The sequence below is a fragment of the Caballeronia sp. LZ001 genome (assembly GCF_031450875.1).
Lineage (GTDB): Bacteria > Pseudomonadota > Gammaproteobacteria > Burkholderiales > Burkholderiaceae > Caballeronia.
In genome coordinates this window covers 3,583,920-3,814,605 of record NZ_JARTVX010000004.1, presented here as the reverse complement: position 1 = coordinate 3,814,605, position 230,686 = coordinate 3,583,920, and the positions used below count along the sequence as shown (strand labels likewise).

Genomic DNA, 230,686 nt, shown 5'->3' with positions numbered 1-230,686 from the left:
GGTCATCATCAAGGCGGCGGGCGGCGGCGGCGGACGCGGCATGCGCGTCGTGCATACGGAAGCGGCGCTCGTAAACGCGGTAAACATGACGCGCGAGGAAGCGGGCCGTGCGTTCGGCAATCCGCAGGTCTACATGGAGAAATTCCTGGAGAACCCGCGGCATATCGAGATTCAAGTGTTGGCGGATTCGTTCCGCAACGCGATCTGGCTCGGCGAGCGCGACTGTTCCATGCAGCGCCGACACCAGAAAGTGGTCGAGGAAGCGCCGGCGCCGGGTATCGCGCGGCGGCTGATCGAGCGTATCGGCGACCGCTGCGCCGACGCATGCAAGAAGATGGGCTATCTCGGCGCGGGCACGTTCGAGTTCCTGTACGAGAACAACGAGTTCTACTTCATCGAAATGAATACGCGCGTGCAGGTCGAGCATCCGGTGACGGAACTCATCACGGGCGTGGATATCGTGCAGGAACAGATTCGCATCGCGGCTGGCGAGAAGCTCTCGATCCGCCAGAAAGACATTCAGTTTCGCGGCCACGCGATCGAATGCCGGATCAACGCGGAAGATCCGTTCAAGTTCACGCCGTCGCCGGGACGTCTCACGTCGTGGCACGCGCCGGGCGGTCCGGGCATCCGCGTCGATTCGCACGCCTACAACGGCTATTTCGTCCCGCCCAACTACGACTCGATGATCGGCAAGCTGATCTCCTATGGCGCGACGCGCGAGCAGGCGATCAACCGCATGCGGATCGCGCTCTCGGAAATGGTCGTGGAAGGCATTCAGACCAACATCCCGCTGCATCGCGAACTGATGATCGACGCCAAGTTCGTCGAAGGCGGCACGAGCATCCATTACCTCGAAAACAAGCTCGCCGCGCGCAAGGCGGCGGTGGCCGAAGAGTCGAAGGCATAAGCGAGTCGATTAGCATGAGTTACCGGGAATTGATCGCCGAGCTGGATCGCGAGCACGCGGAAGCGCTGTCGGATGCGTTGCTCGATGTGGGCGCGCTGTCGGTCTCCGTCGAGGACGCCGACGCCGACACGCCTGACGAGCAACCGCTTTTCGGTGAACCCGGCCTCACGCCGGAGAAGAGCGCGTGGAAGCGTTCGCGCGTGGTCGCGCTGCTCGCCGACGACGCCGATCCCGCCGTGCTTCTCGCGGCCGCCGCGAATGAGATCGGTCTTGCCGACACGCCCGCCTATTCCCTGCGCGAAGTCGCAGAGCAGGATTGGGTGCGGCTCACGCAAGCGCAGTTCGATCCGATTCATATCGGCGAGCGTATCTGGGTCGTGCCTTCGTGGCATGACGCGCCCGACCCGGACGCGCTCGTGCTCGAACTCGATCCGGGCCTCGCGTTCGGTACGGGCAGCCATCCGACCACGCGGCTCTGCATGGAGTGGCTGGAGCAGTCGGTGAAACCCGGACAGTCGTTGCTCGATTACGGTTGCGGGTCGGGCATCCTCGCGATCCTCGCGAAGAAGTGTGGCGCACAGCCGGTATATGGCATCGACATCGACCCGCAGGCGGTGGAATCCGCGCGTCAGAATAGCGAACGCAATCACGCCGACGTCATCTACGGTCTGCCCGACGAATGTCCTGCCGGCGAGTTCGATATCGTCGTTGCCAACATTCTGTCCAATCCGCTCAAGCTGATGGCGTCGATGCTTGCCTCGAAGGTGAAAGCGGGCGGCCGTATCGCGTTGTCGGGCATTCTCGCGCGACAGGCCGACGAGGTCGCGGCGGTCTACGCGCAGTGGATCGACATCGCTGTCTGGCGCGAGCACGAAGGCTGGGTGTGCCTCGCCGGAACTCGGCGCGAAAGCCTTTAGAATAACGCCATCGTCCACGACTAGGCCGCGAGGCCAATGGCACTCTCCTATGGCGCTGGCAACCCGCTGCCCACACTGCGAAACCGTCTTCAGGCTGGACCCGCATCTGCTCGCGCCGCATGACGGCCGCGTGCGTTGCGGCCATTGTCAGGAAGTCTTCGACGCCGCGCATCATCGCTTCGAGCTTCCGGAAGAGCACGCCGCGCCGCACGAGGCGCAACATGCGGCGATCATCGACGATGAAGTCGCCGTCGGTCCTGCAAGCTTTGCATCCGATGCGAATGGCGATGCATCGGCGAATTCGGTGGCAGCGGAATCTCCGGGTGTTACGGCGCCGGCAACGCCGAAGATAGCGAAGGAAGTAGAGAAGCCGGCGACGCCGAGTCCGGCAGCGCCTGCCGCTGTAAAGCCTTCGACGCCTCCCGCCGCCAAGCCGATCACGCGAAAGACACCTGCGCCGGTTCCAAGCGGACCGTCTGCATCTGCGCCTCGACCGCTCGATCTCGGCGCGAATAATCCGCCCGCGCCGCCCGCGCCGCTTGTGCCTTTGGCGCCTGAAGAGGACAGCGACCGCACCCTCTACGCGAATACGCCTGCATCCGCGCAACCAGCGCAGAACCATCCCGCGAAGCAGTTCGTTCGTGTCGATGCACCGCCAGCCGATCACGTCACTCCGGCCGCACAATCTCCAACGCGCCCTGTCCCTCCGCCCGAGACACCCGCCGCACGCTTCGTTCCGCCGGACGATCGCGCGGAGCCATTCATCGGCCCGACGCCGACCGCGGCCGAACCGCCGCGTCCCGCACCGGAGCCCGCGCCCGCCGCCGACTGGGGCAAGGACCCCGAGCCGGCCTTCGGCGCAAAGTCACCGCGCCCGCCGGGCGCCGCGCACGCGGCCAGCGCCAACGAAGCGTTCCCGGTCATCCGCGAATCGCGCGATGCACTCGGTCCGCTCGATCCGCCCGATCCCGAATGGACGCGTCCGCGCACGGGCTGGCGCGCGGCGGGCATCGTGCTCTCGGTGCTGCTCGTGCTGACGCTGATCGGCCAGATATTGTGGTGGCAACGCGAATCCGTCATGGTCTACGTTCCCGGCACGCATTCGCTCTACGCGGATATCTGCTATCAGCTCGGCTGCACCATCGCGCCGCCGCGCTATATCGACGGGCTGCAGATCGAGAGCTCCGGGCTGCGTCAGGTCGACGGTCCGCACAAGCTCGAACTGAAGCTGTCGCTGCGCAATCGGTCGGATGTGTCGCTGGCTTATCCTGCGCTCGAACTCACCCTGCTCGACGACAAGAGCAACGTCGCCGTGCGCCGCGTGCTGTGGCCGCAGGATTACGCCCGACCGGGTACGATATTCCCCATCGGCCTTCCGCCGCAAAGCGCGCAGCCGGTCGTCGTGAGGCTGGATACGGGCGATGCGGTCGCCGCGAACTACAGGGTTCAGGTTTTCTATCCATGATGCGTGCCCGCGCGGCCGCACGAACCCTGTCCATTCTGACGCGCGCGTTAACATCGAAGATGAACGAACGCGCGCGCTTTCCCGTCAGCATCTGACACATTCTCTGGAGCGCAACATGAGTCAAGTTACCCTCGGCGGCAATCCTATCGACGTACGTGGCACGTTTCCGAGCGCCGGCCAGCAGGCGGCCGATTTCACGCTCGTCGGCGCCGATCTCGGCGACGTCAAGCTGGCGAAATTCGCGGGCAAGCGCAAAGTGCTGAACATTGTGCCGAGTCTCGACACGCCGACCTGCGCGACCTCGACGCGCAAGTTCAACGAAGCCGCCGCCGGCCTCGACAACACGGTCGTGGTGGTCGTCTCGGGCGATCTGCCGTTCGCCGCCAAGCGCTTCTGCACGACCGAAGGCATCGAAAACGTGGTGACGGCATCGACGTTTCGCGGTCACGAATTCGCGGAAGCTTATGGCGTGGACGTCACGAGCGGACCACTCAAGGGCCTGACGGCACGCGCCGTCGTCGTGCTGGACGCAGACAACAAGGTGCTGCATTCGGAACTCGTGCCGGAAATCAAGCAGGAGCCGAATTACGACGCCGCGCTTGCTTCGCTCAAGTAAGGTCGACGGCATGCCGGACCGCCGCGGCGGTTCGGCGGTCCGCATACGGGACGCGGTGGACGCTCGTAAGGGTTTCACCGCCGCGCGCCGTATGCGCACCCTCTTCCTCGGCACCTAAACTTAAAGGACGTTCGCCTTGGCTACGCTTATCTGCGGCTCGCTCGCCTACGACAACATCATGACTTTCCAGGGCCGCTTCGGCGACCACATCCTGCCGGACCAGGTGCACATGCTGAACATCAGCTTCCTGGTGCCGACGATGCGGCGCAACTTCGGCGGCTGCGCGGGCAACATCGCCTACGCGCTCAAGCTACTCGGCGGCGATCCCAAGATCATGGCGACACTGGGCGCGGCGGATGCTCAGTTGTATATCGACCGGCTCGACGCGCTCGGTATCTCGAAAGAGTACGTGCGCGTCTTGCCGGACCAGCACTCGGCGCAATGCTTCATCACGACCGACCTGGCGAACAATCAGATCACCGCGTTCCACCCCGGCGCGATGATGGAGTCGCACCTGAACCGCGCCGACGAAGCGAAGAACATCTCGCTTGGCATCGTGGCTCCGGATGGCGCCGACGGCATGCGCGAGCACGCGGCGCAATTCGCGTCGGCGGGCGTGCCGTTCGTGTTCGATCCGGGTCAGGGTCTGCCGATCTTGGAAGGTGTCGAGCTTTGTCGCATGATTGAACTTGCCACTTACGTGGCGGTCAACGATTACGAAGCCAAGTTGTTGAGCAACAAGACCGGATGGTCGATCGAAGACATCATGAGCCGCGTCGATGCGCTCATCATCACGCGCGGCGAGCATGGCGCGCAGATCTATCACGAGGACGGCGTGCTCGAAGTGCCCGCCGTGAAAGCGCGGCAAGTCGTCGATCCCACTGGCTGCGGCGACGCGTTCCGCGGCGGCCTGCTGTACGGTATCGAAAACAAGCTTGGTTGGGAAAAGACGGGCCGTCTTGCAAGTCTGATGGGCGCATTGAAGATCGAACATCAGGGTCCGCAAACTTATGAAGCCGGCACGTGCCGAAATTGAAGAGCGTTACAAGCAGGCTTTCGGAAGCAGCCTGTCGTGATTGAGTGGAGTAATGGAATGAAAACGATAAGTCGTATCGCGCTTGCAGTAGCGCTCGTCGGCTCGGTGGCGCTCACGGGCTGCGCCTACAACAGCAGTTCGCCGGACGTGTACACGGCTTCGCAGGCGCAACGTGAAGAGACGGTGCGCATGGCGACCGTCGAAAGCGTGCGGGGCGTGAAGATCAGCTCGAACAACGGTCAACCGACCGGTCTCGGCACCATAGGTGGCGGCGCGCTCGGCGGCGTGGCCGCAGCCAGCGTCATTGGCGGCGGCAACGGGTCGATCATCGCGGGCATCATCGGCGGTCTGGCGGGCGCGGTCGCGGGTAACGCGGTCGAGAACAACGTCGCCATGAAGAACGGCCTGGAGATCACCGTGCGTCTCGATAACGGCGACATGCGCGCCATCACGCAAACCTCGAACGGAGAAGTGTTCCAGGCAGGCGAGCGAGTTCGCCTGCTGTCGAGTGGCGGCGTCACACGCGTCACGCACTAAGGTATTCAGCGGAGGATTAGCCCTCGCGTGGGCTCGTCAGATCGAGCGCACGCAGGTCTTTCGCGTTCCGAACGAAGCGCATGTATCGAAAGATGCATGCGCTTTTTCTTTGGCTCACGAAAACGCGGCGAAGCCCAAAGTCATGCGAACGGAAAAACCCGCCGCCAGGTTTCCCTGAGCAGCGGGTTTGAGGCCGGGTAGGCCTACCCGGTCGAAAGGCACATCGGTGTGTGCCGTGGTCCTGCCAACTACGAACGTAAAGACTTACGGACGGCTGCCCGTCGGGAACGGCCATGCTGCCGCCGGATTCAACGCCGTCTTGACTGCGGCGGCCGGAGCCGGAGCAGGCGTCGATACGGTCGTTGCCGTCGTTGCAGGAGCGGCAGCCGTAGTCTTCTTCGCAGCAGCGGCCTTTTTGGCCGGAGCTTTCTTGGCTGCGGGAGCCTTCTTCGCTGCGGGAGCAGCGGAAGCAGGAGCGGCAGCGGGGGCAGGCGCGGCGGCGGGAGCAGGGGCAGCAGCGGTTTTGGCGGGAGCCTTTTTTGCGGCAGCCTTCTTTGCAGGAGCCTTTTTCGCGGCAGCCTTTTTCGCGGCAGCCTTCTTCGCGGGGGCCTTCTTCGCCGCAGCCTTCTTAGCAGGCGCCTTCTTGGCAGCAGCCTTCTTCGCTGCGGCCTTCTTCGCAGGCGCCTTCTTCGCGGCTACTTTCTTGGTGGCTACCTTCTTCGCTGCAGCCTTCTTGGCGGGCGCCTTCTTGGCAGCAACCTTCTTCGTTGCGACCTTCTTCGACGCTACCTTCTTTGCTGCCGCCTTCTTGGCCGGAGCCTTCTTCGCTGCAACCTTCTTCGCCGCGACCTTCTTTACCGCGACTTTCTTGGCTGCTACCTTCTTCGTGGCGACCTTCTTGGCTGCTACTTTCTTCGCCGGGGCGGCCTTCTTTGCGGTGACTTTCTTTGCTGCAACCTTCTTGGCTGCGGGTTTTTTCTTGGCAACTGCCATGGTTTTTCTCCTTCAGGTTTTCAGATGAGAGTCAGTTCAAACTACACCCTTCGTCAAAACCCGCTTCCCACGCGTCGCTTCTCAAGGCGCACGCTACGAAGCGGATTATTCATCGGCGTACGCTGATCCCACCTGCTTACGCTAATGAATACGGCAAGGCGCGCCGTGCCCTTTGGCACCGCGCGCCAGATAGTGTCAGCACCGCTGATACGCGGCGCCGGCCATCGCTTGATCGAGCCAGCGAGCTTGCCGCTGGCGTTTTCCGGGGGGAAGTTTGCCCATCCCATTGAAGGGATCGCAAAAGGCCTGTCTTCTATCGCAGCCGTGTACGAGCACGGGCTAGCTAAGTCACAAGGCGCACTCTGCATCAGGCGACCGTTCTCCTAAACCTTGTGGGCCGAGCGCGCGTGAGTGTCACGCCGCTGCCCGGCCGTCCCATCGATTTCGTCTGCAACACGTCCTGGGCTTGTTGTTATTCCCAGGTCAGCGCGCCGCCGGTTTGATACTCAATCACGCGTGTCTCGAAGAAGTTGCGTTCCTTCTTCAAGTCGATCATTTCGCTCATCCACGGGAACGGGTTTTCCTCGTTCGGGTAGAGCGGGTCAAGCCCGATCTGCTGGCAACGCCGGTTGCAGATAAAGCGCAGGTAGCTCTTGAACATCGACGCGTTCAGGCCGAGCACCCCGCGCGGCATGGTGTCTTCAGCGTAGCGATATTCAAGTTCGACCGCCTCCTTGAAGAGCTCGCGGATCTCGGCCTTGAAGTCGGCGGTCCACAATTGCGGCTCTTCGAGCTTGATCTGGTTGATGAGGTCGATGCCGAAATTGCAGTGCATCGATTCATCGCGGAGGATGTACTGATACTGCTCGGCAGCCCCCGTCATCTTGTTCTGGCGACCCAGCGCCAGGATTTGCGTGAAGCCTACATAGAAGAACAGCCCTTCCATGATGCAGGCAAACACGATCAACGACTTCAGCAATTTCTGGTCCGCTTCCAGCGTGCCCGTGGTGAAGGCCGGGTCCGTCAACGTCTGGATGAACGGAATCAGGAACTCGTCCTTCGCGCGGATGGAAGCGACTTCGTGATAGGCGTTGAAGATTTCGCTTTCATCGAGCCCGAGCGATTCGACGATGTACTGATACGCGTGCGTATGGATGGCTTCTTCGAACGCCTGGCGCAGCAAGAACTGGCGGCACTCGGGAGCGGTGATGTGACGGTACGTACCGAGCACGATGTTGTTCGCGGCGAGCGAGTCTGCCGTGACGAAGAAGCCCAGGTTGCGCTTGACGATGCGGCGCTCGTCGTCCGAAAGACCATTCGGGTCTTTCCACAGGGCGATGTCGCGCGACATGTTCACTTCCTGCGGCATCCAATGGTTCGCGCAACCCGCGAGGTACTTTTCCCACGCCCACTTGTACTTGAACGGCACCAACTGATTGACGTCGGTCTTGCCGTTGATGATGCGTTTGTCCGCGACGTTGACGCGCGCTTCGCTTTGCGCGGCGATGACGCCAGCGGAAGGAGTCGCGGCTGCGGGCGGAACGAAGCCATCGGAGAAGATGTTGTTCGCTTGCGCGATCTGATGAGCAGCTTGATGAGCTTGGGCAGCACGATGATCGACATGCGCTGTACCTTGCGTACCGAAAGTCGTGCCTTGAGCGTTCTGCAACGGGTTCTGTTGCGAAGCGCTCGAGGGAGCTACGGCAGTGGTCTCGTCATCCCAGTTGAGCATAAATTCTCACCATCAATTTAGTTCGGTTTGTACCATCTTTCCATGAGCATTAAAAGAGTTTGCTCATGGAAATTCTCGTTTTCACGCGTTTTAGTTTCGGCGTTGCTTCCTGCATACAACATTTGGTTCATCACATCGTGTGTGAAGCGTCATGCAAGATCGGTGGAAGCGTGTGTGAAGCGGTCCTGATCGAGTGTGTTCGATGACACCGGCGAGTGCTTCGACCGTGTTCTCTCGAAGCTCTGAGAGCGTTGCCGCATAAGGCTTTGCGGCTGACGATCAAATCATGTCGCGTGACTTCGCGCTTGCTCGATGACTCTCTTCGCGATAGATGCCGCGTAGCGCTGACGTTCTTGCTTGCGATGTTCGAGCGATGCAATGTCGAGCGATGTCACAAGACTCAAGCGCTTGGATGATTCGTGGTGTCGATACGTCATCTCTGCATGCTCTTCGCCGTGCTTTGCCGTGGTCTCGCGAGACGCGGATGCATGAGCTCGACGAGTGACTCGATGCAAGGGTTCGAAGCCTGTTCATTCATGCACCGAAGGCTGTTTTCGACCTCTCGGCAAAGCGCTCCGATGCGTCGAAACCGTTGCCGAAGTCTAGCATTTGGCGCATCCAATTTCCACTAGATATTGTGTCTTGCGTTCCCGGCAAATACAACCTATAGCGCTTGACGCACAGCCTCAGCGGCCTCGCAGCGGATCGAGCAGAGAGCGCAAATTGTTATGGTCGATCTCATGCATGAGCGCAAGCAGGCGACCCAGCTTGCCCTCTGGAAAACCCTCACGCGCGAACCACGCGAGATAGTGAGCGGGCAAGTCGGCGATGAGCCGGTCCTTGTACTTGCCGTAGGGCATCGTCTGCGTGACGAGTCGTTGCAGGTCTTGCGGGTCCATCGCTTCTTCACTCCTCTTCCATGTTCATCGCGGCGCGTTGCGAGTTTCGTACTCGTCGGCTGCTCCATATCGGTGCCATAATCGCCGCTCTCGCTGCCTCGTGTCGAACGCGATTCTCCATGCCGATCGCCAAAGCTCTCATCGCCCCTCTCATCGTCGCGTGCGCGATGTTCATGGAAAGCGTCGATGCCAATGTCATCGTCACTGCGATTCCCGAAATGGCGCGTGCCTTCGGGCGCGATCCCGTCACGCTGAAGATTGCCGTCACGAGTTATGTGCTCGGCCTCGGCGTCTTCATACCGATCTGCGGCTGGGTCGCCGACCGCTTCGGCGCACGCACCGTGTTTCGTGCGGCCATCGGCGTGTTCGTGGTCGGCTCTATCCTATGCGCGGCGTCCACCTCGCTCGGACCATTCACGGTGGCGCGCTTCATCCAAGGCGTCGGCGGCGCGATGATGGTGCCGGTCGGGCGCATCATCATCTTCCGCTCGGTGCGGCGCGCGGACTTCATTCGCGCGATGAACTATCTCTCGCTGCCCGCAATGCTCGGACCCGCCGTGGGGCCGCTGCTCGGCGGTTTCATCACGACCTATCTGCACTGGCGGCTGATCTTCTTCATCAACATTCCGATCGGCATTCTCGGTATCTATCTGACCAACCGCTACATCGCGGATTCGCGCGAGGAGCATCCGGGCAGGCTCGACTGGTTCGGCTTCTTTCTCTCGGCGGGCGCGGGCGTGCTGCTGCTGCTCGGCTTGTCGCTCGTAGGCGGCGAGCTCGTGTCGCCAACCGTGGCCGTTGCGATGTGCGTCGTCGGCGCGCTCATGGTCTCGTTCTACATCATGCATGCGGCGCGCGTCGAACGGCCGCTGCTCGATCTGCGCTTCTTCAAAGTGCCGACGTTTCAGGCGAGCGTGATCGGCGGATCGCTCTTTCGCATCGGGCTTGGCGCGGTGCCGTTTCTGCTGCCGCTCGCGTTGCAGGAAGGGCTCGGCATGACGGCCTTCAAGTCCGGCGCGATCACCTGCGCTTCGGCTTTCGGCGGCATGTTCATGCGCTCGCTGGCGTCGCGCGTGTTGCGGCGCTTCGGCTTTCGACGCACGCTCTTCTTCAACGCGGCGCTTTCCGGCATTGCCATCGCCGCCTGCGGGACCTTCTTTCCGGGCACGCCGACCTGGCTGATCTGGGCAGTCGTGCTGCTTGGCGGCTTCTTTCCCGCATTGCAGTTCACGAGCCTCAACTCGCTCGCTTATGCGGAGATCGAAACGCGCGATGTCGGACGCGCGACGAGTCTCGCGAGCTTCGTGCAGCAGGTATCGCTCGGGCTGGGTGTGACGATCGCCGGCGTGACGCTCGAGTTCTCGCAGTATCTGAACGGACATTCGGCTGTGCAGTGGTCGGATTTTTGGCCCGCGTTTTTCGTCGTCGGAATGTTTTCGTTCTTGTCGATGCCGATAACCGCGCGATTGCCGCTCGATGCCGGATCGGAGATTTCGCGAGGAACGCGAGGTTGATGAAAGCCTGAAGCGCCACGTTGCAAAGCCGCGAAGCAAACAGAACGATCGAACCAAAACGAAACCGGGCCGGCACCGCGCGCTTCCTTCAACGAAGCACGCAATGCCGGCCCGGCGTGAAACATAAAGCCCTACCTGATCGAACCGCCAGCAACTAGCTTACTGACAAGCTTCGCACTCGTCGAAGCCGGGGTCGCCGGGACGCATCATGCAGACGGGACCATCGGCTTCCTGAGCCGCTTCAACCGGCACGGCAGCAGCCACCACCGCCGCAGCGTTGAATCCGCCCGCCGCCGCACCGCCAACCGCGCCGCCGTTGAATCCGTCCGCACCACCGGCGCCAGCGGCACCGCTACCGCCATCGCCTGAAGGAACCGCGTTGAGCGCGCCGTGCGCCACCGTCGACTTCTCGACGTGCGTCGCCGCCATCGTGCGGAGATAGTAGGTGGTCTTGAGGCCGCGCAGCCATGCGAGCTTGTAGACCTCGTCCAGCTTCTTGCCCGATGCGCCGCCCATGTAGATATTGAGCGACTGCGCCTGATCGATCCACTTCTGGCGACGCGCCGCCGCTTCCACCACCCACTTCGCGTCCAGCTCGAACGCGGTGGCGTAGATGGCGCGCAGATCGGCCGGAATGCGGTCGATGCGCGACAGCGTGCCGTCGAAGTACTTCAGGTCCGACACCATGACTTCGTCCCACAGGCCGCGCGCTTTCAGGTCGCGCACCAGGTAGTCGTTGACCACCGTGAACTCGCCCGACAAGTTCGACTTGACATACAGGTTCTGGAACGTCGGCTCGATACACGCCGACACGCCGATGATGTTCGAGATCGTCGCCGTCGGCGCAATCGCCACGCAATTCGAATTGCGCATGCCGTGCGTCGAGATGCGCGAACGCAGCACGGACCAGTCCATGGATTCGGACGTGTCGACTTCGACATAACCGCCACGCGCCTCGGCCAGCAACTGCAGCGTGTCCTGCGGGAGGATGCCGCGATCCCACAACGAGCCGCGATAGCTCGAGTAACGGCCGCGCTCTTCCGCCAGTTCCGTCGACGCGTAGTAAGCGTAGTAGCAGACGGCTTCCATCGAACGATCCGCGAACTCGACCGCTTCTTGCGACGCATACGGCGTGCGCAGCAGATGCAGGCAGTCCTGGAAGCCCATGATGCCCATGCCCACCGGACGATGCTTCAGGTTCGAGTTACGCGCCTTCGCCACCGCGTAGTAATTGATGTCGATGACGTTGTCGAGCATGCGCATCGCCACACTGATGGTGCGCTTGAGCTTCGCGTGATCCAGCGCGAGCGTGCCGTCCGCCTGTTTCGCCAGGTGCGCGACCAGGTTCACGGAACCCAGATTGCACACGGCGATTTCGTTGTCGCTCGTGTTCAGCGTGATTTCCGTGCACAGGTTCGACGAGTGCACGACGCCCACGTGCTGCTGCGGCGAGCGCACGTTGCACGGGTCCTTGAACGTGATCCACGGATGGCCGGTCTCGAACAGCATGCCGAGCATCTTGCGCCACAGTTGCGCCGCGGGCAGCTTCTTGAACAGCTTGATCTCGCCGCGCGCCGCTTTCTCTTCGTAAGCCGTGTAGGCCTTTTCGAAAGCCGCGCCGAACAGGTCGTGCAGGTCCGGGCAGGTAGCCGGCGAGAACAGCGTCCAGTCGCCGCCTTCGTGCACGCGCTTCATGAACAGGTCGGGAATCCAGTTCGCCGTGTTCATGTCGTGGGTGCGGCGACGGTCATCGCCCGTGTTCTTGCGCAGTTCCAGGAATTCCTCGATGTCCAGGTGCCACGTCTCCAGATACGCGCACACCGCGCCCTTGCGCTTGCCGCCCTGATTCACCGCGACGGCCGTATCGTTCACGACCTTCAGGAACGGCACGACGCCTTGCGACTTGCCGTTGGTGCCCTTGATGTGCGAGCCGAGCGCACGCACGCGCGTCCAGTCGTTGCCGAGCCCGCCCGCGAACTTCGAGAGCAGCGCGTTTTCCTTGAGCGCTTCGTAGATGCCGTCGAGGTCGTCGGCGACGGTCGTCAGATAGCACGACGAAAGCTGGGAACGGCGCGTGCCGGAGTTGAAGAGCGTGGGCGTGGACGACATGAAGTCGAACGACGACAGCACGTTGTAGAACTCGATGGCGCGCGCTTCGCGGTCGATCTCGTTGAGCGACAGACCCATTGCGACGCGCATGAAGAACGCTTGCGGCAGTTCGATACGCTTGCCTTCCGTGTGCAGGAAGTAGCGGTCGTACAGCGTCTGCAGGCCGAGATAGCCGAATTGCAGATCGCGGCTCGCGTCGAGCGCGGCGCCGAGACGCTTCAGGTCGAATTGCTGGAGCTTGTCGTCGAGCAGTTCGGCTTGCACGCCCTGCTTGATGAATTGCGGGAAGTATTCGGCGTAGCGCTCGCCCATTTCGGCTTGCGTCACTTCGCCTTCGAGAATTTCGCGGCGAATGGTGTGCAGCAGAATGCGCGCGGTGACCTGGCTGTACGCCGGGTCTTTTTCGATCATCGTGCGCGCGGCGAGGATGGCCGAGTCGTAGACCTGGCTCATCGGCACGCCGTCGTACAGGTTCTTCACCGTTTCGGCGACGATCGGGTCGGCGGAGACGGCATCGCCCAGATTGGCGCAGGCCGAGACGATCAGAGCCTTGAGCGCGTCCAGATCGAGCGGATGCGTGACGCCGTTGTCCACCACGTTGATGCCGCTCGCGTTCGCCCGGACTTCCGGCGCGTGCGCGCGCTCTTGCGTGCGCTTCTCGCGATACAGCACATAGGCACGCGCGACGTTGTGCTCGCCGCCGCGCATCAGCGCGAGTTCGACCTGATCCTGAATGTCTTCGATATGGAACGTGCCGCCATGCGGACGGCTGCGCACGAGCGCGCGCACGACGGCTTGCGTCAGTTGGTCGACGAGTTCGCGCACGCGAGCGGACGCCGCGCCCTGACCGCCGTTCACGGCGATGAACGCCTTCGTGACCGCGATGGCGATCTTCGACGGCTCGAACGACACCACGCTTCCGTTGCGGCGGATGACTTTGTAGTCCGCGTACGTCGTGTTCGGCGCGAGCGCTGGCGCGCCCGATGCATTGGCGCCGCCCTGCGGCCGCGCGGATGCGCCTTCGAAGGAAGTCGTGGCGTTCTCGGTGGTTTGCATGTGCAAAACTCCTGATGTTCGAATGGTGCGGATGGTCCGCGGATTTATCACTTATGCCGCGCGCGTTTGCCGTCGTCGTTGAACCGATGCGACACGCGCGATGTTTGGCGGTAAAGCCAGGCTGAATACAGCAGGCTCGGAACACGAATCGCGCAAAAAATAACGCCGATAACGGCCCGCATTGTTTCTGGCGTCTCATGCGATGCCCGCGTTGGCGCGCGGTGTCGGTCGACGCGATTTCACGTTTCAACTCGCGTTCCGACTCACGTTCCGACTCACGTTCACTTGCATGCCTTCTTCACGGTGCTTCTTGCTGGCGCTCGATACCCCCGATGCCCCATTCCTCGCAGATGGAAGCGTCGCGCGCACCGCCCCGGGCCAGCCAACTTCTCTTACGCCGGAAAGCCGACGGCGCCGGCTCATTAGAGCGGGCGCCGCCTCAACAACACAAGATATAGTGCAAAGTACGTCTTTCGGCACCAAGTATAGTGGACTTTCGCACAGTCTCAAAAAGTTTTATTTGCTCTGACCATGCGCTCACGGGGTTGACTTTTGCTGCGTCAAAGCACGGCAAGGGATCGGGCGTGAGCTTGCTGCGGCGCAGCGAGACGGAGCTTCCGCGAGGCGTTTATAACGAAGTCAAGATGTGTGGACAGGCGTGAATCGGGCGCGTGATTGCGCTATACGCGACCGCCGCACGAGCGGCGTGGCGACCTTTATCGAATGTGGAGCGTGCATGTCCGCTGAAACCCGTCCCAATCAACTGGTGCTGACCGTTGCGTGTCCGAGCGCGGCGGGGCAAGTCGCCGCCATCGTCGGCTTTCAGGCCGATTTGAGTCTTTGCGCGTGCGGGACGTTCACGCCGATGCCATCCTGGCGATGCAGGCGTTAGCAGTCGGCGAGAGTTTAGATGTATGAGACTGCGCTCGCCGCACTATAGACGCCGCAAACCGCATCTCACGTTCACGGTTGGCTAAGTAGCCGCCGCATGCGCTTAGTGCGTGTCAATGGAGGATGACCGTGCTTACCGCAGCACGGCCTTTGCGGGAACAGCGCGCCTTTGCGGTCTGCAAGACATCCTCGACGTGAGGCGGCGCATGTTCGTTTCGGCACCGAAGGCTCAACGCGCGTCGCGCCCTCGCGGGCTCGCGGCATGACGTCGCGCGTGTTCATCGCAACAAAAGCGCTGTCCCGCCACCACGATCGACTCGCTGCGTGGCGTATGCACGCCGCATTGCACGCAGCGGATGAGCGGATCGGTGAGCTGCGGAGTATCGCTCGCAGCGGCGCCGCCACGCGTGCGGCGCGCACCAGTGGCACCCGCAGCACCCGCAGCGCCCGATGAACCCGGCGCGCCGCTTCCCGCCGACGAACGCGCATCGGCTTGAGCGCGCTCGTTGGCGCGGCGCAGTTTCTTCAGGAGCCATTGGGTCACGAAGAAGAGCGCGATCAGAAGAATGAAGTTTCGCATCGACTTGAACAGGTTGGAAATGCCGCGCTCACACCACTGCGCGATGCAGCAGCACTTCGAAGACGAACCGGCTGCCCACGTAAGCCAGCAGCAACGCGACGAACGAAGCGAGCACCCAGCGCAAGGCAGCGCGTCCGCGCCAGCCGGAAACGCGTCGCGCGGTCAGCAGTGCGCCGAACATCACCCAGGAAAGGAACGCGAACACGGTCTTGTGATCGAGACGCAGCGCGCGATCGACCAGTTGCTCGTTGAACGCGATGCCCGACACCAGCGTCAGCGTAAGCAGCACGAAGCCAGCCGCGATCAATCTGAACAGCAGCTTTTCGAGTGTAAGCAGCGGCGGCAAGGTATCGAGCCAGCTCGCGAGCCAGCCGCCATTGGCCGCATGACGCGTGTTGAGGCCGCGCATGCGCTGCAACCGGCGCTCGAGCAGCAACATGAGCACCGCATGCAGCGCCGCGATGGCGAACAGCCCATAAGCGATATTGGCGATCAGAAAATGCAGCTTGAACATTGGCGCGGCGGAATACGAAAGCACGCGCACGCCGCCGAACAGAAGCGGCAGCAAGGACGCCACGCAAGCGAGCGGCAACACGAGCAGACGCAGGCCGTCGAGCGGAAAGAAGAAGCTTTCGATCCAGTAGATGCCCGCGCCCAGCCAGAACATGGCCGAGAGCGCGAACGCGAAGCCGAAGATCATCGCGTTCTGCGGAAAGATGGTGGTGTGCAGCAGAACGCCATGCACCAGCAATGCCACTAATAATAAAGCGCGCCCGACACCGCTCATGCCCGATGCGCGCGACGTCGATGTCATCGAGCCTACGCCCGCAGGCACGCCCGCCAGCGCCGGTTCGACGGCGGTATGACGATGCGCGCGCCACCCCGCCACGGCTAGTCCGCCGTAGAGAAGCGCAGTGAGGGCATACAGTACAATATCCATGTTCGAAGTTTACACTAGGCCCCGGTTCCGCGACGCCTTCACCCTTGCGCCAGCATAGTGCGCAGCGCGGTGAGCGCGCCATGTCACTGTGAATTCTGGGCCGCATTCTATAGCGCTCCCCATGCTCGACAACCTCACTCAACGGATGGCGCGCGTCGTCAAGACGCTGCGCGGCGAGGCCCGCCTCACCGAGGCCAACACGCAGGAGATGCTGCGCGAAGTGCGTCTCGCGCTTCTCGAAGCAGACGTGGCGCTGCCGGTCGTGCGCGAATTCATCGCCAAGGTGAAGGAAAAGGCGCTCGGCGAGGAAGTCCTGTCGAGCCTTTCGCCGGGCCAGGCGCTCGTCGGCGTCGTGCAGCGCGAACTGACTGCCGTGATCGGCGGCGACTACGAAGGCAAGGCCGCCGAACTGAATCTCGCGGTCACGCCGCCCGCCGTCATTCTCATGGCCGGCTTGCAGGGCGCGGGCAAGACCACGACCACCGGCAAGCTCGCCAAGCTGCTGCGCGAAAAGAGCAAGAAGAAGGTGCTGACGGTTTCTGTCGACGTGTATCGTCCGGCGGCTATTCGTCAGTTGCAGACGGTGACCGAGCAGGTCGGCGCGGACTTCTTCCCGTCCGAGCCGGATCAGAAGCCCGCGGATATCGCGCGCGCGGCAATCGACTGGGCCAAGCGCCACTACCATGACGTCGTGATCGTCGACACGGCCGGCCGTCTCGGTATCGACGAAGCCATGATGAAGGAGATCAGCGAGCTACACGCGCTGCTCAAGCCCGCCGAAACGCTCTTCGTCGTCGACGCCATGCTCGGTCAGGATGCGGTCAACACCGCCAAGGCGTTCAACGACGCCCTGCCGCTCACCGGCGTCGTGCTCACCAAACTCGACGGCGACTCGCGCGGCGGCGCGGCGCTCTCCGTGCGTCATGTCACCGGCAAGCCGATCAAGTTCGTCGGCGTCGCGGAAAAGCTCGACGGTCTCGAAGTGTTCCATCCGGATCGCATGGCGAACCGGATCCTCGGCATGGGCGACATTCTCGCGCTCGTCGAGGAAGCGCAGCGCGGCGTCGACACGCAAGCCGCGCAGCAACTCGCCGACAAGGTCAAGAAAGGCGGCGACTTCGACCTGAACGACTTCAAGGCGCAGCTCTCGCAGATGAAGAAAATGGGCGGCCTCTCTTCGCTCATGGACAAGTTGCCCGCGCAGTTTCAGCAAGCGGCGCAAGGCGCGGACATGAACAACGCCGAGAAGCAGATGCGTCGCATGGAAGGCATCATCAATTCCATGACGCTTCAGGAACGCGCGAAGCCCGAGCTCATCAAGGCCGCGCGCAAACGTCGTATCGCGGCGGGCGCGGGCGTGCATGTGCAGGAAGTCAACCGCATGCTGAACCAGTACGAGCAAATGCGCGGCATGATGAAGAAGCTTAAAGGCGGCAACCTGCAAAAGATGATGCGCGGCATGAAGGGCATGATGCCCGGCATGCGCTAGGCGCGACAGAACAGGCCCGCGCTCGCGCCGAACGCCGCGAGGAGCGCGGGTTTATCATAGGGCGCACGCCGCCGTTTCTTTCCACACTAAGTAGTCCGCCTCCCCGCTTCCCTCTATGAATCGCGAAGAAGCTCTCCATATTTTCAGCCACTCCGAAGAGATCGTTTCGGTCGAGGCCGTCAACGCATCGATCGAACGCATGGCTGCAGCCATCAAGGCGGCAACGAGCGACGATTTCCCGCTCGTGCTTTCGGTCATGGGAGGCGCGGCCGTTTTCACCGGCATGCTGCTGCCGCATCTCGACTTCCCGCTCGAGTTCGACTACATCCATCTGACGCGCTATCGCAACGCCATCAAGGGCGGCAGCGAAATGCAGTGGCGCGTGGCGCCGGCCGAATCGGTGAAAGATCGCGTGGTGCTCGTACTCGACGATATCCTCGACGAAGGCGAAACCATGGCTGCTATCCGCGACCGCATCATGGCGATGGGCGCGAAGCAGTTTCTGTCGGCGGTGCTGTGCGAGAAGATCATCCCGAAGGCGAAACCGCTGCGTCCTGATTTCTGCGGCTTCGAAGTGCCGGACCGTTATGTGTTCGGCTGCGGCATGGACGCGAAGGGTTATTGGCGGAATCTACCAACCATTCGCGCGCTAACCGAAGGCGCATGAGCGTTCGTTCGGTAGTCAGTGAAAAAAAGCGGCCGAGGCCGCTTTTTTCATAGCTGATGCACGAAGGTCCGTATGCCCGTGAGCATCATCTCGACCGAAATGGCCACGAGCACGAGCCCCATCAAGCGCTCGAATGCCGTCACCGCGCGCTCGCCGAGCCAGTGTTGAATCTTCTCGGCCAGCACGAGCACGATGGCGCACACGACCATGGTGACCGTGAGCGCGCCGATCCATTCCAGCATCTTCCCCGGCGCTTGCGATGTCAGCAGCATTACCGTGGCAAGCGCGGACGGTCCCGCAAGCGCGGGAATGGCGAGCGGCACGATAAGCGGTTCGCCGCCGCGCGAGTCGCCGCCCATCGGGCCGTCGGGATGCGGAAAGATCATTCGCAGCGCGATCAAAAACAGCACGATCCCGCCGCCGATACGCAACGACAGATCCGTCAAGTTCATCGCGCGCAGGAAGCGGTCGCCGGCCAGCATGAACACCAGCAGGATCACGAACGCAATCGCCACTTCCCGCAAAATCACGACGCGGCGCCGCTCGATAGCGACGCCGCGCAGTGCGTTGATGAAGATTGGAATATTGCCGAGCGGATCGGTAATCAACAGAAGCAGAATCGTCGCCGACAGGAAGTTGTATTGCACGTTACTTCGCGAGCGCCTCACGAATCTTGGCCGTCACCATGCCCGCTGCCTCGTCCACCGGCACGAGCGTGGCTTCGGTATCGCAGCGCGCCTGATATTCCAGCTTGCCGTCCTTGAGCCCGCGATCGCCAATCACGATGCGATGCGGCACGCCGATCAGTTCCCAGTCCGCGAACATTACGCCCGGGCGCTCACCGCGATCGTCGAGAATTATGTCGAGGCCGGCTTCCTGCAAGGTCGCGTAGAGCTTGTCGGCCTGCTCGCGCACGGCTTCGCTGCGGTCGTAGCCCATCGGGCAGATCACGACTTCGAAAGGCGCAATGGCTTCCGGCCAGATGATGCCCTTGTCGTCGAAGTTCTGTTCGATGGCTGCGCCCAGAATACGCGTGATTCCGATGCCGTAGCAGCCCATCTGCATGGGCGCGGGCTTGCCGTTTTCGTCGAGGAAGGTCGCGCCCATCGAATCCGAGTACTTGGTGCCAAGCTGGAACACGTGGCCCACTTCGATACCGCGACAGATTTCGAGCGTGCCCTTACCGTCCGGCGAGGGATCGCCCGCGACGACGTTGCGGATATCCGCGACTTCCGGCTCGGGCAGATCGCGGCCCCAGTTCACGCCGGTCGTGTGGAAATCCACTTCGTTCGAGCCGACCACGAAGTCGCTCATGTTCGCGACCGTGCTGTCGGCGATCACGCGCACCGGCTTTTTCGTGCCGATCGGGCCGAGATAGCCCGGCGGCGTGCCGAACCATTCGACGATCTCCGCTTCCGTCGCGAAGCGATAACCCTTGAGGCCTGGCAACTTGCCCGTCTTGATGTCGTTCAACGAATGGTCGCCGCGCAGCATCAGAAGCCAGATGGTCGGCTCGGCGCCTTCGTTGTCGGTGGCGAGAATGATCGACTTGATCGTGCGCTCGAGCGGAATGCCGAGATACTCGGCGACGGCTTCGCACTTCGCCTTGCCGGGCGTCGGCGTCTTTTTGAGCTCTTCGGCGGGCGCGGCGCGCGTGGCGACGAGCGGCACGCCTTCGGCAGCCTCGACGTTCGCCGCGAAATCCGAAGCCGGGCAATACGCGATGTCGTCCTCGCCCGTCTCGGCGATCACGTGGAATTCATGCGAGCCGCTGCCGCCAATCGAACCGTTGTCCGCCGCGACGGCGCGAAACTCCAGGCCGATGCGCGTGAAGATGCGCACGTAGGCATCGAACATTTTCCGATACGACTCGGCGAGGCCGGCCGTGTCTTTATCGAACGAATACGCGTCTTTCATGATGAACTCGCGACCACGCATGACACCGAAGCGCGGGCGGATTTCATCGCGGAACTTCGTCTGCACCTGATAGAAGTTCACCGGCAACTGCCGATAGCTCTTGATTGCGCTGCGCGCGATCTCGGTCACCACTTCCTCGTGCGTCGGGCCCATGACGAAGTCGCGGTCGTGACGGTCCTTGAAGCGCAGCAGTTCGGGGCCGTATTGTTCCCAGCGTCCCGATTCCTGCCACAGTTCGGCGGGCTGCACGGCGGGCATCAGCAGTTCGAGCGCGCCCGCGCGGTTCATCTCTTCACGCACGATGGCCTCGACCTTGCGTACCGAACGCAAGCCGATTGGCAGGTAATCGTAAATGCCGCCCGCGACGCGACGGATCATGCCGGCGCGCATCATGAGCTTGTGGCTGACGATTTCGGCCTCGGAGGGCGCCTCTTTCAGGGTGCCGATGAAGAAACGGGATGCTTTCATTCAAGTTTTCCAAATGCGCCACGCGCTCCGAAAGCTCTGGCTCTCGAAACTGGCGATACGTGTGAACGACGGGACGGACGACGGCTTTGTACGGAGCAGAGGCGGCGCGTCGATGCGCTACTTCGGCCAACGGAAGAAGATTTTGCCGCACGCGGAGTGCTCTGGCAAAAAGTCGCTTATGCGTGCTTCGAACCCGGGCTAATGACGAAGGCCGGTTCCGCGGGTTGATTCCAATACGCCGTGCCCGTTATCTGTTTATAATCAAAGCAATTTTAAAGGATTCGAAGGTGGTTGTATGCTGGATCGTGAAGGCTTTCGCCCGAACGTCGGCATCATCCTCTTGAACGCGCGCAACGAAGTGTTTTGGGGTAAGCGGCTGCGTGAACATTCCTGGCAGTTTCCGCAAGGGGGCATCAAGTACGGTGAGACCCCTGTGCAAGCGATGTATCGGGAGTTACACGAAGAAACCGGCTTGCTTCCGGAGCACGTCAAGGTCGTCGGTCGCACGCGCGACTGGCTGCGTTATGAGGTGCCGGATAAGTTCATCAAGCGCGAAGTGCGCGGACATTATCGCGGACAGAAACAGATCTGGTTTCTGCTGCGCATGGTGGGACGCGACTGTGACATTTGCCTGCGCGCGACGGACCATCCGGAATTCGATGCCTGGCGCTGGAACGAATACTGGGTCCCGCTGGATGCGGTAATCGAGTTCAAGCGTGACGTTTATCAACTGGCTCTGACCGAGCTATCCCGCTTCTTGCGGCGTACCAACTCCCGCGTCGAACGCGGCGAGCGCGTCGCGCATCACGGACCACGCTATCCACGCGTCGTCCAGACGATGACGATCGAAGCACCTGCCGTAACCGTCGCTGGCAACGAGGTTCAGGCAGAATGCACGATCAGCGAGGAAGTGCATATCATCGTGCAGCGGTCTTCGTGCGACTGATCACTGCGGTTCTTCTTTTACTTTGACACTGAGCACGGCACGGCGAGCAATTCGCCGTGCTGTTGCCGTATGCGCACCTGTTTTCGGGAAGATCGAATTGAAAGCCATTGGTTCATTTGCGTTGTCCGCTGCGGTATCCGTGGCCATGCTGGCCACGCTCGCTGCCTGCTCCAGCAACAAAGGCCCGTCCACTCAGGACGATGGCGTCTTCACCTATCTGCTCGACCAGAAGCCGGAGTGGACCGAGGAAAAGGTCGATACGCTTCCGCCGCTGCCCGAAGCCTCGAATATGCTTGCGTTCAACGTGTCGCAGAATACGCCGCTGATTTTCGCCGTCGACAAGACTTCGCTTTCGGTCGGCAAGGATGGCGTCATTCGCTACGTGATCGTCGCGACGAGCCCGAGCGGCGCGCGCAATGTAAATTACGAAGGCATTCGCTGCGATACCTACGAATGGCGCCGCTACGCGAGCATCAACGATAACGGTACGGCCTGGGATCGCGAGGTCGCATTCGACTTTCGCCGCATAGAAAATGGCGAATTGAATGCGTATCAGGCGGCGCTGTATCAGGATTATTTCTGCACGAGCAAACTGCCGGTCGGCACGGCCAAGCAGATCGCCAGCAACATTCAGTACAAGCGCACACAGAGTTCCATCAACGTGCGCTGAAGTTGGGTTGCGTTGAGTTTACGTTGAGTTGAGTTGCGTCGAACATGCGCTCATGCGAAAAGGCCCGCTTTCACGCGGGCCTTTTACGCATCAAATCTCAGACGAGCACCAGATTATCGCGGTGAATCAGCTCCGGCTCCAGCATATAGCCGAGCACCGTTTCAATCTCGCCGCTCGGCCGCCGATGAATCAGCCGCGCTTCTGAACTGCTGTAATTCGTGATACCGCGCGCCACTTCGCGTCCTTCGTCGTCCAAACAGGCGATGACTTCGCCGCGATCGAACGCGCCCTTCACGTCGATCACGCCGATCGGCAGCAAGCTCTTGCCTTCGGCCGTGACCTTCTGAACCGCGCCGTTGTCGATCACCACGTGACCGCGCATTTGAAGGTGATCCGCCATCCACTGCTTGCGCGCCGCAATGCGCGCCGTACGCGCGATGAGTTGCGTGCCGATCATCTCGCCGGAAGCGAGCCGCGTGAGCACATCGGCTTCGCGGCCGCTTGCGATCACCGTGTTCGCGCCGCTATGCGCCGCGCGCTTCGCCGCGAGAATCTTCGTCAGCATGCCACCGCGTCCGAGGCTCGAACCCGCGCCGCCCGCCATGGCTTCGAGTTCTGGCGTGCCGGCGTCCGCCTGTCCGACGAGCGTCGCGCTCGGGTCCTTGCGCGGATCGGCGGTAAAGAGGCCGCGTTGGTCGGTGAGAATGACGAGCGCGTCGCCTTCGATCAGATTCGCCACGAGCGCGCCGAGCGTGTCGTTGTCGCCGAACTTGATTTCGTCGGTGATGACCGTGTCGTTCTCGTTGATGATCGGCACCGCGCCCAGACGCAGCAGCGTGAGCAAAGTGGAACGCGCGTTCAGATAGCGCTCGCGGTCGGCCAGGTCGGCGTGCGTCAGCAGAATCTGCGCGGTGCGAATGCCGTGCGCGCCGAAGCTGCTCTCGTAGACCTGCGCAAGCCCCATCTGCCCGACGGCGGCGGCGGCCTGCAATTCGTCGATTTCGCGCGGACGCTTGGTCCATCCAAGCCGATGAATACCCTCCGCGATCGCGCCGGAACTCACCAGCACGACTTCCTTGCCCTGCTCGCGCAAGGCCGCGATTTGCGCCGCCCAGCGATTGATTGCCGCATGATCGAGCCCGCGCCCGTCGTTTGTAACGAGGCTAGACCCTACTTTCACTACGATTCGCTTCGCAGCGGCGATGACCGAACGCATCGTGCGCTTTCTCCTCGGGTGTCGCGGCCCACGCGGGCGGGCCGCGTCGTTACTCTTCGTCTACGTCTTTGTCTGCTTGCTCTTTCACAGGCGTGTCGCGAAAGCGCACGTCCGCCGCGAGATCCTCGGCCTCGGCCGCGCGCGACGCGTCCGAGTTCTGCGAAATGTAGTCGTAGATTGCGTAGATGAGCGCCTCGCAACCCTGACCGGTCAGCGCCGAAATCTCGTACACCGGCCCGGTCCATTCGAAACGCTCGACGAAGTCGTCGATACGCGCGCGACGTTCGTCTTCCGGCACCATGTCGAGCTTGTTCAGCACGAGCCAGCGCGGCTTTTCGTAGAGCGACTCGTCGTATTTGCGCAGTTCGTTGACGATGGCCTTCGCCTCGGCAACGGGATCGACGTTTTCATCGAACGGGGCGAGATCGACCAGATGCAACAGCACGCCCGTGCGCTGCAAGTGACGCAGAAAGCGATGCCCAAGCCCCGCGCCTTCCGCCGCGCCTTCGATCAGGCCGGGAATGTCCGCGATCACGAAGCTCTTGCTCGGACCCACGCGCACCACGCCGAGATTCGGCGCAAGCGTGGTGAAGGGATAATCGGCGATCTTCGGCCGCGCGTTCGACACCGACGCGATAAACGTGGATTTCCCCGCGTTCGGCATGCCGAGCAGACCGACATCCGCGAGCACCTTCAGCTCGAGCTTGAGCATGCGGCGCTCGCCCGGCTTGCCGTCGGTCTTCTGACGCGGCGCACGGTTCGTGCTCGACTTGAAATGTAGATTGCCGAGGCCGCCCGAGCCGCCTTGGGCAATCAGAATCTGCTGATTGTGTTCGGTCAGATCGGCGATGAGTTCGCCCGTGTCCTGATCCGTGATGATGGTGCCGACCGGCATGCGCAACGTGATGTCGTCGCCACCTTTGCCGTAGCAGTCCGCGCCGCGACCGTTTTCGCCGTTGCGTGCCTGATGCTTCTTCGAGAACCGGTAGTCGATCAGCGTATTGATATTGCGATCCGCAACTGCGTAGACGCTGCCGCCGCGACCGCCGTCGCCGCCGTCCGGTCCGCCGAACGGGACGAATTTTTCGCGGCGCATCGACGCGCTGCCATCTCCCCCGTCGCCGGCGATGACTTCAATTCTCGCTTCGTCAATGAACTTCATGCGTTGCTCCGTCCCGTGTTTCTGCTCGATGAGACCGGAACTTGCATTGAAGCTCAAGTTCCGGTCGAGATACTATTTTGCCGTGACTGACGTGCGCCAGCCATGGTGATGAAGAATTCCTGGCGATGCGGCGTTTCGCGCATCCAAAAAACAAAAGGCCCCGCGAACTTCGCGGGGCCTTTGTCGGTCCTGAAGCCCGTGCAGTAAAACTTAAGCTGCCGGGACGACGACGACCGTGTGCTTTCTTGCTGCGCCCTTCGTCACGAACTTGACGTGACCGTCGGCCAGCGCGAACAGCGTGTGATCCTTGCCGATGCCGACGTTTTCACCCGGGTGCATGCGCGTGCCGCGCTGGCGAACGATGATGCCGCCTGCGTTGATTGCCTGGCCGCCATAAACCTTCACGCCGAGGCGTTTCGATTCTGAGTCGCGGCCGTTGCGGGAAGACCCGCCTGCTTTTTTGTGTGCCATTTGATTAGCTCCTTAACCGATTTCCGCGTAACGATAACGATGCGACCACGCCTTAGGCGTTGATCGCGTCGATGCGCAGTTCGGTGTAATTCTGGCGATGGCCAGCGTGCTTTTGGTAGTGCTTCCGGCGACGCATCTTGAAGATGGTCACTTTGGCATGACGACCTTGGGAGACCACGGTAGCCTTGACGGAAGCCCCACTGACCAGCGGCGCACCGAACTTAATCGATTCGCCTTCGCCTACTGCGAGAACCTGGTCGAGCGTGATTTCAGCGTCAATGTCTGCCGGTATCTGTTCTACTTTCAATTTTTCGCCAACGGCAACTTTGTACTGCTTGCCGCCGGTTTTTATGACCGCGTACATTGAGAACCTCACTCTGAATTCATTTTTCCACGCACCGCGCGAGGAAAACACGAGATTATACATAGGGTTAGAGGCTTCGTCAAAACGCATTGACAATCCCCTGCGTTGTGCATGACGGCGCGATCCTCGGCGAAAACAGTCCGATTTGACGCCGATTTCGCGGGCAAACGCCTCCGATGCTCGCGCCCGACACGCGTGGTCAGTCGGATTCGCCTTATAATCCGCCGCATCACCTTATTAGCCGATCATGTCGTCCACCGCCACTTCCCCTCCCAACGCCGCCGCACTGCTTGCCCCGATCGCCGAGGACATGCAGCAGGTCAATCGCGTCATCCGGCAGCGCCTGGCATCAGAAGTGATGCTCATCAACCAGATTTCCGAGTACATCATCGGCGCGGGCGGCAAGCGCTTGCGGCCGGCGCTCTTGCTGCTCGTCGCGGGCGCGCTTGGGGACACGACGGGGCACCGGCATGAACTGGCCGCCGTGGTCGAGTTCATTCATACGGCGACGCTTCTGCACGACGACGTGGTCGACGAATCCGACCTGCGTCGCGGCCGCAAGACGGCCAATGCGCTCTTCGGCAACGCCGCGAGCGTGCTGGTCGGCGACTTCCTGTATTCGCGCTCGTTCGAAATGATGGTGACCGTTGGCAAGATGCGCGTGATGGAGATTCTATCCGTCGCGACCAACGTCATCTCCGAAGGCGAAGTGCTGCAGCTTCTGAACATGCACGATCCGGACGTGGACGAAGCGCGTTACATGCAGGTGATCCGCTACAAGACGGCGAAGCTTTTCGAAGCGGCGGCCCAGCTCGGCGCGGTACTTTCAGGCTCTGACGCGCGCACGGAAGCAGCGGCGGCGGAATTCGGCCGGCGCATCGGCACCGCGTTTCAGATCATGGACGACTGGCTCGATTACACCGGTACGCCTGAATCCATGGGCAAGAATGCCGGCGACGACCTGCGCGAAGGCAAGCCCACGCTGCCGCTCATCTATTTGATGGGGCACGGCACGTTGGAGCAAGCGACACTCGCGCGCGAGGCGATCGAGCAAGGCGGCACCGATCGATTCGATACGATCTTCCACGCCATTACGACTTCCGGCGCGCTCGATCACACCCTGGAGTGCGCGCGCAAGGAAGCGCACGCTGCGGCAAGCGCGATTTCTTCGTTTCCAGATTCCATTTACAAAGAAAGCCTGATAGAATTATGTTCTTACTCGACGTCGAGGCAGTCTTGAAAGAGACTAAACCGCCTCTAAAGTCCAGGTAAAAACAAATTCGGGGTGTAGCTTAGCCTGGTAGAGCGCTACGTTCGGGACGTAGAGGCCGGAGGTTCGAATCCTCTCACCCCGACCAGAATTTTCCTTACAAACAGCGGACTAGATGTCCGCTGTTTTTGTTTGTGTGCTCGGGTAGTGGCAATTCGGTGGCAATCGGGCCGAATTCGCCATCGCGAAAAAAGTCGAAAAAAAGTTGGCCTACTGTTCTCAGGCACTTTCCGACAATCCACGCGCCGAGCGACAAAACATGCGCACTAGTGCGACGTATACCGTGCTCCTCAACAAATTGGAGCATGGACATGGCGTCCATCGAGAACCGCTCGCAGTATCTCGTAACGGTCAAGCATCGTGACGACCTCAAGCAAACCTTCGCCCACAGCGCCAAGAAAAAAAGCCGACGCATACGTCGAGTCGCTGAAAGGCCAACGCCTTAAGCCCAAGCTCAGCCGGTTGGACGACTATTTCGTCGTCCGCGTGCGAAGTGGGTCCGACAAGAATCAGACCCTAGTTGCCCGCCCCGAAAAGGAAGCGAACGACATCAAGAATCGGCGTGAAGGCGAACGGCGGCATGGCCTGTTCGTCAATTACGCCCAGGCCCATAAGGTCGCTTATTTATTTGGAGGAGGACGCCTTCGAGCCGGGATACATCCTGCTCGAGAAACCGCTCAAGTTCGCCGCGAGATTCCCTGACCTGAAACATCTCATCCCCCTCCTTTTGCATTCGAAGATACGAGTTCTGTCGAATTCAACCCCTGTCGCACGCCCAAGCCTTGCCATCGTTCCATAACGTCCGAACGCTGCGCGAGTGTCCTATTAGGACACCGGTGAGCGATTTTACAAAGACTTGGGGGATTCACAAACCCGATAAGCATCATCTGATGCCCATCATGCAGCAATATCACCAGTCGGCCCAATGCCCGGCTATTCGGCCAGCACGGGCTGCTGTGGCTCAGCGGCAAGACTAATGTGCTCCAGCCTCCAGCGCTTCAACTGCTTGAACATCTCGTACGTCAGCACCGACTCCGACATCGGCTCACAAAAGCGGAGTTCGATTTGCTGCCATTGCTTTGAAGGGGCGAGCAGCTTTTCCTTGAACGCCTTCCCGATGGCATCAGCGGCCGCCCTTGCAGCGCTTTCCGCAGCGACGAAATCAGGGGCCGCCTGGTGAAGGATAGTAATGTCGAGCACATAGGTGTCATCTGGACCGTTCCGAGTAACTTCCACACCTTCGTCCACGTCGAAGAAGACACCGATAATCAATTCCCCATGCGGCTTGACGGCCTTCGCGATTTTCTCCGCCAGCTTGGTTTCCTTGGTCAACCGGCGCTCGAATTCATCCGCAAAAGCGGAGCGGCGGTATCGACTCGCCAGCCACATCTGCAGGACGGCGTGGTCCTCGGAACGGAGGCGGACTTCGGACCGAGGCAAGTATTCATTTAGCCTGAGCTTGTCGATACCAACTTTGGCCGTCGCCTCGAACTCCGCCCAGAAGGGAGCCTCGCCTGCAAATTCAACGTGAAGCTTGCGCGCATTTTTGGCGTGGGTGCAGTTGCCGTCCTTCACGGTCAAACATCCCACGACGACCTCGACGACCGGCTCGAATTGCGGGTCCTGTGCGAGGTCACAGTCGTGAGTTGCAACGACGACTATCGTCTTATCGGGACTTGCCGCATGGCGAAGCCCCAACGCATCAATTGCGGCGTCGCTGAGCAGAAATCCTTGGCGCCACGGTGTCTCACGATTCCACTCCACCACTTCGCACCTTTACGCCTGGTCGTTGGATGAAGGAAGGTCAAAGTCGGCAGTAGCTGACGTCTTCGCGCGGTTCGCAATTCGAGCGTTCATACGCTCACGCTGAGCGCTCTCGCGCTGGTGAATCTGCGCCAGCACCAACGCTGCGTCGCGCGCAGACTCTCCTGACTGGGCGACTTGCATGAGCGTTCGGCCATTGGCAAATTTCCGCTTTAGCAATGCCGCATTTACGGCGACTCCTTCGTGGGCCAGCACATCAGCAGCTCGAGCAAGGTCCTGCAACCTAGCTGCATTCTCCTCTGCAACTTGCTCCCCATTGAGCCAGTTGTAGACGGACTGACGGGACACTCCGAGTGTCGCAGCCAGGTCCGACACTGCCGGATGCAGCACGTCGCGTATCCGTGCAAGGTCTTCAGCTGGCGTTCGGACATCGTCAACTACCGCTACGTCAGCGGTGCTATAGAGCGCTTGCTGAACTCCCGATTGAAGGCGCTCCAGTGACAAGTGGCCGCCCGTACCTATCACGGTCAATGCCGCCCCAGCAGCGGCGACCCACCCGACCAGCCGCACCAGGCTTGAAGTACCGCCAGTCACGGCCGGGCGTTCGGTAACCCATCCACCGTAGGACATCTCGCTGCTCATAGCGCCTCCTTCAGGCCCAAGTGGCCAAAGCGTGGTCTGTTACGATAGCCTTGAAGCACTTGTCAATTTCGTTGTGAAGGGCTGTCAACCGGGCCTCGATTTTTTCCAAATCGAACACCTCTCGCTGAGTGACGGAGGCATCCGTATCGATTACGGCGTGCAAGCCTACGTGCTGCGTAAATCGAGGGTCTATATTTGGTGCCAGCGAGGTCAGTTCAACTGGCAGACCAACTTGCCCATGACGAATAATCACGCGCGAGACAAGCTGCCCTGCAGGACTGGTCACGAGCGTTTCACTGACCGAATGTTGGTGTTGTGCGTGGTCGCGCAATGAGAGTCCGAGGACCTCTGGTACGAGAAAGTCTCGCAGCGACTCCTTTTCTCCTGACGGCAACACGGCATCCAGATACCGTAGGCCGATTCGCTCGATAAAATCCAGTTGCAGGGCGTCATGCACAGTGCCAAGACCCGCCAACAACGCATGAGAAAAGGCATCGAACGTTTCGTACTCAGTGGTCTGAAACGACAGTGCGTTCGTCTCCAGCACGAACCTTGTGCTGCCCGAAATATCGCCAAACTGATACCTCGACTGAGGTGTGAAAGTCGGCGCCGCGACCTGGCCAGGCTCAATAGCTCCAAAAGGAAGCACAAGCCGCTGGACCACCTCCTGCTTGAAGTCCGGAAAATGCTTTTCCCGCATTTTGGCTTGGATAGCCGAAATGTATGCGTCCAGATTCAGGACGGGATTGAACTGGATTTGGGCGACGGTGTAGTAGACCGGTGCGTTGCTCAGACTCTTACCCATGACTTCCTCGATGTTGACTTGACAGGCGGGTTGACACTTTACACTGTACTTGACAGATTAACCATCGTAAAGTGCCTTCCGTGGATGCACCGCCAGACCAAAATTTTCAAGAATTTGTCGGTCCGGTCCCGGGTGTCACTCCAGCCTGCTCGCATCCGCATCTCCAGTAAACAGCGCATCTACAGCGTGCCCGCTTTCCCGGAGGCAAATCGGTGGCACCTTTGATTCAATGCCGTGCGAAGAAAAACAGGTGGCGAATAGGTGCCAATTTTGCGCGGATTGCCACCGAACCGAAAACATCAACCGACCATCGCGTTATACTAACCCATTGATATATAATGACTCTTCCCTAGGCTGGGGTACGGATACAGGCAGCGAAAGCGCATTCGGGACGTAGAGGCCGGAGGTTCGAATCCTCTCACCCCGACCAGAATTGCTGAAAAACCCGCATGGTCCGCCATGCGGGTTTTTTGTTTTGCGCGGCTGATTTACGCGTCTGCCATGGGTCCGCCAAGCGCGTGCACGCAGCAGGCAAGTCAATAAAACCGTCTGTTATAGTCGTCCCCATCACCGCCCCTACTCGATCAACGCGTGGACAACCTTCCCTTATGGGCGCAAATTTGCGCCATCTTTCTGCTGCTCATTCTTTCCGGTTTTTTCTCGATTTCCGAAACGTCGATGATGGCGCTCAATCGCCATCGGTTGAAATTCCTTGCTAGTCAAGGATCGCTGCGCGCGCGCACTACGCAAGGACTACTCGCCAAGACCGATCAACTGCTTTCGGTCATTCTCATCGGCAACAACCTGATCAATACGATCATCCCGGTTCTCACCACGTCGATTGCGCTCAAGACTTTCGGCCACAACAACATGGTCCTGTCGATCACGACGGGCATGGTCGCGTTTCTCATCATCGTGTTCGCGGAAATCGCGCCGAAAATCGTCGGCGCGACATATCCCGAAAAAGTCGCGCTGCCCGCGAGCCTGATCCTTTCGCCGCTCATGCGCATCGCGCGGCCGCTCGTGTGGTTCGTGAATCTTTTCGCCAACGCCATTCTGAGCGCGTTGCACATCAACACGAAAGGCGGCCGCGATCAACGCATTTCGCCGGAAGAATTGCGCACCATCGTGCTGGAATCGGGCAGTTTCATGCCGACCAAGCACCGCAGCATCCTGCTGAATCTGTTCGATCTAGAAAACATTTCCGTCGATGACGTGATGATCCCGCGCCGACGCATTGAAGCGCTCGACTTCGATGCGCCCTTCGATCAAATTCTGCATCAGCTCGAAACCTGCTATCACAATAAGCTGGTGGTGTTTCAGGGCGATATCGACCGCGTTCTAGGCGTGCTCCACGTGCGCAAGACCTTGTCCGCGCTGCATAACCAGGAACTCGAACGCGAGACGCTGCGCGCGCTGCTCGCCGAGCCTTACTTCGTGCCGACCGGAACGCCCGTGTTCCAGCAGCTTCAGTACTTTCAGGAAAGCGGCCAGCGAATCGCGATCGTCGTCAACGAATACGGCGAATTGCAGGGGCTCGTGACGCCGGAAGACATCATCGAAGAACTGATCGGTGAATTCACGACGACGATTCCGCGCGGCGCGGGGTCGCGCGGCGGCTGGGACGACAAAGGCGAGTGCATCGTGGCGGGCAGCATGCCGCTGCGCGAACTCAACCGCTGGCTCAAGCTGACCCTGCCGACCGATGGCCCCAAGACGCTCAACGGTCTGATCCTCGAAACGCTGGAGGACATTCCGGACGGCGACGTGTCGGTGCGCATCGCGGGCGTGTATTTCGAAGTCATGCGCAGCGACGATCAAGCCATCCGCACGGTCAAGATTTTCCGCCCCGTCGCGCCGGTCAAACGCCCGCAGCGTTAGCCATTCGGACGACTACGCACGCGCCATGCGCCGCGAGATGATCGGAGCCTTCCGACATCGACCGGCTCACGCGCATGAATTCTCCCTTTCGCCTTGCTTCTACCGCCGATCCGGCACCCGATTCCCCTTCCGATCAAGACGCGCCCGCGGTCACGCTCGTCGCCGATACGCTGCGCGAAGCGGCGTCGCGCGGCGCGTCCGATGTCCACATCGAGCCGGGCGAGCATGGCTGGCGCGTTCGTTTGCGTGTCGATGGCGTGCTCCATGTGTTGCGGCATCCGCCGACGCATCTGCGCGATGCCGTTATCACGCGAATCAAGGTGCTGGCGCGGATGGATATCGCCGAGCGGCGCGTACCGCAGGACGGGCGGCTGCGTCTCGCGCTGGCGGGCGGGCAAGTCGGCGACTATCGCGTGAGTTCGCTGCCGACCGTGTTCGGCGAAAAGTTGGTATTGCGCAGGCTCGACGCGCTGCCGCCCGCTCTTTCGCTCGATGCCCTCGGGCTCGATGCGCAGCAAAGTCGCACGGTCGAGTCCGCCATTCGCGCGCCGCATGGTCTCGTGCTCGTGACGGGTCCGACCGGCAGCGGCAAGACGCTCTCGCTTTATTGTTTCCTGCAGATGCTCAACGCCGAGGCGCGCAACATCTGCTCGGTCGAGGACCCGGTGGAGATTCAGCTCGCGGGCATCAATCAGGTGAACGTGCGCGACAAGGCGGGGCTCAACTTCGCCGTCGCCTTGCGCGCGTTCATGCGGCAAGACCCGGACATCGTGATGGTCGGGGAAATCCGCGATGCCGAAACCGCCGACGTCGCCGTGAAAGCCGCGCAGACCGGCCATCTCGTGCTCTCGACGCTGCACACCAACGACGCGCCCGCGGCTATCGCACGGCTGATCGATATCGGCGTCGCGCCGTATAACCTCGCATCCGCGCTGCGGCTCATCACCGCGCAAAGGCTCGTGCGCAAGCTGTGCGAGGCGTGTCGCGCGCCCGCGCCACTTACGCTAGACGACGGCATCCGGCCGTTCGAGCCGCGTGGGTGTCCGGCGTGTCATGGCATCGGATATCGCGGGCGCGTCGGCGTGCATCAAGTTATGCCGGTTTCCGATGACATCCGCGAACTCATCGTCGGACGCGCGGCGACGCACGCCATTGCCCGCACAGCGCAACTGCACGGCATGCCCGCCTTGCGCGATGCCGCTTTCGCACGCGTTCGCGAGGGCGTGACGAGCGTCGCGGAAGCCACCGAGGCCACGGAAATCGCATGATGCGCGACGAATCCACGGACACGCGCTTCGCGTGGCGCGGCGTCGATGCCGACGGCCGGCGCCGCAGCGGCAAGACCATCGCCGCCGATGCCGCGTCGGCGCGCGCGTCGCTTCGGTCCAACGGCGTGATCGTCATCGGGCTGGAGGCACTCGGCCGGGCCCCGGCGCCGCGCACGAAAGGGATCGAGATCACGGTCTTTACGCGTCAGCTCGCCGGTTTGCTGCGCGCGGGACTGCCGCTCGCAAATGCGCTCGACATGCTATCCAACGCCGGTTCGCGCGGCGGATCGGCGCGTCTCATGCGCACGCTCGCCCGCGACATTACACGCGGCGTGCCGTTTTCGGCGGCGCTTGCGCGTCATCCCGCTTCGTTCGATGCGCTGTATTGTCAGCTCGTCGCGGTCGGCGAAGTGGCGGGCGCGCTGCCTGCCGTGCTCGGACGTATCGCCGATGACCGCGAGCGCAGCGCGTCGCAACGCGCGAAGCTGCGGGCCGCGCTGACCTATCCGGTGATGGTGCTACTGCTGTCGCTCGCGATCACGGCGGGGCTGCTGATCGGCGTCGTGCCGACCTTCAAGACGATCTTCGACGGCTTCGGCGCCGCCCTGCCCGCGCCGACCCGCTTCGTGCTCGCGTTATCGGACGGCGTCGCGCGTCATGGCGTGCCGTTCGTGGTGGTTTGCGCGTGCGTGGCGCTGATCGGCGTACATCGGCTGAAGCGGTCACCGCAGGCGCGACGGCGCGCGGATCTCGCCGCGCTGCGTTTGCCGCTCGCGGGTACGTTGCTGCGCTCGCTTGCGGTGGCGCGCTGGAGCCGTGCGCTCGGCACGCTGCTCGCGGCCGGCACGCCACTCTCCGACGCATTCGATTCGCTCACGCAGGCCACCGGAAATCGCGTGTTCGACGACGCCACCGTGGAGATCGCCGTGCGTCTGCGGCGCGGCGAGCGTCTCGCGGCCGCCATGCGCGCGCTGCGGTGCTTCCCCGATGACGTCGTGCAGCCGATCGCCGTCGCCGAGGAATCCGGCTCGCTCGACGCCATGCTGCTCGATCTCGCGAGCCTTGCCGACCGGCAGGTGGACGATCGCATCGGCACCTTTGCGAGTCTGTGCGAACCCGTGGTGATCGCCGTGCTGGGCGCGCTCGTGGGCGGTCTCGTCATCGCGATGTATCTTCCCATCATTCAGCTCGGCAACGTGGTGTAGCATCGCGGGCCAAAGCCATCGTTTCACTAACATGCAGCCTTTGTTCGATCCATCCGCCGTTCATTACGCCAGCCGCTATTTCGCGGCTTTTGCCGCGCTTCCGTACGCCGTTCAGTACGGCTTCGCCATCGTGTTCGGCCTCGTGATCGGCAGCTTTCTCACCGTCGTCGTGCACCGCTTGCCGGTCATGCTCGAACGCGCCTGGCGCGCCGAAGTCGATGCAGCGCTTCCAAATGCTCCGCAGCCCGAAGGCGATTCCTACCCAGAACGCTTCAACCTTGCCGTGCCGCGCAGTGCGTGCCCTCATTGCGGTCACGTCCTGCGCGCGTGGGAAAACATTCCCGTCGTCAGCTATCTCGCTCTGCGTGGAAGATGCGCGTCATGCGGCGCGCGCGTGAGCCCGCGTTACCCGCTGATCGAACTGACGACGGGCACGTTCGCCGCGCTTTCGCTCTACGCGTTCGGACCGGACTGGCCCGCGTTCGCCGCGTTCGGGCTGTGCGCGACGCTCTTGGCGGCCAGTCTCATCGATTACGACACGCGCTATTTGCCCGATGTGCTGACGCTGCCTCTGCTTTGGGCCGGGCTCATCGTCAATTTCGGCGCGGGCGGGTTTGCGACGCTGCACGATGCCGTGACCGGCGCCATCGCGGGCTACCTTTTCCTGTGGTGCGTCTATTGGCTCTTCAAACTCGCGCGCGGCGTCGAAGGCATGGGCTACGGTGACTTCAAGCTACTCGCGGCTATCGGCGCGTGGCTCGGCTGGGAAGCGCTTGCGCAGGTCGTGCTGATCTCGGCGGTCGCGGGCGCGGCCTTCGGCATCGTGGCGACGTGGCGCGGGCGCATGCGCTTCGAAGAACCGCTGCCATTCGGGCCGTTCCTCGCGGCGGGCGGCGCGATCACGCTTTTTATCGGAACACCGCTTTATGCTTTGTTCGGATGACGACAAGGAGCCACGGATGTTCAGCATCGGTCTGACGGGCGGCATCGGCAGCGGCAAAAGCACGGTCGCTGACCTTTTCGCGGCGCGCGGCGTGCCGCTAGTCGATACCGATCTCATCGCGCATCGGGTGACAGCGCCGGGCGGCGTCGCAATGCCGCTTATCGCGAATGAGTTTGGCCGAGAGTTCGTTGCAACCGACGGCTCGCTCGACCGCACGAAAATGCGCACGCTCGTCTTCTCCGACGATACCGCGAAGGCCCGGCTCGAAGGCATCGTGCATCCGCTGATTCGCGCGGAGACCGAGCGTCAGCGGCAGGCTGCAACGGGCGCGTATCACATCGTCGTCGTACCGCTTCTGGTGGAATCGGGCAACTGGAAGACGCGAGTGTCACGCGTGCTGGTGGTCGATTGCCCGGTGGAAACGCAGATCGCGCGCGTCATGCGGCGTAATGGCTTTGCGCGCGAACAAGTGCTCGCGATCATTGCGAAGCAGGCAACGCGCGAAGCACGCCTCGAAGCAGCGGACGATATCGTCATAAACGATGAAACATCCACGCTGGACACGCTCGCCCGTCATGTCGACACCTTGCACGCCCGCTATCTCGCGCTGGCGTCCGAATGAGCGTTCGTTGCGGCCGGCATGGGCGAAATTATCGAAATGCTTCGAAATCGACCTAAATGTGGCGCGATTTGCTAGGGTAGGGATGCAGCATTAGAATGTCCTGACTTCCCTGCCGGGGAAGCAACCGACCTACGCCGAGGCGAGCGCTTGATCCTTTACGAGTATCCCTTCAACGAGCGAATCCGGACGCTGTTGCGTCTCGAAGACCTGTTCGAGCGCTTCACGTTCTTTCTGACTCAGGAAGATCCGCGGGAGCATCATGTCGCGTTGATCACGCTCTTCGAGATCGCCGAAGTCGCGGGCCGTACGGACCTCAAAGCCGATCTCATGAAGGAACTGGAGCGCCAGCGCCAGACGCTTGCGCCCTTTCGCGGCAATCCCGGGATCGAACAAGAAGCGCTGGAAGCGGTGCTGGGCGAGATCGAACAGACGCTCGCGGGCCTTGCGGACATGCACGGCAAGACCGGCCAGCATCTTGCGGACAACGAGTGGCTTGCAAGTATTCGTAGTCGTACGATCATTCCCGGCGGTACGTGCAAATTCGATTTGCCCTCGTATTACGCGTGGCAGCAGTTGCCGGTGGAAGAGCGCCGGCAGGACATCGCCAAATGGGTCATGCCCATGCTCGCTTTGCGCGACGCCGCCGCCATCGTATTGCGGCTTGCGCGCGAATCCGGCCAGGCGTCTAAAGTCATGGCCATGCAGGGCAGCTATCAGCAGATGTTGTCCGGCAGAACGTATCAACTAATGCAGGTGCGGGTGTCGCAAGAAGTTCGCGTGATTCCCGAAGCAAGCGCAAACAAGTACATGCTGTGGGTGCGTTTCACCGTGCAGGACGGCGATCTCAAGCCGCGCGCCGTCGATGTCGACGTGCCCTTTCATCTGACGCTTTGCAGCCTTTGAACCCGAGCATTTCGGTTTCGTATCGAGGATAGATCGAAGCCCGCTCCATTCGTTACGTCTCATCGTCATGACCACTGTCGTCAAATGCCCGACCTGCGCCAAGGAAGTTCGCTGGGTACCGGAAAACCGTTTTCGTCCGTTCTGCTCTGAGCGTTGCAAGCAGATCGATCTGGGCGCCTGGGCCACCGAAAAGTACAAGATCGGAGGCAACGCCCAGGAAACGCCGCCTGACGACGACACGCGCGGCAGCCTGAACTAGGCTTCTTCGGCGAGCCATTCCAGAATGGGAATCGCTGCGGGTAGCAGCGGCGCCACGTCCACCGGCAGAGTCTGCCAAGAAATAGCCTGCCCTTCGCGCCCGAGCGGCTCGCCCTTCCACTCCGTCACTTTGCAGAAAAAGAGCCGCACGTAGGCATGCGGATAATCGTGTTCGAGCGTGCGCCAAAGTTCACAGGCGACCACGTCGATACCCAGCTCCTCATGCAACTCCCGGCCAAGCGCAGCCTCGACGCTCTCTCCTCGTTCCAGCTTGCCGCCCGGAAATTCCCAGTAACCTTCGTATGGCTTGCCCGGCGGACGCTGCGCAAGCAGATAGCGCCCGTCCGGCTGAACCATGACGCCGACGGCCACTTTCGTCACCTTGCGGCCATCGGGTGCAAGATCGATGGTCGCCTCGTTCTCGTTCCTGGCGTCGGTCATGTCCGTCATTGCTTGCGTCCCGACCAATCGCGCGCGAACTGCCATGCAACACGGCCCGAACGCGAACCGCGCTCGAGCGCCCAGACGAGCGCATCGCCACGAGCGCCGGCAATCTCGGCTTCATCGACGCCGAAATGCTTCAGCCAATGGCCGACGATCGCCAGATAATCGTCCTGCTTGAATGGATAGAAGCTCACCCACAGCCCGAAACGCTCCGACAGCGAAATCTTCTCTTCGACGACTTCGCCCGGATGAATCTCGCCATCGGACGTGTGCTTGTACGTCTCGTTTTCGCTCATGTACTCGGGCATCAAGTGACGGCGATTCGACGTCGCGTAAATGAGCACGTTGTCAGACTGCGCGGCAACAGAGCCGTCGAGCGCGACTTTGAGCGCCTTGTAGCCAGACTCGCCTTCCTCGAAGGAAAGATCGTCGCAGAACACGATGAAGCGTTCCGGCCGCGTTGAAATGAGATCGACGATATCGCCAAGGTCGTGCAAATCGTCTTTGTCGACTTCGATCAGACGCAGGCCGTCTTTCGAATACGCGTTCAGGCAAGCCTTGATGAGCGACGATTTACCCGTGCCGCGCGCGCCCGTCAGCAACACATTGTTGGCGGGCAGCTTTTGCACGAACTGGCGCGTATTCTGTTCGATCAGGCCTTTCTGACGGTCGATGTTCTGGAGATCACCCAGCGCAATCTGCGAAACAGCCGTCACCGGCTGCAAATAGCCGCGCCCCTGGCGCTTGCGCCAGCGAAACGCCACTGCGGATTCCCAGTCGATTTCCGGCGCCGCGGGCGGCAACATGCCTTCGATGCGCGCCAGCACCGCTTCGGCGCGCGTAAGGAATTGTTCGAGCTTGTCCATGGTGTCTTTTTCTTGGGCGCGCCGGATCAGGAGCGATAGTCGGCGTTGATGCTCACGTAATCGTGCGAAAGGTCACAGGTCCAAACGGTGGCTTGTGCGTCGCCACGGCCGAGCAGCACGCGAATCGCGATCTCGCTCTTTTTCATCACGCGCTGGCCGTCTTCCTCGCGATACTCGGGGTTACGCCCGCCCGCTTTCGCGACGAGCACGTCGTCGAGGTAAAGATCGACCTTGCCGACGTCGAGGTCCGCCACGCCCGCATAGCCGATTGCCGCGAGAATACGCCCGAGATTAGGGTCCGACGCATAGAACGCGGTCTTCACGAGCGGCGAATGGCCGATTGCATAAGCAATCTGGCGGCACTCCGCGACGTCCTTGCCGCCTTCGACGGTGATCGTCATGAACTTGGTCGCGCCTTCGCCATCGCGCACGATGAGCTGCGCCAGTTCTTGCGCGACGGCAGTGACTGCATCGCGCAAAGCAGCGTAAGCGGGTGAATCCGTCGAAGTGACTGCCGGCAGGCTCGATTTGCCCGACGCGATCAGAATGAATGAATCGTTGGTCGAGGTATCGCCGTCGATGGTGATGCAGTTGAACGAGCGATCCGCAACGTGCTTCACCAGTTCGTCGAGCACGGGTTGCGCGACGTTGGCATCGAAGGCGAGGAACCCGAGCATGGTGGCCATGTTCGGCTTGATCATGCCCGCGCCCTTGCTGATGCCCGAAAAGGTCACCGTGTGGCCGTCGATCCGAACCTGACGCGACGTGGCTTTCGGCAGCGTGTCCGTGGTCATGATGGACTGCGCGGCTTCGAACCAGTGCGCGGCCTGCTGATTGGCCAGCGCGGCAGGCAAGCCCGCTTTCAGACGATCGAGCGGTAGCAGCTCGAGAATCACGCCCGTGGAGAACGGCAGGATCTGCTGCGCGTCGAGGTTCGCGAGGCGCGCAAGCTCCGCGCAAGTCTCGCGAGCGATCACGAGGCCCGGCTCGCCGGTGCCCGCATTCGCGTTGCCCGTGTTGATGACGAGCGCGCGAATGCCCTTGCCGCCCGCGCGAACGGCTTCGAGATGCTCGCGGCAGACGATTACCGGCGCGGCGCAAAAACGATTTTGCGTGAACACACCCGCCACGGTCGCGCCTTCATCGACGCGAATGACCAGCACGTCCTTGCGATTGGGCTTGCGAATATTCGCCTCGGCCCAGCCTAGCGTGACGCCGGCGACGGGATGAAGCGCTGCGGGATCGATCGAGGGGAAATTGACGGCCATGTTCGCGACTCAGCTGTAGGTGACGCGTGCCGGTGAGAAGACCAGGCCGGCACAGGATGAAGGACTGACGCGCGCCGGGAGCGGAGCGACGCCGTGAAACGCGCGCGAAAGCGCCAGATGGACAAACGACGCATTGCTGCGTCGCTTGGTCCGTTTCGTCTGAGCAGCCTATTAAGCCAGCTTGCCGTGACAGTTTTTGTACTTCTTCCCGCTGCCGCACGGGCACGGGTCGTTGCGGCCGACCTTCGGCAGATCGTCGGCTGAACGTGTGACGACGCTGACGTCGTCGCCTGCGGACATAGCCTGATTGACCATCTGCGCGGCGGCAGTTGCCGCCACCGCGGCAGGCGCGGGCGCTGCCGCCGGCGCGTTGAAGTCCGCGTGCGTGAACGACACGTTCTCCAGATGGCTGCCGCGCTCTTCGTACTGTTCGGCGGCTTCTTCGAGCTGCTCCGGCGACTGGATCTGCACGTTCATCACGACGCGCGTGACTTCCTGCTTGACCTCGTCGAGCATGGCCGCGAAGAGTTCGAACGCCTCGCGCTTGTATTCCTGCTTCGGGTTCTTCTGCGCATAGCCGCGCAGATGGATGCCCTGACGCAGATGATCGAGCGCGGCCAGATGCTCGCGCCAGCGGCTGTCGAGCGTCTGCAGCATGATCGAGCGTTCGAACGCGCTGAATGAATCGCGGCCGACCATGGCGACCTTCGCCTCGTACGCTTCGTCGGCGGCGGCGAGCACGGCTTCGTTGATTTCCTCGGCGTCGATGGAGTTCGACTCGTTAATCATCTCCTGCACGGCGAGATCGAGCGACCAGTCATTGCGCAGCACTTCTTCGAGCTCGGGCGCGTCCCACTGTTCCTCGATACTGCCCGCCGGCACGAAGTTGCGCACCAGGTCGCCAATCACGCTCTGACGCATGGCCGCGATGGTTTCCTGCACGTCCGTCGCTTCCAGCAACTCGTTGCGCTGCTGATAGATCACCTTGCGCTGATCGTTTGAGACGTCGTCGTATTCGAGCAGTTGCTTCCGGATGTCGAAGTTGCGCGCTTCCACCTTGCGCTGCGCCCCTTCGATCGACCGCGTGACCATGCCCGCTTCGATCGGCTCGCCTTCCGGCATCTTCAGGCGGTCCATGATCGCGCGCACGCGGTCGCCCGCGAAAATGCGCAGAAGCGGATCATCCAGCGAAAGATAGAAGCGCGACGAACCCGGATCGCCCTGACGGCCCGCGCGGCCGCGCAACTGGTTGTCGATACGGCGCGATTCATGCCGCTCGGTCCCGATGATATGCAGGCCGCCCGCTTCCTTCACGGTGTCGTGCAGCATCTGCCATTCGTCGTGCAGCTTCTGAATCAGCCGGGCCTTTTCGCCTTCGGCAATCGAAAGATCCGCCTCGATGAACGAAGCCTGCTTCTCTACATTGCCGCCAAGCACGATGTCCGTGCCGCGACCGGCCATGTTGGTCGCAATGGTCACGGCGCTCGGACGCCCCGCTTCCGCGACGATGGCCGCTTCGCGCGCGTGCTGCTTCGCGTTCAGCACTTCGTGGCGAATGCCTGCCTGAGTGAGCAGGCCGGAGAGCAATTCCGACGCTTCGATGGACGTCGTGCCGACGAGCGTTGGCTGACCGCGTTCGACGCACTCGCGAATGTCGCGGATGACGGCGTCGTAACGTTCCTTCGATGTCTTGTAGATTTGATCCTGCTTGTCGACACGCTTCGGCGCCCGGTTGGTCGGGATCACGACCGTTTCCAGACCGTAGATTTCCTGGAACTCGTAGGCTTCCGTGTCAGCCGTGCCTGTCATGCCGGACAGCTTGGAATACATGCGGAAATAGTTTTGCAGCGTGATGGAAGCGAGCGTCTGGTTTTCGCTCTGAATCTGCACGTGCTCCTTGGCTTCCACTGCCTGATGCAGACCGTCCGACCAGCGGCGGCCCGTCATCATGCGGCCCGTGAATTCGTCGACGATAACGACCTCACTGCCCTGCACGACGTAGTGCTGATCGCGGAAGAACAGCGTGTGCGCGCGCAAAGCGGCGTACACGTGGTGCATCAAGGTGATGTTCTGCGGCGCGTAGAGACTTTCGCCCTCGCCGATCAAACCCCATTCGGCAAGCAGACGCTCCGCCTTTTCATGGCCCGATTCGGTGAGGAACACCTGACGCGCTTTCTCGTCGAGCGTGTAGTCGCCCGGCTTTTCGACGCCCGTGCCGTCCGCCTTCTCCTCGCCGATCTGCTGTTCGAGCAGCGGCGGGAGCGCGTTCATGCGCACGTAGAGGTCGGTGTGATCTTCGGCCTGACCGGAAATGATGAGCGGCGTACGCGCTTCGTCGATGAGGATCGAGTCCACTTCATCGACGATGGCGAAGTTGAGCGGCCGCTGCACGCGCGCGTTGGTCTCGTAGACCATGTTGTCGCGCAGATAGTCGAAGCCGAATTCGTTGTTCGTGCCGTAAGTGATGTCCGCCGCGTAGGCTTCCTGCTTCTGGCCGTGTTCCATTTGCGACAGATTCACGCCGCACGAAAGACCCAGGAAGTTGTAGAGACGCGCCATCCATTCGGCGTCGCGTTGCGCGAGGTAGTCGTTCACCGTCACGACATGCACGCCGCGGCCCGACAGCGCGTTCAGATACGCGGCGAGTGTGGCGACGAGCGTCTTGCCTTCGCCCGTGCGCATTTCCGCGATCTTGCCGTAATGCAGCACCATGCCGCCGATCAACTGGACGTCGAAGTGGCGCATTTTCAGGACGCGCCGACTCGCTTCGCGACAGACCGCGAACGCCTCGGGCAGAAGCACGTCGAGCGATTCGCCGCTCGCGACGCGCTGGCGGAACTCGTCCGTCTTCGCGCGTAGCTGATCGTCCGTGTATTTCTCGACGGTCGGCTCGAGGGCGTTGATCGCCACAACGGTCTTTTGGTACTGCTTGACCAGCCGCTGATTGCGGCTGCCAAAAATCTTCTGAAGGAAACCGGTGGTCATCGGATCAGTGTCTGCGTCGCGGCTTCGGATGGGCGCATGTTGCTTGCTGCGTCCGAGTTCGGAGAACCCCGGCGACTTAAGTCCATTGGGTGAAATCGAATCGGGAATTTTAGCACGCGAGTTTGGCAGACCTTACGTCCGCGTGGGCTCGCGCGCGTCGGGGGAACGCGACAGTCAACCGTTTGAAAGTTTGTTCCGGCGCGGTTGCCGAATAAGGCTTGCGCGTCGGGGAAGCGCGCGGGCGCGCGTTACAATCGAACCATTGCGTCGGGCGTTCTCAAGCCAAAAATGAGCCGTTTTTCTACAAATTCAAGGTCTGGACCGCAGCGGTTCGATCCGCGCAAGCCACAGGCGCTGGCCGATGTCCTCGATCGCACCGATGCCTTTCGCGCATTGCGGGCAGGCGTCGAGCAAGTGGCGGCGCTGCAGCGCGATCTGAGCACGCTTCTGCCGGATTATCTCGCGGCCAATGTCGAGCCCGGTTTCATCAAGGATGGCGTGCTAGCGCTTTTCGCCGCGCATAACGCGCTCGCGGCGCGGCTGCGCCATATCGAGCCCACTTTGCTCGCCGATCTGCAGCAACGCGGCTGGGCGGTCAACTCGCTGAGAGTGCGCGTGCGTCCGCAATCGATGCAGGACGCGGTGCCGCCCAAGCAAGCGCGGATGTCGGCGGCGGGCGCATCGGCGCTGCACGAGCTTGCCGAGACGCTCGCGCCTTCGCCGCTACAGGAAGCGCTCGCGAAAATGGCCGCGCGTCATCGAGGCAACGGCGAAAAAAAATGAGCGATGCTTTCGCACCGCTCATTCGCTTGAAACTCGCTGCCTGAAGTGACTCAGGCAAATGCCGTCTGCGTGTCGAAACTGAAACCGCGCGGCGCCTTCTGAATGTCCTCGAACGTGACCATTTCGTAAGCGTCTTCGTTTGCGAGCAATTCGCGCAAAAGCATGTTGTTCATGGCGTGGCCGCCCTTGTACGCTTTGTATGACGCGAGCAGGGGATGCCCCACGACATACAGGTCGCCAATGGCGTCCAGCATCTTGTGCTTCACGAATTCGTCGTCGTAGCGCAAGCCGTCGTTATTCAGGATGCGGTACTCGTCGAGCACGATCGCGTTGTCCATGCTACCGCCGCGTGCGAGACCGAGTTCGCGCATCATTTCAACTTCGTGCGCAAAGCCGAACGTACGAGCACGCGCGATTTCACGCACATATGACGTAGTCGCGAAATCCACTTCCAACGCCTGACCGGTCTTGTCGACGGCTGGGTGACGGAAGTCGATGGTAAAGCTCAGTTTGAAGCCGAAATACGGGTCGAGACGCGCGAATTTATCGCCGTCGCGCACTTCGACGGGCTTCGTCACCTTGATGAATTTCTTTGGCGCGTTCTGCTCTTCGATACCCGCCGATTGAATCAGAAACACGAACGAAGCCGCGCTGCCGTCCATGATCGGGATTTCCTCGGCGGTTACATCGACATACAGATTGTCGATACCGAGTCCCGCGCATGCCGACATCAAGTGCTCGACGGTGGAAACGCGCGCGCCGTCCTTCTGCAACACGGACGCCAGGCGCGTGTCGCCGACGGACATCGCGGACGCGGGAATGTCGACCGGCTGCGGCAAGTCGATACGCGAGAACACGATGCCCGTGCCAGCCGGTGCGGGCTTGAGCGTCAGTTCGACCTTCCGGCCGGAATGGAGCCCGATCCCCACGGTCTTGACTACAGTCTTGATTGTTCGCTGCTTCAACATGATTTTCTTCTTCCGATATGAATTCCCAATAAAGAGAATTAATCGCACTATATAAGCTAATAGGCCAAAGTATACTCCATCCAGTGCACGTCGTCGCGCTCCGGGAGGTTTCAAGTGTTTCCCGGTGTTACCTGCCGATGACAGATTTAATGAAGTAGAACGGGCCGATGGCCGGAATGGAGGCATTTCCGGTCATCGGCCCCAAGTTGCGGCTGTTTGAGAGTGCGTCTGCGGCGTTGTACAGAGACAACGCGACGCCGCTTCACTCAGCGCAACGTCGCCAGGATGCTTTGAGCGTCGCTGACTTCGAACTTGCCGGGCGCTTCGACATTGAGCGTCTTGACCACGCCATTGTCGATCACCATCGCGTAGCGCTGGGAACGAATTCCCATGCCGCGCTCGGTCAAATCCTGATCCAGTCCGAGTGCCTGGGCAAAACGCGCACTGCCGTCCGCGATCATCTTCACCTTGCCCGCGGTTTGAAGATCGCGTCCCCACGCGTTCATGACGAACGCGTCGTTGACGGAAACGCACCAGACTTCGTCGATACCCTCAGCGGAAAACTCCTCCGCCGCCTCGACGTAGCCGGGCACGTGTCTGGCGGAACATGTCGGCGTGAACGCGCCCGGCAATCCGAAGATCACCACGCGCTTGCCAGCGGTCCGCTCGCGCGCCGAGAACCCGTTCGGTCCCACGGCGCAGCCTTCGCTCGGCTCCTCGATGAACTCGAAGAGACGCACATCCGGCAACGTTTCACCCACTTTGATCATGCTCGGTCCTTCCCTCGTCAGTGCCCGCGCATTCCGGCGAAGTGCATCGCCTCGCGCTTGACGCTTTATCGCGAAGTTCGACGACACCGGCTTCATCTGCACAGTGGCAAATTCGTGGAGAGCGCCTGGCCACGGCCTGGCGTCCGATTCGATACGTCCTCGAACGCGGCCTTGGACAGTCGCCCCACGTGAAGCCTGCATTGTCGCGCTTCTCGACTCAGCGCGCGTGATAACGGGTGCTACGGCTTCGCTCGTCGCCATGATTCGGCGATGAGGCCCGTCTTAGTCCGCTTGCTTGCGCAGGAACGCCGGGATGTCGTAAGTGTCGACGCCCTTTTCCTGCAATGCCTGCACATGCGATGCCGCCGTTTCCCGCGTCGAACGCCACACTGCCGGCGTGTCCAGCTGACCGAAATCCGTCGGCTGACCATGCTGCGGCGAATACGTGTTGTGCGTTGCGTGCGCATGCGCGACCGGCTGATTGTCGGTGCCCGTGCGCAGGAGGGTCATTGGCGCTTGCTGCTGCTTCTTCGCCGCGCGGCCCAGGCCCGTTGCCACCACCGTCACGCGCAGGGCGTCGCCCATTGCGTCGTCGTACACCGCGCCGAAGATCACGGTTGCGTCGTCGGCCGCGTAGCTCTTGATGGTGTTCATCACTTCACGGGTTTCCGACAAACGCAGCGAACGGCTCGACGTGATATTCACGAGCACGCCGCGCGCACCCGACAAGTCCACGCCTTCGAGCAACGGGCTCGCCACGGCCTGTTCCGCCGCGAGACGCGCGCGATCGACGCCGGCGACTGTCGCCGTGCCCATCATCGCTTTGCCTTGCTCGCCCATCACGGTCTTCACGTCTTCGAAGTCGACGTTCACGAGACCATCGACGTTGATGATTTCCGCGATGCCCGCGACAGCGTTGTTCAGCACGTCATCCGCGCACTGGAAGCACTTGTCCATTTCGGCGTCGTCGCCCATCACGTCGAACAGCTTGTCGTTCAACACGACGATGAGCGAGTCGACGTGATCTTCCAACTGCTGCGAGCCGGCTTCCGCCACGCGCATGCGGCGGCCGCCTTCGAACTCGAACGGCTTGCTCACGACGCCGACGGTCAGAATGCCCATTTCCTTCGCGATCTGCGCGACCACCGGCGCCGCGCCCGTCCCCGTGCCGCCACCCATGCCCGCGGTGATGAACACCATGTGCGCGCCACGCAATGCATCGGCGATACGCTCGCGCGCGTCTTCCGCCGCTTCCTTACCCTTGTCCGGCTTGGCGCCCGCACCGAGACCGGTCATGCCCAATTGCAGAACCGCCGGCGCGCGTGAGCGAGCCAGTGCCTGCGCGTCGGTATTCATCACGATGAAGTCGACGCCTTGTACACCTCTGTTGATCATGTGCTGCACGGCGTTGCCACCCGCACCTCCGACACCGACCACCTTGATGATCGTTCCGTTGGTTTCCGTTTCCAGCATTTCGAAATCCATGTTGCCTCCGTCAAGAATGAAGATCGGCGTTATTCGGCGAGAGATCGGGCAACCCCTCACCGCGCGCCAGCCGCCGGTACTGGCACGAATTATATTCAGCGTCTGCTGCTTTTTCTTTCGTGCTACTTATGTTTCTTATTCGATTCAGAAGTTTCCGAGAAACCAGTCTTTCATGCGCGTGAAGACCTGGCCCATCGATCCGTTCTGTACCGCGACCTTGCGGCCGCGCATGCGTTGCGAGCGTCCTTCGGCGAGCAGGCCCATGGCCGTCGAATAGCGCGGATTGCGCACGACATCTGCAAGGCCGCCCGCGTATTCCGGCACGCCGATACGCACTGGCTTCAGGAAAATGTCTTCGCCGAGTTCGACCATGCCGGGCATCATCGCCGCGCCGCCGGTCAGGACGACGCCGCTCGACAGCAATTCTTCGTAGCCGGATTCGCGCACGACCTGCTGCACCAGCGAGAACAGTTCCTCGACACGCGGCTCGACCACTGCTGCGAGCGCCTGACGCGACAGCGTGCGCGGACCGCGTTCGCCGAGACCCGGCACTTCGATCATCTCGTCGGGATCGGCGAGCGCCTGCTTCGCGATGCCGTAGCTCACCTTGATGTCTTCCGCGTCCGGCGTCGGCGTGCGCAGCGCCATCGCGACGTCGCTCGTGATTTGATCGCCGGCGATGGGAATCACGGCCGTGTGACGGATCGCGCCTTCGCTGAAGATGGCGATGTCCGTCGTGCCGCCGCCGATATCGACGAGCACCACGCCCAGTTCCTTCTCGTCTTCCGTCAACACCGCCAGCGACGAGGCGAGCGGCTGAAGAATGAGGTCGTTCACTTCGAGCCCGCAGCGGCGCACGCACTTCACGATGTTCTGCGCCGCGCTCACCGCGCCCGTCACGATATGCACCTTTACTTCGAGCCGGATACCGCTCATGCCGATAGGCTCGCGCACGTCTTCCTGTCCGTCGATGATGAATTCCTGCGTCAGGATATGCAGCACCTGCTGATCGGTCGGGATGTTGATGGCCTTGGCCGTTTCGATCACGCGGGCGACGTCCGTCTGCGTGACTTCCTTGTCCTTGATCGCCACCATGCCGCTCGAATTGAAGCTGCGGATATGGCTTCCCGCAATGCCGGTGAAGACATTCGTGATCTTGCAATCCGCCATCAGCTCGGCTTCCTCGAGCGCGCGCTGAATGGATTGCACCGTGGCCTCGATGTTGACCACGACGCCCTTCTTTAACCCCTTCGAGTCGCTCTGACCGAGTCCGATCACCTCGTAGTGGCCCTCGCCTTTCAGTTCGGCGACGATCGCGACCACCTTCGACGTTCCAATGTCGAGGGAAACCAGCAGGTCTTTGTAGTCTTTGCTCATAGCGTGCTCATGCCCGTTTTGTCTGCTTACTTCTTGGCCTTGTCGGTGTCATTGATGAAACGCATTCCAGCTGCTCGTATCGCGAAGCCATTCGGGTAACGCAAATCCGCGTATTCGATGTCGTTGCCCCAACGCCCCGTCACCGACGGCCACGACGCGACGAAGCGCCGACTGCGTTCGAGCAATGTGTCTTCATTGCGCTCGCGGCCCAGTTCGAGCTGCGTGCCGTTCGAGAGCTTGACCGTCCACGCGAATCGCGGCGACAGCGTCACTTCCTCCGGCTGCGCGTCGAGCGGCGCGAACCACTTCTGAAAATCGTGATACCGGGCGACCACTTCCTTCGCCGTGCCCTCGGGACCGTCGAACGCGGGCAGGTCGTCGTCGAGTTCGCCCTGGTTCGCCGTGAAGAGTTCACCGTCCACGCTCACCAACTGGTCGTTGCCCCAGGTGCCGAGCGGCTTGTATTCCTCGAGTGTCACTGCGAGCGCATTCGGCCAGACGCGCCGCACGCTTGCATGACGCACCCACGGCATCTGCTCGAACGCGGCGCGGGCCGTATCGAGATCGACCGTGAAGAAATTGCCCTTCAGATGCCCCACCACGCTCGCGCGCACCGTCGGCGTGTTGATGTGCGCCGTGTCGCCGTCGATCTGGATACCGCGCAGACGAAACTCGGGACGCTGTATCGCCCAGATGCCCGCGGCGGCCAGCAGCATGAGCACGAGCATCAAGTGCAGCGCGCTGGCGGCGAGGTTCATTTGGCGAACGTTGTTCCACATGGTTCGTTTGCTTGTGTCCTGTGCGAATGCTTAGTCTTCGAGCGTCAACGACAACACCTTCACCACCAGATCCTTGTAGCTGATGCCCACCGCGCGCGCCGCTTTCGGCGGCAACGAGTGATCCGTCATGCCCGGCGCCGTGTTGACTTCGAGAAAGTACGGATTGCCGTCGAGGTCCAGCATGAAGTCGGCGCGGCCCCAGTCCGTGCAGCCGAGCATGTCGAAGGCGCGCTGCGTCAGTTGCTTCATGCGCGCTTCCTCCGCTTCGGTCAGGCCGCAGGGAATCAGGTACTGGGTGTCGTCGGCGACGTACTTCGCGTGATAGTCGTAAAACTCGCCCGCAGGCACGATCTTGATGACCGGCAAATCCAGATTGCCGGCGATACAGCACGTGAACTCGCCGCCGCCTTCGATGCTCTTCTCCACGATCACGATCTTGTCGTACTTCGCGGCTTCTTCGAGCGCGGGCGCGAGCGTTTCCGCGCTCTTCACCTTGATGACAGCGACGCTCGAGCCTTCCGTCGCCGGCTTCACGAAAAGCGGCAAGCCGAGCTTCGCAATGATCTCGTGCGTGCGCGCGTCGTAGTCTTCACCGCGATACACGGTCTCGAACGGCGGCGTGGGAATGCCGGTCTGCTGCCACACGAGTTTGGTGCGCAGCTTGTCCATGCCGAGCGCCGAACCGAGCACGCCGCTGCCCGTATAACGGATGCCGTAAAAGTCCAGCGCGCCCTGCAACTGGCCGTTCTCTCCATAGCCGCCATGCAGCGCGATAAACACGCGCTCGAACCCTTCCGCCTTCAAGTCCGAGAGCGGACGCTCCGCCGGATCGAACGGATGCGCGTCGATGCCCGCGTCGCGCAAACCTTCGAGCACGAGCCGTCCCGAGTTGAGCGAGACTTCGCGCTCGGCCGAGTTACCGCCAAGCAGCACGGCGACCTTGCCGAAGACCTTGGGATCGAGTTGATTCACGTTGCTTTTGGTTGCGTCTTTCATGTTCAGTTCTGGCTCAGCGCGAGCCGCCCGCATACGCCGCCGATGGAACCCGCGCCCATGGTGATCACCACGTCGCCGTTGCGCGCAAGCGTCGTCACGGCATCGGGTACTTCGTCCACGGTTTCGACGAACACCGGTTCGACCTTGCCCGCCACGCGGATGGCGCGCGCGAGCGCACGGCCGTCGGCGGCGACGATGGGCGCTTCGCCCGCGGCGTAGACATCGGTGAGCACGAGGGCATCGACGGTGGACAACACCTTCACGAAATCCTCGAAGCAGTCGCGCGTGCGCGTGTAGCGATGCGGCTGGAACGCGAGCACGAGCCGGCGATCCGGAAACGCGCCGCGCGCCGCCGCGATGGTCGCGGCCATCTCGACCGGGTGATGACCGTAGTCGTCGATCAGCGTGTACGCGCCTTCGTTGTCGTTCGCCTTCACTTCGCCATAACGCTGGAAGCGCCGGCCCACGCCGTTGAACTCGGCGAGCGCACGCTGGATATCGGCATCCGCGACTTCGAGTTCGGTCGCAATGGCGATGGCGGCGAGCGCGTTCTGCACGTTGTGCGTGCCCGGCAGATTCAGTTCGATATCGAGCGGCGGCGCGTCTTCGCGCAGCGTCGTGAACTTCATGCGGCCGCTGCGCGCTTCGACGTTCACCGCGCGCACTTGCGCTTCGGCGCCGAGACCGTAGCGGATGATCGGCTTCGACACGAACGGCAGGATTTCGCGCACGTTCGGGTCGTCCACGCACAACACGGCAATGCCATAGAACGGCAGGCGATGCGTGAATTCGATGAACGCCTGCTTCAGCCGCGCGAAGTCGTGGCCATAGGTGTCCATGTGATCGGCGTCGATGTTCGTGATGACTTCGATCACGGGAAAGAGGTTGAGGAACGACGCGTCCGACTCGTCCGCTTCCGCGACGATGAAGTCGCCCGTGCCGAGCCGCGCATTCGCGCCCGCGCTGATCAGCCGGCCGCCAATGACGAAAGTCGGATCGAGTCCGCCTGCCGCCAGCACACTTGCGACGAGCGACGTGGTCGTGGTCTTGCCGTGCGTGCCGGCAATGGCGATGCCCTGCTTCAGGCGCATGAGTTCCGCGAGCATGACCGCGCGCGGCACGATAGGCACGCGACGATGACGCGCGGCCAGCACTTCCGGATTGTCTTGCCGCACGGCCGTGGATACGACGACCGCGTTCGCGCCTTCGATGTTCTGTTCGTGATGCCCGATAGCCACGCGCGCGCCGAGCATCTTGAGGCGCTCGGTGATTGCGTTGTTCGACAGGTCCGAACCGCTGACCTGATAACCGAGATTGAGCAGCACCTCGGCGATGCCGCTCATCCCGACTCCGCCAATGCCGACGAAGTGAATGTGTTTGACGATATGTTTCATGACTTAATGTGCCTCTCGAGCTTGCGCGTGGGTACGCGCACCGGCCACGTCGGCGCAAACCTTCGCGACCCGTTCGGTCGCGTCCGGTTTCGCCTGCGCGCGCGAACGCTCGGCCATTGCCGTAAGCGTTTCGCGCGACTGCATACGCAACCAGCCGGCGAGCCTTTCCGCCGACAAATCGCGTTGTTGTATCAATTCCGCCGCGCCGTTCCTGGCGAGGAACGCGCCGTTGGTCGTCTGGTGATCGTCGACGGCGAACGGGAACGGCACGAACAGCGCCGCTACGCCGACCGCCGCGATCTCGGAGACGGTCATCGCGCCTGAACGGCAGATCACGAGATCGGCTGCCGCATAAGCGCTTGCCATGTCTTCGATGAACGGCACGAGTTGCAAGTCGCCGCCACGCGAAAAACCTGCCGCGGCGTAATTCGCTTCGAGCGCTTCGATATGCTTCGCGCCTGCCTGATGCACGATGCGCGGACGTTCTTCGTCGCTCAACAGGGCAAGCGCCTTCGGCACCGTTTCGTTGAGCGCAGCCGCGCCGAGACTGCCGCCGACCACGAGCACGTTCAACCGGCCCGAACGCGCGGCATAGCGTTCTTTAGGTGGCAATGTGCGCGTTAGTTCCGCACGAATGGGATTACCCGTCCATTCGGCATTGGGCAGCGCGTTCGGAAAAGCGACGAGCACGCGCTTCGCAAGATGCGCGAGCACCTTGTTCGCGAGTCCCGCGATGGAATTCTGTTCGTGCAGCACGAGCGGGCAGCCGGCGAGTCTCGTCATCACGCCCGCCGGGAACGTGATGTAGCCGCCCATGCCGAGCACGACATCCGGCTTCACCTGACGCAGCACGCGCAGACTCTGCGAACACGCGCGCAAGAGATTCACGGGCAACATGAACTTGGTCTTGATGCCCTTGCCGCGCACGCCGCCGAAGCGCACGGACTCCATCGGAATACCGTGCTTCGGGACGAGCGTCGCTTCCATGCCGCTCGCATTGCCGAGCCACACCACGCGCCAGCCCTGTGCCTGCATCCAGTGCGCGACCGCTAGACCGGGGAACACGTGGCCCCCGGTGCCGCCCGCCATGACCATCAGCGTGCGTGCGTTCGCAGTGGATGAGCCTTGCACGGTCATACCTTGCCTCCGCGCATCAGCACCCGGTTTTCATAATCGACGCGCAGCAGTACCGCGAGCGCGACGCAGTTCAAAAGAATGCCCGAGCCGCCGTAGCTCACGAGCGGCAACGTGAGACCCTTGGTCGGCAGAAGACCGAGATTCACGCCCATGTTGATGAAGGTCTGCGCGCCGAACCAGATGCCCACGCCCTTGGCCATCAGACCGGCGAAGGTGCGATCGAGTGCGAGTGCCTGACGGCCGATCTCGAACGCGCGGCGCACGATCCAGTAAAACAGCAGGATCACGCAGATCACGCCGACGAAGCCGAGCTCTTCACCGATCACCGCGAGGATGAAGTCGGTATGCGCTTCCGGCAGATAGTTGAGCTTCTCGACGCTGCCGCCGAGGCCCACGCCGAACCATTCGCCGCGTCCGAATGCGATGAGCGAGTGCGTGAGCTGATAAGCCTTGCCTTGCGCGTAACGGTCGTCCCACGGATCGAGGTAAGCGAAGATTCGCTCACGACGCCAAGGCGATGCCCACACGAGCAAGGTGAAGGTGCCGACCGCCGTCGCCACCAGGCCGCCGAACAGCTTGCCGTTGACGCCGCCGAGGAACAGCACGCCCATGGCGATAGCCGCGATCACCATGAACGCGCCCATGTCCGGTTCGAGCAGCAAGAGCGCGCCGACCGCGCCGACCGCGACCGCCATCGGCAAAAAGCCCTTGCCGAAGCTATGCATGAACTCTTGCTTGCGCACGGTGTAGTTCGCGGCGTAGATGGTCACCGCGAGCTTCATGATTTCCGACGGCTGCATGTTCGTGATGCCAAGCGGAATCCAGCGGCGCGCGCCGTTCACGCCCTTGCCCACATGCGGCACCAGCACGATGACGAGCAGCACGAGCGCCACGAGAAAGAGCTTCGGCGCGTACTTGTCCCAGGTCTTGATGGGAATCTTGAACGCGATGACCGCGCCGACGAGCGCCGTTGCTATCGAGATCAGATGGCGCACGAGGAAGTGATAGTCGCGATACTGCGCGTACTTCGGCGAATCGGGCATGGCGATCGAAGCCGAATACACCATCACGATGCCAAGGCCGAGCAGCGAGATCATCACCCACAAAAGCGAGTAGTCGTAGTCGAGCATGCGCGAGCGCGCCGGACGCACGCCGTTGACCGCGCTCGAAATGCCGCCCGCGGTTTCGGGACGTCCGACGCGCACCGAAGCGCCCGCGCGACCCGCAAGCGAATCCTGCGGAACCGCATTGCGCTGGCCAGTCAATTTCGATCCAAAGCGTTCCGACCAGCTCATAGCATGACTCCCCGCGCGGCGGCAATTTCTTCGACCGCGCCGCGAAATACGTCGGCGCGATGTGCATAGTTTTTGAACATGTCGAGGCTCGCGCAGGCGGGCGAGAGCAGGACGGCATCGCCCGGTTGCGCGAGGCGCGCGGCGGACTGCGTCGCGGCTTCGAGCGTGGCGTGATCTTCGAGCGCGACGCCGGTGGCTTCGAGCGTTTGGCGAATGCGCGGCGCGTCGCGGCCGATCAGCATGACGGCGCGCGCCCAGCGTGCGACCGGTGCTTCGAGCGGCGAGAAATCCTGGCCCTTGCCGTCACCGCCCGCGATCAGCACGATGCGTTGCGCGAGACCGTCGAGCGCGGCGACCGTGGCGCCGACGTTGGTGCCCTTGCTGTCATCGACGTAATCGACGCCTTCTATCTGCGCGATCACTTCGACGCGATGCGGCTCGCCGTGATATTCGCGCAAGCCGTGCAGCAAGGCGGCAAGCGGCAGATCGACCGCACGTGCGAGCGCCAGCGCCGCCAGCGCGTTGGCGGCGTTATGCAGACCGCGAATGCGCAGCGCGTCGGCAGGCATGAGGCGCTTGCTCACCACGTTCGGCGCGGCGGCTTCCTGCTTGCGACGACGCGAGCTGACCGGTTCGTCGGCGGCGTCCTGATCCACGCCTTGCGCGAGCCAGACCATGCCGTTCTCGCGCAAAAGCCCGTAGTCGCCCACGTTGATCGGCTCGTCCAGACCGAAGCTCACCACGCGATTCGCCGCGACGTTCTTCGCGAGCGCCATGGTGCGGGCGTCGTCGCGGTTCAGCACGCGCGTCGTGCGCGCGCCGAAAATGCGGCCTTTCGCGGCGGCGTAGGCGTCGAGACCGCCGTGCCAGTCGAGATGATCCTGCGTGATGTTCAGCACGGCGGCGGCGTCCGGCGCGAAAGTGTGCGCGGTTTCGAGCTGGAAGCTCGACAGTTCGAGCACCCAGACGTCGGGCAGCGCGGTTTGATCGATGGCTTCGGTGAGCTTGTCGAGCATGGCCGGGCTGATGTTGCCCGCGACCGCCACGCGCTTGCCCGCGCGTTCGCACAGGAGGCCCGTGAGCGCGGTCGTCGTGGTTTTGCCGTTCGTGCCCGTGATGGCGATCACCTTCGGCTGATAGCCGTCCATACCGAGCTTGGCCAGCGCCTGCGCAAACAATTCGAGTTCGCCCCACACAGGAATGCCGCGTGCTTTAGCAGCATCGATCAGCGGCGCGAGGTCCGGCGCGAGCGGCGAAAGTCCCGGGCTGATGGCGACGATCTCGATACCGCCATCGAGCAATTCAGTCGAGAACGGGCGGCCGACGAAGTCCGCATCGATCTGATGGATGGCGAGCTCGGAAAGATTCGGCGGCAGTTCGCGCGTGTCGGCGATGCGCAGGCGGCAGCCGTGCCTGGCGCACCAGCGCGCCATCGCGAGACCCGATTCACCGAGTCCCAGCACAAGCACCATCGGACTTTGCCGATCCACAAACTTCTCGCCAAACATCGCTTTACCTTTGACCTGAAACGAAAATTCAAGAAACCTTCGAGCGTCGCACCATCGACACGAAAATCACCGCGAAATCAACGCAGCTTCAACGTCGACAAACCAAGCAGACACAGCATCAACGTGATGATCCAGAAGCGCACCACCACTTGCGTCTCGGTCCAGCCGGACAGTTCGTAATGGTGATGCAGCGGCGCCATCTTGAAGAAGCGGCGGCCCTCGCCATAACGGCGCTTCGTGAACTTGAACCAGAAGACTTGCAACATGACCGAAAGCGTTTCGGCCACGAAAATGCCGCCCATGATGAACAGCACGATCTCCTGACGCACGATCACGGCAATGGTGCCGAGCGCGCCGCCGAGCGCGAGCGCGCCGACATCGCCCATGAACACTTGCGCCGGGTGCGTGTTGTACCAGAGGAAAGCGAGACCGGCGCCTCCCATGGCCGAACAGAAGATCAGCAATTCGCCCGCGCCGGGAATATGCGGGAACAGCAGGTACTTCGAATACACGGAGCTACCCATGACATAAGCGAACGCGCCGAGCGACGCGCCCACCAGCACCACGGGCATGATGACCAGGCCGTCGAGGCCGTCGGTGAGATTCACCGCGTTGCTGGCGCCGACGATCACCAAGTACGTCAGCGCGATGAAGCCCCATACGCCGAGCGGATAGCTGATCGCCTTGATGAACGGCAGCATCAAGTCGGCACGCGCTGGCAGACCCATGGAAAGACCGCTGCGCACCCACGCCATGAAGAGATCGAACACGCGCGCGTTGTTCGCCTCGGATACGCTGAAGGCGAGATACACCGCAGCGAAGAGACCGATGACCGACTGCCAGAAATACTTCTCGCGCGACGACATACCGCGCGGGTCCTTGTACACGACCTTGCGATAGTCATCCACCCAGCCGATCACGCCGAAGCCGAAGGTCACGAGCATCACGATCCACACGAAGCGGTTGGTGAGGTCGGCCCACAACAGCGTCGAAATGGCGATACCGATGAGGATGAGCACGCCGCCCATGGTCGGCGTGCCGGACTTGACGAGGTGCGATTGCGGGCCGTCACGGCGCACGGCCTGACCGACTTTCAACGCGGTCAGTTTGCGGATCACCCACGGACCGCAGACGAGCCCGATCAGGAGCGCCGTCGCCGTGGCGCCCACTGCGCGAAACGTGATGTAGGTAAACACGCGCATGAAGCTGGCGTCATTCTGGAGCCATTGCGCGAGTGCGAGTAGCATGCTGGTCCTTCTCTTTCAGTTCAGTGTGCCGCGGGCGTGGTGCCCGCGACGGGTGGTTGTGGACTTGTCACGGCGTCCACCACGCGCTCCATCTTCATGAAGCGCGAGCCTTTCGCGAGATACGTGGCGCCGGGTCCGAAGCCGGCTTGTTGCACAGCTTGAATCAGGGCGGCGACATCGTTGAAATGCGCGCCGGCCTGCTTCGATGCCGCAGCGTTGAATGCGTTCACGGAATCGACGCTCGCGTCGCCCAACGCGAAGAGCGCGTCGATTCCGCGTTGTGCCGCATAAGCGCCGACTTCGCGATGGAACGCTGGACCTTCTTCGCCTACTTCGCCCATGTCGCCCATGACGAGCACGCGCGGCGATGCCTGCGATGCGAGCACGTCGATGGCCGCGCGCATGGAGTCGGGGTTGGAGTTGTACGTGTCGTCGATCACGGTGGCGCCGGAAAGCGCGCCAAGCACCGCGCGCTTCACTTGCAGACGTCCCTTGACCGGCTGAAATGCTTCGAGACCGCGCTTGACGGCATCGAGCGATACGCCTGCAGCTAGTGCCGCCGCCGTTGCGGCCAATGCGTTGCGCGCGTTGTGATCGCCAAGCACGGCAAGCGCGATGTCGATCTCGCCTTGCGGCGAGCGAACGTGCACCGTCGTGCCGTCGAGCGTGCCGGTAACGGCCGCCTTCGCTGCGTCCTCGCTCAATGCGAAGTCCATGATCGGATTGCCGGTCGCGGCCACGCGCCAGATGCTCGCGTAGTGATCGTCGGCGGGAAACACGGCCGTGCCGGTTTCGCCGAGCGCGTGAATGACCGATGCATGTTCGAGCGCGACGGCTTCCACCGTTGCCATGAATTCCTGATGCTCGCGTTGCGCGTTGTTCACCACGGCGACGGTCGGCGCGGCGATCTTGCCGAGCACACTCGTTTCGCCGGGATGATTCATGCCGAGTTCGACGACCGCGAGCTTGTGCGCCGCGTTCAGGCGAAACAACGTGAGCGGCAAACCGATGTCGTTGTTGAAGTTGCCGGCCGTGGCGAGCCGCGCATCTTCGCCGACCGCGGCCGCGAAGATCGACGAGATCATTTCCTTGACCGTGGTCTTGCCGTTGCTGCCGGTAACGGCGACGAGCGGCATGGCAAAGCGCTCACGCCAGCCGTGTGCCAGCGCACCGAGCCCGATGCGCGTGTCCTTTACCTTGATGACTGGCAGCGGCCAGGCATTCCCGGATGATGGCTCGCGCGAAACGAGCGCCGCCGACGCACCGCCCTTTGCAACCTGATCGAGGAAGTCGTGCGCATCGAAACGATCGCCCTTCACCGCTACGAAGAGATCGCCGGCCTGAACCGCGCGGCTGTCGGTGACGATGCGTTCGATCGCGAGGTTTTCATCGCCCTGCAAAACGGCGCCGGGAATGAGCGCTGCGGCTTCGCGCAAGGTGAACATGGTCATTCGCCGCCTCCGCGCTGCTGCGTGGCACGTGCGGCAAGCGCGAGGCGTGCGTGGTCCTGATCCGAGAAAGCGCGTTTCTTGCCCATGATTTCCTGCGTGGCTTCGTGGCCCTTTCCGGCCAGCACGACGACGTCTTCGCGCGCCGCCGCGCGAATCGCCTGCAAGATCGCGCTCGCGCGATCTTCGATACGGCGCGCTTTCCTGGCGTCCTTCATGCCGCCCGCGATCTGGTCGATGATCGCTTGCGGGTCTTCGCTGCGCGGGTTGTCGCTCGTGATGACGATCTGATCGGCAAGGCGCTCGGCAATCGCGCCCATGAGCGGGCGCTTAGTCGCGTCGCGGTCGCCGCCGCAACCGAACATGCAGACGAGTTCGCCGCCACGCGCAGTCGCGATTGGACGCAAGGCGGCGAGTGTCTTGTCGAGCGCGTCGGGCGTATGCGCGTAGTCGATCACGACGAGCGGCTCATCGCTTTGCGGCCGTCCGCCGAGCCGCTCCATGCGGCCGTTCACCGATTCGAGTTTCGCGATGCGTGCAAGCGCGGTGTCGAACGGCACGCCGACTTCGAGCAGCACGCCGAGCACGGAAAGCAGATTACTGACGTTGAAGGCGCCGAGCGTGCCGACTTCCACGTCGGCTTCGCCCCAGTCCGACGAAAGATGAAACGCGGTGCCCGTTGCGGTGGCGCGCACGTTGGTCGCGAGCAAAAGCGCATCGGCGCTTGGCACGGCGTTCACGGGAATGTCGACGCCGTATGCAATCGTGCGCACCTTGCCGCGCAGCGATTCGATCAAACGTTGTCCCGCCGCGTCGTCGCGATTGACGATTGCGGTTTTGAGCGTGGGCCACGCGAAAAGACGCGCCTTGGCGGCTTCGTATGCGTCGAAAGTGCCGTGATAGTCGAGATGATCCTGCGTGAGGTTCGTGAAGATGGCGAGGTCGAAATCCGTGCCGTTCACGCGCCCTTGATGCAGCGCATGCGACGAGACTTCCATCGCCACGCCCTCCGCGCCCTGCGTCTTGAGTTGCGCGAGATTGCGCTGAAGCTGTGCCGCGTCGGGCGTGGTGAAGCCGGTATGCACGAGCTTGCCCGGCATGCCGATACCCAACGTGCCGACGATTGCGCACGGCCGGCCGAGCGCGGTGAGCGCGGTGGCAATCCACTGACTGCACGAAGTCTTGCCATTGGTGCCCGTCACGCCAACGGTGAGCATCGACGCGGTCGGCTCGCCGTACCATGCAGCGGCAATCGGGCCGGCGAGTTCGTTGAGCTTTGCAACGGCGAGCGTCTTCGACGCATCCGCCTTGCCCGTGAAGTTTTCCGGCTGATACAGCGCCGCCACCGCGCCCGCTGCGAGCGCGGCATTCAGATAAGAACGGTTGTCCGCGCCATCGACGGCATAGGCCAGAAACACGTCGCCGCTCTTGAGTGAGCGCGTGTCGGCATGCAGGTTCGCCGAGGGTTGCGCATGTGCGCGCAGCCATTCGACCGCGTTCGATATCTGGCGGGCCTGCGCGCTCATCGCACGACTCCCGGATGCGTCTTCGTATTGCTCGACACTGCGTATTTCTTTGCGGCTATTGCGTTGTTGGCGTTGTTCGCGGGCTGCTTCGCCGGCGGTTGCGTTGCGGAGTTCGAATCGTCGGTCACGACCATTTGCTTGACCGGCATGTCGGGCGGCACATTGAGCGCACGCAGCGTGTCGCCGGCGATGGCCGAGAAAACGGGACCCGAAACCTGGCCGCCGAAGTGACTGCCCGCCGTCGGTTCATCGACCGATACGGCCACGACGATGCGCGGATTCGGCATTGGCGCCATGCCGACGAACGACGCGCGATACTTCGAATGGTCGTAACCGCGACCCGCATGCTTGTACGCGGTGCCGCTCTTGCCGCCGACGCGATAGCCCGGCACCGCTGCATCCGGCGACGTGCCGCCCTTCGACACCACGGTTTCGAGCATGGCGCGCACTTCACGTGCGGTGGTTGGCGAAAACACTTGCTGACCCTGCGCCGGTTGATCGCCCGGCGTGCGGAAAATGGACACCGGCATGACCTGACCGTCGTGCGCAATCGCGGTATAAGCGCGTGCTAGCTGAAACAGCGAAGCAGACAAGCCGTAGCCATAAGACATGGTTGCCTGCTCGATGCGCCGCCAGCTCTTCCACGGCCTCAACCGTCCCGTCACCGCGCCAGGGAAACCAACCTTCGGCGCCTGACCGAGACCGAGGCTCGTGTACATGTTCCACATTTCTTCGGCGCGCAATTGCATCGCAATTTTGGTCGCGCCGATATTGCTCGATTTCTGAATCACTCCACCGACAGTGAGCGTGCCGAAACCTGAATCGTCCGTGATGCGCGCGCCGTCCAGCACGAACGTGCCGCCGCCCGTTTCGACGAGCGTATTCGGCGTCACGCGATGCAAATCCAACGCGAGCGAAACGGTGAACGGCTTCATGATCGAGCCTGGCTCGAAAGTGTCCGTGAGAATGCGGTTGCGCAGCTGCTCGCCAGTCATGCGCGTGCGGTCGTTCGGGTTGTACGTGGGATAGTTGACGAGCGCGAGTACTTCGCCCGTTTTGGTGTCGATCACAATTGCAGCGCCAGCCTTCGCCTTCGACTTCTCGACCGCAGCCTTCAGATTCGTGTACGCGATGTACTGAATCTTGCTGTCGATCGAGAGTTCGACGTCCGTACCATTATGCGGCACGACCTGCTCGTCGACATCCTCGACGATATGACCCATGCGGTCCTTGATGACGCGACGCATGCCAGGCGTACCCGCGAGGACACCTTGGTCGCCGAGTTCGACGCCTTCTTGTCCCTTGTCTTCAATATTAGTAAAGCCGATCAGATGCGCAGTGATTTCGCCTTCCGGATAGAAGCGCTTGTATTCGCCGCGCGAATAGATGCCGGGAACGTCGAGCTCCGCGACCTTCTGCGCGACTTCGAGCGGCACCTGACGCTTCACGTAGACGAAGGTCTTGTCCATCGAGAGTTTCGCGCGCAGATCTTTCTGCGTCATGTCGAGCAACTTTGCGAGTTGCGCGAGCTTGTCCGCGCCGAGGTCGTTCGGCACGGCTTCGGGAATTGCCCAGATGGCCTTCACCGGCAGACTCGTGGCGAGCACAAGACCGTTACGGTCGCGAATCTGGCCGCGCGTGGCGGGCATTTCCAGCGTGCGTTGATAGCGGCTTTCGCCTTGCTTCTTGAAGAACGCGTTGCCCGGACCCTGGATCCAGAATGCCCGCCCGGCGAGCGCGACGAACGCCATGAACAACATGAACACGACCAGCTTCGAGCGCCACATGGGCAGACGCACGGCGAGGATCGGATTCGGCGTGTAGGCGACGTCCTTTTGTTTCGCGGATTTTTTCATCGTTTGGCTCCGCGTGCGGGCGGCGCCGACGCGGGCAGCGGCGGCGGCATGGGCGCGTCGGCGGCCTTGAAGGTCGCCGGGTCGTAGGTCAGGTATTGCGTGCGGCCGGTAGCGACGGGCTGCATCTTCAACGAGTTAGTAGCCAATTGCTCGATGCGCGAGGTCTTCGACAACGCGCTCTGCTGATACTGAAACTGCGCATAATCCTGCTGCAACTGACGCTCTTGCGACTGCGCCCTTTGCAATTCGATGAACACTTGCCGCTGCTTGTTGGTGGCGCTGACGACCGACAACGCGCACCCGAGCACGACGATCAACAGGAAGATGTTGAGGCGATTCATGGCGCGATCCGCTCCGCGATACGCATGACCGCGGACCGGGCGCGCGGGTTGGCGGCGACTTCAGCGTCGCTCGGAAACACGCGGCCCACGACCCGCAACGGCGGGCTGGGAAGATCGACCGCGCGGATCGGCAAGCGACGGTCCACGGCGGGCGCGCTGGCATGCGCCTGCATGAAACGCTTGACGATCCGGTCTTCGAGCGAATGAAAGCTGATCACGACCAGCCGCCCCCCTTGCTCCAACAACGAAAGTGCCGACTCAAGTACTACTTGCAACTCCGCAAGCTCTTGATTGACGTGAATCCGTATAGCTTGAAAGGTGCGAGTTGCCGGGTCCTTGCCCTTCTCACGGGTTTTGACGACGTGACCCACGATTTCGGCAAGCTCGCTCGTGCTGTCGAGAGGCCCAAGACGCTCGGACTCTGCCCTGCGAGCAACAAGCGCCTTTGCAATCTGAAAAGCAAACCGTTCTTCCCCATAATCTCTGATCACCTCCGTGAGTTCCTGCACCGTTGCCCGCGCGAGCCACCCTGCCGCCGACTCCCCTCGAGTCGGGTCCATGCGCATGTCGAGCGGACCTTGCGCGCGAAAACTGAAGCCGCGCTCCGGGTCGTCCACTTGTGGCGACGACACGCCCAGGTCCAGCAACACGCCCGACACTCGCCCCATCCCACGCTCGCTCGCCGTATCGCGCAGGGCAGCGAAACTGTCATGCACGATCGAAAAGCGTGAGTCTTGTATCTGTTGCGCCGTGGCGATTGCGAGCGGGTCTTTGTCGAAGGCGACGAGCCGCCCCGCTTCGCCCAGCCGATCCAGAATGCCCCGGCTATGTCCGCCGCGCCCGAAAGTGCCATCTATATAGATGCCGTCCGCGCGCGTGATCAGCCCGTCAATTGCTTCGTTTAGCAGCACCGTGCGATGCTGCAGTTCATTTCTCATCGCAGGTGCCATGTTTTTAGCGCCGCGTCAGAAAGTGAAATTCTTCAGCGCGTCGGGCATGCCCTGCGCCATTGCCGCGGCTTCCTTCGCCGCATAGGTCTGCGAATCCCATAATTCGAAGTGCACGCCCATGCCGAGCAGGGTCACTTCTTTTTCAAGCGATGCGGCAGAGCGCAGTTCGGGCGAGACCAATACGCGGCCGGCGCCGTCCATTTCCACATCCATTGCGTTGCCGAGAAAGATGCGCCGCCACCACATGGCTTCCATGGGAAGCGCGGCGACTTTGGCGCGAAAGACTTCCCACTCCGGGCGAGGAAACAGCAACAGGCATCCATCCGGGCTCTTTGTGAGCGTCACCCGGCCTTCTGCCTGCCCTTGCAGCGCTTCCCGATAGCGAGACGGAACCGACATCCGTCCTTTCGCATCGAGCGTCAGCGCCGACGCTCCCTGGAACACTCGCCCTTCTCCCTGTGCTGACGCCCCCGTTGGCGCCCGTCTTTTTGCGAAGTAGCCTTAAAGTGACTCCGAAATCACACAAAAGACCACTTTCTGACACTGTCTCCCACTTTAGTGGAAGGCATTTCCTCGGTCAAGACGCGAAACTTTTTTTCGAGTAGTTTTTGCCCGTTAGAACAAGGACTTAGCGCAGGAGCTTAAAGTAGCACAAAGTAGAAAAGCGTTATAAATTATAGAGCTAGTGGACGATGTGAAAGTGTTACGTGAATTTGACCGACAAAATGAATGAAATGTAACCGTTCTTATAGGTGGATATGCCGCCTCCGCGCACGCGCAAACGGTAATTTGGTCGATGGAGCAGGCCATCGACCATGAGACTGCCGTCTAAATATAGTAAGCGGTGCGGGTCATGATCTTCGATGCTGCGCGCATCAACGCTCGCACGGGGAACGGAACCTCACCACCGCCCGCTCCGATAGCCGCGGCGGCATGTGCGGCTTCGTCCTGCCGCATCTGCTCGACGATCGCGCGCGACGCATGATCGTTTTGCGGCAGCGTCTTCATGTGGCCATCGAGATGTTGCTCCACCTGACGCTCGGTTTCGGCCATGAAACCCAGGCTCGCGCGATCGCCGAGGCGTCCGGCTGCAAAGCCGATGGCCAGTGCGCCTGCGTACCACAACGGATTGAGCAGGCTCGGGCGCGAATCGAGATCGCGAAGGCGCTTGGACGTCCACGCGAGATGGTCTTCTTCCTCGCGCGCGGCGTGTTCGAAGCTCGCCTTCAGCTGCGGGCTATTGGTCGCCAGCTTCTGAGCCTGATAAAGCGCCTGCGCGCAGACTTCGCCGACATGGTTCACGCGCATCAGACCAGCGGCGTGCGACCGCTCCTTCTCGTCGAGCGCGGGTTCGTCGATGCCCGGAAGGCTCATCTCCGACTGACCGAGCGCGTTCGGCTCCGGAACCGGCCGCGACATGCGGCTGATACCCGCCATGGAACGCAGGCCGCGGTCGAATTCGCTGATGACTTCGTCTAGCGTCATGGTTTTTCTCCCTCATCTCGTTGCGCGGAATTCGATGCTCTTCGCCTTCTTTCAGCAAGCCATATTCTCTGGCAAGAAATATCCAAAGCAGGCTTTTTGAACTAATCAAATTTTGAATTAGGGCAAACGCGAGTCATAAAATTCCTGCAAAACCAAGATTTTAGCGCATGTTGCAAAAACGTCACACGAGGTGCGCAGACCGGCCCCTTTTCCTTTGTCGCCCAAGTCCTCTTTGTTACATTACGTCTCAACTTCATTCAGAAGTGCCCGGCAGGGACGTCAACACACTGGCGCTAGAACAGTGACCTTGCCCAAAAGTCGCAAACACTCCTTGGAGATCTATTCAATGAAAAAGTCGCTTCTCGCTTTGGCCGCTTTGGGCACCTTCGCTGGCGCCGCCCACGCGCAAAGCAGCGTGACGCTGTACGGCATCATCGACGCTGGCTTCCTGTACTCGAACAATAGCGCTGGTCAGAAGTTGTATGCCTTGAACAGCGGCAACGTGCAGGGCAGCCGTTGGGGCCTGCGTGGTACGGAAGATCTCGGCGGCGGTCTGAAGGCCCTCTTCGTGTTGGAAAACGGCTTCAACGTGTTCAACGGCGCGCTGGGTCAAGGCGGCGACGAGTTCGGCCGTCAGGCTTACGTCGGTCTGTCGACGGCGCAGTACGGCACGGTCACGTTGGGTCGTCAGTACGACTCCGTGGTTGACTTCACCGGCGCGTTCGAAGTCGGCAGCCAGTGGGCGACGTACTTCGGTGCGCACCCGGGCGACCTCGACAACATGAACAACTCGTTACGCGTCAACAATTCGGTCAAGTTCACGAGCGCCAACTACGCCGGCTTCACGTTCGGCGGCTTGTACAGCCTGGGCGGCAACGCAGGTCAGTTCAATCGCAACCAGATCTGGTCGGCTGGTCTCGGCTACTCGCAAGGCCCGTTGCAATTGGGCGCTGCGTACTTGAACGTCAAGGACCCGAACTATTCGTTCTTCGGCAACAACACGACCTCGCGCACGGCTGCAACGGCCGGTACGGCTTCGAACTTCCCGAACAGCCGCGTGATCTCGGGCTTCGCATCGGCTCACACGCAACAAGTGATCTCGGCGGGCGGTGCTTATACGTTCGGCGCGGCAACGGTCGGCGCGACGTACAGCAACACGCAGTTCAAGGATGTCGGCCGCGAAGCCGGTGCCGGCCTCAACCCGGCTGCTTACACGGGCGGTTCGGGCAAGTTCCACAACGCCGAACTCAACTTCAAGTATCAGTTGACCCCGGCTCTGCTGCTCGGCGTCGCTTACGACTACACGAAGGGCTACGGCCTGGCCGACGCCAAGTACCACCAAGGCATGCTCGGCGCGGACTACTTCCTGTCCAAGCGCACGGACGTGTATATCGACGGTGTGTACCAGCACGCAACGGGTACGGATTCGACGCAACGCGCAGCAGTCGCAAGCATCAACGGTCTGTCGCCTTCGTCGACGTCGAACCAAGTCGCGGCACTAGTCGGTATTCGCCACAAGTTCTAACAAGTCTTAACATAGCGGTATCTCTTGAAAGGCGCCTTTGGGCGCCTTTTTTATATGGCAAGGCGCGTCGGGCATAACCGCTTCCATGCGATGCAAAGAAAAAAGCCTTCGGTCTTTCGACACGAAGGCTTTTCCATTTGCCAAATCGATTCTTCAGGCCGTGCCGTCGCGCAATTCGCGCCGCAAGATCTTGCCGACATTGCTCTTCGGCAGGTCGTTGCGAAATTCGATGATGCGCGGCCGCTTGTACCCCGTCAGCCGCTCCTTACAGAACGCCACGACATCCGCTTCGGTCAGGCTCTGATCACGGCGCACGATAAAGAGCTTCACCGCCTCGCCCGAGTTCTGATCCTTCACGCCGACCGCGGCCACTTCGAACACGCCGGGCAGCATGGCGACCACGTCCTCGATCTCGTTCGGATAAACATTGAAGCCGGACACGAGAATCATGTCCTTCTTGCGATCGACGATTTTCACGTAACCGCGATCATCGAAGACGCCCACGTCGCCCGAGCGAAAGAAGCCGTCGGGCGTCATCACCTTCGCGGTTTCGTCGGGGCGGTTCCAGTAGCCCGCCATGACTTGCGGACCGCGAATGCAGATTTCGCCGGGCTGACCGAACGGAACGTCGTTGTTGTCGTCGTCGCGAATGACTATTTCCGTCGACGGCAACGGCAAGCCGATCGTCCCCGTATATTCCATCGCCGTGACCGGATTGCAGGTCACACAGGGTGACGTTTCGGACAACCCGTAGCCTTCGACAATCGGCACGCCCGTCTTCGCGAACCAGCGTTTGGCGACGGCTTCCTGCACCGCCATGCCGCCGCCATTCGCCGCGATGAGCTTGGAGAAATCTAGCTGGTCGAATTCGGGATGATTCAACAGCGCGTTATAGAGCGTGTTGACGGCCGGAAACGTATTGATCTGTATGCCCTTCAGTTCCTTGATCGTCCCCGCGATATCGCGTGGATTCGGAATCAGCACGCCGAGTCCGCCGGTGCGGATCGTCAGCATGCCGCACACCGTCAGCGCGAAGATGTGATAAAGCGGCAACGCGACCACGCAGATGAACTGGTCGATATCGGGCCGGCGCTTGCGTGCCGGATCCAGCCAGACTTCGGATTGCAACACGTTCGCGATCAGGTTGCGATGCAAAAGCGTCGCGCCCTTGGCAACGCCCGTCGTGCCGCCCGTGTATTGCAGGAACGCGACGTCATCGGGCCTTTGTTCGACGCTATGAAACGTGGCGCGTCCACCTTCGCTGAGCGCGTCATTGAAGCGAACCCGTCCGGGCAGACTCCACTCGGGCACGAGCTTCTTCACGCGCCGCACGACCAGATTGACGACGAGCCCTTTCAAACCCATGAGGTCGCCGAGCGCGGCCACAACCACGTGTTTGATGGCCGTGTTCTTCACCACGGCTTGCAGCGTATGCGCGAAATTCTCGAGCAAAACGATGGCTTCCGCGCCGCTGTCCTTCAACTGATGTTCGAGCTCACGCGGTGTGTAAAGCGGATTGACGTTGACGACGATATAACCCGCGCGCAGAACCGCCGCAATCGCGATCGGATATTGCAACACGTTGGGCATCATCAACGCGACGCGCGCGCCGGGCTTGAGACCCTTCGTCTGAAACCATGCCGCGAGCTTTTTCGACATGTCGTCGAGTTCGCCGTAGGTAATCGACTTGCCCATGCAGACGAACGCGCGGCGGTCGCGGTTCTTGCGGAAACTGTCTTCGAGCAACTGGGAAACCGACCGGTACGCGGAAACGTCGATTTCAGCCGGTACGCCGTCCGGGTAGGACTTCAACCATGGTTTTTCCATGCGGCGTCTCCTTCTTATTGGAATTTAGAATGATCGTGCGAAAACGAGATGCTAGCTGCTTGCCTCGCTTCCGACAATTGGGTTAGACGCCGCCTTCCAGACTCGTTCCGGCCTGCTCTTTCATTACGACTCAATGCGTTGACTCCACTTCAACCAGGCAGTCGTAAAACGTCGCCGATCCCCCCAGATCGGTCAGTGCCTGGCTCGTTACCTGATTGGCGTTACGGCCATCGGGGGACAACTTCTTCCACCAGATCGACAACCCCACCACGACGCCCTCCTTCGCGCGTTCGGTTACACGGGCGCGCGCTTGCATCGAGCCGCGATCGTTGAAGATGCGAACCAGCACACCGTCTTCGATACCGCGGAGTTCGGCATCGGCAGGATGGATATCGAGATGCGGCTGGCCTTCGGTCGCGCGCAGACTCTCGACGTTCACGAAACTGCTGTTCAGGAAATTGCGCGCGGGCGGCGAGATCATCGCAAGCGGATAGCGCGCCGCGAGTTCGGGCGAGCCGTCCGTCGATTCGTACGGCGGCAGATAATCGGGCAGCGGATCGAGTCCTTCGTTTTTCAGACGTTCGCTATAAAACTCGCACTTGCCCGAAGGCGTGCGAAAGGCGCCTTGAGCCAAGGGCGCATCGGCAAGATTGAGTTTCAGCCAACCCGTCTCTTTGAGCGCGTTCCAGTCCTGACCTTCGAGCGTCGCATCGGCCCAGCGAAAGGCTTTCGATGCAATCTGTTCGTCGGTCTCGAAAAGTGCCGGTTCGGTGAGGCCCATGGCGCGCGCGAGACCGCGAAAGATGTCTGTATTCGTGCGCGCTTCGCCGACCGGTTGAATGGCCGGCAAGTTGGCCATCACATGCGTATGCCCGTAAGACTTATGGACGTCCAAGTGTTCGAGCTGTGTCGTCGCCGGGAAAATCAGATCGGCATAGTCAGCCGTATCAGTCTGAAAGTGTTCGAGGACAATGGTGAACAGATCGTCACGCGCAAAGCCCGCAGCGACCTTCGCGGAGTCGGGCGCCACGGCCACCGGGTTCGAGTTATAGACGATCAGCGCTTCGATCTTCGGGCCGAATGCGTCGTCTCCGGGGTTCAGCAGCGCGTCGCCGATAGCGTTCATATTGACGATGCGCGGCAGTTTCGACGGCCAGCCGGGCGACAGGTTCGGACGTTCGAGCGCGTTTCCATCGACCGGTGTCCAACCCGACGACGACAGCAGCATTCCGCCCGCGCGCTCACGCCATGCGCCCGTGAGCGACGGCAGACAGGCAATGGCGCGGACCGCATTGCCGCCGCCGCGCACGCGCTGCATACCGTAATTCAGGCGAATCGACGCCTTCCTGGTAGAACCGAATGCACGCGCGAGATCGATCACCGTCTTCTCGTCAAGACCGCATATCGACGCCACGCGCGAAGGCGGAAACTGCGCCGCGCGCGCCTTGAGTTCTTCGAAGCCGAGCGTGTGAGCATCGACATATTCACGGTCGATGAGATCCTCGCGAATCAAAACGTCGATCATGCCGAGCGCGAGCGCGGCATCCGTTCCGGGCCGCAACGCGATATGTTGATGACACTTTTCCGCCGTCAGCGACCGATACGGATCGATCGCGATCAACTTGGCGCCGCGCCGCTTTGCTTCCTGCGCACGCGTCCAGAAATGCAGGCTCGACGCGATCGGATTCGCTCCCCAGATCAGGATGATCTCGCTTTCTTCGAAAAACTCGGTGTGCATGCCGAGACTCGCGCCGTATGTGTAGCGCAAGCCGGCAGTCCCGGCGGCGGCGCAGATCGTCCGATCCAGCCGCGACGCGCCGAGCACATTGAAAAAACGCGCCGCAATGCTCTCGCCTTGTACCAGTCCCATCGTGCCGGCATAGCTGTACGGGAGAATCGCTTCGGGCGCGCGCTGTGCAATCGACATCAGCTTGTTGGCAGCCAAGGTGAGCGCGTCGTTCCAGCTGATCGCTTCGAAGCGCCCTTCGCCTTTCCGGCCGACGCGGCGCAACGGCGTGAGCAGCCGGTCTTTATGATGCGTGCGCTCGGCATAACGCGTCACCTTCGTGCAAAGCACGCCCTGCGTCGGCGGATGATCCGGATCGCCGCTGACCTTTACCGCTTTGCCGTCCTTGACCGTGACGCGCATTGCGCAGGTATCGGGACAGTCATGTGGGCAGACGGCTCGGGCGAACTCGGTTGGAGCGTTCATGGCATGGGTCCGGGATTACCAGATGAAAAGCGTCAGATGGAGTCGATTTTATTATGGTCGTCGTGGAAACGACCGTTCAAATCATCAAATAATGACGGCGTAGAATGCAAGGACCGACGCAGTGTCAATGCGCAACGTCCGAATTCAAACGTGAGAACGGTTCCAAAATGAATCTGATCCCCGAAATCGAAGCATCACACGAAGAAATCAAAGCTCTCCGACGAACAATTCACGCTCACCCGGAGCTGCGTTACGAAGAGACGGGGACGAGCAAGCTTGTCGTGGAAAGCCTCGAGCAATGGGGCATTACTGTGCATCGTGGGCTGGGAAAGACGGGCGTCGTCGGCGTGCTCAAGCGTGGCTCCGGCAACGGGTCGATCGGACTACGCGCCGATATGGACGCACTGCCCATTCAGGAAATCAACACCTTCGAACATCGATCGACCCACCCCGGCCGCATGCACGCATGCGGTCACGACGGGCACACTGCCATGCTGCTCGGCGCGGCAAAACACTTGGCGGAGCATGGCAACTTTAACGGCACGATTGTTTTCATCTTCCAGCCGGCCGAGGAAGGTGGCGCAGGCGCGCGTGCAATGATCGAAGACGGCTTGTTCAAGCGTTTCCCTGTCGATGCTGTCTTTGGGATTCACAACTGGCCGGGAATGCCTGCGGGGCACTTCGGCGTGGTTTCCGGACCAATCATGGCGTCGAGCAATGAGTTTCGGATCACGATTCGCGGCATCGGCTCGCATGCGGCAATGCCTCATAACGGGCGTGACCCGGTATTCACTGCTGTGCAGATCGCCAATGGGTTACAGGGCATCATTACTCGAAACAAGAAGCCTATCGATACTGCCGTGCTTTCGATCACCCAGATTCATGCGGGCGACGCGGTCAATGTCGTGCCGGATGAGGCATGGTTAGGTGGTACGGTGCGCACGTTCACGGTCGAGACTTTAGACGTTATCGAAGAACGTATGCGCAAGATCGTCGAAGCGACGGCATCGGCTTACGATTGCGAGGCGGAACTGCATTTTCATCGAAATTATCCACCGACGATCAACGACGCTGAGCAGACGAAGTTTGCGGCGGAAGTGATGACTGCCGTTGTAGGCAAGGATAAGGTGAACGCCTCAGTCGAACCGACAATGGGCGCGGAGGACTTTTCGTTCATGTTGCTTGAAAAGCCCGGGTGTTACGCGTTTCTCGGAAATGGCAACGGCGGTCATCGGGATCATGGACATGGTGCCGGTCCCTGCATGTTGCATAACGCCAGTTACGATTTCAATGACGATTTGTTGTCTGTCGGCTCGTCTTACTGGGTTCGATTGGCAGAGCGGTTCTTGACTCGATAATTTTGATTTTTTTTGGCGCTGCTCGAACTGAGCAGCGCTTTGTTTGCACGCCCAATGCTGCAGAAACGCAAAAACCCCACCTGGTTTGGGGGTGGGGTTTTTGTTGCTGCATGAGGAGCCTGACGATTACCTACTTTCACACGGGAGATCCGCACTATCATCGGCGTGGAGTCGTTTCACGGTCCTGTTCGGGATGGGAAGGGGTGGTACCAACTCGCTGTGGTCATCAGGCATGACTTGTTGTCGTGCGCCGGGTGGGCACACAACCAATCCGGGAAGAAGCAGTAAATGTTGGGTGGCGATTGTCGCACACGCATAACTCGCCAGTGGTTCAAACACACTGGTTATAGGATCAAGCCTTACGGGCAATTAGTATCAGTTAGCTCAATGCATTACTGCACTTACACACCTGACCTATCAACGTCCTGGTCTAGAACGACCCTTCAAGGGGCTCGAAGCCCCGGGGATATCTCATCTTAAGGCGAGTTTCCCGCTTAGATGCTTTCAGCGGTTATCTCTTCCGAACATAGCTACCCGGCGATGCCACTGGCGTGACAACCGGTACACCAGAGGTTCGTCCACTCCGGTCCTCTCGTACTAGGAGCAGCCCCCTTCAAATATCCAACGCCCACGGCAGATAGGGACCAAACTGTCTCACGACGTTTTAAACCCAGCTCACGTACCTCTTTAAATGGCGAACAGCCATACCCTTGGGACCGGCTACAGCCCCAGGATGAGATGAGCCGACATCGAGGTGCCAAACACCGCCGTCGATATGAACTCTTGGGCGGTATCAGCCTGTTATCCCCAGAGTACCTTTTATCCGTTGAGCGATGGCCCTTCCATACAGAACCACCGGATCACTATGACCTGCTTTCGCACCTGCTCGACTTGTCGGTCTCGCAGTTAAGCACGCTTATGCCATTGCACTATCAGCACGATTTCCGACCGTACCTAGCGTACCTTCGTACTCCTCCGTTACACTTTGGGAGGAGACCGCCCCAGTCAAACTGCCTACCATGCACTGTCCCCGATCCAGATCATGGACCAAGGTTAGAACCTCAAACAAACCAGGGTGGTATTTCAAGGACGGCTCCACCGAAACTAGCGTTCCGGTTTCATAGCCTCCCACCTATCCTACACAGATCGGTTCAAAGTCCAATGCAAAGCTACAGTAAAGGTTCATGGGGTCTTTCCGTCTAGCCGCGGGGAGATTGCATCATCACAAACACTTCAACTTCGCTGAGTCTCGGGAGGAGACAGTGTGGCCATCGTTACGCCATTCGTGCAGGTCGGAACTTACCCGACAAGGAATTTCGCTACCTTAGGACCGTTATAGTTACGGCCGCCGTTTACCGGGACTTCAATCAAGAGCTTGCACCCCATCATTTAATCTTCCGGCACCGGGCAGGCGTCACACCCTATACGTCCACTTTCGTGTTTGCAGAGTGCTGTGTTTTTATTAAACAGTCGCAGCCACCAGTTTATTGCAACCTCTTCACCCTTCCAGCGCAGGCTGGTTAAGCTACAGAGGCGTACCTTATCCCGAAGTTACGGTACCAATTTGCCGAGTTCCTTCTCCCGAGTTCTCTCAAGCGCCTTAGAATACTCATCTCGCCCACCTGTGTCGGTTTGCGGTACGGTCACTATTAGACTGAAGCTTAGAGGCTTTTCTTGGAACCACTTCCAATTGCTTCGCTTCCGAGGAAGCTCGCGCCACACCCTTGAATCCTGTGCCCGGATTTGCCTGAGCACCTTCTCCAATGCAGCGACCGGGACGTCCAACACCCGGACAACCTTCCGCGATCCGTCCCCCCATCGCATCTAACAATGGTGCAGGAATATTGACCTGCTTCCCATCAGCTACGCATTTCTGCCTCGCCTTAGGGGCCGACTCACCCTACGCCGATGAACGTTGCGTAGGAAACCTTGGGCTTACGGCGAGGGGGCTTTTCACCCCCTTTATCGCTACTCATGTCAGCATTCGCACTTCCGATACCTCCAGCACGCTTTTCAACGCACCTTCGCAGGCTTACGGAACGCTCTCCTACCATGCATATAAATATGCATCCGCAGCTTCGGTGACTGGCTTGAGCCCCGTTACATCTTCCGCGCAGGACGACTCGATCAGTGAGCTATTACGCTTTCTTTAAAGGGTGGCTGCTTCTAAGCCAACCTCCTGACTGTTTTTGCCTTCCCACTTCGTTTCCCACTTAGCCAATCTTTGGGACCTTAGCTGGCGGTCTGGGTTGTTTCCCTCTTGACACCGGACGTTAGCACCCGATGTCTGTCTCCCGTGATTGCACTCTTCGGTATTCGGAGTTTGCTATGGCGTAGTAATCCGCAATGGACCCCACAACCATGACAGTGCTCTACCCCCGAAGGTGATACACGAGGCACTACCTAAATAGTTTTCGGAGAGAACCAGCTATTTCCAAGTTTGTTTAGCCTTTCACCCCTATCCACAGCTCATCCCCTAACTTTTCAACGTTAGTGGGTTCGGTCCTCCAGTACGTGTTACCGCACCTTCAACCTGGCCATGGATAGATCACTTGGTTTCGGGTCTACGCCCAGCAACTGATCGCCCTATTCGGACTCGCTTTCGCTACGCCTGCCTTAATCAGTTAAGCTCGCTACTGAACGTAAGTCGCTGACCCATTATACAAAAGGTACGCCGTCACCCCTTGCGAGGCTCCGACTGTTTGTATGCATGCGGTTTCAGGATCTATTTCACTCCCCTCCCGGGGTTCTTTTCGCCTTTCCCTCACGGTACTGGTTCACTATCGGTCGATCACGAGTATTTAGCCTTGGAGGATGGTCCCCCCATCTTCAGACAGGATTTCACGTGTCCCGCCCTACTTGTCGTACCCCTAGTTCTTCCACGCTGTTTTCGCTTACAGGGCTATCACCTGCTATGGCCGCACTTTCCAGAGCGTTCAGCTAACAACACAGATAAAGAGTACAGGCTGATCCCATTTCGCTCGCCACTACTCTGGGAATCTCGGTTGATTTCTTTTCCTGCGGTTACTTAGATGTTTCAGTTCACCGCGTTCGCTTCACTAAGCCTATGGATTCAGCTTAGGATGACCCATTCGGGCCGGGTTTCCCCATTCGGATATCGGTGGATCAAAGCTCGTTTGCCAGCTCCCCACCGCTTTTCGCAGGCTACCGCGTCCTTCATCGCCTGTGATCGCCAAGGCATCCACCACATGCACTTGTTCGCTTGACCCTATAACGAGTGTGTCTGCCAGCATTGCTGCCTTTAAGCCCACCGTCATAGGTTGAGTATTCGCGTTGTGCCGTATTCCAAAGCAATCTTTCGATCACCTTTTCATACTTGATACAATCACAACCCTGATTACCCTACTCACACCCATCTCTAAGTGCTTTCGAATAATCTCTTTACTACTTCTTCCAGATTGTTAAAGAACGACAGCCGATAGCGTGATCAAATTCAATCACCTACCCGTGCTGACTGGCTCAATCGCCAATGCGCAACGTTGAACCCCGCGTTCAGCGCTGTGCATTGAGGATTGGTGGAGGATGACGGGATCGAACCGACGACCCCCTGCTTGCAAAGCAGGTGCTCTCCCAGCTGAGCTAATCCCCCCGTGTGTGCCTGACTCAGTCTGCTCGCTTGGTCGTTTTAAGCACCGCTTGCCCGGGTGGTGGGTCTGGTTGGATTCGAACCAACGACCCCCGCCTTATCAAGACGGTGCTCTAACCGACTGAGCTACAGACCCTTAGCCTGTCTTTCTGACAGCCGATAAGCGTGAACACTTGAGTGGGCGAGCGTTTAAGCTCGAGAAAGGAGGTGATCCAGCCGCACCTTCCGATACGGCTACCTTGTTACGACTTCACCCCAGTCATGAATCCTACCGTGGTGACCGTCCTCCTTGCGGTTAGACTAGCCACTTCTGGTAAAACCCACTCCCATGGTGTGACGGGCGGTGTGTACAAGACCCGGGAACGTATTCACCGCGGCATGCTGATCCGCGATTACTAGCGATTCCAGCTTCACGCAGTCGAGTTGCAGACTGCGATCCGGACTACGATCGGTTTTCTGGGATTGGCTCCACCTCGCGGCTTGGCAACCCTCTGTTCCGACCATTGTATGACGTGTGAAGCCCTACCCATAAGGGCCATGAGGACTTGACGTCATCCCCACCTTCCTCCGGTTTGTCACCGGCAGTCTCCCTAGAGTGCTCTTGCGTAGCAACTAAGGACAAGGGTTGCGCTCGTTGCGGGACTTAACCCAACATCTCACGACACGAGCTGACGACAGCCATGCAGCACCTGTGCGACGATTCTCTTTCGAGCACCCCAAGCTCTCACCCGGGTTTCGTCCATGTCAAGGGTAGGTAAGGTTTTTCGCGTTGCATCGAATTAATCCACATCATCCACCGCTTGTGCGGGTCCCCGTCAATTCCTTTGAGTTTTAATCTTGCGACCGTACTCCCCAGGCGGTCAACTTCACGCGTTAGCTACGTTACTAAGGAAATGAATCCCCAACAACTAGTTGACATCGTTTAGGGCGTGGACTACCAGGGTATCTAATCCTGTTTGCTCCCCACGCTTTCGTGCATGAGCGTCAGTATTGGCCCAGGGGGCTGCCTTCGCCATCGGTATTCCTCCACATCTCTACGCATTTCACTGCTACACGTGGAATTCTACCCCCCTCTGCCATACTCTAGCCTGCCAGTCACCAATGCAGTTCCCAGGTTAAGCCCGGGGATTTCACATCGGTCTTAACAGACCGCCTGCGCACGCTTTACGCCCAGTAATTCCGATTAACGCTCGCACCCTACGTATTACCGCGGCTGCTGGCACGTAGTTAGCCGGTGCTTATTCTTCCGGTACCGTCATCCCCACCCGGTATTAACAGGCAGGTTTTCTTTCCGGACAAAAGTGCTTTACAACCCGAAGGCCTTCTTCACACACGCGGCATTGCTGGATCAGGGTTGCCCCCATTGTCCAAAATTCCCCACTGCTGCCTCCCGTAGGAGTCTGGGCCGTGTCTCAGTCCCAGTGTGGCTGGTCGTCCTCTCAGACCAGCTACAGATCGTCGCCTTGGTAGGCCTTTACCCCACCAACTAGCTAATCTGCCATCGGCCGCCCCTATAGCGCGAGGTCCCGAAGGATCCCCCGCTTTCTTCCGTAGATCGTATGCGGTATTAATCCGGCTTTCGCCGGGCTATCCCCCACTACAGGACACGTTCCGATGTATTACTCACCCGTTCGCCACTCGCCACCAGGGTTGCCCCCGTGCTGCCGTTCGACTTGCATGTGTAAGGCATGCCGCCAGCGTTCAATCTGAGCCAGGATCAAACTCTTCAGTTCAATGCCTGTTACTGTTTTCGGTTGTTTTACCAACCGGTCGCTCACTCAACGTACTGACGATGATCAATCCGTCTTTCGACAGATAAACCTTCCTCTAATACTGTGTGAGACTTGATAACTTTCGCTAAACGTCCCAACCCCGAAAGGTCAGAACCGCTCGCGCCATCAAGTGCCCACACTTATCGGCTGTTAGTTTTTAAAGAGCACATTCGCCAAGACTTCCTGCCAAGCGCACCAAGCATTTTGCTCAGCACCGCTTCGTCTTGCGTCGCTGCATCTGCAGCAGAGAAACGAGATTATGTACGTCGTTTCAGTTACTGTCAACAAGAATTTGAAGCTTTCTTTTCTTGCCCACCGCGCTTCGGAGCGAATACCACCTTTGTCCGCCTCGCCTACTGAAACCACCTCCCGCTTCCTTCGCGTTCATCGAATCGCGAAGGAACGGAATTTTAGTGGGCGCCGGCGAGAATCGCAAGCCCTTTGCGTCGAAGAAACTTAACGGTGTTTGAAGAAGGGCTTGCGCTTCTCGACGAACGCGGCCATGCCTTCCTTTTGATCTTCCGTCGCGAAGAGCGAATGGAACAGGCGACGTTCGAAATGAACGCCTTCCGCCAATGTTGTTTCGTAGGCGCGATTGACCGCCTCTTTCGCCATCATGACCGCTGGCAGCGAGAAAGAAGCGATGATCGTCGCGGCCTCGACGGCCTCATCGATCAGACGCTCCGCACCGACGACGCGCGACACCAAACCCGCCCGCTCCGCCTCGCTCGCGTCCATCATGCGCGCGGTCAGGCACATGTCCATCGCTTTTGACTTCGATACCGCGCGCGTCAGCCGCTGCGTGCCGCCCGCACCCGGGATGACGCCGAGCTTGATTTCGGGCTGGCCGAACTTCGCGGTATCCGCGGCGATGATGATGTCGCACATCATGGCGAGTTCGCAGCCGCCGCCCAGCGCGAAGCCGCCGACCGCCGCGATGATCGGCTTGCGAATCGAACGAATGGTTTCCCAGTTGCGCGTAATGTAGTCGCCCTTGTAGGCGTCCATATAGGAATAGCCGGCCATCATTCCGATGTCCGCGCCCGCTGCGAACGCCTTCTCGCTACCGGTCACGACGATCGCGCCGATATCCTCGTCGGCGTCGAATGCCTTCAACGCCGCGCCCAACTCATCCATCAGCGCGTCGTTCAGCGCGTTGAGCGCCTTCGGCCGATTGAGCGTGATCAGTCCAACCCGCCCGCGCGTCTCCACCAACAGATTCTCGTAAGCCATGCACTCCTCCTTTCGATCCTCAGGTAAGCCCTAATGAAATCACTTGCTTCGCGCTATCTCGATAATGCTAACATTACCAACCAACCGGTCGGTTAATTATTCGACCCGCCGCCATCCGCCGTTCTTACTGCTCGCGACCATGACACACCCGCTCTTTACGAAACATGAGGCGACGCTCGACCAAGCGCTTGCCGCCATCGAGACACGCGGCTATTGGAGCCCGTTCGCCGAAATGCCGAGCCCCAAAGTGTACGGGGAAACAGCAGCCGCGGACGGCGAAGCCGCGTTTAAGGCGCATCTCGGCAAGACGTTCGAGCTCGACCAGCCCTCGACGGGAGAGACGGTCGGTGACGAACGATCGCCGTTCGGCATCGGGCTTGGCATCAAGTATCCCAAGTCTGATCCCGACGCGCTCATTCGGGCCGCTTCCGAAGCGCAATCTGCGTGGCGCGCCGCTGGACCGAAAGCGTGGGTCGGCGTGAGTCTCGAGATTCTTTCGCGACTGAACCGCGCGAGCTTCGAAATTGCGCAAAGCGTGATGCATACGACCGGTCAGGCATCCATGATGGCCTTTCAGGCAGGTGGCCCGCACGCGCAGGATCGCGGGCTCGAAGCCGTGGTCTATGCGTGGGACCAAATGCGCCGAATCCCTTCCGAAGCGCATTGGGAAAAGCCACAAGGCAAAAATCCGCCGCTCGCGATGCAAAAGCGCTTCACCATCGTTCCGCGCGGCACGGGCCTCGTGCTTGGCTGCTGCACGTTCCCAACGTGGAACGGTTACCCCGGCCTGTTCGCCGATCTCGCGACCGGCAACGCGGTCATCGTCAAACCGCATCCGGGTGCGATCTTGCCGCTTGCGATCACTGTTCGCACCGCGCGCGAAGTACTGCGGGATGCGGGCTTCGATCCGAATGTCGTCACGCTGCTCGCCACCGCTCCGAATGACGGCCCGCTCGTACAAGAACTCGCCGTGCGGCCCAAAATCAAGCTGATCGACTTCACGGGCAGCACGCAGAACGGCACCTGGCTCGAACGCAACGCGCATCAGGCGCAGGTCTATACGGAAAAAGCGGGCGTCAATCAGATCGTCATCGATTCCGTGGACGATCTGAAGGCAGCGGCACGGAACATTGCGTTTTCGCTCGCGCTCTATTCCGGCCAGATGTGCACGGCGCCTCAAAACATCTACGTGCCGCGTGAGGGTATCCGCACGGCCGACGGACACGTGAGCTTCGACGATGTCGCCAAGGCGCTCGCCGTTTCCGTCGAAAAACTGACCTCCGACCCGGCGCGCGCGGTCGAGCTGACCGGCGCGATTCAAAACGATGGCGTCGTCAATCGCGTAGCCCAAGCACGCGAACTCGGCGCGGTTCTCCTCGATAGCCAGACGCTCGCGCACCCGGCATTTCCCGAAGCGCGAGTGCATACGCCCCTCATGCTCAAACTCGACGCGCGCGCCGATGAAGCCAGCTTCACCAAGGAATGGTTCGGCCCGATCTCCTTCGTCGTCGCGACGGACTCGACCGCGCAGTCGTTGGAACTTGCCGGCTCGATCGCGCAAGAACACGGCGCGCTGACCTTCGCCGTGTACAGCACGGACGACGCAGTGATCGAAGCGGCCTATGACGCAGCCATTCGCGGCGGCGTCGCCCTGTCCATCAATCTGACGGGCGGCGTTTTCGTCAATCAGACCGCGGCGTACTCGGACTTCCATGGCACCGGCGCGAATCCCGCGGCCAACGCTGCGCTGTCCGACGCGGCTTACGTCGCCAATCGCTTTCGTGTCGTGCAAAGCAGAGTCCATGTTGCGCCGAAGGCCGCGACTGCGGAAGCTAGCCAAACGGCATAGGCAAACGCGACGGTGCAAAAGGCCTATGCCATTCGGCCGACTGGCAAGGGCTCGGACGCACGGCTAGTATCGATTCGAACGATTGGTGATTGAGGAGACGCCATGTCCGGGAAGTCCGTCCTGTTTCATATCGATGCAACGACGCGCGTGGCAACGGTGACGCTCAATCGTCCCGACAAGCTGAACAGCTTTACCCGCGAGATGCATGTCGAGCTGAACGACGCGTTGAACGAAGTCGAAGCGAGCAACGCGCGCGCGGTCATCATCACCGGCGCGGGACGCGGCTTTTGCGCGGGTCAGGATCTGGCCGATCTCGACTTCACGCAAGGCGCCACGCCCGATCTCGGCGAGCTGATCGAAGCACACTTCAACCCGCTCGTGCGACGTCTTCAGGCAATGCCATTGCCGATCATCGCCGCTGTCAACGGCACGGCCGCCGGCGCCGGCGCGAATCTGGCGATGGCGTGCGATCTAGTCATTGCCGTGCGCTCGGCCAGCTTTATCCAGGCGTTCGTGAAGATCGGTCTCGTGCCCGACTCAGGTGGAACGTGGCTTCTGCCACGACGTGTCGGCGAAGCGCGCGCGCTCGGGCTCGCGCTGACGGGTGAGAAGCTCGGCGCGGAAAAAGCGCAAGCGTGGGGCATCGTTTGGCGCGTGGTGGAAGACGCCGACTTGACCGACGCCGCGACGCAACTGGCCGCACAACTCGCGCAGCAGCCCACGAAGGCGATAGCGGCGATCAAGCAGGCGCTTCGCGCGAGCGCCAACAACACGTTCGATCAGCAACTCGACCTCGAACGCGATGTTCAACGCGAGTTGGGCGCGTCCCACGACTTCATGGAAGGCGTCGCCGCGTTCAAGGAAAAGCGCGCACCGCGCTTCGAAGGTCTGTAAGAGCCGCAAGGAGAAACCCGTGACGCCTCAACAACTGGCGGAAGCGACCGCCAAGGCAATGTATGAAGCAGACGCCTGCACGCGCTCGCTCGGCATTGAACTCGTCGAAATCAGGCCTGGCTATGCGCGGCTGCAGATGAACGTGCGCCCCGACTTCCTGAACGGCCACGCGATCTGTCATGGCGGCTTGATGTTCACGCTTGCCGATTCCGCATTCGCCTTTGCATGCAATTCGTACAACCTCAGCACGGTCGCGGCGGGCTGTTCGATCGAATTTCTGCGTCCGGTTCAAGGCGGCGATCGACTGACCGCCGAAGCGATCGAGCAGACTTTGAGCGGCCGCGCCGGCATCTACGATATTCGCCTGACCAACCGCGAAGGCGAAACGGTCGCGATGTTTCGCGGCAAGTCCGCGCAGATCCGCGGCAACGTCATACCAGTCTGACTGGACCGACCCGAGCAGGCGGACGCGCCAGACATGGCCCCGCTGCATGGCGAGCATGAAGGAGACAACGATGACCACAACGCTGCCGCTCGAGCCTATAGAAAAGGCGAGCCGCGACGAACTTCTGGCGCTGCAACTCGACCGTCTGAAATGGACGCTCAAGCACGCCTATGAGAACTCGCCGGTGTATCGGCGCAAGTTCGATGCAGCCGGCGTGCATCCGGAGGACGTGCAGTCGCTCGCCGATCTCGCCCGCTTCCCGTTCACGACGAAAAAAGATCTACGTGACAGTTATCCGTTCGGCATGTTCGCCGTGCCGCAAGAGCGAATCTCGCGAATCCACGCTTCGTCCGGCACGACCGGGAAGCCGACTGTTGTGGGTTACACGGCGTCCGATATCGACATCTGGGCGAATCTCGTGGCGCGCTCGATCCGCGCAGCCGGCGCGCGACGCGGCGATAAGGTCCATGTGAGCTACGGCTACGGTCTCTTCACGGGCGGCCTCGGCGCGCACTACGGCGCCGAACGCGCGGGACTCACGGTAATTCCCTTCGGCGGCGGTCAGACCGAAAAGCAAGTGCAACTGATCCAGGACTTTCGTCCGGACATCATCATGGTGACGCCGAGCTACATGCTCTCGATCGCGGATGAACTCGAGCGGCAAGGCGTCGATCCGGCGAGTTGCTCGCTGCGTCTCGGCATCTTCGGGGCGGAACCGTGGACGAACGACATGCGTCGCGCGATCGAGGCGCGCATGGGTATCGACGCGGTCGACATCTACGGGCTTTCGGAAGTGATGGGGCCAGGCGTGGCTTCGGAGTGCGCGGAAACCAAGGACGGCCCGACGATCTGGGAAGACCATTTTTATCCCGAGATCATCGACCCGGAAACGGGCGAAGTGTTACCGGATGGCGAATTCGGCGAACTCGTCTTCACCTCGTTGACGAAGGAAGCGCTGCCGATCATCCGCTATCGCACGCGCGATCTCACACGGCTTTTGCCGGGCACCGCGCGCACGATGCGCCGCATGGAAAAGATCACCGGCCGCTCGGACGACATGATGATCGTGCGCGGCGTCAACGTGTTTCCCACGCAGATAGAAGAGTTGCTGCTCAAGCGCCCCGTGCTCGCGCCGCACTACCAGATCGTATTGACGAAGGAAGGTCCGCTCGACGTCCTGACGCTGAACGTCGAGCCTTGCCCCGAATCCGCGCCCGATATCGTCGCGCTCGACGGCGCCAGGGACGCGCTCACTTACGACATCAAGGCGCTGATAGGCGTCAGCGCTATCGTGAATGTGCTCGCGGTGAACGGCATCGAGCGTTCGGTGGGCAAGGCGCGACGCGTCGTCGACAAACGCGCCCGCTAGGAATTCGGCAGCAAGAGCCACATCCGGCCGCCCTGCTTCATGCGGCCGGCAAGATCGCCGGCGTCGTCGCCCAGGCCCCAGAAGTAGTCGGCGCGCACGCCGCCCTTGATTGCGCTGCCGGTGTCTTGAGCGAAGACGAGGCGGTTCATCGGCTGATTGCTGAGCGGGCGCGTGGTCTGGAGGAACACGGGCGTGCCGAGCGGGATCGCGGACGGATCGACGGCGATCGAACGTTCGGGCGTCAGCGGCACCCCCAAGGCGCCAACCGGGCCGTCGCCGAGACTCGCAGACACCACGTCGGCCGACGGCATCTCACGGAAAAACACGAAGCGCGGATTCACGTCGAGGAGCGCATCGACGCGCGCGGGGTTCGCCTTCGCCCACGCCTTGATGCCCTGCATGGTCGCCTGCACCGGCGTGATTTCGCCGCGATCGAGCAACTCCTTGCCGATCGACCGATACGGCTGGTTGTTCGTGCCGCCGAAGCCAACGCGCATCACGCTTCCGTCTTCCATGACGACGCGTCCCGAACCCTGAACCTGCAGGAAGAACGCTTCGATCGGGTCGTCGACCCAGACGAGTTCGTTGCCGGTCAACGCGCCCGAACGTTCGAGCTGCGCGCGCGCAGGCAACGCGGAGCCTTGCTTATAGCGATACGGCCATCGATAAAGCGCGTTCTGATAGATGCCATGCCGCGTACGCGCGCCGCGCAACAACGGCTCGTAGTAGCCGGTTACGAGGCCGTCGAGCGTGCCGTCGGTATTCGCAAGCTGATAAGGCGTGAAGTAGCTCTCGAAGAAGCTGCGCGCCGCCGACATGTCCAGATCGTCGAGCTGCTGTGCCGCCGCGCATGCTCGCTGCCACGGCGCCTGACGCGCGAGACGGCTGCAGTTCTGACGCAGCGCGGCCGTCGCGCCGATGAGTGAATCGTCCTGCCAGCCCGGCACTTGCTGCCAGCTCACCGGCGAAAGACGCGAAGCCGCGCGCTGTCCCGTGATGATCGGCGCGCCAGTCGGTGCATTCGCGCCTGGCTTCGTATAAGAGCCGCCTCCGCACGAGGCGACGAGGACCGCGGTTGCAATCGATGCGGCCAGCGCCGCCACGCGCGCGGCTGACCGCGTGAAACGCATACAATGCTCGTTCTTGATGGGAACCGCCATGTCTGATCTGTTCGACGAATATCCAATGCTGGTTTTCGGGCTCGAGGCGCTGGTTGCGCTCGGCTTGCTGATTTTTATCGTCGTGTGGACGAATTCGGGCAAGAAGAAACACCGGAACCGCCAAAACGCCGCTACGAAGCGCCGCTGATTGCCACTAAAACTCCGCGTTCAATGCAGGGTGCGCGGCATGTGCAGCGCGAACTCCGCGACCGGCGCTTCGAAGCGCTCGCCATCTTCCGCCACGCAGAAATACGAGCCGCGCATCGTGCCCACGGGCGTCGCGATGACGGCCCAGCTCGTATATTCGAAGCGCTCGCCCGGCGGCAGAAGCGGCTGATGCCCGACCACGCCGAGCCCTTTTACTTCCTGCACGTGATCGTCGCTATCGGTGATGATCCAGTGACGGGAGATCAGTTGAGCGGTGACCTGACCCGTGTTACGGATCGTCAACGTGTAGGCGAACGCGTATTGACGGTTGTCGGGATCTGACTGGTCCGGCAGGTAGCGCGTCTCGACCGCGACGCTGAATTCGTACTGGCTCATCGTTGTTCCAATTCTATTCGTCGCTGCGCCGCCATTTAGCGCGCAGGTGCCTCATTGTTTCATCGCTTTGCTTCCACTGGTCAAGCATTCTGCTTTATGCAATTCACAGTCGCAATACGAATTGCGTGCTCGAGTCAAATCCAAAACTCGCGCCATTTCATTCCGAGTAGCACGTATTAGGCCGTTCAGCCGGGTAACGTGCTGAAAAAACGCGGGTTAGAATCGGTGTTCCAGACATCGAGCCTTAATCCGGCAATGCTTTCGCCGGACGCGGGCCAACTCACTCCACACGTCCATGAAGCAATTCCATATCGCTCCTAGCATCCTGTCCGCCGACTTCTCGCGCCTTGGCGAAGAAGTCCGTAACGTCGTCGCGGCCGGCGCCGACTGGGTTCACTTCGACGTGATGGACAACCATTATGTGCCGAACCTGACGATCGGCCCGGTGGTGTGCGAGGCGCTTCGCCCGCATGTGGACGTGCCCATCGACGTGCATTTGATGGTGCGCCCGGTCGACCGTATCGTGCCGGACTTTGCAAAAGCCGGAGCTAATCAGATCAGTTTCCATCCGGAAGGTTCGGATCATATCGACCGGACCTTGTCGCTCATTCGCGATCACGGCTGCAAGGCGGGCCTCGTGTTCAATCCGGCCACGCCGCTCATTTATCTGGATCACGTGATGGACAAGGTCGATCTCGTGCTCATCATGTCGGTGAACCCCGGCTTTGGCGGACAGTCGTTCATTCCTGAAGCGTTGAACAAGATTCGCGAAGCGCGCACGCGTATCGACGCTTACCGCGAGCGAACGGGCCGCGATATTCATCTCGAAGTGGATGGCGGCGTGAAGGTGGAGAACATCGGCGAGATCGCGGCGGCGGGCGCGGACAGCTTCGTCGCGGGCTCGGCCATCTTCGGCAAGCACGACTACAAGCAAGTAATCGACGCCATGCGCGCCGAACTTGCCAAAGTGGGGAACGCGCAGTGAGCGAACTCACCACCTTTTCGATACGACCCGCGCGACCGATCCGCGCGGCCATCATCGATCTCGACGGCACCATGGTTGATACCGCCGACGACTTCGTCGTCGCGATCAACGGCATGCTCGTGCGCATCGGTCTGGAACAGCAGGCGGTCGCGCGCGATGAAGTCGTGGGTTACGTCGGCAAGGGCTCGGAGAATCTGATCCGCAGCGTGCTCGCCGTGCGCCTGCCGCGCACCGAAGCCGCCGCGCAATTCGACGACGCCCTCGCTATCTATCAAAGCGAATACGCGAAGATCAACGGCCAGTACTCGGCGCTCTTTCCCGAAGTGAAAGAAGGCCTGGAAGCCATGCGCGAACTCGGCATTGCGCTCGCGTGTGTGACCAACAAGCCGCATCGGTTCGCGGTGGAGTTGCTGGCGCACTTCGGCATTGCCGAGTATTTCAAGGTCATTCTCGGCGGCGATTCGGTCGCGCAGAAGAAGCCCGATCCGCTTCCCATGCTCACCGCGTGCGAGCGGCTCGACGTGCTGCCGCGCGAAACCGTGGCGGTCGGCGACTCCGAAAACGACGCTCTCGCGGGCCGCGCCGCGGGCATGGCGACGCTCACCGTCCCCTACGGCTACAACCACGGGAAAGATGTGCAATCGGTGAAATCCGATGGTATAGTTTCCACGCTGCGCGCCGCCGCAATGGCCATTTCCACTACGCTGGCGCCGCCCAATACCACACTGACTGAATAGTCCATCTCATGTTTCTCAACAGAAAACGGAGTCTGAGCAGCATCGACCGGGGAGCCTGGCCCTGGCGTCGCTGGTCGCGCTAACCTCGCCCGAGGTACGCTGAAGCCATCATGTTCGAGCACGCTTCAGCATCCGTTTTTTGTTTCGCTGCGCATTTCCGCGCCGTTTCCTCTGACTTGTCGCACCGCTTGCTTCGGAACCATTCCGGCGCAACGCACGGTAACCGCGTCGTTCTTCAAGACGTCTCTCCTTGCGAGAAACGCCCGCGAAAACGCGTGTCGTCGCGCACCGTTCGACAGCATGAAAAACCGGCCGATCGCAGTGCCCCGCTTGTCCCGATGCCGCGCTCAATCAAAAGAATGCGCGGCACGCAAAGGATCGCAACATGACCGAACTCGAATTCCAATCGCTGGCGAACGAAGGCTATAACCGCATTCCGCTCATCGCAGAAGCGCTCGCCGATCTCGAAACGCCCCTGTCGCTTTATCTCAAGCTCGCGCAGTCCGAGCGCAATGGCGCCAACTCGTTCCTGCTGGAATCCGTCGTGGGCGGCGAGCGCTTCGGGCGCTATTCGTTCATCGGCCTGCCCGGCGCGCACGGTGGTGCGCGTACAGAACGGCGTGTCGCAAGTCGTGACCGACGGCAACGTCACCGAGACCGATGAAGGCGATCCGCTCGCGTTCATCGAACGCTTCCAGAAGCGTTTCAAGGTTGCCATGCGTCCAGGTTTGCCGCGCTTTTGCGGCGGCCTGGCAGGCTACTTCGGTTACGACGCGGTGCGCTATATCGAGAAAAAGCTTGCGCATACGGCGCCGCACGACGATCTCGGTCTGCCGGACATTCAGCTTCTGCTGACCGAGGAAGTCGCGGTCATCGACAACCTCGCGGGCAAGCTCTACCTGATCGTCTATGCCGATCCCACCAAGGCCGAGGCGTATGCCAAGGCGAAGCATCGGCTGCGCGAACTGCGGGCGCGTCTGCGTGCTACCGTCCAGCCGCCCGTGACGTCGGCGAGTGTGCGCACCGAAACGTTCCGCGAGTTCGCTAAAGAGGATTATCTGAACGCCGTGCGACGCGCGAAGGAATACATCGCGGCGGGCGAACTAATGCAGGTGCAAGTCGGCCAGCGGCTCGTCAAGCCGTTCCGCGACAACCCGCTCTCGCTGTATCGCGCGCTGCGTTCGCTCAATCCGTCGCCGTACATGTACTACTACAACTTTGGCGGCGACGTTCACGTGGTCGGCGCATCGCCGGAAATTCTCGTGCGTCAGGAACAGCGCGCGGGCGAGCGCATAGTGACCATACGTCCGCTTGCCGGCACGCGACCGCGCGGCAACACGCCCGAGCGCGACGCCGAACTCGCCACCGAACTGCTGAACGATCCGAAGGAAGTCGCCGAGCACGTGATGCTGATCGACCTCGCGCGCAACGACGTGGGCCGTATTGCGCAGACCGGCTCGGTTTCGGTGACGGACAAGATGATCATCGAAAAGTATTCGCACGTTCAGCACATCGTGAGTTCGGTCGAAGGCACGTTGAAGCCCGGCATGAGCAACTTCGACGTATTGCGCGCGACCTTCCCCGCCGGCACGCTTTCCGGCGCGCCGAAAGTGCGCGCGATGGAATTGATCGACGAACTCGAACCCGTGAAGCGCGGCTTGTATGGCGGCGCGGTCGGTTATTTGTCGTTCAGCGGCGAAATGGATCTGGCGATTGCCATTCGCACCGGCCTCATTCACAAGGGCAATCTCTATGTGCAGGCAGCGGCGGGTGTCGTTGCCGACTCGGTGCCCGAGTCCGAATGGCAAGAGACGGAGAACAAGGCGCGCGCCGTGTTGCGTGCCGCCGAGCAAGTGCAAGATGGCCTCGACAGCGACTTCTGAGGAGAAAAGACCATGCTGCTGATGATCGACAACTACGACTCGTTCACCTATAACCTGGTCCAGTACTTCGGCGAACTCGGCGAGGACGTGCAGACGTTTCGCAACGACGAAATCTCGCTCGATGAAATCGCCAAGCTCAATCCTGCACGCATCTGCCTGTCGCCGGGACCGAGCAATCCGCAGCACGCGGGCATCACGCTCGACGTACTGCGCGAGTTCTCCGGCAAGCTGCCCATTCTTGGCGTGTGCCTCGGCCATCAGGCCATTGGCGAAGCGTTCGGCGGACGCGTGGTGCGCGCGCAGACCATCATGCACGGCAAGGTGAGCGCGATCGAAACCGACTGTAAAGGCGTGTTCTCCGACCTGCCAAAACACTTCAACGTCACGCGCTATCACTCGCTGGCGATTGAACGCGAGTCTTTGCCCGACTGTCTCGAAGTGTCCGCATGGACGCCTGATGGTGAAATCATGGGCGTGCGCCACCGGAAACTCGAAGTGGAAGGTGTGCAGTTCCATCCGGAATCCATTCTTTCCGAGCATGGTCACGCGCTGCTCGAAAACTTCGTGAAAAACACGGCATCGGGAAAGCGAGCGTGACTGCCATGACGATCACCGCACAAGAAGCGCTGCAACGCACGATCGAGCATCGCGAAATCTTTCACGACGAAATGCTGCATCTCATGCGCACCATCATGCGCGGCGAGATGTCGCCTGTGATGGCCGCTGCGATCATCACCGGCTTGCGCGTGAAGAAGGAAACCATCGGCGAGATCGCGGCCGCCGCGACTGTCATGCGCGAGTTCGCCAATCACGTCGAGGTGGCGGACAACTCCCATTTTGTCGACATCGTCGGCACGGGCGGCGACGGCTCGCACACTTTCAACATTTCCACGGCATCGATGTTCGTTTCCGCCGCCGCCGGCGCGAAGGTCGCGAAGCACGGCAATCGCGGCGTGTCGAGCAAGTCGGGCAGCGCGGACGTGCTCGAAGCGCTCGGCGTGAATATCGATCTGACGCCGGAACAAGTCGCCGCCTCGATTGCCGAAACCGGCATGGGCTTCATGTTCGCGCCGAACCATCATCCGGCAATGAAGAACATCGCGCCCGTGCGCCGCGAACTCGGCGTGCGGACCATCTTCAATATTCTCGGGCCGCTGACCAATCCGGCGGGCGCGCCGAATCAGCTGCAGGGCGTGTTCCATGAAGACCTCGTCGGCATCCAGGTTCGTGTGATGCAGCGGCTCGGCGCAAACCACGTGCTTGTCGTGTACGGCAAGGACGGGATGGACGAAGTGTCGCTTGGCGCCGCGACCAAGGTCGGCGAATTGAAGAACGGCGAAGTGAACGAGTACGAGATTCATCCGGAAGACTTCGGTCTTCAAATGGTCTCGAACCGCTCGCTGAAAGTGCAGGACGCGCAGGAATCGAAAACCATGCTGCTCGGCGCGCTGAACAACAAGGCGGGTGTAGCGCGCGAGATCGTCACGCTGAACGCGGGCGCGGCGCTCTACGCGGCCGACATCGTCGATTCGATCGCCGAGGGCATGGCCGCCGCGCGCGAAGCCATCGCCAGCGGCGAGGCGCGCGAAAAGGTCGAAGCTCTCGTGCGCTTCACGCAGCAATTCACCAAATAACGGACATCACCATGAGCGACATTCTGGATCGCATCATCGCGGTGAAGCGCGAGGAAATCCGCGCCGCCGAACAAAGCGCGCCGCTCGAAGAACTCAGGCTCGAAGCGAGCGCGCGCGACTTGCGCGATTTCGTCGGCGCGCTGCGTGCGAAGCATGCTGAAGGCCGGGCCGCGGTCATTGCGGAAGTGAAGAAGGCGAGCCCTTCCAAAGGCGTGCTGCGCGAGCACTTCGTGCCGGGCGAAATTGCACGCTCCTACGAGCAAGGCGGCGCCGCGTGCCTTTCCGTGCTCACCGACGTGCAGTTCTTTAAAGGCAGCGTCGCGTATCTCGAAGAAGCGCGCGCCGCGTGCAGCCTGCCGGTGCTGCGCAAAGACTTTATCGTCGACCCTTATCAGATCATGGAAGCGCGCGCGATGGGCGCCGACTGCATTCTGCTGATAGCCGCCGCGCTCGAACTTTCGCAGATGCAAGATCTCGAAGCCTATGCACATTCGCTCGGACTCGCGGTGCTGGTCGAAGTGCACGACGCCGACGAACTGCGAGACGCGCTCACGCTGAAAACGCCGCTCATCGGCATCAACAATCGCAATCTGCGCACGTTCCAGACGACTATCGATACGACCATCGGCATGCTCGAAGCGGTGCCGGACGACCGTATTGTGGTGACCGAATCGGGCATTCTCTCGCGCCACGACGTGGACCGGCTGCGAGCGATGCACGTACACACGTTCCTCGTCGGCGAAGCGTTCATGCGCGCCGACGATCCGGGCACGGAACTCGCGCGAATGTTCTTCTGACTCTAAAGACGGGACCGAATTTTGGGCATCGAACAGGAAATCAAGCTCGCGCTGCCGCCTTCGCAGCACGACGACGTGGCGCGCTTTTTCGACGAGCGAACCGGTGCGGGCAAGCCGATGGAACTGGCGAACGTCTATTTCGACACGCCGGATTGTGCGCTCGCCAAGGCGAAGTCCGCATTGCGCCTGCGCCGCACGCCCGACCAGTGGTTGCAGACGTACAAGGTGCTGGGCGAATCGAAGGCCGGCTTGAGCCGTCGTCACGAATGGGAAATGCCGGTGGCGGGCGAATCGCTTGAAATCGATGCGCTCCTCGTTTCCTGCGAAGACGAAGCGGCCCGCAAGGCATTGCAGGACGCCGCGCCGAATCTGATCGCCCTGTTTCGCACGGACTTCCGGCGCATCGTGTGGGACATCGAGCGTGAAGGCTCGCAGATCGAAGTCGCGCTCGACGCCGGCAAGATCACGGCGGACGTGGATGGCGAAAACCATCACGCCGAAATCAGCGAGCTGGAACTCGAAATCAAGTCCGGCGACGCCAAAGCGCTCTCCACGCTCGCCGCCGAATTGCGCGGCGCGTTTCCCGAACTCGACCCGGAAGATTTGAGCAAGGCGGAGCGAGGTTATCGGCTGCGCGAGCGTCCGGAAAGCGCGGTAGACGACGCCGAAGCATGAGCCAGCAGCCTTCTCTTTTTGACGAGCCTCGCACGCACGCTAGCGGCTTCATCACGCTCGAAAGCCAGTTCGAAGCGCTGCCCGCTGAATGGCGGCGGCATCTGACAGCATTTATCGACAGTCCGCGCTATGCGTCGTTGTGCGCTTTCGTGGATGCCGAGCGCGCCGCCGGCAAGACCGTTTATCCCGCCGATGTTTTCCGCGCATTGCGCCTCACCAGTCCTGGCGAGGTCAAAGTGGTGATTCTCGGTCAGGACCCGTATCACGGTGAAGACAAAGGCGCGCCACAAGCGCATGGGCTTGCGTTCTCCGTGCCCGCGCCCGTGCGCCCGCCGCCTTCGTTGCGCAACATCTTCAAGGAAATCGCCGCGAGTCTGGATATCGTCGCGCCTGCTCACGGCTGCCTCGATTCGTGGGCGAAACAAGGCGTGCTCTTGCTCAACACGTCGCTGACCGTCGAGCGCGATAAAGCGGGAAGCCATGCCAAGCGGGGCTGGGAACAGTGCACGGACACGCTGATCCACGAAATTGCCGAGCGCCACGATGGCGTCGTGTTCATGTTGTGGGGCGCGCACGCTCAGGCAAAACGCGCGCTGATCGACGGCACGGGAAAGGCGCATTGCGTGCTGGAAGCGCCGCATCCGTCGCCGTTGTCGGCGCATCGCGGGTTTCTGGGGTGCGGGCATTTCGTCGCCGCGAACGAATATCTGAAGCGGCATGGGCGCGAGCCGATCGACTGGCGCTTGCCCGCCGAGGCACAGTTGCTCGCCTGAGCATCCTCATCAATGCAACGCAATGCAATGCAATGCAAAGAGCCCGCCGCGGTCCGAAGACCGGGCGGGCTCTTTTACTTCGGCGTCGAGCTTAAGCCTTACAGCGCCGCGATCGAATCGCGTGCCGAAGCGAGCGCTGCGCTCGCGGCCTCCGGCCCCATCGCCAGGCCTTCGGCGTAGATGAAGTTCACGTCAGTCATGCCGAGGAAGCCGAGGAACGTCTTGAGATACGGCGTTTGCGAGTCGTTCGGCGTGCCTGCGTACTTGCCGCCACGCGCCGACACCACGAACACCTTCTTGCCCTTCACCAGGCCTTCGGGGCCGGTCGCGGTGTAGCGGAACGTGATTCCGGCCCGCGCGATCCAGTCGAAATAAGCCTTCAGTTGCGACGACACGCCGAAGTTATACAGCGGCGCCGCGATCACCACGATGTCGGCCGCTTGCAGTTCGTCGATCAGCGCTTCGCTCTTCGCGTTGATGGCGACTTGTTCCGGCGTGCGTTGTTCGGCGGGCGTGAAGAACGCGCCGAGCGTGGCGTCGTCGAGGTGCGTGAGCTGGTCGGCGAGCAGATTGCGGACGACCACGTTCGCGCCCGGATTGCTTTGTTGCAGCTTCGCGGTGAGTTCGTCGGCGAGCAGCGTCGATTGAGCGCCTTGCGAGCGGGCTGCGGAGTTGATCTGGAGAATCGTCGTCATGATGGCTTCCTTGATGGAGGAGCGGGAGCCGTCGGCGCCCGCGTTGGAAGCATTCTTCGTTGTTCGGCGTTCCGGAAAAAGCCGTCCGGCCGTGAAGGATCGTTGCACCAGTAGGACAATCCCCGGTGGGCGCAGCCTTTTCAGCCCTTCAGCCAGCGCTCGCGCCATTGTTTCGACGGTCCGCGCCCGTCGATAGCCGTCAGCACATAACGCGACACTTCGGGGCCGTCGAGCTTCACTTCGGTACGACGCAGTTCGTCGCGGCGAAACGCGTGTACTTCGACCTTCGCACCCGGCAGATAACGCGACAACAGCGCCTCCAGATTCGATCCCGTCACACGCAGACCATCGAGGGCCACGAGAACATCGCCCGCCGAAAGCCCCGCCTTCTGCGCGGCGCTGCCGTCGTGCACGACCGCCAGCGTGCACTCCGCGCTGCCACGCACGCGCATGCCGAGCGACGGCTTGCCGGCCGTGCCGCTCGTCGGCAGATCGGGCGCGAGTGCTATGCCGAACGGCTCGAGGAGCGCGTCGAGCGGCAAGTCGCGCGTGCCGCGCACGCCGTCGCGGAACAGCGAGCGCAGATCCGCGCCGGTGGCCTCGGCGAAGAGCGCTTCCACTTCGTCCTCGCGGATGCCCCGTGCCTTGCCGAGATAGAAGTCGCGTCCGTAGCGCTGCCACAAGAGACGCATGACATCGTCGAGCGACTTACGGTTGTCCGTCTGCGCGCGGATCGACAAATCGAACGCCAGCGCGACGAGCGAACCCTTCTGGTAGTAACTGACGATGGCGTTCGATGCGTTCTCGTCGGCGCGGTAGTACTTCACCCATGCGTCGAACGAACTCTGCGCCACCGATTGCTTGAGCCGCCCGCTTCCGCGCAACACGCCGCCGATGGTCTTGCCGAGCATCGAGAAGTAATCGCTCGCGGAAATAAGGCCGGTGCGCACGAGGATCAGGTCGTCGTAATACGACGTGAAACCTTCGAAGAGCCACAAAAGCGACGTGTAATTTTCCTGCGACAGATCGTACGGCGCGAACGCCGCCGGCTTGATGCGCTTTACGTTCCACGTATGGAAGTATTCGTGGCTGCAGAGGCCAAGATACGTGCGATAACCTTCGCTGACTTCGGGTCGGCCAAGCACCGGCAAGTCGCCGCGATTGCAGATCAGCGCCGTGGATGCGCGATGTTCCAGCCCGCCGTAACCATCGCTGACGGCGACCGTCATGAACACGTAGCGATCCACCGGCGCTTTCTTCGTGCGCGGTTCGAAGAGCGCGATCTGCGCTTCGCACACGCGTTTGAGGTCGGCCGCGAGCCGGTTCATGTCGAGCCCGATCACGCGTCCGGAGATCACGATGTCGTGCTTCACGCCATGCGCGGTGAAGCCGCCGAGCGCGAATTCGCCGATCGTCACCGGATGATCGACGAGTTCGTCGTAATTCGCGGCCTCGTACGCGCCGAAACCATGGCGCTTCGTGCCACGCGCTTCGGCAAGCGCCGTGGCGACGCGCCAGTTGCGCAGCGCTCCGCCCTGCGGCGCTTGAATATCGACGATACACGGCGCAGCCGACTGCCCCTCCACCGCGAGAAACACGCTCGTGCCGTTGAAGAAGCCGACGCTGTCATCCAGATGCGCGGCGCGTACCGACATGTCCCACGCGTACACCTCGTAACGCAGCGTGATGGGGCCATCCACCGGCGCGGCTTGCCACGCGTGCTTGTCGATTTTTTCGATACCGATCTTGCGCCCTGCCGCGTTGAACGCCTGCAAGGTGACGATATTGCGCGCGAATTCGCGAATCATGTAGCTGCCCGGAATCCACACCGGCAGCATGAAGCGTTGTCCCGCCGGGTCCGGCGCGGCGACCGTGAGCGTGACTTCGAAGATATGCGCGGCCGGGTTCTTCGGAACGATGCTGTAGCGCACCGGTCGATCGAGCGTAGTCGTTGCCATGTCGTGTCCTTTGTTCTTGTTGTGGGCGCGCGGTCGGTGCGCCTTTGAAACCAAAAGAGGCGCCTCTCATGCGCCTCTCGTCGGGGGTTCGGGCCGCCTCAATGCGCGGTCGAAAGTTCCTTCTCCAGCCGGTCGGCGGGAACGGCGCCTGGCAGACGGCGGCCGTCCGCGAGGAACACGGTCGGCGTGCCGCTCACGTTCATCGTGTGACCGAGCTTCAGGTTCTTGTCGATGGCGGTGGTGTCGCACGAGGCGGCCGTGGTCGGCGCCTTGCGGTCCAGCATCCAGCCTTCCCAGCTCATCGCGCGATCTTTCGAGCACCAGATCGACTTCGATTTCGCGGTCGAATCCGGCGAGAGCACGGGATACAGGAACGTGTACACGGTGACGTTATCGATGGACTTCAAGGTCGATTCGAGTTGCTTGCAATACGGGCAATTCGGGTCCGAGAACACCGCGATCTTGCGGCTGCCGTTGCCCTTCACCACTTTCACCGCGTTCTCGAAAGGCAGCTTCGCGAAGTCGATCTTGTTGGTCTCGGAGAGCCGCGCTTCCGTGAGATTCTTGCTGCTGCGCGTATCGACGAGATCGCCGATCAGCACGTAGTTGCCGGTGGCGTCGGTATAGACGATCTGCGAGCCGAGGTTCACTTCATAGAGTCCTGGAATGGGCGTCTTGTCGACACTCTTGATGTTCGCGTCGCCCATGCGCGATTCGAGCGTGGACTTGATCTTGTCGGTGGTCTGGTCGGCCTGCGCCGTACAGCCGAGACCAAGTGTCACGGCGAGTGCCGCGGCCGCTGCGAGTGCCGTTCGAAGTGTGCGTTTCATATTCTTTTCCTGTATGTGCCTGGCGTGTCTTTAACCGAGCGCGGCCGAAACCAGCCAGCGCTTGACGAGTGGCTGCGCGCCCACGAGCGCCATGCCGGTATTGCGAACCGCGCGCGCAAGCGTGCCCGGCACCGAGAAAAGCCGTTGCAAGCCGTCTGTCGCCAACATGAGTTTTTGTATGTCTTCGCGGCGCGCGCGTTCGTAGCGGCGCAGCAAAATGGGATCGCCAAGATTGCGAAAACCTTCTTTATTGGCGATGACATCCGCGAGCGCGGCGACATCGCGCAAACCGAGGTTCATGCCTTGCCCGGCTAGCGGATGAATTAAATGTGCGGCGTCGCCGATAAGCGCGACACGTGGCGCGATCAGCTTGTCGACCGTTTGCAACGCGAGCGGGAAGCCTTGCGCGGGCGTCACGCATTCGAGCGTGCCGAGCATGTTTTGCGTGGCCTGTTCGACTTGTGCCGCGAGTTGCGCGGGATCGAGCGCGAGGAGTTCGTCGGCGTGTTCGGTGCGCGCGGACCAGACGAGTGAGACGTGATCGCCCGGCAGCGGCAGCAGCGCGATGATTTCCGAGTCGCGGAACCATTGGTAGGCGGTTTCGCCGTGTGGCCGCTCCGCCTTGAAATTCGCGACCACGCCCGTTTGCCGATAATCGCGCCGGTCGACCTTTGCGCCCATTTGCGCGCGCACCCAAGAATGCGCGCCATCCGCGCCGACGATCAGATCCGCTTCGAGCGTCTCGCCGCTTGCAAGCGTGACGTGCGCGGCATCTTCCTCGACCGTCATGCCCTGCGCGCGCGATTCGAACCACGACAGACTCGGCTGGAAGCGCAGCGCGGCGTCGAGCGACTGTTCGATCAGATTCGACTCGACGATCCACGCGAGCTGCGGCACCGAGGCCTGGAACGCGGAGAAATGCAGTTCCGCGTGTGTGTCGCCGAACACGCGCATGTCGAAGACGGGCCCGAGCCGCGTGCGATCGAGCGCTTGCCAGACGCGCAGCCGTTCGAGCAGCGTCTGCGAACTCGACGAGAGCGCGTAGATGCGCGAATCGAACGCGGCGCCCGCGGGCAAGGCGGCAGCTTGCGGCGCGAGCAACGCGGTGCGCAAGCCGGATTGCGCGAGCGCGAGCGCAGCGGTCTTGCCGACGAGCCCGCCGCCGACGACAAATGCATGAAAGGTCAGGGGATGCGAAGTCATCCGGCCATTATAGCCGTGAGGATTGCAGCGTATTTGGCGCCTGCGCGGCGCTGCGGCGGGCCGTCGCGGAAGGCGGCGCGAAACGCCGCTGCCCGGCGCGGCGGTACAATGGCGGTTTGCCTGGCCGCTCGACGCGGCCGTTGCGCTGGCGGGCGTTTTTGCCAATTCAGCCTTTGCCCGGCGCGCGACTTTTGACGAAACCCGCGCGGCCTGCGCCGTCTCACCAGTTCGAAGGATTCCATGAGCCTCCAATGCGGCATCGTCGGCTTGCCTAACGTCGGCAAGTCCACTCTATTCAATGCTTTGACCAAGGCGGGTATTGCCGCCGAGAACTATCCGTTCTGCACCATCGAGCCGAATGTCGGCGTGGTCGAAGTGCCGGACGCGCGCCTCACCGCGCTCGCCGAAATCGTGAAGCCCGAGCGTATCCTGCCGGCCGTCGTCGAGTTCGTGGATATCGCGGGTCTCGTCGCGGGCGCGTCGAAGGGCGAAGGTCTCGGCAATCAGTTCCTCGCGAACATCCGCGAGACGGATGCGATCACGCACGTCGTGCGCTGCTTCGACGACGAGAACGTGATCCACGTCGCGGGCAAGATCGATCCGCTGGACGATATCGGCGTCATCAACACGGAACTCGCGCTTGCGGATCTGTCGACGGTCGAAAAAGCGCTCACGCGTTATTCGAAGGCGGCGAAGTCGGGCAACGACAAGGAAGCGGGCAAGCTCGTCGCCGTACTCGAAAAGGTGCGCGCGCAGCTCGACGAGGCCAAGCCGGTGCGTGCGCTTTCGTTGAACGAAGACGAGCAGGCGCTCATCAAGCCGTTTTGCCTCATCACGGCGAAGCCGACCATGTATGTGGCGAACGTGAAGGACGACGGTTTCGAGAACAACCCGTATCTCGACGCCGTTCGCAAGCATGCGGACGCGGAGAACGCGCCGGTCGTCGCGGTGTGCGCGGCAATCGAAGCGGAAATCGCCGATCTGGACGACGCGGACAAGCAGGACTTCCTCGCCGACATGGGCATGGACGAGCCGGGTTTGAACCGCGTGATCCGGGCGGGTTTCAAGTTGCTTGGCTTGCAGACGTACTTCACGGCTGGCGTGAAGGAAGTGCGCGCGTGGACCATTCATATCGGCGATACGGCACCTCAGGCCGCTGGCGCCATCCATACCGATTTCGAGCGCGGCTTCATTCGCGCGCAGACCATCGCGTTCGATGACTACGTCGCGTTCAAGGGCGAGCAAGGCGCAAAGGAAGCCGGGAAGATGCGGGCCGAAGGCAAGGAATACGTCGTGCACGACGGGGACGTGATGAACTTCTTGTTCAACGTTTGAGCGCCGTCAAGCGTCAAGAATCGTCAAATCGTCTTGCATGAAAAAGCGGAGTGCCCGATAAACGGGGCTCCGCTTTTTTCATGAGCGATACCCGATAAAAATAAAGAGAGACAAAAAGAAGATGAAAGGACCCGCGTTTCTGCGTTCGCTCGCTGTCACGTGTTGCATTGCGTTGTCCGCGAGCGTCATCCCTTGCACACCGGCGCACGCGTACGCGAACAGCGCGAACGCCACAGCTTCAACCCGCAGCCTGACGAAAACGACCTCGACAGACATAGCCATTACGTCAACCGCGACGGCAACGTAATCCATGCGCCCTCTCGCTCGCGTTCGGGTGCGGTACCCGAAGGCGCGACCGCGCAGTGCCGCGACGGCTCGTACAGCTTCAGCCGCCACCACGGCGGAACGTGTTCACGGCATGGCGGCGTGGCGCGCTGGCAATAGCCTGAGCACGCCCGAAGTACAATGACATTCGATCCCGCGCGGCACACGCGCCGGGAAGCGCGTCATATCGCGCCGACGATTCGCGTCGAATGCCGATAACGCGGCGTGCGCGTCCCGCACGCAGCCGCCCGCGCCCGGCGTTCGCACTCTTCACCACACCATTACAGACAACATCGACATGGCCCAATACGTCTTCACCATGAACCGCGTCGGCAAGATCGTCCCGCCGAAGCGTCAGATCCTGAAAGACATCTCACTCTCGTTCTTCCCCGGCGCGAAGATCGGTCTGCTCGGTCTCAACGGTTCAGGCAAGTCCACGCTCATCCGGATCATGGCGGGCGTCGATAAGGACATCGAAGGCGACGCCACGCCGATGCCCAATCTGAACATCGGCTATTTGCCGCAGGAACCGCAACTCGATCCGCAACAAACCGTGCGTCAGGCAGTCGAAGAAGGTCTCGGCGATGTCTTCCAGGCAACCAAGAAGCTCGACGAAATCTACGCCGCTTACGCCGAGCCCGACGCCGACTTCGACAAGCTCGCCGCCGAGCAGGCGAAGTACGAAGCCATCCTCGCGACGAGCGACGGCGGCAGCCCCGAGCAGCAACTCGAAGTCGCCGCCGATGCGCTGCGCCTGCCCGCGTGGGACGCGACCATCGAACATCTTTCGGGCGGCGAAAAGCGCCGCGTCGCGCTGTGCAAGCTCCTGCTGCAAAAGCCCGACATGCTCCTGCTCGACGAACCGACCAACCACCTCGACGCCGAATCCGTCGAATGGCTCGAACAGTTCTTGACGCGCTATCCGGGCACCGTCGTCGCGGTCACGCACGATCGCTACTTCCTCGACAACGCCGCCGAATGGATTCTCGAACTCGACCGCGGTCACGGCATTCCATGGAAGGGCAACTACAGCAGCTGGCTCGACCAGAAGGAAGAGCGCCTGAAGCAGGAAGAATCGAGCGAATCCGCCCGCCAGAAAGCCATCAAGAAGGAACTGGAATGGGTGCGCCAAAATCCGAAGGGACGTCAGGCGAAGTCGAAGGCGCGCATCGCACGCTTCGAGGAACTCAACAGCCAGGAATATCAGAAGCGGAACGAAACGCAGGAAATCTTCATTCCCGTGGGCGATCGTCTCGGTAATGAAGTCATCGAGTTCAAAAACGTCAGCAAGGCGTATGGCGACCGGCTGCTGATCGACAACCTCAGCATGAAGATTCCGGCGGGCGCGATCGTCGGTATCATCGGGCCGAACGGCGCGGGCAAGTCCACGCTGTTCCGCATGCTGACCGGCAAGGAGCAGCCGGATTCCGGCGAGATCGTGCAAGGGCCGACGGTCAGGCTCGCCTATGTCGATCAAAGCCGCGACGCGCTTGGCGCCGACAAGACCGTGTTCGAGGAAATCTCCGGCGGCGCGGATGTGCTCACGGTTGGCAAGTACGAAACGCCGTCGCGCGCGTATATCGGCCGCTTCAACTTCAAGGGCAGCGATCAGCAGAAGCTCGTCGGCAATCTGTCGGGCGGCGAACGCGGACGTCTGCATCTGGCGAAAACGCTGATTGCGGGCGGCAACGTCTTGCTGCTCGACGAACCGTCCAACGACCTCGACGTCGAAACGCTCCGCGCGCTCGAAGACGCGTTGCTCGAATTCGCCGGCTCGGTCATGGTGATCTCGCACGATCGCTGGTTCCTGGACCGTATCGCCACGCACATCATCGCGTTCGAAGGCGACTCGCACGTCGAGTTCTTCGACGGCAACTATCAGGAATACGAGGCCGACAAGCGCAAGCGGCTCGGCGAAGAAGCCGCGAGGCCGAAGCGTCTGCGCTACAAGCCGATCACGCGCTGATCCTTTGCGTGAACGGATGAGACGAGGAACGCGCGCGCCTATGCGCGCGCGCGCACCGACATCGGACACGAATGCGGCGACTGTCTGAGGCACGTCGCCGCCAGTCTTCACCGCATCTTTGCGACACGCTAGCGGCGCGACAGAGGCTGAAAAGTACGCGCTCACTTAAAAAAACGATGCACGCGAAACGGCTTACCACCGAGTGAGCCTCAGGCAGAACCAGTATTCGGGAGACATTGCAGATGGCGCGATCGAAAGCGCAACGGGGAGCGCTTTGGGCAGTCGGAATCGTCGTGGCGATCATCGTCGTGGCGGTTGGCGGGTGGCTCTTCGTCGCGCATCAGATGAAGGAGCGCATTCTCGAAACGCTCGGGCCGAACGGCTCGGCCGAAGAGATCGATGTCGGCTTCGGCCACGTCACACTGTCGCGCGTGCGTCTGCGCGGCCCGCAGGACTGGCCCGCGAGCGACGCCATGCGCGCCGAGCGCATCGTGCTCGACATCGACATGCACGAAGCGCTGCGAAACCGCGTGCATCTGCATGGCGTGAGCGTGGACAACTACTATTTGTCGATCGTGCGTTCCGCCGATGGCCGCGTGCAGATTCTGCCCGGTCTCAAGGAAACCGCGCGCGTCGCCGACGCCAAGCCCGACGCGAAGGAAGACGCGCGCTCGCAGGAAGAGAAGCTCATCGATCGCGTGTCGTTCGAACGCGGCTCGATGGAGTTCTTCGATTCATCGGTGCAAAAGCCGCCGTATCGCGTGTTGATCAGCGATTCGCGCGCGACCATCGACCATCTGCATCTCCCCGCGCTCACCGACCGCACCAATCTGTCGATGTCCGGTTCGATCAAGGGTCCGTCGCATACGGGAACGGTTTCGTGGGGCGGCTGGATGGTCATCGCCAACAAGGATTCGCAGACGCGCGCCGTGCTGAGCGGCGTGGATATCGCGTCGCTCGACCCGTATCTGCTGAAAAAGGCCGGCGCGCGTGCGGCGGTGACAGGCGGGACCATCGACCTCACCGTGGACGCGAACATCCACGATTACCGCATTCACGCGCCCGGCACGCTCACGCTGAATCACTTGCAGATCAGCGACACCGGCAACGGACTCGACACCTTCCTCTCCATTCCGACGAAAGCCGCTGTCGCCGCGCTGAAAGACCGCAAGGATCAGATCAAGCTCGACTTCGTGCTCGACGGCGATCTGCGCGATCCGAAGTTTTCGCTGCAGGAAAGTCTGTCGAAGAAACTCGCCGCCGGTTTTGCGAAGGCGCTCGGTGTGAGCGTCGAAGGCGTGGCCAAAGGCACGGGCGATACCGTGCGCGGTATTGGCAACGCGCTCAAGAGTTTGCTCGGTCAGTAAGCGTCAGATAGGCACGGCGAGCGCGCGCAGCTTCGTTTCGGTTTCCATCGCGCCCGTGTAGTGGATGCCGTGCCAGCCGAGATCCGTGGCGGCCTGCGCGTTCTTCGCGTTGTCGTCGATGAAGACGAGTTCGTGCGGCTGAATGCCCGGCAGATGCTTTTCGATCTCCGCGCGCATCAGCGCGAAAATCTGCGGGTCGGGCTTGACGATTCCCACGCGCCCCGAAACGATGATCTCGCGAAACCGCCGCAACACGTCGAAGCGTTCCCATGCATACGGGAACGTCTCCGCCGACCAGTTCGTCAGGCCAAATAGCGGCACGCCTTCCGCGTCCAGCCGGTCGACGAGCGCCACGCCCTCTTCCAGCACGCCCGACACCATCTCGTGCCAGCGCGCATAGAACGCGCGAATCAGCGCTTCGTGATCGGGATAGCGCGCGATCAGTTCGGCGGTGCCTTCTTCTATGGTCTGCCCGCCGTCCTGCTGCACGACCCAATCCATCTTGCAGACGTTGTCGAGAAACCAGCGGCGCTCGGTTTCGTCCGGAATCAGTTGCCGGTACAAATACTCGCGGTCCCAGTCGATCAACACGCCGCCGAAGTCGAATACGACTGCCTTGATGGTCATGGTTTTGCTGCTCCTTCTTGTTTTCGGATCAGATAGCCTGCGTGCGTTTTTCGAGCCACGCCAACGCCGTGCCCGACACGTGCGGCGACACGCGCCGGCGCACTTCCTCGTGATACGCGTTGAGCCACGCGCGCTCGTCCTCGCGCAGCAAGGCCAGGTCGATGCAGCGGGTGTCGATAGGGCAGAGCGTGAGTGTTTCGAAGTCGAGGAAATCGCCGAATTCGGTCTTGCCCGCGCTTCGGTTCAGCACCAGATTCTCGATGCGAATGCCCCACTTGCCCGGCCGATAGATGCCCGGCTCGATGGACGTGATCATGCCCTCCTCCATCGCCGTCCAGCTTTCGACGGGCGCGTAGTGCGAGATGACCTGCGGGCCTTCATGCACGTTCAGAAAGTAGCCGACGCCGTGCCCGGTCCCGTGGCCGTAGTCCGCGCCGGCTTCCCCAGATCGGCGCGCGCGCGATGGAATCGAGCATTGGCGAACGGATGCCACGCGGAAAGCGTGCGCGCGACAGCGCCATCGTTCCTTTCAGCACGATGGTGAAATCGCGCTTGTGTTCAGCCGTGATCTCGCCGACGGGAACCACGCGTGTGATGTCCGTCGTGCCGCTCACATACTGTCCGCCCGAATCGATCAAGAGCAAGCCATTGCCTTCTATCACCGAATGCGACGCTTCGGTTGCGCGGTAGTGCGGCATCGCGCCGTTGGCATTGAAGCCCGCGATAGTGCCGAAGCTCAGCGTCACGAAGCCCGGACGCCGCGCGCGCGCCGCCGTGAGCTTTTCGTCGATGGTAAGTTCCGTAATGCGCTCGCGGCCCAGCGCATTCTCGAACCAGGCGAAGAATTCCGCGAGCGCCGCGCCGTCCTGTTCCATCGTCGCGCGGATATGCTCGGCTTCCGCCGCCGTCTTTTGCGACTTCGCGAAGGTGGACGGATTCACGCCTTCCACGATCGTCACCGCCGAGGGCACTTGCTCCAGCAAACCATGCGTGATGCGGCGCGGGTCGATCAGGAGCGTGGCTCCGGCGGGCAGCGCGGCGAGTGCGCGGGGCGCATCGGCGTAAGGCGCGACGCGCACGTTGTCGCGCGCGAGCGATTCCTCGAGCTCGGCCGACACCTTGCCATCGGCGATGAAGATCGTCGCGTCGTCACTGCCGATCAACGCGTGCGCGACGAACACGGGGTTGTAGCTGACATCGCCGCCGCGCAGATTGAAGATCCACGCGAGATCGTCGAGCGTGGACACGAAGTGCCACTGCGCGTTTTTTGCGCGCAAGGCTTCGCGCACCTGGGCGAGTTTGTCCGCGCGGCTCACGCTGGCGTGCGGCGCGGCATGTTCGTAGATGGGCGCGTCAGGCAAACCGGGACGCGTCGGCCAGATGGAATCGAGCAGATCGACATCCGTGCGCAGTACGATGCCGCGTGCCTTCAGCGCATCCGCAAGCGAGCGCGCCGCCGCCACGCCGAGCACGGCGCCATCGACACCGACGACATCGCCCGAATCGACATGCGCCGCCAGCCATTCGACGTGCGGCGCGGTTTGCTGGCCGCCCATCATCTTCATGAGCGCGATGCCGGTGCCCGCAAGTTGCGCCTCGGCTTGCGTCCAATAGCGGCTGTCCACCCAGACGCCCGCGAAATCCGCCGTCACCACGAGCGTGCCGACCGAACCGGTGAAGCCGGACAGCCATTGCCGCCCTTGCCAGCGCTCCGGCAGATATTCGGAAAGATGCGGGTCTGCCGACGGAATCAGCACGGCGGCCAGATTGTCGAGCGCCATCTGGCCGCGCAGCGATTCAATGCGCCGGGCGAACTCGGCTGCGTCGGGAATGGCGGAATGTGCGATGCGGTCGTTCATGAAGTCACCTGCATGGAATGCGTGAGGAAGCGCCGGCGAGCGCGGGTTTAGCGACGCGCGGCAAGGCCGACTGTCACCGTCACGACGACGAGCGCGAACACCGTGCACGCGAACCATTCGAGCGTATCGCCGTCGTGATACAGGTTGATGATATTGCCGAACATGCGCGCGACGATTATCGCCAATATGCCCGCGACGATGGCCGTCCAGATTCGCCCCGCCGCGCCTGTGCCCACGCGCCCCGCGCGCCGCAGCGGATGCAGCCACCAGCCCGTCGCGCCGATTACCGCGCCCAAAAAGATCAAGCCCGTCCAGCCCATCAGCTACCGCGCCCCTTTGATTGCGTTTGAACCGGCGCCGCGCGCCGTTAGCGGTCGAGTTTAGGGGGCCAGGTTGGCGATGGCAAGTGCGTTTCCTTGAACGATTTATGCGACTAAGCTTAAAAATGAAAATATGCCGGGCCGGTAAAATGACCGCTTTAGCCACGCTGATTTAAGGGCGATACTCTAACGAGTCACTGCCCAAGTTCGCGGCATCGATCGAATAGGTTTACAGCGGAAAATAAAGCACCATGATTGAGAAAAGCCTCATATCGCTAAACGGTCTGGAATTCGTGATGACCTACCGCGGTTCCACGCTGGAGCGGCGTGAAAATCTGCGCGGCATATTGCGCCATCTCGATTCGACTTATTCTGACTACACGGTTTATCTCATCGAAGCCGATGCCACGCCCACCTTCCACTGGTCGGGCCTTGGCGACGAAAAGATCAGGCATGTCTTCGTATGCGACAACGGCCCCTTTCCAAAGGCGCGCCTATGCAATCTGGGCGCGCGAATGTGCACCGGCGACATCATTTGTTTCCATGACGCGGACATGATTTCCAACCCGGATTATCTGCCGCTTTGCATCAACGCAATTCGTCATGGAACGGCAAGCGACGCACTTTGCCCATTCACGAACGTGATTAACGTTACGGGTGTTTATCGCGATGCATTCATTGCTTCCGGAGATTACGCAATACTAAAACCGTTTCTCGAAAGCGACCGGCCCGAAGAAATGGAAATTCTCTATGCGAATACGCCGGGCGCCATCGTGCTCATAAAACGCTCGGATTACATGCGCGTCGGCGGCTACGATCCGCGCTTCATTGGCTGGGGCGGCGAAGATGACGACCTGCTCACGCGCGCGGTGCGGCTCGGCGTTCGCTGGCATTCCGTGCCCGATGCAAACGCGTCGCTGTTCCATTTGCATCACGACAATACTTCGCGGCACGCGGCCATTGCCGCCGCCGAACGAAATCGCGAAGCGGCTGCCGAGACGCATGCATTGTCGCAAGAGGAACTCGAAGCGCGCGCCGCCGAGCTGGCAAAGTACTTCGATTGAGCGCGGCGCTGCGTCCTGGCGTCGCACGAGCGTGCGGCTTCGCGCCAGCTGCAAGCGGCGCGAGCGAACACCAGCCATCCCCTATGCCGCCTATAAATGAAGAGATTGGTAAAACGCTATAATATTGCGCTATCTGAAAGGCCATCGGCTTAGGCCCATTACATGCAGCTCCTCACGATCGGAATCAATCACCACACTGCGCCTGTCGCCTTGCGCGAACGCGTGGCGTTTCCGCTCGAACAGCTGAAGCCCGCTCTGGGCGCGCTGAAGGACATCTGGCTTGGGCCGCTCGCCAAGGTTTCGCCCGAAGCGGCGATCCTCTCGACCTGCAATCGCACCGAACTTTACTGCGCCACCGACGACGCCGCCGCGCGCGACGCTGCCATTCAGTGGATGTCGAAGTACCACAATCTCCCGGTTTCGGAACTCGCGCCGCACGTCTACGCGCTGCCGCAGTCCGAGGCCGTGCGCCACGCCTTCCGCGTCGCCTCGGGGCTTGATTCCATGGTGCTCGGCGAAACGCAGATCGTCGGACAAATGAAGGATGCCGTGCGCACCGCGTCGGAAGCGGGCGCGCTCGGTACTTATCTCAACCAGTTGTTTCAGCGCACCTTCGCGGTCGCCAAAGAAGTGCGCTCCACGACCGAGATCGGCGCGCAGTCCGTTTCCATGGCCGCCGCCGCCGTGCGACTCGCCCAGCGCATCTTCGAAAACATTTCGAGTCAGCGCGTGCTTTTCATCGGCGCGGGCGAAATGATCGAACTCTGCGCCACGCACTTCGCCGCGCAAAATCCGCGCGAACTGGTGGTCGCAAACCGCACGGCCGAACGCGGCGAAAAGCTCGCCGAACGTTTCAACGGCCGCGCTATTCCGCTTTCCGAGCTGCCCACGCGCATGCACGAGTTCGACATCATCGTGTCGTGCACGGCGTCGACGCTGCCTATCATCGGGCTGGGCGCGGTCGAACGCGCGGTGCGCGCGCGCCGGCATCGGCCAATCTTCATGGTCGATCTCGCCGTGCCGCGCGATATCGAGCCGGAAGTCGGCAATCTGCAGGACGTGTTCCTCTATACCGTCGACGACCTCGGCGCGATCGTGCGCGAAGGCAATGCGTCGCGGCAAGCTGCCGTCGCGCAAGCCGAAGCGATCATCGAAACGCGTGTGCAGAATTTCATGCAGTGGCTGGATGCGCGCAGTATCGTGCCGGTCATCCGCCACATGCATACACAAGCCGACGCGTTGCGCCGCGCCGAAGTCGAACGCGCGCGCAAGCTGCTCGCGCGCGGCGACGATCCCGCCGCCGTGCTCGAAGCATTGTCGCAATCGCTCACCAACAAGCTCATTCATGGTCCGACGCACGCGCTCAATCGCGCGACCACGGAAGAGCGCGCCCAGCTCATCGACCTGATGAGCGGCTTCTACCGCCACGGTTCGTCCGACAAGCCGCAAGACGACACGCCTTCGGCGCCTGAATCGTCGCAGTCTCCGGACCGTTAGCGGCTTTCCTTGCTGTTCTCCAATGCCGCGCGGCGCTGACGCGCAGGCATTTCTGATTCCACAATTCTCCGGAGCATCGCTCCAACTCCGCCCGATGAAAACGAGCATGCAAAGCAAGCTCGACCAGCTTGCAAAACGGCAGGTCGAACTCAACGAATTGTTGAGCCGCGAAGACGTGACCGCCGATATGGATCAGTATCGGAAACTCACGCGCGAACATGCGGAAATCAGTCCGGTCGTCGAGCAGTACGCGCTCTGGCGTCAGGCGCTCAACGACGAAGCGACCGCGCAGGAATTGCTGTCCGATCCGTCGATGCGGGATTTCGCCGAAGAGGAAATCGGCGAAGCGCGCGAACGCATGGCGACGATCGAAAGCGATCTGCAGACCATGCTGCTGCCGACCGATCCCAACGACGAGCGCAATATCTTCATCGAAATTCGCGCGGGCACGGGCGGCGACGAATCCGCGCTGTTCGCGGGCGACCTGCTGCGCATGTATCTGCGCTATGCGGAGCGCAACCGCTGGACCGCCGAAACCATGTCCGAGAGCGTGTCCGACTTGGGCGGCTACAAGGAAGTGATCGTGCGGATTGCGGGCCACGGCGCCTTCTCGCGGCTCAAGTTCGAGTCGGGCGGGCATCGCGTTCAACGTGTGCCGGCGACGGAAACGCAGGGGCGCATCCATACGTCCGCGTGCACGGTCGCGGTCATGCCGGAAGCCGATGAAATCAGCGAAGTGGTGATTAATCCAGCGGATCTGCGTATCGATACCTTCCGCGCGTCGGGCGCGGGCGGGCAGCACATCAACAAGACCGATTCGGCCGTGCGCGTCACGCACTTGCCGACCGGAATCGTCGTCGAATGTCAGGACGACCGCTCGCAGCACAAGAACAAGGATCGCGCGCTGAAGGTGCTCGCCGCGCGCATCAAGGACAAGCAGTATCACGAGCAACACGCGAAGGAAGCGGCGACGCGCAAGAGTCTGATCGGTTCGGGCGACCGCTCCGAGCGCATACGCACCTACAATTTTCCGCAAGGGCGCATGACGGATCACCGCATCAATCTGACGCTCTACAAGCTCGAATACATCATGGACGGCGATATCGACGAACTGATCGGCGCGCTCGTGAGCGAGCATCAAGCGGAATTGCTCGCGGCGCTCGGGGAAACCGAGTGACGACCGCAGTCGATCTGCTGCGTGCGTGTGCGCTGCCCGCGCTCGAAGCGCGCGTCTTGCTGATGCACGTGCTCGGCTGGCGACGCACGCAGTTGATCACGCGCGACCGCGAAGCGCTTGGCGCCATCGCGGTTAGCCGCTTCGAGGCGCTCGTCGCGCGCCGTGTCGCGGGAGAACCGATCGCGCAGCTGACTGGAACGCGTGAATTTTTCGGGCTCGAATTCGACGTGACGCCCGATGTGCTGATTCCGCGCCCGGAAACCGAATTGCTGGTGGAAACGGCGCTCGACGCCATCGCGAATACGCCGAACGCGCGCGTGCTCGATCTCGGCACGGGAACCGGTGCCATTGCGGTTTCGCTTGCGCATGCACGGCCCGACGCGCGCGTGTGGGCCGTGGACCGCTCAGGCGCCGCGCTGGATGTCGCGCGTCGCAATGCAGAACGGCTGCTCGATCCGGCGCGCGCGGGCGGGCCGCTCGCGTTCGTCGAAAGCGACTGGACCGCGAAGGTCGATCCTTCGCTGCTCTTCGAAGCCATCGTGAGCAATCCGCCGTATATCGCAAGCGACGATCCGCATTTGCAGCAAGGCGATCTGCGCTTCGAGCCGCGCGACGCGCTCACCGATGACGCCGACGGTCTGTCCTGCATCCGGACCATTATCGAGCGAGCGCCGTTTCTGCTTGCGCGCCGTGGCGTGCTGTGGCTCGAACACGGCTACGATCAGTCCGACGCCGTGCGCCGACTGCTCACGGCGCGCGGTTTCACCGATGTGCATTCGCTGCGCGATCTGGCGGGAATCGAGCGCATCAGCGGCGGCGTTTTCAATGCCTGAGCGCCGCTGGCGAGCCAGGCAGCGGTCAGCCCGGAATAGCGAAATCCGCTATCATTTCAACACTTAGTCCCCACCGACATCAAAGCGCAGGAACATCATGGAAACGCAAGAACGCATCAAGCAACTCGTCGATCAAAACGCGGTCGTCCTCTTCATGAAGGGCACGGCGCAGTTCCCGATGTGCGGTTTCTCCGGCCGCGCCATCCAGGTGCTGAAGGCGTGTGGCGTCGATCAGATCACGACCGTGAATGTGCTCGAAGACAACGAAATTCGTCAGGGCATCAAGCAATTCTCGAACTGGCCGACCATTCCGCAGCTTTACGTGAAGGGCGAGTTCATCGGCGGCTCGGACATCATGATGGAGATGTACGAATCCGGCGAACTGCAACAGCTCTTCGCCGCTGCCTGAAGTCATCTTCGAAGTGAACGCGCCTGCCGCCCGACGACGGCTCATCGTCGCCATCACGGGCGCCACGGGCGCAATTTACGGCGTGCGTCTGCTTGAAACGTTGCGCCGTGTTCCCGGCGTGGAAACGCATTTGCTCGTTTCCAGCGCCGGCTGGCTCAATATCCAGCACGAGCTGGAACTCGATAAATCCACGGTTCACGCGCTCGCGGACGTTGTTCATAACGTGCGCGATGTCGGCGCGAGCATCGCGTCCGGCTCGTTTTCCACGGAAGGCATGATTGTCGCGCCGTGCTCCATGCGATCGCTGGCAAGCATCGCGCACGGACTCTCCGACAATCTCATCACGCGCGCGGCGGATGTCGTGCTCAAGGAGCGTCGCCGTCTGGTGCTGCTGGTGCGCGAAACGCCGCTCAACCTCGCGCATCTGCGCAATATGACCGCCGTGACGGAAATGGGCGGCGTGATTTTCCCGCCGCTGCCGGCGTTTTATCAGAAGCCGGCGAGCATCGACGAGATGGTGGATCACACCGTCGCGCGCGTGATCGATCTGTTTCAGATCGCATCGCCGGCCGCCGTTGCATGGGAAGGAATGCGCGGGGAAGCGGACTGAGCGTCGATTCGATTGCAAACTCCGACGACACAATTCATTGCTTCACCGGCCGTTTATTTCCGCTAATACCGGCCGTACATTGGTGGCATCCAACTCAATACGCGCCGCCATGACTTCCCTTCCCTCCGTTTTCATTTCCCACGGCGCGCCGACGCTGCCTATCGACCCGTCGATGCCTTCCGGCGAATTCGCCTCGCTCGCTGAAACGCTGCCGCGCCCGCGCGCCATCCTCATGCTTTCGGCTCACTGGGGCACGACGCAACCCGTTGCGAGCATCGCCGAGCGGCCGGAAACCATCCACGATTTCTACGGTTTTCCGCGCGCGCTCTATGAACTGCGCTATCCCGCGCCCGGCGCGCCCGATCTTGCCCGCAACGCCGCCGCGCTGCTCGGCGAGCACGGCATTGCTGCGAGCACGACGGAGCACGGCCTCGATCACGGCGCGTGGGTGCCGCTTCTGCTCATGTTTCCCAACGCCGACATCCAAGTCGCGCAACTTTCCATTCAACCGCGCCTCGATGCCGCGCATCACTTCGGTATCGGCCGAGCGCTGCGCGATTTGCGGCGTGACGGCGTGATGATCGTCGGTTCCGGGCAGATCACGCATAACCTGCGCATGGCGGATTTCGGCGCGCGTCCTGAAGATGCCGATCCGCGCGTCGATGAGTTCACGCATTGGTTCGAGGCGCGTCTTGCCGATCGCGACATCGACGCGCTGCTCGACTATCGCGCCCGCGCGCCGCACGCCGCGCTAATGCATCCGACCGACGAGCATCTGCTGCCAGTATTCGGCGCACTAGGCGCTGCGGCGGATGACTATCAGTTGCGCATACAGTCGCTCGGCACTTTCCAGCGCGCGCTCGCGATGACGAACTACGTGTTCGCGGACGCCTGAGGCCTGAACGCACGAGCCGCGCAGGAAAGAACGAAGCCCGCCTGATTGCTCAGGCGGGCTTCGTTTTACCGCTTCTCGTCGACGATCTGTTTACGCGCCGACTTCGTGCTGAATGTCTTCGTGCGCCTCGCGTTCATCCAGATAGTCCGTCCTATAACCGGTGTGCACGCCCCAGAAGTAAAACACGAGCGCGAGCACGGCGACGAGCGCCATGTCCCAGCCATACGGCAACACGCCACTTCCGCCGAATTCCTTGCTGCCGATGAGCGACATGACGGCCATCGTCGGCAGATACGCCACCAGCCACCACGCGGCTTTCAGATCGCGGCCCCATCCCGCGAAGCCGGTCTTGCCCTGGAAGTAGAAGTACACGGGCAGCGCGACGACCATCAACAGGATGATTTCGCCGGTCAGCGGCCACTTTGCCCAGTACAGGACGAGCGACGCGCAAACGAACGCGAACGGCGCGACCAAGCCCATTAAGGGCAAGCGGACCGGCCGTTCCAGATCCGGCGCGGCGCGGCGCAGCGCCATCAGGCTCACAGGCCCGGTGAGATACGAAATGACCGTCGCCACCGAAATCACCGCCGCCAGCGTGCCCCAACCCCGGAAGAAGAACAGGAACACGAACGCGACGAACAGGTTAAACCACATCGCGGGACGCGGCACGCCGTAGAACGGATGCACGTTGCCGAATATCTTCGGCATCGTGTTGTTGCGCTCCATCGCGTAGATCATGCGCGTGGTCGTCGCCATGTAGGTGGTGCCGGTGCCGCTCGGGCTCACGAAAGCATCGACATAAAGAAGCACAGCGAGCCAGTTCAAATTCAGCGCCAGCGCCAGTTCCGCGAACGGCGACGCGAAGTTGAAATGCGACCAGCCCTTCGCGACATCGGCGGGATTGACCGCGCCGATGTAGGCCACTTGCAGCAATACATAGATCACGAGCGCGATCAGAATCGAGCCGATCACAGCGAACGGGATGCTCCGCGACGGATTGCGCGCCTCGCCCGCGAGATTGACCGGGCTCTGAAAGCCGTTGAAGCTGAATACGATGCCGCTCGTCGCCACTGCCGTCAGCACGGCCGGCCAGCCATAGGGCGCGAAGCTCGACGCCGTGCCGAAGTTCTCGGAATGGAACCCTGTATAGATGAGGCCCGCGATGGTCAGGCCGGGAATCAGGAACTTGAAGACAGTGATTGTCGAGTTGGCGCGCGCGAACACCTTCACGCCCCAGTAGTTGAGCATGAAGTACACGACCACGAGCAGCGCCGAGAGGATCAGCCCTGAAGTCGTGAGCGTTTCGTTCACGAAGAGCGCATGCGCCCATTCATAGGGCCACGTGCTCATATATTGAATGGATGCCTCGGCCTCGATCGGAATGACCGAGACGATGGCAATCCAGTTCGCCCACGCGCTGATGAAACCGACGAGCGCGCCATGCGAATAGCGCGCGTAACGCACCATGCCGCCGGATTCGGGAAACGTCGCGCCCAACTCCGCGTAAGTAAGAGCGATCGCCATGATGACGACCGCGCCGATCACCCACGCGACCATGGCTGCGGGACCGGCGATCTTGGCCGCTTTCCATGCGCCGAACAACCAGCCTGAACCGATGATGGAACCGAGGCCGGTAAGCATGAGTGCTATCGGCCCGATATTTCGTTGTATCGAACTCTTCACATTATTCTCCAGTGTCTCTCGCCTTGCGCTTGGAGGTCAGGCGCACGAATGCACATCCGCCGCGCGCGATGCCGACCTACGGTCCGGTGATGGGGCGATTTTGGTGCAACCTTGGCAGGTTGGCGCGTAGTGTAACGGTTGCACCTTTCGAATGCAGCGAAGGTTTGTCAGCTTTCATCAGTTTTTGCGCGATGAAAGCTACCACACGGCGGTGATAGACAGTTGGCAGTGAAATTATGAAAGATTCGTAAGATACGTTGCGATATCTCAAAAAGTCCCTGCGCGGCAGTCGGATATTATTTGACCGCGAAAACGATTAGCCGTATAAACCTTCTTGCAGGATTTCAAGTGGCGAGTGACTTGTGGTTCTTTCGTAGTTCGCCATCGCGGTACTCCGGTTGGTCCCATTGCCCCTTCCTTGATCTTCATGCACCCTTGGCTTCGGCCTCATTCATCAATTTTTTGGAATAAGTAACATGGAAACCGGTACCGTCAAGTGGTTTAATGACGCAAAGGGCTTTGGCTTCATCACCCCGGATGGCGGCGGCGAAGATCTGTTCGCACACTTCTCGGAAATCCGCATTGAGGGTTTCAAGACACTTCAAGAAAACCAAAAGGTTACCTACGAAGTGAAGACTGGCCCCAAGGGCAAGCAAGCAGCGAACATCAAGCCGGCGTAAGTTTTTATCCGGCTTAAAGAAAACCCCGCCTCGGCGGGGTTTTTTGCATCTGGAACGAGCGCGATCAGGTAAAGACGCTTTGCGCGTAAATACCGAGACCCGTCGCCACGCTGGCAAGTCGATCGCCGAATACGGCTCGTGCGCCGGGAAAAGCCGCCGCGAGCGCATCGGACAGAAAGCGCAAACCGGTGGTGCCGCCCGTGAAGTACACGGCGCCGACATCCGCGTTCGCCACGCCCGCGCGTTTCACCGTTTCCAGCGCCGCTTCGACGATACGCCGCGTCTCATCCGCTCCCGCTTCGATCAGCTGCGCTTCGTCGAATGCGACGCGCAGCGCTTCCTCCACCTCTTCCATGTCGATCTCGGTTACGCCGCCCGCCGCCACGTCGATCTTCGCTTCCTCAGCGTGCGCGGTCAGCGCATGCCCGAGCCTGCGATCGACGACGCGCATTAGCCGGTCATGCAGACGCGGTTCGGTGTAAAGGTGGCGCATCAGTTGCAATTCGCTCACGCGCTTGGGCGTGTAGACGGTATTGATCAGATGCCACGTCGCCAGATCGAAATACACGCGGTTCGGCACTTCGCGCCCTTGCGGATCGAGCGTCTGATAACCGAGTTCGCGCAAAACGGTCGTCAGCTCGACGCGCCGGTCGAAATCCGTGCCGGCCACGTGCACGCCGTGATGCGCGAGGACATCGCTTTTTCGGTCTAGCTGGCGAGCGCGCTCGGGCCCCACGCGAACGAGTGAGAAGTCGGACGTACCGCCGCCGATATCCGCGACCAGCACGAGCCCTTCCTGTGTCAGGCGCGCTTCGTAATCGAATGCGGCGGCGATCGGTTCGTATTGAAAGTGAATCTCGCGCAAGCCGATGGCGTGCGCGCACGCTTCGAGTTGCGACTGCGCGAGGCGGTCGGCGCGCGGATCGTCATCGACGAAAAAGACCGGACGGCCGAGAACCGCGCGATCGAGCGGACTTGGCGAGACCGCCTGTGCTTTCTGCTTCAGATGCTGCAGAAAAAGCGTGATGACGTCCGTGTACTTGATGGCGGAGCCGTCGCCGAGATCGGTGCTAGTGTCGGCGAGCGGCGAGCCGAGAATGCTTTTCATCGAACGCATGAGGCGGCCGTCGAAGCCGTCTATATACGATTCGAGCGCGGCGCGGCCATAGGACTGGCTGTTTTCGTCCGTGTTGAAGAAGACGGCCGTCGGAAGCGTGGTTGCCTCGCCCTCGACGGGAGCCAGCCGGATCGAATGGCCACCCTGCGTCTGCGCCTGAATCGCGGCAGGCACGGCGACGGCGGAATTCGACGTGCCAAAATCGATCGCACAGTAGGTCATGGACATCGAGGCAGCGTTACGAGGCAACGCCGCATTCAAAAGTGGACAGGGTTTGTAGCATGTTCGGCGGCATGCATCAACCGCATTCGAACCCGTCTGGAACCGCCACGACGCTTCAACCGGCGCGGAATGCAACTTGCTCGCCAAAGCGGCAATTGATTCACTGTTGCGCGCGCGGATGCGGCGGGCACGAGCCAATGAACGACACTACCTTACCGCAGGAAAATCGTTCGACTGCGAGCGCCAGCGATCGATCCGACATCATAGAAACCGATTTACCGGGACGGCTCGACCGTCTGCCCTGGGGACGGTTTCATACGTTAATCGTATTCGCGCTCGGCATCACGTGGCTGCTCGACGGGCTCGAAGTCACGCTCGCGGGCGCGGTGGCGAGCGCATTGAAGTCGAGCCCGGCGCTGCACTTCAACAACACGGATGTCGGCATTGCCGGCAGCGCGTACATTGCGGGCGCGGTGGTCGGCGCGCTTGGCTTCGGCTGGCTCACCGACCGGCTCGGACGACGCAAACTCTTCTTCATCACGCTCTTTCTCTACGTGGCCGCGACCGCCGCAACCGCGTTCTCATGGGATCTCGCAAGTTTCGTGCTGTTCCGCTTTCTGACGGGCGCGGGCATCGGCGGCGAATACACGGCCATCAATTCCACGATCCAGGAATTCACGCCTGCACGCTTGCGCGGCTGGACCGATCTCGCCATTAACGGCACGTTCTGGATCGGCGCGGGCATTGGCGCGGCCGGTTCGCTCGTTTTGCTCGATCCGGGCCTGATGCCGCCCGATTGGGGCTGGCGCGGGTGCTTTCTGATCGGCGCGGCGCTCGGTCTCACCATTCTCTTCATGCGGATGTGGGTGCCGGAAAGTCCGCGCTGGCTCATCACGCATAACCGCGTCGATGAAGCGAAGCAGATTGTCGAGGACATCGAAGCGCAGTTTCGCAAGCACGGCGTCGAAATACCGAACACGCCGATCAAGCCGCTGCGCCTAAAGATGCGCGAGCACACGCCACTTTCGGAAGTCGCGCACACGCTGTTTCATGTGCATCGGAGCCGCTCGCTGGTCGGCCTCATGTTGATGACCGCGCAGGCGTTCTTCTACAACGCAATCTTTTTCACTTACGCGCTCGTGCTGACGGACTTCTATCACGTGCCGGGCGATCACATCGGCTGGTACGTGCTGCCGTTCGCGGCGGGCAACTTCCTCGGCCCCGTTCTGCTCGGCAAGCTATTCGACGTGCTCGGCCGACGCCGGATGATCGCCTTCACTTACGCGATCTCGGGCGTGCTGCTCACGATCAGCGGATGGATGTTCATGCACGGAATGCTTTCCGTGACCACGCAGACCATAGCGTGGATGGTAATTTTCTTCTTCGCGTCGGCGGCGGCGAGTTCGGCCTATCTGACGGTCAGCGAGACGTTTCCGCTTGAGATTCGCGCGCTTGCGATCGCCGTGTTTTATGCGTTCGGTACGGCGCTCGGCGGGATCATCGGGCCGGCGCTGTTCGGGCAACTCATCGATACGCATCAGCGTGGCGCGGTGTTCGTCGGCTATCTGATCGGCTCGGCGCTGATGATCGCGGCCGCCGTCGTGGCCGGCATCTGGGGCGTGGCGGCGGAGCGCAAGTCTCTGGAAGATGTTGCGCGGCCGCTGTCATCGGCGGATGAGGGGTGATGTCGGACACATCCGCAGTCAAGCGAACCCGCGCCGCGTAAACCTGGCTTCACTCGAAACTCTTTCCCCGCGCGCCTTCGAACGAGGTCTCGCCCAGCGCCTTGCGTGCTCGCGGCGCGGCCTCGCGTTCGCGCAGCGCGTCGTCGAGAAGATTCGCGTCGCCGTGATGACCGATTGCGATCATCGCGATGATCTCCACCTCCGGCGGAATCTCGAACGCCGCGCGGAACGCGTCGCGATCGAAGCCGCCCATCTGATGCGTCGCGAGCCCGAGAGCGTGTGCCTGGAGCACGAGCGCCATCGCGGCCGCGCCGGTGTCGTAGAGCGCGGTGCGGCTGACATCGCCCTTCGGCGTGAGCGTCGACGCAGTCACGCAGACCAGCACGGGCACGCGAACATTCCATGTCCGATTGGACGGCGCGAGCGTTTCGAACGCGCGCTGGAACGCGGCTTCGTCGCGATGCCGATCGAACGCGATGAAACGCCAAGGCTGCAAATTGCTCGATGAAGGCGCCCAGCGCGCCGCTTCGAGCAGGCTATGCAGATGCTCGCGGCTCAGCGGCGCGTCGGCGAACGCGCGCGGGCTCCAGCGGCCTGCGAGTAGTTCGTGGATATCGACTTCGGTTGCGGCGGGTTTGGCGGTCATCATTGAAATCCTTCAGCGATTGGAAGAAGCGAGGCCTGCCATCACGATAACGGTTTGCAGCAGTCAACCGCACAACGCTACCACTTCAATACAGCACCGTTGCCTCGCGCCGCCCTCAAAAGCGCAAACGGCGCGCATCGGCCCAATGCGCGCCGTTCAAGTATCGAACGACAAGGATAAGTCACGGACTCACACGTCCGCAAAAGTGCTCAAGTGGCGGCGACGCCCATCGACCGCCCCGCGCGATTGATCCGCAGCACTGTAACGGCTGCGACGAGGCAAAGACCGCCGGAGATCATCGTCGCCACGGTGTAGCTGCCGAGGCTCGACCGCAGCATGCCGCCGCCCAGCGCCGCGAACGCCGCGCCGAGCTGGTGCCCCGCCACGATCCAGCCGAAGACGATCGGCGCCGACTCCTTGCCATAGACATCGGTGGCGAGGCGCACCGTCGGCGGCACGGTCGCGATCCAGTCGAGCCCGTAAAACACCGCGAAAAGCGGCAAGCCGAAGAAGTCGATGCCAAACGCATACGGCAGATAGATCAACGACAACCCGCGCAGGCCGTAGTACCAAAACAGCAGCAGGCGCGCGTTGAAGCGATCCGAAAGCCATCCGGAAAGCGTCGTGCCGAACAAATCGAAAATGCCCATCGCCGCGAGCAAGGTCGCGCCTTGCACCTGCGTCATGCCGTAGTCGGAGCACATCGCGATCAGATGCGTGCCGACATAACCGTTCGTGCTCGCGCCGCACACGAAAAAGCTGAAGAACAACAGCCAAAAATCGCGCGTCTTGCTCGCCATGCCGAGCGTGCCGAATGCGACCTTGATCGGATTTTTCGGTGGCGGAATGACGGCGGGCGGCGCGTCCGGGCTCTCGCCGACGGGTCGCAGCGCGACATCCGACGGACGCTCCGGCAGCAGCCACGCGACGAGCGGCACGACGACTGCGGTTGCTATAGCCACGACGAAAACCACCGGCCGCCAGCCGTGATGCTCCGACAACGCCGCGAGAAACGGCAGAAACACGAGCTGCCCGGTCGCCGAACTAGCGGTGAGAATGCCCATTGCAAGCCCGCGATGCGTCGTGAACCAGCGATTCACCACCGTCGCCGAAAGCGTGAGCGCCGCAACGCCCGTAGAGCCGCCGACCATCACGCCCCAGATCACGATCATCTGCCAGGGCGCGGTCATCATCGAGGAGAGGCCGACGCCCGCGGCTAAGGTCGCAAGCGCGGCGAGCAAGTCGGACGCACGCCGAAGCGCTGCATGGCGGCAGCGGCGAACGGTCCGGTCAGGCCGTAAAGCGCAAGGTTGATCGAGATGGCAAGCGAGATGGTTCCGCGCGACCAGCCGAACTGTTTTTCGAGCGGCAACATCATCACGCTCGGCGTCGCGCGCGTGCCGGCCGCCGCCAGCAACACCAGGAAAACGACGCCCACTGCGATCCAGCCATAATGCACGCGGCCGCCAAGCCGTCTCGCTACCCAATTCATCGCTGCTCCGTTCCGTGAATTTCGTGTTTTACGCGCCGTGACGTTACCGACCTGTCACATCAGAGTTGCGAGCTTAGTTACCGATCGGTAACATGTCAAGACCCAAGCAATATTCAAGGATGCGACTGTGACACGAACTCCCGCCGACCGGCCGAAAACCCCTGCTCGACGCGGTGTGCGAACCGACGGCGTGCAGGCTCGGGAACAATTGCTCGATGCCGCGCAGGAACTGTTTTATCGCGATGGCATCCGCGCGATTGGCGTCGATGCCGTCGTCGAACGCGCGGGCGTCAACAAGATGAGCCTGTACCGGCGCTTCGCTTCGAAAGACGAACTCGTCACCGCGTATCTGCAGCGCATGGACGAAAGATTCCGCAAGCGCTTCGAGGCAAGCGTCGAGAAGCATCCGGGCGCGCCGGCCGAGCAACTCGTTCAATCGCTCGAGGATCTCGTCGGGCGCGCGTCGGCGCCGGATTATCGCGGCTGTCCGTTTCTCAACATCGCGTGCGAATTCGGCGATCCAGCGCATCCCGCGCGGCAATCCGTCGAGCGCAACAAGCACTATCTGATCACGCGGCTCACCGAGATTTCGGCTGCTGCGGGCGCCGCCGATCCCGTCGAACTGGCAGAATCGCTGGCGTTGCTCGTCGATGGCGTCTACGCGACGAGCCAGACTTACGGTCCCGGTTCGGGGCCGATGCGCGCGGCGCCTCGCATTGCGCGCACTTTGATCGACGCGGCCTGCAAGCCGCTTATTCAGGATGCACCATGAACGACCGTAGCACCCGCGAAGAAGAAGTGATCGCGGCCACGCGCCACTGGCTCACCCGCGCTGTCATCGGCTTGAACCTGTGTCCTTTTGCCAAGAGCGTGCATGTGAAGGGACAAGTCCGCTATGTCGTGAGCGACGCGCGCGGCGTGGAAGATGTCGTCGCGGAACTCGCGGACGAACTGCGCCTTTTGCGCGAAAACGATGCAAAAGACATCGACACGACGCTTTTCATCACGCCGCACGCCTTTGCGCACTTCACCGATTACAACGATGCGCTGTTCTTCGCCGACCGCTTGTTGAACGACATGGGCCTTGCCGGAGAACTGCAGATTGCGAGCTTTCATCCGCAATATCGATTCGAAGGCAGCGAGCCCGACGACATCGAGAACTATACGAATCGGGCGCCGTATCCCATCTTTCATTTGCTGCGCGAAGCGAGCATCGACCGCGCAGTGGATGCCTTTCCCGACGCCGCCGATATCTACGAACGCAACATGGAAACGCTGCGTCGCCTCGGTCACGAAGGTTTCGCGGCGTGGATGAAAAGTGACTGATCAGTGCGCGAAGAAGCGCTCGCGCAACTCGTCCAGCCCGAGCGTTTCGAGCACATCCGACAGCCGTTGCGCGGGCCGGGCGCGCGGCAAGTCCTTGAACTGAGCGATGATGAGCTCGTTTTTCATCGAATGTTCCCAGCCTACAAGTTCCGTCACGCTGACCTGATATCCGTGCGATTCGAGCTGCAGGCAGCGCAGTACATTCGTAATCTGGCTGCCGAATTCGCGCGTATGCAACGGATGCCGCCACATCTCCGTCAGCACGTTCTTCGACAGCGCATGCCCCTTGTTCTTGCGCAGCACTGACGCGACTTCCGCCTGACAACACGGCACCACGACGATGTACTTCGCGTTCTTCTGCAGAGCGAACTGGATGGCGTCGTCCGTCGCGGTATTGCAGGCGTGCAGCGCGGTCACGACATCGATGGAATCCGGCAGCAGATTCGATTCAATCGATTCGGCCACCGACAGATTCAGAAACGACATTCCCTCGAAATCCAGCCGCTTCGCCAATTCCTCCGATTTTTGAACAAGATCCTCACGCGTCTCAATACCGTAGATGTGTGACCGATCGCGCAGAGTCTTGAAGAACAGATCGTAGAGAATAAACCCAAGGTAAGACTTCCCCGCGCCATGGTCGACAAGCGACACCGAACCCTGGCGTTCGTGAACGTCGGCAAGCAGCGGTTCGATGAACTGATAGAGGTGATAGACCTGTTTCAGTTTGCGGCGGCTGTCCTGATTCATCTTGCCGTCGCGCGTGAGGATATGAAGTTCCTTCAGCAGTTCGATCGACTGACCTGGACGGATTTCGTGCTTTGTAGTGGGGTCGGGGGTGCCCGGAGCCGACGCGGAGGACTTCTTGGCCATCGTGAAAGTGACGTTGTAATTAAAAAACGAGGCTAGTTTGCGCCGAATGTGCGCTAACCGCTGGTTCTGCCGACTCGAAAGGAGAAGTTTACTAAAAAGCGCGAAGACGCTCTTGTCCCGCCCAAGTCGACCGGCGATGCAAGACGGCTAGAAAACGCTTGGAACACTTCGTGCATTGTCCGGTATGCGGATCTGGCCGGGACGATGCATAGCGTGGGGAAGAAGCCCGGCGCGCCAATGCAGCAAGGAAGAGCAACAAGCAGGTAGCAAAGCCACGCCTCGACAACGCAGTACGCGTCGTCACCCGCGAGCGGCTTTCGTTACGTAACACCTAACACTCAGCGCGGCGATTGCGACTCGCCGGCGCCATGAACATGGAGAGGACGGCGATGGACGCGATCCCCGACAAGAAAGCAGAAAAGCAGTTTCAGGAGATGCTCGCGGCGCTGACCACGATGCCCGCCTGGAGCGAGAAGCAACAACTCGAACTTGAAATGGCTCGAGAGATTTCGGTGGAGATGCTGCGTCTCGCCGAATCGATGCGCGACGGCTCCACGGATATCGAATCGTGTCTGACCATGCTGAAGTACGCCAAGGTGATGGACTTCGTCCTGACCACGCTCGCCTCGCGCCGCGAGATCGCGCCGCAGACACTGCGCGTGATCTTCAAGCTGGCTGGCCTGAAGGTCGATGAAGCGTATCCCGGCTAACGCGGGCTAACTTTCGAGAGAACCGGTTCGTCTTTGAAGGCGCGCCGGTTTCAGCCTTTGCGCCGTGTCATCAGACGCTCGGCCGACTTGCGCATGTGCCGCTGCATCGCGGCTTGAGCCTGCACCGCGTCCCGCGCTTCGAGCGCCTCGAGAATCTCGAGATGTTCGCCGAGCGCGGCCGCCCAGGTTTCCTCCCCCTCGAAATGTCCGCGTAACGTGGATGACAGCGGACTATGCCGTTCGTCATAGAGACTGCCCACTGTCCTGACCAGCACGTCGTTGCCCGACATCTGCGCGATCGCAACGTGAAACGCGCGGTCGGCGCTCATCGGCACTTGTCCCGCTTCGACTTCGCGCGCCATGGTCTCGTAGACGGCGCGCAGCGTCTTCAATGCCTTTGGCTTGGCAAACGGCGCGACATTCGCGGCAATCGCGCCTTCGATCACGCTGCGCGCATTCATGATCTCGATCGGGCTCTCGCCCAGTTCCGCCTCGGTGGCGGGCGGCTTCGCCACGGGCGTCGCGCAGATATAGACGCCCGAGCCCATGCGAATCTCGACTCGCCCTTCCAGTTCCAGCGCAACCAGCGCCTCGCGCACCGAAGGCCGCGACACGCCCAACGTCTGCGCGAGTTCGCGCTCGGAGGGCAACCGGCCGTTCGGCGCAAAGTCCTGCTGTTCGATCAGAGCGCGCAGTTTGTCGGCGATCTGAAGGTAGAGGCGACGCGTTTCGACTGGTTTGACACTCACGTGCACACTCCTGCATGTCTCGGGGAAAACGTGGATTGTAATCAGCGGAAGGGTTGACGCACCGTACGAAGCGCGTTCGACGGTTTTCATACGCTTACAAGTGGCTTGACCAATTCCAATTCAAGCCACTAGTATGCATTTCGGTAAGGCCAGATGGGCCATATTTTTTACGGCTGTCTGGAACCGTTCCCAACGACAAAACCCCATGTACTTCGCCGTCGCATCGAGCGATGGCGCGATAGCCGCCCGACATGACCAATCCGATTCTCCAGTTCGGCACGAGCCGTTTTCTGCAAGCGCACGTCGACTTCTTCGTGGCCGAAGCCGCGCGGCGCGATCCTGCGAAAGCGCTCGGCAAGATCACCGTCGTGCAGACCACGTCGAGTCCCGACAGCCGCGCGCGCGTCGATGCGCTGCGCGCCACGGGCCGCTATCCGGTACGCATTCGCGGACGCGAGCGCGAAGCGACCGTCGACACCACCATCGAATGCGATTCGATCACCGAAGCGCTGCACGCCAACGACGACTGGCTACTGTTGCTAGAACGCATGGAACGCGACGTGAAGGTGATCGTCTCGAACACGGCCGACACGGGTTACGCCCTTTTCGACGAAGACACGGCCGACCTGCTCGATGGCGCGCGTACGCCGCGCGGATTCGCGGCCAAGCTCGCCGTGCTGCTGCACGCACGCTTCAAAGCGAGCGCGGCGCCGATCACGCTGTTGCCGTGCGAACTCGTCTCGCGTAACGGCGACACCTTGCGCGACCTCGTGCTCGACTTGGCGCGCAAATGGAATGCGGACGACGCGTTCATCGCTTACTTGTCGAACGATTGCGTCTGGGTGAATTCGCTCGTGGACCGCATCGTGTCGGAGCCTATCCTGCCGGTCGGCGCGATCGCCGAGCCTTACGCGTTGTGGGCAATCGAGCGGCAAGCGGGCATGACCTTGCCGTGCGAACACGAAGACATCGTCGTCACCGACGACCTCGCGCACTACGAGCGCCTGAAACTGCTGCTGCTCAACCTCGGCCACACGATGCTCGCGGAAATCTGGCGCACGCGCGGCGGCGCGCCCGACATGACCGTGCTCGACGCGATGCGCGATTCCGCGTACCGCGAGCCGCTCGAAGCCACCTGGCGCGACGAAGTGCTGCCGGTGTTTGTCGCGCTCGGCAAGGGCGACGTGGCAAGCGACTATCTCGCGAGCGTGCGCGACCGCTTCGAGAACCCGTTTCTCGTGCACAAGCTCGCGGATATCGCGCGCAATCACGACGAGAAGAAAGCGCGGCGTTTTCAACCTGTGATCGATTTCGCCGCCGAACTCGAACTCGATATCGAACAAAAGCGCCTGCGCGATGCATTGAACGCGCATTGAGATCCGCCAAAGAACGCGGACTCCCGTCACACCGTTTTTGAATCACGGCTCACCGCGTCGGCATGGCGGTTCGGGCCGGCAGATATGAAATGCCATCATCCCGAGGAGACAAACGATGCGCAAAATGCGTTGGGTAGTGATATTTCTGGCCTTTCTGGCCATCGCGATCAATTACATCGATCGCGCGAATCTGGCCGTGGCTGCACCGCAGATTGAGAAGGCGCTCGGCATCGGGCCGGCGGAAATGGGCTTCATCCTGAGCGGCTTCTTCTGGACCTACGCGCTCATGCAGATGCCTTTCGGTTGGTTCGTTGACCGCGTGGGCGCGCGAATCGCACTGCCGCTTGCGGTGGGCTGGTGGTCGGTGTTCACGGCGCTCACCGCCACCGCGACGAGCGTCGCGGGCATGTTCGGCTGCCGGCTGATGCTGGGCGTCGGCGAAGCGGGTGCGTATCCGTCGTGCGCGAAGCTCGTCGCGCAGTGGTTCAAGCCGCAGCAGCGCGCGTTTGCCACCAGCATCTTCGATAGCGGCTCGCGTGTCGGTTCCGCGCTGTCGATTCCCGTCGTTGCGCTCATCATCAGCTCGGTGGGCTGGGAAGCGTCGTTCGTCATCACTGGCGCACTCGGCGCGGTGTGGATCTTGGGCTGGTTCCTCATTTACCGTAATAAGTCGCTCGGCGACCTCACCGGTCCCGTGGATGTCCCGCCGCAACCGGTCGCGCCGAAGAACAAGGTCTCGTGGGGCTCGCTCTTCAAGTACCGCACGCTGTGGGGCATGATGCTCGGCTTTTTCTGCCTGAACTTCGTGATCTATTTCTTCATCACCTGGTTTCCGAGCTATCTCGTGCAGACGCATGGCTTCTCGCTCAAGTCGCTCGGCACGCTCGGCATGATTCCGGCGCTGATGTCGATCCCCGGCGGCTGGCTCGGCGGCGTCGTGTCCGACTCGCTCTTCAAGCGCGGCTGGAGCCTCACGGCGGCGCGCAAGACCTGCATGGTCGGCGGCATGCTGCTGTCGTCGGTCATCACGCTTTCGGCGTTCACCACGAACATCTATCTGATGCTCGGCTTTTTCGGCGTTGCGTACGGCAGCCTCGCGTTCGCCGCGGCCAGCATCTGGTCGCTGCCGGGCGATGTTGCACCGACGCCGGGACACGTCGCGTCCATCGGTGGCATTCAGAACTTCGCGTCGAATCTGGCGGGTATCGTCATCACGACGTTCACGGGCGTCATGGTCGAAATGACGAAAGGCTCGTTCACCATTCCGCTGTGTGTTGCAGGCGGCTTCTGCTTTCTCGGCGCGTTCAGCTATCTTGTGATTGTCGGCAAGATCGAACCGCTCAACCGCGCCGAAACGGAAGCCCTCGCCGACAAGCGCGCTCCCTCCACGATCTAAGAAAACATCATGTCCACCACATCCACCGACCATGCGGTCATCCGGCTGCATCCCAAAGACGATGTCGTCATCGCGACACGTCAGCTGCTCTCCGGCGCGCGCATCGCGTCGGAGGATCTCGTCGTCATGGGCCTGATTCCGCCGGGCCACAAGATCGCGACGCGCGCCATCGCCGCGGGCGAGCCCGTCAAGCGCTACAACCAGATCATCGGCGTGGCGAAGGACGCCATCGCACGCGGCCAGCATGTCCATACGCAAAATCTGTCGATGGCCGAGTTCGCGCGCGAGCACGAGTTCGGCATCGACAAGCATCCGACGCCTTTCGTCGATGAACCTGCGACGTTCATGGGCATTCGCCGCGACGACGGCCGCGTGGCGACGCGCAATTTCGTCGGCGTGCTGACGAGCGTCAATTGCTCGGCGACCGTCGCGCGCGCGATTGCTGATCACTTTCGGCGCGACGTTCATCCGGAAGCGCTGGCGGACTACCCGAACGTCGATGGCGTGATTGCGCTCACACATGGCTTGGGATGCGGCATCGACATGCAGGGCGATGGCCTCGCCATCTTGCGTCGCACGCTGGCCGGATACGCGGTGCATCCGAATTTCTATTCGGTGCTTTTCGTCGGCCTGGGATGCGAGACCAATCAGATTTCCGGCGTGCTCGAAGCAAGCGGACTGAAAGACGGCGAGCGTCTGCGCAGCTTTACGATTCAGGACAGCGGCGGGACGAGAAAGACGATCGAGCACGGCATCGCATTGGTCAAGGAGATGCTCACGGAAGCGAATCGCGTCAAGCGCGAGCCGGTGCCGGCGTCGCATCTGATCGTCGGTTTGCAATGCGGCGGGTCGGATGGCTACTCGGGCATTTCGGCGAATCCGGCGCTCGGCGCGGCCGTCGACAAACTCGTCGCGCATGGCGGCACGGCGATTCTCTCCGAGACGCCGGAAGTGTATGGCGCGGAACATTTGCTGACGCGGCGCGCGGTCAGCCGTGAAGTCGGCGAGAAACTGCTGACGCGTATCAAGTGGTGGGAGGACTATTGCGCGCGCAACGGTGCGGCGATGGACAACAATCCATCGGCGGGCAACAAGGTCGGCGGGCTGACCACGATTCTCGAAAAGTCGCTTGGCGCGGTGGCCAAGGGCGGCACGACCAATCTCGTCGAGGTTTATGAGTACGCGCAGCGCGTCGACGCCAAGGGCTTCGTGTTCATGGATTCACCCGGCTACGATCCGATGTCTGCAACGGGTCAGGTTGCTTCGGGCGCGAATCTTATCTGCTTCACGACCGGACGTGGTTCGGCTTACGGCTGCGCGCCTTCGCCATCGCTCAAGCTCGCGACGAACACCGCGCTCTGGGAGCGGCAGGAAGAGGATATGGATATCAACTGCGGCGGCGTGATCGATGGAACGGCGAGCATCGGGCAACTCGGCGACCAGATTTTTCAGATGATGCTGGATTGCGCGTCGGGCGTGGCATCGAAGAGCGAACTGCACGGGTATGGGCAGAGTGAGTTCGTGCCCTGGCAGGTGGGCGTGGTTACTTGAGGTCTTTTGGATGCGGATGAAAGGGCGCAACGGTGACGATGCGCCCTTTTTCGTTTTAGAGGCAATGGGTGGTGGTTATGTCTCTTCGACGTTTGCATGGGTTGCAAATGAGTCGCGACGTTACCGGACGGCCGCCTCATGTTCGGCCATCATCCTCAACGCGACGGCCTCCGCGACTTCGATTCCGTCGATCGCCGCTGAATAGATCCCGCCCGCATAACCCGCGCCCTCGCCCGCCGGATACAAGCCTTCGACATTGACGCTTTGGTAATCGTCATTATTGCGGCGCACCCGCAGCGGCGACGACGTGCGCGTCTCGACGCCAGTGAGAACGGCGTCGTGCATCGCGAAGCCGGGGATCTTCTTATCGAGCTCAGGCAGTGCTTCTCGGATGGCTTCGATCACATAATCGGGCAACGCGGTGCTGAGATCGGTCGGCTTGACGCCTGGCTTGTACGAAGGCACGACCGATCCAAGCGATGTCGAAGCGCGCCTCGCGATGAAGTCGCCCACAAGCTGTGCAGGCGCGCTGTAATCGCCGCCGCCCAGTTCGAACGCACGCTCTTCCCACATGCGCTGGAAGGCGATGCCCGCGAGTGGACCGCCCGGATAATCTTCCGGCGTGATGCCGACGACGATGCCCGCGTTCGCATTACGTTCGGCGCGCGAGTACTGGCTCATGCCATTGGTCACGACTCGGCCGGGCTCCGACGTCGCCGCGACAACCGTTCCGCCAGGACACATGCAAAAGCTGTAGACAGCGCGGCCGTTGCTGCAATGGTGGACGACTTTATAGTCCGCGGCGCCAAGCCGTTCGTGACCGGCGAATTTGCCGAAACGGCTCCGATCGATAATGCCCTGCGGATGCTCGATACGAAACCCGAGCGAAAACGGCTTCGCCTCCATGAAAACGCCGCGATCGTGCAACATCTGGAAGGTATCGCGCGCGCTATGTCCGACGGCAAGCACAACGTGATCGCAACGCAGCGTTTCTCCGCTCGACAGACGTAGACCGCGCACTTTGCCATCGTCGATGTCGATATCCTCGACGCGCTGCTCGAATCGTACTTCGCCGCCGAGTTGATGAATATTCGCGCGCATCTTTTCGACCATGCTGACCAGTCGAAACGTGCCGATATGCGGCCGGCTCAAATACAGGATGTCTTCAGGCGCGCCCGCTTTGACGAACTCGTCGAGGACTTTGCGGCCGTAGTGCTTCGGATCCTTGATTTGACTGTAGAGCTTGCCATCGGAGAAGGTGCCGGCGCCGCCTTCACCAAACTGCACATTGGATTCCGGGTTAAGCTCGTTTCGGCGCCACAGACCCCAAGTGTCTTTCGTCCGCTCGCGCACGGCTTTTCCACGCTCGAGGATGATTGGGCGAAAACCCATTTGCGCGAGAATCAGCCCGGCAAACAGTCCACACGGCCCCATGCCGATAACGACGGGGCGAAGCTGGCTCGATGCTTCAGGCGCCTTGGCCACGAAGTGGTAAGCCATATCCGGCGTAATGCCGACATGCGGATGCGGCCGGGCCTTTAGTCGCGCGAGCACCGACGCTTCATCTGCCAACTCCACATCGATGATGTACGTAAGCTTGATGTCGGCGCGCTTGCGTGCATCGTGCGCGCGGCGAAAGACATGGAAGCGCACGAGTTCGCTTGACGTCACCCCGATTTCTCCAAGGCGTGCGATGACCGCAGGCTCGATGGCCGAATCGGGATGATCGAGCGGAAGCTTGATTTCGCTTAAACGTAGCATGGGAACTCGAATGGCAATCGGCTGCGCAATGTTTTGCTGATTTTATCGCGCGATCAAGGCATGCACGGCCGATCGAATCTGGCGGATCAGTTAAATGCTGCAGAAACGCAAAAACCCCACCTGTTTTGGGGTGGGGTTTTTGTTGCTGCATGAGGAGCCTGACGATTACCTACTTTCACACGGGAGATCCGCACTATCATCGGCGTGGAGTCGTTTCACGGTCCTGTTCGGGATGGGAAGGGGTGGTACCAACTCGCTGTGGTCATCAGGCATGACTTGTTGTCGTGCGCCGGGTGGGCACACAACCAATCCGGGAAGAAGCAGTAAATGTTGGGTGGCGATTGTCGCACACGCATAACTCGCCAGTGGTTCAAACACACTGGTTATAGGATCAAGCCTTACGGGCAATTAGTATCAGTTAGCTCAATGCATTACTGCACTTACACACCTGACCTATCAACGTCCTGGTCTAGAACGACCCTTCAAGGGGCTCGAAGCCCCGGGGATATCTCATCTTAAGGCGAGTTTCCCGCTTAGATGCTTTCAGCGGTTATCTCTTCCGAACATAGCTACCCGGCGATGCCACTGGCGTGACAACCGGTACACCAGAGGTTCGTCCACTCCGGTCCTCTCGTACTAGGAGCAGCCCCCTTCAAATATCCAACGCCCACGGCAGATAGGGACCAAACTGTCTCACGACGTTTTAAACCCAGCTCACGTACCTCTTTAAATGGCGAACAGCCATACCCTTGGGACCGGCTACAGCCCCAGGATGAGATGAGCCGACATCGAGGTGCCAAACACCGCCGTCGATATGAACTCTTGGGCGGTATCAGCCTGTTATCCCCAGAGTACCTTTTATCCGTTGAGCGATGGCCCTTCCATACAGAACCACCGGATCACTATGACCTGCTTTCGCACCTGCTCGACTTGTCGGTCTCGCAGTTAAGCACGCTTATGCCATTGCACTATCAGCACGATTTCCGACCGTACCTAGCGTACCTTCGTACTCCTCCGTTACACTTTGGGAGGAGACCGCCCCAGTCAAACTGCCTACCATGCACTGTCCCCGATCCAGATCATGGACCAAGGTTAGAACCTCAAACAAACCAGGGTGGTATTTCAAGGACGGCTCCACCGAAACTAGCGTTCCGGTTTCATAGCCTCCCACCTATCCTACACAGATCGGTTCAAAGTCCAATGCAAAGCTACAGTAAAGGTTCATGGGGTCTTTCCGTCTAGCCGCGGGGAGATTGCATCATCACAAACACTTCAACTTCGCTGAGTCTCGGGAGGAGACAGTGTGGCCATCGTTACGCCATTCGTGCAGGTCGGAACTTACCCGACAAGGAATTTCGCTACCTTAGGACCGTTATAGTTACGGCCGCCGTTTACCGGGACTTCAATCAAGAGCTTGCACCCCATCATTTAATCTTCCGGCACCGGGCAGGCGTCACACCCTATACGTCCACTTTCGTGTTTGCAGAGTGCTGTGTTTTTATTAAACAGTCGCAGCCACCAGTTTATTGCAACCTCTTCACCCTTCCAGCGCAGGCTGGTTAAGCTACAGAGGCGTACCTTATCCCGAAGTTACGGTACCAATTTGCCGAGTTCCTTCTCCCGAGTTCTCTCAAGCGCCTTAGAATACTCATCTCGCCCACCTGTGTCGGTTTGCGGTACGGTCACTATTAGACTGAAGCTTAGAGGCTTTTCTTGGAACCACTTCCAATTGCTTCGCTTCCGAGGAAGCTCGCGCCACACCCTTGAATCCTGTGCCCGGATTTGCCTGAGCACCTTCTCCAATGCAGCGACCGGGACGTCCAACACCCGGACAACCTTCCGCGATCCGTCCCCCCATCGCATCTAACAATGGTGCAGGAATATTGACCTGCTTCCCATCAGCTACGCATTTCTGCCTCGCCTTAGGGGCCGACTCACCCTACGCCGATGAACGTTGCGTAGGAAACCTTGGGCTTACGGCGAGGGGGCTTTTCACCCCCTTTATCGCTACTCATGTCAGCATTCGCACTTCCGATACCTCCAGCACGCTTTTCAACGCACCTTCGCAGGCTTACGGAACGCTCTCCTACCATGCATATAAATATGCATCCGCAGCTTCGGTGACTGGCTTGAGCCCCGTTACATCTTCCGCGCAGGACGACTCGATCAGTGAGCTATTACGCTTTCTTTAAAGGGTGGCTGCTTCTAAGCCAACCTCCTGACTGTTTTTGCCTTCCCACTTCGTTTCCCACTTAGCCAATCTTTGGGACCTTAGCTGGCGGTCTGGGTTGTTTCCCTCTTGACACCGGACGTTAGCACCCGATGTCTGTCTCCCGTGATTGCACTCTTCGGTATTCGGAGTTTGCTATGGCGTAGTAATCCGCAATGGACCCCACAACCATGACAGTGCTCTACCCCCGAAGGTGATACACGAGGCACTACCTAAATAGTTTTCGGAGAGAACCAGCTATTTCCAAGTTTGTTTAGCCTTTCACCCCTATCCACAGCTCATCCCCTAACTTTTCAACGTTAGTGGGTTCGGTCCTCCAGTACGTGTTACCGCACCTTCAACCTGGCCATGGATAGATCACTTGGTTTCGGGTCTACGCCCAGCAACTGATCGCCCTATTCGGACTCGCTTTCGCTACGCCTGCCTTAATCAGTTAAGCTCGCTACTGAACGTAAGTCGCTGACCCATTATACAAAAGGTACGCCGTCACCCCTTGCGAGGCTCCGACTGTTTGTATGCATGCGGTTTCAGGATCTATTTCACTCCCCTCCCGGGGTTCTTTTCGCCTTTCCCTCACGGTACTGGTTCACTATCGGTCGATCACGAGTATTTAGCCTTGGAGGATGGTCCCCCCATCTTCAGACAGGATTTCACGTGTCCCGCCCTACTTGTCGTACCCCTAGTTCTTCCACGCTGTTTTCGCTTACAGGGCTATCACCTGCTATGGCCGCACTTTCCAGAGCGTTCAGCTAACAACACAGATAAAGAGTACAGGCTGATCCCATTTCGCTCGCCACTACTCTGGGAATCTCGGTTGATTTCTTTTCCTGCGGTTACTTAGATGTTTCAGTTCACCGCGTTCGCTTCACTAAGCCTATGGATTCAGCTTAGGATGACCCATTCGGGCCGGGTTTCCCCATTCGGATATCGGTGGATCAAAGCTCGTTTGCCAGCTCCCCACCGCTTTTCGCAGGCTACCGCGTCCTTCATCGCCTGTGATCGCCAAGGCATCCACCACATGCACTTGTTCGCTTGACCCTATAACGAGTGTGTCTGCCAGCATTGCTGCCTTTAAGCCCACCGTCATAGGTTGAGTATTCGCGTTGTGCCGTATTCCAAAGCAATCTTTCGATCACCTTTTCATACTTGATACAATCACAACCCTGATTACCCTACTCACACCCATCTCTAAGTGCTTTCGAATAATCTCTTTACTACTTCTTCCAGATTGTTAAAGAACGACAGCCGATAGCGTAATCAAATTCAATCACCTACCCGTGCTGACTGGCTCAATCGCCAATGCGCAACGTTGAACCCCGCGTTCAGCGCTGTGCATTGAGGATTGGTGGAGGATGACGGGATCGAACCGACGACCCCCTGCTTGCAAAGCAGGTGCTCTCCCAGCTGAGCTAATCCCCCCGTGTGTGCCTGACTCAGTCTGCTCGCTTGGTCGTTTTAAGCACCGCTTGCCCGGGTGGTGGGTCTGGTTGGATTCGAACCAACGACCCCCGCCTTATCAAGACGGTGCTCTAACCGACTGAGCTACAGACCCTTAGCCTGTCTTTCTGACAGCCGATAAGCGTGAACACTTGAGTGGGCGAGCGTTTAAGCTCGAGAAAGGAGGTGATCCAGCCGCACCTTCCGATACGGCTACCTTGTTACGACTTCACCCCAGTCATGAATCCTACCGTGGTGACCGTCCTCCTTGCGGTTAGACTAGCCACTTCTGGTAAAACCCACTCCCATGGTGTGACGGGCGGTGTGTACAAGACCCGGGAACGTATTCACCGCGGCATGCTGATCCGCGATTACTAGCGATTCCAGCTTCACGCAGTCGAGTTGCAGACTGCGATCCGGACTACGATCGGTTTTCTGGGATTGGCTCCACCTCGCGGCTTGGCAACCCTCTGTTCCGACCATTGTATGACGTGTGAAGCCCTACCCATAAGGGCCATGAGGACTTGACGTCATCCCCACCTTCCTCCGGTTTGTCACCGGCAGTCTCCCTAGAGTGCTCTTGCGTAGCAACTAAGGACAAGGGTTGCGCTCGTTGCGGGACTTAACCCAACATCTCACGACACGAGCTGACGACAGCCATGCAGCACCTGTGCGACGATTCTCTTTCGAGCACCCCAAGCTCTCACCCGGGTTTCGTCCATGTCAAGGGTAGGTAAGGTTTTTCGCGTTGCATCGAATTAATCCACATCATCCACCGCTTGTGCGGGTCCCCGTCAATTCCTTTGAGTTTTAATCTTGCGACCGTACTCCCCAGGCGGTCAACTTCACGCGTTAGCTACGTTACTAAGGAAATGAATCCCCAACAACTAGTTGACATCGTTTAGGGCGTGGACTACCAGGGTATCTAATCCTGTTTGCTCCCCACGCTTTCGTGCATGAGCGTCAGTATTGGCCCAGGGGGCTGCCTTCGCCATCGGTATTCCTCCACATCTCTACGCATTTCACTGCTACACGTGGAATTCTACCCCCCTCTGCCATACTCTAGCCTGCCAGTCACCAATGCAGTTCCCAGGTTAAGCCCGGGGATTTCACATCGGTCTTAACAGACCGCCTGCGCACGCTTTACGCCCAGTAATTCCGATTAACGCTCGCACCCTACGTATTACCGCGGCTGCTGGCACGTAGTTAGCCGGTGCTTATTCTTCCGGTACCGTCATCCCCACCCGGTATTAACAGGCAGGTTTTCTTTCCGGACAAAAGTGCTTTACAACCCGAAGGCCTTCTTCACACACGCGGCATTGCTGGATCAGGGTTGCCCCCATTGTCCAAAATTCCCCACTGCTGCCTCCCGTAGGAGTCTGGGCCGTGTCTCAGTCCCAGTGTGGCTGGTCGTCCTCTCAGACCAGCTACAGATCGTCGCCTTGGTAGGCCTTTACCCCACCAACTAGCTAATCTGCCATCGGCCGCCCCTATAGCGCGAGGTCCCGAAGGATCCCCCGCTTTCTTCCGTAGATCGTATGCGGTATTAATCCGGCTTTCGCCGGGCTATCCCCCACTACAGGACACGTTCCGATGTATTACTCACCCGTTCGCCACTCGCCACCAGGGTTGCCCCCGTGCTGCCGTTCGACTTGCATGTGTAAGGCATGCCGCCAGCGTTCAATCTGAGCCAGGATCAAACTCTTCAGTTCAATGCCTGTTACTGTTTTCGGTTGTTTTACCAACCGGTCGCTCACTCAACGTACTGACGATGATCAATCCGTCTTTCGACAGATAAACCTTCCTCTAATACTGTGTGAGACTTGATAACTTTCGCTAAACGTCCCAACCCCAAAAGGTCAGAACCGCTCGCGCCATCAAGTGCCCACACTTATCGGCTGTTAGTTTTTAAAGAGCACATTCGCTAAGACTTCCCGCCAAGCGCACCAAGCATTTTGCTCAGCACCACTTCGTCTTGCGTCGCTGCATCTGCAGCAGAGAAACGAGATTATGTACGTCGTTTCAGTTACTGTCAACAAGAATTTGAAGCTTTTCTTATTGACTTGCCTTTCAGCTTCTTCAGACCACTGCGGAACATACAACCCGCTCAAACCAAACGGGTCGTGCGGACATCGCACGACCCGTCGACGCTAGTCTTGGTGCCGGCTGCAGGACTCGAACCCGCCACCTGATGATTACAAATCAACTGCTCTACCAGATGAGCTAAGCCGGCGAAGGACGGAATTCTACTTCATTTGACGACTTTGAGGTGCGATCGCCCAGATGATTTTGAAGCATCGTCATCCGAGCTTGCCGAAACATCGTCGCTCGACGAAGTCCCGTCGGCGTCGGACAGTTCCTCCACCGCGTCTTCCACGATACTTTCGTCTCGCTCGACCGGATGCGGCGCGGTGCTCGCGCCCGACGCGTCGATAGCCGTTTGCGATGAAGGCTCGACCGGGAACGCCATTCCCTGCCCGTTCTCTCGTGCATAGATGGCCAGCACGTTCGTAACCTGCACTTCGATCTTGTGTGACTTACCCGAGAAACGCGCGCTGAATTCGATCCATTCGTTGCCCATCTGAAGCTGGCTCGTCGCCTCGAAACTGATGTTCAGCACGATTTCGTCGTTACGCACGAACTGACGCGGCACCCGCGTGGCGCCGTCGACCCGCACCGCGATGTGTGGGGTGAACCCGTTGTCTGTGCACCACTCATAGAGCGCGCGCAGCAGATACGGCTTGGTGGAAATCTCTTGCATCAACTTTCCTCTACAGGAGCGCGGCGGGCGAAATCCGCGCCGCCGCGCTCCGATGCCCGCAAACTATCGACGCATCACCTTTTCGGAAGGCGTCAGCGCTTCAATATAGGCCGGACGGCTGAAAATGCGTTCGGCGTACTTCATCAACGGCGCAGCATTCTTCGACAACTCGATGCCGTAATGGTCCAGACGCCACAACAGCGGCGCGATGGCCACGTCGAGCATCGAGAATTCTTCGCCGAGCATGTACTTGTTCTTCAGGAAAATAGGCGCGAGCTGCGTAAGACGATCGCGGATTGCACTGCGCGCCTTCTCGTGGTTCTTCTCGGCGGCTTTGCCCTTCTCGTTTTCGAGCGTGCCGACGTGCACGAACAATTCTTTCTCGAAGTTCAGCAGGAACAGGCGCGCGCGGGCGCGTTGCACCGGATCGGCCGGCATGAGCTGCGGATGCGGGAACCGTTCGTCGATATATTCGTTGATGATGTTCGATTCATACAGGATCAGGTCGCGCTCGACGAGGATCGGCACCTGACCGTATGGGTTCATGACCGCGATGTCTTCCGGCTTGTTAAACAGATCGACGTCGCGAATCTCGAAATCCATGCCCTTTTCGAACAACACCAGCCGGCAGCGCTGGGAGAACGGGCAAGTAGTGCCGGAATACAGAACCATCATGTCTTTAAAGTTCCTTCAGTAAACTCGAAAGGCCGGCCGCGACGCTTCCAAGGGAAACGCCGTCGTGCCGACCCACGCCGTCTAGGGCGCGCTATTTAATATCTTTCCAGTATGCCGCGTTCAGGCGCCATGCGAGGAAACTCAACAACGCCAGGAACAGCAGGACCCATACGCCGAGGCGCTTGCGAGTCTGCTGGGCGGGTTCGGACATCCACGAGAGGTACGAAACCAGATCGGCCACAGCATTATCATAATCCACGGAGGACATGGAACCCGGGCTAACCTGAGTGTAACCCACGAATCTCTTTACCTTTTCGCCGGTGTGCTCGTCGGTTTCGGTTTCGAATTTTGCATCGCGGATACCCTGCATCGTCCACAGCACGTGCGGCATGCCGACATTCTCATACACGCGATTGTTCCAGCCGGTCGGCCGCGCCGGATCGCGATAAAACCCCCGCAAGTACGTGTACAACCAGTCCTTGCCACGCGCCCGCGCTTCGACCGACAGGTCCGGCGGCGACGCGCCGAACCACGCTTTCGCGTCTTCCGGGCGCATTGCAATGGACATCGTGTTGCCGATTTTGTCTGTCGAAAACAGCAGATTTTCCTGAACGTCCTGTGGCGTGATGCCGAGGTCGGTCAGCCGGTTGTACCGCATCAGATTGGCGCTGTGGCAATTCAGGCAGTAGTTTACAAAGATTTGGGCGCCGTGCTGCAACGAAGCAAAATTGTCCGCGTTATCGGGCGCGCGGTCGAGCACCGCTTCTTCCTGCGCGTACGCCGGCGCACTCGCGCCGAACGCGAACATTGCCGCACCGATGATTGCCAGGGAACCGAGCCATTTTTTCATTGTGTTTGTCTCCGGACGAGTGCTCAGTGAGGTTTGAAAGTCACTCGCTCGGGCGGCGTCTTGAATCTGCCGCGCGGCGTCCAGAACGGCATGCCGAGGAAAAACGCGAAGTAGATCAGCGCGCAGACCTGCGCGATCAGCGTCCCCACCGGTGACGGCGGCCTCGTTCCCAAGAAGCCCAGCACGAGGAACACGACCACGAAAATGCCGTAGAACACTTTATGGAAAAACGGCCGGTAGCGAATGGACCTCACCGGACTGCGATCGAGCCAGGGCAGGAAAAAGAGCGATACGACCGCCGTGCCCATGACCACCACGCCCCAGAATTTCGACTCCGTCAGCGCCATGAAGACGATCACCGCGAGCGAGAGCACCGGCAAGCCGATCCGCCATTTGCCGCGCGCGCGTAACAGCGCAAAGAGGCCAAGCAGCGCGATGATGACCATCAGCACGATCTTGAACGGATCGGTGGTGGCGCGAAGCATCGCGTAGAAAGCCGTGAAGTACCAGACTGGCGCGATTTCAGGCGGCGTCTGCAACGGATTGGCCGGCACGAAGTTATTCGCTTCCAAAAAGTAGCCGCCCATCTCCGGCGCGAAGAAAATGATCGCCGCGAAGATCAGAAGGAAGACCGACACGCCCAGGAAGTCGTGCACCGAATAGTACGGATGGAACGGAATGCCATCGATAGGAATGCCGTTCGCGTCCTTCTTCGCCTTGATCTCGATGCCGTCCGGGTTGTTCGAGCCGACTTCGTGCAGCGCGACCAAATGCGCCACGACGAGGCCAATCAGCACGAGCGGAATCGCGATCACATGGAACGCGAAGAACCGGTTCAGCGTGACGTCCGACACGACGTAATCGCCGCGAATCCAGAGCGACAGATCCGGGCCGATGAAGGGAATCGCCGAGAACAGATTCACGATCACCTGCGCGCCCCAGAACGACATCTGCCCCCACGGCAGAAGATAGCCAAAGAACGCCTCGGCCATGAGGCACAGGAAAATTGCGCAGCCGAAAATCCACACCAGTTCGCGCGGCTTGCGATACGAGCCGTACATCAGCCCGCGAAACATGTGCAGATAGACGACGACGAAGAACATCGAAGCGCCTGTCGAATGCATGTAGCGAATGAGCCAGCCCCACGGCACCTCGCGCATGATGTATTCGACCGATGCGAACGCGAGCGTCGCATCGGGCTTGTAGTTCATGACGAGAAAGATGCCCGTGACGATCTGAAGCACGAGCACGAGCAGCGCGAGCGAGCCGAAGAAGTACCAGAAGTTGAAGTTCTTCGGCGCGTAGTACTCGGAAACGTGCTGCTTCCACGTCGCGGTGAGCGGAAAGCGCCGGTCGATCCAGCCGATCAGGCCCGTCGTCTCCACATCCTTGTCTGCGGTCGCCATTAAGCCTCTCCCTTTTCGTCCTTGCCGATCACGAGTTGCGTCGCGGAAGTGAACATGTACGGAGGCACGTCCAGATTCTGCGGCGCGGGCTTGTTCTTGAAGACGCGGCCCGCCATGTCATAGGTCGAGCCGTGGCACGGGCAGAGAAAACCGCCGGGCCAGTTATCGGGAAGATTGGGTTGGGCGCCTTCGGTGAAACGCGGGGTCGGCGTGCAGCCCAGATGCGTGCACACGGCCACCGCCACGAAAATGTTCTTGTGATCGGTGCGGGAACGGAACTCGTTGTTGCAGTACTCCGGCAACGGCATCGAGAATTCCATCTTCGATTTCGGATCGGCCACTTCGGTGTCGGCTTTCTTGACGTCCGAAAGCATCTCGTCGGTGCGGTTGACGATCCACACAGGCTTGCCGCGCCATGCGACGGTCATCATTTCGCCGGGCTTGAGTCCGCTGATATCGACCTCGACCGGCGCGCCTGCCGCCTTCGCCTTTTCCGACGGAGCGAACGACCCTACAAACGGAATTACTGTTGCTACACCTCCGACACCACCTGCTACGGTCGTCGCTATCAGCCAGGTACGGCGGCTACCGTCAACGCGCCCATCGTGCTTATCGTCCTTGTCTCGCATCACACGCCCCACTTCTGAGTTGGATTTATACCGTCACATCAGTGTTCCGTCGCTAGTGTGCGCGAATGGAGTTGGCATTTACAAGGCCCGAATAGGAAAAATCACTCCAAGTGATTGTTCTTTCCGGGTTTTCCCGCACGTTTTCGCGCCATCTTGTGAAGCAATCATTTAAGGCAACTGCAAGGCCGATTAAAACGATAATCGGCGCAAAACATTTATACCGGATTGTCGATATCGATAAACACATGCTCGATGTCGAATTCTTCCGACAGGTGATTACCCAGCGCCTGGACGCCGTAGCGCTCGGTCGCGTGATGGCCCGCCGCGATGTAGGCCACGCCCGATTCCGCCGCAATGTGCATGGTCTGCTCGGAGACTTCGCCGCTGACGTAGACATCCGCGCCCGCCGCAATGGCTTCTTCGAAGTATCCTTGCGCGCCGCCCGTGCACCACGCGACGCGACGCAGTTCGCGGTCCGAATCGCCGAATACGAGCGGCTTGCGGCCGAGCGCGTTTTCGACCGTTGCAGTGAAATGTTCGAGCGAAAGCGGCATGGTAAGCGGCGCGATCCACCCGAGATCCTGGCCTGCAAAACGGCCGTCCGCGATTAAGCCAAGGCGCGCGCCGAGTTGCGCGTTGTTGCCGAACTCCGGATGCGAATCGAGCGGCAAATGGTAGGCAAACAGGTTGATATCGTTGGCGATAAGCGTGCGGATTCGCTGATACTTGCGCCCCGTCAACTGCGGCGCCTCATTGCGCCAGAAGTAGCCGTGATGCACGAGTACCGTGTCCGCGCCCCACTCGAGCGCGGCTTCGAGAAAGGCGAGCGAGGCCGTCACGCCGGTTGCGATCTTCTGAACCCGGCGCGCGCCTTCCACCTGTAGACCGTTCGGGCAATAGTCCTTGAAGCGGCCGATTTCCAGCAGATTGTTCAGATACAATTCGAGTTCGATCCGATCCATGAATTCCTCTATCCCTTCAAATGCTTAGACGCTTCTGGCTATTTTTTGCCCAAGCGGTCACCGTGATTTTGGCCCTGATGTTCATCATCGCGACCTTGAAACCGCAGTGGCTTCAACGTCAGGGCCAATTCGGCAAGCAACTCGCCGAACCAATAGTCGCGCTGCAGGAAGTGGCGCCGAGCATAGGCTCGCGACCGCTTCAATCTTCCTATGCCGAAGGCGCGCAAAAGGCCATGCCCGCTGTGGTCAACGTCTTTTCCAGCAAGGACGGCAATCTGCCGCCGGACCCGCGCGCCAAAGACCCGCTGTTCCGCTACTTCTTCGGCGATAAAAACAAGCGCAAGAGCGACGAGCCGCCAGCGTCGAATCTCGGCTCGGGTGTCATCGTCAGCTCGGAAGGTTACATTCTAACGAACCAGCATGTCGTCGATGGCGCCGATCAAATCGAAGTTGCGCTTGCCGACGGCCGCACGTCCAGCGCGAAGGTAATCGGCGTCGATCCGGAAACCGATCTTGCCGTGCTCAAGATCAACATGACGAATCTGCCGACCATCACGCTCGGCCGCATGGACCAAACGCGCGTCGGCGATGTCGTGCTGGCTATCGGCAATCCGTTCGGCGTCGGGCAGACGGTAACCATGGGCATTGTGAGCGCGCTCGGGCGCAATCACCTCGGCATCAACACGTTCGAGAACTTCATTCAGACCGACGCGGCAATCAACCCCGGCAACTCGGGCGGCGCGCTCGTCGACGTGAACGGCAATCTGCTCGGCATCAACACGGCGATTTATTCGCGCAGCGGCGGCTCACTGGGAATCGGCTTTGCGATCCCGGTGTCGACGGCGCGCAGCGTGCTCGAGAGCATCATCACGACGGGCACGGTCACGCGCGGCTGGATTGGCGTGGAGCCGCAGGACGTGACGCCGGAGATCGCGGAGTCGTTCGGGCTCGACCAAAAATCTGGCGCCATCGTGGCCGGGGTGTTGCAAGGCGGCCCGGCGGACAAGGCAGGCATCAAGCCGGGCGACATTCTCGTCAGCATCAACGACGACACCATCACCGACACCACGCGCCTTCTGAACGTGGTCGCGCAGATTAAACCGGGCACGTCGGTGAAGGTTCATTTAATGCGCAAGAACAAGGAACTCGATATCAACGTGACTATCGGCAAGCGCCCGGCTCAACCGCGCGCGCCACAGTTACCGGAAGACGAGGACCAAGGAAACGATCAGGGCGACGAATAAACTCGGTTCTCCGTTGAAAACAAAAAGGCAGCTTCGGTAATCGAAGCTGCCTTTTTTGCGCATCCGACATTTCACTGCCGCGGCAATACGCCGCACCTACTCGGCCGTTGCCTCTTCGCTTTTAATTGGCTGCTTTCCAACCACCAGCCGCGCCGCAATAATCCCCGCTTCGTAAAGAATGATGAGCGGAATGGCCAAGATCAGCTGCGAGAAAACGTCTGGCGGGGTAACGACCGCCGAAATGACGAACGCGCCGACAATCACATACGGGCGAATCTGCTTGAGCTTCTGAATGGACACGACACCCATGCGCGCCAGCAACACGACGACGATCGGCACTTCGAACGTTACGCCGAATGCGAGGAACATCGTGAGCACAAAGCTCAGGTAGTTGTCGATATCCGTGGTCATCTCCGCACCGAGCGGCGCGTTGTAATGCGCCATCACGCGAAAGATAGTCGGAAACACGACGAAATACGCGAAAGCCATGCCGCAAAGAAAGAGCGCGTAGCTGCTGAACACGAGCGGCGCGACGAGCTTCTTCTCGTGCTGGTACAAACCCGGCGCCACGAACGCCCAAAGCTGATACAGCACAAGCGGCAGCGCGATGACGAAGGCGACGAGCATGGTCACCTTCATGGGCACGAAGAACGAGCCGGTCACGTCGGTGACGATCATCTTGCCGTCGGCCGGCAGGTTCTGCATCAGCGGCCGGGCCAGTAACTTGAAGATGTCCGGCGCCCAGTACACCAGCGATACGAACACCACGATAACCGAAGCGCCCGCTTTGATGATGCGGTCACGCAATTCGACCAGATGCGAAATGAACGTCTCTTCGACGGGCTCGTCTTTATTTTGTAGCGGGTCGCTCACGCCGGCCCTCGGTATGGATCATCGATGAAAGGAAGTGGCCCGGATCAGAAAAACCGGGTCGGGCGGCGCAAGGTTTCTGGCGTATGACGCGCAACGCGAGCCGCGCCAGATTGAACCCGCGTGCGGCGCAGATTCGTTCGCTTGTACCAGTTGGGGATGGCGCTTTGTTTGACGCGCCAGTTCTTGCGCGCCGCCCGGATGCCCGATGTGCGCATCCACGGTTTGTCCGTGACCGCCGCGCTGCCGCCGATCGCCTCGGCCTCTTCTCTCGCGACACTCGGCGACACGGACGTGCCCTGACTCCACGCGTCGTTCAATTCGGCTTCGTGGCGCTTCAGGTTGTCGTGAATGGACGTTTCGACGTTCGACGCAGCGGTTTCGAAGTCAGTGCGCATCTTCTTCAGCTCGTCGAGTTCCATCTCGCGCGCCACTTCGGATTTGACGTCGTTGATATAGCGCTGCGCGCGCCCGAAAAGTGCGCCGGCCGTGCGCGCAACCCCGGGCAGGCGCTCAGGCCCGAGCACCACGAGCGCCACGACGCCGATCAGCGCCATTTTGGTCAGACCGAGATCGAGCATTGAAGAGTAAGTGAAAGATTGCGGTCGATGACCGGATTAGCGATAGTCGCCCGAACGGGTCTTGTCCTTCGCTTCCACGTCAACCGCACCGTTGCGCGGCAATTCGCGCGGATCGGTGGTCGAAGCCGGCTGCTCACCATCGCGCATGCCTTCCTTGAAGCCCTTGACCGCGCCGCCCAAATCGCCACCGATGTTGCGCAGTTTCTTCGTGCCGAAGACGAGCGCCACGATCAAAAGGACGATCAACCAATGCCAAATGCTCAACGAACCCATGAATGAAAATTCTCCGTAATTCCGCCGCAACGGCTTTGTGCGAACGGAAGATCGGCCTTGCGGCCCGCGCCGAAAAAGTCACTTCAGCTATGAATACCGATTCTGCGCGTCCAATATTGCATTGGAAAGGCGTTTGCCGACAAAATTTGCGGTTTTCAGCCCATCCGGCGCCACGGACGCTCTCCTGCCAGCAAATGCGCGTGGATGTGATAAACCTCCTGTCCACCGCCCGGCCCCGTGTTGATCACCGTCCGGAATCCCGTCTCGCCGCCCGTGTAGGAGACGCCGAGATCTTTTGCCAGACGACCAACGAGACATACCATTCTACCAAGCAGCGGCGCGTCGCTTTCCGTGCAGTGCGACAGCGTTTCGATGTGCTTCCGGGGAATGACGAGCACGTGAACCGGCGCGGCCGGATTGATGTCGTTGAAGGCGACGAACTCATCGTCCTCATAGAGCTTCGTGCTTGGCAGTTGTCCTGACGCAATCTTGCAGAAAATGCAGTTGTCTTGGCTCATGAAATTCCCGTGTCTCCTGTTGCCAGGTGTTGCCGTTCAAAACCACGCGCGTGGGTCGAACGTTTTTCCTTCATAAAGATACAGCCAACCTTTGATGACACGATAAAGCGTCCAGATGCCGACCGCGAAAAGAATCACGAAGCCGATCCCGACGAAAATGAGCGCCGCGCCGACCAGATGTCCGAGGACAGCCCACCAGAACGTGCGGATCTGCCAGGTGAAATGGGCTTCGTAAGGCGTTCCGACGGTATCGCCGCGTTTCAGATAATTGATGATGATCGCGACAAGCACGGTCAACCCGCCCGTTAGCCAATAGAGCGCGTAAAGCGCATACAAGACATGCGTGAGCGTCTTGAGGCTGCTCAGCCGCTGCGGGTCGAGCTGATTCTGATACACCGGCGGCGGGTACTGTTCGTGAGGCGTATTCACGGGGCCCTCCTTCGCAATGGGCGTCTCGTCAGCTGCCGTTTTGCTCGCGCTCGCGCGTTTTGCGCAGCGCTTTTTCTTCGATACCCGACAAACCTTCGCGCCGTTCCAACTCGGCGATCACGTCGGCGGGGCTCAGGTCGAAATGCGACAGCATCACGAGACAATGGAACCACAGGTCGGCGACTTCCCCGACGAGCGCTTTCGGCGCGCCGCCGTGGCGCGCATCCTTCGCGGCGAGTACGACTTCCGTCGCTTCCTCGCCGATCTTCTTCAGGATCGCGTCGTCACCTTTATGAAAGAGTCGCGAAACGTAGGATTGTTCCGGATCGCCGCCTTTTCGACCGTCGATAACCGCGGCGAGGCGCAGCAGCGTGTCCTGCGTGGTGGCTTGCGTCATTTGTAAATACTTTCGGGGTCTTTCAGAACCGGCTCGACCGCGACCCACGCGCCGTCTTGCGCCGTTCCTTCGAATTTCTGGAAAAAGCAGGAATGACGGCCGGTGTGGCACGCGATCCCCGATACCTGTTCGACTTTGAGCAGCACGACGTCTTCGTCGCAATCGAGCCGCACTTCATGCACATGCTGAACGTGCCCCGATTCCTCGCCCTTGAACCACAGCCGCTGACGCGAACGCGAAAAATAGACGGCGCGCTTCAGTTCGATGGTTTTGGCGAGCGCCTCGCGATTCATCCAGGCGAACATGAGCACGTCGTTGCTCGATGCTTCCTGCGCGATCACCGGCACGAGGCCGTTCGCGTCCCAGTTCACCTTGTCGAGCCAGTCGGCTTGATCCGTCACCGTCAATTCCTCACCGAAATGCCTTGGTCGGCCATGAAGCGCTTGGCTTCGCCGACCGTGTGTTCGCCATAGTGAAAAATGCTCGCGGCCAGAACGGCGTCGGCGCGGCCTTCCGTGATGCCATCCGCCAGATGCTTGAGCGTACCGACGCCGCCCGAAGCGATCACCGGCACGGGCACGGCGTCCGACACGGCGCGCGTGAGCGCGAGGTCGAAGCCGGACTTGGTGCCGTCGCGATCCATGCTGGTCAGCAGAATTTCGCCCGCGCCGAATTCGGCCATCTTGCGCGCCCATTCGATCGCGTCGATGCCCGTTGCCTTGCGCCCGCCGTGCGTGAACACTTCCCAGCGCGGCGGCTCGCCATCGGCGGAAACGCGCTTGGCGTCAATGGCAACGACGATGCATTGCGAACCGTGCTTGTCGGATGCATCGCGTACGAGTTGCGGATTCGCCACCGCCGACGAATTCATGCTGATCTTGTCCGCGCCGGCGTTGAGCAGGCGCCGCACGTCTTCGACGGCGCGCACGCCGCCACCGACGGTCAGCGGAATGAACACCTGAGACGCGACCGATTCGATGATCGGCAAAATGAGGTCGCGCTGGTCGGAAGTCGCGGTGATGTCGAGGAACGTGAGTTCGTCCGCGCCTTGGTCGTCGTAGCGTCGCGCGATCTCCACGGGATCGCCCGCGTCGCGCAGTTCGACGAAGTTGACCCCTTTGACGACGCGCCCGGCGGTCACGTCGAGACAGGGGATGATGCGTTTAGCGAGAGCCATGTTCCGCCACTGCAGGTCCAAAACGAATGAAGGGCGGCAAGAGCCGCCGCCCGGCGTGCTGCAACGTGCTCGCGCCCGAAAGAGCCTCAGGCACCGTCCGCTTCGCGCAACGCATCCGCGCGCGTTTGCGCGGAAGTGAAGTCCAGGTCGCCGGAATAGATGGCGCGACCGCAGATCACGCCTTCGATGCCTTCGCCCTCGACTTCGCAGAGCGACTCGATGTCCGCGATGCTCGACAGTCCGCCGCTCGCGATCACCGGAATCTTCACGGCTTGCGCGAGCCGCACGGTGGCGTCGATATTGATGCCCTGAAGCATGCCGTCGCGCCCGATGTCCGTGTAGATGATCGACTCGCAGCCGTAGTCTTCGAACTTGCGCCCGAGATCCACTACTTCGTGGCCGGTCAGTTTGCTCCAGCCGTCGGTGGCGACTTTGCCGTCCTTGGCGTCGAGCCCGACGATGATATGCCCCCCGAACGCGCTGCACGCATCCTGCAGGAAGCCGGGATTCTTCACCGCCGCCGTGCCGATGATGACGAACGAGAGACCGTCGTCGAGATAGCGCTCGATGGTGTTCAGGTCGCGAATGCCGCCGCCTAGTTGCACGGGAATCTCGCTACCCACTTCGTCGATGATTGCGCGGATAGCGTCGCCGTTCCTCGGCTTGCCCGCGAAGGCGCCGTTCAGATCGACGAGGTGTAGTCTGCGCGCCCCTCGGTCGACCCAGTGCCGGGCCATTGCCGCCGGATCTTCTGAAAAAATGGTCGCCTGGTCCATATCGCCTTGTTTGAGGCGCACGCACTGACCGTCTTTGAGATCGATGGCCGGAATGAGCAGCATAGGTATCGCGTATTTTCTGGATTGAGTTGATCGAAACGGCCGCGCGTGAGGTCTCGGTGCCTTACAGCGGGCCGCTTCGCTAGTGTAGTACAAGTATTGCAACGCCCGGTTGCGCGCTTTACGGGTTCCAGTGAACGAAGTTGCGATACAGCCGCAAGCCCGCGTCGGCGCTCTTCTCGGGGTGGAATTGCGTGGCGAAGATGTTGTCGCGCGCCACCGCCGATGTGAACGCGGAACCATAAACGGTTTCGCCCGAAGTGTGCGCCGGGTTGTCCGGCACGACGTAGTAACTATGCACGAAGTAGAAGAACGCGCCATCCGCCACGCCGTCCCACACCGGATGCGCTTGCGTCTGATGCACGCGGTTCCAGCCCATTTGCGGCACCTTGAAGCGCGAGCCGTCGTCCTGCAATTGGCCTTCGAGTTGAAAGCGCACGACCTTCCCGGGGAAAAGCCCGAGGCCCTTCGTGTCGCCTTCTTCGCTCCAGTCGAACAGCATCTGTTCGCCGACGCAAACGCCGAGCATCGGCTTGTTGCGCGACGCTTCGATCACTGCATCCTGCAAGCCCGACGCGCCCAGATGGCCCATGCAATCGCGCATCGCGCCTTGACCCGGCAGCACGATACGATCCGCCGCGCGAATGGCCTCGGGCTGATCGACGATCGCCACGTCGGCGTCGGGCGCGGCCTTCTTAAGCGCCTGATACACCGAGCGCAGGTTGCCCATTCCGTAATCAACAATCGCTATCGAAGTTTTCATTTCAAAGATGGCATCAAGGCCTTCAACCCGTTGACGATGAACTCCACCGCCAGCGCGGACAACATCAAACCCATGAGACGCGTGCCGATATTGATACCCGTGCGCCCGACCCAGCGCGCGATCGGCTCGGCCAGATTCAACGCGCCGAAACACAACGCCGCGATGATCGCGCCCAGCACGACGAGCCCGAAGCGGTCGTACCAGTGCTGCGCATTTGCAGCATAGACGATCACGGTGCTGATCGATCCCGGCCCGGTGAGCAGCGGAATCGCGAGCGGCACAACGGCAACGCTATTGCGCTCCTCGGCTTCCATGCGCTCCTCGACGGTCGAGCGCGCGTTGCCGACTTGCGCGTTCAACATGCTGATCGCCATGAGCAGCATGATGATCCCGCCGCCGACTTCGAACGAGCCGACCGAAATGCCGAAGAACGCGATGATCTGCTGCCCGAGCAGCGCGGTGATCGCGATTACGCAGAACACCGAGATCGATGCCACGCGGATGGTATTGCGCTTTTCGAGATCGGATTGTTGCGCGGTCAGGCTAAGAAAAAACGGTATCGCGCCGACCGGATTGATCAGCGCGAGCAAGGATATGAACGACTTGAAGAGATCCATCGCGGGCGAGCCTTTCGTGCACGACGCATTGCTGCGTCGCTTGGAACGGGCTGATCAGAGACTGCCTTTGGTGGAAGGAATTTGTCCTGCGGCGCGTTCGTCGGCTTCGACGGCCATGCGCAACGCGCGGCCGAACGCCTTGAACACGGTCTCGACCTGATGATGCGCGTTGATGCCGCGCAGATTGTCGATGTGCAGTGTCACGCCCGCGTGATTCACGAAGCCACGGAAAAATTCGATGGTGAGATCGACATCGAACGTACCGATGCGCGCGCGCGTAAACGGCACATGGAATTCGAGCCCCGGACGGCCGGAGAAATCGATCACGACGCGCGACAGCGCTTCATCGAGCGGAACATACGAGTGGCCATAACGGCGAATGCCCTTGCGGTCGCCAATGGCTTTCGCCACCGCCTGACCCAGCGTGATACCGGTGTCTTCGACGGTGTGGTGATCGTCGATATGGAGGTCGCCATGCGCTTCGACTTCGAGATCGAACAGGCCGTGTCGCGCGATCTGATCGAGCATGTGATCCAGAAACGGCACGCCGGTGGCGAGCTTCTGCTTGCCGGTGCCGTCCAGATCGAGCTTCACACGGATCTGCGTTTCGCTGGTGTTGCGAACGACTTCCGCAATGCGCATGGTGTTTCCTTGAGGCTTTCGAAGAGTGGGGATTTAGTTGAGCGCGAGCTTTTTGAGCGCCGCGACCATGTGCGCGTTTTCCTCGGCCGTGCCGACCGTCAAACGCACGCAATTTGCCAGCAAAGCATGCATTTTACTCACGTTTTTGACGAGAACCCGCGAAGTCAGCAGGGTTTCGAACGCGACGGCGGCATCCGGCACGCGCACGAGCAGAAAGTTGCCCGCGCTCGGATACACCGTCATGCCGGGCAGCGCGGCGACTTCGCGCGCGAGGACGGCGCGCTGCGCGCGCAGATCGGCGGCCTGGGCGTCGAGGACATCGAGATGATCCAGCAGGAAATCAGCGGTTGCCTGCGTTAGCACGTTGATGTTGTACGGCGGGCGCACCTTGTCGAATTGCATGGTCCACGCGGGCAGACCGACCAGATAACCAAGCCGGATGCCCGCAAGTCCGAGCTTCGACACCGTGCGCATGACGACCACGTTGTCGTACTCGGCCGCGCGCGGCAGCCACGTCTTTTCCGCGAACGGCTGATAAGCCTCGTCGATGACCACGAGACTCTTCTTCGCCGACGCGATCACGCGCTCGATGTCGGCATCGGCGTAAAGCGTGCCGGTCGGATTGTTCGGGTACGCGAGATAAACGAGCGCGGGCTGATGTTCGTCGATAGCCGCGATGAGCGCGTTTGCGTCTAGCGTGAAGTCCGCGTTGAGCGGCACGCCGATGAATTCGAGCTGCGCGAACTTCGCCGACATCTGATACATCACGAAGCCCGGCATCGGCGCCACGACTTTCGTGCCGGGCGTGGCGCACGCCATCGACATCATGCTGATCAGTTCGTCCGAGCCGTTGCCGAGCAGCACGTCGCAGGCTTCCGGCACCTTCATTGCACGCTTGATCTTGGCGAGCAGATCCGCCGGACGCGGCGATGGATAACGGTTCAGCGCCACGCCCGCGAGATGTTCGCCAAGACGCTTGGCGAGATCGGCGGGCAAGGAGTACGGGTTTTCCATCGCGTCGAGCTTGATCAAGCCCGTGGAATCGGCCACGGGATAGCTCGTCATGGAAAGGACGTCGGGACGCAGGATGTCTTGAGGTGTGGTCATGATGTCGCCGACGTCTTCGCGCCGGACATATGGCGGCTCTCAGGCCGCCTTGGTCGTCTAAGCCGGCCAGATTCAGCCGACGTTTTTCATCCGATACTCCGCGCTCTTCGCATGCGCTTGCAAGCCTTCGCCGTAAGCCAGTTCCGCCGCGATCTCGCCGAGCGTCTGCGCGCCTTCCGCGCTTACTTCGATCACACTCGAACGCTTCATGAAATCGTACACGCCGAGCGGCGACGAGAAGCGCGCCGTGCGTGAAGTCGGCAACACGTGGTTCGGGCCCGCGCAGTAATCGCCGAGGCTTTCGCTCGTGTAGCGGCCAAGGAACATGGCGCCCGCGTTGTGGATTTGCGCAGCCCACTGATGCGGATCGAGCGCCGAAATCTCCAGATGCTCGGGCGCGATATCGTTCGCGATCGCGCACGCTTCGGCCATGTCCTTCACCTTGATGAGCGCGCCGCGGTCTTCGAGCGAGCGCTGAATGACTTCGCGGCGCGGCATGGCCGGCAGCAATTCGACGATGGCTTCTTCGACGCGCCGAATGAACGTCGCGTCCGGACACAGCAGAATGGATTGCGCGAGTTCGTCGTGTTCGGCTTGCGAGAACAGGTCCATCGCGACCCAGCGCGGGTCGGTGGTGGCGTCGCAGATGACGAGAATTTCGGACGGCCCGGCGATCATGTCGATACCGACCGTGCCGAACACGCGCCGCTTCGCCGATGCGACATACGCGTTGCCCGGCCCGCAGATCTTGTCGACCGCCGGCACGGATTCGGTCCCGTACGCCAGCGCGCCAACCGCCTGCGCCCCGCCGATGGTGAACACGCGGTCCACGCCGCCGAGCAGCGCCGCCGCGAGCACGAGCGGGTTCTTGACGCCATCGGGCGTCGGCACGACCATCACGATTTCCTTGACGCCCGCAACGCGCGCCGGAATGGCGTTCATCAGCACGGACGACGGATACGCCGCCTTCCCGCCCGGCACGTAGATGCCCGCGCGATCGATCGGCGTCACCTTCTGGCCGAGCACCGTGCCGTCGGCTTCGGTGTAATGCCAGCTATGACTGCCGCATTCGATGCGTTGCTTCTCGTGATATCCGCGCACGCGAGCAGCCGCTGCTTCGAGCGCCGCGCGACGTTTCGGCTCAAGCCCTTCCAGCGCGGCTTCGAGTTCCGCCACGGGCAATTCGAGCGCCGCGACGCTGTGCGCCTTCAGACGATCGAACTGGTTGGTGTAGTCGAGCACGGCGGCGTCGCCGCGCGCTTTGACATCCGCGAGAATTTGCGCGACCGAGCGCTCTATTGCTTCGTCCTCGCTCGCCTCGAATGCGAGAACCGCGCGCAAAGCTTTCTGAAAACCGTCGGTGCTGGAATCGAGTTTGCGAATCTTGATAGACATGCTGGTTTTCCGTTTGCTGTGGCTCGCCGCGCGACTACGCGGCTGCCCTAATTATCCGTTCCTGCCGATGCGCGCTCGAAAGCGTCGAGATACGGCTTGAGCGCCGCGCGCTTCAGCTTGAGCGCGGCCTGATTCACGACGAGGCGCGACGAAATCTGCATGATCTCTTCAACCTCGACCAGATTATTCGCCCGCAGCGTGCCGCCCGAACTGACGAGATCGACGATGGCATCGGCCAGACCGACGAGCGGCGCCAGTTCCATCGAACCGTAAAGCTTGATCAGATCGACGTGCACGCCCTTCGCCGCAAAATGCTCACGCGCGGTTTCCGTGTACTTCGTCGCGACACGCAGACGCGCGCCCTGACGCACCGCGTTCGCGTAATCGAAGCCAGCTTTCACGGCCACCGACATCCGGCAGCGCGCAATGTTCAGATCAACCGGCTGATACAGCCCGCTTCCGCCATGCTCGATCAACACGTCCTTGCCCGCCACGCCGAAATCGGCCGCGCCGTATTCGACGTAGGTAGGAACGTCGGTGGCGCGCACGATGATCACGCGCAAGTTCGGATTCGTCGTCGGCAAAATGAGCTTGCGCGAGCTTTCCGGATCTTCCACGACCTCCACGCCGGCAGCGGCGAGCAGCGGCACCGTCTCCTCGAAGATACGCCCTTTCGACAGCGCGAGCGTCAGCGGCGCATTGGCGGCAAGCGAGGACGACGTCTGCGGCAACGAACTCATTGTTCGCTCCCGCTGCCCTTGATACGGCTCACCCGCGCGCCGACCGCCGTCAGCTTCGACTCCATGCGGTCGTAGCCACGATCCAGGTGATAGATGCGGTCGATGAGCGTTTCGCCATCGGCGCACATTGCCGCGATCACGAGACTTGCCGACGCGCGCAGATCGGTCGCCATGACCTTCGCGCCCGACAGCATGTCCACGCCCGAGACGAGCGCCGTGTTGCCGTCGATGGTAATGCTCGCGCCAAGCCGGTTCAGTTCCTGCACGTGCATGAAGCGGTTTTCGAAGATCGTCTCGACGACTTGCGACGTGCCCTTGGCAATAGTGTTCAGCGCCATGAATTGCGCCTGCATGTCAGTGGGGAACGCCGGATATTCGGACGTGCGGATGTTGACCGCTTCGGGGCGCTTGTTCATGCGCACGCGCATCCAGTCGTCGCCTTCCTCGATGCTCACGCCTGCTTCGCGCAGCTTGGCGGTGACGGCATCGAGCAGCGACGGCGTGACGTTGCGCAGCGTGACATCGCCGCCCGCGGCCGCGACCGCGCACAGGAACGTGCCCGCTTCGATACGGTCCGGCACCACGCTATGCTTCGCGCCGTGCAGCTTCTCGACGCCCTCGATGACGAGCCGATCCGTGCCGATGCCATCGATCTTCGCGCCCATCTTCACGAGCAAATGCGCGAGGTCGGTAACTTCCGGCTCGCGCGCGGCATTTTCGATGACCGTCTCGCCGTCCGCAAGCACTGCCGCCATCAGCAGATTTTCGGTGCCGGTGACGGTAATCATGTCGGTGACGATGCGCGCGCCCTTCAGACGCTTCGCGCGCGCTTCGATGAAGCCGTGCTCGATATTGATCTCGGCGCCCATCGCCTGCAGACCCTTGATGTGCTGATCGACCGGACGCGCGCCGATTGCGCAGCCGCCGGGCAACGACACCTTCGCCTCGCCGAAGCGCGCGACGAGCGGACCGAGCACGAGGATCGACGCGCGCATGGTCTTGACCATTTCGTACGGCGCGACGAGGTTGTCTACTTTCGATGCGTTGAGCGTCACGCGGCCATCGCTCGACGCTTCGGAGTGCACGCCCATCTGGCGCAGCAATTTGAGCTTCGTGCGCGTGTCCTGCAAATTCGGCACATTCGACAGATGGACGTCGTCGGCCGTGAGAAGGCTTGCGCACAGAATCGGCAGAGCCGCGTTCTTCGCGCCCGATACGGTGATTTCGCCGGAGAGCTTCGCGCCCCCCGTGATGACCAGTTTATCCATGATGACGTGTCCTTCGACCGAGCGTCCTGCTGCGGAGCCGCTTTCGGCGCCGCGGTTGTCTTGAATGATTCGCACTGTTTCCTGCCGGTGTTGCCGGGTGTTACGGGATGTTGCGTGTTGCGTATTGCTACGAATGTCGCGTATTTACGCGGCTTTGAATTCGTCGGGCGTAAGCGTCTTCATGCTGAGCGCGTGAATTTCTTCGCGCATGCGCTCGCCAAGCGCCGCATAAACCAGTTGATGCCGCGCGATCAGCCGCTTGCCGACGAACGCGTCGCTCACGATGGTCGCGAAGAAGTGCTGGCCATCGCCTTCAACTTCGAGATGCTGGCAGGCGAGGCCGCCAGCGATGTAGTCCTTCACTTGCTCGGGAGTCGGCAACATGAAAGTCTCCTAAAGAATTAGTGACGCAGCTTGAAGCCGCTCGCGAGCAGACGCACGGCAATGAGCGCGAGCACGGCCAGAAATGCAGCGACGATACCCATGCTCACCAGCGGATTCACGTCCGAAAGACCGAAAAAGCCGTAGCGGAAACCGTCGATCATGTAGAAGAACGGATTCAGATGCGACACCGCGCGCCAAACCGGCGGCAACGTATGCGTCGAATAGAACACGCCGGAAAGGAACGTGAGCGGCATGATCAGGAAGTTCTGAAACGCGGCCAACTGGTCGAACTTGTCTGCCCAGATGCCGGCAATCAAACCCAACGTACCGAGGATTGCCGAACCGAGGATCGCGAACGCAATGATGTAGAACGGCGCGGAAAAAGACATCGGGACGAACCATATCGTCACGACGAAAACGCCAAGCCCGACACAAAGTCCACGCGCTACCGATGCCAAAACGTACGCAAAGAACATTTCCCAATGCGCAATGGGCGGCAACAGCACGAACACGAGATTGCCTGTGATCTTCGATTGAATCAGCGACGACGAGCTATTCGCAAACGCGTTCTGCAAAACGCTCATCATCACGAGGCCGGGCACGAGAAAGCTCGTATAACCAACGCCAGCATAAACTTGTACGTGCCCGGAAAGCGCGTGACCGAAGATGGTCAGATACAGCAACGCCGTGACGACCGGCGCGAGCACCGTTTGAAACGATACCTTCCAGAAGCGCAAAAGCTCCTTGTAGAACAACGTCTGAAAGCCGCTCATGAAAGTCCCTCGACCACGTCGGGTTCGTTCATGACTTGCACGAACACGTCTTCGAGATCGGCTTTGCGAACCTCGATTTCATCCAGCGCGCAACCGGCCGCGCGGCACTTCGCGAGAATCGGCTCGACATCGTCGTAGCTCGAAAGGCGCAGCAGGTGCTGCATGCCGGACACCGCGTGCGGATCGACTTCCAGCGGACGCAGTTCCACAGGCAGCGAGCCGCTCGAAAAGCGCAGATAAAGTTGCAGACCGGAAAAGCGTTGCAGAAGCGTGCTCGTGCGCTCGAGCGCCACGACTTCACCACGACGAAGCATGGCGAGACGATCACATAGCGCCTCGGCTTCTTCGAGGTAATGCGTGGTCAGCACGATGGTGTGCCCTTCGCGATTCAACCGCGAGATGAACTTCCAGAGCGTCTGACGAAGTTCGACATCGACGCCCGCCGTGGGCTCGTCGAGCACGATCACCGGCGGCCGATGCACCAGCGCCTGCGCCACCAGCACGCGTCGCTTCATGCCGCCCGAGAGCGCGCGCGTGTTGACGTCCGCTTTCTCGGTGAGATCGAGATTGGCCATGACTTCGTCGATCCAGTCGTCGTTCTTGCGCAAACCGAAATAGCCCGACTGAATTCGCAAAGCCTCGCGCACGGTGAAGAACGGATCGAACACCAGTTCTTGCGGCACCACGCCAAGCGCACGGCGCGCCGCGCGGAAGTCGCTCACGACATCGTGGCCGCGCACGGACACCGTGCCGCTATCGGCGCGCGCGAGTCCGGCAAGGATGCTGATCAGCGTGGTCTTGCCGGCGCCGTTGGGGCCGAGCAAGCCGAAGAATTCGCCCTCTTCAACCGTGAGGCTCACGCCTTTGAGCGCCTGAAGCTGCTTGTAGCGCTTTCTGACGTTTCGGATTTCTATGGCTGACATTGACAGTGCGCGTGCCTCGTGTGGCCGCGCCTCGATTGTGCGGATAACGCTTGACAGACCCGGGCTCGATCGAAAAATTGCCGGGTGCGGGCCCGAAAAAGCATTTGATTATAGGGCAAACCGGATGGAGCCGACTTCGGAGCGATCCTGATCGCGGCAACGCATGCCTGGTTGCCGCACCTGATATGGCGTCAGGACAGGATCAATGTCGGAAGGAGAGCAGCGTGTCGACGCCGTAAGCTTGCGCGAGACTGGCAAGCTTGAAAGGAACATTCACGACGCCAAGCGCCGTGCCGCGCTCGGTGGCGGCGCGCTGCCATGCAAGCAGCACGGCGAGCGCGGATGAATCGAAATGCGTGAGCGGCGCGCAGTCGACTTCAGTTGCACCCGCCGCGATACGCGACAAACCCGCGTCGAGCGCAGCCTTCGCGCTTTCGTGGGTCAGCGTGGCGGCCGTCTGGAAGCGGCCGCCCGCGACTTGCGCATTTGCCTGCGTGCTCACGATGCCTTGCCGTTCGCGAGTTGCTGATTACGCTGCGTGAGGAATTGCAGCAAGCCAGCCACGCCATTCTGCGAAATCTGCTCGTTGAACTGTTGCTGATACGCCTGGATCAGCCATGCGCCGAGCACGTTGATGTCGTACACGCGCCAGCCTTGCGGCGTTTTGTACAGGCGGTAGTCGAGTTCGATCGGCGAGCCGTTGTTCATCACGACCGAGCGGACCACGACATCCGTGTCCTCCGGCGACGCGCGGAACGGCTTGTACTGTACCGTCTGATTACGAACCTGAGCGAGCGCGCCCGAATACGTGCGAATGAGCAGCATCTTGAATTGCTCGACGATCTGCTTTTGTTGCTCGGGCGTTGCCGTGTTCCAGTTGCGCCCCATCACGAGACGCGTGGTACGCGTGAAGTCCGTGTACGGCAGGATCTTCTGATTGACGAGTTCAGTGATGCGCTGGATGTCGCCCGACTGAATCTTGCTGTCGGACTTGATGTCGTCGAGCACTTGTTGCGTGACGGTCTTGATCATCACGTCGGGCGCGCTCGAGTCGACGGATTGCGCCGACGCCGCGCCGCAGAACGCGATCAGCATGGCGAAGATAGGAAGCAAAAAGATTTTTTTCATCGCAGATCCTGCAAAAAAAGGGGCTTGAGTTTGAGCGCGCTGGCTAGAACGAGTTCAGACCGCGCGCCTGTCAAACTGTAAAAAATGCTGCCAAGTATTTTACCGGCCGTTAGCGTCAGTCCGCTCAACGCAAGCGGAACGAAGGGAATCCCGGCGCGCGCGGCGGAACGTACTGATGTCCCGGAACCGTGTTGTTGCCCGTGTCGCTCGCTGCGCGCGGCGCGCCAGCGGCTCCAGAAGCAGGCGTCGCGCCCGATGCCGCTTCGGACGGAACCGCCGTCGCCGAAGCGCCCGCCGGAGTCGCGGCTTCCGCGCCTTCCGCATCGTAGTTTGGAAGCGGCGCTTCGCTGTAATCGGGCGAGGTGCCTTCGCCACCGGTGATCAGATATTGCCGCCGCTGCAGGTAAGCGTTACGAACGAAAGAGTATTTGTCGAGCGCGGCATCCGAAAGAATGTCGGATGCATCCAGCAGGTTCGCGCGTGTGTTCACGAGATTTACGCCGTACAAGGCCCAGCTCACGGAATCCGGCTGCACGTAACTCAGCGGATTACCGAAATAATCGACCGCGAGGCCGCCGGTATCGCGCACGGTGCTTGGTCCAAGAAGCGGCAGCACGACGTACGGGCCAGGCGGCACGCCGTAGTGGCCGAGCGTGAGACCGAAGTCGCCCGAATGCTTCGGCAGCTTGGCGATGGTCGCCACGTCGAACAGACCGCCCACGCCGAACACCGTGTTGATTGCGACGCGCATGATGTCCGACACGCCATCCGCGATTCTCAGTTGCAGAAGATTGTTCGCCGCGATGTAGACATCGCCGATATTCGAGAAGAAGTTCGTGACGCTGTTGCGCACGGGTTCCGGGACGGCCCAGACGTAAGCCTGCGCCACCGGCTTGAACGCGTATTGATCGACCTTGTCGTTGATCGTGAACATCGTCCGGTTGTAGCTCTCGAAGGGATCGCCCTTGGTCGGAGTGGTCACTGTCGCGCACCCGCCGAACATGCCCACCGTTGCCGCTAGAACGATTGCGCGCCGCATCCCTGTCGAGTGCATGTTGTTTCTCCTTATTGAGCCGTACCCGAGGCTGCGCTCGCGCCCATAGCGCTTGCCGCACCCGGAAATGCCGGTGCGGGAGCTGCCGTTGCCGCCGGCGCCGCCGAGGGTTTCGACGCGCCGGAATCCGCTGCCTTGTTATAGAGGAACTGTCCGATCAGATTTTCCAGCACCACGGCGGACTGCGTCATCGTGATGGTGTCGCCATTCTTGAGCATCTGATCGTCGCCGCCCGGCTCCAGGCCGATGTACTGCTCGCCGAGCAGACCGGAAGTCAGAATCTTGGCGGACGAATCTTTCGGAAATTGATATTGCTTGTCGATGTCGATGGCGACCACCGCCTGATACGTATTTCCATCGAAGCTGATCGAGCCGACGCGCCCGACCGTGACGCCCGCGCTCTTGACCGGCGCGCGCGCCTTAAGGCCGCCGATGTTGTCGAACTTGAGCTTCACCGCGTAGGTCTGCTGGAACGACAGCGAACTCATGTTGCCCGCCTTCAGCGCAAGGAACAGCAGCGCCACAAAACCGAGCACCACGAAGAGGCCGACCCAAAAGTCGAGAGCAGTCTTTTTCATCGTCTTCCCAAAGAGAATCTTGTCGCAGAGCGCGTGTGGGGTCTGTGCCCTTCACAACGCCCACGCCCTCGCGGGCGTTTTGCATTTGGTTCATTAGCTGGACATCAGCTGAACATCAACGCGGTCAGCAGGAAATCGAGGCCGAGCACCGCGAGCGACGCGTACACGACCGTTTTCGTGGTCGCGCGCGACACGCCTTCCGGCGTAGGCCGTGCTTCGTAGCCCTGGAACAACGCGATGAACGTCACCGCGAAGCCGAACACGATGCTCTTGATGACGCCATTGCCGACATCGCGCCACACGTCCACGCCGCCTTGCATCTGCGACCAGAACGCGCCGGAATCCACGCCGATCAGCAACACGCCGACCACATACCCGCCGATGATGCCGACCGCGCTGAAAATGGCCGCCAGCACGGGCATGGCGATGATGCCCGCCCACATGCGCGGCGCGACCACCACTTTCATGGGATCGACGGCCATCATTTCCATTGCCGTGAGTTGTTCGCCCGCCTTCATCAAACCGATCTCGGCGGTCAGCGACGTACCCGCGCGGCCGGCGAACAACAGCGCCGTGACGACTGGCCCGAGCTCGCGCACGAGCGAAAGCGCGACGAGCAGTCCAAGCGCCTGCTCCGAACCATAGCGGTTCAGTGTGTAATAACCCTGCAGCCCGAGTACGAAGCCGACGAACAGGCCCGACACCGCGATGATGACGAGCGAATAATTGCCGACGAAGTGAATTTGCTTCGTGACGAGACGCGGCCGCCGCAAAAGCGGGAAGAATTCGAGTACGAGGCGCAACAGCATGCGCATTGCATAACCGGCGGTTCCGAAACCGTCGAGCACCCAGCGTCCGAGTGCGCTGATCATGCTTTCCCTCCGATGCCGAAATCCGCCGCGAGCGGCTGGCTCGCGTAATGAAACTTGAAGGGACCGTCCGGCGTGCCGTCGATGAACTGACGCACGGTCGGGTCTTCCGACGCGCGTAATTGCTCCGGCGTGCCTTCCGCGTGAATGCCGCCGTTCGCGACGAAGTACACGTAGTCCGCAATGGCGAACGACTCGGGCACATCGTGCGAAACGAGAATGGACGTGGCGCCGAGAGCGTCGTTGAGCGTGCGGATGAGTTGCGCGGTTATGCCGAGCGAGATGGGATCGAGACCGGCGAACGGCTCGTCGTACATCATTAGTTCGGGATCGAGCGCGATGGCGCGGGCAAGCGCGACGCGGCGCGCCATGCCGCCGGAAATCTCCGACGGCGCGAGATCGCGCGCGCCACGCAGGCCGACCGCGTTGAGCTTCATCAGGACGAGATCGCGGATGAGCTCTTCCGGCAGATCCGTGTGTTCCCGCAGCGGAAACGCGACGTTCTCGAACACGGTCTGGTCGGTGAACAGCGCGCCGAACTGAAACAGCATGCCCATCCGGCGGCGCAGCGCGTAAAGGCCGTCGCGCGATTGCGTGCCGACGTCCTTGCCCGCGAACAGCACCTGACCGCGGCTGGCTTTCACCAGCCCGCCGATCAACCGTAAGGTTGTCGTCTTGCCGCAGCCGGAGCCACCCATGACCGCAACCACCTGACCACGCGTGAAACGCATGTTCAGGTTCGAGAGAACGGGCCGATTACCGTAACCGAAATCGACGTCGCGAAGCTCTAGCAGGGGCTCGGGGAAAGCTGGCACGAGGTAAGAAATTCCTTGGACGCAAGAGGCCGAATTATAGGGCCTGCGCGCAATCGGTGCTTTACCTACGCTCTTCCCGATATGATTTTCAGAACATTTACCCTTGATTTGCAAAGCTTTGTTGTAGCGACTCGACGGCGGCTTCGGTGTCCGCCGCTTCTGTCACGGCACGGACGACAGCAGCGCTTCCTACGCTGGTCGCCAGCACCTCGGGCAATACCTTGCCGTCGATACCGCCGATCGCGACGAGCGGCACACGTCCTTTCAGAAGCTTTACGTAGCGTGTAAGCCGCGCCAGGCCTTGCGGTTTGGTGGGCATGACTTTCGTCGTGGTGGGAAACACCGCGCCGAGCGCGAGATAGCTCGGCCGGAAGTGCAGCGCGCGAAGCATCTCGTAATAGCCGTGCGTCGAAAGTCCGAGGCGCAACCCGGCTTGCGCGATTGCCTGCAGATCGGCGGTTTCGACATCTTCCTGACCGAGATGCACGCCGTAAGCGCGTGCGGCGATCGCTTCGCGCCAGTGATCGTTGATGAAAAGCTGCGCCTGATGCCGCTGCCCCGCCACGACCGAACGCTCGATTTCGCCGTGAAGGTCCGCTGCGTCGGTGGTCTTGCGGCGCAACTGCGCCGTGCGCACGCCAAGGTCCAGCACGCGTTCGACCCAATTCGCGCTCGGCAAGACGGGGTAAAGACCGAGCTTGTCCGGGCAAGCGGGAAAAGCAGGTTCCGGCGCGGGTGGAAGATCGCCGACGCGCGGGAACGTGTCGAAGTCGCTTGGCCACGCGTCTTCTTTCTGTTCGTCGCCGGCGCGCCATGCCATTGCCAGGACGAGCGCATCGTGCGGTTCGAAATTGCAGTCGAGGAACGCCGCCAGCGCAGCCAGCCAGTCGTCGGAACGCTCGCCTTCGAGAACGTGGCGCGCGCCTGCATGCAGCAATATCACGCGATGTTCGTACGCTTCCAGCACCGTCGCATTGCCCGCGGCGTATGGCTCGTTGACGACGAGCAGATCCTGCGCACTTGGCGTATCCGGCACGGTCAGGCAGATGCGCCAGCGCGTTGGCGGCGCGGGCCACTCGCCGAGCCGCGCGCGGATACGTTCGGCGACTTCGGTCAACTCATCCGCCGGCGGCCAGAAAACTTCGTGTCCGAGCAAGCTCATGCAGCACCTCCGTCCTGATGCCAGAACGGCATGCCAACGACCGGCGTGCTGGCCTGCGCGCTGTCGCGCTCGGCCATCGGACCGGCGAGAAACGCCGTGCGCCCGGCTTCGACACCCAGGGCGAACGCGCGCGCCATCTGCGACGGAAAGGTCGCCTGCGACACGGCGGTGTTCAAGAGCACACCGTCGAAACCCCACTCCATCACCTGGCACGCATGCGAGGGCACGCCGAGGCCTGCATCGACGATCAGCGGCACGTCTGGCAGCCGCTCGCGCAACGTGCGCAGACCGTAGGGATTGGTCACGCCCTTGCCGGTGCCGATGGGCGCGCCCCAGGGCATCAACGCCTCGCAGCCGGCATCGAGCAGACGGCGGCCGATCACGAGATCCTCGGTGCAATAAGGCAGCACCTTGAAGCCGTCGCGCACGAGCTTGCCCGCCGCTTCGACGAGGCCGATCGGGTCGGGCTGCAACGTGTAGTCGTCGCCGATCAGTTCCAGCTTGATCCACGGCGTGTCGAAAACCTCGCGCGCCATGTAGGCGGTGGTCAGCACTTCATCGACGCTCTGGCAGCCCGCCGTGTTTGGCAGCAGCGCGACGCCGTGACGCTTGAGGACTTCGAAAAAACCGGCCTCGCCAGTCTCGGACTGACGGCGCAGCGCGACGGTCACCATGCCGGGCCGCGCGGCATCGATGGAATCCGAAAGCGATTGCAGCGACGGATAACGCGATGTGCCGAGCAGCACACGGCTCGGGAACGTCTGGCCGTAGAGCGTAAGACTATGGGCGGCGGTGTGTGAGGTCATGATTCGATCCTTCGGATTCGATAGATTCAGCCGCCCGCGACGGGCGACACGACGTCGAGCTTGTCGCCGGCTCGAAGCGTCTTCGTGCCGTGCTCGCCGCGCGCGACGAACTGTCCGTTGAGCGCGACCGCGAACGGCGGTTTGGCGCCGAATACGGCGAGCGCGTCGGTGACGGTGGCGGCATCGGTCAGACTGAATTCGCGCTGATTGATGTGGATGTTCATGGCTTTGACTTTCGATGACTAGAGCGCGGCCGCGATGGCCGGTTCGCTATGCAGAAGTTCGGACCAGCGCGCGCCGCCGCGATAATCCGCGAACGATGCGGCGTCCGCGACGGTTCCGCCCGCGATGGCTTGGGCGAGTGCGCAGGCGGCATCGGCGACTTCCGGCGCGATCATGAAGCCGTGCCGATACAGGCCGTTCACGCGCACGGTCCGCGCCCCGTCCCAGACGATGGCCGGCCGATGATCCGGCAGCGTCGGCCGGCACTGAGAATTGAGTTCGAGGATGCGCGCCTCGCCGAAACCCGGATGCACCGCGAATGCCGCACTCATCAGTTCCAGCGCCGAGCGCACGCTCACGGGCGACATGTCCTCGCCTTCGACTTCGGTCGCGCCGATCACGTAAAGATCGTCCTCTTTCGGCGCGATATACAGCGGATAACGCGGATGCAGCAGCCGCACCGGCCGCGACAACCCGATGCCCGGCGCATGCACGCGCGCCACTTCCCCGCGAATACCACGCAACGCGGGCCACGCCGTTTTGCCGCCCAGCCCACGGCAATCGATGATCCAGCGCGCGTCGGGCAGAGCATCGACCGGAGAATTCCAGTGCGTGCGCACGCCGCGCGCCCCAAGTCCGGCCGCGAGCGCTCGAAGCGCCTGACGATTGTCGAGTTGACCTTCGTGCGGCAGCAGCCAGCCTTGCGCGAAACGCGTGCCGAGCGCGGGTTCCGCTTGCGCGACTTCCGCGCCCGCGAGCTTGACGAAGCCGCCATCGAGCAAGCTTGCAGGCGCGTTGGCGCGCAACCTGCGTTCGAATAGCGGCGCTTCCGCGCGATCCGCGCCGTGCCAGACGACGAGCGTGCCGTTGCGCTGAAAGTAAACCGGCTCGGGCAAATCGGCGATGAGCCCCGGCCAGCGTTCCAGCGACGCCGCGCCGAGTTCGACGACGAGCGGCTCCGCACTCGTCGCCTCGGCGAGCGGCGCGAGCATCGCGGCGGCCACCCACGCAGCCGACTGCGTGCCCGCCTCGTCGCCGCGCTCGTATAGCGCGACGCCGTGGCCCGCGCCCGCGAGTTGCCACGCCACGAGCCGCCCGACGAGTCCTCCGCCGATGACGGCGAAGTCTGGCCGGCGCGCGGCGGGCTGATGGATCGTGTTCACTTTTCCGATGTCTCCTGTCGATCGAAACGAGGCTGGGCGCCGCTCCGGTCTTATCCACGACTGATAACGCCGTGCAGCAAACGCACGAACGCGAAGACAAAACTTGCAGAGGAGAGACCGGCCCGGCAGCGGCAGCGCAAACAACGCGCGCCAGGCGGAAAAGAAAGATGATGGAAGAACCTGGAGGAAAGGCGCGACGGCCGCGCGTTCTCCGGAAACTTCCCTCGCCGGTATTACCCGGATCGGGTGCAAAGGGTCTCTCTCAGCCTCGCCGCGCCAGCACACCGATAATTCGATGACATCGCGCGCGAAGCACCCCTGTTTCGTCGAAGATCATTAGACCATGAAAGCCAAAGCCGCTGCAAACCGGGATTCCCCGCCTTTGGTCGCCTCGGTCGGCACTCTGGCACAATGCCGCGAGCATGGTTCTCCGCATGGTTGTGCGAATGAGCACGGAATTAAGCGGCAGTTAAGGGAACCTCTGAACAATCTGCGGGACAGGAAAGAGGCTGCGCGTGTGAGTATCGCGGCGCGGTGCGTCCATTCGTAACTCGGACCGGCATATCATCAGGAAGGTCATGGCCAATTCTCAACCGGAAAACACGCAGCAACAAGCCGACACGGTCTCTGCGTGGAGCCTCATCAAGCCCTACTGGGTCTCGGAGGAGCGCGGCTTCGCATGGGGTCTGCTTGTTGCCATCATCGCGATCAACATGACGGTCGTATGGATCAACGTGCGGCTCAACAGCTGGAGCGCGGCGTTCTACAACGCGCTGCAGAACAAGAACGTCCACGACTTTCCGCACCTTCTGCTGGTCTTCACCGGCCTCGCCTTCGCGTACATTCTGCTCGCGGTTTATGGGAGGTATCTGCGGCAGATGCTCGGCTTCCGCTGGCGCCAGTGGCTGACCAACAAGTATCTCGAACAGTGGTTCGGCGACCGCGCTTTTTACCGCATAGAACGCGACCGTCTCGCCGATAACCCCGACCAGCGGATCAGCGACGACCTGCAATCCTTCGCGACCACCACGCTGTCTCTGTCGCTCGATCTGCTTTCCACGCTAGTCACGCTCGTCACGTTCATCACCATTTTGTGGACGCTCGCGGGCGCGCTGACCATCACGGCATTCGGCACGCCGCTTGTCATTCCCGGCTACATGGTCTGGGCGGCGGCGCTTTACGCGATCATCGGCTCGGTCATCATCCAGAAGGTTGGACATCCGCTGGTGTCGATCAACTACCAGCAACAGAAGGTCGAGGCCGATTTCCGCTTCGGGCTGATCCGCGTGCGCGAGAATGCCGAGCAGATCGCGTTTTACGATGGCATTGCCACCGAGACGGCCAACGCGAAGACCATTTTCCAGCGCATTCGCGACAACTGGTGGATGATCATGAAGTACACGAAGCGCATGACCTTCGTGCTCAGTTTCTACGGACAGATCGCCATCATCTTCCCGATCATGGTTGCCGCGCCGCGCTACTTCGCGGGCGCGTTCTCGTTCGGCGTCTTGATGCAGATTTCATCGGCGTTCGGCACGGTCAGCGATTCGTTCTCCTGGTTCATCAACAGTTACTCGACCTTGGTCGAATGGCGCGCCACGGTGAATCGTCTGCGCGAATTCAAGCGTGTGATGCGCTCGACGCATATCCGCGAGGAAACGTCGCCGGCAACGGCGCATGGCGGTATCAACCTGCATTACACGAGCACGAAAGCGCTGACGACCAAGGGGCTTGCGCTCGCACTGCCGAATGGCACGCCGCTTTCGCGCGTGGGCGATGTGACGATAGAACCGGGATCGCGCTGGCTGATAGTCGGGCCGTCGGGCGCGGGCAAGAGCACGCTGATGCGGGCGCTGGCGGGCCTTTGGCCGTTCGGCGACGGTAGTATCGACGCACCCGTCGACGCGAAGATGCTGTTTATCCCGCAAGTGAGCTATCTGCCGATCGGCACGCTGCGCGCGGCGTTGAGCTATCCGTCGCCGGGTGGCACCTTCACCGACGAGGAATCGCGCGAGGCGCTGCGTCTGTGCAATCTGGCCGAGTATGGCGACCGCCTGGAAGAAAGTGCGCACTGGGCGCGCAGCTTGTCGCCGGGCGAGCAACAGCGTCTTGCCGCCGCGCGCGTGCTGCTGCACAAGCCCGACTTCCTGTTCCTCGACGAAGCCACCAGCGCGCTCGATGCGGATAACGAACTGCATATCTACAACACGCTCGTCGAACGTTTGCCGAAGGCGGCGATTTTGAGCGTTGCGCACCGGGAGTCGGTGGCGCTGTTCCATGATTATCGGATCGAGATAGAGAGGACGATGGCGGAGGCTTGATTCCGTCTCTTGCTGAATGAAGAACCGCATCCGCGAGCAATTGTGGGTGCGGTTTTTTTTGGTGGCATAACCCCGCCAACAAAAAAGGGCGAACCCCAAAGGTCCGCCCTTTCGTCCCATCAACCCCGCTCTCTTATCGCGGCAATTCGCTACTGCCCATCAAATACGCGTCCACCGACCGCGCGCACTGACGCCCTTCGCGAATCGCCCACACCACGAGCGACTGACCGCGCCGCATATCGCCTGCGGTGAACACCTTGTCCACCGACGTGTAATACGCTTTGTCACCTTCGGTCGAGGCGCGCACGTTACCGCGCGCGTCCTTGTCGACGCCAAACGCATCCAGCACCGGCGAAGCTGGCTGCGTGAAGCCCATGGCGAGCAGCACGAGGTCGGCCTTCAGCTCGAACTCGCTGTTCGGCACTTCCTGCATCTTGCCGTTCTTCCACTCGACGCGCACCGCGATCAGCTTCTCGACCTTGCCGTTCTTGCCTTCGAAACGCTTCGTCGCAACCGACCAGTCACGCTCGCAACCCTCTTCATGCGACGACGACGTACGCAGCTTGATCGGCCAGTAGGGCCACACGAGCGGCTTGTTCTCTTCCTCGGGCGGCTGCGCGAGCAGTTCGAACTGCACCACGCCCTTCGCGCCATGCCGGTTCGAGGTGCCGACGCAATCCGAACCCGTGTCGCCACCGCCGATCACGACGACATGCTTGCCCTTCGCGACCAGTTGCTCCGCGAGCTTGTCGCCTGCGTTAACCTTGTTCTGCTGCGGCAGGAATTCCATCGCGTAATAGATGCCTTCCAGCTCGCGCCCCGGCACCGGCAGATCGCGCGGCGTTTCCGAACCGCCCGCCACCACGACCGCATCGAACTGTTCTTTCAGTTCGTCCGGCGTGATGGTTTCCTTGGCCGTATTGCCGATGTGCCCCGGCAGCGCGTCCTTGCCGATGAACACGTTGGTGCGGAACGACACGCCCTCCGCTTCCATCTGGCGCATGCGGCGGTCGATCAGCCACTTCTCCAGCTTGAAGTCGGGAATGCCATAACGCAGCAAACCACCAATGCGATCGTTCTTTTCGAACACAACCACGTCGTGACCGGCGCGTCCCAGTTGCTGCGCGACCGCGAGCCCGGCGGGACCGGAGCCGACCACCGCAACCTTCTTGCCGGTCTTGTGTTTGGGCGGCTGCGGCGTGACCCAGCCTTCGGTCCACGCCTTGTCGATGATCGCGTGCTCGATCGACTTGATGCCCACCGGATCGTCATTGATACCGAGCGTGCAAGCCGACTCGCACGGCGCCGGACAAATGCGTCCCGTGAACTCGGGGAAGTTGTTGGTCGAATGCAGCACTTCGATCGCGCTCTTCCAGTCCTGACGGAACACGAGATCGTTGAAGTCCGGAATGATGTTGTTCACCGGACAACCGTTGTTGCAAAACGGAATGCCGCAGTCCATGCAGCGCGCGCCCTGAACCTTGGCGTCTTCATCGGTCAGCGCGGCGACGAATTCCTTGTAATGCTTGACGCGGGTCAGCGGTGCTTCGTACGCCTCGTGGCGGCGTTCGAACTCGAGAAAACCGGTTGCCTTGCCCATGTGGTTCTCTTCTTTCTCTGTATTTGGTGAGGAACTCGCTCTCCGGCGTACCGGAGAGCTCTTCTATAGTGAGACCGCTCAGGCCGCGAGTGCGTCCTTTGCCTTCTTCGCGCCGATCTCGCCGAGCGCGCGCTTGTAGTCGGTCGGGAACACCTTCACGAACTGACGGCGCGACGCATCCCAGTTTTCGAGCAGCGCCTTGGCACGCGGCGATCCGGTGAACTGGAAGTGACGCTCGATCAAACCCTTGAGCAGCGCTTCGTCGGTCTTGCCGGCATGCCACAGCGCGCGATACACCGTGCGCTCCTGTTCGGCCTGTTGCAGCACCGGATCGAGGGCCACCATGGTCTTGTTGCACTTGGCGCCGAACGTGCCGTCCGGATCGAACACGAACGCGACGCCGCCCGACATGCCCGCCGCGAAGTTACGGCCCGTCTCGCCGAGCACGACCACCGTGCCGCCCGTCATGTATTCGCAGCCGTGATCGCCCGTGCCTTCGACGACTGCCGTCGCGCCCGAGTTACGCACGCAGAAGCGCTCGCCCGCGACGCCACGGAAGTACGACTCGCCTTCGATAGCGCCGTACATCACCGTGTTGCCGCAGATGATGTTCTCCTCGGACTTGCCACGGAAGTCGTTGGTCGGGCGAATGATGATGCGCCCGCCCGACATGCCCTTGCCGACATAGTCGTTACCGTCGCCGACGAGGTCGAGTGTCACGCCCTTGGCGAGGAACGCGCCGAAGCTCTGGCCCGCCGTGCCCTTCAACTGGATATGGATGGAGTCGTCGGGCAAACCGTCGTGGCCGTACTTCTTCGCGATCAACCCGGACAGCATGGCGCCGACCGTGCGGTTCACGTTGCGCACCGGCTGGATGAACGAAACGTGCTCGCCCTTCTCGATCGCCGCCTTCGACTTCTCGATCAACACGTGATCGAGCGCCTTGTCCAGACCGTGGTCCTGCACATCGACGTGCTTGCGCGCGACTTCCGCGCCCACCGGCACTTGATAGAACACGCGCGAAAAGTCGAGACCCTTCGCCTTCCAGTGCTCGACGCCCTTTTTCGTGTCGAGCAGTTCGGCGTGGCCGATCAGATCCTCGAACTTGCGAATACCCAGTTGCGCCATGATCTCGCGCACTTCTTCCGCAATGAAGAAGAAGAAGTTGACGACGTGTTCCGGCTGGCCAGTGAACTTTGCGCGCAGCACCGGATCTTGCGTCGCGACGCCGACCGGGCACGTATTCAGATGGCACTTGCGCATCATGATGCAGCCTTCGACGACGAGCGGCGCCGTCGCGAAGCCGAATTCATCCGCGCCGAGCAGCGCGCCGATCACGACATCGCGGCCGGTTTTCATCTGGCCGTCGGCCTGCACGCGGATACGGCCACGCAGACGGTTCAGCACCAACGTCTGCTGCGTTTCGGCAAGACCGAGTTCCCACGGCGTGCCCGCGTGCTTCAGCGACGACAAGGGCGATGCACCCGTGCCGCCATCATGACCCGCGATCACGACGTGATCCGCCTTTGCCTTCGCCACACCCGCAGCGATGGTGCCGACGCCCACTTCGGACACCAGTTTCACCGAAATGCTCGCCGCGGAATTCACGTTCTTCAGATCGTGAATGAGCTGCGCCAGGTCTTCGATCGAATAGATATCGTGGTGCGGCGGCGGCGAAATGAGACCGACGCCCGGCACCGAGTAACGCAGCTTGCCGATATAGTCGGAAACCTTGTGGCCCGGCAGTTGCCCGCCTTCGCCAGGTTTCGCGCCTTGCGCCATCTTGATTTGAATCTGATCCGCCGACGACAGATATTCCGCCGTCACGCCGAAGCGGCCCGATGCAACCTGCTTGATCTTCGAGCGCAGCGAATCGCCGTCTTTCAACGCGACGTCGGTGACGATTTCATCGCCGATCAGGGACTTGAGCGTGTCGCCGGTCTTGATCGGAATGCCGCGCAGTTCGTTCCGGTAGCGCTTCTCGTCCTCGCCGCCTTCGCCCGTGTTCGACTTGCCGCCGATACGGTTCATGGCGACCGCGAGCGTGGCGTGCGCTTCCGTGCTGATGGAGCCGAGCGACATCGCGCCTGTCGCAAAACGCTTCACGATGTCCTTCGCCGGCTCCACTTCGTCTAGCGGAATGGCCTTCGACGGGTCGAGCTTGAACTCGAAGAGACCACGGAACGTCATGTGACGCTTCGTCTGGTCGTTGATCAGATGCGCGTATTCCTTGTACGTCTGATACGAGTTGCTGCGCGCCGAGTGTTGCAGTTTGGCGATGGCATCCGGCGTCCACATATGCTCTTCGCCGCGCACGCGATAAGCGTATTCGCCGCCCGCATCGAGCATGTTCGCGAGAACCGGGTTGTCGCCGAAGGCATCGCGATGCAGGCGAATGGCTTCTTCCGCCACGTCGAAGATGCCGATGCCGCCGACCTTGGACGCCGTGCCACGGAAATACTTCTCCACGAGCTCGGAGGACAAGCCGACCGCTTCGAAAATCTGTGCGCCGGTGTAGGACATGTAAGTGGAAATGCCCATCTTCGACATGACCTTGTACAAGCCCTTGCCGACCGCCTTCGTGAAGTTGTAGATGACCTTCTCGGCCGACAGATCGCCCTTGAAGCCTTCCGCCATGTTGGCGAGCGTTTCCAGCGCGAGGTACGGGTGAACGGCTTCCGCGCCGTACGCCGCGAGCAGCGCGAAGTGATGCGTCTCGCGCGCCGACCCGGTTTCGACGACGAGACCCGTGCTCGTGCGCAGACCATGCTGCACGAGATGCGAGTGGATGGCCGACGTGGCGAGCAGCGCCGGAATCGCGACATTGTCGCGGTCCATCTTGCGGTCGGACACGATCAGCATGTTGTAACCGGACTTCACGGCATCGACGGCTTCGGCGCACAACGACGCAATGCATGCTTCCACGCCTTCCTTGCCCCAAGCCACCGGATAGCAGATGTTCAGTTCGTACGAGCTGAACTTGCCGCCGGTGTACTTGTCGATGGCGCGAATCTTCGCGATGTCTTTGAAGTCGAGCACGGGCTGCGACACTTCCAGACGCATCGTCGGGTTGATGTTGGTCGTGTCGAGCAGATTCGGCTTAGGACCGACGAACGAGACCAGCGACATCACCATGTTCTCGCGGATCGGATCGATCGGCGGGTTGGTCACTTGCGCGAACAACTGCTTGAAGTAGTGATAGAGCGTCTTGTTCTTGCCGGACATGACCGCGAGCGGCGAGTCGTTGCCCATCGAGCCCACGGCCTCTTCGCCCGACTGCGCCATGGGCGCCATCAGAAACTTGAGGTCTTCCTGCGTATAGCCGAACGCCTGCTGACGGTCGAGCAGCGCGGCGGCTTCGCGACGCTGCGTTTCGACGTCTTCCGCCTTCGGCTCGATTTCGTCGAGCTTGATACGCACGGCGTCGATCCAGCTCTTGTACGGCTTCGCGTTCGCGAGGTTGTCCTTGAGCTCCTTGTCCTCGATGATGCGGCCTTGTTCCATGTCGATCAGGAACATCTTGCCCGGCTGCAGACGCCACTTCTTGACGATCTTCGATTCCGGGATAGGCAGCACGCCCGATTCCGACGCGAGGATCACGAGGTCGTCGTCGGTGATGAGATAGCGCGCCGGACGCAGGCCGTTACGGTCGAGCGTGGCGCCGATCTGGCGGCCGTCCGTGAACGCGATGGCGGCGGGACCGTCCCACGGCTCCATCATCGCTGCGTGATACTCGTAGAACGCGCGGCGGTTGTCGTCCATGAGCGTGTGCTGTTCCCATGCCTCGGGAATCATCATCATCATGGCGTGAACGAGCGGATAGCCCGCCATCACTAGAAGTTCGAGGCAGTTGTCGAACGAAGCCGTGTCCGACTGGCCGGGATAAATCAGCGGCCAGAGCTTGGGCAGATCGTCGCCGAGCACATAGGAGGCGATCGCGCCGGTGCGCGCGTTCAGCCAGTTGACGTTGCCCTTCACGGTGTTGATTTCACCGTTGTGCGCAATCATGCGATACGGGTGAGCCAGTTCCCACGCCGGGAACGTGTTGGTCGAGAAGCGCTGGTGCACGAGCGCGAGCGCCGAGACCACGCGCTCGTCCTGCAGGTCGCGGTAATACACGCCGACCTGACCGGCCAGCAGCAGGCCCTTGTAGACGACCGTGCGCGACGACATGGACGGCACGAAGTATTCCTTGCCGTGCTTGAGTTTGAGCGCCTGAATGCGGTGGCTCGCCGTCTTGCGGATGATGTAGAGCTTCCGCTCGAGCGCATCCGTCACGACGATGTCCTTGCCGCGCCCGATGAAGATCATGCGGATGAGCGGCTCACTCGCCTTCACGGTCGGAGAAATAGGCATGTTGCCGTCGACCGGGACGTCGCGCCAACCGAGCACGACCTGGCCTTCCGCCTTCACCGTGCGTTCCAGTTCCTGTTCGCACGCGAGCCGCGAAGCATGTTCCTTCGGCAGGAAGATCATGCCGACGCCGTATTCGCCGGCAGGCGGCAAAGTCACGCCTTGCTTGGCCATCTCTTCGCGATAGAAGCCGTCCGGAACCTGAATCAGAATGCCCGCGCCGTCGCCCATGAGCGGATCGGCGCCGACGGCGCCACGGTGATCGAGATTCTCGAGGATCTTGAGACCCTGCTGAATGATCTCGTGGCTCTTTTTCCCCTTGATATGGGCGACGAAACCGACGCCGCAGGCGTCATGTTCGTTGGCAGGGTCATACATGCCCTGCGCGGCGGGAGGCGAACCGACTGCCGGTTGCTGATGATCGTTCATGGGGACACCGTCTCTACTGTGAGGGGCCGACTCGGCCGTTGAACCATTTTTTATGTCGCCCGCGGCGTTTATTTCGACTTGGAAGCCGCGAAGCCGGTCGTGCAACGGGCGCGCTGCGCCGCAAAAACCGCCGGAAATCGAAATATACGCGACCAATCAAAGAGATGGCAAATAAAATATGATGATGCGTCACTAATTATCGATATGGTGCACGCATGCCCCAAAATATTGGTTCCATATCGATATTGGGCAAAAATAAACGGCGCGCCCGAATCTTCGTGCCGCCGTCCTTTCAAGCGTCGTTTTCCGCGATGCCCGTGGTTATTGAGATTGGGGCGTCTCGCGCACTTTACGCGGCCGTCCGCGCGGCAATGGCGACACGCGCCGGTTCGCCGCACGCGATGCCCAATCGCGATACGCATCGCTGCCGAGCACCCAGCCTTTCAGAGTGGCTTGCAGGAGACGATTGGCCTCACGCTCGTCGAGCGGCTGATCGCACAACTCCTTGTATGCATGCTGGCGTTCGAACGGCGTGTTGCCGAGCGACCAGAAAAGCGGATGGTCGGTGATCAGTCCGTCGAGCGTCAGCCCTATATGGTGCCGAAAACTCGACCACTTGTAGTCCTGCGGCACGGCAACCAGACCCACGCGAACCGGCGCGGTTTCAACCACGCGCGTGGCAAGCAGGAAATAACGTTCACCCTCGATGACCGTTGCGCGATATCGCCCTTCCCACAACGTCCCGCGCCGCGTGTAACGGCGATTGAAATGCGCCACGTAACGACGCCCGACTGCCTGCATCGCCTTCGGAAGGCTCGATTCGTCGCGCGGCGTGACAAGCAGATGCACCGCCTGCGGCATCAACGCATATGCATGAATGGAAAGATGATGATCACGTGATGCAGTTCTCAAGCAGTCGATAAAAAGCTCGTAGTCCTGGTCGTCGACGAAGGCAGGTTGCTGGTCGAGACCGCGCAGGATGACATGCTGCGGCTGATCGGGAACATAAAGTCGTGCAAGCCGTGCCATTCTGGATATTCCATTGGTCGCGTTTGTGTTACCCCAATCGGGGACCTTGTGGAGATGTTGAGGCAGCGTGGACGAAACACATGCAAATGCCATGCAACACGATTCCAACGCCGCACACGTCTTAGGGAAAATGCTCTACGGCGACGCTATGGTTACTTTGAAATCTTATGCTCATAATGAGCGTGCTTTTCTGGAGGAGCACAAATTGAAAATAAAACAAGTCATGGTGGGAGCAGCGGCATTTGCGTATGTAGCCAGCGCGGCGCACGCACAGTCGGCGGGTTCCTTCTACGCAACCGCTGGCTGGTTTCACTTCGCCCCGCAAGACAGCAGCGGCCCGCTCAAAGAGACAAGTGTAGGCGGATCTCCCGTCAATATCGACGTACAGGGCACGGGCGCCGGCATTTCAAGCGCGGATACGGCAGGCTTCACGCTTGGTTACTTTGCCACCGACCACATTGCGGCGGAATTCGAAATGGGCATTCCGCCCTCCTTCGACCTCGAAGGCACAGGCTCGTTCTCGCAATACGGCAAGCTCGGCAGCGCGAAACAATGGAGCCCAACGCTGCTTTTCAAATACTTCTTTAATGCTCCTCAAGCGAAGTTTCGTCCGTTCGTCGGTATTGGCGTAACCCGCACCTGGTTCACCGACGCCAAGATCACGAACTCATCGTTCGAAGGCAACGTCCTGCATGGTCCGACCTCCGTCGACACGGATAGTTCGTGGGCGCCGGTGTTCAACGTGGGCGCCGTCTATAACTTCACGGAGCATTGGTTCGCGGGTTTTTCCGTGTCGTTCATTCCGTTGAAGGCAACGGCGACTTTGAACTCGCAAGCGCAGACGCCGGTTGGCACGTTGAACGTGCAGTCGAAAGCGAAGATCACGTTGAATCCCATCGTGACTTATTTGCGTGTCGGCTATCGTTTCTAAGAACGCTGGATTAACCACGGCGTTCCCGAAATTTTATTTGCGGGCATGCAAATAAAAGCGCCGCCATGCATGAAGCGTGGCGGCATTTGATTTTACCGGCTCTTGTAAATGTGACCCGCGCATTTGCGGAGCTTGCGCATTTATTACGCTGTCGCAACGCCGTTCACCGACAGTCTTGCTGGTGACACGACCGTGCGCGCCCATGGGCATCGAATTTGCTGCATCATCGATTTCCCGCTCTTCGCGAGCGGTGTGGTCATCCATCCACGATTCATCCATCGACGGAGCGATCTATGAACGCATTGCCTAACACGCGAGACGCCATCGGAGATTCCTGGAGCAGCACCAACCGCCGTGCGCGCCGTATGGCGCGTCATGGCCGTGATGCCGCCGAGGATATCAGCGGCGAGTTGCGCGCGCTGCTTTCCGATCTTGAAGAAACGCTGTCGAACGGCGCATCGGCCGATGCCGCCATCTTGCGCAAGCAAATCAGTTCGCAACTGGACGGCGCACGTTCCCGTCTGAACGACACGCACGCCGCGCTCAGACAACGCGCCGGCGCTGCTCTAGACGACGCCGATGCGTATCTGCACGAAAAGCCCTGGCAGACGATTGCACTTGTCGGCGGCTTGGCGCTCGTCGCGGGCGTTTTGCTGGCCCGCGCTCGCTGACCGAACGAGCGGCGCCAGTATCAATGGCGCCGCGCGCGTCGTTCAACTTCCCGCGAGAAAATCCGCACCAATGATATCGATGCGATCCGTGCAGATCGCATCGACTCCCCATTGGGCGAGCAACTTCACGCGCTCAGGTTCATTCGGTGTATAGGCAAGTACGCGCAAGCCCGCGTCCTTGATTTCGCGAACGAGTGCTTCGCTCAAATGCCGGTGACTCGCATGCAGCGACACGCATGCGAGTGCCGACGTCTGTTCGCGCCAGTCGACCGGAACTTCCTCGTACAGCATGCCGCGAGGAAGCTCTGGTGCCGCGTCACGCGCGGCCTCCAGCGCCTCGTATGAAAACGACGACAGCAACGGCGCCGGTTCCGCACTCGCCCACAAGCGCGCCGCCTCACGCGCGACAAGCTCGCCCGTCTCGACTTCGCGTCCGGGACACGGCTTGATTTCCACATTTGCCGCCATGTCGAGTTCCGTGCAACGCGCGTGTACTTCAGCGAGCGTCGGCATATGCGCGCCCGCGAATGGCTTGCCGAACCACGAGCCCGCATCGAGTGCACGGATTTGCGCGTAAGTCATCGAGCGTGCGGGTCCATGACCGTTCGACGTGCGATCGACGTCATCGTCGTGCAGCAGAAAAACCACATTGTCGGCCGAGAGCTTTGCATCGAATTCGATCATGCGCAGACCGCGCCGCGCGCCTTCGTCGATGCCTTCGAGCGTGTTCTCGGGCGCGAGCTTGCCGCCGCCGCGATGCGCGACGATTGCGGGATAAGGCCAGGTTCTCATCGCGGATACTCCCTTCAGTTGACGCGCCGACCGCTCGCCGGATCGAAGAAATGCAGTTGTTGCGGCGGCACGGACACCGCCAGCTTTTCGCCACGCTGCGGCCGGTGCGTATGCGGCAAACGCGCCGCCACGTCGTGCTTGCCCCACTTGCCGTGCGCGAGATTGTCGGCGCCGAGCAGCTCGGTGGAATCGACATCGAGCGTCGCGCTCGCCGCGCCGACGATGCCCGGTGTCATATGCTCGGGACGAAGGCCGATGATCCACTCGCGGCCGTGCATCGTGCCGTTCAAACCGGCAGCGCCCGCAACCGGCAGCTTCGGTCCGCCGTCCGCCACCTCGAACGTCGAGCCGTTTTCCGACAAGCGCCCTTCGAGCAGATTCATCGCGGGCGAGCCGATGAAGCTCGCGACGAACACCGTCGCCGGCCGCTCGTAGACTTCGGTCGGCGCGCCGATCTGCTCGGCGTGTCCCTTGTTCATGACGATGACGCGTTGCGCGAGCGTCATCGCTTCGATCTGGTCGTGCGTAACGTAAAGGCTCGTGGTTGCGAGTCGCGCGTGAAGCCGTTGAATCTCGAGACGCATTTGCACGCGCAGTTTGGCGTCGAGATTCGAGAGCGGTTCGTCGAAGAGGAACACGGCCGGTTCGCGCACGATCGCGCGGCCCATGGCAACGCGCTGACGCTGCCCGCCCGACAGTTCGCGCGGCTTGCGCGCGAGCAGCGGTTCGAGTTCGAGAATGCGCGCCGCATTCGCCACGCGGCTCTCGATAGTCGCGCGATCCGCGCCGCCGATCTTGAGCGCGTAAGCCATGTTCTGCGCGACGCTCATATGCGGATAGAGCGCGTAGTTCTGGAACACCATCGCGATGTCGCGATCCTTTGGCTCCAGCTTGTTGACGACCTTGCCGCCGATCTGGATCTCGCCCTCGGACACGCTTTCGAGCCCCGCGACCATGCGCAGCAACGTCGATTTTCCGCAGCCCGAAGGACCGACCATGACGACGAACTCGCCATCCGCGATTGCCACGTCGATGCCGTGCAGCACGAAGTTCTTGCCGTCGTAGCTTTTCCTGACCGCCTTGAGATTCAACGCAGCCATCGATCAGTCCCGCAGCGCGCCGCACACCGTCGCGAAATGCGCGACCGCAATGCCCGGCTCATAGAAGCGATGCAGCAGCGCGCGCCATTGCTGGTAACCCGCCGATTGCCGAAAGCCCGGATCGTGCGCCGCGACCGAATCCCAACGCACGAGCAACACGTATTGCGAGCCGTTGCCGGCGTCCGCCCCGCGCACGAGCTCATGCGAACGATAGCCCGGCTGCGCCGCGATGATCTTTTGCGCTTCGTCGAAAGCGGCTTCGAATGCGCTTTCCTCGCCGGCCATGACCGGCAACTGCGCGATTTCGAGAATCATGTTTGAAGTCTCCCGTTTGAGCCCGAGCGGACGCTTTCTGTTCTCGGGCGTCATGCCAAGGTAATTGGGTTATTTTTCCGAATCGACGAGGCCGCGCACGAACCAGCGCTGCATCGTCAGGACGACCGCGAGCGGCGGCAACATGGCGAGCAAGGTCGCGGTCATGACGAGATGCCACTCGGTCGCGGTATCGCCCGATGCGATCATGCTCTTGATGCCCACCACCGCGGTTTGCAGCGACTGCTCGTTGGTGATGAGAATCGGCCACAAATACTGATTCCAGCCGTAGATGAACGTGATGACGAAGAGCGCCGCGATGTTCGTCTTCGACAGCGGCAGCACGACATCCCAGAAGAAACGCAGCGGCCCCGCGCCGTCGATGCGCGCCGCTTCCATCAGTTCGTCCGGCAGCGTCATGAAGAACTGGCGGAACAGAAAGGTCGCGGTCGCCGATGCAATGAGCGGCAGCGTCAGCCCGGCGTACGTGTTCGACAGATGCATCGACGACACGACCTGCACCGTCGGGAAGATACGCACCTCCACCGGCAGCATGAGCGTGACGAAGATCAGCCAGAACGCTAAGTTCTTGAACGGAAAGCGGAAGAACACGATCGCATACGCCGAGATGATCGACACCGCGATCTTGCCGATGGAGATCACGAGCGCCATCACGAGGCTGTTGATCAGCATGCGTCCGAAAGGCGCCGCCGCGTTGCCGCTGCCGTGCGTCCAGATGTTCGCCACGTTTTCGAAGAGATGCGTGCTCGGCACGAGCGAGAGCGGCACGGTGAAGACTTCCTTCGAATTCATCGTGGCCGCGCAGAACGCGACATACACCGGAAACACGATCAGCGCGACGCCTACGAGCAGCACCGCGTGACAGAAGATATCGAAGCCGCGTCGGTTCTCGATCATGAATATTGCACCCTGCGTTCGACGAAGCGGAACTGCACGATGGTCAACGCAACGACGATCACCATCAGCACGACCGATTGCGCGCCCGAACTACCGATGTCGAGACCCTGAAAGCCTTCCGCGAAAATCTTGTAGATGAGTGTCTTGGTCGACTGCGCCGGGCCGCCGCCGGTGGCGGCGTCGATCACGGGGAAGGTGTCGAAGAATGCATAGACCAGATTCACGACGAGCAGGAAGAAACTCGTCGGCGATAGCAGCGGCAGCGCAATGCCGAAGAAGCGTCGCACGGGACCGGCTCCGTCGATGGCCGCGGCTTCGATCAGCGACTGCGGAATTGCCTGAAGTCCCGCATAGAAGAACAGGAAGTTGTAGCTGACCTGCTTCCACACCGACGCGAGCACGACGAGAAACATGGCCTGCGTGCCGTTCAGCGCGTGGTTCCACACGATGCCCTGCTTCGCGAGCGCATACGTCACGAGCCCGATGCTCGGGTTGAACAGAAACGACCACAACACCGCCGCAATCGCGGGCGCGACGGCATATGGCCAGATGAGCAACGTCTGATACGCTTTCGCGCCGCGCGTCACGCGGTCGGCGCACGCGGCGAGCAGCAGCGAGATCACGAGTCCCGACACGGTAACGAGCGCGCAGAAGATCATCGTCGTATTGAACGACGACAGATAAAGCGGGTCCGCGAAGAGCTGCTTGAAGTTCGCGAGGCCGACGAATTCGCTCGACGTGCCGAACGCGTCCTGACTTTGCGTGGATTGCCAGAGCGCTTCGCCCGCCGGCCACAGAAAGAACAGCGCGGTGATCGCGAGCTGAGGCGCAACGAGCAGATACGGCAGGACGCTCGTATCGAAACGAGACCGTTTTTCCATCGATGTATCCTGAAACGGCGCCCGCGAGAAACACGCGGGCGCGCTGCGTCATGGGCGCTTAACCACCGCTCTTTTCGAAGCGGCGCAGCAGTTCGTCACCGCGCGAAACCGAAGAATCGAGCGCCTGTTGCGGCGTCTTCTTCTCCGCCCAGACCTGCTCCAGTTCTTCATCGACGACGGTGCGAATCTGCGGCATGTTGCCAAGACGCAAACCCTTGGTGAAGGCGAGCGGCGGCTTGTTCAGCATCTGCTTGATGGCGATATCCGCGCCGGGATTCTTGTCGTAGAAACCCTGCTTCTGCGTGAGTTCGTAGGCCGCTTGCGTGACCGGCAGATAGCCCGTGTCTTGATGCCACTTCGCCGCGACCGGCGGCGAGGTCAGATAAGCGAGAAACTTCGCGACGCCCTTGTACACGGCCGGGTCCTTGCCCGACAGCACCCAGAGACTCGCGCCGCCGATGATCGCGTTCTGCGGCGCGCCCTTCACGTTCGCGTCGTAAGGCATCATGCCGACGCCGTATTCGAACTTCGCGAACTTGTTGATGGTCGCGCGCGAGCCCGACGAGTTCGTGATGATGCCGCAATCGCCGCTATAGAACTTCGAGACCGGCTCGTCCTTGCGGCCCACGTAGGTGAAGTTGCCTTCTTTCGCCATCTTCTGCAGGAAGGCGATATGCGCGACTTGCAGCGGCTTGTTGAAGTCGAGCTTGGCGTCGAGCCCGTCGAAGCCGTTGTTCTTCGTCGCGAACGGCGCTGCATGCCACGCGCTGTAGTTTTCGAGCTGAATCCAGCTTTGCCAGCCCGACGAATAACCGCAAGAGTAACCGGCGGCCTTGATCTTCTTTGCGTCGGTTTCGACATCGGCCCAGGTCTTCGGCGGCTGGTTCGGGTCGAGTCCCGCCTTCTTGAAGGCGTCCTTGTTGTAGTACAGAACCGGCGTGGAGCTGTTGAACGGCATAGAGATGAGATGGCCGGTCTTCGCGTCGCTGTAGTAACCGGAGATGGTCGGCACGAAGGCCTTCTCGTCGAGCGGCACGCCTGCCTGCTTGAAGATGTCGTAGACCGGAACGACGGCTTTCTTGCCCTGCATCATCGTTGCCGTGCCGACTTCGTAGACTTGCAGGATCGCGGGCGCGTTGCCGCTGCGAAACGCCGCGATGCCCGCCGCGAGCGTCTGATCATACGTACCCTTGAACACGGGGACGATCTTGTAATCGCTCTGCGACGCGTTGAAGTCGTTGGCCATGTCGTTGACGCGCTCGCCGAGCGCGGCTTCCATGGCGTGCCAGAACTGGATTTCCGTCGCGGCCTGCGCTGCGGTGCTGCCGGCGAACGCGAGCACGGCAGCTGCTGCGATCGAGCGGAACGAGGGCATGCGTCTCATCGAGAAAGTCTCCTTGAATTGATTCTTGCGCGTTGAAACGCGCGATATTAGTTGTTGTCGATGACAAACAGGCGTTGATACTCCTTCAGTGCATAGCGGTCGGTCATGCCCGCAATGTAATGCGCGACGAGCCGCGCCTGCGAGCTGTCGTGGCCGGTTGAACTCGCGTCGTTGGCCGACTCCTCCACCGCGGCCTGACGCGCCTGATAAGCGGGCGGCAACAGGCGCGGGTCGTCGGTGAACGCGCCGAAGAGACCCGTCACGACGCGCTTCGCCTTGTTTGCCATGCGCATCACGCGATAGTGCCGGTACAGGTTCCTGAACAGAAAGCGCTTGAGCGCGGCAGCTTGCGCGGCAATTTCATCGCTATGCGCGACGAGCGGCGGCGCGTTGCGGATATCGTCGATGGACTTCGGCGCCACGCGCGTGAGATTGCGGCTCGTCGCCTCGATCAGATCGACGATCAGCGTATTGATGATGCTGCGAATGGTCTCGTGAATCAGCCTGCGTCCGCCGATGTCCGGATACGCGGCGCGCGCCACATCGAAATGCGTATGCCAGAGGCTGACTTCGGAAAGCTGTTCGAGCGTGATGAAGCCGGAGCGCAAGCCGTCGTCGACATCGTGATTGTTGTAGGCGATTTCGTCGGCGACATTGGCGATCTGCGCTTCGAGCGACGGCTGCTTGCCCGTGAGAAAGCGTTCGCCGAGATCGCCGAGCTTGCGCGCATTTTCACGCGAGCAATGCTTGAGAATGCCCTCGCGCGTCTCGAAGCAGAGGTTGAGGCCGTCGAATGCGCCGTAATGCTCTTCGAGCTGATCCACCACCGCGAGGCTTTGCAGATTGTGCTCGAAGCCGCCGTGATCGCGCATGCATTCGTTGAGCGCGTCCTGGCCCGCGTGACCGAACGGCGTGTGGCCGAGATCGTGCGCAAGCGAAATCGCTTCGACCAGATCTTCGTTCAAATTCAGATTGCGAGCGACCGAACGCGCGATCTGCGCGACTTCGAGACTATGCGTGAGACGCGTGCGAAAGAGGTCGCCTTCGTGATTTACGAACACCTGCGTCTTGTATTCGAGCCGCCGGAATGCAGTGGAGTGCACGATGCGGTCGCGGTCGCGCTGGAATTCGGTACGGGCGGCAGGCGGCGCTTCGGCATACCGGCGTCCGCGCGACAACGCCGAATGCGCCGCGTACGGCGCGAGATACGCTTCGAACGAGCCCGATGGCGGCCCGCTCGACGGAAGTAGACTTTCTATTTCGCTCACCGGCTGCTCCGCTCAAGTCGTGGTTCCGGTTGTCTCCGGCATTGCCGCCAGGTCGGCGCCGATCCAATACTCAGACGCTTGCGGCGAGCGTCTCGCGCACGGCGTGGTCGGGCGCCTTTGCTATTTCGACCTCGCCGAAGCGGGTCAGCAAAATGAACTTGATCTCGCCGGCTTCGGCTTTCTTGTCGACCTTCATCAGATCGATATAACGCGCCGCGCCGAGCGTGGGCGCCACGACCGGCAGCTTCGCGGCTTCGATCACGCGCACGAGACGCTTGCGCGCGGGCTCATCCAGTTTGCCGAGGCGCACGGAAAGATCCGCCGCCATCACCATGCCGCAACCCACCGCTTCGCCGTGCAGCCATTCGCCGTAGCCCAGGCCCGCTTCGATGGCATGCCCGAAGGTATGACCGAAGTTGAGAATTGCGCGGCGTCCGCCTTCGCGTTCGTCCGATGCCACCACCGACGCCTTGATCTCGCACGAACGCTTGACCGCGTGAGCAAGCGCTTCTTCGTCGCGGTCGTTCAGCTTCGCGATGTTCGCTTCGATCCACTCGAAGAACTCGGCGTCCGCGATTGCCGCCGTCTTGATGACTTCCGCGAGTCCCGCAGCGAGTTCACGGTCCGGCAGCGTGCGCAAAGCGCCGATGTCCGCGATCACCGCTTGCGGCTGATAAAACGCGCCGATCATGTTCTTGCCGAGCGGATGATTGATGCCCGTCTTGCCGCCCACCGATGAATCCACTTGCGAGAGCAAAGTGGTCGGCACTTGAATGAACGGCACGCCGCGCATATACGATGCCGCCGCGAAGCCGGTCATGTCGCCCACCACGCCGCCGCCGAGTGCGATCAGCGTGGTCTTGCGGTCGGAGCGTTCGCTGAGGAGCGCGTCGAAGATCGTGTTGAGCGTTTCCCAGTTCTTGTGCGCTTCGCCATCCGGCAGCACGACGGTCGTTACCTTCTTGCCGAGCGTGGCGAGTGCGGCACGGAGTTCGTCGCCGTAGAGCGGGTCGACGGTGGAGTTGGTGACGATGGCGACCGACGCGCCCTTGACATGCGGCGCGAAAAGCTCCGTGCGACCGATGAGGCCCGCACCGATATGAATGGGATAGGCGCGTTCGCCCAGTTCGACGTCGACGGTAAGCGAGGGGGAAATCATGACGGACATTATGACTGAGCCGGTTTGATGACGCCGGCCACCTCCAGTTGCATCAGGACCATGTTGACGAGCGCGTTGACGGTAGGTCGGCCGGTTTCCACGACGAAATGCGCGCACTCGTTGTAGAGCGGATCACGCGTCTGAAAGAGCGCTTCCAGCTTGCCGCGCGGATCGTCGGTCTGCAAAAGCGGCCGGTTCTTGTCGCGCCGTGTGCGCTGCCAGAGATCGTGCGGATTTGCACGCAGATAGATGACGACGCCGCGATTCTTCAGATGTTCGCGATTCTCCGGACGCAGCACCGCACCGCCGCCCGTAGCGAGCACGATACCGCTCTTTTGCGACAGCTCGTCGATAACGTTGGCTTCGCGCTGACGAAAACCCGCCTCGCCTTCGAGCTCCCAGATCACCGGGATGCGCGCGCCGGTGCGCGCCTCGATTTCCTGATCCGAATCGATGAATGAGCGCTGCAAGCGGCGCGCAACCGCGCGGCCCACGGTGGTTTTACCCGCCCCCATGAGTCCGACGAAAAAGATGTTCGCGTTCGCGTGCCCTTCCTGCAACTCGGTTTCCTTCAAGTCAATCGAATTTTGTTCGTGCGGCAGCTTAAGGGCAAATAGCCCGCTTTGTCGAGTCGGGCCGCCCGCTCGCGGCCCCGCTTTCCGCTTCTTTCCGCCTTCATCCACTCGAAGCAATGACGCGCGGCGTAATCAGGATCACCAGCTCGTTGCGCGAGCTGCGGCGCGCGTCATGGCGAAACAGCCAGCCGAGCCACGGCAGCTTCGACAGTCCGGGCACGCCCGTGACGTCGTTGCGCTCGTCTTCCGAGTAGATGCCGCCGATCGCCACCGTGCCGCCGTCCTCGACCTCCACGCGCGTCTGGACGTGCTTGGTGTTGATGGCCGGACCCGCGTCGGTCTGCTCGCCGACGCTGTCTTTCGCGACATCGAGATCAAGAATGACATGCCCGTGCGGGGTAATCTGCGGCTCGACCTCCAGTTTGAGCGCCGCGCGCCGAAACTGCACGCCGGAAACGCCGTTGCCCACTTTCGCCTGATACGGCAGCTCCGTGCCCTGCTCGACCAGCGCCTTCGCGCGGTCAGCCGTCACCACACGCGGCCGGGAGACGATCTGACCGCGTCCCTCGGCTTCGAGCGCGCTCAGTTCGATGTTCAGAAGCCGTGTGGCCTGAGCCGCGAACAGCGTGAGTCCGGCCGTGGCGGCGTCGAAACCGTTGATCGGCCGCGCCGATAAATCGTACACGACGCCGTCCTTGCCGCCCGAGAGACCGCGCGCCGGGTCGTTCACGCCCGCGACGCCCAGCTTGACGCCAAGCGTGCGCGAAATGCCCGCCTCGCCTTCCAGGATCTTCGCTTCAATCACGACTTGCGGCGTGGGTTTGTCGATCTGCGCGACGAGTTCGGCGATTTGCTTCACGCGCGCGTCGAGGTCCGTCACGAAGAGCAGATTGGTGCGCGTGTCGGCCATGGCGGAGCCGCGTTTGGACAGCACGCGCTGGCTCCCGGAGCCTGTCAGCAGCTTGCGGACGTCTTCCGCGCGCGGATAGCGCAGCACGAACGTGCGGCTCGCGAGCGGTTCGAGATCGGCGGCGCGCGCGTGCGTCTCGTAGCGCAACTTCTCGCGTGCGGCGAGTTCCGCGAGCGGCGCGACCCAGATCACGTTGCCGTGCTGCTCCATGGCGAGGCCGTTCACGTCGAGCAGCGTGTCGAACGCGCGGCGCCACGGCACGGCGACGAGATTGATCGACACCTGGCCGCGCACCTTGTCGCTCGCGATGATATTGAGCCCGCTGAAGCGGGCAAACGCATGCAGCGCGGCGCCCAGGTCGGCGTTCTTGAGATCGAGCGTGATCGGCTTGCCGTCGTCGGCGCTGCCGGACGATTGCGTGCTTAGACGTTCGGGCTGCGGCATCGGCACGGGCGGGCCTTCGAGCGACTCGCTCGTATCCGTCGATGACTTCGCGGCAGCCACGGGCTCCACACTCTGCGCGACGGGCGGCGACAAGAGCGCGGGCGGCGCGCTCGTATCGATGGCGAACTGGTCGGTCGGCAAGGTCTCGTAGCCGGCGGGCAACGGCGGCAAAGGCGCAATGGGTTCGCTTTGATCGGCTTCGGCCCAGACCGCGTGCGACGCGAAAACGAGCGCCAGCGCCAGAACGAGCCTCTTGAGACGAAAAGTTGGTGGCGCGATCATTTGCGATCCTCCGCGAAACTCAGCGTGCGCGAAGCGCCGTCGTCACTCGCGAGCTCGACCGCGCGCGGCCGCACGCGTCCGAGCCATTCGTCTCCGATCTTCTCGCCGGGCCGGAAGTCGCCAACGCCCTCGCTGCTCTGCATCAGCGCCATCGCGCGATGACGTCCGAGAAGCGTCCCGACGAGCAGCAAGTCCGCGCTGCGCGAAAAGCCACCGGCGCTTTCCTTGCCGAACGGATCGATGACGAAGGCGTTCGTGCGCGCCGGTTCGGGCAGCGGCACGGCCGGAAGATCATCGTGGATGCGCAAGGTCGTATCGATGGAAAGTACACCCGTCTGCCGCCGGATTTGCACGCCTTCCGCTATGACGAGACGCGGCAAACCCGCGAGCGCCTCGATGAACCGCTTCATCTCGGCAAAGCCGCCTTCCGCGCGAAACCGGAGCGCGCGCGGTGCCTGGACCTCGGCGAGTTTCGTCTGAAGCGGCTCGATCTCCGTTACGTGCAACCCGCTTTGCGCGGCGAGACTGGCTACGGCGTGCAGCGCATCGGCGGCAGTCCAGTGTTCGGGGTTCAGACCGCCCGCCGCCACGCGTTTGCGCAGATCGGGCAATTGCGCCTCGATACCGCGCAGTTGGCCCGCTTTCTCCTGCGCGGCGGAGAGCGCCGCGTGGCTTGCATCGAGATCGATCAGACCGGCCGCGCGCCAGCCCTGCACACCGATGACGCAGATGATCGCCGCGAGAAGCATCGCGCCGCAGAGCGTCCATCGAAGCGGCCATTCATGGAAGGCCGCGACTGAGCGCAGACGGCCGGCATCGTTGATGGACATCGTGTTCATTGACTGCTCCCGTGAGCGGTGTTGGTCGTGCGGCGGACGGCGAGCGCGGGTTGCGCGGTCTTCGCCGCCGCCGCGATTTTGCGTGCGTAGCGCACCAGCGCCGTGAATTCGTAGCGTTCGACGTTCGATACGGCATCGCGCCTCGCCGGCGCCGGCGTGGTTGGCCGCCGCTTCATCTCGATCACTTCCACCGACTGCACGTCGCGCACGTCCTCCAGACGCTTGAGCCAGTTCGCCGCCGCTTGCGAATCGGGTGCGAGCGCCGCGAGTTCGACTTCGTCGGTCCGTTGCGAGACGCGTTGCAGCTCGACGCCGGGTTGCCGGGGCGCGTCAGCCAGCGCGTCGAGAAGCGCGAGAAAACGGTCGCGCGGCGCGGCAAGCGGTTGCGCGTTTTGGCGCGCGCGCCGCCGGTCGGCTTCGGCACGCGTGAGCCGTGCGTGCTCTTCGAGCTGCGCGCCCGACGTCCGTAGCGACGCTTCCAGCGCGAGACGCCGTTCATCCAGACGCGCGCGCTGCAAGGCATCCCAGCCCGCGACCGCGCCGACCGCCGCGCATCCGGCAAGACTCGCCGCCGCGAGAATCGCGAGCCGCTGACGGCGCATCTCGCGGCGCTTGCGCAAGCGGTAAGGAAGCAGGTTGAAGCCTTCGACCACGCTCGCGCCGCTCATTGCAGCACCTCGCGCAACGCCAGACCGAACGCCACCGCGAAGAGCGGCGAATGTTTGAGCGACGCATCGATGCCCGCCACGCCATTGCAATACGGCGCGCACTCGAACGGCAGCGCCGGGCAGCCGAACATCTTCGCCAGCGCGGGAAGTGGCAGCGCGGCCTGCGCCATCAGGTCCGCTTCGCCGCCGACGTACACGCAGTCGAGCGGCGCATCGGTGCCAGCGAGATCGCGGAGCGCGTCGGCGAGACATGAATGCTCGGGCGCCGGATACCGCACTTCGGACTCGACGCCGTGAGCGCCGGCGACCCAGCCGTGCAGCCCCGTCTTTTCGAGCCAGCAAAACATGAAGCGCGCATCCGGACCGAGCTCCACCTTGCCGGAATGACGCATTGCGCGCATGGCTGCCGCCGGTTCGCCGTCGATGGCGGACAGCGCGATTCCCGCCGCAGCCGCCGTTTCGACGCGCGCCTCGACATGCCGGCGCGCGGTGGCGGCAATCGCGACTTGCGCGCGGCCGTCCTCCTGCGTTTCGACTGACCAGTCCACCGCGAGCGCGCCGCGTTCGATGCCCGAGATGCGCTCGGCCTCCGCGAGCACGGCGGGTTCGAGCACGCCGCGCGGATCGCCGTCCGCCACGAGCGCGGGCGCATCGCGCGTCTCCAGCAACGCGGTGAGCGGCACGCGCGTGGTGAGCGTCGCGGACGACGGCAAGCCCATTGCGCAACGCAGCGCGCGCGACACGCCGTTCTGCGGCAAGCGCTCGACGGTATCGCAGAGCGCCGCGATCACGGCGGCGCGATCGACGAACTCGCCGTCGATCACCGCGCCCGGTTCGAGCGCCACCCAATCGATATGCTCGACGCACACCGCCGAGGGCGAACGCACGCGCTTGCTGAGCACCACTATCCGCACCGCGCTTTCGCTCACATCGATACCCGCTGCAAAGCGGCGCGTAACTGTCAATAAGGCCTTGTTCATGACTCACTCCATCGTCTCTTGCGCGCCGAACCTTTCGAGCGCTTGCACGAGAAGAATTGTGGTGAGCCGCGCGTCTTTCGAACATTCAGCCAAATGGCTAACGCGTGTGTTTGGCGCGTTTCAGAGGTGCTTATCCGCACGATCCCGCGTATCTTGAAGGGACGAAGTTCCGAAGCAGGAGAAACGGGACCGAAGCACGCCCGCGGTTCGTCGCAAGTCTTAAGAAAGGCTCGAAACCCGGACGGCTATAATCCCGAGACCGTTTTTTGGTGGTGCCATGCAATCCTCTTCCCCGACCAACCCGCCATCCAAACCGCCCGAAGGTCAGACGACCAGGCGACCGTGGTATTTGCGGCTGCTTTCCGCGCTTGTCATCAGCTTTTTCGCGCTAATCGTTTGCGCGGCGCTCGTGCTCGGGTATGCGCTTGTCGTCGCGATGCCGAACCTGCCTTCGCTCGATGCGCTCACTGACTACAAGCCGAAGGTGCCGCTGCGCATCTATACGGCGGATCACGTGCTGATCGGCGAATTCGGCGAAGAGCGGCGCAGCGTCGTGCGCATTCGCGATGTGCCGGACCATCTCAAGAAAGCGGTGCTCGCCATCGAGGACTCGCGTTTCTACGACCACGGCGGCGTCGATCTCACCGGCATCCTGCGCGCGGGCACGGTGGCGCTGTCGAACGGTCACGCGTCACAGGGCGCAAGCACGATCACCATGCAGGTCGCGCGCAACTTCTTCCTGTCGAGCGAGAAGACCTACACGCGCAAGATCTACGAGATGCTGCTCGCTTACAAGATCGAGCGCGCGCTGACGAAAGATCAGATTCTCGAGGTCTATATGAATCAGATCTATCTCGGACAGCGCGCGTATGGTTTTGCGAGCGCCGCCCGGGTGTACTTCGGCAAGGATCTGAAGGACATCTCGCTCGCGGAAGCCGCCATGCTCGCCGGTCTGCCGAAGGCGCCGTCGGCCTATAACCCGGTCGTGAATCCGAAGCGCGCGAAGGTGAGGCAGGAGTACATCCTTCAGCGCATGCGCGAACTCAACTTCATCACGCAGGACGAATACGACCAGGCGAAGAATCAGCCGCTCGTCGTGAAGGGACAAGGCCGCGAGTTCAGCGTGCACGCCGAATACGTCGCGGAAATGGTGCGGCAGATGATGTACGCGCAGTACAAGGAAGAGGCGTACACGCGCGGTCTGAATGTCGTGACCACGATCGATTCCGCCGATCAGGACGCCGCCTACCGCGCGGTACGCAAGGGGCTGATGGACTACGAACGCCGGCATGGATATCGCGGGCCCGAGGGTTTCATCGATCTGCCCGCGAATGCGGACGACCGCGAGCAGGCTATCGACGACGCGCTTGCCGAGCATCCGGACAACGGCGAGATCGTCGCGGCGGTGGTCACGTCGGCGAGCACGAAGGAAGTGAAGGCGAGCTTCATCGACGGCAACGTGGCGACCATCAACGGCGCCGATCTGCGCTTCGTCTCCAATGCGCTCTCCACGCGCGCACAGCCCAATGCCCGCATTCGTCCTGGCGCGATCGTGCGGCTCATGAAGAACGACGACGGCGAGTGGATCATCACGCAGTTGCCGCAAGTGGAGGGCGCGCTGATCTCGCTCGTGCCGCAGGACGGCGCCATCCGCGCGCTCGTGGGCGGTTTCGACTTCAACAAGAACAAGTTCAATCACGTGACGCAAGCGTGGCGTCAGCCGGGTTCGAGCTTCAAGCCGTTCATCTATTCGGCGTCGCTGGAAAAAGGCTTGTCGCCCGCGACCATCATCAACGATGGTCCGCTCTTCTTCACCGCCGCCGAAACCGGCGGTCAGGCGTGGGAGCCGAAGAACTACGGCGGCGGCTTCGACGGACCCATGACCATGCGCTCCGCGCTGCAGAGATCGAAGAACATGGTGTCCATCCGCATTTTGAACACCATCGGCACGAAGTACGCGCAGCAGTACATCACGCGCTTCGGCTTCGACGCGGACCGGCACCCCGCGTATTTGCCGATGGCGCTCGGCGCGGGTCTCGTCACGCCGCTGCAGATGGCGACGGGCTACGCGGTGTTCGCCAATGGCGGGTATCGCGTGAATCCGTATCTGATCGCCGATATCACCGACCCATACGGCGCGGTCGTTTCGCATCCGCAACCGCTCGTCGCGCAGCAAAGCGCGCCGCTTGCCATCACGCCGCGCAACGCGTTCGTGATGAATAGCCTTTTGCAAAGCGTCGCGCAGCACGGCACGGCGGCCAAGACGAATCAGTTGAAGCGCACCGACCTCGCAGGCAAGACCGGCACGACGAACGATTCGCGCGATGCCTGGTTCGCCGGCTATCAGCGTTCGCTCGTGGCGATTGCGTGGATCGGCTATGACAATCCGCGCACGCTCGGCGACAAGGAAACGGGCGGCGGTCTCGCACTGCCCGTGTGGATGGATTACATGACGCGCGCGCTGAAGGGCTTGCCCGAGTACAAGCCGATGACGCCGCCCGACGTGACCTCGCTCGGTGGCGAACTGTACTTCGACGACATGACGCCGGGCCACGGCTTCATCGCGACAATCGGCGTGAGTCAGGCGTCGTCGGCCTCGGGCGTGTCGGGCGTCACGGCTCCGGCGCCCGAAGTCGGCGAGCAGGAAAAGCAGGACATCATGAATCTGTTCAAGGGACAGTGACGTTCCTTGCCGGGCGTGCCTTACTTCGCTGAAAAGCGAACGGGCTCGCCCGCCTGTTCGGTCGAATACTTCGTGAGCGTGGCGAAAAACTCGCTGTTGTCGCGTGTGTCGCGCCAGGCGCCATCCACGTATTTGTAGTGAAAACCGCCCGCCTTCGCGGCTAGCCAGATCTCGTGTTTCGGCGGCTGAAGATTGACGATCACCTTCGTGCGGTTCTCGAATTCCAGCGTGAGCACATTGCCGCTACGCTCGAATTCGATATCGGCTTCAGCCCGATCCACAGCACGTTCGATGGCCGTCAGCGCGGCCTCTGCCAAGCTCAGGTATTCCTGGTCTGTCATGCTAAACTCCATCGATTCAATGGTACAGGGACGGTCATGCGAGTCGTTTTCAGGATGAGCGCGATTGTAGCGGCTTTGAGCATGAGCGCCGCGGCAACACTCGCACTCGGCGGTTGTGGACAACGTGGTCCGCTCTATCTTCCCACTGTCCCGCCACTGCCGCAGCGTCCTAGCGACCTTCAGGATACGCCGCCTTCCGCTTCCGTCGACAAGGCAAGCGCTGCATCGGCTGCGAGCGAGACTGGCGACATTCCCGATACCTCCGGCGCGCCGCTGTCGCTTTCGCCGGACACCACTCTGAAACCGGCGCCCGCCGGGTACTGACCTAAGCCTCACGCGCACCAAGCCGCGTACATCCGAATCCACGCATGAACGATTCCGCATTCCACTACGTCGACGGCGCGTTGCACGTCGAAGGCGTCCCCGCCGCGTCGCTCGCGGAACAGTTCGGCACGCCGCTTTACGTCTATTCGCGCGATGCACTGACGCGCGCCTATCGCGCTTACGCCGATGCCTGCGCGGGCCGAAAGGCAACGGTGCACGTCGCGGTCAAAGCCAACAGCAATCTCGCGGTGCTCAACGTGTTCGAGCGTTTGGGCGCGGGCTTCGACATCGTGTCGTCGGGCGAACTGGCGCGTGTACTGGCCGCGGGCGGCAAGGCTTCCAACACGGTTTTCTCGGGCGTCGGCAAGAGCGCGGCCGAGATGCGCGAGGCGCTCGAAGCGGGCGTGAAGTGCTTCAACGTTGAGTCCATTCCCGAGTTGCACGCGCTCAACGAAGTCGCGAAGTCGCTTGGCAAGAAGGCGCCCGTGTCGCTGCGCGTGAATCCCGATGTCGGCGCCAAAACGCATCCGTACATCTCCACCGGTTTGAAGTCGAACAAGTTCGGCGTGGCCTTCGGCGACGCGCGCGCGACGTATCGTGAAGCGCGTGACATGGCGAATCTCGATGTCGTGGGTATCGACTGTCATATCGGTTCGCAGATCACCGAAGTGAGCCCGTATCTCGATGCCGTCGACAAGCTGCTCGACCTCGTCGAACAGATCGAGTCCGACGGCATGAGCATTCGTCACGTGGACGTCGGCGGCGGTCTCGGCATTACGTACGATGACGAAACGCCGCCGGATATCGGCGACTTCGTGCGCACGTTGCTCGCGCATTTCGAAGAGCGCGGCCACGGTCAGCGCGAAGTGTATTTCGAGCCGGGACGCTCGCTCGTCGGCAATGCGGGCGTGCTGCTAACGCGCGTCGAGTATCTTAAGCCGGGTGAAGAGAAGAACTTCGCCATCGTCGATGCCGCGATGAACGACCTCGCGCGTCCCGCCATGTACGAGGCGTTTCATCGCATCGTGCCGGTCATCGAACGCAAGGCAAGCGCGCGTTTATACGATGTCGTCGGCCCGGTTTGCGAAAGCGGCGACTGGCTCGGACGCGATCGTGAGCTGGCCGTCGAGCAAGGCGACTTGCTCGCCATTCTTTCGGCGGGAGCGTATGGCTTCGTCATGAGCTCGAACTACAACACGCGTGCGCGCGCCGCTGAAATCATGGTCGATGGCGAACGCGCGCGTGTGGTGCGCGAACGCGAAGAAGTGAAGCAGTTGTTCGCGGGCGAATCCATTTTGCCGGACTGAATATTCATTCCATGAGCCAAAAAAGCGATGCCGTGGCATCGCTTTTTTTTATGCGCTCAACCGGCGTCGCTCGATTCGTCCTTTGAGCCACGCGATCAGCCGCCAGCCCAGCAACACGATCACGATTGCGCCGTAAATCTTCGGCAAGGCGAAATCGTGCTTGCCGGCCTTCATCCACCAGAAATGCAGGATGGCCAGAATAGCGACGAGATAGATGATCCGATGCAGCATCTGCCAGCGGCGGCCGAGCTTGCGGACCATCGCTTTCGGCGATGTAACCGCGAGCGGTATCAGCAACACGAACGCGGCGAAGCCCACGGTGATGAACGGCCGCTTGCCGATGTCCTTCAACATCGCGGCGACATCGAACCATTTATCGAACCAAATGTATGTCGTGAAGTGCAGCACGGCGAAGAAGAACGCGTAAAGGCCGATCATGCGGCGAAAGCGCACGAGCGCCGTCACGCCCGTGAGCCCGGCGCACCGGCGTGATGGCGAGCGTGATGCAGAGATAGACGAGTGTCCAGAGGCCGGTCGAACGCGTGATGAACTCGATCGGATTCGCGCCCAGTCCGCCCATGACGCCGAGCAACACAATGCGCGCCAGCGGATAGAGCGCCGCGATGAACACGATCACTTTTGCGGGCGCGATCCAGCGCGGCCCGGACCGCACGTTCGCGCGCGTTTGCGATCCCTTGAGTTCGGATACAGTGGGCATCGTTCAGAAATTTTTCTTGAGGTCCATGCCCTGATAGAGCGACGCAACCTGATCGCCATATCCGTTGAACATGAGCGTCTTGCGCTTGGGCGCAAAGAAACCGTCCTCGCCAATACGCCGCTCCGTCGCCTGACTCCAGCGCGGATGATCCACGCCAGGATTCACGTTCGAATAGAAGCCGTATTCCGTCGGCGCGTATAGATTCCAGCTCGTCGGCGGCTGCTTTTCGACGAAGCGAATCTTGACCAGCGACTTCGCGCTCTTGAAGCCGTATTTCCACGGCACGACGATACGCACCGGCGCGCCGTTCTGATTCGGCAGCACTTCGCCATACAAGCCGACGGTGAGCAAGGTGAGCGGATTCATCGCTTCGTCCATGCGCAGGCCTTCGGAATACGGCCATTCGAGGATCGGCGTCGAAAGACCCGGCATCTGCGAAGGATCGGCAAGCGTGATGAACTGCACGTACTTCGCGCTGCCAGTAGGTTCCGCGCGCTTGATGAGCTCGGACAGCGAGACGCCGATCCACGGAATGACCATCGACCAGCCTTCGACGCATCGCAGGCGATACAAACGTTCTTCGAGTGGCGCGAGCTTCAGAAGCTCGTCGATGTCGTAGGTTTTCGGATTCTTGATCGCGCCTTCGACCGACACTTTCCACGGCCTCGGCCGCAACGTGCCCGCGTGTTCGACGGGATCGCCCTTGTCGGTGCCGAACTCGTAGAAGTTGTTGTAGCTCGTGATGTCCTTGAGCGACGTCGCCTTGTCGAGCGCGATGAACTTCGGATTCGCTTTCGCCGCGAGTTTCTGGCCCTTCGCATCCGGCGATGTAAACGCCGCATTCGCGATGCCGCTCACGCCAGTCAAGCCGGTCGCCGCCAGCGCGCCGATCGAACGCAGCGCACGCCGCCGATTCTCGAACACATCGCGCGGCGTGATTTCGTTCGCGGCGATATCGTCACCATAAAGCGCGCGATTACGTCTGATCCACATGGAGCCATACTCCCTTTGCTTGCGCGGCATTGGATACGCCGCCCATCCATTCATATACGTGCAAACAGCAAACCGGATGCCGCTATTCCATCACAAGACAAAAAAAAACCGCCAGCGCGACGCATGGCGGTTTCTCTTCTTTCGATGGCGCGAGATCAGAGCTTGCCGTAACTGTGCAGTCCCGAAAGGAACATGTTGACGCCCAGAAACGCGAAGGTCGTGACGATCAATCCCGTCAGCGCCCACCACGCCGCCGCCGCGCCGCGCAGGCCCTTCATCAACCGCATGTGCAGCCATGCCGCGTAGTTCAGCCAGACGATCAGCGCCCACGTTTCCTTCGGGTCCCAGCTCCAGTAGCCACCCCACGCTTCGGCGGCCCACAGCGCGCCGAGAATGGTCGCGATGGTGAAGAACGCGAAACCGACCGCAATGGACTTGTACATCACGTCGTCGAGCACTTCCAGCGACGGCAGACGGTCGGCCAAAAAGCCGCGCTGCTTCGCCAGATACGCGACGGAAACCATCGCGGAAAGCGCGAAACTGCCGTAGCCGATGAAGTTCGCAGGTACGTGAATCTTCATCCACCAGCTCTGCAGCGCGGGCACGAGCGGCTGAATCTGCTGCGCGTCGCGGGCAATCGAATACCACATCAGGAAGCCGACCGCCGCGCTGATCACGAGCAGCACGAACGCGCCCATCTGACGCGTCGCGTAATGTTGTTCGTAGTAGAGATAGAACAGTGACGTGATGAGGCAAAACAGTACGAACACTTCGTACAGATTCGAGATGGGAATGTGTCCGACATCCGCGCCGATCATGTACGACTCGTACCAGCGCACCATCAGGCCCGTGAAGCCCATGAGCACCGCGACCCACGTCATGCGCGAGCCGATTGCGCCGCCCGTCTGCGAGCGCGACACGAGGCCGATCCAGTAAAAGAGCGTCGCCAGGATGAAGAGCGCGCTCATCCATAGAATCGCGGATTGGCTCGACAGGAAGTATTTGAGGAAGAAGTTGGTTTCGGCGCGCGCGAGGTCGTGCTGATAGAGCTGGATGGAGAACAGCGACATGACCGCGATCGTCGCGATGAGCAGCCGCGCCGGTTTCCAGCGCCAGCCGAGCACGACGAAGGTCGGCACTGCGGCGACCAGCACCGCCATGTCGTACACGTCCATGAACGCGTGATAGCGGTTGAGCGCGAAGCCCGCGCCCGCGACCATCGCAATGGCGAACAGCCAGTCGATTGCGCCCAGGCGTTTGAGGAACGGTCGATCGTCGAAAACGGCGACATCGGGCAGGCCCGACGACGATGATGCCGGACGTTCCGTCTTGGGCTGCGCGTGGGAGGAGGTCTGAGAAAGGTCCATGATCTTACCGTGTTGATACTTCCGAGCCGGAGGCCGCGGATGGCTCGTGTGTTTGCGTCGCCGATGCTTTCGACGAATGCTGCGCCGCCGGATCGATCGGCGTGGTGCCGAGCGCCGCCGCGACCGTCGCGCGCGTACGCTCGAATTCCTTCTCGAAATCGAGCGTGCGGCGCGCCGTGGACATTGCCATCAAAACGCTCGCACCGCCTTGCCCTGAATCTTTGAGCCAGAACCAGAGCCGGCGTTCACGCACGTAAAACATCGAGAAAATGCCGAGCACGAGCAGGAGGCTGCCAAGATACACCACTTTTTTGCCCGGTGCGCGCGTCAGCTGGAATACCGATGCTTGCACCTGTTTGAACGTGTCGAGCTGCAAAAATACCGGCGATCCGTACAGAAAGCTGTCGGAAAGCGCGTTGATGGAAGACTGAACGAAGGCGCTGTTTTTCTCGTCCACTTTTGCGGCCGGCTCGCCGTTTTGTTCGCGGGAAATCTGCCAGACGTCCCACATTGCGCCTTCCAGCATGCGCATGAGCAAACCGGCGGCCTTTTCTTGCTCGCCCTTCGGCACCGAACGATCGATGAACGCCGCGATACTCTGAAATCCGCCGCTCATTTGCGGATTCGTGGACCCGTTGCCCGATTCATCCGCGCCAGCGAAAAGATTCAGCACGCGGATCGCGCTTTCGTCCAGGTGCTTCTGCAAATCGCCGCTTTCCTGCGGCACGGAACGCTGCGCGAACCGATGCGCAGCCTCGATGCGCGTCGCGGGCGTGGCAAGCGCGGCGCGCAGATTCATCCATTCCTTCACCGTGCCTCGCTCGTCGGCAGGAATGCGCAAGTAGCGGAACGGATCGCTCGGACTCAGGCGCATGCCGGCGAGGAACATCCGCTGACCGCTGACATCGACCGGCAACATGTAGTTGCTGTACTCGCGCGCCTGACCGTCCGTGCCGCGCACCTTGTACTGCACCGATGGGCCGATATTGCGCAGATCCGTCGGCTTCGACGTCTTTGCGCCGGAGCCGAGGCGCTCGTCGAACGCATCGCGCAAGGTTTCCTTCTTGCCGACGCCGCGTGCGTCCGGCGCACCGTTGCCGTCCGTCATGTTTTCGACGTTGATTGCGCGGAAATCGGTGAATTCGACCGTTTGACCCTGCGCATCGGCAATCTGCTGATTCACGGGCGCAGTGCCGCCGATCGTACCGTTGAAGGGCGTGGTTTTCGCGCTGCCGCCGCTCATGGGCCAGGCGGTCATCTGCATTTTCGAGCCGCCGTCCTGAAAACTCGACTGATAGATCGACACGCCGTCGTACGTGAACGGCTTGTTCACCTCGACGCGCGCCGGAATGCGCTTGCCGGTCTTGTGGTCGATCACCACGATGTCGCTCGCGAACAGCTTCGGCATGCCGGTCGAGTAGTAATCGACGATGAATTTGTCGAGTTGAATCGAGAACGGCAAGTCCTGAATAATCGAGCCGTCCTGCTGATTCAAGATTGCCGTGCCGACGTATTGACCTTCCGGCACCCACGCGTAACCGCGAAACGTCGGATTCGACACGGACAGGCGATGCTCCGCCGGAATGTCGTTGATGACCGCGTTGGTCTGAATGGGCGTCTTGTTGAAGAGCCACATCTGCAGCTTGATGGGCAGATTGCTGTCGAGCAGCCCGCCGACGCAAATGATGACGATAGCCAGATGCGCCGAGATGTAGCCGATCTTCGTGAGCGCGCCGCGCTTGCCCGCGATGAGCGTCGAGCCTGCGTCAATCTGACGCGTGACAAAGCGATAACCCATCTTTGCGGAAAGACGTTCGAGCGTGGCGGCCGTCTGCGCGCGATCCGCGCTGACTACGAATTGACCCTTGTGATGAAACGCGCGCAAGCCGCCTTCGTGAACGCGATCCTTCCAGCTCTTGAGGTCCGCGATCATTTTCGGGCCGTTGCGAATGACGCATAGCGAGACTGAAATCACGAGAAAGATCAGGATCAGCATGAACCACCACGCGCTGTACACGGTGTAGATGCTGATGCCGCGGAAGATGTCCGCCCAGAACGGGCCGAACTGATTGACGTAGTTGGGGTACGGGTCGTCTTGCGTAAGCACCGTGCCGATGATGCTTGCTATGGCCAGTACGACCAGCAAGGCGATGGCGAAGCGCATCGAACTCACGAGTTCGACAAAATGCCTGACCGCGCGACGGCTCGACTTCGACTGCAATCCCGATGTGGTGACGCTCATTCAAACTCCGACTGACAGCAAAAAAGGGTGGCGACGCGAGCGGTCTCGTCGACCGACGTCCCACCCTTTTCTTGTTTTCGCGCCGGCCTCGTTGGACCGGCTGCTTAATGTTTACTTAGTGGCAACTTACGGGCAACGCTTGGGGCAACTCAGTATCGACGATTACCGGGTTCGATGCCGAAGAACGCATGCCCTGCCCGGATCAATGCAAACCGGCGATGTAATCCGCCACCGCTTTCATCTCCGTTTCGCTCAAACGGGAGGAGATGGCATGCATGGGCTCGCTATTGTTACGCGTGCCTTGCGCGAATGCATTCAACTGCGCCACCGTGTAATCGCCCCACTGCCACGATAGCCGCGGATATTGCACCGGGATACCCATGCCTGTCGCGCCGTGGCACGCCGCGCACGCCGGCACACCCTTGTCCGCGATGCCGCCGCGATAAATCCTCTGCCCGAGCACAACGTCGTTCTTGTCGCGCGCGAAGTTGGGCTTGGCCTTCTGCGACGCAAAGTATGCGGCGACGTTGATCATGTCCTGATCCGACAACGCGCCCGCAATGCCCGCCATGATCGGATTGTTACGCGCCGGCGTCTTGGCTCCCGGCTGCGTCTTGTAATCCTTCAACTGCTTGACGATGTATTCGGCGTGCTGGCCCGCGAGCTTGGGAAACGCCGCGCCAGCGCTGTTGCCATCCGCCGCATGACACGCCGCGCACACTTGGGTTGCAATGGCCTGACCTCGGGCCACATCCGGCTTTGCCGGTTGCGCGGGCTCTGCCGCGTTTGCTGATGCTGTTATCAATCCACCGAAAGCCGCCGCTGCCTGAATCAACATCAGAGACCTGTACAGTCGGTTCATTCGCGTACCCTGTTTTTCGTCTTGTGAGAATGTGAGGTTCTGCAAAAAACGACGGCGGCAAACCGGGAACGGCCACAACATGACCCGAACGAAAGGGCTCAAAAGACGCCCTTAAAACTGTCTCGCTCCATTGTGGGTGCGCTTGCAACCCGGGTCTTCCGTGCCCGTGCGGATCTTTAAAAAACCGTCGTATTGTACAATAACCCGCTACACGCAAAGACGCCAGTCGGGGCATGCCCAGTATTTGCCGGGTTCTCAAGGCTTCATGTTTTCGCAGCTCTCTCAGTCGACCCGCCAAATGCCATTTCTGCTCCATCAAGCTCGCTTCTTCACCACTGTCAATCACCTTCGTGATCTGCCGCCGACGCCGCAACCTGAAATCGCTTTCGGCGGCCGTTCCAACGCAGGCAAGTCCACTGCGATCAATGTGCTCTGCAATCAGAAGCGGCTCGCGTTCGCCAGCAAGACGCCCGGACGCACGCAGCACATCAACTACTTCTCCGTCGGGCCTGAAGACGAACCGACCGGCTTTCTGGTCGACCTTCCGGGTTACGGCTATGCCGAAGTGCCAGGCGCCGCAAAGGCGCACTGGCAGCAATTGCTTTCGACGTATCTGCAAAGCCGCGCTCAATTGCGCGGCATGATCCTGATGATGGACTCGCGTCGTCCGCTCACCGAGCTCGACCAGATCATGATCGACTGGTTCGCGCCCACCGGTAAGCCCATTCACGCGCTGCTCACTAAATGCGACAAATTGACGCGACAGGAGATGACCAACGCCCTGCGCGCGACGAAAAAATCATTCGGCGAGTACAAGGATGCGGGCTATCGCGGTGAATTGAGCGTGCAGCTTTTTTCAGCGCTCAAGCGCACGGGACTGGAAGAAGCGCATGAGCTTATTGAAGGCTGGCTCGCGCCTAAGCAAGCGGCTTCGGAAGACGTCGCGGACTGAAAATTAACGCGTGCGGCATGAAAAAAACCCGCCGCATGACGGCGGGTTAACAGCCTGATCGAATAACGACAGGCACCCGCTCAGGGAGGAGAAGCGGGGAGTTCAGCGCGAAGCGCCTTACTCGATCGGTATGATATACCATTGTCTCAAAACGTTTCCGGACCGCTCCGAGCGCTTGCCCGGCAAGGCTTCGAGCATTTTCGAAGCGCGTTTTCATCCTCGTCCCCGAAGCACTTCAAACCGAGCCAAGTCATGAGTTTCTATCCCCATCATCGCCCGCGCCGCATGCGCCGCGATGACTTCTCACGCCGTCTGATGCGCGAGAACATCCTCACCACGAACGATCTGATTTATCCCGTGTTCATCGTCGAAGGCACCAACGTGCGGCATGCCGTGCCGTCGATGCCCGGCGTCGAGCGCACGTCCGTCGACCTGTTGATGAGCGTGGCCGAGCAGTGCGTCGAACTGGGCGTGCCCGTGATCTCGCTCTTTCCGGCAATCGAGCCGTCGCTGAAAACACCGGATGGACGCGAGGCGATCAATCCCGAAGGTCTGATTCCGCGTGCCGTGCGCGAACTGAAGAAGAACTTCCCGACGCTCGGCGTACTCACCGATGTCGCACTCGACCCGTACACGAGTCACGGCCAGGACGGCGTGCTCGATGAAGAAGGCTACGTGAAGAACGACGAAACGAGCGAGATTCTCGTCGATCAGGCGCGCACTCAGGCAGAAGCAGGCGTGGATATCGTGGCGCCGTCGGACATGATGGACGGGCGCATCGGCGCCATTCGCGAGATGCTGGAAAGCGACGGCCACATCCACACGCGCATCATGGCTTACGCGGCGAAATTCGCATCGGCGTTCTATGGCCCGTTCCGCGATGCCGTCGGCTCCGCCGCGAATCTCGGCAAGGGCAACAAGATGACGTATCAAATGGACCCGGCGAACTCTGATGAAGCGATGCGCGAAGTGCGCATGGACATCGAGGAAGGCGCGGACATGGTGATGGTCAAGCCCGGCATGCCGTATCTCGACATCGTGCGGCGCGTGAAGGACGAGTTCCGCTTTCCGACGTACGCCTATCAGGTGAGCGGCGAGTACGCGATGATCAAGGCCGCCGCGCAAAACGGCTGGCTCGATCACGACAAGACGATGATGGAAGCGCTGCTCGCGTTCAAACGCGCGGGCGCGGATGGCGTCTTGACCTATTTCGCGCTGGATGCCGCGAAGATTTTGCGGGCGTCGAAATAAGTCGTTTCAGGGCGGTGCGCAATGCATCGCCCTTCGTCATCCGTTCGCCGGACTGACTTTATCGAGGCTTTTCAAAAACGTATCCGCGGATTCATAGCCAACCACGCGCGCGACCTCGTTGCCTTGCGCATCGAAAAAGATGATGCCGGGCGGGCCGAACAGCTTGAAGCGCTTGAGCAAGGTCTGATCATCGGTGTTGTTCGCGGTCACGTCCGCACGCAACAGATTGAGTTGCGCGAGACGCGCCTGAACACGGGCGTCGGAGAAAGTCAGGTTCTCCATTTCCTTGCAGGACACGCACCAGTCGGCATAAAAGTCGAGCATGGCGGGACGTGCCGCCGATTTCACCGCCGAATCCAGTTCCGTCGCTGACTTGACCGGCGCGAAGATCGGCCCCGATGCTCGTGCCGTCGCGCCTGCATTGCTGCCGCCGCGCGCGGCTAGTACGGCTAGCGGGCGCAATGCATCCGTCGATCCCGCCGCGAGACCGACCAGCAACGCCGCCGCCCAGATGGCAAACGCGGCGCCCAGGCCGCGCCCCAGCCGCTTCCAGACGTTGACCGGCGCGATCGCGCCCGACGCAAATAGGCCGAGCGATGCCGCCGCGACCAGCAGCCAAAGCGCGGCGAGCAACATTTGCGCGACGCCACCGATGACCGGCCACACGATCCACAAAGCGGCCGCAAGCAACGCGACGCCGAAAAACACCTTCACGCCGTCCATCCAGGCGCCCGCTCGCGGCAGCACCGACCCCGCGCCGAGACCGATGATCAGCAACGGCACACCAAGCCCGATACCCATGGCGAACAGCGCGGCCCCGCCGAGCACGGCGTTGCCCGTGTGCGCGACAAACGCGAGCACGGCGAAAAGCGGCGCGGTCATGCACGCGCCGACGACGAGCGCCGACAACGCGCCCATCACGGCGACCGCCGCGAACTTACCGCCGCCGCGTTTCTGAGACGCCTCGTTGACGCCGCTTTGCCAGCGCTCCGGCAACGCGATATCGACTCCCGAGATCAGCGCGATCGCGAAAACCGCGAGCAGGATGCCGAACGCGCCCAGCACCCACGGGTTTTGCAGCCACGCGCCGAGGCTTTGACCGACGAGCGCTGCGGCAATCCCAAGCGCGGTATAGACAAGCGCCATGCCGACGACGTAGGACACCGACAGCGCAAAGCCACGCGTGCGCGTGACGCGCGCGCCTTCGCCGACGATGATCGCGGAAAGAATCGGGATCATCGGATACGAGCAAGGCAACAAGCTCAACACCATGCCCGCCAGAAAGTACAAGCCGACCACAGCGAAGAAGCCGCCGCCTTCGAGCATCGACTGCGCGTAGTCGGCGCTCGTCGCGCGTTCGAACCAGGATTGGGACGACGCAGTGTTTGTCGCTGGAGACGTCGCAGAACTGGCACTCGCAGCTTGCAACGCGTCGCCCTTGACGCGATAAACGCGCTCCATCGGCGGATAGCAGATGCCCTGATCCGCGCAACCTTGCGACGTCACCGATAACTCGAACGGCCCTTTTGCCTGAGTCACCGGAATGCGGATGAGTAGTTCGCCGCGATAGGTTTCGACGTCCTTGTTGAATGTCTGGTCGAAATGAACCTTGCCGGCGGGTAGTTGCGCCGCGCCTATAATCGCCCCGCCGCTTTTGACCGCAAAGGCAAAGCGCTCGCGATACATGTAGTAACCGTCGGCGATCTTATAACGCACGTCCACTTCGCCCGGCTGTTCGGACGCACTGAACTTGAAGGCGACGGCGGGATCGAGGAAGTCGTCCGCGGCGTGCGCGGCGTTTATCGCCAAAGGCAGAAAGGCGAGCGTCGCGGCCATCATCAGCCAACGCAAAACGAGACGAGGAAGATCAAACATGAAGAGGACGCTGCGTTTCTGCATTGACCCATTGTCCATATCCCGGCGATGCATCGGCCTGCCAGACAAGAATTTCGGGCGTTTCATAAGGATGCGCCGCCGCGACGAAGCGCTGCAATTCGGCGCTGCACGCAAGGCTCGTCTTGAAGAGCAACTGCACTTCCCGCGATGTCTCCAGTGCGCCCTTCCAGTGATATTGCGATTGCACTTCGCCGAGCCTCGTCACGCACGCAGCCAGGCGCGTCTCGAGCACCGCTTGCGCCAACGTGTCGGCAGCGTGTGCATCCGGAACGGTGGTCAGCATAAGGACGACAGGGACATTCACTTCGGGCTCCGGTGCGGCGCGGCACGTGACACTTGTGGATCGGGCCTTATCGTAGCACTCCGCTCACTTCGACGACCGCAACGACTCCGAAGCCCACAATGCAAAAAGGCCAAGCTACGCTTGACCTTTTCGTTCACCACCAACCGAATTTATTCAGCTTCCTGAACTTCTTCGGTTTCTTCGACTTCCGGGCGGTCCATCAGTTGAACCAGCGCCATCGGAGCGTTGTCGCCAACACGGAAACCAAACTTCAGGATGCTGAGGTAGCCACCCGGACGGCTTGCGTAACGCGGGCCGAGGACGTCGAACAGCTTTGCGACGGAGTCACGATCGCGCAGGCGATTGAACGCCAGACGACGATTTGCCAGCGACGGCTTCTTGCCGAGCGTGATGAGCGGCTCGACAACCTTGCGCAGTTCCTTGGCTTTCGGCAGCGTCGTCTTGATGACTTCGTGCTCGATCAGCGAGTTCGACATATTACGGAGCATTGCCAGACGGTGGCTGCTCGTGCGGTTCAGTTTCCGCAAACCATGCTTATGGCGCATTTCAGTTCCTTAAACGAGTTTTGATCCAGCTCTTCTATTGCGCTCTAAAGTGGCGCACGGGCCGGTCGAAGAAAAAGCAAGACGCGGATTTTAAAGCAAAATCCGCGTCTTTGCCAGTAACGCGATTGACTCTTTCGCTTACTTGTCGAGACCAGCCGGCGGCCAGTTTTCGAGCTTCATGCCGAGCGTCAGACCGCGCGAAGCCAAGACTTCCTTGATTTCGTTCAGCGACTTGCGGCCCAGATTCGGCGTCTTCAGCAGTTCGTTTTCCGTACGCTGGATAAGATCGCCGATGTAGTAGATGTTTTCGGCCTTCAGACAGTTCGCCGAGCGAACCGTGAGTTCCAGGTCATCCACCGGGCGCAGCAGGATCGGATCGATCTGCGGCGCACGCGACGGCGCTTCCGCTGCCGCTTCCGTGCCTTCCAGCGCTGCGAAGACCGACAACTGATCGACCAGAATGCGCGCCGATTGACGGATCGCTTCCTCCGGCGAGATCACGCCGTTGGTTTCGATGTTCATCACGAGCTTGTCGAGGTCGGTACGCTGTTCGACACGCGCGCTTTCCACGGCATAGCTCACGCGGCGAACCGGCGAGAACGACGCGTCAAGCACGATACGACCGATGATCTTGGCCGATTCCTCGCCATAACGACGCACGTTGCCCGGCACGTAGCCACGGCCCTTTTCAATCTTGATCTGGACGTCGAGCTTGCCGCCCTTCGAGAGATGGGCAATCACGTGACCGGGATTGATGACCTCGCAATCATGCGCGAGTTCGATATCGCCAGCCGTGACGAGGCCTTCGCCTTCCTTGCGCAGCGTCACCGTGACTTCGTCGCGGTTATGCAGCTTGAAGACGACGCCCTTCAGGTTCAACAGCAGGTTGACCACATCCTCTTGCACACCGTCGAGCGTCGAGTATTCGTGCACTACGCCTGCAATCGTCACTTCGGTCGGCGCGTAGCCCACCATCGACGACAACAGCACGCGCCGAAGCGCGTTGCCCAAGGTGTGGCCATAGCCGCGTTCGAACGGCTCCATAACCACTTTCGCATGGCTCTCGCCAAGCGATTCAACTGCAATGATCTTGGGCTTCAACAAACTGGTTTGCATAGGTTTTCCTTTTCAATACCCTCGGCTCGTTACACCGATAAGGCTGACCGGTAACAACCTGAAAAAAACAGCCGAGGCCGCCCTCTTGCCACCGGCAATCAGGGTCCCCGGCTGCCAATCCGGTTACCGCGCGATTAACCGCGCGATTAACGCGAATACAATTCGACGATCAGGCTTTCGTTGATGTCGCCAGCGATATCGCTGCGTTCCGGCATCGACTTGAACGTTCCTTCGAACTTCTTGGCGTCGACCGACACCCAGCTCGGCATACCGCCTTGCTCGGCGAGCGACAGCGCTTCGACGATACGAGCCTGCTTGCGCGACTGCTCACGCACGGAGATGACGTCGCCCGACTTCACTTGCAGTGACGGGATATTCGCGACTTGGCCGTTCACGACGATCGACTTGTGGCTCACGAGCTGACGTGCTTCAGCGCGCGTCGAGCCGAAGCCCATGCGATAAACGACGTTGTCGAGGCGCGATTCGAGCAATTGCAGCAAGTTCTCGCCCGTCGGACCCTTGCGGCGGTCGGCTTCAGCGAAGTAGCGGCGGAACTGACGCTCGAGCACGCCATAGATACGCTTCACTTTTTGCTTTTCGCGCAACTGGGTGCCGTAGTCGGACGTACGTGCGCCCGAAATGCGGCCATGTTGACCAGGCTTGCTGTCGAGCTTGCACTTGTCGGCGAGCGAGCGGCGTGCGCTCTTCAGGAACAGATCGGTGCCTTCACGGCGGGACAGCTTGGCTTTGGGACCGGTATAGCGTGCCACTTTGAATCCTTAAAAATTGATCACGCAAACTTTCGTCTGCGCTAGTTCGAACCCTATAGGCCGAACGGTGGGCTTAGTGAAATGCGCGAAGCAGATGCATAACGCACGAAGCCCGCCGACGCTTTCGCATCGACAGGAAACATGCGGTCGCGAATCAACTGATGCGCGACTTTAGATACGACGACGCTTCGGCGGACGGCAGCCGTTGTGCGGGACCGGCGTCACGTCGGAGATCGCGGTGATCTTGATGCCAAGACCATGCAGCGCGCGCACCGCCGACTCACGGCCAGGGCCGGGGCCCTTGATCCGCACTTCGAGGTTCTTCACGCCGTATTCCATTGCCACGCGGCCAGCCGATTCTGCTGCAACCTGAGCTGCGAAAGGCGTCGACTTACGCGAGCCCTTGAAACCCTGGCCGCCAGAGGTCGCCCATGCCAGCGCGTTACCTTGACGATCGGTGATCGTGATAATGGTGTTGTTGAACGACGCGTGAACGTGAACCACGCCCTCGGCGACGTTCTTCTTGACCTTCTTGCGAACGCGTTGCGCCGCGGAGTTGTTCGAAGCCTTAGCCATTACGTTTTCCTGTAACTGTCAGTTCCGCTTACTTCTTCAGCGATTGCGCTGCACGACGCGGACCCTTGCGAGTACGGGCGTTGGTGCGCGTGCGCTGGCCACGCAGGGGCAGACCCTTGCGATGACGCATGCCGCGGTAGCAACCCAAGTCCATCAGGCGCTTGATGTTCATCGTCACTTCACGGCGCAGATCGCCTTCGACGATGAACTTGCCCACTTCGTCACGCAGCTTTTCGAGGTCTGCGTCGGTGAGGTCCTTGACCTTCTTCGAAAATTCCACACCAGCAGCACTGCAAATGCCGCGGGAACGCGTGCGACCAATGCCGAAGATTGCCGTCAGGCCGATCTCGGTATGCTGGTGATTCGGGATGTTAACCCCTGCGATACGAGCCATTGTTTTTCCTCAAACAAAAAGCGCAAGCAAAAAGCGCGGCGTTCAGCCTTGACGCTGTTTGTGGCGCGGATCAGAGCTGCAAATCACGCGCACAACGCCCTTGCGCTTAATGATCTTGCAATTGCGGCAAATGCGCTTAACCGATGCCATCACTTTCATGATATTACCCTTTTTTCAAATCACTTCGCCCGGAACACGATCCGTGCACGAGACAAATCGTAAGGCGTCAATTCAACCGTAACCTTGTCGCCCGGTAGGATACGGATGTAGTGCATCCGCATCTTTCCGGATATGTGTCCCAGGACGACATGGCCATTTTCCAATTTCACCCGGAAAGTAGCGTTGGGGAGGTTTTCAATGACCTCGCCCTGCATCTGGATTACATCGTCTTTGGCCATAGTCCTAACTAGCGCATCGGGACGTTGCCGCCCTTGAAGTTTGCCTTCTTCAGCAGCGATTCATATTGTTGCGACATAACGTACGACTGCACCTGAGCCATGAAGTCCATCGTGACGACGACAATGATCAGCAGCGACGTTCCACCAAAATAAAACGGCACGTTCCAGCGCAACACCAGAAACTCAGGCAACAAGCACACAAACACGATGTAGATCGCACCGGCCAGCGTCAGACGCGTGAGGATGCGGTCGATGTACCGTGCAGTCTGATCGCCCGGACGAATACCCGGAACGAACGCACCGCTCTTCTTCAAGTTGTCGGCGGTTTCCCTGCTGTTGAACACCAACGCGGTGTAGAAGAAGCAGAAGAACACGATAGCCAACGCATACAGCAGCACGTACACAGGTTGACCGGGCTTGAGGGCTTCAGCCACGCTGTGCAGCGTGTTCGCGAACCAGCCGGTACGCGTTCCCGAACTGAACCAGTTCAGGATGGTTGCCGGGAAGAGAATGATCGACGACGCGAAGATCGGCGGAATCACACCCGACATGTTCAGCTTCAGCGGCAGATGTGACGACTGTCCACCGTAAATCTTGTTACCGACCTGGCGCTTCGCATAGTTCACGAGGATCTTGCGCTGACCGCGTTCGATGAACACGACCAGATACGTAACCGCCGCGATCAACGCGACGATGATGATCGCCGAGATGATGCTCATCGAACCGGTGCGAACCAGTTCGAACAGACCGCCGATTGCATTCGGAAAGCCTGCCGCGATACCACCGAAAATGATGATCGAGATGCCGTTGCCGAGACCGCGCTCCGTGATCTGCTCACCAAGCCACATCAGGAACATCGTGCCCGTCACCAGCGTGACCACCGTCGTCAGCCGGAACACCATGCCGGGATCCAGCACCAGGCCGGGCTGATTTTCCAGCGCCACCGCGATACCGAAAGCCTGGAATGTTGCCAGAACCACCGTGAAGATCCGCGTGTACTGCGTAATCTTTCGTTGACCTGCCTGTCCTTCCTTCTTCAACGCCTCCATTTGCGGCGACACGATCGACAACAACTGCATGATGATCGAGGCCGAAATGTAGGGCATGATGCCCAACGCGAAAATCGTGAATCGTGACAGCGCGCCACCCGAAAACATGTTGAACATGCCAAGGATGCCGCCCGACTGGCTTTGGAACAACTTCGCCAGCTGATCCGGATCGATGCCGGGAACCGGAATATGCGCACCAATGCGGTAGACAACCAACGCCAGCAGCAGGAACACTGCACGCCGACGCAGATCGCCAAATTTCGCCGCGCTTCGACCGGGTTTTGCGAGACTCGGGCTGTTAGCCAAGAACCTTCTCCGATGCTAGTGCTAGTAACGGCGAAATCGCGTTACTCGGCGAACGAGCCGCCAGCGGCTTCGATTGCTGCACGGGCGCCCTTCGTTGCCGTCAGACCCTTCACCGTGACCTTGCGGGTGATCTCGCCGGTCTTGATGATCTTCGCGCTCTTGATGAGCTCGCCGACCAGACCCGCTTGCTTCAAAGCCAACAGATCGATTTCGTCGACCGGCAACTTCTCGAGATCAGCCAGGCGCACTTGACCGACGAATTCCTTCGTCAGCGAAGTGAAGCCGCGCTTCGGCAGACGACGCTGCAGAGGCATCTGACCGCCTTCGAAGCCGACTTTGTGAAAGCCGCCCGAACGCGATTTCTGACCCTTGTGGCCGCGACCTGCAGTCTTGCCGAGGCCCGAACCGATGCCACGACCGACGCGACGCTTAGCGTGCTTCGCGCCTTCTGCCGGCTTCAGGTTATTCAATTCCATGTTCAACTCCTTGGATCCTAGTCGGCGGCCTTAGCCGATGACCTTAACGAGGTATGAAACCTTGTTGATCATCCCGCGCACTGCCGGCGTGTCCTGCAGCTCGCTCACCGAGTTGAGGCGACGCAGGCCGAGGCCACGCACCGTAGCGCGGTGCGTTTCGCGGGTCCCGATCAGGCTCTTAACGAGCTGAATCTTGACAGTTTTCTCAGACATGATGACCTCGAGGCTTAGCCCAAAATATCTTCGACGGACTTGCCGCGCTTCGCCGCGATGTCGCCCGGCGTGGACTGCTTACGCAGACCGTCGAGCGTTGCACGAACGAGATTGTACGGGTTCGTCGAACCGTGGCTCTTGGCCACCACGTTCTGCACGCCCATCACGTCGAACACTGCGCGCATCGGGCCGCCTGCGATCACGCCAGTACCGTCCTTCGCCGGAGCGAGGAGGACTGCGGAAGCACCATGCTTACCGTGCACTTCGTGTTGCAACGTACCGTTCTTGAGCGGCACCTTGAACATGTTGCGGCGGGCTTGCTCCATTGCCTTTTGAACGGCGACCGGAACTTCCTTCGCTTTGCCCTTGCCCATGCCGACGCGGCCATCGCCGTCGCCAACCACGGTCAGTGCGGCGAAACCGAGAATCCGGCCACCCTTCACGACCTTGGTCACGCGGTTGACCGAAATCATCTTTTCGCGCAGGCCGTCGTCGCGTTCGTCAGCCTGAACTTTCGCTTGCATCTTTGCCATGACGAATTCTTCCCTTAGAACTTGAGCCCGGCTTCGCGCGCGGCATCAGCCAGCGCTTTCACGCGGCCGTGGTAGCGGAAACCCGAGCGGTCAAAGGCGACGGATTCGATGCCGGCAGCCTTCGCCTTCTCGGCAATACGCTTGCCGATCAGGGTTGCAGCGTTGATGTTGCCGCCCTTGCCCGACTTGTCAGCCAGTTCAGCGCGCACTTCGGCTTCCAGCGTCGAGGCGCTTGCAAGCACCTTCGTGCCGCATGCCGAGAAAACTTGCGCGTAGATATGCGTATTCGTGCGATGCACGGCGAGACGCGCGACCTGCAGCTCAGCGATCTTGATACGCGTCTGACGAGCGCGGCGCAGGCGAGATTGAGTCTTATCCATGATTGCGCACCCTTACTTCTTCTTCGTTTCTTTGAGGATCACGACCTCGTCGGCATAACGCACGCCCTTGCCCTTATAGGGCTCCGGCGGACGATAGCCACGAACTTCCGCCGCGACTTGGCCGACTTTCTGCTTGTCGATCCCCTTGATCACGATTTCGGTCTGCGTCGGGGTTTCAGCCTTGACGCCTTCCGGCATCTGGTGCACCACGGGGTGCGAGAAACCCAGCGACAGATTCAGCTTGTCGCCTTGCGCTTGTGCACGATAACCGACGCCAACTAGCGTCAGCTTGCGTTCGAAACCCTTGGTGACGCCATGCACCATGTTCGCCACCAGGGCGCGCATCGTGCCGGACATCGCGTTCGCTTCGCGGCTTTCGTCAGCCGGCGCGAAATTCAACGTACCGTTGTCGTTCGCCACGCTCACCAGCGGATTGCCCGCTTGCGAAATCGTGCCGAGCGGACCCTTGACGGTGATGACGTCGCCCTTGACGGCCACTTCGGCGCCTTGCGGCAACGCGATCGGGCTCTTACCTACTCGAGACATGTTTCTTCTCCCTTCGGCGTTAAGCGACGTAGCAGATGACTTCGCCACCGACGCCGGTCTGGCGCGCCTTGCGGTCAGTCATCACACCCTTCGGCGTCGAAACGATTGCAACGCCCAGGCCATTCATCACCTGAGGAATGTCGTTACGACCGCGGTACACGCGCAGACCAGGCTTCGACACGCGCTCAAGGCGCTCGATAACCGGACGGCCAGCGTAGTACTTCAACGCGATGTTCAATTCCGACTTCGCACCTTCAGCCTTCACTGCGAAATCGTCGATATAACCTTCGTCCTTCAAAACCTGCGCAATCGCAACCTTGACTTTCGACGAGGGCATAGTCACCGAAACCTTCTCGACCATCTGCGCATTGCGGATGCGAGTCAGCATATCGGCGATAGGATCACTCATGCTCATTTATGTTTCTCCTATTACCAGCTCGCCTTGGTGAGGCCAGGGATTTCACCGCGGAATGCGATTTCGCGGATCTTGCTACGCGCGAGTCCGAACTTGCGGAACGTGCCGCGAGGACGACCCGTGATCGCGCAGCGGTTACGCTTGCGAGTGGGGTTCGAGTTACGCGGCAATTGTTGCAGCGCGAGACGGGCGATATAGCGTTCTTCGTCCGACTTGCTTGCGTCGTCGATCACAGCCTTCAGCTCAGCACGCTTCGGAGCGTACTTGGCTGCGAGGCGTGCGCGCTTCTTTTCACGTTCGATCAGTGCCAGTTTAGCCACGGTAACCTCAGTTTCTGAACGGGAACTTGAAGCCGGCGAGCAGCGCCTTTGCTTCGTCGTCACTCTTCGCGGTGGTCGTGATGCTGATGTTCAGCCCACGCAGCGCGTCGATCTTGTCGTAGTCAATTTCGGGGAAAATGATCTGCTCTTTCACACCGATGTTGTAGTTACCACGACCGTCGAATGCACGGCCCGAGACGCCACGGAAGTCGCGCACGCGGGGGAGCGCAACCGTCACGAAGCGGTCCAGGAATTCGTACATCGCTTGACCGCGCAGCGTAACCATCGCGCCGATCGGGTAGCCTTGACGAATCTTGAAGCCCGCGATTGCCTTGCGCGCCTTCGTGATAACCGGCTTTTGGCCAGCGATCTTCGTCAGGTCGCCCACGGCGTTTTCGATAATCTTCTTGTCAGCGACCGCTTCGCCAAGACCCATGTTGAGGGTGATCTTGGTGATGCGCGGCACTTCCATGATGGACTTGTAGCCGAACTTTTCAACCAGTTGCGGCACAACCGTTTCTTTGTAAATTTCTTGCAGACGAGCCATTTTTTAACTCCGCGTCAGGCGTTAAGCGTGGCGCCGGTCGACTTCAAGAAGCGAACCTTCTTTCCATCTTCGACCTTGATGCCCACACGCGACGCCTTGCCATTCGCGTCGACCAATGCGACGTTCGAAATATGCAGCGGCATCGTTTTGGCTTCCACACCGCCCGTCGTACCCTTCATCGGGTTCGGCTTCACATGCTTCTTGACGAGGTTGATACCCTCGACCGTGACATGCTCTTCCGCAACGACCAGCACGGTACCGCGCTTGCCTTTGTCCTTGCCGGTAGTGACGATAACTTCGTCACCCTTGCGAATCTTGTTCATCGCGACTCCTTACAGCACTTCCGGCGCGAGCGAAACGATCTTCATGAATCGTTCGCTACGCAGTTCACGCGTCACCGGCCCGAAAATACGCGTGCCGATCGGCTCGAGCTTCGTGTTCAACAGTACGGCGGCATTGCCGTCGAACTTGATGAGCGAGCCATCCTGGCGACGCACGCCTTTGGCCGTGCGAACGACCACGGCGTTATAAATTTCGCCCTTCTTTACGCGTCCGCGCGGCGTCGCTTCCTTGACGGTCACCTTGATGATGTCGCCAATGCTAGCGTAACGACGCTTCGAACCGCCGAGCACCTTGATGCACATGACTTCACGCGCACCCGTGTTGTCGGCCACTTCAAGCCGAGTTTCGGTCTGGATCATGGTTTATCTTTCCCAACTTAATCCGGTCACACCACCATGGCGCATCCGGTCAGTCTTGGTCCCGTCAGCCAATCGGCTGCTTGGGTTAGAACAGGCAGCGAGGGCAGACGAAACCCGCCATCGCAATCCGGTGAATCTGTCGACTCAGGCTGGCGCCTGAACCGGCTTCCCCCACCAATTTCGCCCGCGACGGGGCTCCCACAAAGAGGGAAGACCGAGATTATAACAAATAATCTCGGTCTTGCAAGCGAAACTTACTGCAACACTAGTTACTGCATCGCGGTACTACAACTACAGACTTAGATCACGCGCGCCGCTTCGACCAACTTCGATACAACCCAAGCCTTCGTCTTCGAAATCGGACGAGTTTCCTGAATTTCGACGAGATCGCCTTCGTTGTACGTATTGGCGTCATCATGCGCGTGGTACTTCTTCGAACGCACGACGTACTTGCCGTAGATCGGATGCTTCACGCGGTGCTCGACCAGAACGGTGACCGTCTTGTCCATCTTGTTGCTGACGACCTTGCCGACCAGCGTCCGCTTGAGCGAGGTTTTTACGCTATCGTTCATTTCTGGTTCGCCTTCTCAGTCAGGACGGTCCGCACACGTGCGATGTCGCGACGAACCTTCTTCAGCTGGCTCGTGTTCGTGAGCTGCTGGGTCGCGAGTTGCATGCGCAGGCCGAATTGCGCCTTCAGCAGGTCCGTCAGCTCTTTGTTGAGCGCGGCCTGGTCTTTCTGGTGAAGTTCAGATGCCTTCATCATTTACTCCTTAGGCGCCGAGCTGGCGCACGACGAAGTACGTCTTGAGCGGCAGCTTGGCTGCAGCCAGACGAAACGCTTCGCGCGCCAGTTCTTCGGTGACACCGTCCATTTCGTACAGCATCTTGCCCGGTTGAATTTCAGCGACGTAGTACTCCGGGTTACCCTTACCGTTACCCATACGTACTTCTGCCGGCTTCTGCGAAATCGGCTTGTCCGGGAAAATGCGGATCCAGATTCGGCCACCACGCTTGATGTGACGCGTCATTGCACGACGCGCGGCTTCGATTTGACGCGCGGTCAAACGGCCGCGACCGATAGCCTTCAGACCATATTCACCGAACGACACCGCGTTGCCGCGCGTCGCCTTGCCGGTGTTACGACCTTTCTGCTCTTTGCGATACTTTCTGCGTTTCGGTTGCAGCATCGTTATTCTCCACTCTTCGCGTCACCGCCAGCGCCGCCACGACGGGGACCGCCGCGACGAGCACCTGCCGGAGCGCCTTCGCCATCACGGCGCGGACGGCGATCGCCACCCGGACGTGCGTTGCGGCGCGGACGCTTGTCTTCCGCCACTTCTTCCACCACCGGTGCTTCATTACGGCCCAGCGTGTCGCCCTTGTAGACCCACACCTTCACGCCGATGATGCCGTACGTGGTTTTCGCTTCCGACGTTGCGTAGTCGATATCGGCACGCAGCGTATGGAGGGGCACGCGACCTTCGCGATACCACTCGGTACGAGCGATTTCGATACCGTTAAGACGGCCCGCGCTCATGATCTTGATACCTTGCGCGCCAAGGCGCATGGCATTCTGCATCGCACGCTTCATCGCGCGACGGAACATGATCCGGCGTTCGAGCTGTTGCGTGATCGAGTCAGCGATCAGCTGAGCATCGGTTTCCGGCTTGCGAATTTCTTCGATGTTGACGTGAACCGGAACGCCCATGCGCTTCTGCAGTTCAGCCTTCAACAGTTCGATGTCTTCGCCCTTCTTGCCGATGACAACGCCCGGACGCGAGCTATAAATCGTGATCCGTGCGTTCTTTGCCGGACGCTCGATGATGACACGACCAACCGAAGCGTTCTTCAGCTTCTTCTTCAGGTACTCACGAACACCGATGTCTTCCTGGAGCATCGCCGCGAAGTTGCTGTTGTTCGCATACCAGCGCGAAGCCCAGTTGCGGCTGACGGCCAAACGGAAGCCAGTCGGATGAATTTTTTGTCCCATCGTATGGCTCCTTAATTCCCGACCGTCACAGTGATGTGACAGGATTGCTTCTCGATGCGGTTACCACGACCCTTAGCGCGTGCGGTAAAACGCTTCAACGAAGCAGCCTTGTCGATATAGATGCTCGTGATCTTGAGCTCATCGATATCGGCGCCTTCGTTGTGTTCCGCATTCGCGATCGCAGACAGCACGACCTTCTTGACGATACCCGCCGCCTTCTTCGGCGAGAACGTCAGAACGTTCAGCGCCTTGTCGACCGGCAAACCACGAATCTGGTCAGCCACAAGGCGCGTCTTCTGCGCCGAGATGCGGGCACCGCGATGAATTGCTTTCACTTCCATCTTGATAGCCCCTTATTTCTTGGCCTTCTTGTCGGCCGCGTGACCCTTGAACGTACGGGTCAATGCGAACTCGCCAAGCTTGTGGCCGACCATGTTTTCCGTGACATACACCGGAACGTGCTGACGGCCGTTGTGAACAGCGATCGTCAGACCGATGAAGTCCGGGAGAATCGTCGAGCGACGCGACCAGGTCTTGATCGGCTTCTTGTCGCGCGTAGCTGCAGCCGACTCAACTTTCTTCAGCAAATGAGCGTCGCAGAACGGACCTTTTTTAGCAGAACGTGTCATTGCCTACTCCTTAACGCTTGTGACGGCGCTGGACGATCATCGTCGTCGTGCGCTTGTTGCTACGGGTGCGATAACCCTTAGTCGGCGTGCCCCACGGGCTCACCGGATCGCGACCTGCAGCCGTCTTGCCTTCACCACCGCCGTGCGGGTGATCGACCGGGTTCATTGCAACGCCGCGCACCGTCGGACGGATACCACGCCAGCGGTTCGCGCCAGCCTTACCGATTTGACGGAGGCTATGCTCTTCGTTGCCCACTTCACCGATCGTCGCGCGGCACTCGACGTGCACGCGGCGAATTTCGCCCGAACGCAGACGAACCTGCGCGTAGACGCCTTCGCGCGCCAGCAGCATCGCGGACGTACCAGCCGAACGCGCGATTTGCGCACCCTTGCCCGGCAGCATTTCGATGCAGTGGATCGTGGTACCGACTGGAATGTTGCGGATCGGCAGCGTGTTGCCTGCGCGGATCGGCGCTTCCGAACCGGACATGAGCTGCGTACCAACGATCACGCCCTTCGGCGCGATGATGTAGCGACGCTCACCGTCTGCGTACAGAACCAGCGCGATGTTCGCGCTACGGTTCGGGTCGTACTCAAGACGCTCGACCTTTGCCGGAATGCCGTCCTTGTTGCGACGGAAGTCGACGATACGGTAGTGCTGCTTATGACCACCGCCCTTATGACGCGTGGTGATGCGGCCGTTGTTGTTACGGCCGGCGGTCACGGACTGCGAATCGAGCAGCGCCGCAAACGGCTTGCCCTTATGCAGATCCTTGTTGACCACCTTGACCATCGCGCGGCGACCCGGCGAAGTCGGCTTAACTTTAACGATTGCCATGATTACTTGGCCTCCGCTTCAAAGTTGATTTCCTGGCCGGGCTTCAAGCAGACGTACGCCTTCTTCACGTCCTTGCGCTTGCCGTTGAAGCGGCCAAAGCGCTTGGCTTTACCCTTCGTGACGAGCACGTTGACGGAATTGACTTCGACCTTGAACAGCAGCTCGACAGCAGCCTTTACTTCCTGCTTCGTGGCGTCCGGGGCGACTTCGAACACGACTTGTTCGTTCTTGTCGGCCACCAGCGTCGCCTTTTCGGAGATCACCGGCGCGAGCAGAACTTGCATCAAACGATGATCGTTTTTGCGAATCTCGCTCATGACAGCAACTCCTCGATCTGAGCGACCGCAGCCTTCGTGATCAGAATCTTCTTGAAGTAGATCAGCGAGAGCGGGTCGGCGTAACGCGGCTCGACAACGGCCACGTGGGCCAGATTGCGCGACGCGAGGTACAGGTTCTCGTCGACCGTATCGGTGATGACCAACACGGAATCGAGACCCATCGCCTTGAATTTATCGGCCAACAGCTTGGTCTTCGGCGCTTCGAGCGCGAGGTCTTCGACCACCGAGATACGGCCTTCGCGAGCCAATTGCGAGAAGATCGAGCAGAGACCTGCGCGATGCATCTTCTTGTTGACCTTGTGCGAGAAGTTTTCTTCTGGCGAATTCGGGAAGATACGACCACCGCCACGCCACAAAGGGCTTGACGACATACCGGCACGAGCGCGACCCGTACCTTTCTGACGCCACGGCTTCTTGGTGGTGTGCTTGACCTGCTCACGATCCTTCTGAGCGCGGTTGCCGCTACGTGCATTGGCTTGATAAGCCACGACGACCTGGTGAATCAGGGCTTCGTTGTAATCGCGACCGAACACGACGTCCGATGCGTTCACGCCAGCAGCTTCCTGACCATTGGCATTCAGGAGCTTAAGTTCCATTATTTCGCTCCTTTCACAGCACGCGTCTTGACGGCCGGCGTCACGAATACCTTGCCGCCCTTCGCACCCGGAACCGCGCCGCGAACCAGCAGCAGATTGCGGTCGGCGTCGATGCGAGCGATTTCGAGATTCTGAACCGTGACGGTTTCGTCACCGAGGTGACCCGTCATGCGCTTACCCGGGAACACACGACCCGGATCCTGCGCCATACCGATCGAACCCGGAACGTTGTGCGAACGCGAGTTACCGTGCGAGGCACGACCTGAGGCGAAGTTGTAACGCTTGATGGTACCGGCGTAGCCCTTACCAATCGACGTACCTTGCACGTCGACCTTCTGGCCAACTTCGAAAATGTCCGTACCGATCACAGCGCCGTTCGCCAATTCGGCGGCCTTCGCGGATTCGATCTGGAATTCTTTGAGGATTTCACCAGCTTGAACGCCGGCTTTGGCGAGGTGACCCGCCAGCGGCTTCGTCACGCGCGATGCGCGGCGAGCACCGAATGCAACCTGAACGGCGGTATAACCATCCGTTTCAACGGTCTTGATCTGCGTCACGCGGTTGTCCGACACGTCCAGCACGGTGACGGGAATCGAGTCCCCTTCAGGCGTGAAGATACGGGTCATGCCAACCTTGCGACCTACGAGTCCAAGGCTCATCGTTTTCTCCATTCCCGACTGCGATTGGTCGGGGCTGATTACAAAATGTCCACTTCGTTACGAGAGACTGGGCGGACTTTTTTGCGCAAGTGCGCGAAAAGCCTTGGAGTATAACAAGGCTTTCCGTTTTCTGCAAGCAATCAAAGACTTAGCTTCACCCGAAAACCCGGCGAAGCTTTAGAGGCTTACTGCAGCTTGATTTCGACGTCGACGCCAGCCGGCAGGTCGAGCTTCATCAGCGCGTCGACCGTCTTGTCGGTCGGATCGACGATGTCCATCAGGCGCTGATGCGTACGGATTTCGAGCTGATCGCGCGACGTCTTGTTGACGTGCGGCGAACGCAGAATGTCGAAGCGCTGAATGCGCGTCGGCAGCGGCACCGGGCCACGGACTATTGCGCCAGTACGCTTTGCCGTATCGACGATTTCGGCTGCCGATTGATCGATCAGGCGATAGTCGAATGCTTTCAGACGGATACGGATTTTTTGGTTCTGCATGACAATTCCTTAAAAGAGCGAGGCGATGTTGCACCGCCGACTTGGCAAAAGAGCGAGAGACCGGGCATTCGCTTGGGGCGAACACCCGGCCTCGGTCACGTTACTTCAGTACGGCAACGACAGGTGAGCCCGAGATTTTACTCGATAATCTTGGCAACCACACCTGCGCCGACGGTACGGCCGCCTTCGCGGATAGCGAAGCGCAGACCTTCTTCCATGGCGATCGGTGCAATCAGCTTTACCGTGATCGACACGTTGTCGCCCGGCATCACCATTTCCTTGTCCTTCGGCAGCTCGATCGAGCCCGTCACGTCCGTCGTACGGAAGTAGAACTGCGGACGGTAGTTGTTGAAGAACGGCGTGTGGCGGCCGCCTTCGTCCTTGCTCAACACGTACACTTCTGCCGTGAAGTGCGTGTGCGGCGTGATCGAACCCGGCTTGGCCAGAACCTGACCACGCTCCACGTCTTCACGCTTCGTGCCGCGCAGCAGGATACCGACGTTGTCGCCCGCTTGACCTTGGTCCAGCAACTTGCGGAACATTTCCACGCCCGTGCAAGTCGTCTTCACCGTCGGCTTGATACCGACAATTTCGATTTCCTCGCCAACCTTCACCACGCCGCGCTCCACGCGACCCGTCACCACCGTGCCACGACCCGAGATCGAGAACACATCTTCCACCGGCATCAGGAAGGCGCCGTCCACTGCGCGCTCCGGCGTCGGGATGTACGTGTCCAGCGCGTCGGCCAGATTCATGATCGCCACTTCGCCCAGCTCGCCCGTGTCGCCTTCCAGCGCCAGCTTGGCCGAACCCTTGATGATCGGCGTGTCGTCGCCCGGGAAGTCGTACTTCGACAGAAGCTCGCGCACTTCCATTTCGACGAGTTCGAGCAGCTCGGCGTCGTCCACCATGTCGCACTTGTTCAGGAACACGATGATGTAAGGCACGCCGACCTGACGCGCCAACAGGATGTGCTCACGCGTTTGCGGCATCGGGCCGTCAGCGGCCGAGCACACCAGAATTGCGCCGTCCATCTGCGCCGCGCCCGTGATCATGTTCTTCACATAGTCAGCGTGGCCCGGGCAATCGACGTGTGCGTAGTGGCGGTTAGCCGTTTCGTACTCGACGTGCGCGGTGTTGATGGTGATACCACGCGCCTTTTCTTCCGGCGCTGCATCGATCTGGTCGTATGCCTTCGCTTCGCCGCCGAACTTCTTGGTCAGCACCGTCGTGATCGCTGCCGTCAGCGTGGTCTTGCCGTGGTCAACGTGACCGATCGTGCCCACGTTCACGTGCGGCTTGGTCCGCTCGAATTTACCTTTTGCCATGATTACCTTCTTTCAGAGATTGTTTATCGGTTAAAAGCTTGTGGCTCGCCGAATGACTTGCAGGGCTTACTTGCCCTTGGCGTTGATGATCGCTTCGGCAACGTTACGCGGAGCTTCAGCATAGTGCTTGAATTCCATCGTGTACGTAGCACGGCCTTGCGACAGCGAGCGCAGCGAGGTCGAGTAGCCGAACATTTCCGACAGCGGTACTTCGGCGCGAACGATCTTGCCGCCGCCGATCATGTCTTCCATGCCCTGGACGATACCGCGACGGCCCGACAAGTCGCCCATCACGTTGCCCATGTAATCTTCCGGCGTTTCGACTTCCACGGCCATCATCGGTTCGAGGATGACCGGGCTTGCCTTGCGCATTGCTTCCTTGAAGGCCATCGAACCGGCCATGCGGAACGCGTTTTCGTTCGAGTCGACGTCGTGGTACGAACCGAACGTCAGGTGAACCTTCACGTCGACGACCGGGAAGCCAGCCAGCACGCCCGACTTCAGCGTTTCCTGGATACCCTTGTCCACCGCCGGGATGTATTCGCGCGGAATCACACCGCCCTTGATCTCGTCCAGGAACTCGTAGCCCTTGCCCTGTTCGTTCGGCTCGAGCGTGATGACCGCGTGACCATACTGGCCGCGACCACCCGACTGCTTGACGAACTTGCCGTCGACATCGGCAGCCGTCGCGCGGATCGTTTCGCGGTACGCAACCTGCGGCTTGCCGACAGTTGCTTCAACGCCGAATTCACGCTTCATCCGGTCGACCAAAATTTCGAGGTGGAGCTCGCCCATACCCGAAATGATGGTCTGGCCCGACTCTTCGTCCGTTTGAACGCGGAACGACGGATCTTCCTGAGCCAGACGGTTCAGCGCCAGACCCATCTTTTCCTGGTCGGGCTTCGTCTTCGGCTCAACTGCCTGCGAAATCACCGGCTCCGGGAAAATCATGCGTTCGAGCACGATCGGGCTCTGCGGGTCGCACAGCGTGTCGCCCGTGGTCGCTTCCTTCAGTCCCACGGCTGCCGCGATGTCGCCTGCGCGCACTTCCTTGATTTCTTCGCGCTGGTTCGCGTGCATCTGCAGAATACGACCCAGACGTTCCTTCTTGTCCTTGGTCGCGTTCAGCACGGTGTCACCCGAATTGACCACACCCGAATACACACGGAAGAAGATCAGCTGACCGACGAACGGGTCGGTCATGATCTTGAATGCCAGCGACGAGAATTTTTCGTCGTCGGCAGCACGGCGCTCGCCCTTCTCACCGTTTTCGAGTTCACCCGTAACCGGCGGAATGTCGACCGGCGACGGCAGGAAGTCGATCACAGCGTCGAGCATGCGCTGCACGCCCTTGTTCTTGAACGCGGTGCCGCACAGCATCGGCTGAATTTCGCACGCGATGGTCCGGTCGCGGATCGCCTTGACGATTTCCGCTTCGGTCAGCTCTTCGCCGCCGAGGTACTTTTCCATCAGTTCTTCGCTGGCTTCGGCAGCCGACTCGATCATCTTCTCGCGCCACTCGTTGCACGTGTCGACGAGTTCAGCCGGGATGTCGACGTAGTCGAACTTCGTGCCCTGGGACGCTTCGTCCCAAATGATCGCCTTCATCTTGAGAAGGTCGACCACGCCCTTGAAGTTTTCTTCCGAACCGATCGGCACGACGACGGGAACCGGGTTCGCCTTCAGACGCGTCTTCAGTTGCTCGTAGACCTTGAAGAAGTTTGCGCCAGTGCGGTCCATCTTGTTGACGAACGCGAGACGGGGAACCTTGTACTTGTTAGCCTGACGCCACACGGTTTCCGACTGCGGCTGCACGCCGCCCACTGCACAGTAGACCATGCACGCGCCGTCGAGGACGCGCATCGAGCGCTCCACTTCGATCGTGAAGTCGACGTGCCCCGGGGTGTCGATGATGTTGATGCGGTGCTCGGGATAGTTGCCGCCCATGCCCTTCCAGAAGGCCGTGGTAGCAGCCGACGTGATGGTAATGCCGCGCTCCTGCTCCTGCTCCATCCAGTCCATCGTTGCAGCGCCGTCGTGAACTTCGCCAATCTTGTGGTTCACGCCCGTGTAAAACAGGATGCGCTCGGTCGTCGTCGTTTTGCCGGCGTTGATGTGAGCGCTAATACCGATGTTGCGGTAGCGCTCGATAGGTGTCTTGCGAGCCACTTTGGATCCTTTTTTGGTCGACCCGCCGACTCGATCTATAACGAGCCGACAGCGTCCTAACACAAACGGGCGAGGCGCCTGGAGTAGCGCACCCGCCCTTATTTTTCCGTTTGCCCTACGAGCGGGAGCTTAGAAACGGAAATGCGAGAATGCCTTGTTGGCCTCTGCCATGCGGTGAACTTCGTCGCGCTTCTTCATCGCGCCGCCACGGCCTTCTGCCGCTTCGGAGAGTTCGCCTGCAAGACGCAGGGCCATCGACTTTTCGCTGCGCTTCTTCGCGGCTTCACGCAACCAACGCATCGCCAATGCCATACGACGCGAGGGACGCACTTCGACCGGAACCTGGTAGTTGGCACCACCAACGCGACGGCTCTTCACTTCGACCACCGGCTTCACGTTGTTGAGCGCAACCGTGAACACTTCCAGCGGGTCCTTGCCACCCTTGGTCTGGATCTGTTCAAAAGCGCCGTACACGATACGCTCGGCAACCGACTTCTTGCCTGAGAGCATCAGCACGTTCATGAACTTGGCTACATCTACGTTGCCGAATTTCGGGTCCGGCAACACTTCCCGCTTGGGGACTTCGCGACGACGCGGCATGATTCTTCCTTTACCTTTTCAGTTGGAGCCGACTCCGAACGAGTCTTTAAGCTCCACGGCCACCAACAAACCCGATCCATCTTTTCGACAAAACCAGCTTGGCCGGGTGACCACTTACTCGATAGCACTGGCATTCCAGCACCACCGCCTAAACCGCCTTACGGCGACCTCAAACAACTTGCAGATGACTGCAGACCGGCGACTTACTTGCCAGCCTTGGCGCGCTTCGCACCGTACTTCGAGCGAGCTTGCTTACGATCCTTGACGCCCTGGGTATCCAGCGAGCCGCGAACCATGTGGTAACGCACACCAGGCAAGTCCTTGACACGACCGCCGCGAATCAGCACGACCGAGTGTTCTTGCAGGTTGTGGCCTTCACCACCGATGTACGAAATAACTTCGAAACCGTTCGTCAGGCGAACCTTCGCAACCTTACGAAGTGCCGAGTTCGGCTTCTTAGGCGTCGTGGTGTACACGCGAGTGCACACGCCACGACGCTGGGGGCAGTCCTGCAGGGCCGGCGACTTGCTCTTCGTCGTTTCCGACGTGCGGCCTTTGCGAACCAATTGATTGATGGTTGGCATCGTTTATTCCTGAAAATGATCAAATTCAACGCGATTCTCGACGGGCAAAGCGTCGGAAAATGCGCGTCTAACGTTCTCGAAGAAGCTCGATCCCTTATCGTACGCGGCGCTAAGCCGGTTCCGAAAACGGACCAAGAACGAGAACCTAGCATGATATGCTGAAAATCCCAATTGGGTCAACACGTTGCGCGCATTTCGGAGTACCGCGCAAAGCGTTGGCTTATTCGGTCGTCACGACATCCAGCAACTCGTCGCCGAAACGCTCCAGCTTGCGCGCGCCGATGCCCGGGATATGACGCAGATCATCCACCGTATCGGGATCGCTTCGAGCTATTTCGGCAAGCGTGGCGTCATGAAAAATGACGTAGGCCGGCACGCCGTCGCTCTTGGCGGTTTCTGCGCGCCAAATGCGCAGGCGCTCCCAGCGAGACTTCTGCCGTTGCGACATGCCCGTGGTCGGATCGGCGCGTTCCCGCGTGCGTCCCGACGATTGCCGGCTACGCACCGGCTTCACGTATTTGCGCAGCGTGACGTGCTCCTCGCCTTTCAGCACGGGCTTGCTCGCATCGGTGAGAACGAGCGCGCCGAAGCCGTCGTGGTCAATCGCCAAATAGCCAAAAGCGACGAGCTGCCGAAACACCGCGCGCCACTCCGGCTCGGAAAGCGCGGCGCCGACGCCGAACGTCGATAAATTTTCGTGTCCGCGCTGTAGGACCTTTTCGCTGCGCGACCCGCGCAGAATGTCGATCAGATGTCCCGCGCCGAAATGAAAGCCGCTCGCTTTGCGCGCGCGGAAGACGCAGGACAGCGCCATTTGCGCTTCGCGCGTGGCATCGAACGACGCGGGCGGTTCCAGGCATGTGTCGCAGTTGCCGCACGGTTGGCTCGTCTCGCCGAAATAAGCCAGCAGCCGCACGCGCCGGCAGGCAGCCGTTTCGCACAAGCCAAGGAGCGCATCGAGCTTGCCGGTCTGTACGCGTTTGTGGGCGTCGTCGGCTTCGGATTCGTCGATCATCTTGCGCTGCTGCACGACATCGCCGAGTCCGTAAGCCATCCATGCGTTCGCCGGCATGCCGTCACGACCCGCGCGTCCGGTTTCCTGATAGTAGCCCTCGACGCTCTTTGGCAAGTCCAGATGCGCGACGAAGCGCACATCCGGTTTATCGATACCCATGCCGAACGCAATCGTCGCGCACATCACGACGCCTTCCTCGCGCTGAAACATCTCCTGATGCTTCTGCCGCGTCTCGAATTCCATGCCCGCGTGATACGGCAGCGCGCGCACGCCCTGACCCTTCAGCCACTCGGCGGTCTCTTCCACCTTGCGACGCGACAGACAATAAACGACGCCTGCGTCCGTCGTGCCGTCCGTATTCGTATGCTCGGCGCGGATGAAATCGAGTAACTGCGAGCGTGCGTTGTCTTTCTCGACAATCCGGTAACGGATATTCGGCCGATCGAAACTCGATACGAAGATACGCGCGTCGTCGAGCGCCAGCCGATGCACGATCTCGTCGCGCGTGATGGCGTCCGCGGTCGCCGTGAGCGCAATGCGCGGCACCGAAGGGAACCGTTCGTGCAGCACGGAAAGCTGGATGTATTCCGGGCGGAAATCGTGTCCCCATTGCGATACGCAATGCGCTTCGTCTATGGCAAAAAGACCCACGCGCGCGCTTTCGAGCAATTCTAGAAAGCGCGGCGTCATGAGACGTTCGGGCGCCACATACAAAAGGTCGATGGTGCCGTTGCGCAGCGCGCGCTCCGTGGCGGCGGCCTCCGCGCCGGAGAGCGTCGAGTTCAAGTACGCCGCGCGCACGCCAAGCTCGGTGAGCGCCGCGACCTGATCCTGCATCAACGCAATCAACGGCGACACGACGATTCCCGCGCCGAAGCCCGCTTCCTTGCGCACGAGCGACGGAATTTGATAGCAAAGCGATTTGCCGCCGCCCGTCGGCATGAGCACGAGCGAGTCGCCACCGTTGGCGACGTGTTCGACGATATCCGCTTGCTGTCCGCGAAAAGCCGGATAGCCGAAAACTTCCTTGAGGATCTGCAGCGGACGGGACATGGACGGGAGACGCTCACTACAACATGGAGATACCGAATTCTAACAACGCATGCTCGCCTGCCGAGGCGCTCGTTACAGCGTTAGCCAATCGGCAGAGTGGAAATCGTCAAAAACGAACCGGCGAAAAAAAACCGCCCGGCTGAAAGCCGAGCGGTTCGATGTTGCAACCGACAATCCAGCGAGAGAACTTACTCGTTGGTATGCGGCGCCTGCTCCGTTGCCGGGGTTTCCGGCGTACCGAAATCGAATGCCTCTTCGGCAGCGATCTGGTCGAAGCGTTCGCGATCCGACATTTCCTTGCTCTTGCGCGCCTTGTGGAACGCGAGACCCGTACCAGCCGGAATAAGACGGCCGACGATCACGTTTTCCTTCAGGCCACGCAGATCATCACGCTTGCCCATGATCGCCGCTTCGGTCAGCACGCGGGTCGTTTCCTGGAACGACGCCGCCGAGATGAACGAATCGGTCGACAGAGAAGCCTTCGTGATACCGAGCAGCACGTTTTCGTACGTGGCCGGACGCTTGTCGTCCGCGGTCATGCGGTCGTTCTCATCGAGCATGTCCGACCGCTCGACTTGTTCGCCCGGGATGAAGCGCGTGTCGCCGTTGTCCGTGATCTGGACCCGACGCAGCATCTGACGCACGATCACTTCAATGTGCTTGTCGTTGATCTTCACGCCTTGCAGACGGTACACGTCCTGCACTTCGTCCACGATGTAACGCGACAGCGCCTCGATACCCTGCAAACGCAGGATATCGTGCGGATCGGCAGGACCGTCGACGATCATTTCGCCCTTGTTGACGACCTGACCATCATGCACCAGCACCTGCTTTTCCTTTGCGATCAGGAACTCGTGCTGATTGCCTTCGAGGTCCGTGATAACGAGACGCTGCTTGCCCTTCGTGTCCTTACCGAACGACGTCGTGCCCGTGACTTCCGCCAGAATGCCAGCGTCCTTCGGCGAGCGCGCTTCGAACAGTTCGGCCACGCGCGGCAGACCACCGGTAATGTCACGCGTCTTCTGCGCTTCAACCGGAATACGTGCCAGCACTTCACCAACCTGCACTTGCTGACCATCCTTTACGGTGATCAGTGCGCCGACCTGGAAGCCGATCTGCACCGAATGCTCGGTGTTCGGGATCTTCACTTCCTCGCCGTTCGCGTCGAGCAGCTTCACCTGCGGACGCACGCTCTTCGAAGCCTGCGAACCACGGCGCTTCACGTCGATTACGACGAGCGTCGAAAGACCCGTGACGTCGTCGATCTGCTTCGCAACCGTCACGCCTTCCTCGACGTTTTCGAACTTCACCGTACCGCCCCACTCGGTGATGATCGGACGCGTCAGCGGATCCCATTGAGCCAGTTGCGAACCGGCCTTGATCTGCGCGCCGTCGAGTTGCAGCAATGTGGCGCCGTACGGGATCTTGTGACGTTCACGCTCGCGACCGAGGTCGTCCGCGATGATCGCCTCGCCCGAACGAGAGATGACGACTTGCTCGCCCTTCGCGTTGGTGACGTAACGCATCGTGGCCGTGAAGCGCACCGTACCGTTCGACTTCGCTTCGACCGTCGAAGCAACCGCCGCACGCGATGCCGCGCCACCGATGTGGAACGTACGCATCGTAAGCTGCGTGCCTGGTTCACCGATCGACTGCGCCGCGATCACACCAACCGCTTCGCCGACGTTCACGCGCGAACCACGACCCAGGTCGCGGCCATAGCACGAAGCGCACAGGCCATAACGCGTTTCGCAGGTCAACGGCGTGCGCACGCGCACTTCGTCAATACCGAGGCGTTCAATTTCCTCGACCGCGTCTTCATCGAGCAGATCGCCCGATGCGTACAGCGTTTCCTGCGTTTCCGGATTGACGACGTCCGCCACCGCGACGCGACCGAGAATACGGTCACGCAGCGCTTCGACGACTTCACCGCCTTCGACCAGCGCCTTCATCGCCACGCCGTTCGACGTGCCGCAATCTTCTTCGACGACGACCAGATCCTGCGTCACGTCGACGAGACGGCGCGTCAGGTAACCCGAGTTCGCCGTCTTCAACGCCGTATCCGCCAGACCCTTACGTGCACCGTGCGTCGAGATGAAGTACTGCAGCACGTTCAGGCCTTCGCGGAAGTTCGCGGTGATCGGCGTCTCGATGATCGAGCCGTCCGGCTTCGCCATCAGGCCGCGCATACCGGCGAGCTGACGAATCTGCACCGCGGAACCGCGCGCGCCCGAGTCGGCCATCATGTAGATCGAGTTGAACGATTCCTGACGCGTTTCCTTGCCGTCACGATCCGTCACCGGCTCTGTTGCAAGCTGTTCCATCATCGCCTTGCCGACCGCTTCCGACGTTGCCGACCAGATGTCGACCACGTTGTTGTAGCGTTCTTGCGCGGTGACGAGACCCGACATGTACTGACGGTCGTATTCCTTCACCTTCTTCGCGGCGTCACCGACGATCGTCTCTTTCTGCGGCGGCACGAGCATGTCGTCCACGCAGATCGAGATGCCGGCGCGCGTTGCAAGACGGAAACCCATTTGCATCAGCTGGTCGGCGAAGATCACCGTTTCGCGCAGACCGCACTTGCGGAACGCCGTGTTGATCAGACGCGAAATTTCCTTCTTCTTCAACGGCTTGTTCAGCACGGTGAAGGGCAGCCCCGGCGGCAGAATCTCCGACAGGATCGAGCGGCCGACCGTCGTTGCGAACAACGAGATCTTCGGCACGAACTTCGGCGCGCCTTCGCTCTGGTCTTCGTTGTGGACCATTTCCGTGATCCGCACGTTGACGCGCGATGCCAGCTCGACTTCCTTGTTCTCGTACGCGCGAATCACTTCCGACACGCCCGTGAACGTCATGCCTTCGCCCTTGCCATTCACCGCTTCACGCGATGCATAGTAAAGACCCAGCACGATATCCTGCGACGGCACGATCGACGGGTCGCCGTTGGCCGGGAACAGAACGTTGTTCGACGCGAGCATCAGCTGTACGCGCTTCCATCTGCGCTTCCAGCGACAGCGGCACGTGAACGGCCATCTGGTCACCGTCGAAGTCGGCGTTGAACGCCGCGCAAACGAGCGGGTGCAGCTGAATTGCCTTACCTTCGATCAGCACCGGCTCGAAAGCCTGAATGCCGAGTCGGTGAAGCGTAGGCGCGCGGTTCAGCATGACCGGATGTTCGCGAATGACTTCTTCGAGAATGTCCCACACCACGGGCGTCTGGTTCTCGACTTCCTTCTTCGCGGCCTTGATGGTCGTAGCTACGCCCATCACTTCCAGCTTGTTGAAGATGAAAGGCTTGAACAGTTCGAGCGCCATCAGCTTCGGCAGACCGCACTGATGCAGCTTCAACGTCGGGCCGACCACGATCACCGAACGGCCCGAATAGTCGACGCGCTTACCGAGCAAGTTCTGACGGAAACGACCGCCTTTACCCTTGATCATGTCGGCGAGCGACTTCAGCGGACGCTTGTTCGCACCCGTCATTGCCTTACCGCGACGACCGTTGTCGAGCAGCGAATCGACGGCTTCCTGCAGCATCCGCTTTTCGTTGCGGACGATGATTTCAGGCGCCTTCAGTTCGAGCAGACGCTTCAACCGGTTGTTACGGTTGATCACGCGGCGATAAAGGTCGTTCAAGTCCGACGTCGCGAAACGGCCGCCATCCAGCGGCACGAGCGGACGCAGTTCCGGCGGCAGCACCGGCAGCACTTCGAGCACCATCCAGTCAGGCTTGATGCCCGAACGCTGGAAAGCCTCGAGCACTTTAAGGCGCTTTGCGTACTTCTTGATCTTCGCTTCCGAACCCGTGTTCTTGAGTTCGGTGCGCAACATCTCGACCTGTTCGTCGATGTTGATCGAACGCAGCAGTTCGCGCACGCCTTCCGCGCCCATCTCGGCGCGGAATTCGTCACCGTACTCTTCGACCTTGTTGTAGTAATCCTCTTCGGTCATGATCTGCCGCGCTTTCAGCGGCGTCATGCCCGGATCGATCACCACGTATGCCTCGAAGTACAGCACGCGTTCGATGTCACGCAGCGTCATGTCGAGCACCATGCCTAAACGCGACGGCAGCGACTTCAAGAACCAAATGTGCGCAACCGGCGAGGCCAGTTCGATATGGCCCATGCGTTCGCGACGCACCTTGGCGAGCGTCACTTCGACGCCGCACTTTTCGCAGATCACGCCGCGGTGCTTCAGACGCTTGTACTTGCCGCAAAGGCATTCGTAGTCCTTGATCGGACCAAAAATCTTCGCGCAGAACAGACCGTCCCGCTCCGGCTTGAAGGTACGGTAGTTGATGGTCTCCGGCTTCTTCACTTCGCCGAATGACCACGAACGGATCTTGTCGGGCGAAGCCAGACCGATCTTGATCGCGTCGAATACTTCTTCTTGCTGGACTTGCTTGAATAGATCGAGCAGAGCTTTCATTGCTTTCTCTCCGTAGTCCGATTAGTTGCGGTCGAGATCGATATCGATACCGAGCGAGCGGATTTCCTTCACCAACACGTTGAAGGATTCCGGCATGCCGGCGTTGATCACGTGATCGCCCTTGACCAGGTTCTCATAAACCTTGGTCCGGCCTGTCACGTCGTCCGACTTGACCGTCAGCATTTCCTGCAGCACGTACGACGCGCCGTACGCTTCGAGCGCCCACACTTCCATTTCACCGAAACGCTGGCCACCGAACTGCGCCTTACCACCCAGCGGCTGCTGCGTGACGAGCGAGTACGGGCCGGTCGAACGCGCGTGCATCTTGTCGTCGACCAAGTGATGCAGTTTCAGGTAGTGCATGTAGCCAACCGTGACCGTACGCTCGAACGGTTCGCCCGTTCGGCCGTCGTGCAGCGTGACCTGATTCTTCGAAGGCGTCATGCCGAGGTTCTTCGCGATGTCATCCGGATAAGCCAGATTCAGCGCGCGCGACATTTCGTCTTCCGTTGCGCCGTCGAACACCGGCGTTGCGAACGGCACACCTTCGCGCAGGTTCTTCGCCAGTTCGACGATTTCGTCGTCGGAGAAGCTTTCCAGCTCTTCCTTGCGGCCCGACTCGTTGTAGATCTGGGTCAGGAACTGACGCAGTTCTTCGATCTTCGCCTGACGCTGCAGCATTTCGCCGATACGCCAGCCGAGACCCTTCGCGGCCCAGCCCAGATGCACTTCGAGAATCTGACCCACGTTCATCCGCGACGGCACGCCGAGCGGATTCAGCACGACGTCGGCCGGACGGCCATCGGCCATGTACGGCATGTCTTCGATCGGAACGATCTTCGACACGACACCCTTGTTACCGTGACGACCCGCCATCTTGTCGCCAGGCTGCAGACGACGCTTGACCGCGAGATACACCTTGACCATCTTCAGCACGCCCGGCGGCAATTCGTCGCCCTGCGTGAGCTTCTTGCGCTTTTCCTCGAACGCGAGGTCGAACTGGTGACGCTTCTGTTCGATCGAGTCCTTGATGGCTTCGAGCTGCGCCGCTGCTTCTTCGTCCGCGAGGCGGATATCGAACCAGTGGTAGTGATCGAGGTCTTCGAGGTACGGAAGATCGATCGCCGTGCCCTTCGCCAGCTTCTTCGGACCGCCGTTCGCGACCTTGCCGTTCAGCATACGTGCGAGACGCGAGAAGGCGTCGCCTTCCACGATACGCAACTGGTCGTTCAAGTCGAGGCGATAGCGCTTCAGTTCGTCGTCGATGATCTGTTGCGCGCGCTTGTCACGCGTGATGCCTTCGCGCGTGAACACTTGCACGTCGATCACCGTCCCGCTCATGCCCGAGGGCACGCGCAGCGACGTGTCCTTCACGTCCGACGCTTTCTCACCGAAGATCGCGCGCAGCAGCTTTTCTTCCGGCGTCAGCTGGGTTTCGCCCTTCGGCGTGACCTTGCCGACCAGCACGTCGCCCGCTTCGACTTCTGCGCCGATGTACACGATGCCCGACTCATCCAGACGGCCAAGCTGCACTTCCGCAAGGTTCGAGATGTCGCGCGTGATTTCTTCCGGTCCGAGCTTCGTGTCGCGAGCCACGACGTTCAGTTCTTCGATGTGGATCGACGTATAACGATCGTCCGCCACGACTTTTTCCGAGATCAGGATCGAGTCTTCGAAGTTGTAGCCGTTCCACGGCATGAACGCGACCAGCATGTTCTGACCGAGCGCGAGCTCACCCAGATCCGTGGATGCGCCGTCGGCCAGCACGTCGCCGCGCGCAACCTTGTCGCCCACCTTGACGATCGGACGCTGGTTGATGTTCGTGTTCTGGTTCGAACGCGTGTACTTGATGAGGTTGTAGATGTCCACGCCGACATCGCCGGCGACGGCTTCATCGTCGTTCACGCGAATCACGATACGGCCGGCATCGACGTAATCCACGACACCGCCGCGGAATGCCTGCACCGTCGTACCCGAGTCGACCGCGACCGTGCGCTCGATACCCGTACCGACCACGGCCTTTTCAGGACGCAAACACGGCACTGCCTGACGCTGCATGTTCGAACCCATCAACGCGCGGTTCGCGTCATCGTGCTCAAGGAACGGAATCAGCGATGCCGCCACCGACACGATCTGCGACGGCGCCACGTCCATGTACTGGATGCGGTCCGGCGTGACCATCAGCGTTTCGCCTGCTTCACGCGACGAAACCAGTTCGTCGGTCAGCGTGCCGTCTTCGCCCACGGCGGCATTCGCCTGCGCGATTACGTAACGGCCTTCTTCGATCGCCGACAGATAGTCGATCTGATCCGTCACCTTGCTATCCACCACCTTGCGATACGGCGTTTCGAGGAAGCCGTATTCGTTCAGGTGCGCGTAAAGAGCCAGCGAATTGATCAGGCCGATGTTCGGACCTTCCGGCGTTTCGATCGGGCACACGCGGCCATAGTGGGTCGGGTGCACGTCGCGAACTTCGAAGCCAGCGCGCTCACGCGTCAAACCGCCCGGGCCAAGTGCCGAAACACGGCGCTTGTGAGTGATTTCCGACAGCGGGTTGGTCTGGTCCATAAACTGCGACAACTGCGACGAACCGAAGAACTCGCGAATTGCCGACGAAATCGGCTTCGAGTTGATCAGGTCGTGCGGCATCAGGTTTTCGCTTTCGGCTTGACCGAGGCGTTCCTTCACCGCGCGCTCGACACGCACGAGACCCGCGCGGAACTGGTTCTCCGCCAGTTCGCCGACGCAACGCACGCGACGATTGCCCAAGTGGTCGATGTCGTCCACTTCGCCCTTGCCGTTACGCAGCTCGACGAGAATCTTGATGGTCGCGAGGATGTCGTCGTCTTGCAACGTCATAGGGCCGATGATTTCATCGCGGCCAACGCGGCGATTGAACTTCATGCGGCCGACCTTCGAAAGGTCATACGCGTCTTCGCTGTAGAACAGACGGTTGAACAATGCCTCGACTGCTTCCTCGGTCGGCGGTTCGCCCGGACGCATCATGCGGTAGATCGCGATACGCGCGGCCATCTTGTCAGCGGTTTCATCGATACGCAGCGTCGACGAGATATACGGGCCTTGGTCCAGATCGTTCGTGTAGAGCGTCTGGATTTCCTTGACCTTCGCCTCGCGCAGCTTTTCGAGCACCGTCTCGGTGATTTCCTCGTTGGCGTTCGCGATCACTTCGCCCGTTTCCGGATCGATCACGTTCTTCGCCAGCACGCGGCCGAGCAAATAGTCCTCGGGCACCGAGATGAACTTCGTCTTGGCGTTTTCGAGGTCGCGAATGTGCTTCGCGTTGATCCGCTTGTCCTTCGTGACGATGACATTGCCATCGCGGTCCTGGATGTCGAAGCGCGCGACTTCACCGCGCAGACGCTCCGGCACGAATTCCATTTGCGCGCCTTCGCCCATCAGCGCGAAGTTGTCGAACACGAAGAAGTTCGCGAGGATTTGCTCCGGCGTCATGCCGATAGCCTTGAGCAGAATCGTGACCGGCATCTTGCGGCGACGGTCGACGCGGAAGTACAGCACGTCCTTCGGGTCGAACTCGAAGTCGAGCCACGAACCGCGGTAAGGGATGATACGAGCCGAGAACAACAGCTTGCCGGAGCTATGCGTCTTGCCCTTGTCGTGTTCGAAGAACACGCCAGGCGAACGGTGAAGCTGCGACACGATCACGCGCTCGGTACCGTTGATGACGAACGAACCCGTCGGCGTCATGAGCGGAATTTCGCCCATGTACACTTCCTGTTCCTTCACTTCCTTGACCACCGGCTTGCTCGGCGATTCCTTGTCGAGCAAAACCAGACGCACCTTCGCGCGCAAGGCGGAGCAGTACGTCAGGCCGCGCTGCTGACATTCCTTGATGTTGAACGCGGGCGGCGACAGCATGTAGCTGACGAACTCGAGACGCGCAAACCCGTTGTGCGAAACGATCGGAAAAACAGAGGTAAATGCAGCTTGCAGGCCTTCCGCCTTGCGCTGCGTGGAGGACGTATCCGCTTGCAGAAACGTCTGGAATGATTCAAGCTGGGTCGCCAGCAAAAAGGGAACTTGGTGAACGATGGGGCGTTTCGCGAAACTCTTGCGAATACGCTTCTTCTCGGTGAAGGAATATTGCATACGATCTCCGAATCACGGCGGGCGTTGGCGAGGCGGGATACCTCGACGTCACGGCCCGGTGTTCACCGACTGAGATTCGCGCGAATGTCCGGGGAGGACGCGCGAATCTAGAAGCTTGGTGGTTGGCCGCTACCAACCGCTGGCTGACGGCAGCGGATGCCTGTGTTTCCCGCTACCCGACCAAACTTGCCTTCTGCAGTCGCTTCAGAAGACAAAGAGAACTGCCGG

208 protein-coding genes, 6 tRNA genes, 6 rRNA genes, 9 pseudogenes and 1 riboswitch (1 of these 230 running past the window's edge) are annotated in these 230,686 nt (G+C 60.9%); of the genes and pseudogenes, 65 read left to right on the top strand and 164 right to left on the bottom strand.

Annotation, left to right across the window (positions count from 1 at the left end):
* The 6 genes and pseudogenes from accC to P9292_RS28825 form a co-directional block, all read left to right on the top strand.
* Positions 1-910: the 3' portion of an acetyl-CoA carboxylase biotin carboxylase subunit gene (gene accC / locus P9292_RS28850; protein WP_244826262.1), read on the top strand. It extends 464 nt beyond the left edge of the window; 910 of the gene's 1,374 nt are visible here — the last part of the coding sequence; its start codon lies beyond the left edge, outside the window; it ends in the stop codon at positions 908-910.
* Between the two features lie 14 nt (positions 911-924).
* Entirely contained in the window at positions 925-1,827 is a 903-nt protein-coding gene (gene prmA / locus P9292_RS28845; protein ID WP_309962406.1) for a 50S ribosomal protein L11 methyltransferase, read from the top strand.
* A 49-nt stretch (positions 1,828-1,876) separates the two neighbouring features.
* Positions 1,877-3,292 (top strand): DUF3426 domain-containing protein, encoded by a 1,416-nt coding sequence (locus P9292_RS28840; RefSeq protein WP_250509490.1) that lies wholly within the window; start codon positions 1,877-1,879, stop codon positions 3,290-3,292.
* A gap of 115 nt (positions 3,293-3,407) precedes the next feature.
* Entirely contained in the window at positions 3,408-3,908 is a 501-nt protein-coding gene (gene tpx, locus P9292_RS28835; protein ID WP_309962403.1) for a thiol peroxidase, read from the top strand.
* Positions 3,909-4,044: 136 nt separating this feature from the next.
* A pseudogene (locus P9292_RS28830) lies at positions 4,045-4,984 on the top strand (carbohydrate kinase family protein).
* A 17-nt stretch (positions 4,985-5,001) separates the two neighbouring features.
* A complete protein-coding gene (locus P9292_RS28825; protein ID WP_244826267.1) occupies positions 5,002-5,481 on the top strand; it encodes a glycine zipper 2TM domain-containing protein in 480 nt (159 codons plus the stop codon).
* A gap of 264 nt (positions 5,482-5,745) precedes the next feature.
* Here P9292_RS28825 and P9292_RS28820 read toward each other — a convergent pair whose 3' ends face one another.
* The 4 genes and pseudogenes from P9292_RS28820 to P9292_RS28805 form a co-directional block, all read right to left on the bottom strand.
* Positions 5,746-6,474, bottom strand: a complete 729-nt coding sequence (locus P9292_RS28820; RefSeq protein ID WP_244826268.1) for a histone H1-like DNA-binding protein — start codon at positions 6,472-6,474, stop codon at positions 5,746-5,748.
* 31 nt (positions 6,475-6,505) lie between these two features.
* Positions 6,506-6,842, bottom strand: a pseudogene (locus P9292_RS28815) (hypothetical protein).
* A gap of 104 nt (positions 6,843-6,946) precedes the next feature.
* Entirely contained in the window at positions 6,947-8,206 is a 1,260-nt protein-coding gene (locus P9292_RS28810) for a ribonucleotide-diphosphate reductase subunit beta (protein ID WP_250465682.1), read from the bottom strand.
* Positions 8,207-8,892: 686 nt separating this feature from the next.
* Positions 8,893-9,105, bottom strand: coding sequence for a DUF3820 family protein (locus P9292_RS28805; RefSeq protein WP_250465684.1), 213 nt, complete (start codon positions 9,103-9,105; stop codon positions 8,893-8,895).
* 119 nt (positions 9,106-9,224) lie between these two features.
* Between P9292_RS28805 and P9292_RS28800 the strand changes: the two genes are divergently transcribed.
* Positions 9,225-10,619 (top strand): MFS transporter, encoded by a 1,395-nt coding sequence (locus P9292_RS28800; protein ID WP_309962400.1) that lies wholly within the window; start codon positions 9,225-9,227, stop codon positions 10,617-10,619.
* Between the two features lie 159 nt (positions 10,620-10,778).
* Here P9292_RS28800 and P9292_RS28795 read toward each other — a convergent pair whose 3' ends face one another.
* The gene (locus tag P9292_RS28795; protein ID WP_309962398.1) at positions 10,779-13,784 is read right to left on the bottom strand and encodes a ribonucleoside-diphosphate reductase subunit alpha; all 3,006 of its coding nucleotides are present in this window, start codon (positions 13,782-13,784) and stop codon (positions 10,779-10,781) included.
* Between the two features lie 736 nt (positions 13,785-14,520).
* On the opposite strand from P9292_RS28795, the pseudogene P9292_RS28790 reads away from it, so the two are divergent.
* Positions 14,521-14,607, top strand: a pseudogene (locus tag P9292_RS28790) (formyltetrahydrofolate deformylase); the annotation flags it as partial.
* A gap of 297 nt (positions 14,608-14,904) precedes the next feature.
* Here the strand turns inward: P9292_RS28790 and P9292_RS28785 are convergent.
* Both P9292_RS28785 and P9292_RS28780 read right to left on the bottom strand, forming a co-directional pair.
* A complete protein-coding gene (locus tag P9292_RS28785; RefSeq protein ID WP_309962396.1) occupies positions 14,905-15,255 on the bottom strand; it encodes a PP0621 family protein in 351 nt (116 codons plus the stop codon).
* A 28-nt stretch (positions 15,256-15,283) separates the two neighbouring features.
* Entirely contained in the window at positions 15,284-16,195 is a 912-nt protein-coding gene (locus P9292_RS28780; protein ID WP_244826274.1) for an inner membrane protein YpjD, read from the bottom strand.
* A 121-nt stretch (positions 16,196-16,316) separates the two neighbouring features.
* Between P9292_RS28780 and ffh the strand changes: the two genes are divergently transcribed.
* Together ffh and P9292_RS28770 are read left to right on the top strand one after the other, a co-directional pair.
* Positions 16,317-17,684: a signal recognition particle protein gene (gene ffh, locus P9292_RS28775; protein WP_244826275.1), complete on the top strand. Its 1,368-nt coding sequence runs from the start codon at positions 16,317-16,319 to the stop codon at positions 17,682-17,684.
* 115 nt (positions 17,685-17,799) lie between these two features.
* Positions 17,800-18,351 (top strand): hypoxanthine-guanine phosphoribosyltransferase, encoded by a 552-nt coding sequence (locus tag P9292_RS28770; protein WP_244826276.1) that lies wholly within the window; start codon positions 17,800-17,802, stop codon positions 18,349-18,351.
* Positions 18,352-18,398: 47 nt separating this feature from the next.
* Here P9292_RS28770 and P9292_RS28765 read toward each other — a convergent pair whose 3' ends face one another.
* Both P9292_RS28765 and P9292_RS28760 read right to left on the bottom strand, forming a co-directional pair.
* Positions 18,399-18,998, bottom strand: coding sequence for a MarC family protein (locus tag P9292_RS28765; RefSeq protein WP_244826277.1), 600 nt, complete (start codon positions 18,996-18,998; stop codon positions 18,399-18,401).
* Position 18,999: 1 nt separating this feature from the next.
* Positions 19,000-20,736 carry a proline--tRNA ligase gene (locus P9292_RS28760; protein ID WP_309962394.1) on the bottom strand — a complete coding sequence of 579 codons (1,737 nt, stop codon included), beginning with the start codon at positions 20,734-20,736 and terminating at the stop codon, positions 19,000-19,002.
* A 295-nt stretch (positions 20,737-21,031) separates the two neighbouring features.
* On the opposite strand from P9292_RS28760, the gene P9292_RS28755 reads away from it, so the two are divergent.
* Entirely contained in the window at positions 21,032-21,682 is a 651-nt protein-coding gene (locus tag P9292_RS28755) for an RNA pyrophosphohydrolase (RefSeq protein WP_244826279.1), read from the top strand.
* Between the two features lie 106 nt (positions 21,683-21,788).
* Complete coding sequence (locus P9292_RS28750) at positions 21,789-22,352, top strand: CNP1-like family protein (protein ID WP_404989365.1); 564 nt, start codon at positions 21,789-21,791, stop codon at positions 22,350-22,352.
* A 97-nt stretch (positions 22,353-22,449) separates the two neighbouring features.
* On the opposite strand, the gene proB is transcribed toward P9292_RS28750, so the two are convergent.
* The 4 genes from proB to rplU all read right to left on the bottom strand — a co-directional run bounded on the left by proB (position 22,450) and on the right by rplU (position 25,565).
* Complete coding sequence (gene proB, locus P9292_RS28745) at positions 22,450-23,568, bottom strand: glutamate 5-kinase (protein ID WP_250509496.1); 1,119 nt, start codon at positions 23,566-23,568, stop codon at positions 22,450-22,452.
* 49 nt (positions 23,569-23,617) lie between these two features.
* Positions 23,618-24,730: an Obg family GTPase CgtA gene (gene cgtA / locus P9292_RS28740; protein WP_244826282.1), complete on the bottom strand. Its 1,113-nt coding sequence runs from the start codon at positions 24,728-24,730 to the stop codon at positions 23,618-23,620.
* A 210-nt stretch (positions 24,731-24,940) separates the two neighbouring features.
* Positions 24,941-25,201 (bottom strand): 50S ribosomal protein L27, encoded by a 261-nt coding sequence (gene rpmA, locus P9292_RS28735; RefSeq protein ID WP_014192314.1) that lies wholly within the window; start codon positions 25,199-25,201, stop codon positions 24,941-24,943.
* A 52-nt stretch (positions 25,202-25,253) separates the two neighbouring features.
* A complete protein-coding gene (rplU, locus tag P9292_RS28730; protein WP_244828118.1) occupies positions 25,254-25,565 on the bottom strand; it encodes a 50S ribosomal protein L21 in 312 nt (103 codons plus the stop codon).
* Positions 25,566-25,812: 247 nt separating this feature from the next.
* Between rplU and P9292_RS28725 the strand changes: the two genes are divergently transcribed.
* The 3 genes from P9292_RS28725 (at position 25,813) to P9292_RS28715 (ending at position 27,537) form a co-directional block, all read left to right on the top strand.
* On the top strand, positions 25,813-26,805 hold the full coding sequence (locus P9292_RS28725) for a polyprenyl synthetase family protein (RefSeq protein ID WP_309962392.1): 993 nt from the start codon (positions 25,813-25,815) through the stop codon (positions 26,803-26,805).
* A gap of 41 nt (positions 26,806-26,846) precedes the next feature.
* Positions 26,847-26,923: transfer RNA gene (locus tag P9292_RS28720), tRNA-Pro, on the top strand.
* A gap of 272 nt (positions 26,924-27,195) precedes the next feature.
* Entirely contained in the window at positions 27,196-27,537 is a 342-nt protein-coding gene (locus P9292_RS28715; RefSeq protein WP_309962390.1) for a hypothetical protein, read from the top strand.
* A 231-nt stretch (positions 27,538-27,768) separates the two neighbouring features.
* On the opposite strand, the gene P9292_RS28710 is transcribed toward P9292_RS28715, so the two are convergent.
* Genes P9292_RS28710 through P9292_RS28700 form a run of 3 tightly spaced genes read right to left on the bottom strand, consistent with a single transcriptional unit; the run spans position 27,769 to position 30,046 of the window.
* On the bottom strand, positions 27,769-28,599 hold the full coding sequence (locus tag P9292_RS28710; RefSeq protein WP_309962388.1) for a hypothetical protein: 831 nt from the start codon (positions 28,597-28,599) through the stop codon (positions 27,769-27,771).
* A gap of 12 nt (positions 28,600-28,611) precedes the next feature.
* Positions 28,612-29,241 carry a hypothetical protein gene (locus P9292_RS28705; protein ID WP_250526263.1) on the bottom strand — a complete coding sequence of 210 codons (630 nt, stop codon included), beginning with the start codon at positions 29,239-29,241 and terminating at the stop codon, positions 28,612-28,614.
* A 10-nt stretch (positions 29,242-29,251) separates the two neighbouring features.
* Positions 29,252-30,046, bottom strand: coding sequence for a TIGR04255 family protein (locus P9292_RS28700; RefSeq protein ID WP_309962384.1), 795 nt, complete (start codon positions 30,044-30,046; stop codon positions 29,252-29,254).
* 591 nt (positions 30,047-30,637) lie between these two features.
* On the opposite strand from P9292_RS28700, the gene P9292_RS28695 reads away from it, so the two are divergent.
* The 7 genes from P9292_RS28695 to P9292_RS28665 all read left to right on the top strand — a co-directional run bounded on the left by P9292_RS28695 (position 30,638) and on the right by P9292_RS28665 (position 37,127).
* A complete protein-coding gene (locus tag P9292_RS28695) occupies positions 30,638-31,927 on the top strand; it encodes an HlyC/CorC family transporter (protein ID WP_244826284.1) in 1,290 nt (429 codons plus the stop codon).
* A 74-nt stretch (positions 31,928-32,001) separates the two neighbouring features.
* Positions 32,002-33,195: a GspE/PulE family protein gene (locus tag P9292_RS28690; RefSeq protein ID WP_309962382.1), complete on the top strand. Its 1,194-nt coding sequence runs from the start codon at positions 32,002-32,004 to the stop codon at positions 33,193-33,195.
* A complete protein-coding gene (locus tag P9292_RS28685) occupies positions 33,192-34,400 on the top strand; it encodes a type II secretion system F family protein (protein ID WP_309962380.1) in 1,209 nt (402 codons plus the stop codon). Before P9292_RS28690 ends, P9292_RS28685 begins: the two co-directional genes overlap by 4 nt.
* Positions 34,401-34,431: 31 nt before the next feature.
* Positions 34,432-35,343, top strand: coding sequence for an A24 family peptidase (locus P9292_RS28680; RefSeq protein ID WP_309962378.1), 912 nt, complete (start codon positions 34,432-34,434; stop codon positions 35,341-35,343).
* Between the two features lie 16 nt (positions 35,344-35,359).
* Positions 35,360-35,965 (top strand): dephospho-CoA kinase, encoded by a 606-nt coding sequence (coaE, locus tag P9292_RS28675; protein ID WP_309844446.1) that lies wholly within the window; start codon positions 35,360-35,362, stop codon positions 35,963-35,965.
* Between the two features lie 147 nt (positions 35,966-36,112).
* Positions 36,113-36,868, top strand: coding sequence for a cell division protein ZapD (gene zapD, locus P9292_RS28670; protein ID WP_244826289.1), 756 nt, complete (start codon positions 36,113-36,115; stop codon positions 36,866-36,868).
* A gap of 67 nt (positions 36,869-36,935) precedes the next feature.
* Complete coding sequence (locus P9292_RS28665) at positions 36,936-37,127, top strand: DNA gyrase inhibitor YacG (protein ID WP_244826290.1); 192 nt, start codon at positions 36,936-36,938, stop codon at positions 37,125-37,127.
* Here P9292_RS28665 and P9292_RS28660 read toward each other — a convergent pair.
* From P9292_RS28660 to secA, 4 genes are all read right to left on the bottom strand, one after another.
* Entirely contained in the window at positions 37,124-37,567 is a 444-nt protein-coding gene (locus P9292_RS28660; protein ID WP_309844451.1) for an NUDIX domain-containing protein, read from the bottom strand. The genes P9292_RS28665 and P9292_RS28660 overlap by 4 nt on opposite strands.
* 5 nt (positions 37,568-37,572) lie before the next feature.
* Positions 37,573-38,436, bottom strand: coding sequence for an ATP-binding protein (locus P9292_RS28655; protein WP_309962376.1), 864 nt, complete (start codon positions 38,434-38,436; stop codon positions 37,573-37,575).
* 26 nt (positions 38,437-38,462) lie between these two features.
* The gene (argJ, locus tag P9292_RS28650) at positions 38,463-39,704 is read right to left on the bottom strand and encodes a bifunctional glutamate N-acetyltransferase/amino-acid acetyltransferase ArgJ (RefSeq protein ID WP_309962374.1); all 1,242 of its coding nucleotides are present in this window, start codon (positions 39,702-39,704) and stop codon (positions 38,463-38,465) included.
* A 171-nt stretch (positions 39,705-39,875) separates the two neighbouring features.
* Positions 39,876-42,689: a preprotein translocase subunit SecA gene (secA, locus tag P9292_RS28645; RefSeq protein WP_244826294.1), complete on the bottom strand. Its 2,814-nt coding sequence runs from the start codon at positions 42,687-42,689 to the stop codon at positions 39,876-39,878.
* A gap of 288 nt (positions 42,690-42,977) precedes the next feature.
* Between secA and P9292_RS28640 the strand changes: the two genes are divergently transcribed.
* The gene (locus tag P9292_RS28640; protein ID WP_250509503.1) at positions 42,978-43,472 is read left to right on the top strand and encodes a DUF721 domain-containing protein; all 495 of its coding nucleotides are present in this window, start codon (positions 42,978-42,980) and stop codon (positions 43,470-43,472) included.
* Between the two features lie 50 nt (positions 43,473-43,522).
* Here the strand turns inward: P9292_RS28640 and lpxC are convergent, their stop codons facing one another.
* From lpxC to coq7, 18 genes are all read right to left on the bottom strand, one after another.
* Complete coding sequence (gene lpxC, locus P9292_RS28635) at positions 43,523-44,440, bottom strand: UDP-3-O-acyl-N-acetylglucosamine deacetylase (RefSeq protein ID WP_244826296.1); 918 nt, start codon at positions 44,438-44,440, stop codon at positions 43,523-43,525.
* 266 nt (positions 44,441-44,706) lie between these two features.
* Entirely contained in the window at positions 44,707-45,210 is a 504-nt protein-coding gene (locus P9292_RS28630; protein ID WP_244826297.1) for a peroxiredoxin, read from the bottom strand.
* A gap of 282 nt (positions 45,211-45,492) precedes the next feature.
* Positions 45,493-46,695, bottom strand: coding sequence for a cell division protein FtsZ (gene ftsZ, locus P9292_RS28625; protein WP_309962372.1), 1,203 nt, complete (start codon positions 46,693-46,695; stop codon positions 45,493-45,495).
* 144 nt (positions 46,696-46,839) lie between these two features.
* The gene (ftsA, locus tag P9292_RS28620; protein ID WP_244826299.1) at positions 46,840-48,072 is read right to left on the bottom strand and encodes a cell division protein FtsA; all 1,233 of its coding nucleotides are present in this window, start codon (positions 48,070-48,072) and stop codon (positions 46,840-46,842) included.
* Positions 48,073-48,098: 26 nt separating this feature from the next.
* Positions 48,099-48,851: a cell division protein FtsQ/DivIB gene (locus P9292_RS28615; protein ID WP_244826300.1), complete on the bottom strand. Its 753-nt coding sequence runs from the start codon at positions 48,849-48,851 to the stop codon at positions 48,099-48,101.
* 30 nt (positions 48,852-48,881) lie between these two features.
* Positions 48,882-49,823 (bottom strand): D-alanine--D-alanine ligase, encoded by a 942-nt coding sequence (locus P9292_RS28610; protein WP_309845299.1) that lies wholly within the window; start codon positions 49,821-49,823, stop codon positions 48,882-48,884.
* 26 nt (positions 49,824-49,849) lie between these two features.
* On the bottom strand, positions 49,850-51,241 hold the full coding sequence (gene murC, locus P9292_RS28605; RefSeq protein WP_309844460.1) for a UDP-N-acetylmuramate--L-alanine ligase: 1,392 nt from the start codon (positions 51,239-51,241) through the stop codon (positions 49,850-49,852).
* 3 nt (positions 51,242-51,244) lie between these two features.
* Positions 51,245-52,378, bottom strand: coding sequence for an undecaprenyldiphospho-muramoylpentapeptide beta-N-acetylglucosaminyltransferase (gene murG, locus P9292_RS28600; RefSeq protein WP_309962370.1), 1,134 nt, complete (start codon positions 52,376-52,378; stop codon positions 51,245-51,247).
* The gene (gene ftsW / locus P9292_RS28595; RefSeq protein ID WP_244826303.1) at positions 52,375-53,673 is read right to left on the bottom strand and encodes a putative lipid II flippase FtsW; all 1,299 of its coding nucleotides are present in this window, start codon (positions 53,671-53,673) and stop codon (positions 52,375-52,377) included. Before ftsW ends, murG begins: the two co-directional genes overlap by 4 nt.
* The gene (murD, locus tag P9292_RS28590) at positions 53,670-55,181 is read right to left on the bottom strand and encodes a UDP-N-acetylmuramoyl-L-alanine--D-glutamate ligase (protein WP_309962368.1); all 1,512 of its coding nucleotides are present in this window, start codon (positions 55,179-55,181) and stop codon (positions 53,670-53,672) included. The genes ftsW and murD overlap by 4 nt, the downstream gene beginning before the upstream one ends.
* A 77-nt stretch (positions 55,182-55,258) precedes the next feature.
* Positions 55,259-56,428 carry a phospho-N-acetylmuramoyl-pentapeptide-transferase gene (mraY, locus tag P9292_RS28585; RefSeq protein WP_250465716.1) on the bottom strand — a complete coding sequence of 390 codons (1,170 nt, stop codon included), beginning with the start codon at positions 56,426-56,428 and terminating at the stop codon, positions 55,259-55,261.
* 20 nt (positions 56,429-56,448) lie between these two features.
* Positions 56,449-57,879: a UDP-N-acetylmuramoyl-tripeptide--D-alanyl-D-alanine ligase gene (murF, locus tag P9292_RS28580; protein WP_244826306.1), complete on the bottom strand. Its 1,431-nt coding sequence runs from the start codon at positions 57,877-57,879 to the stop codon at positions 56,449-56,451.
* Entirely contained in the window at positions 57,876-59,402 is a 1,527-nt protein-coding gene (locus P9292_RS28575; RefSeq protein ID WP_309962366.1) for a UDP-N-acetylmuramoyl-L-alanyl-D-glutamate--2,6-diaminopimelate ligase, read from the bottom strand. Before P9292_RS28575 ends, murF begins: the two co-directional genes overlap by 4 nt.
* Positions 59,399-61,258 carry a penicillin-binding protein 2 gene (locus P9292_RS28570; RefSeq protein ID WP_244826308.1) on the bottom strand — a complete coding sequence of 620 codons (1,860 nt, stop codon included), beginning with the start codon at positions 61,256-61,258 and terminating at the stop codon, positions 59,399-59,401. The genes P9292_RS28575 and P9292_RS28570 overlap by 4 nt, the downstream gene beginning before the upstream one ends.
* On the bottom strand, positions 61,255-61,599 hold the full coding sequence (gene ftsL, locus P9292_RS28565; protein WP_244826309.1) for a cell division protein FtsL: 345 nt from the start codon (positions 61,597-61,599) through the stop codon (positions 61,255-61,257). Before ftsL ends, P9292_RS28570 begins: the two co-directional genes overlap by 4 nt.
* Positions 61,596-62,549 carry a 16S rRNA (cytosine(1402)-N(4))-methyltransferase RsmH gene (rsmH, locus tag P9292_RS28560; protein ID WP_309844478.1) on the bottom strand — a complete coding sequence of 318 codons (954 nt, stop codon included), beginning with the start codon at positions 62,547-62,549 and terminating at the stop codon, positions 61,596-61,598. Before rsmH ends, ftsL begins: the two co-directional genes overlap by 4 nt.
* A 15-nt stretch (positions 62,550-62,564) precedes the next feature.
* Entirely contained in the window at positions 62,565-62,993 is a 429-nt protein-coding gene (gene mraZ / locus P9292_RS28555) for a division/cell wall cluster transcriptional repressor MraZ (RefSeq protein ID WP_250465724.1), read from the bottom strand.
* A 384-nt stretch (positions 62,994-63,377) separates the two neighbouring features.
* On the bottom strand, positions 63,378-64,034 hold the full coding sequence (gene coq7 / locus P9292_RS28550) for a 2-polyprenyl-3-methyl-6-methoxy-1,4-benzoquinone monooxygenase (protein ID WP_244826312.1): 657 nt from the start codon (positions 64,032-64,034) through the stop codon (positions 63,378-63,380).
* A 346-nt stretch (positions 64,035-64,380) separates the two neighbouring features.
* Between coq7 and P9292_RS28545 the strand changes: the two genes are divergently transcribed.
* Complete coding sequence (locus P9292_RS28545; protein WP_244826313.1) at positions 64,381-65,559, top strand: porin; 1,179 nt, start codon at positions 64,381-64,383, stop codon at positions 65,557-65,559.
* 153 nt (positions 65,560-65,712) lie between these two features.
* On the opposite strand, the gene P9292_RS28540 is transcribed toward P9292_RS28545, so the two are convergent.
* Positions 65,713-67,386 (bottom strand): long-chain fatty acid--CoA ligase, encoded by a 1,674-nt coding sequence (locus P9292_RS28540; protein WP_309962363.1) that lies wholly within the window; start codon positions 67,384-67,386, stop codon positions 65,713-65,715.
* 130 nt (positions 67,387-67,516) lie between these two features.
* The gene (locus P9292_RS28535) at positions 67,517-69,598 is read right to left on the bottom strand and encodes a molybdopterin oxidoreductase family protein (protein ID WP_309962361.1); all 2,082 of its coding nucleotides are present in this window, start codon (positions 69,596-69,598) and stop codon (positions 67,517-67,519) included.
* A 167-nt stretch (positions 69,599-69,765) separates the two neighbouring features.
* Here P9292_RS28535 and P9292_RS28530 point away from each other — a divergent pair, with 167 nt between their 5' ends.
* Complete coding sequence (locus P9292_RS28530; RefSeq protein ID WP_309962359.1) at positions 69,766-70,956, top strand: M20 aminoacylase family protein; 1,191 nt, start codon at positions 69,766-69,768, stop codon at positions 70,954-70,956.
* A gap of 117 nt (positions 70,957-71,073) precedes the next feature.
* On the opposite strand, the gene rrf (P9292_RS28525) is transcribed toward P9292_RS28530, so the two are convergent.
* The 6 genes from rrf (P9292_RS28525) to P9292_RS28500 form a co-directional block, all read right to left on the bottom strand.
* Positions 71,074-71,187: ribosomal RNA gene (gene rrf / locus P9292_RS28525) — 5S ribosomal RNA — on the bottom strand.
* A 117-nt stretch (positions 71,188-71,304) separates the two neighbouring features.
* Positions 71,305-74,185, bottom strand: a 23S ribosomal RNA gene (locus tag P9292_RS28520).
* 305 nt (positions 74,186-74,490) lie between these two features.
* A tRNA-Ala gene (locus P9292_RS28515) sits at positions 74,491-74,566 on the bottom strand.
* A 56-nt stretch (positions 74,567-74,622) separates the two neighbouring features.
* A tRNA-Ile gene (locus P9292_RS28510) sits at positions 74,623-74,699 on the bottom strand.
* Between the two features lie 64 nt (positions 74,700-74,763).
* A 16S ribosomal RNA gene (locus P9292_RS28505) occupies positions 74,764-76,296 on the bottom strand.
* The 16S, 23S and 5S rRNA genes sit together here with 2 tRNA genes alongside, the layout of an rRNA operon.
* A gap of 495 nt (positions 76,297-76,791) precedes the next feature.
* On the bottom strand, positions 76,792-77,568 hold the full coding sequence (locus P9292_RS28500) for an enoyl-CoA hydratase (RefSeq protein WP_309962357.1): 777 nt from the start codon (positions 77,566-77,568) through the stop codon (positions 76,792-76,794).
* Positions 77,569-77,707: 139 nt separating this feature from the next.
* On the opposite strand from P9292_RS28500, the gene paaN reads away from it, so the two are divergent.
* The 4 genes from paaN to paaK all read left to right on the top strand — a co-directional run bounded on the left by paaN (position 77,708) and on the right by paaK (position 82,125).
* Positions 77,708-79,417, top strand: coding sequence for a phenylacetic acid degradation protein PaaN (gene paaN, locus P9292_RS28495; RefSeq protein ID WP_309962355.1), 1,710 nt, complete (start codon positions 77,708-77,710; stop codon positions 79,415-79,417).
* A 102-nt stretch (positions 79,418-79,519) separates the two neighbouring features.
* Positions 79,520-80,311 carry a 2-(1,2-epoxy-1,2-dihydrophenyl)acetyl-CoA isomerase PaaG gene (gene paaG / locus P9292_RS28490; RefSeq protein WP_309962353.1) on the top strand — a complete coding sequence of 264 codons (792 nt, stop codon included), beginning with the start codon at positions 79,520-79,522 and terminating at the stop codon, positions 80,309-80,311.
* Positions 80,312-80,369: 58 nt separating this feature from the next.
* Positions 80,370-80,756: a hydroxyphenylacetyl-CoA thioesterase PaaI gene (gene paaI, locus P9292_RS28485; protein WP_309964220.1), complete on the top strand. Its 387-nt coding sequence runs from the start codon at positions 80,370-80,372 to the stop codon at positions 80,754-80,756.
* A 70-nt stretch (positions 80,757-80,826) separates the two neighbouring features.
* The gene (gene paaK, locus P9292_RS28480) at positions 80,827-82,125 is read left to right on the top strand and encodes a phenylacetate--CoA ligase PaaK (RefSeq protein WP_309962351.1); all 1,299 of its coding nucleotides are present in this window, start codon (positions 80,827-80,829) and stop codon (positions 82,123-82,125) included.
* On the opposite strand, the gene P9292_RS28475 is transcribed toward paaK, so the two are convergent.
* Positions 82,122-83,363: an MltA domain-containing protein gene (locus P9292_RS28475; protein WP_250509549.1), complete on the bottom strand. Its 1,242-nt coding sequence runs from the start codon at positions 83,361-83,363 to the stop codon at positions 82,122-82,124. The two genes, paaK and P9292_RS28475, sit on opposite strands and share 4 nt — an antisense overlap.
* Before the next feature lie 90 nt (positions 83,364-83,453).
* The gene (gene apaG / locus P9292_RS28470; protein WP_244826321.1) at positions 83,454-83,828 is read right to left on the bottom strand and encodes a Co2+/Mg2+ efflux protein ApaG; all 375 of its coding nucleotides are present in this window, start codon (positions 83,826-83,828) and stop codon (positions 83,454-83,456) included.
* Positions 83,829-84,123: 295 nt separating this feature from the next.
* Between apaG and rpe the strand changes: the two genes are divergently transcribed.
* The 8 genes and pseudogenes from rpe (at position 84,124) to P9292_RS28430 (ending at position 91,312) form a co-directional block, all read left to right on the top strand.
* Complete coding sequence (gene rpe, locus P9292_RS28465; protein ID WP_244826322.1) at positions 84,124-84,813, top strand: ribulose-phosphate 3-epimerase; 690 nt, start codon at positions 84,124-84,126, stop codon at positions 84,811-84,813.
* A complete protein-coding gene (locus tag P9292_RS28460; RefSeq protein ID WP_309962347.1) occupies positions 84,810-85,550 on the top strand; it encodes a phosphoglycolate phosphatase in 741 nt (246 codons plus the stop codon). Before rpe ends, P9292_RS28460 begins: the two co-directional genes overlap by 4 nt.
* Before the next feature lie 385 nt (positions 85,551-85,935).
* A pseudogene (trpE, locus tag P9292_RS28455) lies at positions 85,936-87,433 on the top strand (anthranilate synthase component I).
* A 12-nt stretch (positions 87,434-87,445) separates the two neighbouring features.
* The gene (locus P9292_RS28450) at positions 87,446-88,030 is read left to right on the top strand and encodes an aminodeoxychorismate/anthranilate synthase component II (RefSeq protein WP_309962345.1); all 585 of its coding nucleotides are present in this window, start codon (positions 87,446-87,448) and stop codon (positions 88,028-88,030) included.
* 5 nt (positions 88,031-88,035) lie between these two features.
* Positions 88,036-89,067: an anthranilate phosphoribosyltransferase gene (gene trpD, locus P9292_RS28445; RefSeq protein WP_250509529.1), complete on the top strand. Its 1,032-nt coding sequence runs from the start codon at positions 88,036-88,038 to the stop codon at positions 89,065-89,067.
* 11 nt (positions 89,068-89,078) lie between these two features.
* Positions 89,079-89,864, top strand: a complete 786-nt coding sequence (gene trpC, locus P9292_RS28440) for an indole-3-glycerol phosphate synthase TrpC (RefSeq protein ID WP_250509530.1) — start codon at positions 89,079-89,081, stop codon at positions 89,862-89,864.
* A gap of 21 nt (positions 89,865-89,885) precedes the next feature.
* Entirely contained in the window at positions 89,886-90,539 is a 654-nt protein-coding gene (locus P9292_RS28435) for a CYTH domain-containing protein (RefSeq protein WP_244826328.1), read from the top strand.
* The gene (locus tag P9292_RS28430) at positions 90,536-91,312 is read left to right on the top strand and encodes a uracil-DNA glycosylase (protein ID WP_250526291.1); all 777 of its coding nucleotides are present in this window, start codon (positions 90,536-90,538) and stop codon (positions 91,310-91,312) included. The genes P9292_RS28435 and P9292_RS28430 overlap by 4 nt, the downstream gene beginning before the upstream one ends.
* 98 nt (positions 91,313-91,410) lie before the next feature.
* Here the strand turns inward: P9292_RS28430 and P9292_RS28425 are convergent, their stop codons facing one another.
* From P9292_RS28425 to P9292_RS28410, 4 genes are all read right to left on the bottom strand, one after another.
* Positions 91,411-92,007 (bottom strand): FMN-dependent NADH-azoreductase, encoded by a 597-nt coding sequence (locus tag P9292_RS28425; RefSeq protein WP_250465758.1) that lies wholly within the window; start codon positions 92,005-92,007, stop codon positions 91,411-91,413.
* A 140-nt stretch (positions 92,008-92,147) separates the two neighbouring features.
* Positions 92,148-93,965, bottom strand: a complete 1,818-nt coding sequence (locus tag P9292_RS28420) for a PDZ domain-containing protein (RefSeq protein ID WP_309962342.1) — start codon at positions 93,963-93,965, stop codon at positions 92,148-92,150.
* 98 nt (positions 93,966-94,063) lie between these two features.
* Positions 94,064-94,795 carry a DsbC family protein gene (locus P9292_RS28415; protein WP_244826332.1) on the bottom strand — a complete coding sequence of 244 codons (732 nt, stop codon included), beginning with the start codon at positions 94,793-94,795 and terminating at the stop codon, positions 94,064-94,066.
* A gap of 30 nt (positions 94,796-94,825) precedes the next feature.
* Positions 94,826-95,998, bottom strand: a complete 1,173-nt coding sequence (locus tag P9292_RS28410; protein WP_309962340.1) for a UbiH/UbiF family hydroxylase — start codon at positions 95,996-95,998, stop codon at positions 94,826-94,828.
* 240 nt (positions 95,999-96,238) lie between these two features.
* On the opposite strand from P9292_RS28410, the gene ychF reads away from it, so the two are divergent.
* The 4 genes from ychF (at position 96,239) to P9292_RS28390 (ending at position 100,990) form a co-directional block, all read left to right on the top strand.
* Complete coding sequence (gene ychF, locus P9292_RS28405; protein WP_244826334.1) at positions 96,239-97,333, top strand: redox-regulated ATPase YchF; 1,095 nt, start codon at positions 96,239-96,241, stop codon at positions 97,331-97,333.
* 192 nt (positions 97,334-97,525) lie between these two features.
* Positions 97,526-97,777 carry a DUF3761 domain-containing protein gene (locus P9292_RS28400; protein ID WP_409015203.1) on the top strand — a complete coding sequence of 84 codons (252 nt, stop codon included), beginning with the start codon at positions 97,526-97,528 and terminating at the stop codon, positions 97,775-97,777.
* A 178-nt stretch (positions 97,778-97,955) separates the two neighbouring features.
* Positions 97,956-99,623 (top strand): energy-dependent translational throttle protein EttA, encoded by a 1,668-nt coding sequence (ettA, locus tag P9292_RS28395; RefSeq protein WP_244826336.1) that lies wholly within the window; start codon positions 97,956-97,958, stop codon positions 99,621-99,623.
* A gap of 242 nt (positions 99,624-99,865) precedes the next feature.
* Positions 99,866-100,990, top strand: a complete 1,125-nt coding sequence (locus tag P9292_RS28390) for a DUF748 domain-containing protein (protein ID WP_244826337.1) — start codon at positions 99,866-99,868, stop codon at positions 100,988-100,990.
* Between the two features lie 3 nt (positions 100,991-100,993).
* Here the strand turns inward: P9292_RS28390 and P9292_RS28385 are convergent, their stop codons facing one another.
* The 3 genes and pseudogenes from P9292_RS28385 to P9292_RS28375 all read right to left on the bottom strand — a co-directional run bounded on the left by P9292_RS28385 (position 100,994) and on the right by P9292_RS28375 (position 103,796).
* Positions 100,994-101,617 (bottom strand): HAD family hydrolase, encoded by a 624-nt coding sequence (locus P9292_RS28385; RefSeq protein ID WP_244826338.1) that lies wholly within the window; start codon positions 101,615-101,617, stop codon positions 100,994-100,996.
* Positions 101,618-101,645: 28 nt separating this feature from the next.
* Positions 101,646-103,398: pseudogene (locus P9292_RS28380) on the bottom strand (M24 family metallopeptidase).
* A 125-nt stretch (positions 103,399-103,523) separates the two neighbouring features.
* Positions 103,524-103,796: a hypothetical protein gene (locus P9292_RS28375; protein WP_244826339.1), complete on the bottom strand. Its 273-nt coding sequence runs from the start codon at positions 103,794-103,796 to the stop codon at positions 103,524-103,526.
* Positions 103,797-104,047: 251 nt separating this feature from the next.
* On the opposite strand from P9292_RS28375, the gene P9292_RS28370 reads away from it, so the two are divergent.
* From P9292_RS28370 to P9292_RS28340, 7 genes are all read left to right on the top strand, one after another.
* Positions 104,048-104,860: a glycosyltransferase family 2 protein gene (locus tag P9292_RS28370; RefSeq protein ID WP_309962336.1), complete on the top strand. Its 813-nt coding sequence runs from the start codon at positions 104,048-104,050 to the stop codon at positions 104,858-104,860.
* Positions 104,861-105,022: 162 nt separating this feature from the next.
* Positions 105,023-106,357 (top strand): glutamyl-tRNA reductase, encoded by a 1,335-nt coding sequence (gene hemA / locus P9292_RS28365; RefSeq protein WP_244826341.1) that lies wholly within the window; start codon positions 105,023-105,025, stop codon positions 106,355-106,357.
* Between the two features lie 94 nt (positions 106,358-106,451).
* A complete protein-coding gene (gene prfA, locus P9292_RS28360; protein WP_244826342.1) occupies positions 106,452-107,534 on the top strand; it encodes a peptide chain release factor 1 in 1,083 nt (360 codons plus the stop codon).
* Positions 107,531-108,367, top strand: a complete 837-nt coding sequence (prmC, locus tag P9292_RS28355) for a peptide chain release factor N(5)-glutamine methyltransferase (protein ID WP_309962334.1) — start codon at positions 107,531-107,533, stop codon at positions 108,365-108,367. The genes prfA and prmC overlap by 4 nt, the downstream gene beginning before the upstream one ends.
* A 97-nt stretch (positions 108,368-108,464) precedes the next feature.
* Positions 108,465-108,776: a Grx4 family monothiol glutaredoxin gene (grxD, locus tag P9292_RS28350; RefSeq protein ID WP_244826344.1), complete on the top strand. Its 312-nt coding sequence runs from the start codon at positions 108,465-108,467 to the stop codon at positions 108,774-108,776.
* Between the two features lie 13 nt (positions 108,777-108,789).
* Entirely contained in the window at positions 108,790-109,386 is a 597-nt protein-coding gene (locus tag P9292_RS28345) for a UbiX family flavin prenyltransferase (protein ID WP_250526299.1), read from the top strand.
* Between the two features lie 109 nt (positions 109,387-109,495).
* The gene (locus P9292_RS28340) at positions 109,496-110,281 is read left to right on the top strand and encodes a class III extradiol ring-cleavage dioxygenase (RefSeq protein ID WP_309962330.1); all 786 of its coding nucleotides are present in this window, start codon (positions 109,496-109,498) and stop codon (positions 110,279-110,281) included.
* 90 nt (positions 110,282-110,371) lie between these two features.
* Here the strand turns inward: P9292_RS28340 and P9292_RS28335 are convergent, their stop codons facing one another.
* Complete coding sequence (locus P9292_RS28335; RefSeq protein ID WP_309962328.1) at positions 110,372-111,964, bottom strand: APC family permease; 1,593 nt, start codon at positions 111,962-111,964, stop codon at positions 110,372-110,374.
* A gap of 476 nt (positions 111,965-112,440) precedes the next feature.
* On the opposite strand from P9292_RS28335, the gene P9292_RS28330 reads away from it, so the two are divergent.
* Complete coding sequence (locus P9292_RS28330; protein WP_016346375.1) at positions 112,441-112,644, top strand: cold-shock protein; 204 nt, start codon at positions 112,441-112,443, stop codon at positions 112,642-112,644.
* Between the two features lie 64 nt (positions 112,645-112,708).
* Here the strand turns inward: P9292_RS28330 and P9292_RS28325 are convergent, their stop codons facing one another.
* Entirely contained in the window at positions 112,709-113,983 is a 1,275-nt protein-coding gene (locus P9292_RS28325; RefSeq protein WP_309964217.1) for an Hsp70 family protein, read from the bottom strand.
* 197 nt (positions 113,984-114,180) lie between these two features.
* On the opposite strand from P9292_RS28325, the gene P9292_RS28320 reads away from it, so the two are divergent.
* Positions 114,181-115,668 carry an MFS transporter gene (locus P9292_RS28320; protein ID WP_309962326.1) on the top strand — a complete coding sequence of 496 codons (1,488 nt, stop codon included), beginning with the start codon at positions 114,181-114,183 and terminating at the stop codon, positions 115,666-115,668.
* A 49-nt stretch (positions 115,669-115,717) separates the two neighbouring features.
* Here the strand turns inward: P9292_RS28320 and P9292_RS28315 are convergent, their stop codons facing one another.
* Positions 115,718-116,314: a nitroreductase family protein gene (locus P9292_RS28315; protein WP_309964215.1), complete on the bottom strand. Its 597-nt coding sequence runs from the start codon at positions 116,312-116,314 to the stop codon at positions 115,718-115,720.
* 209 nt (positions 116,315-116,523) lie between these two features.
* Positions 116,524-117,806: pseudogene (locus tag P9292_RS28310) on the bottom strand (MFS transporter).
* Between the two features lie 127 nt (positions 117,807-117,933).
* Between P9292_RS28310 and P9292_RS28305 the strand changes: the two are divergent.
* Entirely contained in the window at positions 117,934-118,578 is a 645-nt protein-coding gene (locus P9292_RS28305) for a TetR/AcrR family transcriptional regulator (protein ID WP_409015202.1), read from the top strand.
* Positions 118,575-119,132: a DUF1415 domain-containing protein gene (locus tag P9292_RS28300; protein ID WP_309962324.1), complete on the top strand. Its 558-nt coding sequence runs from the start codon at positions 118,575-118,577 to the stop codon at positions 119,130-119,132. The genes P9292_RS28305 and P9292_RS28300 overlap by 4 nt, the downstream gene beginning before the upstream one ends.
* Here the strand turns inward: P9292_RS28300 and P9292_RS28295 are convergent, their stop codons facing one another.
* Entirely contained in the window at positions 119,133-120,002 is an 870-nt protein-coding gene (locus P9292_RS28295; RefSeq protein WP_250465780.1) for an SAM-dependent methyltransferase, read from the bottom strand.
* A gap of 389 nt (positions 120,003-120,391) precedes the next feature.
* Between P9292_RS28295 and P9292_RS28290 the strand changes: the two genes are divergently transcribed.
* Entirely contained in the window at positions 120,392-120,712 is a 321-nt protein-coding gene (locus tag P9292_RS28290) for a DNA-binding protein (protein ID WP_244826352.1), read from the top strand.
* Between the two features lie 50 nt (positions 120,713-120,762).
* Here the strand turns inward: P9292_RS28290 and P9292_RS28285 are convergent, their stop codons facing one another.
* Complete coding sequence (locus tag P9292_RS28285) at positions 120,763-121,461, bottom strand: FadR/GntR family transcriptional regulator (protein WP_250465782.1); 699 nt, start codon at positions 121,459-121,461, stop codon at positions 120,763-120,765.
* A 251-nt stretch (positions 121,462-121,712) separates the two neighbouring features.
* On the opposite strand from P9292_RS28285, the gene P9292_RS28280 reads away from it, so the two are divergent.
* The 3 genes from P9292_RS28280 (at position 121,713) to P9292_RS28270 (ending at position 125,784) form a co-directional block, all read left to right on the top strand.
* Positions 121,713-122,837, top strand: a complete 1,125-nt coding sequence (locus P9292_RS28280) for a mannitol dehydrogenase family protein (protein WP_309962321.1) — start codon at positions 121,713-121,715, stop codon at positions 122,835-122,837.
* A 115-nt stretch (positions 122,838-122,952) separates the two neighbouring features.
* Positions 122,953-124,233, top strand: coding sequence for an MFS transporter (locus tag P9292_RS28275; RefSeq protein WP_244826354.1), 1,281 nt, complete (start codon positions 122,953-122,955; stop codon positions 124,231-124,233).
* A 9-nt stretch (positions 124,234-124,242) separates the two neighbouring features.
* Positions 124,243-125,784: a UxaA family hydrolase gene (locus tag P9292_RS28270; protein WP_244826355.1), complete on the top strand. Its 1,542-nt coding sequence runs from the start codon at positions 124,243-124,245 to the stop codon at positions 125,782-125,784.
* A gap of 120 nt (positions 125,785-125,904) precedes the next feature.
* Here the strand turns inward: P9292_RS28270 and P9292_RS28265 are convergent, their stop codons facing one another.
* The 13 genes from P9292_RS28265 to P9292_RS28205 all read right to left on the bottom strand — a co-directional run bounded on the left by P9292_RS28265 (position 125,905) and on the right by P9292_RS28205 (position 138,495).
* Positions 125,905-127,545, bottom strand: coding sequence for an NAD(P)/FAD-dependent oxidoreductase (locus P9292_RS28265; RefSeq protein ID WP_309962318.1), 1,641 nt, complete (start codon positions 127,543-127,545; stop codon positions 125,905-125,907).
* 156 nt (positions 127,546-127,701) lie between these two features.
* Positions 127,702-127,815 (bottom strand): 5S ribosomal RNA (gene rrf / locus P9292_RS28260).
* Between the two features lie 117 nt (positions 127,816-127,932).
* Positions 127,933-130,813 (bottom strand): 23S ribosomal RNA (locus P9292_RS28255).
* 305 nt (positions 130,814-131,118) lie between these two features.
* Positions 131,119-131,194: transfer RNA gene (locus tag P9292_RS28250), tRNA-Ala, on the bottom strand.
* Between the two features lie 56 nt (positions 131,195-131,250).
* Positions 131,251-131,327, bottom strand: a tRNA-Ile gene (locus P9292_RS28245).
* A 64-nt stretch (positions 131,328-131,391) separates the two neighbouring features.
* Positions 131,392-132,924: ribosomal RNA gene (locus P9292_RS28240) — 16S ribosomal RNA — on the bottom strand.
* Between the two features lie 445 nt (positions 132,925-133,369).
* Positions 133,370-133,445 (bottom strand) — tRNA-Thr (locus P9292_RS28235).
* Between the two features lie 18 nt (positions 133,446-133,463).
* Entirely contained in the window at positions 133,464-133,973 is a 510-nt protein-coding gene (locus tag P9292_RS28230) for a ClpXP protease specificity-enhancing factor (protein WP_250509553.1), read from the bottom strand.
* A 63-nt stretch (positions 133,974-134,036) separates the two neighbouring features.
* Positions 134,037-134,648 carry a glutathione S-transferase N-terminal domain-containing protein gene (locus tag P9292_RS28225; RefSeq protein ID WP_008344155.1) on the bottom strand — a complete coding sequence of 204 codons (612 nt, stop codon included), beginning with the start codon at positions 134,646-134,648 and terminating at the stop codon, positions 134,037-134,039.
* Between the two features lie 91 nt (positions 134,649-134,739).
* Positions 134,740-135,498: a cytochrome c1 gene (locus P9292_RS28220; RefSeq protein WP_244826358.1), complete on the bottom strand. Its 759-nt coding sequence runs from the start codon at positions 135,496-135,498 to the stop codon at positions 134,740-134,742.
* A gap of 23 nt (positions 135,499-135,521) precedes the next feature.
* Positions 135,522-136,904 (bottom strand): cytochrome bc complex cytochrome b subunit, encoded by a 1,383-nt coding sequence (locus P9292_RS28215; protein WP_250526309.1) that lies wholly within the window; start codon positions 136,902-136,904, stop codon positions 135,522-135,524.
* The gene (gene petA / locus P9292_RS28210; RefSeq protein WP_244828130.1) at positions 136,904-137,533 is read right to left on the bottom strand and encodes a ubiquinol-cytochrome c reductase iron-sulfur subunit; all 630 of its coding nucleotides are present in this window, start codon (positions 137,531-137,533) and stop codon (positions 136,904-136,906) included. Before petA ends, P9292_RS28215 begins: the two co-directional genes overlap by 1 nt.
* 215 nt (positions 137,534-137,748) lie before the next feature.
* Complete coding sequence (locus P9292_RS28205; RefSeq protein ID WP_250465803.1) at positions 137,749-138,495, bottom strand: Nif3-like dinuclear metal center hexameric protein; 747 nt, start codon at positions 138,493-138,495, stop codon at positions 137,749-137,751.
* 20 nt (positions 138,496-138,515) lie between these two features.
* Between P9292_RS28205 and P9292_RS28200 the strand changes: the two genes are divergently transcribed.
* Positions 138,516-139,739, top strand: a complete 1,224-nt coding sequence (locus tag P9292_RS28200; RefSeq protein ID WP_244826361.1) for a S1C family serine protease — start codon at positions 138,516-138,518, stop codon at positions 139,737-139,739.
* A 96-nt stretch (positions 139,740-139,835) separates the two neighbouring features.
* Here the strand turns inward: P9292_RS28200 and tatC are convergent, their stop codons facing one another.
* The 29 genes from tatC to P9292_RS28055 form a co-directional block, all read right to left on the bottom strand.
* Entirely contained in the window at positions 139,836-140,612 is a 777-nt protein-coding gene (gene tatC / locus P9292_RS28195) for a twin-arginine translocase subunit TatC (RefSeq protein ID WP_244826362.1), read from the bottom strand.
* Between the two features lie 44 nt (positions 140,613-140,656).
* Positions 140,657-141,190, bottom strand: a complete 534-nt coding sequence (gene tatB, locus P9292_RS28190; RefSeq protein ID WP_244826363.1) for a Sec-independent protein translocase protein TatB — start codon at positions 141,188-141,190, stop codon at positions 140,657-140,659.
* A gap of 36 nt (positions 141,191-141,226) precedes the next feature.
* Entirely contained in the window at positions 141,227-141,463 is a 237-nt protein-coding gene (gene tatA / locus P9292_RS28185; protein WP_250465805.1) for a Sec-independent protein translocase subunit TatA, read from the bottom strand.
* A gap of 155 nt (positions 141,464-141,618) precedes the next feature.
* Positions 141,619-141,981: a histidine triad nucleotide-binding protein gene (locus tag P9292_RS28180; RefSeq protein ID WP_309962315.1), complete on the bottom strand. Its 363-nt coding sequence runs from the start codon at positions 141,979-141,981 to the stop codon at positions 141,619-141,621.
* 36 nt (positions 141,982-142,017) lie between these two features.
* Entirely contained in the window at positions 142,018-142,410 is a 393-nt protein-coding gene (locus P9292_RS28175; RefSeq protein WP_244826366.1) for a hypothetical protein, read from the bottom strand.
* A gap of 28 nt (positions 142,411-142,438) precedes the next feature.
* Complete coding sequence (locus P9292_RS28170) at positions 142,439-142,807, bottom strand: phosphoribosyl-ATP diphosphatase (RefSeq protein WP_250509558.1); 369 nt, start codon at positions 142,805-142,807, stop codon at positions 142,439-142,441.
* A complete protein-coding gene (gene hisI / locus P9292_RS28165) occupies positions 142,804-143,208 on the bottom strand; it encodes a phosphoribosyl-AMP cyclohydrolase (protein ID WP_244826368.1) in 405 nt (134 codons plus the stop codon). The genes P9292_RS28170 and hisI overlap by 4 nt, the downstream gene beginning before the upstream one ends.
* Before the next feature lie 2 nt (positions 143,209-143,210).
* Positions 143,211-143,984 carry an imidazole glycerol phosphate synthase subunit HisF gene (gene hisF, locus P9292_RS28160; protein WP_309844553.1) on the bottom strand — a complete coding sequence of 258 codons (774 nt, stop codon included), beginning with the start codon at positions 143,982-143,984 and terminating at the stop codon, positions 143,211-143,213.
* A gap of 86 nt (positions 143,985-144,070) precedes the next feature.
* Positions 144,071-144,823, bottom strand: a complete 753-nt coding sequence (gene hisA, locus P9292_RS28155) for a 1-(5-phosphoribosyl)-5-[(5-phosphoribosylamino)methylideneamino]imidazole-4-carboxamide isomerase (protein ID WP_244826370.1) — start codon at positions 144,821-144,823, stop codon at positions 144,071-144,073.
* 118 nt (positions 144,824-144,941) lie between these two features.
* On the bottom strand, positions 144,942-145,583 hold the full coding sequence (gene hisH / locus P9292_RS28150; protein ID WP_250509559.1) for an imidazole glycerol phosphate synthase subunit HisH: 642 nt from the start codon (positions 145,581-145,583) through the stop codon (positions 144,942-144,944).
* The gene (locus tag P9292_RS28145; RefSeq protein WP_244826372.1) at positions 145,580-146,200 is read right to left on the bottom strand and encodes a MarC family protein; all 621 of its coding nucleotides are present in this window, start codon (positions 146,198-146,200) and stop codon (positions 145,580-145,582) included. The genes hisH and P9292_RS28145 overlap by 4 nt, the downstream gene beginning before the upstream one ends.
* Positions 146,201-146,254: 54 nt before the next feature.
* Positions 146,255-146,842: an imidazoleglycerol-phosphate dehydratase HisB gene (gene hisB, locus P9292_RS28140; RefSeq protein WP_244826373.1), complete on the bottom strand. Its 588-nt coding sequence runs from the start codon at positions 146,840-146,842 to the stop codon at positions 146,255-146,257.
* Between the two features lie 33 nt (positions 146,843-146,875).
* Positions 146,876-147,949 carry a histidinol-phosphate transaminase gene (gene hisC / locus P9292_RS28135; protein WP_309962311.1) on the bottom strand — a complete coding sequence of 358 codons (1,074 nt, stop codon included), beginning with the start codon at positions 147,947-147,949 and terminating at the stop codon, positions 146,876-146,878.
* A gap of 72 nt (positions 147,950-148,021) precedes the next feature.
* Positions 148,022-149,344, bottom strand: a complete 1,323-nt coding sequence (hisD, locus tag P9292_RS28130; RefSeq protein ID WP_309844560.1) for a histidinol dehydrogenase — start codon at positions 149,342-149,344, stop codon at positions 148,022-148,024.
* A 47-nt stretch (positions 149,345-149,391) separates the two neighbouring features.
* Entirely contained in the window at positions 149,392-150,084 is a 693-nt protein-coding gene (gene hisG, locus P9292_RS28125) for an ATP phosphoribosyltransferase (protein ID WP_244826376.1), read from the bottom strand.
* The gene (gene murA / locus P9292_RS28120) at positions 150,081-151,352 is read right to left on the bottom strand and encodes a UDP-N-acetylglucosamine 1-carboxyvinyltransferase (RefSeq protein WP_244826377.1); all 1,272 of its coding nucleotides are present in this window, start codon (positions 151,350-151,352) and stop codon (positions 150,081-150,083) included. The genes hisG and murA overlap by 4 nt, the downstream gene beginning before the upstream one ends.
* A gap of 144 nt (positions 151,353-151,496) precedes the next feature.
* Positions 151,497-151,736 (bottom strand): BolA family protein, encoded by a 240-nt coding sequence (locus P9292_RS28115; protein ID WP_244826378.1) that lies wholly within the window; start codon positions 151,734-151,736, stop codon positions 151,497-151,499.
* A gap of 17 nt (positions 151,737-151,753) precedes the next feature.
* Positions 151,754-152,509 carry an ABC transporter permease gene (locus P9292_RS28110; protein WP_244826379.1) on the bottom strand — a complete coding sequence of 252 codons (756 nt, stop codon included), beginning with the start codon at positions 152,507-152,509 and terminating at the stop codon, positions 151,754-151,756.
* Positions 152,506-153,432 carry an ABC transporter ATP-binding protein gene (locus P9292_RS28105; protein ID WP_244826380.1) on the bottom strand — a complete coding sequence of 309 codons (927 nt, stop codon included), beginning with the start codon at positions 153,430-153,432 and terminating at the stop codon, positions 152,506-152,508. The genes P9292_RS28110 and P9292_RS28105 overlap by 4 nt, the downstream gene beginning before the upstream one ends.
* Positions 153,433-153,634: 202 nt before the next feature.
* Positions 153,635-153,934 (bottom strand): STAS domain-containing protein, encoded by a 300-nt coding sequence (locus P9292_RS28100; RefSeq protein ID WP_309844566.1) that lies wholly within the window; start codon positions 153,932-153,934, stop codon positions 153,635-153,637.
* Positions 153,931-154,560, bottom strand: coding sequence for a phospholipid-binding protein MlaC (locus P9292_RS28095; RefSeq protein ID WP_244826382.1), 630 nt, complete (start codon positions 154,558-154,560; stop codon positions 153,931-153,933). The genes P9292_RS28100 and P9292_RS28095 overlap by 4 nt, the downstream gene beginning before the upstream one ends.
* 124 nt (positions 154,561-154,684) lie before the next feature.
* A complete protein-coding gene (locus tag P9292_RS28090; protein WP_250509562.1) occupies positions 154,685-155,614 on the bottom strand; it encodes a VacJ family lipoprotein in 930 nt (309 codons plus the stop codon).
* 11 nt (positions 155,615-155,625) lie between these two features.
* Positions 155,626-156,192: an outer membrane lipid asymmetry maintenance protein MlaD gene (gene mlaD, locus P9292_RS28085; RefSeq protein ID WP_309962309.1), complete on the bottom strand. Its 567-nt coding sequence runs from the start codon at positions 156,190-156,192 to the stop codon at positions 155,626-155,628.
* A 104-nt stretch (positions 156,193-156,296) separates the two neighbouring features.
* The gene (gene mlaE / locus P9292_RS28080; RefSeq protein WP_244826385.1) at positions 156,297-157,064 is read right to left on the bottom strand and encodes a lipid asymmetry maintenance ABC transporter permease subunit MlaE; all 768 of its coding nucleotides are present in this window, start codon (positions 157,062-157,064) and stop codon (positions 156,297-156,299) included.
* Complete coding sequence (locus P9292_RS28075; protein ID WP_244826386.1) at positions 157,061-157,876, bottom strand: ABC transporter ATP-binding protein; 816 nt, start codon at positions 157,874-157,876, stop codon at positions 157,061-157,063. Before P9292_RS28075 ends, mlaE begins: the two co-directional genes overlap by 4 nt.
* A 97-nt stretch (positions 157,877-157,973) precedes the next feature.
* Positions 157,974-159,038, bottom strand: coding sequence for a thiamine phosphate synthase (gene thiE / locus P9292_RS28070; RefSeq protein ID WP_250509563.1), 1,065 nt, complete (start codon positions 159,036-159,038; stop codon positions 157,974-157,976).
* Positions 159,035-159,844: a thiazole synthase gene (locus P9292_RS28065; RefSeq protein ID WP_309844573.1), complete on the bottom strand. Its 810-nt coding sequence runs from the start codon at positions 159,842-159,844 to the stop codon at positions 159,035-159,037. Before P9292_RS28065 ends, thiE begins: the two co-directional genes overlap by 4 nt.
* A gap of 26 nt (positions 159,845-159,870) precedes the next feature.
* Positions 159,871-160,068, bottom strand: a complete 198-nt coding sequence (gene thiS / locus P9292_RS28060; protein WP_250509565.1) for a sulfur carrier protein ThiS — start codon at positions 160,066-160,068, stop codon at positions 159,871-159,873.
* 18 nt (positions 160,069-160,086) lie between these two features.
* The gene (locus tag P9292_RS28055; protein ID WP_309844576.1) at positions 160,087-161,229 is read right to left on the bottom strand and encodes an FAD-dependent oxidoreductase; all 1,143 of its coding nucleotides are present in this window, start codon (positions 161,227-161,229) and stop codon (positions 160,087-160,089) included.
* Between the two features lie 202 nt (positions 161,230-161,431).
* Positions 161,432-161,559: riboswitch (TPP riboswitch) on the bottom strand.
* 248 nt (positions 161,560-161,807) lie between these two features.
* Here P9292_RS28055 and P9292_RS28050 point away from each other — a divergent pair.
* Positions 161,808-163,550, top strand: coding sequence for an ABC transporter ATP-binding protein/permease (locus P9292_RS28050; protein ID WP_250465831.1), 1,743 nt, complete (start codon positions 161,808-161,810; stop codon positions 163,548-163,550).
* A gap of 133 nt (positions 163,551-163,683) precedes the next feature.
* Here P9292_RS28050 and P9292_RS28045 read toward each other — a convergent pair whose 3' ends face one another.
* The 3 genes from P9292_RS28045 to P9292_RS28035 all read right to left on the bottom strand — a co-directional run bounded on the left by P9292_RS28045 (position 163,684) and on the right by P9292_RS28035 (position 170,961).
* On the bottom strand, positions 163,684-165,150 hold the full coding sequence (locus P9292_RS28045; RefSeq protein WP_309962307.1) for a glutamate synthase subunit beta: 1,467 nt from the start codon (positions 165,148-165,150) through the stop codon (positions 163,684-163,686).
* 78 nt (positions 165,151-165,228) lie between these two features.
* Positions 165,229-169,932: a glutamate synthase-related protein gene (locus P9292_RS28040; protein WP_309962305.1), complete on the bottom strand. Its 4,704-nt coding sequence runs from the start codon at positions 169,930-169,932 to the stop codon at positions 165,229-165,231.
* A 321-nt stretch (positions 169,933-170,253) separates the two neighbouring features.
* Complete coding sequence (locus tag P9292_RS28035; protein WP_309962303.1) at positions 170,254-170,961, bottom strand: transposase; 708 nt, start codon at positions 170,959-170,961, stop codon at positions 170,254-170,256.
* A gap of 223 nt (positions 170,962-171,184) precedes the next feature.
* Here P9292_RS28035 and P9292_RS28030 point away from each other — a divergent pair, with 223 nt between their 5' ends.
* A complete protein-coding gene (locus P9292_RS28030; RefSeq protein WP_409015422.1) occupies positions 171,185-171,892 on the top strand; it encodes an OmpW/AlkL family protein in 708 nt (235 codons plus the stop codon).
* 33 nt (positions 171,893-171,925) lie between these two features.
* On the opposite strand, the gene P9292_RS28025 is transcribed toward P9292_RS28030, so the two are convergent.
* Positions 171,926-172,156 carry a hypothetical protein gene (locus P9292_RS28025; RefSeq protein ID WP_250465837.1) on the bottom strand — a complete coding sequence of 77 codons (231 nt, stop codon included), beginning with the start codon at positions 172,154-172,156 and terminating at the stop codon, positions 171,926-171,928.
* Between the two features lie 29 nt (positions 172,157-172,185).
* Between P9292_RS28025 and P9292_RS28020 the strand changes: the two genes are divergently transcribed.
* Positions 172,186-172,563, top strand: a complete 378-nt coding sequence (locus P9292_RS28020; protein WP_244826399.1) for a YqjD family protein — start codon at positions 172,186-172,188, stop codon at positions 172,561-172,563.
* Positions 172,564-172,605: 42 nt separating this feature from the next.
* On the opposite strand, the gene ugpQ is transcribed toward P9292_RS28020, so the two are convergent.
* From ugpQ to pilM, 13 genes and pseudogenes are all read right to left on the bottom strand, one after another.
* Positions 172,606-173,355, bottom strand: coding sequence for a glycerophosphodiester phosphodiesterase (gene ugpQ / locus P9292_RS28015; RefSeq protein ID WP_309844600.1), 750 nt, complete (start codon positions 173,353-173,355; stop codon positions 172,606-172,608).
* 14 nt (positions 173,356-173,369) lie between these two features.
* Positions 173,370-174,455 (bottom strand): sn-glycerol-3-phosphate import ATP-binding protein UgpC, encoded by a 1,086-nt coding sequence (locus P9292_RS28010; RefSeq protein WP_250465841.1) that lies wholly within the window; start codon positions 174,453-174,455, stop codon positions 173,370-173,372.
* Between the two features lie 3 nt (positions 174,456-174,458).
* Complete coding sequence (locus P9292_RS28005; RefSeq protein ID WP_244826402.1) at positions 174,459-174,770, bottom strand: antibiotic biosynthesis monooxygenase; 312 nt, start codon at positions 174,768-174,770, stop codon at positions 174,459-174,461.
* Positions 174,771-174,839: 69 nt separating this feature from the next.
* Entirely contained in the window at positions 174,840-175,685 is an 846-nt protein-coding gene (gene ugpE, locus P9292_RS28000) for a sn-glycerol-3-phosphate ABC transporter permease UgpE (protein ID WP_244826403.1), read from the bottom strand.
* On the bottom strand, positions 175,682-176,566 hold the full coding sequence (ugpA, locus tag P9292_RS27995; RefSeq protein WP_244826404.1) for a sn-glycerol-3-phosphate ABC transporter permease UgpA: 885 nt from the start codon (positions 176,564-176,566) through the stop codon (positions 175,682-175,684). Before ugpA ends, ugpE begins: the two co-directional genes overlap by 4 nt.
* Positions 176,567-176,624: 58 nt before the next feature.
* A complete protein-coding gene (ugpB, locus tag P9292_RS27990; protein ID WP_309962297.1) occupies positions 176,625-177,950 on the bottom strand; it encodes a sn-glycerol-3-phosphate ABC transporter substrate-binding protein UgpB in 1,326 nt (441 codons plus the stop codon).
* A 47-nt stretch (positions 177,951-177,997) separates the two neighbouring features.
* A pseudogene (locus P9292_RS27985) lies at positions 177,998-179,164 on the bottom strand (deoxyguanosinetriphosphate triphosphohydrolase); the annotation flags it as partial.
* Positions 179,165-179,288: 124 nt separating this feature from the next.
* The gene (gene aroB, locus P9292_RS27980) at positions 179,289-180,377 is read right to left on the bottom strand and encodes a 3-dehydroquinate synthase (protein WP_309962291.1); all 1,089 of its coding nucleotides are present in this window, start codon (positions 180,375-180,377) and stop codon (positions 179,289-179,291) included.
* 8 nt (positions 180,378-180,385) lie between these two features.
* The gene (locus P9292_RS27975; protein WP_244828131.1) at positions 180,386-180,892 is read right to left on the bottom strand and encodes a shikimate kinase; all 507 of its coding nucleotides are present in this window, start codon (positions 180,890-180,892) and stop codon (positions 180,386-180,388) included.
* A 160-nt stretch (positions 180,893-181,052) separates the two neighbouring features.
* Entirely contained in the window at positions 181,053-182,588 is a 1,536-nt protein-coding gene (locus P9292_RS27970) for a type IV pilus secretin PilQ (RefSeq protein WP_309962289.1), read from the bottom strand.
* A complete protein-coding gene (gene pilO, locus P9292_RS27965; RefSeq protein WP_309962287.1) occupies positions 182,585-183,427 on the bottom strand; it encodes a type 4a pilus biogenesis protein PilO in 843 nt (280 codons plus the stop codon). Before pilO ends, P9292_RS27970 begins: the two co-directional genes overlap by 4 nt.
* On the bottom strand, positions 183,424-184,095 hold the full coding sequence (locus tag P9292_RS27960) for a PilN domain-containing protein (RefSeq protein WP_250509575.1): 672 nt from the start codon (positions 184,093-184,095) through the stop codon (positions 183,424-183,426). Before P9292_RS27960 ends, pilO begins: the two co-directional genes overlap by 4 nt.
* Positions 184,092-185,075: a pilus assembly protein PilM gene (pilM, locus tag P9292_RS27955; protein ID WP_250509576.1), complete on the bottom strand. Its 984-nt coding sequence runs from the start codon at positions 185,073-185,075 to the stop codon at positions 184,092-184,094. The genes P9292_RS27960 and pilM overlap by 4 nt, the downstream gene beginning before the upstream one ends.
* A gap of 277 nt (positions 185,076-185,352) precedes the next feature.
* Here pilM and P9292_RS27950 point away from each other — a divergent pair, with 277 nt between their 5' ends.
* Positions 185,353-187,758, top strand: a complete 2,406-nt coding sequence (locus tag P9292_RS27950; RefSeq protein ID WP_250509577.1) for a penicillin-binding protein 1A — start codon at positions 185,353-185,355, stop codon at positions 187,756-187,758.
* 20 nt (positions 187,759-187,778) lie between these two features.
* On the opposite strand, the gene cyaY is transcribed toward P9292_RS27950, so the two are convergent.
* Positions 187,779-188,099 carry an iron donor protein CyaY gene (gene cyaY, locus P9292_RS27945; RefSeq protein ID WP_244826413.1) on the bottom strand — a complete coding sequence of 107 codons (321 nt, stop codon included), beginning with the start codon at positions 188,097-188,099 and terminating at the stop codon, positions 187,779-187,781.
* 36 nt (positions 188,100-188,135) lie between these two features.
* Here cyaY and lptM point away from each other — a divergent pair, with 36 nt between their 5' ends.
* Together lptM and lysA are read left to right on the top strand one after the other, a co-directional pair.
* Positions 188,136-188,423, top strand: coding sequence for an LPS translocon maturation chaperone LptM (gene lptM, locus P9292_RS27940; RefSeq protein WP_244826414.1), 288 nt, complete (start codon positions 188,136-188,138; stop codon positions 188,421-188,423).
* Positions 188,424-188,467: 44 nt separating this feature from the next.
* On the top strand, positions 188,468-189,730 hold the full coding sequence (lysA, locus tag P9292_RS27935) for a diaminopimelate decarboxylase (protein ID WP_309962283.1): 1,263 nt from the start codon (positions 188,468-188,470) through the stop codon (positions 189,728-189,730).
* A 48-nt stretch (positions 189,731-189,778) separates the two neighbouring features.
* Here the strand turns inward: lysA and msrQ are convergent.
* The 5 genes and pseudogenes from msrQ to P9292_RS27910 form a co-directional block, all read right to left on the bottom strand.
* A pseudogene (msrQ, locus tag P9292_RS27930) lies at positions 189,779-190,448 on the bottom strand (protein-methionine-sulfoxide reductase heme-binding subunit MsrQ).
* Positions 190,449-190,451: 3 nt separating this feature from the next.
* Positions 190,452-191,441, bottom strand: coding sequence for a protein-methionine-sulfoxide reductase catalytic subunit MsrP (gene msrP, locus P9292_RS27925; RefSeq protein WP_309962281.1), 990 nt, complete (start codon positions 191,439-191,441; stop codon positions 190,452-190,454).
* Between the two features lie 155 nt (positions 191,442-191,596).
* The gene (gene ccsB, locus P9292_RS27920) at positions 191,597-192,808 is read right to left on the bottom strand and encodes a c-type cytochrome biogenesis protein CcsB (RefSeq protein ID WP_244826418.1); all 1,212 of its coding nucleotides are present in this window, start codon (positions 192,806-192,808) and stop codon (positions 191,597-191,599) included.
* A gap of 4 nt (positions 192,809-192,812) precedes the next feature.
* Entirely contained in the window at positions 192,813-195,050 is a 2,238-nt protein-coding gene (locus P9292_RS27915; RefSeq protein WP_309962279.1) for a cytochrome c biogenesis protein ResB, read from the bottom strand.
* A 202-nt stretch (positions 195,051-195,252) separates the two neighbouring features.
* Positions 195,253-195,912: a c-type cytochrome gene (locus P9292_RS27910; RefSeq protein ID WP_309962277.1), complete on the bottom strand. Its 660-nt coding sequence runs from the start codon at positions 195,910-195,912 to the stop codon at positions 195,253-195,255.
* A gap of 298 nt (positions 195,913-196,210) precedes the next feature.
* Here P9292_RS27910 and yihA point away from each other — a divergent pair, with 298 nt between their 5' ends.
* Both yihA and hemB read left to right on the top strand, forming a co-directional pair.
* Entirely contained in the window at positions 196,211-196,864 is a 654-nt protein-coding gene (yihA, locus tag P9292_RS27905; RefSeq protein WP_309962275.1) for a ribosome biogenesis GTP-binding protein YihA/YsxC, read from the top strand.
* Positions 196,865-197,116: 252 nt separating this feature from the next.
* A complete protein-coding gene (gene hemB, locus P9292_RS27900) occupies positions 197,117-198,115 on the top strand; it encodes a porphobilinogen synthase (protein ID WP_244826421.1) in 999 nt (332 codons plus the stop codon).
* 36 nt (positions 198,116-198,151) lie between these two features.
* Here hemB and dsbD read toward each other — a convergent pair whose 3' ends face one another.
* The 38 genes and pseudogenes from dsbD to rpoB all read right to left on the bottom strand — a co-directional run bounded on the left by dsbD (position 198,152) and on the right by rpoB (position 230,458).
* Positions 198,152-199,990, bottom strand: a complete 1,839-nt coding sequence (gene dsbD, locus P9292_RS27895) for a protein-disulfide reductase DsbD (protein ID WP_309962273.1) — start codon at positions 199,988-199,990, stop codon at positions 198,152-198,154.
* On the bottom strand, positions 199,983-200,315 hold the full coding sequence (gene cutA / locus P9292_RS27890) for a divalent-cation tolerance protein CutA (protein WP_250526334.1): 333 nt from the start codon (positions 200,313-200,315) through the stop codon (positions 199,983-199,985). The genes dsbD and cutA overlap by 8 nt, the downstream gene beginning before the upstream one ends.
* 149 nt (positions 200,316-200,464) lie before the next feature.
* The gene (gene rplQ / locus P9292_RS27885; protein ID WP_016346459.1) at positions 200,465-200,860 is read right to left on the bottom strand and encodes a 50S ribosomal protein L17; all 396 of its coding nucleotides are present in this window, start codon (positions 200,858-200,860) and stop codon (positions 200,465-200,467) included.
* 138 nt (positions 200,861-200,998) lie between these two features.
* Complete coding sequence (locus P9292_RS27880) at positions 200,999-201,976, bottom strand: DNA-directed RNA polymerase subunit alpha (RefSeq protein ID WP_244826424.1); 978 nt, start codon at positions 201,974-201,976, stop codon at positions 200,999-201,001.
* Between the two features lie 146 nt (positions 201,977-202,122).
* Positions 202,123-202,746, bottom strand: a complete 624-nt coding sequence (rpsD, locus tag P9292_RS27875; protein WP_244826425.1) for a 30S ribosomal protein S4 — start codon at positions 202,744-202,746, stop codon at positions 202,123-202,125.
* A gap of 171 nt (positions 202,747-202,917) precedes the next feature.
* Positions 202,918-203,322, bottom strand: a complete 405-nt coding sequence (rpsK, locus tag P9292_RS27870; RefSeq protein WP_006052224.1) for a 30S ribosomal protein S11 — start codon at positions 203,320-203,322, stop codon at positions 202,918-202,920.
* A gap of 28 nt (positions 203,323-203,350) precedes the next feature.
* Positions 203,351-203,716, bottom strand: a complete 366-nt coding sequence (gene rpsM, locus P9292_RS27865) for a 30S ribosomal protein S13 (RefSeq protein WP_061179113.1) — start codon at positions 203,714-203,716, stop codon at positions 203,351-203,353.
* Positions 203,717-203,758: 42 nt separating this feature from the next.
* On the bottom strand, positions 203,759-203,875 hold the full coding sequence (rpmJ, locus tag P9292_RS27860; RefSeq protein WP_004199844.1) for a 50S ribosomal protein L36: 117 nt from the start codon (positions 203,873-203,875) through the stop codon (positions 203,759-203,761).
* Positions 203,876-203,895: 20 nt separating this feature from the next.
* Positions 203,896-204,114 carry a translation initiation factor IF-1 gene (gene infA / locus P9292_RS27855; RefSeq protein WP_004521905.1) on the bottom strand — a complete coding sequence of 73 codons (219 nt, stop codon included), beginning with the start codon at positions 204,112-204,114 and terminating at the stop codon, positions 203,896-203,898.
* 8 nt (positions 204,115-204,122) lie between these two features.
* Positions 204,123-205,469, bottom strand: a complete 1,347-nt coding sequence (secY, locus tag P9292_RS27850; RefSeq protein WP_250465878.1) for a preprotein translocase subunit SecY — start codon at positions 205,467-205,469, stop codon at positions 204,123-204,125.
* Between the two features lie 41 nt (positions 205,470-205,510).
* The gene (gene rplO, locus P9292_RS27845; RefSeq protein WP_244826427.1) at positions 205,511-205,945 is read right to left on the bottom strand and encodes a 50S ribosomal protein L15; all 435 of its coding nucleotides are present in this window, start codon (positions 205,943-205,945) and stop codon (positions 205,511-205,513) included.
* A 30-nt stretch (positions 205,946-205,975) separates the two neighbouring features.
* Complete coding sequence (gene rpmD, locus P9292_RS27840; RefSeq protein WP_016346466.1) at positions 205,976-206,158, bottom strand: 50S ribosomal protein L30; 183 nt, start codon at positions 206,156-206,158, stop codon at positions 205,976-205,978.
* A 14-nt stretch (positions 206,159-206,172) separates the two neighbouring features.
* The gene (gene rpsE, locus P9292_RS27835) at positions 206,173-206,691 is read right to left on the bottom strand and encodes a 30S ribosomal protein S5 (protein WP_244793886.1); all 519 of its coding nucleotides are present in this window, start codon (positions 206,689-206,691) and stop codon (positions 206,173-206,175) included.
* Positions 206,692-206,705: 14 nt separating this feature from the next.
* Positions 206,706-207,071 (bottom strand): 50S ribosomal protein L18, encoded by a 366-nt coding sequence (rplR, locus tag P9292_RS27830; RefSeq protein WP_035967614.1) that lies wholly within the window; start codon positions 207,069-207,071, stop codon positions 206,706-206,708.
* A 12-nt stretch (positions 207,072-207,083) separates the two neighbouring features.
* Positions 207,084-207,617 carry a 50S ribosomal protein L6 gene (gene rplF, locus P9292_RS27825; protein ID WP_244826428.1) on the bottom strand — a complete coding sequence of 178 codons (534 nt, stop codon included), beginning with the start codon at positions 207,615-207,617 and terminating at the stop codon, positions 207,084-207,086.
* A gap of 19 nt (positions 207,618-207,636) precedes the next feature.
* Positions 207,637-208,032 carry a 30S ribosomal protein S8 gene (gene rpsH / locus P9292_RS27820; protein WP_062638157.1) on the bottom strand — a complete coding sequence of 132 codons (396 nt, stop codon included), beginning with the start codon at positions 208,030-208,032 and terminating at the stop codon, positions 207,637-207,639.
* A gap of 14 nt (positions 208,033-208,046) precedes the next feature.
* Positions 208,047-208,352 (bottom strand): 30S ribosomal protein S14, encoded by a 306-nt coding sequence (gene rpsN, locus P9292_RS27815; RefSeq protein ID WP_244826429.1) that lies wholly within the window; start codon positions 208,350-208,352, stop codon positions 208,047-208,049.
* 7 nt (positions 208,353-208,359) lie between these two features.
* Positions 208,360-208,899, bottom strand: coding sequence for a 50S ribosomal protein L5 (gene rplE, locus P9292_RS27810; RefSeq protein ID WP_244826430.1), 540 nt, complete (start codon positions 208,897-208,899; stop codon positions 208,360-208,362).
* A 14-nt stretch (positions 208,900-208,913) separates the two neighbouring features.
* Complete coding sequence (gene rplX / locus P9292_RS27805; RefSeq protein WP_244826431.1) at positions 208,914-209,222, bottom strand: 50S ribosomal protein L24; 309 nt, start codon at positions 209,220-209,222, stop codon at positions 208,914-208,916.
* Between the two features lie 9 nt (positions 209,223-209,231).
* Positions 209,232-209,600, bottom strand: a complete 369-nt coding sequence (gene rplN, locus P9292_RS27800; RefSeq protein WP_006998478.1) for a 50S ribosomal protein L14 — start codon at positions 209,598-209,600, stop codon at positions 209,232-209,234.
* Between the two features lie 299 nt (positions 209,601-209,899).
* A complete protein-coding gene (gene rpsQ, locus P9292_RS27795) occupies positions 209,900-210,172 on the bottom strand; it encodes a 30S ribosomal protein S17 (protein WP_008343854.1) in 273 nt (90 codons plus the stop codon).
* Positions 210,169-210,363, bottom strand: coding sequence for a 50S ribosomal protein L29 (gene rpmC, locus P9292_RS27790; protein ID WP_035933103.1), 195 nt, complete (start codon positions 210,361-210,363; stop codon positions 210,169-210,171). The genes rpsQ and rpmC overlap by 4 nt, the downstream gene beginning before the upstream one ends.
* Positions 210,364-210,373: 10 nt before the next feature.
* A complete protein-coding gene (gene rplP, locus P9292_RS27785) occupies positions 210,374-210,790 on the bottom strand; it encodes a 50S ribosomal protein L16 (protein WP_061170924.1) in 417 nt (138 codons plus the stop codon).
* Positions 210,791-210,792: 2 nt separating this feature from the next.
* Positions 210,793-211,593, bottom strand: coding sequence for a 30S ribosomal protein S3 (rpsC, locus tag P9292_RS27780; protein WP_244826432.1), 801 nt, complete (start codon positions 211,591-211,593; stop codon positions 210,793-210,795).
* 11 nt (positions 211,594-211,604) lie between these two features.
* A complete protein-coding gene (gene rplV / locus P9292_RS27775) occupies positions 211,605-211,934 on the bottom strand; it encodes a 50S ribosomal protein L22 (RefSeq protein ID WP_011490054.1) in 330 nt (109 codons plus the stop codon).
* A gap of 12 nt (positions 211,935-211,946) precedes the next feature.
* Complete coding sequence (gene rpsS / locus P9292_RS27770) at positions 211,947-212,222, bottom strand: 30S ribosomal protein S19 (protein WP_035506764.1); 276 nt, start codon at positions 212,220-212,222, stop codon at positions 211,947-211,949.
* A gap of 10 nt (positions 212,223-212,232) precedes the next feature.
* A complete protein-coding gene (gene rplB / locus P9292_RS27765; protein WP_250509589.1) occupies positions 212,233-213,060 on the bottom strand; it encodes a 50S ribosomal protein L2 in 828 nt (275 codons plus the stop codon).
* Between the two features lie 2 nt (positions 213,061-213,062).
* Positions 213,063-213,377, bottom strand: coding sequence for a 50S ribosomal protein L23 (rplW, locus tag P9292_RS27760; RefSeq protein ID WP_008343846.1), 315 nt, complete (start codon positions 213,375-213,377; stop codon positions 213,063-213,065).
* Positions 213,374-213,994: a 50S ribosomal protein L4 gene (gene rplD, locus P9292_RS27755; RefSeq protein WP_244826434.1), complete on the bottom strand. Its 621-nt coding sequence runs from the start codon at positions 213,992-213,994 to the stop codon at positions 213,374-213,376. Before rplD ends, rplW begins: the two co-directional genes overlap by 4 nt.
* Positions 213,994-214,653, bottom strand: a complete 660-nt coding sequence (gene rplC, locus P9292_RS27750; RefSeq protein WP_244826435.1) for a 50S ribosomal protein L3 — start codon at positions 214,651-214,653, stop codon at positions 213,994-213,996. The genes rplD and rplC overlap by 1 nt, the downstream gene beginning before the upstream one ends.
* Positions 214,654-214,838: 185 nt before the next feature.
* Entirely contained in the window at positions 214,839-215,150 is a 312-nt protein-coding gene (gene rpsJ, locus P9292_RS27745) for a 30S ribosomal protein S10 (protein ID WP_006998489.1), read from the bottom strand.
* A 137-nt stretch (positions 215,151-215,287) separates the two neighbouring features.
* Positions 215,288-216,478: an elongation factor Tu gene (gene tuf, locus P9292_RS27740; protein ID WP_090541958.1), complete on the bottom strand. Its 1,191-nt coding sequence runs from the start codon at positions 216,476-216,478 to the stop codon at positions 215,288-215,290.
* A 66-nt stretch (positions 216,479-216,544) separates the two neighbouring features.
* Positions 216,545-218,647 carry an elongation factor G gene (fusA, locus tag P9292_RS27735; RefSeq protein WP_309962268.1) on the bottom strand — a complete coding sequence of 701 codons (2,103 nt, stop codon included), beginning with the start codon at positions 218,645-218,647 and terminating at the stop codon, positions 216,545-216,547.
* A gap of 129 nt (positions 218,648-218,776) precedes the next feature.
* Positions 218,777-219,247, bottom strand: coding sequence for a 30S ribosomal protein S7 (gene rpsG / locus P9292_RS27730; protein ID WP_006053291.1), 471 nt, complete (start codon positions 219,245-219,247; stop codon positions 218,777-218,779).
* Positions 219,248-219,450: 203 nt separating this feature from the next.
* Positions 219,451-219,831 (bottom strand): 30S ribosomal protein S12, encoded by a 381-nt coding sequence (gene rpsL / locus P9292_RS27725; protein WP_006053290.1) that lies wholly within the window; start codon positions 219,829-219,831, stop codon positions 219,451-219,453.
* Positions 219,832-220,051: 220 nt separating this feature from the next.
* Positions 220,052-221,899: a DNA helicase RecQ gene (gene recQ / locus P9292_RS27720; RefSeq protein WP_309962266.1), complete on the bottom strand. Its 1,848-nt coding sequence runs from the start codon at positions 221,897-221,899 to the stop codon at positions 220,052-220,054.
* A gap of 188 nt (positions 221,900-222,087) precedes the next feature.
* Positions 222,088-226,330, bottom strand: a pseudogene (rpoC, locus tag P9292_RS27715) (DNA-directed RNA polymerase subunit beta').
* 21 nt (positions 226,331-226,351) lie between these two features.
* Positions 226,352-230,458 carry a DNA-directed RNA polymerase subunit beta gene (gene rpoB, locus P9292_RS27710; protein ID WP_309962264.1) on the bottom strand — a complete coding sequence of 1,369 codons (4,107 nt, stop codon included), beginning with the start codon at positions 230,456-230,458 and terminating at the stop codon, positions 226,352-226,354.
* Positions 230,459-230,686: the final 228 nt, after the last annotated feature.

Bases quoted from the DNA above. Each gene is read 5' to 3' on its own strand.
- ugpB (WP_309962297.1), bottom strand. From the start codon at position 177,950: ATGAGACGCATGCCCTCGTTCCGCTCGATCGCAGCAGCTGCCGTGCTC.
- rpmJ (WP_004199844.1), bottom strand. From the start codon at position 203,875: ATGAAAGTGATGGCATCGGTTAAGCGCATTTGCCGCAATTGCAAGATC.
- P9292_RS28170 (WP_250509558.1), bottom strand. From the start codon at position 142,807: ATGACGCAAGCCACCACGCAGGACACGCTGCTGCGCCTCGCCGCGGTT.
- P9292_RS28685 (WP_309962380.1), top strand. From the start codon at position 33,192: ATGATGCGCGACGAATCCACGGACACGCGCTTCGCGTGGCGCGGCGTC.
- P9292_RS28770 (WP_244826276.1), top strand. From the start codon at position 17,800: ATGAATCGCGAAGAAGCTCTCCATATTTTCAGCCACTCCGAAGAGATC.
- P9292_RS28825 (WP_244826267.1), top strand. From the start codon at position 5,002: ATGAAAACGATAAGTCGTATCGCGCTTGCAGTAGCGCTCGTCGGCTCG.
- secA (WP_244826294.1), bottom strand. From the start codon at position 42,689: ATGACCACCGGTTTCCTTCAGAAGATTTTTGGCAGCCGCAATCAGCGG.
- P9292_RS28430 (WP_250526291.1), top strand. From the start codon at position 90,536: ATGAGCCAGCAGCCTTCTCTTTTTGACGAGCCTCGCACGCACGCTAGC.
- P9292_RS28725 (WP_309962392.1), top strand. From the start codon at position 25,813: ATGTCGTCCACCGCCACTTCCCCTCCCAACGCCGCCGCACTGCTTGCC.
- P9292_RS28230 (WP_250509553.1), bottom strand. From the start codon at position 133,973: ATGCAAGAGATTTCCACCAAGCCGTATCTGCTGCGCGCGCTCTATGAG.
- rplQ (WP_016346459.1), bottom strand. From the start codon at position 200,860: ATGCGCCATAAGCATGGTTTGCGGAAACTGAACCGCACGAGCAGCCAC.
- mlaD (WP_309962309.1), bottom strand. From the start codon at position 156,192: ATGAAAAAGACTGCTCTCGACTTTTGGGTCGGCCTCTTCGTGGTGCTC.
- rplB (WP_250509589.1), bottom strand. From the start codon at position 213,060: ATGGCAATCGTTAAAGTTAAGCCGACTTCGCCGGGTCGCCGCGCGATG.
- ccsB (WP_244826418.1), bottom strand. From the start codon at position 192,808: ATGGACCTTTCTCAGACCTCCTCCCACGCGCAGCCCAAGACGGAACGT.
- P9292_RS28215 (WP_250526309.1), bottom strand. From the start codon at position 136,904: ATGGCGACCGCAGACAAGGATGTGGAGACGACGGGCCTGATCGGCTGG.
- P9292_RS28615 (WP_244826300.1), bottom strand. From the start codon at position 48,851: ATGTGGAACAACGTTCGCCAAATGAACCTCGCCGCCAGCGCGCTGCAC.
- lpxC (WP_244826296.1), bottom strand. From the start codon at position 44,440: ATGTTGAAGCAGCGAACAATCAAGACTGTAGTCAAGACCGTGGGGATC.
- P9292_RS28655 (WP_309962376.1), bottom strand. From the start codon at position 38,436: ATGGACAAGCTCGAACAATTCCTTACGCGCGCCGAAGCGGTGCTGGCG.
- paaK (WP_309962351.1), top strand. From the start codon at position 80,827: ATGACCACAACGCTGCCGCTCGAGCCTATAGAAAAGGCGAGCCGCGAC.
- P9292_RS28275 (WP_244826354.1), top strand. From the start codon at position 122,953: ATGCGCAAAATGCGTTGGGTAGTGATATTTCTGGCCTTTCTGGCCATC.
- P9292_RS28500 (WP_309962357.1), bottom strand. From the start codon at position 77,568: ATGGCTTACGAGAATCTGTTGGTGGAGACGCGCGGGCGGGTTGGACTG.
- hemB (WP_244826421.1), top strand. From the start codon at position 197,117: ATGAGTTTCTATCCCCATCATCGCCCGCGCCGCATGCGCCGCGATGAC.
- P9292_RS28115 (WP_244826378.1), bottom strand. From the start codon at position 151,736: ATGTTGCCGACTCCCGAGCAAGTGAAGGACTACATCGCTGGCGGCCTC.
- P9292_RS28110 (WP_244826379.1), bottom strand. From the start codon at position 152,509: ATGAGCGGCTTTCAGACGTTGTTCTACAAGGAGCTTTTGCGCTTCTGG.
- P9292_RS28705 (WP_250526263.1), bottom strand. From the start codon at position 29,241: ATGAGCAGCGAGATGTCCTACGGTGGATGGGTTACCGAACGCCCGGCC.
- rsmH (WP_309844478.1), bottom strand. From the start codon at position 62,549: ATGGCACCTGCGATGAGAAATGAACTGCAGCATCGCACGGTGCTGCTA.
- hisH (WP_250509559.1), bottom strand. From the start codon at position 145,583: ATGAAAACTTCGATAGCGATTGTTGATTACGGAATGGGCAACCTGCGC.
- hisC (WP_309962311.1), bottom strand. From the start codon at position 147,949: ATGACCACACCTCAAGACATCCTGCGTCCCGACGTCCTTTCCATGACG.
- P9292_RS28010 (WP_250465841.1), bottom strand. From the start codon at position 174,455: ATGGCTGCGTTGAATCTCAAGGCGGTCAGGAAAAGCTACGACGGCAAG.
- P9292_RS28340 (WP_309962330.1), top strand. From the start codon at position 109,496: ATGACTTCCCTTCCCTCCGTTTTCATTTCCCACGGCGCGCCGACGCTG.
- P9292_RS28420 (WP_309962342.1), bottom strand. From the start codon at position 93,965: ATGGCAACGACTACGCTCGATCGACCGGTGCGCTACAGCATCGTTCCG.
- apaG (WP_244826321.1), bottom strand. From the start codon at position 83,828: ATGAGCCAGTACGAATTCAGCGTCGCGGTCGAGACGCGCTACCTGCCG.
- ugpQ (WP_309844600.1), bottom strand. From the start codon at position 173,355: ATGAGAACCTGGCCTTATCCCGCAATCGTCGCGCATCGCGGCGGCGGC.
- P9292_RS28035 (WP_309962303.1), bottom strand. From the start codon at position 170,961: ATGGCACGGCTTGCACGACTTTATGTTCCCGATCAGCCGCAGCATGTC.
- P9292_RS28220 (WP_244826358.1), bottom strand. From the start codon at position 135,498: ATGAAAAAATGGCTCGGTTCCCTGGCAATCATCGGTGCGGCAATGTTC.
- rpmD (WP_016346466.1), bottom strand. From the start codon at position 206,158: ATGTCTGAGAAAACTGTCAAGATTCAGCTCGTTAAGAGCCTGATCGGG.
- P9292_RS28180 (WP_309962315.1), bottom strand. From the start codon at position 141,981: ATGAGCCAAGACAACTGCATTTTCTGCAAGATTGCGTCAGGACAACTG.
- P9292_RS28760 (WP_309962394.1), bottom strand. From the start codon at position 20,736: ATGAAAGCATCCCGTTTCTTCATCGGCACCCTGAAAGAGGCGCCCTCC.
- P9292_RS28095 (WP_244826382.1), bottom strand. From the start codon at position 154,560: ATGAAAAAAATCTTTTTGCTTCCTATCTTCGCCATGCTGATCGCGTTC.
- P9292_RS28295 (WP_250465780.1), bottom strand. From the start codon at position 120,002: ATGGCCAAGAAGTCCTCCGCGTCGGCTCCGGGCACCCCCGACCCCACT.
- P9292_RS28005 (WP_244826402.1), bottom strand. From the start codon at position 174,770: ATGATTCTCGAAATCGCGCAGTTGCCGGTCATGGCCGGCGAGGAAAGC.
- P9292_RS28690 (WP_309962382.1), top strand. From the start codon at position 32,002: ATGAATTCTCCCTTTCGCCTTGCTTCTACCGCCGATCCGGCACCCGAT.
- P9292_RS27915 (WP_309962279.1), bottom strand. From the start codon at position 195,050: ATGAGCGTCACCACATCGGGATTGCAGTCGAAGTCGAGCCGTCGCGCG.
- P9292_RS28415 (WP_244826332.1), bottom strand. From the start codon at position 94,795: ATGAAACGCACACTTCGAACGGCACTCGCAGCGGCCGCGGCACTCGCC.
- P9292_RS28315 (WP_309964215.1), bottom strand. From the start codon at position 116,314: ATGACCGCCAAACCCGCCGCAACCGAAGTCGATATCCACGAACTACTC.
- P9292_RS28425 (WP_250465758.1), bottom strand. From the start codon at position 92,007: ATGACGACGATTCTCCAGATCAACTCCGCAGCCCGCTCGCAAGGCGCT.
- rplD (WP_244826434.1), bottom strand. From the start codon at position 213,994: ATGGAACTTAAGCTCCTGAATGCCAATGGTCAGGAAGCTGCTGGCGTG.
- P9292_RS28660 (WP_309844451.1), bottom strand. From the start codon at position 37,567: ATGACCGACGCCAGGAACGAGAACGAGGCGACCATCGATCTTGCACCC.
- P9292_RS28290 (WP_244826352.1), top strand. From the start codon at position 120,392: ATGGACGCGATCCCCGACAAGAAAGCAGAAAAGCAGTTTCAGGAGATG.
- P9292_RS28320 (WP_309962326.1), top strand. From the start codon at position 114,181: ATGAACGACACTACCTTACCGCAGGAAAATCGTTCGACTGCGAGCGCC.
- rpsC (WP_244826432.1), bottom strand. From the start codon at position 211,593: ATGGGACAAAAAATTCATCCGACTGGCTTCCGTTTGGCCGTCAGCCGC.
- tuf (WP_090541958.1), bottom strand. From the start codon at position 216,478: ATGGCAAAAGGTAAATTCGAGCGGACCAAGCCGCACGTGAACGTGGGC.
- rplV (WP_011490054.1), bottom strand. From the start codon at position 211,934: ATGGAAGTGAAAGCAATTCATCGCGGTGCCCGCATCTCGGCGCAGAAG.
- rpoB (WP_309962264.1), bottom strand. From the start codon at position 230,458: ATGCAATATTCCTTCACCGAGAAGAAGCGTATTCGCAAGAGTTTCGCG.
- pilO (WP_309962287.1), bottom strand. From the start codon at position 183,427: ATGAACACGATGTCCATCAACGATGCCGGCCGTCTGCGCTCAGTCGCG.
- rpe (WP_244826322.1), top strand. From the start codon at position 84,124: ATGAAGCAATTCCATATCGCTCCTAGCATCCTGTCCGCCGACTTCTCG.
- rpsE (WP_244793886.1), bottom strand. From the start codon at position 206,691: ATGGCAAAGATGCAAGCGAAAGTTCAGGCTGACGAACGCGACGACGGC.
- ftsL (WP_244826309.1), bottom strand. From the start codon at position 61,599: ATGAATCGCCTCAACATCTTCCTGTTGATCGTCGTGCTCGGGTGCGCG.
- P9292_RS28065 (WP_309844573.1), bottom strand. From the start codon at position 159,844: ATGACCTCACACACCGCCGCCCATAGTCTTACGCTCTACGGCCAGACG.
- rpsM (WP_061179113.1), bottom strand. From the start codon at position 203,716: ATGGCTCGTATCGCAGGGGTTAACATCCCGAATCACCAGCATACCGAG.
- prfA (WP_244826342.1), top strand. From the start codon at position 106,452: ATGAAAACGAGCATGCAAAGCAAGCTCGACCAGCTTGCAAAACGGCAG.
- yihA (WP_309962275.1), top strand. From the start codon at position 196,211: ATGCCATTTCTGCTCCATCAAGCTCGCTTCTTCACCACTGTCAATCAC.
- murG (WP_309962370.1), bottom strand. From the start codon at position 52,378: ATGACCGTGCAAGGCTCATCCACTGCGAACGCACGCACGCTGATGGTC.
- P9292_RS28540 (WP_309962363.1), bottom strand. From the start codon at position 67,386: ATGGAAAAACCATGGTTGAAGTCCTACCCGGACGGCGTACCGGCTGAA.
- rpsQ (WP_008343854.1), bottom strand. From the start codon at position 210,172: ATGAACGATAGCGTAAAAACCTCGCTCAAGCGGACGCTGGTCGGCAAG.
- rplC (WP_244826435.1), bottom strand. From the start codon at position 214,653: ATGAGCCTTGGACTCGTAGGTCGCAAGGTTGGCATGACCCGTATCTTC.
- P9292_RS28370 (WP_309962336.1), top strand. From the start codon at position 104,048: ATGATTGAGAAAAGCCTCATATCGCTAAACGGTCTGGAATTCGTGATG.
- petA (WP_244828130.1), bottom strand. From the start codon at position 137,533: ATGCGAGACAAGGACGATAAGCACGATGGGCGCGTTGACGGTAGCCGC.
- P9292_RS28330 (WP_016346375.1), top strand. From the start codon at position 112,441: ATGGAAACCGGTACCGTCAAGTGGTTTAATGACGCAAAGGGCTTTGGC.
- P9292_RS28840 (WP_250509490.1), top strand. From the start codon at position 1,877: ATGGCGCTGGCAACCCGCTGCCCACACTGCGAAACCGTCTTCAGGCTG.
- hisD (WP_309844560.1), bottom strand. From the start codon at position 149,344: ATGTCTATCAAGATTCGCAAACTCGATTCCAGCACCGACGGTTTTCAG.
- P9292_RS28630 (WP_244826297.1), bottom strand. From the start codon at position 45,210: ATGATCAAAGTGGGTGAAACGTTGCCGGATGTGCGTCTCTTCGAGTTC.
- ugpA (WP_244826404.1), bottom strand. From the start codon at position 176,566: ATGGAAAAACGGTCTCGTTTCGATACGAGCGTCCTGCCGTATCTGCTC.
- msrP (WP_309962281.1), bottom strand. From the start codon at position 191,441: ATGTGGATCAGACGTAATCGCGCGCTTTATGGTGACGATATCGCCGCG.
- recQ (WP_309962266.1), bottom strand. From the start codon at position 221,899: ATGTCCCGTCCGCTGCAGATCCTCAAGGAAGTTTTCGGCTATCCGGCT.
- P9292_RS27970 (WP_309962289.1), bottom strand. From the start codon at position 182,588: ATGATCGCGCCACCAACTTTTCGTCTCAAGAGGCTCGTTCTGGCGCTG.
- trpC (WP_250509530.1), top strand. From the start codon at position 89,079: ATGAGCGACATTCTGGATCGCATCATCGCGGTGAAGCGCGAGGAAATC.
- murC (WP_309844460.1), bottom strand. From the start codon at position 51,241: ATGAAACATATCGTCAAACACATTCACTTCGTCGGCATTGGCGGAGTC.
- rpsG (WP_006053291.1), bottom strand. From the start codon at position 219,247: ATGCCGCGTCGTCGCGAAGTCCCCAAGCGGGAAGTGTTGCCGGACCCG.
- rplR (WP_035967614.1), bottom strand. From the start codon at position 207,071: ATGGATAAGACTCAATCTCGCCTGCGCCGCGCTCGTCAGACGCGTATC.
- tatA (WP_250465805.1), bottom strand. From the start codon at position 141,463: ATGGGTTCGTTGAGCATTTGGCATTGGTTGATCGTCCTTTTGATCGTG.
- ychF (WP_244826334.1), top strand. From the start codon at position 96,239: ATGAGCCTCCAATGCGGCATCGTCGGCTTGCCTAACGTCGGCAAGTCC.
- P9292_RS28545 (WP_244826313.1), top strand. From the start codon at position 64,381: ATGAAAAAGTCGCTTCTCGCTTTGGCCGCTTTGGGCACCTTCGCTGGC.
- rpmC (WP_035933103.1), bottom strand. From the start codon at position 210,363: ATGAAGGCATCTGAACTTCACCAGAAAGACCAGGCCGCGCTCAACAAA.
- P9292_RS28810 (WP_250465682.1), bottom strand. From the start codon at position 8,206: ATGCTCAACTGGGATGACGAGACCACTGCCGTAGCTCCCTCGAGCGCT.
- rplN (WP_006998478.1), bottom strand. From the start codon at position 209,600: ATGATCCAGACCGAAACTCGGCTTGAAGTGGCCGACAACACGGGTGCG.
- P9292_RS28300 (WP_309962324.1), top strand. From the start codon at position 118,575: ATGAACGACCGTAGCACCCGCGAAGAAGAAGTGATCGCGGCCACGCGC.
- P9292_RS28225 (WP_008344155.1), bottom strand. From the start codon at position 134,648: ATGATGGTTCTGTATTCCGGCACTACTTGCCCGTTCTCCCAGCGCTGC.
- hemA (WP_244826341.1), top strand. From the start codon at position 105,023: ATGCAGCTCCTCACGATCGGAATCAATCACCACACTGCGCCTGTCGCC.
- paaN (WP_309962355.1), top strand. From the start codon at position 77,708: ATGACACACCCGCTCTTTACGAAACATGAGGCGACGCTCGACCAAGCG.
- P9292_RS28045 (WP_309962307.1), bottom strand. From the start codon at position 165,150: ATGGGCAAGGCAACCGGTTTTCTCGAGTTCGAACGCCGCCACGAGGCG.
- P9292_RS28800 (WP_309962400.1), top strand. From the start codon at position 9,225: ATGCCGATCGCCAAAGCTCTCATCGCCCCTCTCATCGTCGCGTGCGCG.
- ffh (WP_244826275.1), top strand. From the start codon at position 16,317: ATGCTCGACAACCTCACTCAACGGATGGCGCGCGTCGTCAAGACGCTG.
- P9292_RS28535 (WP_309962361.1), bottom strand. From the start codon at position 69,598: ATGAACGCTCCAACCGAGTTCGCCCGAGCCGTCTGCCCACATGACTGT.
- P9292_RS28200 (WP_244826361.1), top strand. From the start codon at position 138,516: ATGCTTAGACGCTTCTGGCTATTTTTTGCCCAAGCGGTCACCGTGATT.
- hisF (WP_309844553.1), bottom strand. From the start codon at position 143,984: ATGGCTCTCGCTAAACGCATCATCCCCTGTCTCGACGTGACCGCCGGG.
- P9292_RS28025 (WP_250465837.1), bottom strand. From the start codon at position 172,156: ATGGATGACCACACCGCTCGCGAAGAGCGGGAAATCGATGATGCAGCA.
- argJ (WP_309962374.1), bottom strand. From the start codon at position 39,704: ATGGCCGTCAATTTCCCCTCGATCGATCCCGCAGCGCTTCATCCCGTC.
- hisB (WP_244826373.1), bottom strand. From the start codon at position 146,842: ATGCGCATTGCGGAAGTCGTTCGCAACACCAGCGAAACGCAGATCCGT.
- grxD (WP_244826344.1), top strand. From the start codon at position 108,465: ATGGAAACGCAAGAACGCATCAAGCAACTCGTCGATCAAAACGCGGTC.
- P9292_RS28105 (WP_244826380.1), bottom strand. From the start codon at position 153,432: ATGTCAGCCATAGAAATCCGAAACGTCAGAAAGCGCTACAAGCAGCTT.
- thiE (WP_250509563.1), bottom strand. From the start codon at position 159,038: ATGAGCTTGCTCGGACACGAAGTTTTCTGGCCGCCGGCGGATGAGTTG.
- P9292_RS27950 (WP_250509577.1), top strand. From the start codon at position 185,353: ATGCAATCCTCTTCCCCGACCAACCCGCCATCCAAACCGCCCGAAGGT.
- rplF (WP_244826428.1), bottom strand. From the start codon at position 207,617: ATGTCTCGAGTAGGTAAGAGCCCGATCGCGTTGCCGCAAGGCGCCGAA.
- P9292_RS28530 (WP_309962359.1), top strand. From the start codon at position 69,766: ATGAATCTGATCCCCGAAATCGAAGCATCACACGAAGAAATCAAAGCT.
- cyaY (WP_244826413.1), bottom strand. From the start codon at position 188,099: ATGACAGACCAGGAATACCTGAGCTTGGCAGAGGCCGCGCTGACGGCC.
- coaE (WP_309844446.1), top strand. From the start codon at position 35,360: ATGTTCAGCATCGGTCTGACGGGCGGCATCGGCAGCGGCAAAAGCACG.
- rpsS (WP_035506764.1), bottom strand. From the start codon at position 212,222: ATGACACGTTCTGCTAAAAAAGGTCCGTTCTGCGACGCTCATTTGCTG.
- P9292_RS28050 (WP_250465831.1), top strand. From the start codon at position 161,808: ATGGCCAATTCTCAACCGGAAAACACGCAGCAACAAGCCGACACGGTC.
- P9292_RS28755 (WP_244826279.1), top strand. From the start codon at position 21,032: ATGCTGGATCGTGAAGGCTTTCGCCCGAACGTCGGCATCATCCTCTTG.
- ftsA (WP_244826299.1), bottom strand. From the start codon at position 48,072: ATGAGCAAAGACTACAAAGACCTGCTGGTTTCCCTCGACATTGGAACG.
- pilM (WP_250509576.1), bottom strand. From the start codon at position 185,075: ATGAACAAGGCCTTATTGACAGTTACGCGCCGCTTTGCAGCGGGTATC.
- P9292_RS28385 (WP_244826338.1), bottom strand. From the start codon at position 101,617: ATGACCATCAAGGCAGTCGTATTCGACTTCGGCGGCGTGTTGATCGAC.
- P9292_RS28390 (WP_244826337.1), top strand. From the start codon at position 99,866: ATGGCGCGATCGAAAGCGCAACGGGGAGCGCTTTGGGCAGTCGGAATC.
- rplE (WP_244826430.1), bottom strand. From the start codon at position 208,899: ATGGCTCGTCTGCAAGAAATTTACAAAGAAACGGTTGTGCCGCAACTG.
- lysA (WP_309962283.1), top strand. From the start codon at position 188,468: ATGAACGATTCCGCATTCCACTACGTCGACGGCGCGTTGCACGTCGAA.
- rplX (WP_244826431.1), bottom strand. From the start codon at position 209,222: ATGAACAAGATTCGCAAGGGTGACGAAGTTATCGTCACTACCGGCAAG.
- dsbD (WP_309962273.1), bottom strand. From the start codon at position 199,990: ATGTTTGATCTTCCTCGTCTCGTTTTGCGTTGGCTGATGATGGCCGCG.
- P9292_RS28640 (WP_250509503.1), top strand. From the start codon at position 42,978: ATGAGCCGTTTTTCTACAAATTCAAGGTCTGGACCGCAGCGGTTCGAT.
- P9292_RS28700 (WP_309962384.1), bottom strand. From the start codon at position 30,046: ATGGGTAAGAGTCTGAGCAACGCACCGGTCTACTACACCGTCGCCCAA.
- paaI (WP_309964220.1), top strand. From the start codon at position 80,370: ATGTATGAAGCAGACGCCTGCACGCGCTCGCTCGGCATTGAACTCGTC.
- rpmA (WP_014192314.1), bottom strand. From the start codon at position 25,201: ATGGCACACAAAAAAGCAGGCGGGTCTTCCCGCAACGGCCGCGACTCA.
- trpD (WP_250509529.1), top strand. From the start codon at position 88,036: ATGACGATCACCGCACAAGAAGCGCTGCAACGCACGATCGAGCATCGC.
- P9292_RS28265 (WP_309962318.1), bottom strand. From the start codon at position 127,545: ATGCTACGTTTAAGCGAAATCAAGCTTCCGCTCGATCATCCCGATTCG.
- rpsJ (WP_006998489.1), bottom strand. From the start codon at position 215,150: ATGCAGAACCAAAAAATCCGTATCCGTCTGAAAGCATTCGACTATCGC.
- P9292_RS28325 (WP_309964217.1), bottom strand. From the start codon at position 113,983: ATGACCTACTGTGCGATCGATTTTGGCACGTCGAATTCCGCCGTCGCC.
- P9292_RS27960 (WP_250509575.1), bottom strand. From the start codon at position 184,095: ATGAGCGGCGCGAGCGTGGTCGAAGGCTTCAACCTGCTTCCTTACCGC.
- tatB (WP_244826363.1), bottom strand. From the start codon at position 141,190: ATGCTCGATCTCGGTCTGACCAAAATGGCGCTGATCGGCGTCGTGGCG.
- rplW (WP_008343846.1), bottom strand. From the start codon at position 213,377: ATGAGCGAGATTCGCAAAAACGATCATCGTTTGATGCAAGTTCTGCTC.
- ugpE (WP_244826403.1), bottom strand. From the start codon at position 175,685: ATGATCGAGAACCGACGCGGCTTCGATATCTTCTGTCACGCGGTGCTG.
- P9292_RS28020 (WP_244826399.1), top strand. From the start codon at position 172,186: ATGAACGCATTGCCTAACACGCGAGACGCCATCGGAGATTCCTGGAGC.
- paaG (WP_309962353.1), top strand. From the start codon at position 79,520: ATGTCCGGGAAGTCCGTCCTGTTTCATATCGATGCAACGACGCGCGTG.
- hisA (WP_244826370.1), bottom strand. From the start codon at position 144,823: ATGCTGCTCATTCCGGCCATCGATCTCAAAGACGGTCAGTGCGTGCGC.
- P9292_RS28090 (WP_250509562.1), bottom strand. From the start codon at position 155,614: ATGCACTCGACAGGGATGCGGCGCGCAATCGTTCTAGCGGCAACGGTG.
- P9292_RS28575 (WP_309962366.1), bottom strand. From the start codon at position 59,402: ATGAGCGCGCAGGCCCGCCAGATATCGAACGCGGTCGAATGGCTGCGC.
- P9292_RS28570 (WP_244826308.1), bottom strand. From the start codon at position 61,258: ATGAAAAAATCCGCGAAACAAAAGGACGTCGCCTACACGCCGAATCCG.
- rpsL (WP_006053290.1), bottom strand. From the start codon at position 219,831: ATGCCAACCATCAATCAATTGGTTCGCAAAGGCCGCACGTCGGAAACG.
- P9292_RS28375 (WP_244826339.1), bottom strand. From the start codon at position 103,796: ATGGGCTGGACGGGCTTGATCTTTTTGGGCGCGGTAATCGGCGCGACG.
- P9292_RS27880 (WP_244826424.1), bottom strand. From the start codon at position 201,976: ATGCAAACCAGTTTGTTGAAGCCCAAGATCATTGCAGTTGAATCGCTT.
- P9292_RS28205 (WP_250465803.1), bottom strand. From the start codon at position 138,495: ATGGATCGGATCGAACTCGAATTGTATCTGAACAATCTGCTGGAAATC.
- P9292_RS27975 (WP_244828131.1), bottom strand. From the start codon at position 180,892: ATGGGGGCGGGTAAAACCACCGTGGGCCGCGCGGTTGCGCGCCGCTTG.
- P9292_RS28805 (WP_250465684.1), bottom strand. From the start codon at position 9,105: ATGGACCCGCAAGACCTGCAACGACTCGTCACGCAGACGATGCCCTAC.
- P9292_RS28030 (WP_409015422.1), top strand. From the start codon at position 171,185: ATGGTGGGAGCAGCGGCATTTGCGTATGTAGCCAGCGCGGCGCACGCA.
- P9292_RS28280 (WP_309962321.1), top strand. From the start codon at position 121,713: ATGACCAATCCGATTCTCCAGTTCGGCACGAGCCGTTTTCTGCAAGCG.
- coq7 (WP_244826312.1), bottom strand. From the start codon at position 64,034: ATGACGCTAGACGAAGTCATCAGCGAATTCGACCGCGGCCTGCGTTCC.
- cgtA (WP_244826282.1), bottom strand. From the start codon at position 24,730: ATGAAGTTCATTGACGAAGCGAGAATTGAAGTCATCGCCGGCGACGGG.
- murF (WP_244826306.1), bottom strand. From the start codon at position 57,879: ATGACCATGTTCACCTTGCGCGAAGCCGCAGCGCTCATTCCCGGCGCC.
- mraY (WP_250465716.1), bottom strand. From the start codon at position 56,428: ATGCTACTCGCACTCGCGCAATGGCTCCAGAATGACGCCAGCTTCATG.
- rplP (WP_061170924.1), bottom strand. From the start codon at position 210,790: ATGCTGCAACCGAAACGCAGAAAGTATCGCAAAGAGCAGAAAGGTCGT.
- prmA (WP_309962406.1), top strand. From the start codon at position 925: ATGAGTTACCGGGAATTGATCGCCGAGCTGGATCGCGAGCACGCGGAA.
- P9292_RS28680 (WP_309962378.1), top strand. From the start codon at position 34,432: ATGCAGCCTTTGTTCGATCCATCCGCCGTTCATTACGCCAGCCGCTAT.
- lptM (WP_244826414.1), top strand. From the start codon at position 188,136: ATGCGAGTCGTTTTCAGGATGAGCGCGATTGTAGCGGCTTTGAGCATG.
- murD (WP_309962368.1), bottom strand. From the start codon at position 55,181: ATGTTTGGCGAGAAGTTTGTGGATCGGCAAAGTCCGATGGTGCTTGTG.
- P9292_RS28145 (WP_244826372.1), bottom strand. From the start codon at position 146,200: ATGGATCTCTTCAAGTCGTTCATATCCTTGCTCGCGCTGATCAATCCG.
- murA (WP_244826377.1), bottom strand. From the start codon at position 151,352: ATGGATAAACTGGTCATCACGGGGGGCGCGAAGCTCTCCGGCGAAATC.
- P9292_RS28270 (WP_244826355.1), top strand. From the start codon at position 124,243: ATGTCCACCACATCCACCGACCATGCGGTCATCCGGCTGCATCCCAAA.
- P9292_RS28780 (WP_244826274.1), bottom strand. From the start codon at position 16,195: ATGGATATTGTACTGTATGCCCTCACTGCGCTTCTCTACGGCGGACTA.
- infA (WP_004521905.1), bottom strand. From the start codon at position 204,114: ATGGCCAAAGACGATGTAATCCAGATGCAGGGCGAGGTCATTGAAAAC.
- tpx (WP_309962403.1), top strand. From the start codon at position 3,408: ATGAGTCAAGTTACCCTCGGCGGCAATCCTATCGACGTACGTGGCACG.
- ftsW (WP_244826303.1), bottom strand. From the start codon at position 53,673: ATGAGCTGGTCGGAACGCTTTGGATCGAAATTGACTGGCCAGCGCAAT.
- P9292_RS28040 (WP_309962305.1), bottom strand. From the start codon at position 169,932: ATGAACGATCATCAGCAACCGGCAGTCGGTTCGCCTCCCGCCGCGCAG.
- P9292_RS28795 (WP_309962398.1), bottom strand. From the start codon at position 13,784: ATGCAAACCACCGAGAACGCCACGACTTCCTTCGAAGGCGCATCCGCG.
- P9292_RS27910 (WP_309962277.1), bottom strand. From the start codon at position 195,912: ATGAACCGACTGTACAGGTCTCTGATGTTGATTCAGGCAGCGGCGGCT.
- mlaE (WP_244826385.1), bottom strand. From the start codon at position 157,064: ATGATCAGCGCACTCGGACGCTGGGTGCTCGACGGTTTCGGAACCGCC.
- P9292_RS28820 (WP_244826268.1), bottom strand. From the start codon at position 6,474: ATGGCAGTTGCCAAGAAAAAACCCGCAGCCAAGAAGGTTGCAGCAAAG.
- thiS (WP_250509565.1), bottom strand. From the start codon at position 160,068: ATGAACATCCACATCAATCAGCGCGAATTCAGTCTGACCGATGCCGCC.
- rpsK (WP_006052224.1), bottom strand. From the start codon at position 203,322: ATGGCTAAGGCTTCGAACAACTCCGCGGCGCAACGCGTTCGCAAGAAG.
- proB (WP_250509496.1), bottom strand. From the start codon at position 23,568: ATGCGTTCGGTCATCGCCGCTGCGAAGCGAATCGTAGTGAAAGTAGGG.
- rpsH (WP_062638157.1), bottom strand. From the start codon at position 208,032: ATGAGCATGAGTGATCCTATCGCCGATATGCTGACTCGCATCCGCAAT.
- ettA (WP_244826336.1), top strand. From the start codon at position 97,956: ATGGCCCAATACGTCTTCACCATGAACCGCGTCGGCAAGATCGTCCCG.
- P9292_RS28665 (WP_244826290.1), top strand. From the start codon at position 36,936: ATGACCACTGTCGTCAAATGCCCGACCTGCGCCAAGGAAGTTCGCTGG.
- P9292_RS28785 (WP_309962396.1), bottom strand. From the start codon at position 15,255: ATGCGAAACTTCATTCTTCTGATCGCGCTCTTCTTCGTGACCCAATGG.
- aroB (WP_309962291.1), bottom strand. From the start codon at position 180,377: ATGATTTCCCCCTCGCTTACCGTCGACGTCGAACTGGGCGAACGCGCC.
- rplU (WP_244828118.1), bottom strand. From the start codon at position 25,565: ATGTACGCGGTCATAAAAACCGGCGGCAAGCAGTACAAAGTTGCCGTT.
- P9292_RS28410 (WP_309962340.1), bottom strand. From the start codon at position 95,998: ATGACTTCGCATCCCCTGACCTTTCATGCATTTGTCGTCGGCGGCGGG.
- rplO (WP_244826427.1), bottom strand. From the start codon at position 205,945: ATGGAATTGAATAACCTGAAGCCGGCAGAAGGCGCGAAGCACGCTAAG.
- P9292_RS28450 (WP_309962345.1), top strand. From the start codon at position 87,446: ATGCTGCTGATGATCGACAACTACGACTCGTTCACCTATAACCTGGTC.
- hisG (WP_244826376.1), bottom strand. From the start codon at position 150,084: ATGAGTTCGTTGCCGCAGACGTCGTCCTCGCTTGCCGCCAATGCGCCG.
- ftsZ (WP_309962372.1), bottom strand. From the start codon at position 46,695: ATGGATTTCGAAATGCTGGAAACGGAAACCAACGGAACGATCATCAAG.